We start from the raw sequence: 230,686 nt of genomic DNA, 5'->3' as shown, positions 1-230,686 counted from the left end.
CTGGGCCTTTTGATTGCTCAGCGCCAACTGTTCTTCAAGCTCTTTAATCCGCTGCTCGGGTGTCAGCGGGAGGTTGGGGTCGGTCATCGGCCTGCTCCGCGGCGCTCGGATTGAGGCGCCTTGGCTCCAGTCCTGTCGGCCATGCTTGCGTAGCCAAACCAGTACCGTGGACCGGCCCTGAATGCCAAAGCGCCGTTGAGCCTCTTTATAACTCAACTCGCCTTTTTCGACTTGGTCTACGACCGACAATTTAAAAGCTAGCGTGTAATCGCGTTGGCTGCGCCTTTTTCCCGTATCCATTGAGTCCTCCTGAAGAAAGGTCAGAAGGTGTAAACCTTATTCAGGACGGGACAGCGCACCAACAAAAAGCCCCGGCTCGGATGAGTCGGGGCTTTTTTGTGACTTGGCGATTAACTTGAGGCCTGTGGAGATCCAAGTGTGGGAGGGGGCTTGCTCCCGATAGCGGTGGATCAGTCAATACATGCAGTGACTGTCGCACTGCCATCGGGAGCAAGCCCCCTCCCACATTGGATCTGTATCAGGCCGCAGATCGGGTTAGAACAAGTCGATCGGTGCTGCCTCATCCGCCGGCAGCGGGCTGCCCGGTGCGACGCCGTTACCCAGTTCGTTGACCGACGGCGGCGTGTCTTCGCTCTTGAACAGTTCAAAGTACGCATTCGGCGTGCTCGGGGATGCGGCGCGGCCACTCACCGGGTCGATCCGCAGGCTGAGGATGCCTTCCGGTTCCGGCTGGGTGTGCAAAGGCTTGTCCTTCAGCGCGGCGCCCATGTAGCTCATCCAGATCGGCAGCGCGACGGTGCCGCCGAACTCGCGGCGACCCAGGCTTTCCGGCTGGTCGTAGCCGGTCCACACGGTGGTCACGTAGTCGCCGTTGTAGCCGGAGAACCAGGCGTCCTTGGATTCGTTGGTGGTGCCGGTCTTGCCCGCGATATCCGCGCGGCCCAGGGCCAGCGCGCGGCGGCCGGTGCCTTTCTTGATCACGTCTTCCAGGATGCTGTTGAGGATATAGGTGGTACGGCCATCGACAATGCGCTCGGCCACCGCAGGTGCCTGGGGTTCGGCCGGGTTGCCGGCATTCGTGGCCGGTGCTGCGCCCGGCGTCGGCTCGATGGTGATGCCGCCGTTGCTCGGCGCGGCCAGGCCATCGGTGGCAGCCACGCCATTGACCACGTCACCCGGCACGCGTGGCGGGTTGGCGGTGAACAGCGTATCGCCATTGCGGCTCTCGATCTTGTCGATCAGGTACGGCGCGATCTTGTAACCGCCGTTGGCAAAGGTGCTCCAGCCGGTGGCGATTTCCATCGGCGTGAGGGTCGCGGTGCCCAGGGCCAGGGACAGGTTGGGCGGCAGGTCCGACTTGGCAAAGCCGAAGCGCGTCATGTAATCGATGGTCTTGCCCACGCCCATTGCCTGCAGCAGTCGGATCGACACCAGGTTGCGCGACTTGTACAGCGCCTCGCGGATGCGGATCGGGCCGAGGAAGGTGTTGGTGTCGTTCTTCGGGCGCCAGACTTTGTCCAGGTACTCGTCGACAAACACGATCGGTGCATCGTTGACCAGGCTGGCGGCGGTGTAGCCGTTATCCAGCGCGGCGCTGTAGATGAACGGCTTGAAGCTTGAGCCGGGCTGACGCTTGGCCTGGGTGGCGCGGTTGTAGTTGCTCTGCTCGAAGGCAAAGCCGCCGACCAGCGCGCGAATCGCGCCGTTCTGCGGGTCCAGGGACACCAGGGCGCCCTGTGCGACCGGTACCTGGCTGAATTTGAGGCTGTCGTCCTTCTGGCGTTGCACGCGGATCAAGTCACCCACCTGCGCCACGTCCGACGGCTGCTTGGGCAGCGCGCCCATGCTGTTGGTGTTCAGGAACGGTCGCGCCCACTTCATGCTGTCCCAGGCCACGTGTGCTTCACCGGTGCGGGTCAGCACCTGCACGCCGTCTTTCTTCACCTGGGTGACAATGGCTGGCTCCAGGCCGCTGATCGTGCGCTGCTTGCCAAGCTCGGTGGTCCAGGCACTGAGGGTCTTGCCCGGCAGGCGCGATTCGGGGCCGCGGTAGCCATGGCGCTGGTCGTAGGCGATCAGGCCGGAGTGCACCGCCTCATTGGCGATGTCCTGCAGGTCGCTCGGCACGGTAGTGGTCACGCGGAAGCCTTCGGTGTACGCCTCGCTGCCATACCGGCCGACCATTTCGGCGCGGGCCATTTCGGCGATATACGGCGCGTTCACTTCCGGCGTCGGCACGTGGTAGCTCGCGTTCAGCGGCTCGGCCACCGCGCTTTCGTAGGCGGCCTGGTCGATCTTGCCCAGTTTGTACATGCGCCCCAGGATCCAGTCGCGGCGCTCTTTGCTGCGCGCCGGATTGGCCAGGGGGTTGAAGCGCGAAGGGGCTTTGGGCAGGCCGGCAATCATCGCCATCTGCGCCAGGCTGGCGTCACGAATCGACTTGCCGTAGTACACCTGCGACGCGGCTTCGATGCCGTAGGCGCGGTTGCCCAGGTAGATCTTGTTGACGTACAGCTCGAGGATCTCGTCCTTGGTCAGCTGACGCTCGATCTGCAAGGCCAGCAGGATCTCGGTGGCCTTGCGCGAAAAACTGCGCTCGCTGGTGAGGAAGAAGTTCTTCGCCACCTGCATGGTGATGGTGCTGCCACCGGATTGAATGTGTCCGCTTTTTACCAGCTGTGTGGCGGCGCGCACCAGGCTGCTGGGGTCCACGCCGTAGTGATTGGCGAAATTATCATCTTCTGCGGACAACAGCGCGCTAATGAAATTGGGCGGAATGTCGGCGAAACGGATCGGTGTGCGGCGCATTTCGCCGAACTCCGCGATCAGTTTTTCATCGCTGCTGTAGACCCGCAAAGGAATCTGCAACTGGATACTTCTGAGTGCCTCTACGGAGGGCAAACCCGGACTAAGGTAGAGATAGGCCCCGCTGAGGACGAGCAGGAGCCCGCAAACGATGGCGACAATGGAGTACCCGAAAAACTTCAGCAGACGAATCAAGGCTTTTGGATTTCCAGAGAAAAGAATGAGTTAGGCGCCGGGGCATGCATGACAAACGATGGATCGACCCGGGCAGCAGATAAAAGCGGAAAAAAACGCTGGGCATTAAAGCATTTTTCGACTTGGGGCGTCATTCGTGCCGGTTCAACAAGTCGACCGAATGCACGGTGCCCGGCGCCAATCAGGCGGTAAGACAGGCAAAGGTTTAGGGAGTTTTATGGGAAAGGGATTTTTCAGGCGAAAAGTCGACACCGTGCTCGGCGTCGACATCAATGACAGCGGGATCAAACTGATTGAACTGAGCCGTTCGGCCAGCGGCTATACCGTCGAAGGCTATGCCACGCAATCGCTGCCGAGCCGGGCGGTGGTCGATGGCAGCCTGCTCGACCTTGAACTGATCGGCCGGGCCCTGCACCAGGCTCTGCCGCGCCTGCGCACCTCGGCCCGGCAGGCGGCGGTGGCGGTGGCGAGCTCCTCGGTTATAACGCGGGTAATCGACCTGCAGGCACGGCTCAGCGAGCAGGAAATGGCCCGGCAGATCCAGTTGGAAGCCGACCAGTACATTCCTTACCCGCTGGACGACGTCGCCATCGACTTTCAAGTGCGCGGCCCTTGTGCCGACAACCCCGAGCGGGTGCAGGTATTACTGGCGGCGTGCCTGAAGGAACAGGTCGAAACCCGCGAGGCAGTTTTGGCCCTGGCGGGGCTGGTGCCGAGGGTGGTGGATGTCGAAGGGTTTGCATTGGAGCGCGCATGCAGTCAGGATTTCGCCAGCTTCACGCCGGGCCGTCGTGTCGATGGCGCACAATGGGCTGCGGATGCCCACGGGATGGGAGTGGCTTGCGGATTGGCCCTGAGGAGTTTCGCTGGATGACACGAATCAATCTTTTGCCCTGGCGCCAGGCGCTGGCGCAGCGTCGGCGCAAGTACTTCCTGGTATTTTTGCTGGCGTTCGCCTGTGTGGCGCTGGCGGCAGTGTGGCTGGCGGATCAGGTCATCGACCAGGCCATCGACCGCCAGGTAACGCGCAACAGCCATGTGGGCAAGGAGGTGGCCGCCCAGGATGCACGGATCAAGACCATCGACGACCTGCAGGAGCAGAGCCAGCAACTGGCCGAGCGCATGAAGGTCGTGCAGGACCTGCACCAATCCCGTTCCGCCGGCACGCAGTTGCTGGACCAGTTGGCCCGCGCCGTGCCCGAGGGCGTGCATCTGCACGAGGTGGTTGCCCGGGGCGATAGCGTGAGCATCAGCGGCAGCGCCGAATCCAGCCAGGATATCGCCCAGTTGATGCGCAGCCTGGAGGCTTCCGCGGGTGCCCACGCTACCCGGCTGCAGCATGTGCGGGCGGAAGGCGCGGATGGCCGCAATGAATTTCAACTGATGGTGCGCCAGGGGGCATCCACCGAGGCCCAGCCATGAGCCTGCCCAGGCTCGATCTTTCTGCACTCACTCACCACGCTGCCAAATGGCCCTTGCCCGGCAAGGTTTTGCTTGGCTGCGCGCTGGCCGGGCTGGTGCTGGCGGTGGGCAACAGTGTGGTCCTGGCGCCGTCCCGCGAGCGGCTGCAGGTGCTCCAGACGCAGGAAGTGGCCTTGCAACAGGCGCTCGCGCAAAACACCGATCTTGCCGCAAACCTTGAACGTCGCAGCGATGAGGCCCAGGCGATGCAGGCGCGGGTTGGCGGGCTGTTCCGGCAATTATCCGCTGAGTCCGATATGCCCGGCCTGCTCGAAGACATCGCCCGGCTGGCCGCCGGTAATGGCCTGCTGGTCGAAGGCGTAAAGGTGTTGGACGAACAGCCTCGGCCGTTTTATATCGAAGCGCCGGTGCAGGTTCGCATGCTTGGCACCTACCATGACCTGGCGACCTTTGTGAGCGGCCTGGGCGGGTTGGCGCGGATCGTCACCGTGCATGATCTTGCGCTTGCGTCTGACGGGGCCTTGCTGCGTCTGGAGCTGTTGGCCAAGACCTACCGCAGTCTGTCGCCCCACGGCGAGCCTGGACCGGTCACGCAGTGGGGGCCGCGCTTTGCCTACAGCGCTGCTGCCCTGCGTGACCCGTTCCAGTCCTCGGCTATGCAGGTCGAGCATGCGCCCGGCAAACCTGCGTCCGCGCCGGACCTTTCACGGCCGCGCGGCGTGCTGGAAAGCCTGGCTGTCGACCAGTTCGAAATGGTCGGCACGCTGTCCCGTGGTGTTCAACGTTTCGTCCTGTTGCGCGCGGCCTCCAGCGTGCACCGCCTGGCGGTCGGCGACTACCTGGGGCCGAACCACGGCCGCGTCACGGCCATCCATGACGGCCACGTCGAGCTGGCCGAGTTGTTTCCCGATGAACAGGGCGCCTGGCTGCAGCGCTCACGAACCCTTGTGTTGAACGTCAACTCATAACGGAATCGAACAATGAAAAGGACTTTCTCGTCCTTCGGTGTGGCGCTATGGATAGCGTTCACGGCACCGATGGCTGCTGCTGTGCCCAATCGTCTAGACCTGATCCAGTTGCCGCCACCCGGTGGCGCAGCGTCGGGCGCCTATACCGGCGACACACTGAACCTCAATTTCCAGAACATCGACCTGCGCGCCGCGTTGCAGCAGATCGCCGACGTGGCGGGTCTCAATCTGGTTGCCAGTGACGAGGTGCAAGGCTCGGTCACCCTGCGCCTGAAGAATGTACCCTGGGACCAGGCGCTGGACCTGGTGCTGCAAAGCAAGGGCCTGGACAAGCGGATGAAAGCCGGCGTGTTGCTGGTGGCGCCCGCCGACGAGCTGGCCGCGCGCGAACTGCTGACCCTGGAGGCGCGAAGGCAGATGGCCGACCTGGCGCCGTTGCGCCGCGAGCTGTTGCAGGTCAACTACGCCAAGGCGGCCGACCTGGCCAAGCTGTTCCAGTCGGTGAACGGCCTCGAAGGCACCCCCGACGAACGCGGCTCGGTGGCGGTGGATGATCGCACCAACAACATCATTGCCTACCAGACCGGTGAACGGCTCGAAGAGCTGCGGCGCATCGTGGCGCAGTTGGACATTCCGGTGCGCCAGGTGATGATCGAGGCGCGGATTGTCGAGGCCAATGTCGACTATGACAAAAGCCTGGGCGTGCGTTGGGGCGGGCGGCTCAGTCGCGGCAACTGGGGCGCCGGCGGTATCCCGAAATCCTTGGCCGAAGGCGCGAAGCCGCCGCAAAGCCCATCCGCCTCACCCTTCGTCGACCTTGGCTCGCTCGCCGGCGCGTCCGGGCTGGGCATCGCCTTCATCACCGATAACTTCCTGCTGGACCTGGAACTGAGCGCCATGGAAAAAACCGGCAATGGCGAAATCGTTTCACAGCCCAAGGTGGTCACCTCCGACAAGGAGACTGCGCGCATTCTCAAGGGCACCGAGATTCCCTATCAGGAGTCCAGTTCCAGCGGTGCCACCTCGGTGTCGTTCAAGGAGGCTTCGCTGTCGCTGGAAGTCACCCCGCAGATCACCCCCGACGACCATGTGATCATGGAAGTGAAAGTCACCAAGGATGAGCCCGACTATTTGAACAAACTCAATGACGTACCGCCGATCAAGAAAAACGAGGTCAACGCCAAGGTGCTGGTTCGGGACGGCGAGACCATCGTCATCGGTGGGGTTTTCTCCAATACCCAGAGCAAAGTGGTAGATAAAGTGCCATTTTTGGGCGATGTGCCGTATCTTGGCCGCCTTTTCCGGCGTGATGTGCTGGCGGAGAAAAAATCCGAGCTGCTGGTATTCCTGACTCCGCGTATCATGAATAACCAGGCGATTGCTGTGAGTCGTTGATTCTGTGCGAAATTTGATTCTTGTAGGGCCGATGGGCGCTGGAAAAAGCACCATCGGCCGTTTGCTGGCCAAAGAGCTGCGCCTGCCGTTCAAAGATTCCGACAAGGAAATTGAATTGCGCACGGGCGCCAATATCCCATGGATCTTCGACAGGGAAGGCGAACTGGGCTTTCGCGACCGCGAGCAGGCGATGATTGCCGAGCTGTGCGATTGCGACGGCGTGGTATTGGCAACCGGTGGTGGCGCGGTGATGCGTGATGAGAATCGTCGAGCACTGCATGCCGGTGGTCGGGTTGTGTATCTGCATGCGTCGGTCGAGCAGCAAGTGGGCCGCACCGCCCGCGACCGTAATCGCCCGTTGTTGCGCACGGCCAACCCGGAAAAAACCCTGCGGGATTTGCTTGCCCTGCGTGATCCGCTGTACCGGGAAATAGCCGATCTGGTGGTGCAAACCGATGAACGGCCGCCGCGGATGGTGGTGGTCGAGATTCTTGAACGCCTGCATCGGCTGCCACCCCGTTAAAGCCTGGCCCGAAATGCGCTATTCTCGGCGGCGCGTCATCACCTTGAGGTGTGGCGTGGAGCCATCAGGCAGCGGACGTTGCCGGTCGTCAATCCATCTCTCACGCGGGGACACATGCAGACACTTAAGGTCGATTTAGGCGAGCGCAGCTACCCGATCCATATTGGTGAAGGCCTGCTGGACCAGCCTGACTTGCTCACGCCGCACATTGCCGGGCGGCAGGTGGCGATCATCTCCAATGAAACGGTCGCGCCGCTGTACCTTGAACGTCTGAGCCGCAGCCTTTCGGCGTACTCGGTAATTTCCGTGGTGCTGCCCGACGGCGAAGCCCACAAGAACTGGGAAACCCTGCAGCTCATCTTTGATGGCCTGCTGTCCGCGCGGCATGACCGCCGCACCACCGTGGTCGCCTTGGGCGGCGGCGTGATCGGCGACATGGCCGGCTTCGCGGCCGCCTGCTACCAGCGCGGCGTGGATTTCATTCAGGTGCCGACCACCTTGCTATCCCAGGTCGATTCGTCGGTGGGCGGCAAGACGGGCATCAACCACCCGCTGGGCAAGAACATGGTCGGCGCGTTCTACCAGCCGCAGGCCGTACTGATCGACACCACGACGCTCAACACCTTGCCGCCGCGCGAGCTGTCGGCGGGGCTGGCGGAAGTCATCAAATACGGGCTGATCTGCGACGAACCGTTCCTCACCTGGCTGGAGGAGCATGTGGACGCTCTGCGCGCCCTCGATCAAGTGGCGCTCACCGAAGCCATTTCGCGCTCCTGCGCGGCCAAGGCGCTGGTGGTCAATGCCGATGAACGAGAGTCCGGCGTGCGCGCCACCCTCAATCTGGGCCACACATTCGGCCATGCGATCGAAACGCACATGGGCTATGGTGTGTGGTTGCATGGAGAGGCTGTCGCGGCTGGCACCGTAATGGCACTGGAGATGTCCCAGCGCCTGGGCTGGATCAGCGCCCAGGAGCGTGATCGCGGTATCCGTCTGTTGCAGCGTGCCGGTTTGCCGGTGATTCCACCCGCGCAGATGACCGAGGCGGACTTCCTCGAACATATGGCGGTAGATAAGAAAGTGATCGACGGTCGACTTCGACTGGTGCTGCTGCGCCGCATGGGCGAAGCGGTGGTGACCGACGATTATCCGAAAGAGATTTTACAGGCCACGCTGGGAGCGGATTACCGCGCCCTGGCCCAGCTTAAAGGTTAATAAGATCGCGATGACTAGTTTGCATGCCGACGAGGCGTTCCTCGGCCACTACCAGTTGAGCCACGACCCCTTCGCTCCACGGGTGCCTGGTTTCAAATTCTTCCCGGCCCAGCGCAAGCCGGTGCTGGGTCAGTTGCATCACCTTGCGCGCTACAGCCAGCTACTGCTGGTGGTGACGGGCCCGCTGGGCAGCGGCAAGACCTTGCTGCGCCAGGCGCTGGTTGCCAGCACCAACAAACAGTCGGTGCAGAGTGTGGTGGTGTCGGCCCGTGGTGCCGGCGATGCGGCGGGTGTGTTGCGTCAGGTCGCCCAGGCGCTGGACGTGGCCAACGCCGAGCCCAATGCCATTCTCAAGCAGGTGGTGCAGTTGGGCCTGACCGGTCAGGAAGTCTACCTGCTGGTGGACGACGCCGAGCAGCTCGACGAATCCGCCCTTGAGGCGCTGCTGGCGCTGGCCGCCGGTACGCCGGAAGGCCGCCCGCATGTGTTCCTGTTTGGTGAGTCGTCGTTGATCGCCGATCTGGAGCAGATCAGCGGCGAACAGGAGCTGTTCCACGTTATCGAGTTGCAGCCCTACGAAGAAGAAGAAACCCGCGAATACCTGGCCCAGCGCCTTGAAGGCGCCGGGGCGGGTATCGAACTTTTCACGGCAAATCAGATCTCTGATATTCACGAAAGCTCCGATGGCTGGCCTGGAAACATCAATCAGGTTGCCCGCGATGCGATGATCGAAGCCATGATTGCCAGCCGCTCCGCGGTCAAGCGTCCAAAGATGGGGTTCACTATGCCTAAGAAGCACGTATTGGCCATTTCCGCTGTTGTCGTGGTCGCCGTTGCCGCCGCCTGGTTGATCCCGGGCCGCAGCAAGGCGCCGACCACGGCCGGCGCGCCAACGGAACAGGCGCAGTTGCCACTGGGCAAGCCCACACCGAACGTCGAGTTCGCCAACTCCGGTCAACCAACCAACCTGCCGATGGTCGGCCAGCCGGTGATGCGCGGTCCGCTCGCCGAAGAAGCCGGTGGCATCTCCGAAGGTGACGACGGCGTGCCGGTGGAAGGCTCCAGCGCCACTCCGCCGACCGTCACCACCACCGCACCGCCAGCCGGCGTACCGGCGGGCAAGCCTGCACCGGCACCTGCCGCAACCCCGACTCCGGCACCGACGGTCGCCACCGCCAAGCCCGCGCCGGTGACCAAGCCGGTCACGCCTGCACCTGCCGCCAAGCCCGCGCCGACCACCGCCGCCAAGCCGGCCGAGAAGCCAGCCACTGTCGCCAAGGCCAGCGCCGCCGGCAGCGGCTGGTACGCCAGCCAGCCTACCGGCAATTTCGTGGTGCAGATCCTGGGCACCAGCTCCGAAGCCAATGCCCAGGCGTTCGTGAAGGAGCAGGGCGGCGAGTACCGTTATTTCAAGAAAGTGCTCAACGGCAAGCCTCTCTACGTGATCACTTACGGCAACTTCACCAGCCGTGCCGCGGCTGATTCCGCGATCAAAACCTTGCCAGCGAAGGTTCAGGCTGGTAAACCTTGGCCTCGCACCGTTGCCAGCGTTCAACAAGAACTGGCAACTGCTCGCTGAAGATCCGGCGGCCTTACCCAGGCCGCCCTCCCGGCACCTCAAAAAAACTACAACAGCGTGCAGCCCTGAAGGCCGCGCGCTTTGTGGTGTCTGCGTCACGGTAGCTTTTGAGTCGTGGCAGTCAAAATTAAAAAAGTTTTGACTAGCACAGCATATCGCTTTAAACCTTTCATAAATGCGACATAGATTTGCGACATTTCGTCGCTAAATTTGTGAGCGTTCGTGTCGGTGTGTACAATGACCTCCCTTTTGCCCCCGCTAAGCCGGCGTACGTTCGGCGTGGAAGGTAACCGGTTGAATTGAAAAGAAATTTGCCTCGGTATAAGAGGCAGCCTGGTGAGAAAGTGTCTATGAAAGCAGGTCTGTACCAACCCGATGAATTCAAGGATAACTGCGGTTTCGGCCTGATAGCCCACATGCAGGGCGAGCCCAGTCATACCCTTTTGCAAACGGCCATCGAGGCCCTGACCTGCATGACCCACCGCGGTGGGATCAACGCCGACGGCAAGACCGGTGACGGTTGCGGCTTGCTGATTCAAAAGCCCGACCTGTTCCTGCGCGCTGTGGCCAAACAGCATTTTTCGGTCGACCTGCCCAAGCAATACGCGGTGGGCATGGTGTTTTTCAACCAGGACCCGGTCAAAGCCGAAGCCGCTCGCGAAAACATGAACCGCGAGATCGTCGCCGCCGGCCTGCAACTGATCGGCTGGCGCAAAGTGCCGATCGACACCAGCGTGCTCGGCCGCCTGGCCAACGAGCGCCTGCCGCAGATCGAACAAGTGTTCATCGCAGGCGACGGTCTGAGCGACCAGGACATGGCGATCAAGCTGTTCACCTCGCGTCGTCGTTCGTCGGTGCTCAACGCCGCCGACACCGATCACTACATCTGCAGCTTTTCCCACAAGACCATCATTTACAAAGGCCTGATGATGCCGGCGGACCTCGCCGCCTTCTATCCGGACCTGAGCGATGAGCGCCTGCAAACCGCAATCTGCGTGTTCCACCAGCGCTTCTCCACCAACACCCTGCCAAAATGGCCGCTGGCTCAGCCATTCCGCTTCCTCGCCCACAACGGCGAGATCAACACCATCACCGGCAACCGCAACTGGGCCGTGGCCCGTCGCACCAAGTTCGCCAACGATCTGATGGACCTCGAAGAGCTCGGCCCGCTGGTCAACCGCGTGGGTTCCGACTCTTCCAGCATGGACAACATGCTCGAACTGATGGTCACCGGCGGCATCGACCTGTTCCGTGGCGTGCGCATGATCATTCCGCCTGCGTGGCAGAACGTCGAAACCATGGACCCGGACCTTCGTGCATTCTACGAGTACAACTCGATGCACATGGAACCGTGGGACGGCCCGGCCGGCGTGGTCATGACCGACGGCCGCTACGCGGTGTGCCTGCTCGACCGTAACGGTCTGCGCCCGGCGCGTTGGGTCACCACCACCAACGGCTTTATCACCCTGGCCTCGGAAATCGGCGTGTGGGACTACAAGCCTGAAGACGTCATCGCCAAAGGCCGCGTGGGCCCTGGCCAGATCCTGGCCGTGGACACCGAAACCGGGCAGATCCTCGACACTGACGCCATCGACAACCGCTTGAAGTCGCGTCACCCCTACAAGCAATGGCTGCGCAAGAACGCCCTGCGCATCCAGGCGACCATGGAAGACAACGACCACGGCTCGGCTTTCTACGACGTAGACCAACTCAAGCAATACATGAAGATGTATCAGGTCACGTTCGAGGAGCGCGATCAGGTGCTGCGCCCGCTCGGCGAGCAAGGCTATGAGGCAGTCGGTTCCATGGGCGATGACACGCCAATGGCCGTGCTGTCCCAGCGTGTGCGCACGCCGTACGACTATTTCCGCCAGCAGTTCGCCCAGGTGACCAACCCGCCGATCGACCCGCTGCGCGAAGCCATCGTGATGTCCCTGGAAGTGTGCCTCGGTGCCGAGCGCAACATCTTCCAGGAATCGCCTGAGCACGCCTCCCGCGTGATCCTCAGCTCGCCGGTGATTTCCCCGGCCAAGTGGCGCTCGCTGATGACCCTGGAGCGTCCGGGCTTCGACCGCCAGATCATCGACCTGAACTACGACGAGAGTGTTGGCCTGGAAGCCGCCGTGCGCAACGTCGCCGATCAGGCCGAAGAAGCCGTGCGTGCCGGGCGTACCCAGATCGTGCTGACCGACCGTCATATCGCGCCGGGCAAGCTGCCGATCCACGCCTCGCTCGCCACGGGTGCGGTGCACCACCGCCTGACCGAAAAAGGCCTTCGTTGCGACTCCAACATCCTCGTCGAAACCGCCACCGCCCGTGACCCGCATCACTTTGCGGTGCTGATCGGCTTCGGCGCTTCGGCGGTGTACCCGTTCCTGGCCTACGAAGTGCTGGGCGACCTGATCCGTACCGGTGAAGTGCTGGGCGACCTCTATGAGGTGTTCAAGAACTACCGTAAAGGCATCACCAAAGGCCTGCTGAAGATCCTGTCGAAGATGGGCATCTCCACCGTCACGTCCTATCGCGGCGCGCAGTTGTTCGAAGCCATTGGCCTGTCCGAAGAAGTCTGCGAGTTGAGCTTCCGTGGTGTGCCGAGCCGCATCAAGGGTGCACGCTTCGTCGACATCGAAGCTGAACAGAAAGCCCTGGCAGCCGAAGCCTGGAGCGCGCGCAAGCCGATCCAGCAAGGCGGCCTGCTCAAGTTCGTGCACGGTGGTGAATACCACGCCTACAACCCGGACGTGGTCAGCACCCTGCAAGCCGCCGTGCAGCAGGGCGACTACGCCAAGTTCAAGCAGTACACGAGCCTGGTGGATAACCGCCCGGTGTCGATGATCCGCGACCTGTTCAAGGTGAAGACCCTGGACACGCCGATGGACATCAGTGAAGTCGAACCGCTGGAATCGATCCTCAAGCGTTTCGACTCCGCCGGTATTTCCCTGGGCGCCCTGTCGCCCGAGGCCCACGAAGCCCTGGCCGAAGCCATGAACCGCCTGGGTGCGCGTTCCAACTCCGGCGAAGGCGGCGAAGACCCGGCGCGCTACGGCACGCTGAAAAGCTCGAAGATCAAGCAGGTGGCGACCGGCCGATTCGGCGTTACCCCGGAATACCTGGTCAACGCCGAAGTGCTGCAGATCAAGGTGGCCCAGGGCGCCAAGCCGGGTGAGGGCGGGCAACTGCCGGGCGGCAAGGTCAACGGCCTGATCGCCAAGCTGCGCTACGCAGTGCCCGGCGTGACGCTGATTTCGCCGCCGCCGCACCACGACATCTATTCGATCGAAGACTTGTCGCAGCTGATTTTCGACCTCAAGCAAGTCAACCCGCAGGCGCTGGTCTCGGTGAAACTGGTGGCGGAAGCCGGCGTGGGTACCATTGCCGCCGGCGTGGCCAAGGCCTATGCCGACCTGATCACCATCTCCGGCTACGACGGCGGCACTGGCGCATCGCCGCTGACCTCCATCAAGTACGCCGGTGCACCGTGGGAGCTGGGTCTGGCTGAAACCCACCAGACCCTGCGCGGCAACGACCTGCGCGGCAAGGTGCGGGTACAGACCGACGGCGGCCTGAAAACCGGCCTCGACGTGATCAAGGCCGCGATCCTCGGCGCCGAGAGCTTCGGCTTCGGCACCGCGCCGATGATCGCCCTGGGCTGCAAATACCTGCGCATCTGCCACCTGAACAACTGCGCCACCGGCGTCGCCACGCAGAACGAAAAACTGCGCAAGGACCACTACATCGGCACCGTCGACATGGTGGTGAATTTCTTCACCTACGTCGCCGAAGAGACCCGTGAGTGGCTGGCCAAGCTGGGCGTGCGCTCGCTGGAAGAACTGATCGGGCGCACCGATCTGCTGGAAATCCTTCAGGGTCAGACCGCCAAGCAACAGCACCTGGACCTCACGCCGCTGTTGGGCAGCGATCACATCCCGGCCGACAAACCGCAGTTCTGCGGCGTGGAGCGTAACCCGCCGTTCGACAAGGGCCTGTTGGCCGAGAAGATGGTCGATATGGCCGGCTCCTCGATCAATGACGCCAGCGGTGGCGAATTCGCTCTGGACATCTGCAACTGCGACCGTTCCATCGGCGCCCGCGTCTCCGGCGAAATCGCGCGCAGGCACGGCAATCAGGGCATGGCGAAAGCGCCGATCACCTTCCGCTTCAAGGGCACCGCAGGCCAGAGTTTCGGCGTGTGGAACGCTGGCGGTCTGCACATGTACCTCGAAGGCGACGCCAACGATTACGTGGGCAAGGGCATGACCGGCGGCAAGCTGGTGATCGTTCCGCCTGCGGGCAGCGTGTACAAGAGCCAGGACAGTGCAATCATCGGCAACACCTGCCTGTACGGCGCTACCGGTGGCAAGCTGTTCGCCGCCGGTACTGCGGGTGAGCGTTTCGCCGTGCGTAACTCCGGTGCCCACACCGTGGTGGAAGGCACTGGCGATCACTGCTGCGAGTACATGACCGGTGGCTTTGTCGCGGTACTGGGCAAGACCGGTTACAACTTCGGTTCGGGCATGACCGGCGGTTTCGCCTACGTGCTCGACCAGGACAACACCTTCGTCGACAAGGTCAACCACGAGTTGGTCGAGATCCAGCGGATCAGCGGCGAAGCCATGGAATCCTACCGGAACCACTTGCAGCACGTGCTGGACGAGTACGTCGAGGAGACCGGCAGCGAATGGGGTCGTAACCTCGCCGAAAACCTCGATGATTTCCTGCGTCGTTTCTGGCTGGTCAAGCCCAAGGCTGCCAACCTGAAATCGTTGCTTTCCAGCATCCGTGCCAACCCGCAGTGATATGCGCCTGAAGAGTTTGATGAGGTTTTAACATGGCTGAACGTCTGAATAACGACTTCCAGTTCATCGATGTCGGGCGCAAAGATCCGAAGAAGAAACTGTTGCGTCAACGCAAGAAAGAGTTCGTGGAAATCTACGAACCCTTCAAACCCCAGCACTCGGCCGACCAGGCCCACCGCTGCCTGGGTTGCGGTAACCCGTATTGCGAATGGAAGTGCCCGGTGCACAACTTCATTCCCAACTGGCTCAAGCTGGTGGCCGAGGGCAACATCCTCGCCGCCGCCGAGCTGTCGCACCAGACCAACACCCTGCCGGAAGTCTGCGGCCGGGTGTGCCCGCAGGACCGTCTGTGCGAGGGTGCCTGCACCCTTAACGATGGTTTTGGCGCGGTGACCATCGGTTCGGTGGAGAAGTACATCACCGACACCGCGTTCGCCATGGGCTGGCGCCCGGACATGTCCAAGGTCAAGCCGACCGGTAAGCGCGTTGCGATCATCGGCGCAGGCCCGGCGGGCCTGGGCTGTGCCGACGTATTGGTGCGCGGCGGCGTGACCCCGGTGGTGTTCGACAAGAACCCGGAAATCGGCGGGCTGCTGACGTTCGGCATTCCCGAATTCAAGCTGGAAAAGACCGTACTGAGCCACCGTCGTGAAGTGTTCACCGGTATGGGTATCGAGTTCCGTCTCAATACCGAGATCGGCAAGGACATCACCATGGAGCAGTTGCTCGCCGAATACGACGCTGTGTTCATGGGCATGGGCACCTACACCTACATGAAGGGCGGTTTTGCCGGTGAGGACCTGCCGGGCGTGTATGACGCGCTCGACTTCCTGATCGCCAACGTCAACCGCAACCTGGGCTTTGAAAAGGCGCCGGAAGATTTCGTCGACATGAAGGGCAAGAAGGTCGTGGTACTCGGCGGTGGCGACACCGCGATGGACTGCAACCGCACCTCGATCCGCCAGGGCGCCAAGTCGGTGACCTGCGCCTATCGCCGTGACGAAGCCAACATGCCGGGCTCGCGCAAAGAGGTGAAGAACGCCAAGGAAGAAGGTGTGAAATTCCTCTACAACCGCCAGCCGATTGCCATCGTCGGTGAAGACCGTGTCGAAGGCGTGAAGGTGGTCGAGACCCGTCTCGGCGAACCGGACGCCCGTGGCCGTCGCAGCCCCGAGCCGATCCCGGGTTCCGAAGAGATCATCCCGGCCGACGCGGTGGTCATCGCCTTCGGTTTCCGCCCAAGCCCGGCGCCGTGGTTCGAGCAGTTCACCATCCAGACCGACAGCCAGGGCCGCGTGGTGGCCCCGGAACAAGGTCAATACAAGCACCAGACCAGCAACCCGAAAATCTTTGCCGGTGGCGATATGGTGCGCGGCTCTGACCTGGTGGTGACGGCGATCTTCGAAGGCCGCAACGCCGCCGAAGGGATCCTGGACTACCTGCAGGTCTGACTCCTGATCCCAAATTGAAACGGGATCAAAATGTGGGAGGGGGCTTGCTCCCGATGGCAGTGTGTCAGCCAATGAGTTTGGTGACTGATACACCGCAATCGGGAGCAAGCCCCCTCCCACATTTGTCTTGCGGTGTATTCAAGCTACCGCGACAAATTGACCCGATAGACAAAAGGCACGGTGCATTCCGTGCCTTTTGCGTCGTGCTCTGAGAAAATGCCCGCACTTTTTTTGCGGATGCCGACATGACTGCCCTCAAGAACGACCGTTTCCTTCGTGCCCTGCTCAAGCAGCCCGTAGACGTCACGCCTGTGTGGATGATGCGTCAAGCCGGTCGTTACCTGCCGGAATACCGGGCCAGTCGCGCCCATGCCGGCGACTTCATGAGCCTGTGCATGAACCCGCAATTCGCCTGCGAAGTCACGATGCAGCCGCTGGATCGCTACCCGCAACTGGACGCGGCCATCCTTTTCTCCGACATCCTCACCATCCCCGACGCCATGGGCCAGGGCCTGTATTTCGAGACCGGCGAAGGCCCGCGCTTCAGGAAAGTCGTCAGCACCCTGGCCGACATCGAGGCCCTGCCGATTCCCGATCCGCACAAGGATCTCGGCTATGTGATGGATGCCGTCAGCACCATCCGCCGCGAACTCAATGGTCGCGTCCCGCTGATCGGCTTCTCCGGCAGCCCCTGGACCCTGGCTACCTACATGGTCGAAGGCGGTTCGTCGAAAGACTTCCGCAAGACCAAGGCCATGCTCTACGACAATCCGCAGGCCATGCACCTGCTGCTGGACAAGCTGGCGCAGTCGGTCACGGCGTACCTCAACGGCCAGATCATGGCCGGTGCCCAGGCCGTACAGATTTTCGACACCTGGGGCGGCAACCTGTCGGCGGCGGCGTACCAGGAATTCTCCCTGGCCTACATGCGCAAGATCGTCAGCGGCCTGATTCGCGAACACGAAGGCCGCAAAGTGCCGGTCATCCTGTTCACCAAGGGCGGCGGCCTGTGGCTGGAAAGCATCGCCGACGCGGGTGCCGACGCCCTGGGCCTGGACTGGACCTGCGATATCGGCGAAGCGCGCCAGCGCGTGGGTAACCGCGTGGCGCTGCAAGGCAACATGGACCCGACCGTGCTGTACGCCAACCCCGAAGCGATCCGCAACGAAGTCGGCCGCATCCTGGCCAGCTACGGCAAGGGCACCGGGCATGTGTTCAACCTGGGCCATGGCATTACGCCGGAAGTGAACCCTGAGCACGCCGGCGCGTTCCTGCGCGCGGTGCATGAACTGTCGGCGCAGTATCACGAATAAAACACAGAGCAAAAATGTGGGAGGGGGCTTGCCCCCGATAGCGGTGTATCAGTCACCAGATTTGTTGGCTGACACACTGCTATCGGGTTCAAGCCCCCTCCCACATTAAAAGCCAGAAACCTTCAGACCTCCCCCAACGGCGGCAACTTCGCCAGCTTTAACGCCACCAGCAGCGCACCGATCAACAACGCCACGATAAACCCGCCGATCCCGTTCCAGCCGCCCAGGTGCCAGAAGAACCCACCTGCCGTCCCGGCAATGCTCGATCCCGCGTAATAGCTGAACAGATACAGCGACGAGGCCTGCCCCTTGGCCTTGACGGCGCGCCGGCCGATCCAGCTGCTGGCGACCGAGTGGGCAGCGAAGAAGCCGAAGGTGAAGATCAGCATGCCGGGCACGATCAGCCACAGCGGGCTGAACAGGGTCAGGACGAAGCCGGCCAGCATCAATACGATAGTGGCCCACAGCACGCGGCGGCGGCCGAGGCGGTCGGCCAGGGAGCCGATTTTCGCCGAGCTGTAGATGCCCGAGAGGTACACCAGTGACAGCAGACCGACCACCGCCTGGCTCAAGTCGTAGGGATCGGCCAGCAGGCGGTAGCCGATGTAGTTGAACAGCGTCACGAAGGCGCCCATCAGCAGAAAGGCCTCAAGGAACAGCCACGGCAGGCCGGCGTCCCTGAAGTGCATGACAAAGCCGTTCATCAGGCTGCGCGGCTTGAGGCTGCTGGCGCGAAAGTTGCGCGATTCGGGGAGGATCTTCCAGAACACGGTTGCCGCGATCAGTGCCAGGGCACCGATGATCAGCATCGCGGTGTGCCAACTGACGAAGTCGATCAATACGCCGATGATCAGACGCCCGCTCATGCCGCCAATCGCGTTGCCGGCAATGTACAGGCCCATCGCCAGGCCGATGTGCTGCGGGTGAATCTCTTCACTGAGGTAAGTCATCGCCACGGCGGCCAGGCCGCTGAGGGACAGGCCCACCAGCGCACGCATCAGCAGGATGCCCTCCCAGCTCGGCATCAGGCCGCTGGCGAACGTCGCCAGGGCCGCGCAAAACAACGCCGCCACCATCACCGGCTTGCGCCCCAGCCGGTCGGATATCGGTCCGGTGATCAGCAGGCCGAACGCAAGCATTCCCGTGGATACCGACAGGATCAGGCTGCTCTGCGCGGCATTGATGGCGAATTCATGGGACAACGCCGGCATCATCGGCTGCACGCAATACAACAAGGCAAACGTGGCGAAGCCACCACAGAACAGCGCCAGCACTGTGCGCATGAACATCGGCGTGCCTTTTTCGATGAACGCCTCAGTGAGTTCGGCTGCCACCTCATCCAAAGCGGTGGTCGGGACTTCCTGGGCGAACGGAGCGACAGCAGATTTCACGGGGACCTCGGTGGGCAAGACTGCCATGGCCAGCAATGCAAAAAAGAATATAGCTGGCTAATGATTCTTTCCAATATATTGTTCGACCTGTTTGATAGCTTCTGCGACTTAATGGTGAAGGGATGGAATTACGTCATTTGCGCTACTTCATTGCCGTCGCCGAGGAACTGCACTTCGGTCGCGCCGCGCAGGTACTGGGCATCTCGCAACCGCCGCTGAGCCAGCAGATTCAGGCGCTGGAACAGCAAGTGGGCGCGCGTTTATTTGAGCGTACCAACCGGCGCGTTGAGCTGAGCGAAGCGGGGCGCTTGTTCCTGCACGAGGCGCGCCTGGTGCTGGCGCAGGTTGACAAGGCGGCGGATGTAGCGCGGCGTGCGCACATGGGGGAGCTGGGTGAGCTGAAGATCGGCTTTACCTCCTCGGCGCCGATCAACGCCAGCATTCCCCAGGCGATCTATGGCTTTCGCCAGGCGTTCCCGGCCGTTCACCTGACGCTGCGGGAAATGAGCAGTACCCAGGTGGCCGAGGCTTTGGTGGACGAATCGATCCAGGTCGGCTTGATGCGGCCGTTGCCGTTGCCCGATTCCCTGAGTGCCGTCGAGCTGATGCGTGAGCCGCTCGTGGCCGTGTTGAACACCGGCCATCCGTTGACGGCAGGCAGTGAACACGGCTTGCACCTGGCGCAACTGGCCGAGGAACCGTTCGTGTTTTTCCCGCGCAGCTACGGCAGCGGCCTGTACGCCCAACTGCTCGACCTGGCCCGCGACGCCGGCTTCAGCCCGCGCTTTGCGCAGGAGGCTGGCGAAGCGATGACCATCATCGGCCTGGTGGCGGCGGGGCTGGGGGTGTCGGTATTGCCAGCGTCGTACCAGCGCATCCGCATCGATGGGGTGGTGTATCGCACCTTGCTGGACCCTGCCGCGGTGTCAGCGGTATGGCTGGTGCAACGCAAGGGTGTGCAGTCGCCGATGGCGAAGGCGTTTGTGGCGTTGCTCACCCTCAGGACAACGCAATAACCCATGTGGGAGGGGGCTTGCTCCCGATGGCGGAGTGACAGTCGACAGCTGCATGACTGACATACCGCTATCGGGAGCAAGCCCCCTCCCACATTTGGATCTCATTGACTCTGAAAATCGTGTTTTTTGACGGCTAGCACCAGCGCCGAAAGATCAGCGAGGTGTTCACCCCGCCGAAGGCAAAGTTGTTGTTCATCACGTAGTCGTGGTGCATCTCGCGAAAGCCTCCTTGCAGGTAATCCAGCTCGCCGCATTGCGGGTCGACGGTGTCCAGGTTGAAGGTGTGCACGTACTGGTCGCGGTTCATCATCTCGATGCTGAACCATGATTCCAGCGCGCCGCACGCGCCCAGGGTATGGCCGAGGAAACTCTTCTGTGAGCTGATGGGCATGCGGCTGCCGAACAGGCTGCTGGTGGCCAGGGTTTCGGCGATGTCGCCCTGGTCGGTGGCGGTGCCGTGACCATTCACGTAGCCGATGGCGGACGGCGCGAGCCCTGCGTCTTCCAGGGCCAGTTCCATGGCGCGGCGCATGGTTTTCTGTTCCGGGCGGGTGGTGTGCTGACCGTCGGCATTGCTGCCGAAGCCGACCAGTTCGGCATGGATATGCGCACCGCGCGCCAGGGCGTGTTCCAGCTCCTCCAGCACCAGCATGCCGCCGCCTTCGCCGATCACCAGGCCGTCACGGCCGCTGTCGTAGGGGCGTGGGCTGGTCTGTGGGGCGTCATTCTTCAAGCTGGTGGCGTAGAGGGCGTCGAACACCATGGCCTCGGTGGGGCACAGCTCTTCGGCGCCGCCGGCGAGCATCAACGGCAGGCGGCCGAACTTGATTGCCTCGTAGGCATACCCGATGCCCTGGCTGCCGCTGGTGCAGGCGCTGGAGGTGGGGATCAGCCGCCCGGTGAGGCCAAAGAAGATGCTGATATTCGCCGCCGTGGTGTGCGGCATCATGCGCACGTAGGAGTTGGCGTTGAGCCCCTCGGCCACCGAGTTCAGCAGCATATTGCCGAACGCCTTGATCTCATCGGTGCTGCCGGTGGACGAGCCGCAGGCCACGCCCATGCGCCCGTCCTTGATGGAGGGATCGCCCAGCAGCCCGGCGTCCTGCAGCGCCTGCTCCGCCGCCCACACCGCCAGGCGCGAGACGCGGCCCATGCTGCGCAATTGCTTGCGCGTCCAGTGCGCGGGCACTACGAAATCATCGATCGGCCCGGCCAGGCGCGTGTTCAGCTCTATAAAACGGTCCCACTCATCCATGCGCCGGATGCCGCTGCGGTTGGCGCGAAAGTTGGCCGCGATGGTCTCCCAGTCGCAACCCAGGGAGGTCATGCCAGCCATGCCGGTGACAACGACGCGTTTCATCAGCACAGGCCTCCGTTCACGGCCAATACCTGGCGCGTGATGTAGCCGGCTTCGGCCGACATCAGAAAGTTCACGGCGCCGGCGACTTCCTCCGGGGTGCCCATGCGCTGCGCCGGGATCATCTTCATCAGTTCTTCCACCGGCACGTTTTCATCGAGCATGGCGGTGTCGATCAAACCGGGGGCGACGCAGTTGACGGTGATCTTGCGCTTGCCCAGCTCGATGGCCAGCGCCTTGGCCGCACCGATCAGCCCGGCCTTGGACGCGCTGTAATTAACCTGCCCACGGTTGCCGATCAGTCCTGAAACGGAAGTGATGCAGACGATACGCCCGGGCGCGCGGCGCCGAATCATTGGCATCATCACCGGGTGCAGCACGTTGTAGAAACCGTCGAGGTTGGTGCGCAGCACCACGTCCCAATCGTCTTCCGAGAGGGCCGGGAACGCACCGTCGCGGGTCAGTCCGGCGTTGAGCACCACGCCGTAATAGGCGCCGTGTTGCTCTACGTCGGCTTCGAGTATTTCGCGGCACGCGGCGCGGTCGGCGACGTCGAATTGCAGCACGCGGGCACTGCGTCCCAACGCCTGGATCTCGACCTGCACCGCATCGGCTTCGGCGCGCCCGCTGCGGCAGTGCAGCACGATGTCATGCCCGGCCTGGGCCAGGCGCAGGGCGATGGCGCGGCCGATGCCTCGGCTGGAGCCGGTGACCAGTACGGATTGAGTCATGACGTTGCGTCCTTCGATTCAGCTAAATAATTGGCCGCCTGGGGCGGTCGAAATACGTTCAGGCGCGCGCTGGCCTGGATGCCGTCGCCGGTCAGGTGGCATTCGAACACGCCCATGCCGTTGTCGTCTTCCAGCGAGCGCCGGCCGTGGATGGTCAGCTCGGCGCCGGCCGGGAAGCCATCCACGTTGCACTCGAACTTGCGTGTGCCGAGCAGGAAGCCCAGTTCCACCGCTTCGCCGTTCTTGCGTGCGCGGCAACCGGCATAGGCGGCGACGCTCTGCGCCATCAGTTCGATGCCGACCCACGCCGGCAGGCTGCCGTCCGCGCGGTTGAACAGGCCGCCGGGCTTTACGGTGAGACAGGTATGAATCTGCTCTTCATCGAACGACAGCACCTGGTCGATCAGGATCATGTCGCCCGCGTGGGGCAGCAGTTCGGCGAGTGGCCAATCAATCATGGGGCCTCTCCGATAATCAGGCTGACATTGTTGCCGCCGAAGGCAAACGAGTTGCTCATCAGGCGGGGGTGTTGCAGGGCGTCACCGCCGCGTGCCCACTGCAACGCGGGCAGTGCCGGGTCGGCCTGGCCGTCCCACACGTGCGGCGGCACCACACCGTGAGCCAGGCTCAGCCAGCAGAACGCCGCCTCCAATGCACCGGCTGCACCGAGGGTGTGACCGCTCATGGGCTTGGTCGACGAACACGCCACGCCGTGCGGGAACAGCTGAGCGACGGCCAGGCTTTCCATGGCATCGTTATGCTGGGTGGCGGTACCGTGCAGGTTCAGGTAACCGATCTGTTCGGGGTTCAATGCGGCACTGCTCAAGGCCTTGCGCATGGCTTGCAACGCGCCTTTGCCGGTGGGTTCCGGCGCGGAAATATGGTGCGCGTCGCTGCTCGCGCCGCTGCCCAGCAGGGCAATGGGCCCTCGCTCGCGCGTCATCAGGAACAGCACCGCCGCTTCGCCGATATTGATGCCGTTGCGGTTCACCGAAAACGGATTGCAGCGCTCGCCCGACACCGCTTCCAGCGAGGTAAAGCCATTGAGGGTCAGCTTGCACAGGCTGTCGACGCCACCGCAGATCACCGCATCGCACACGCCCAGGTCGAGCAGGCGCCGGGCGCTCATCAGCGCCCGGGCACTCGAGGTGCACGCGGTGGAAATCACATAGGCGGGGCCGCTCAGGTGCAGCCAGTCGGCGAGAAAGTTGGCCGGCGCGCTGAGTTCCTGTTGCTGGTAGTCGTAATTGCCGGGGAACTGCCGGTCGCGCAGGTACTGGGCAATACCACGGCTGGCTTCGTCGATGCCCGAGGTGCTGGTGCCCAGCACAACCCCCACCCGCGAGGCGCCATAGGTCTGGATCGCCTGGCGCATCTCGTTCTCTATTTGCAGTGCAGCCTCCAGCAGCAGCTGATTGTTACGGCTGCTTTGCTGGCCCAGTTGCAGCGGGATCGGCGCCAGTTCACCGTGCACGGCGCCCACCGGCAGTACACGCTCCGGCACCCAGCCACTCTCGGCGCGCATGCCGGCGCAGTCGCCGGCAAACAGGCTGCGCGCGACCTCGGCCTGCCCACGGCCGAGGGCACAGATCACGCCCAGGGCATTGAGATAGGCGGTCATCGCTCAACCCCAAGCGGCGTGATGCGATAGCTCAGCGGCTGGCCCGTCATGTTCACGCTGAACACCTCGGAGGACTGATAAACGATTTGCCAATGCCCTGGCAGGGTGCGCGTCAGGTCCCTGGCCTGGGCGCCCGGGTACAGGGCGCGCAGGTCGTCCGCCGAGGCCAGCGCAAACAGCAGGGCGGCGAACAGCTCGCGTGCCTGCGGATTGGGCGGCAGCAAGCCGTCGGCCTGCCACGCGCCATCGAGCAACTTTTGCCGCGCCTGGGGAATGCCCAGCGGGTCCATCATCGACCAGCGAATGGCGGCGCCCTCGCGCTGAATCACCAGCAGCCAGTCCTGGCGCTGGTTGCCTTCCATGCGCTGCACATGCAATTGCAGCGGCAAATTCAGGGCCGGGATTTTTTCCGGCAACGGCGCCTGGCTGGCGCACGCGCTCAGCAGCAACAGACAGCCGATCAGCAGCAGGCGCATCATGGTGCACTGCTCGCCAGCGGCTTGCGCGCCACGCAGTTGACCAGGGTTTCTTCACGCTGGCCCACCGGCGGCGCCTTGCGCAGGCCCAGACGCTCCAGCAGGCCGAAATCCGTGGCACGGCTCCACCACAGATAGGGGTAGGAAACGTTCTGCGGGCCAAATTCAAAGCCCTGCTCGCGGATCATCGCCAGGTACGCCTCGGCGCTTTTCTGCACTTGCATGGGGTGGCGGAACAGCCAGCGAATCACCCAGGTGTCGATATAGGCTTCGGTGGACTCGGCAAACAGCAGGTAGCCGCCGGGCTTGAGCACGCGATAGAACTCTGCAAGGGCGCGATGCTGCTCCACCAGATGGTGGAACGTCTGGTGGCAGAACAGAATATCGACACTGTCGTCCGGCACTTGCAGGGTGGCGCAGTCGCTGCCGATCAGCTCGATGGCCAGGCCCTGGCGCGCCGCTTCGGCCTGGCTCTGGTCGAGGCTGTGGGGGTCGGCATCCAGGCCGATCAGCCGTTCCGGGGCGAACACCTGTTGCAGGTACGCAAAGGATTTGCCCTGGCCGCAGCCGGCGTCCAGCAACACCGGGGCGTGCGGCACAGGCTCGGTGAACAGGCTGCGCAGGTCGTCGATGGCCACGCGCAACACATAGTGTTGCCAGGTGCGGCTGCGCAGAAACCAAAGGCCGAAGCGGGTTTCTTCGACGTAATGTTTACTCAGGTACTGGCTGCTCATACCGGATCACTCGCACAGATTTCCGACAACATCCGCAAGCGTCGCTTGGGCTCGCTGACAAACGGGTTGCGCTCGTCCCAGGCATAACCGGCGAGGATCGCGCTGATCATGCGGCGAATCTCCGGCGAACTGCCCGGGTGGAAAATGACATCCTGGAAGGTCCCGGCGTACCAGCCCTCCACGTAGCAGCGAAAGGTGTCGACGCCGCGCTTGAGCGGTTCGGCGAATTCGGTTTGCCAGTCGACGGGTTCGCCCGTGAGCTGACGATGCAGCACGCCGGCGGCCATGCTCGCCGAACGCATGGCGATGGTCACGCCGGACGAAAACACCGGGTCGAGAAATTCCGCCGCATTGCCCAGCAATGCAAAACCGGGGCCGTGCAGGGTTTTGACGTTGGCCGAGTAGCCGCCGATGCTGCGCGCCGGGGTATCCCACACCGCGTTTTGCAGCACGCCGGACAGGCTTGGGGTTTCAGCGATAAAACCGCGCAGGCAGGCATCGAGGTCGCTGTCGCGGCCGTCGAAATGCGTCTGCGCCGCCACCACGCCCACCGAACAGCGGCCGTTGCTGAACGGGATGGTCCAGAACCAGATGTCGCGCTTTACAGGGTGGGTGGTAATGAGGATTTTGCTACGGTCGAAACCTGGGTGTTCGATGCGATCTTCAACATGGGTGAACACCGCCCGGCGCAGCGGGAAATTCGACGGCGCCTCCAGGTCGAGCAGGCGCGACAGCACGCGGCCGTAACCGCTGGCGTCGAGCACGAATCTGGCCTTGAGGTGATACTCGCTGCCGTTTTGCCGGCGCACATGCAGGTAACGGCATTCGCCGCTGAAATCCGCGCCGACGATGGTTTGGCCATAGCGAATGTCTACGCCCTGCAGCGCCGCCTGATCGGCCAGCAGCTTGTCGAACTCGCCGCGCTGCACCTGGTAGGTGGTCGGCTTGCCGTCGCTGAACGTGTCGCCAAAATCGAACGCGCTGTAGCGCTCGCCCCAGGCGAACGCGGCGCCGGTCTTCACCTGGAACCCGGCTGCCTGCACCGCCTCGAGCATGCCCGCTTCTTCGATAAAATCGATGCAGTGCGACAGCAGGCTTTCGCCAATCGAGAAGCGCGGGAAATGCTCGCGCTCGATGATCACGACGTCATGGCCCTTGCGCTTGAGCAACGCGGCGGCGATGGCACCGGACGGACCGGCACCGATCACCACCACCTGGCGACGTTCCATTTCAACTGTGGGCACTGAGGCTCCTTGCCGCATGGGCGATAATCACATTCATAGGGCGGGTCTGCGCGGCCCGGCCCAGGGCGCCAGCATAAAGCTGAATGCCAGGCCGAGGCTGACCGACAGGCCGAAATTACTCACCGCTGGCGTACTCGATACCGCCAGCAGACCGAACGACAGCCAGGTCGTCAACGCCGCCAGCAACGTGCCCAGCAGGCTGACCGCCGGGCCGCCGATCTGCTCGCGCATCAGGATCGCATAGTCGACGCTGATGGCCGTGACCAGCAACAGGCCGAACAGGCTGAACAGGGTCAGCGGCTGGCCCAGCCAGCCCAGGCTGGCCAGGCTGCACAGCGCGGCCAGCAACGGCAGCGCGACGATGCGCAAGGCCCCGCCGAAGCCGAACGGCACCATCAGCAGCAACACGATCAGCACACACGACAGTAACTTGAGTTCGGCGGCGCTGATCTGTGTGGCGGCGAACACGCGGTTCAGGTCGCCCAGGCGATCCACCAGTTGCACACCAGGCAAGTCCACGGCCTGCACCCGCAGCAGCGCCGGATTGTTCAGGCCCTGCAGGCTGACCATTGCTGCCACGCCGCCGTTGACCGGGCCCAGCCATAGCGTGCGCCAGGGTTCGGCCAGCGGACCTTTGAGGGCGGCGTCGATATCTTCGGTGGGCAGCGCCTGCAACTGCGCCACTTCGGCTTGCAGGGCGCTGGCCGGCACACCGAGGTCCACCAGCGGCTGCCAGTGTTGCGCCAGGTTGCCCAGCGCATCGCGCAGTTGCTGTTGCTCGGCCGGCAAGCTGACCAGTTGGTTGAGCGCCAGGTAACCCTGCAGCTTGTCCATATTCACCAGTTGCTCCAGGCGCTGGCCCAGCGCGGCCTGACGCTCCAGCAACTGTTGCTGGTTGTCTGCGCGCACCAGGAAGAACTGGCTGGTGGGCTGAAAGCCGGTAATCCGTGCCACGGCCTGGGCTTCCTGCAGCAAGTGGGGCGGTGCGCCGATCCACTGGCGAATGTCGTTTTTGCTGTTCAGGTGCCATACACCGCCGGCGCAGAACAGCAGCACCAGCGCCAGCAACAGCGGGCTCGGCACGCGCTGCAGCAACGATTCGCGCAGCCGCCACAGGCCCTCGGCAATCCGCAGCGGCCACTGCGCCGGGCGCAATTCAATGCCCTTGAGCAGCGCCGGCAGCAGGCATACGGCGCACAGGTAGGCGCCCACCAGCCCAGCGGCGGAAAACACGGCAATCTGCGTCAGTGCCGGAAACGGTGTCCAGGCCAGCGCCAGATAACCGATGCAACTGGTCGCCAGGCTCAGGCTCAGCCCCGGCAAGGTCAGGCGCAACGCCGGCCAGCTTTGCCACGGCTTCAGGCTCCAGCTTTTGGACAGGTAATGCAGCGGGTAATCCACCGCCACGCCGATCAGGCTGGAGCCCAGCACCAGGGTCATCACATGCACATGGCCGAACAGCGCCACACAAGCCACCGCACCGAACAGCATGCCTGTGACCACCGGCACGAAGGCGAGCAATACGCGCCAGCGGCGGAAGGCCAGAAGCAGCAACAGCAAAATGCCGACGGTCGCGCCGCCGCCGACCCAGGTGATTTCCCGCGTGGCTTGCTGCTGCCCATTGGCCGCGTAGAGCAGGCCGCTGGCCGCGAGCAGTTGCGCGCCGTGCTCGGCGGCCTCTGCGCGGCTGGCCTGGAGCAGGTCCGCCACTTGCAGCGGCAGGTGCATATCGAAGGCATTGCCGGTGGTGCGCGCGCGCAGCAGCACCCAGCTTTTGCCGTCGGCATCGGCGATCAGCGCGCCGCTGCCGATATCCAGTTGCACCGAGCCATGCTGTGGCTGGCTGTTCTGGATGCGCCCGGTGAGGCCCAGCCAGTCATCCTGGCTCGGCACCAGACTGAAGCCGGTAAAGGGGTCGAACAGCGATTGCACGCGCTGCTGGATAAACGCCTCGGGATGCTCGATGAGTTGCTCGCGGTCCTTGGCCGCGAGCATCGCCAGTCGCCCGCGCAGCAGTTGCTCGCGCAGTGCCGGCAGGTCGGCCTGCAGGTTCCACTGCACCGTTTCAAACAGCCCGCTGGCCTGCCAGCGCGCGCCCAGCTGTTGCGCCACGGCCACCGCCTGCTGACGGTCGGCATGGCCCACCAGCACCAGCATCTCGCGGTTGAGCGGCTCCTGCATGCGTTGTTCGGCTTGCTGTTCCAGCGCATCCGGCGCACTGCCCGGCACCAGCTCCATCAGGTTGGCCGACAGCGGCGCACCCTGGCGCCATTGCCAGCCGGCCAAGGCCAGCACGGCCACCAGCAGGATCAGGAACAGGCGCGGCAGCAGGCGCTCACTGGGCAAAGTCATGTTGCTCCGCGTCGGTCAGGGGCAGGCTCGCGGTGCTGTCCTGCATGCGCAGCACGGTGCTGTCGCCCTGGGTCTCCTGCAGTTCGATGGTGTGCACCAGCGCGCCGCCGTCGATATTGATTTGGTTGAACACCTGCTTGAGCAGCAGCGAACGCGGAGTCAGGGTCAGCTTCCACTGCGTGGACTCACCTTGCAGATGCAGCTCGAAATCACGCTGCAAGCCGCTGCTGTCGCCCTGCAGCACGGCGAGAAACAGACGGTTCTGCTCAGCTCCGGCACTCTTGTTCGGCAGCCATTGCCAGCCATTGCCTTCACGCCGGGCGATGCCCTGGGCGCTGATGCGGTAGTCCTGTTGCAACGGGGTTTTCAGCAACCAGAGCAGGCCGTGGTCCTTGGCAAGCACGAAGGTGCCCTTGCTGACCAGGGGCTGGGGCAGGGCGCGCAGGTGTTTTTCCTGGGTGAAGCTGCCGTGGATCACGGAGGGTTTGGCCAGTTGATCGCTGAGTTGTTGCAGGTCGAAAGCATGGGCGCTGAAACTCAGCAACAGCCCGATCAATGTGGGAGCGGGCTTGCCCACGAAAAACCGGAGGACGCTGCGCAGTGCATGGCGGATCGCATTAACGTTGGCGATTTTCGCGGGCAGGCCCGCTCCCACAGGACATCTCATTTCAAGGCCCTCTCGACGGCGTCGGTGAAGATTGTGGGGGAGGCCAGTTGCATCTCGCGGCTGGCGATTTCCACCGCCACCTGCACGGTGCTGGCGCGGGTCAGGCGCTCGCCGCTGGCGAGGTCGGTGATCAGGTAGTTGATCTTCAAGCGGTTCTCCCACTCCACCAGGCTGGCGCGCACGTTGATCGTCTGGCCGAACACCGCGCCGCGCACGTAGCGCAGTTGCATGTCGATCACCGGCCAGGCGTAGCCCGCCTCGCGCATGGCGCTGTAGTTGTGGCCGATCCTGTCGAGCAAGGCGCAGCGTGCGACTTCCAGGTATTTGACGTAATGGCCGTGCCACACCACATGCATAGTGTCGACGTCGAAAAACGGCACGAGGATTTCAGTGTTGCAGTGCAACACGCCGGGGCTACGCATGCAGCCTCCAGTGCTGCGCGGCGATGCGTTGCAGGCACAGGCGCAATTCGCCTTCCAGGGCACGGTCTTCGATCACGGGCGGAAAGTCTTTGCCCAGCTCGACGTGCATGGCGGCCAGGGCCGGTGGCAGCGGGCGCGCAGCCTCGGCCCGGGCGCGCAGCCACACCCCTTGATTGGCGGCCAGCAGGGCGGCGGCGGCCACTTGTTCGGTCAGCTCCAGCACGCGGATCGCATCGCGGGCGGCGATGGTGCCCATGCTCACCTTGTCCTGGTTATGGCACTCGGTGGAACGCGAGAACACGCTGGCCGGCATGGTGTTTTTCAGGGCTTCGGCGGTCCAGGCACTGGTGCCGATCTGCACGGCCTTGAAGCCATGGTTGATCATCGCGCGTTCGGCCGGTGCGCCGGACAGGTTGCTCGGCAGGCCGTGGTTGTAACGCACGTCCACCAGCAACGCGAGCTGCCGGTCGAGCAGGTCGGCGACGTTGGCCACCAGGGTCTTGAGGCTGTCCATGGCGAAGGCGATATGCCCGCCGTAGAAGTGCCCGCCGTGCAGCACGCGTTCCTGCTCGGCGTCGATGATCGGGTTGTCGTTGGCGCTGTTCAGCTCGATCTCGATGAATGAGCGCAGCCAGTTCAGGCTGTCGGCCAATACGCCGAGAACATGGGGCGCGCAGCGCAGCGAGTAACGGTCCTGCAGGCGGTGCAGCGGCGCGGTCGGCGCGTCGATCGCCAAGTCCTTGCGCAGCCACGCGGCGACCTGCATCTGCCCCGGGTGTGGCTTGGCGGCGAACAGGCGTTCGTCGAAGTGTTCCGGGTTGCCTTGCAGGGCCACCACATTGAGTGCGGTGATGCGCGTGGCGAGTTGCAGCAGGTAATCGGCGCGGGCGAAGGCCAGGCAGGCGAGGCCGGTCATCACCGCAGTGCCGTTCATCAAGGCCAGGGCTTCCTTGGGACGCAACACCAGTGGCGCCCAACCCAGCTCGCGGTGCACGTCGGCGGCCGGGCGCCGTTCGCCGTGGAACAGCACGTCGCGCTCACCGGACAAGGTGGCCGCCACGTAGGACAGCGGCGTCAGGTCACCGCTGGCGCCCACCGAGCCTTCCTCGGGGATCAGCGGCAGCACATCGTGTTCGAGGAAGGCATGCAGGCGCTCGAGCAACTCCACGCGTACCCCGGACACGCCGTGACACAACGATTGCAACCTGGCCGCCAGCACCGCGCGCGTGGCCTGGGCGTCGAGCAGCTTGCCCAGGCCGCAACCGTGGAAGGTGTACAGGTGACGCGGCAGCGCTTCGACGTGCTGCAACGGCACCGCCACCACGCAGGAGTCGCCGTAGCCGGTGGTCACGCCGTAGATCACGCCTTCCTTGTCCAGCAGCGAGTCGAGGAACTGCGCGCCCTTGGCAATGCGCTGGCGATAGGCTGCGTCTTCCTGCAACTGCGTGTGCACCTGACGGTTGGCCAGGGCCAGCACGTCTTCGATGCGCAGGGGGCGTTCGCCAAAGGTGACCGGCTCAGGATGCGGGATCATGGGTCTTCCAGAAGGGGTAAAAGTTGAACCATTGTTGGGGCGCCTGCAGGCAGAACTCGCCCAGGCGTGCGGCGTAACGCGCGGTCCACAGGGCGATTACCTGTTCGCGGGTGCTGCGCTTCCATTCGATCAGTTGCGCGAAGGGCTCGATGGTCAGGCGGTAGCGGCCCTGGTGCTTGAGGCACATCAGCAGGTTGACCCGGCATTGGAGCAGGCCGGCCAGCAGCCACGGGCCTTGGGGGAACGCGGCGGCATGCCCGAGAAAGTCCACGCGCACCGTGCGCCCGCCATGCAGCGGTACACGGTCGCCGGCAATCGCCAGCCATTCGCCATCGTCCAGGCGCTGGCTGAGCAGCAGCATGGTGGCGGGGTCCAGCTCGCTGACCTGGATCAGGCGCAGGTGGGTGGCACCGGCCTCGCCCAGCAGGCGGTTGAAGCGCTCGGCGTGCTTGGTGTGCACCAGCACGTTCATGGTCACCTGTTCGCCGATCTCCGCCAGCGCGCGGCACACCTCGAGGTTGCCCAGGTGTGCGCCCACCAGCATCTGCCCGCGCTCGCCGCGCAATTGCCCGCGCAGTTGCGCCGGGTCGTTGATTTCGATCTGTTCCAGACGCAGTTTGCCGTTCCACACGTCGAGCTTGTCGAGCAGGGAGTCGGCGAAGGCCATGAACTGGCCGAATACCTTGCGCCGGGTGGGGCGCAGCTCATCGCGCCCGCTCCACTGCGCCAGGCGCTGCTGGTATTGCCAGGCGCTCTGGCGCGCGGTGCGGCCGAACAGAAAAAAGTAGAACACGATGCTGTACAGCAATGGGCTCAGCAGGCGTCGGCCGAGCACCCGGGCGGCGACGGCGGTGAATTTCATCAGCCAGAAGCTGCCGCGTTCTTCGCGGTCGGCCCAGTGTTTGGTGTTGTCGGTCATGCCTGCCACCGTCGCCACAGGATCATCGGCGCGCGCACCAGCATGCCGAAAAACAGCCGGGTGTGCATGGCGCTGATGCGCAGGTTGTCGTGGAACAGGCGAAAGTGCGACAGGCCGTCGGCGGGGTAATGCACCTGGGTCGGCAGCCAGCGCATCGGCTGGTTGCGCCAGGCCAGGCGTACGAGGATGTCCGAATCGAAATCCATGCGCGTGCCGATGTAGGCCGAGTCCATCAGCGCCAGCACCGGTGCCAGCGGGTACACGCGAAAACCGCACATCGAATCGCGGATCTGCAGCGAGAGGGTGTTGATCCATACCCATACGTGGGTGAGGTAGCGCGCGTAGAGGCGGCCCTTGGGCACGCTGTCGTCGTATTCGGGGTAGCCGCAGATGATTGCGTCGGGGTGCCGGCGCGAGGTGTCGATAAAGGTCTCGACTTCACGCAGATCATGCTGGCCGTCGGCGTCGACTTGCAGCGCATGGCTGTAGCCCAGGCGTGCGGCCTCGCGGAAGCCGGCCATGACGGCGCCGCCCTTGCCGAGGTTGTGGGGCAGGGTGATCAGGGTGACGTGTTCCAGGGTCGCCAATTGCACCAGCACCGCCGCGCAGGCCGGGCTGCTGCCGTCGTCCACCAGCAGGCAGGGGAGGCCGCTGGCGAGCAGGCTGCGCACCACGGCGGGCACGGCGGCTTCATGGTTGTAGACGGGGATCAGGGCGCAGGGGTTATGCATGGGGCTCCCACCGTGCGGGCAAATGCCCTGTGGCGAGCGGGCTTATTGTGGCGAGCGGGCTTGCCCCGCGTTGGGCTGCGTAGCAGCCCCCATAAGGCCGCCGAGGTGTATCAGGCAGAGCTCCGTCGCCTGTTTTGGGTCTGCTGCGCAGCCCAACGCGGGGCAAGCCCGCTCGCCACAACAAGCCCTTTAGCCATAACAGCTGCGACAGGTTAATCATTCGCCATCTCCAACTGGATCCTGCCGCTGGAGCAGGCGGTGTCGGCATTGCGATAGGCGAAATACAGCTTGCTGCGTTGCGCGTCAAAGCGCAGGTGCAGTTCGATGGAATCGCCAGGGCGCACCAGTTGCTGGAACTTGAGCACTTCCATGCCGGCAAACCGGGTCGGCACGTCCATCAGTTGTTGGCTCAGGTTGAATGCCCACTCTACCTGCACCACGCCCGGCAACACCGGTGTGACCGGGAAGTGACCGCTGAAATAGGCGAGGTCCGGCGGGATGCTCAGTTGCAGGGTCCATTCGCCGTCGGCGTCGACCTGCTCCAGTACGTCGGGCGCTTTGGGCCGGGGCGCCAGTAACAGCGCGTCTATCTCGGCCTGGGGCAGCTTGCCCTGGCTGTTGAGCGGCAGCTGACGCAGCAGGCGCCAACGGCGTGGCAAGGCGAGGGCTTCGCAATGCAGGCTTAAATGCTGGCGCAGGGTTTGAGTCACCGCGCGTCGGCCCTGATTGCGCAGGGCATGCAGGCCTTCGGCGCTCAGTACCACCAGGGCGCCCAGGGAAGCACGGTTTTCCTGGACCACGCCCAAGCGGTTTTCGCTGACCCAGGGGTGAGCCATCAGGGCCTGTTCGAGCATCGGCAGGGAGATGCGTTTTTCTTCCAGCTTGACGATGCGGTCCAGTCGCCCCAGCAGTTCGAAACGGCCATCGGCATGGATGCGTGCGGCGTCGGCGGTGTGTTCGATATGCCCGGCAGGCAAATAAGGCGAGGCGATACGCAGCGCGCCGTCGGCATCCTGGCTCAGCTCAACGCCTGCAAAGGGCTGCCAGGGTTGTGCGCCCTGGCGCCAGGCGATACCGCCGGTTTCCGAACTGCCGAGGATTTCCGTCGGCCATTGCCCCAGGCGATCGTACAGGCTGCCGGCGGCCTCGACGGGCAATGCGCCGCCGGAGGAAAACACCCGCGACACTTGGCTCAGCGCCGGCCAGTCGAGGTTGTCGCCCATGCGCTTGAGCAGCGCGGGGCTGGCGACCCAGGCGAACCGGGGATGTTCGCGGCTGGCGCGCTGCAGGTCTTCGGAAAACGCCAGTTGGGTGCGACCAAAGCTGCGCCCGGCGCACAGCGGCCACAGCACGCGGAACAGCAAGCCGTAAATATGTTGAGTGGCAACGCTGCCGATAATGCAGGCGTCCTTGAGGTCGGCGCCCCACAGGGCTTCCAGCGCGTCGACTTCGTTGGCCAACTGGCGCAGGGTCTTGTCGATGCGCTTGGGTTCACCGCTGGAGCCGGACGTGCACAGGCTCAGTTGACAGGCGTCCAGGTCGAGGGCGGCGCCGGGCAGGGGCGCCTGGTACAACGCGTCGAGGTCCGAAGCCTGGGTCAGCCAGGCATCAACGGATGCGTCCCAGCGTTGGCGCGTGTGCGGTTGCAGGTCGGCGGGCAGCAGCACGCTCACGCCGGCGCGCCAGGCGCCCAGCAGGGCAATCGCCAGCACGCCGGCGTCTTCCAGGTGCACCGCCAGGCGGCGGATACCGCGCGCCTGCAGGCCTGCCGCCAGGCTCAAGGCGTGCGCCCGCAGTTGGGCATGGTGCATCGCAGGCTCGGTGGTGACCAGGCGCTGCTCCAGTGGCTCAAGCAGCAGGTGCTCAAGTTTCAAACCTTTCATACGCGGCCTCGAACCCTTTGTCGTATCAGCCATTCCACGGCAAACAACAGTCCCATCAGCCCGTAGGCGATGAGGCCGTTGTACAACGTCCACCAGCTCAGCGGCGCCCACAGGGTGAGCGCAGCGGCGAGCAAGCCATTACACAGAAAAAACACGCTCCACACCACGGTGACCTGGCGCGTGTACGCAACCACTTTGGGCGCCAGCACAGGCTCGGTGATGCGCGCAATGCGCTCGACCATCGGCGGGCCGTATTTGAGGCTCAGGCCGAACAGCGCCAGCATGAACGCGCTGACCAGGCTTGGGTACCAGCGCAGCAGGTACGGATTGTCAAACCACGCCAGCAACAGGCAAAACAGGATCACCGCCACTGCCATCCAGCGGCTGCCGGGGCGTCGCGCACCGGTAATGGCGCGCAACAGCCACAGGCTGCCCAGCAGCAGGCCGAACTGCCACGGGGCAAAGTGCTCGGTGCCGTAGTACACCGCAAACGGGTACAGCAGCCCCGCCAGCAACAGGCCAAGGCCGATCAACCGGCTCATGCGGCGGGCTGGACCAGGCGGTACACCGCCTCAACCACGTCGTTGACGGTGCGCACCGCCTTGAATTCCTCGGCGGCGATCTTCTTGCCGGTCTGGCGCTTGATATGGTCGATCAGGTCCACGGCATCGATGCTGTCGATTTCCAGGTCCTGATACAGGTTGGCGTCGAGGGTGACGCGCTCCGGCGGCAGTTCAAACAGCTCCACCAGGGCATCGCGCAGGGTGTTGAAAATATCGTCACGAGTTTGCATGGTCCGGTCTCAAGCTGCCTGTCTGGCTGTGACGAACGCCGCAAGGCAGGCCACATTGGTGAAGTGGTTACGGGTGTCCTTGGCGTCGGCATCGATCTTGATGCCGTACTTTTTCTGGATCGCCAGGCCCAGTTCCAGGGCGTCGACCGAATCCAGGCCCAGGCCTTCGCCGAACAGGGTCTGTTCGCTGCCAATGTCGTCGACGCTGATGTCTTCCAGGCCCAGGGCCTCGATGATCAGCATCTTTATGTCGCGCTCAAGGCGTTGTTGGTCGCTCATCTTCGGCGAGCTCCTTAATGAAATAGTGGTGCAGGTAATCGTTGAGCTTGCGCGAGGCCTGGGGCGCGGGCCCCAGTGAGGCGAACGCCTGTGGTTCTATATCGGCACCCACGCGCAAACTGAAGTGAAATCGACGTTTGGGAATGCGATACCAGGGTTCGGCCTTGGTCAGGGTGGTGGGGCTGACCTTGATCACCACGGGAGTGATGACCGATGCGCCCCGCAGCGCGATGGCGGCGGCGCCGCGATGAAAGGCCGGCGGCGCGCCCGGCGTGGTGCGGGTGCCTTCGGGAAAGATGATCAGGGTCTGGCCGGCGCGCAGGGCGTCGGCGGCGGCATCGAGCATGTCGGCGCTGCCGTCGTTGCTCAGGTAGCCGGCATCGCGCACCGGGCCGCGGGTGAACGGATTTTGAAACAGGCTGCGTTTGATCACGCAGTTGGTCTGGCGCATCAGGCCAATCAGGAACACCACATCGATCAGCGACGGGTGGTTGGCGACGATCATCTGGCCGGGGCGTCCGAGTTTTTCTGCGCCTTCGACGCTGTAGGTCAGCACCCCGACGCGCTGCATCAGGCGAATGAAGAACCAGAACAGCCGGCTGATGGTGTGGCGGGCGCGGCGCTGATGCTTCGTCGCGCCGCCGGGCAGGCAACTGAGCAGCGGAAACACCAGCAGGCGCAGGCACAGGCCGCCCAGGCCGAACAGAAAAAAGCTCGCGGCGGTGGCGAACAGGCGCCAGTAGTAGGCGTCTCGGGGTTTGTCGGTCACAGCTTGCGTTGCCAATTCCATACTCGGTTCTTCCAGGCATGTTGGCAGGCCCCCTGTTCGGTGAGCAGGGTGCGCAGCAGGTTCAGCGCGTGGGGCCACTGGGCGGCGGTCGAGGGTTGGACAGTGCTGTCGGTGAGTTCCAGCTGCCACTCGTCGCCCGGGGTCAGCAGCAGGCCGAGGGCATAGGGAAACGGTACGTCGTGGATCCAGCCGGCGTAGGCGGCGGGCGGCTGTTCTTCGGTGATCACCAGCAACACCGCCGGCGCGCCTTCGTTGAGCAGTGCGGCGGCTTCGAGCACACCGTGTTCGAGACCGTCGCCGGCGGCGGCGAGGGCGGTCATTTCGCTGGTCTCATTGCGCAGGATCGACCACAGCCCCACCACTGCGTTGTGCACCGACAGGCTGAACTGGGTGGGCGACAGGGGTTCGTCATTGGCCAGGTCGCTGAGGATGTCGAGGGTGCGCGGGGTTTCGCCATGCCGGGAAATGAACACCAGCGGCAGGTCCTGCAGGCCCTCTGCCAGCGGCCAACCCACGCTGAACGCCATGCGCGCCAGGCGGCTGAGGCGCCGGCGCTGCATGGCCGGTAAAAATGACACGTCAGGGCAAGCTTCGCTGGCGGGCAGCAACACCGGGGCCCGGCACCAGGCGTGCCAGTCGTCCGCGCTGTCGAGGCCCGGAGCCCAGGCGCGCCATTGGGCGATGCTGAAGTTGATCACTGAGAAGTTATCCCGCCCCTGCGGGCTTCCATGTGCCACCGATGCCCCGGTTTTCCGGGACAGCGCAGGGCCGAATGGCGCGCATTATCCCGGTGCTGCGGGGTTCTAGCAAACATTGGTAAATAATTGTTCACGGTTGATTGAATTTTGCATGGGAAGGGTTACGGATTGTGCTTGAGCGCAGACGGAATTGGATTGTCGGACCTTTCTTATTTGCTCATAGGGAGCCGGCTTGCACTGCATTGATCAGCGAGGTAGCTAACAGGCGCTTTTGCCCTCTACACTCGGGCATTCATTGATACCCGGAGGTTTCCCCATGCGGCGTGTGGTGTTCAATCAAAAAGGTGGGGTCGGCAAGTCCAGCATCGCCTGCAACCTGGCGGCGGTCAGCGCCAGCGAAGGCTATCGAACCCTGTTGGTGGACCTCGATGCACAAGCCAACTCCACCCAGTACCTCACCGGGCTGACCGGCAACGATATCCCCATGGGAATCGCCGATTTTTTCAAGCAAACCCTGTCTTCCGGACCGTTTTCCAAGAAGAACAAGGTAGATATCTACGAAACGCCGTTCGACAACCTGCATGTGATTACCGCAACGCCGGAGCTGGCCGATCTGCAACCCAAGCTCGAGGCCAAGCACAAGATCAACAAACTGCGAAAGTTGCTGGACGAACTGAGCGAAGATTACGACCGCATTTACCTCGACACGCCGCCGGCCCTGAACTTCTATGCGGTCTCGGCGCTGATCGCTGCCGATCGTGTGTTGATCCCCTTCGACTGCGACAGCTTTTCGCGCCAGGCCCTCTACGGCCTGCTGGCGGAAATCGAAGAATTGAAGGAAGACCACAATGAAAGCCTCGAAGTGGAAGGCATCGTGGTCAACCAGTTCCAGGCCCGGGCGAGCTTGCCGCAGCAGATGCTGGACGAGTTGATTGCCGAAGGGTTGCCGGTGTTGCCCGTGTACCTGGCCAGCTCGGTGCGCATGCGCGAGTCGCACCAGGAGAGCAAGCCGCTGATTCACCTGGACCCACGGCACAAGCTGACGCAGCAGTTTGTGCAGTTGCATAACTTGCTTGAGAGCACTTGAGGCAAAGTTCAGCTCAAAAAAACTGTGGGAGGGAGCAAGCCCCTCTCACATTGATTTTTACAATGTCATGATTACTTTAATAGCACTCGCGCCCTGAACATTCTCAAGAGCATAACTACTGAATTCATAAATTCTTCCGCGAGTGGATAGATGCAATGTGCCATCTACTATTTGTGCAGAAACGTCTGGATTTTTGGTTATCAAAAAAGGGTTGATTTCTTTTAATGCTTTCAACGCTTGTTCATCATCCTCAACTTCCTTCGAAATATAATAGCGATAAGAAAAGGCTACTGTTGCTCCCCCGCGATTGTCGCGGGCCCCGTAGATTGAGTTACCGTTTCCGAGCGATTGTTTATATACAATCTCGTCTAAGTTTGCTTGTGAGGGAGAAATTAGCCAGCTTGCGCTCAGGTAGAGCAGGCAACCAACCAATAAGATGTTACATATGCCCTGGGTCAATGATTTAAACATTCCTGGTCCTGTCGATTGAGTATGCGAATAACTTAACGAGTGTTTACTTTGTGCGGCGCATTTGGAATCTAGCAAAGATTCCTCAAGCATACCTCACGCCGACTGTCACTTCGTGAGTGATCAAGTTAAGCGCGTTCCTGCGTACGGCACGGTGCATACGTGGAGAATTTTTTTAGAGAAGATTCGTGTTTATTCACAGTTTTCCGCCAAATTAAAGGCCCGCAGAGCCCCACGCTCTTTAGGCTCGCCTTTGCGTTCGGGAATTTTTCTCACAAAGGCTGTAGGACGGCTCTGGCAATAGCGGGCAAGTCTTGTCTCGTTACCTACAACTACGCCAGAATCCGCCGGCTTGTGCGTCTGAATGGGCGTCTCTAAGGTTTGCCGGTCGCTGAATGTTCAGCGATCGGGTTTAGTAGCCCGAAGAGCGGCGTAAAGTGCACAAGCTTCATCCAGCAGATTCTGTCTGTGCTTGATGGTGGCTGTGCGTAGGGCACCTTCGGGTGCGCCGGCTTTGCGTCGTTCCCCCGGTCTACTAACCTGCGTACAGCTGCCGCCCCTTGTTTAGTAGCGAGGTGAGGGCAGCCCAATCCGGGAATGACCATGACAGCTAGCAATCTTTACAGCATCACACCCAACCTCCCCACCGAAACGCTAGTCCTCAACAGCTACGAAACCCTCTCCTCCGTTCGCACGCTACTGCTCAACCTGTCCAACGACCTCACGGGCGAACACCGCGACGTGGCCCTGGCTATCCACCAATTAAGCGAGCTGGGCGTATTGCTGGTCGGCCAGATAATGAGCCGTGAAGCCCCGATATCCGCAAGCTGAAAACGCAGTCAAAATGTGGGAGGGGGCTTGCTCCCGATGGCGGTGGATCAGCTACCGGTGTGCTGACTGACCCACCGTCATCGGGAGCAAGCCCCCTCCCACATTGGCCTGCGCCGGTTTCAAGGGCGGGTTACACCCCTTGGCTTCGCAGCCAGCTCATCAACTGCGGCAATGGAAACGCTCCACTCTGGCGCGCCACTTCCCGGCCATTCCTGAACAGGATCAAGCTCGGAATCGATCGAATCCCCAACTGCGCCGACAGTTGCTGGTTCGCTTCACTGTCCAGCTTGGCCAGCCGGCATTTGCCCTCGAGCTGCCCGGCCGCCTGCTCGAACACCGGCGCAAACGACTTGCACGGCCCACACCACTCGGCCCACACATCCACCAGCAACGGCAAGTCGCCCTTGATCTGGCTGGCGTAATCGCCCTGTTTCAGCTCAAAGGGCTTTTTCAGCAACACCGGTTGTTTGCAGCGCCCGCATTTTGGGGCATCGCTCAGGCGTTCACCGGGGATGCGGTTGAGGCCATTGCAATGAGGGCAGGGGATTACAAGCGGTTCGGACATGGTGGGCTCCTTGAGTGTGGCCAATCCTTCTATTTGGCGTCAGGCGTGGACTTTATCAAGCACGGCTGCGGTGAAGCATATGCTCACAGAATCGTCCGTGTTGATCCTCGCTGGCCTATCTAGGCTAGGAGTGCTTGTTCGAAACAGCACAATTGGTCCGTTTGGCGTTATCGCAAATTGCGATAGTCCGCGTTCGGGCTTAATCTCCATAGCAAGATGCGATAGGGATGTTGCATGCGAGTGATCAGCGAGAAAAGGATCTGGGAAGCAAAGGAACAGTGGCCCCGTTCAGCAACAGCTTTGGATCAGTGGTATCGGGTTATGAAGCGAAACCACCCCAAGGACTTTGCAGCAATGAAGACCATGTTTCCCGCCACTGACAAGGTCGGCGATTTTCATGTGTTTGATAGTGGGGCAACAAGCTGAGATTGATTGCTTGTGTGGACTATCGGGTGCAACGCGTTTACATCAAGCACCTGCTTGATCATCGCGATTATGAGAAAGATAAATGGAAGGAAAAAATCAGATGAGTGCGCTTATGCGGGTCGCTGCCGACCACTGGCAATTTGTCTCACCCGTGCTGCGAAAGCCGGAAAACGAGGCGGACTACGACGCTCTGGTGTGCGGATTAGACGAGTTATTGAGTCTGATCGGCGAGGATGGGGACAGTCCGCTGATGAGCCTGGTGGACATCCTCAGCGATTGGATCGAGGCCTACGATCAAGAGCATCGTCCTATGCCTGTGGCCAGTGGCGTCGATGTTCTGCGCTATATGATGCGCGAGCACAACCTCACTCAGAGCGACTTGCCGGGTGTTGGCGCCCAATCAGTGGTCTCTGAAGTACTGAGCGGCAAACGCCAGCTCAACCTGCGGCAGATCCGCTGGCTGGCGGATCGTTTTGGCGTGTCGGTGGAAACTTTTATCTAGACGCGCCTTTGAACACATACACACAGGTGTCGTCCACCACCCCTGCATTGTCGATCCGCGCATTGGACAGCACCGCCTCGCATTCGAACCCGCATCGCTCTGCCACGTTGATGCTGCGGGTATTGCGGCGGGCGGTGGTGAGGTCGATTCGTTTGGCATTGAAGAACTCAGCGGCAAGGTCGCGCACCAGGGCGCAGGCTTCGCTGGCGTAGCCTTTGCCCATGCTGTCGGTGCCGATCCAGTAGCCGATTTCCAGGTGCGGGATGCGCAGGTCGCGGATAAACAGGCTGATGCAGCCGACCAGCGCGTCGGAGCTGTTTTCGATAATCAGGAACTTGTATTCGTGCTGATCGGCGTTGAAGTTATCCACAGCCGTTTGCAGGTTGGCGCGGGCATCTTCCAGGCTATTGCGGCCGTTTGCCCACACCAGAAAGTCGGTGTGGGGTTGGGTGAAGTCCTGGATCAGCCGGTGCATCTGCTCTGCTTTGGCGATTGTCGGCGCGGCAAGCTGTAAATGGGTGCTGCGTAACAGTGCTGCCGGTATGTCGGAAAATCTCACCATCCGTCTCCTTACGACGAACAACTAATCTCCAAATGCTTACCCCAATCCGGCGGGCGCTGTGCGTATTGCTCCATCCCGGCCTGCTCTTCAAAAGGCCGGCTCAACACTTCATGCAGCCTGCGCACCTCGCTGTAATCGCCTGACTCGGCGGCGGCGATGGCGTTCTGGGCCAAATAGTTGCGCAAGATATACAGCGGGTTGACCGCGTGCATCCGCTCACGGCGTTGCGCCTGGCTGTACTCGCCATCGCGCGCAACGCGTGCCTTGTACAGCTCGGCCCAGGCATCAAACCCGGCCAGGTCGACAAAATCATCGCGCAACCGCACCACGGCCAGTGCGGCCGACTCATCGCCCAAGCGGCGGAAGAACAACGTGTAATCCACGCCGCTGTTCTGCATCAGCGCGAGCAGCCGCTCCACCAGTTTCTGATCATCCTCTTCGGCGGTCGTGAGCCCCAGTCGGCGGCGCATCAGGTCCAGATAGTGGGCCTGGTACAGCGGCAGGTACAGGCCCAGCGCCTCTTTCAAGGCATCCACGCTGATAAATGGCGTGAGTGCCTGGGCCAGTGCGCTGAGGTTCCATTGGCCGATGGGCACCTGATTGCTGAAGGAGTAGCGCCCTTCGTGATCGGAGTGGTTGCAGATGAAATGCGCATCAAAGTCGTCAAGAAACGCGAACGGGCCAAAGTCGAAGGTGATGCCGAGGATCGACATGTTGTCGGTGTTCATTACGCCATGGCAGAAGCCGTAGGCCTGCCACTTGGCGATCATCTCGGCGTTGCGTTCGACGATTTCGCGGAACATGGCCAGGTACGGCTCGGGCTGCTCGCGGCATTCGGGGTAGTGCAGGTTGAGCACATGTTCGGCCAGTTCGGCCTGCTGCTCGGGCTTTTTGGTGTAGTAGAAGTATTCGAAATGGCCGAAGCGGATATGGCTCGGGGCCAGGCGCAGGACCATCGCGCCGCGTTCCTGTTTTTCGCGCCACACCGGCGTGCTGGAGCCGATCACGCACAGCGCGCGGCTGCTGGGGATGCCCAGGGCATGCAGGGCTTCGGAGGCAAGGAATTCGCGAATCGAGGAGCGCAGCACGGCGCGACCATCGCCCATGCGCGAGTAAGGCGTCATGCCGGCGCCCTTCAAGTGCAGGTCCCAGTGCTCGCCCGCCGCGTTATACACCTCGCCCAGCAGCAGTCCGCGCCCATCGCCCAGTTGCGGGCTGTAGCCGCCGAACTGATGCCCGGAATAAACCATCGCCCGCGGTTCTGCGGCCTCCCACAATTTATGGCCGCTGAACAGTTCGGCGAATACCGGCGTTTGGGCCACGGCCGGGTCGAGGTCGAGCAACGCCATGGCGGCATCGCTCGCCACCACGAGGCGCGGTTCGTCGAGGGGGTCTGGCAGCACGTGGGTTGAGAACGCATCGCCCAGGCGTGCGAAGCGGTTGTCGAAGGTCAGTTCGTCTAGGGCTTTCACCGGCCATCTCCAGCAGAATGTCCGAGCATTCTGCTGGGGAAGGGCGGTTTAGTCGAGTTTGCTCGGCGGCGGTTCCGGTGCGTCCACCACGTTGGCGGCAGGCGGCTCGGGTACTTCAGGCTCCGGAACCGGGCCGACAAGGGTCTTGCGCTCGTCTTCCACGGGCACCAGTTTGTATTCCTGGCCGTGCATGTTTTTCAGGTACACCTCCATCTGGCGGAACGAGATGTTGATGTGCTGCTTTTTGAATTCGCTGTTGATGTAGCGGTTGACCTCGTCCAGCACCGGGTTGCGGTCGCCCAGGTCGCGCACGTGCATGCGCAGCTCGTGGTCGAGGGTGCTTTCGCCGAAGTTGAGGAAGTACACATGAGGTTCCGGGTCTTTCAACACCCGTGGGTTTTCCCGCGCGGCCTTGAGCAGCAATTCCTTCACCAGGTCCAGATCGGAGCCGTAGTCCACGCCCAGCTTCAAGGTGACGCGGGTGATGGTGTCGGTCAGCGACCAGTTGATCAATTGCCCGGTAATGAAGGTTTTGTTCGGGACGATGATGTCCTTGCGGTCGAAGTCGGTGATGGTGGTGGCGCGGATGCGGATCTTGCTCACCGTGCCCGACAGGTTGCCGATGGTGATGGTGTCGCCAATGCGCACCGGACGCTCGAACAGGATCATGATGCCGGAGATGAAGTTGGCGAAGATTTCCTGCATCCCGAAACCGATACCCAGTGACAGCGCCGCGACCAGCCACTGCAACTTGTCCCAGCTCACGCCGAGGGTGGCGAGGGTGGACACAATGCCGAAGCCGGCAATCACGTAGGACAGCAACGTGGTGATGGCGTAGGCGCTGCCCTGGGCCAGCTCCAGCTTGGACAGCACCAGCACTTCCAGCAGGCCGGGCAGGTTGCGCGCCAGGGCGAAGGTGATGCCGACGATGATCAGCGCGCCGAGCAGGTCGCCGATGCTGATGGGCACCATGCTGATGTTGGCGCCGGTGCCGCTGGTGTATTCGTAGAGCGTGACGTTGTCGAGGTAGGAAAATACCGAGATCAGGTCCGACCACACCCAGTACAGCGCGGCGATAAAGCCACCCAGCAGGGCCAGGCGAATCAGGCGCAAGGACTGTTCGTTGACCTTCTCGATGTCCAGGGTCGGCTCTTCAACCACCGCTTCGCCTTCACCGGCTTCCTTGGCGGCCTGGCGTTTGGCCAGGGCCCGCGCGTAGGCAAGGCGCCGCGCGGCCACGCTGAGCCAGCGCACGAACGTGGCTTCGATCACCAGCCACAGCATCAGCAGGTACAGGGTGTTGATCAGGCGGTCGCTGAGCTTGAGCGCGGTGTAGTAATAGCCGAAGCACACCGCGACAAACAGCGCGACGGGCAGGGCGGTAAACAGAATGCCCGCGACCTTGCGAAACAGAGAGGCTTTTTCGTGGGTCGGGCTGTTGAGCAGCAGGCGGCTGAGCAGCCAGGCCATCAAGGCGTAGCAGGTGAGCACCACGCCGATGCCCAGCACATCGTCGGCCAGCGCCGCCGGTTGGTGTTCGGCAATCGCCACCACCGCCACCAGCGCCAGCACCACCAGCCCGAGCTTGCGTACCCAGCCTTGCAGGAATTGAACCTGGGGTTTCTCCCAGCGAAAGTGCAGTTCGGCCACGCCGCCCGGCGCGAGGATGCGATAGGCGGTGTAGAACACCAGCCACGCCTGGGCGAGCTGCAGCAGGGCCGAGCCGAGGTTGGCGTTTTGCCCACGGGCGTCGATCTGCAGCGCATAGCCGCACAGCGCCAGGCCCAGGGACACCGGCATCGCCAGCAGGATATTGATCAGGATGGCCTGCGGCGTGTGCCACTGGCTGTCGCGCTTGAAGTGGCCGATGTCCAGGTGGACCCGGTTCAAGCGGTGGTACAGCGCCTTGCGCCGCCACAACAGCGCGCCGATCAACAGCAGCAACGGCAGAAACAGCAGCGGGCGTTGGGTCAGGCCGTCGTACAGTTCGCTGACGCTGGAGGCCCATGGCAGCGTGGTGACCTGCTTGCTCAGGTGGGCCGGCACGGTTTCCAGCCACTCGGCGTCCAGCGGCTTGTTGCTGGGGATCCAGAACATCTGCTCATCGAGGGTGGCACGCAGGGTGGTGGCGGTGCTCAGCAGTTGTTTCTGGTTCAGTTGCAGGGTGATGGATTCATTGAGCAGGGCGCTCAGCTCGCGGCTCAGGCGTTCGAGCAGGTCGCTACGGGTCACCGCCAGTTCCAGCAGGGTGCGCCGCAGTTGCGGAGTGACATCATCCGGTGGCTGGTTGGCCAGCAGGTTATCCACATAGGCAGTGGGCGAACTGATCAGCTCGCGCTGCTGGTTGACCTCGAACTGATACAGGCGAATGTTGGCGATGTCGTCGGCCAGGTCGCGGTCCACGGTGAGGTGGGGCAGGGCCTGCTTCTGTTTATAGAGAATCTTGGAGAGCAGCAGGCTGCCCTTGAGCACGTTGATCTGCTCGTCCAGCGCCGAATCGCTTTGGGTGACGGTGTCCAGTTGCTGCTTGGTCTGCAGGTTTTTCTGGGTCAGGTCGTTGAGGCGGTCGGTACTTTTGAGCAGGTAGTCGGAGAGCTTCAGGTTCTCGGCGCTTTCGGTCGCGAGGATGCTGCTGCCACCGGCTTTCTGCGCTTCGATGGACTGTTGGGTCACCGTCTGCTGCGACTGGGCCAGGCGTTTCTGGTTGATCAGGGTTTGCAGGTCCTGGATTTCCTGCTCCAGGCGTGCGGTTTTTTCCTGGATCAGGTCGTGCCGGCTGTTGCCCAGGTCCTGCAGTTGGCTGTTGCCGGCCAGCTCCTGGCGGCGCAGGGGGATCAGCGCATTCAGCGCGGCGAGTTCGGCGTTCAGCTGGTTGCGCTGGTCGGCGTTGATCGCCTTGCCGTTGTCCTTGCCGGTCTTGAGGATCGAATTGATCTGCAGGATGCGCGTCTGGCTGCTGCTGATCTCGGTCTGAGCGCGTTCCGGGCGGGTCTGGGCGGCGATGGTCAGGCTGTTGGCGTCGGCCAGGGCCTTTTGCAGATCGCCTTGCTGCGTGGTGCGTTGCACCAGCAGTTGCTCCAGCTGCGACACGGGCTGGTTGGCGTAGCGTTGGGCCACGGGGATCGGCTTGGTGGCCTTGAGGCGCGCCAGCTCGCGCTGATTGTCGATGGTCTCGCGCGGCGCTTCGGCCAGCTGGCGCTTGAGGTCGGCGAGGCGCTGCTCGTAATCCTGCTGGTTGCCCAGGTAGGTCAGGGTCTGTTGCAGGATGCCCTGCAACGCCTTCATGTCGGCGTCGGGCAGCTTGCGGTCGGGCAGCTTGTCCAGGGTTTGCTGGATGGCGTCGGCGCTGGGCGGTTCGGCAGCGTTGACGGTGCCGACACAAAGGGTCAGGCCGAGCAGGGCAGAGGCAAAAAAAGTGCGCAGGGTTGGCATAGAGACCGGTCGTGCTAGGTGAAAAATCGGGGGGCGTCGTGGCCCCGCAGTTTAGAGGAAGAGTCCGGGACCCGGGCGACTTCCTTCGGGGAATTTGACGCCGACTTTTCCGATTCTGTTCCCGTCCATGGCCGCGACTGTCCACAGGGTGTTGTTCCACTCCACCTGGTCGCCCACCACCGGCGCGCCGCCGACCTTTTGCGTGATGAAGCGGCTGAGCGGCATGTCCGGGTCGATGCCGTCGAGCTTGAGCCCGTACAGCGCCGAGACCGCGCCCAGCTGGGCGTCGCCTTCGAGGACGAAGTCGCCGAAGAAGCGCAGGTCGAGGCCCCGTTGCGGCGCCTGGCTGAACAGCTTGCCGAGGGCCGGCAGGTTGTGCTCATGGCCGATTACGCAGAGCAGATCGCCGACTTCCAGCACCGTACTACCCGACGGATGGAGCAGTTGCTGGCCTCTGAACAGCGCGGCAATCCGCGTGCCCTCGGGCATTTTCAGCTCGCGCAGGGCTGCGCCGATGCACCATTTTTCCGCGCCCAGGCGGTAGACGAACAGCTCCCACTCGCTGGTGACGTGTACTTCCAGGGCGGCACGGGAGATAGGCGCGGGGTCCGGCGGAACGGTGACTTTGAGCAGCTTGGCCACCCACGGCAGGCTGGTGCCCTGCACCAGCAGCGACACCAGCACGATAAAGAACGCCAGGTTGAAATACAGCTGCGCATGGGGCAGGCCGGCCATCAGCGGGAACACCGCAAGGATGATCGGCACCGCGCCACGCAGGCCGACCCAGGCGATAAAGGCTTTTTCGCGACCGTGGAAGGCCTTGAACGGCAGCAGGCCGACCATCACTGACAGCGGCCGCGCAAACAGGATCATCCACAGCGCCAGGCCGAGGGCGGGCAGGGCGATCGGCAGCAGGTCGTGGGGGGTGACCAGCAGGCCCAGCACCAGGAACATGCCGATCTGCGCCAGCCAGGCCATGCCGTCGAGCATATGCAAAATGCCATGACGGCTGCGCACCGGCCGGTTGCCGATCACCAGGCCGCACAGGTACACCGCGAGGAAGCCGCTGCCGTGCAGGGCGTTGGTCAGGGCGAACACGAACAGGCCGCCGGCGATTACCAGGATCGGGTACAGGGCCGCCGCCAGGTTGATGCGGTTGACCATCTGCAGCATCAGCCAGCCGCCGCCCAGGCCGATGATGCCGCCGATGCCGAACTCGCGCACCAGGTGTGTCAGCAGGCTCCAGTGCAAGCCGGTCTGGCCGCTGGCGAGCATGTCGATCAGGGTGACGGTGAGAAACACCGCCATCGGGTCGTTGCTGCCGGATTCGATTTCCAGGCTGGCGGTGACCCGCTCGTTCAGGCCCTTGCCGCCCAGCAGCGAAAACACCGCGGCGGCGTCGGTGGAGCCGACAATCGCGCCGATCAGCAAGCCTTGAATGATATTGAGGTCGAACAGCCAGGCCGCCGCCATGCCGGTAAGGCCGGTGGTGATCAGCACTCCCACGGTGGCCAGCGACAATGCCGGCCACAGCGCCACGCGAAAGCTCGCCACCCGCGTGCGCAGGCCGCCGTCGAGGAGGATCACGGCGAGGGCGAGGTTGCCCACCAGGTAGGCGGTCGGGTAGTTATCGAAGATGATGCCGCCGCCGTCGACGCCGGCGACCATGCCCACGGCCAGGATGATCACCAGGATCGGGATGCCCAGGCGGGACGAAAGAGAACTCACCAGAATGCTCGCACTCACCAGCAACGCGCCGATCAAGAACAGGCTGTTGATGGTTGTCGCATTCAAAGGCAGTTACTCCGTGAGCAAAAAGGACAAGGCGCAAACTGACCATGCAGTCTGCGTGCCAGGGATTCTAACCTGTTGAATTGCTGCGCTGTCAAAAAGCTTTTTCTGATTTGCACAGATCAAATGTGGGAGGGTCTTTCTCTCGATAGCGGTGTGTCGGTATCAAATCTACCGACTAACTATTTCAGGAAACCCATATCCCTGTGGCGAGCAGGCTTGCCCTGCGTTGGGCTGCGAAGCGCCCCCAATCAAGCAAAACGCGGTGTACCTGATACGGCTCAGCGCCTGGCTTTGGGGCTGCTGCGCAGCCCAACGCAGGACAAGCCTGCTCGCCACAGGGAATCTGCGCTTGACTGAACGGCATTAGGGCAAGCCCGCTCGCCACCGTTCGAAGATTTTGAGGGCCCCGCATTTTTGAACCGGTGCCGTCAGTCAGAGGCGGAAGCGGCCGACCATCCCGTTCAAGTCCACCGCCAGGCGCGACAGCTCGCTGCTTGCCGCGCTGGTCTGGCTGGCGCCGGTCGCCGATTGCACCGACAGGTCACGGATATTCACCAGGTTGCGGTCCACTTCCCGCGCCACCTGCGCCTGTTCTTCAGCGGCGCTGGCGATCACCAGGTTGCGTTCGTTGATTTCCACAATCGCCGTGTTGATGGTATCGAGCGACAGCCCCGCGCCCTTGGCGATGCTCAAGGTCGATTCGGCGCGTTCGGTGCTGTTGCGCATCGAATCCACCGCGTGCTCGGTGCCGGCCTGAATGCTGCCGATCATGCGTTCGATTTCGCTGGTCGATTGCTGGGTGCGGTGGGCCAGCGCGCGCACTTCGTCGGCCACCACGGCAAAGCCACGCCCGGCTTCGCCGGCACGCGCCGCTTCAATCGCCGCGTTCAGCGCCAGCAGGTTGGTCTGGTCGGCCAGGCCACGGATCACGTCGAGCACCTTGCCGATATCGCGCGATTCATTGGCCAGCTCGCCGATCAAGGTGGCGGTGGCTTGCACATCACCGCTCATGCGCTCGATGGCGCTGACGGTTTCCTGCACCAGATCACGGCCGTCACCGGCGGAGGCGGTCGCGTTGCGCGACGCTTCGGAGGTGCTGACGGCATTGCGCGCGACTTCCTCCACGGCGCTGGTCATCTCGTTGACGGCGGTGGCGGCCTGTTCGATTTCGTTGTTCTGCCGGGTCAGGCCACGGGCGCTTTCGTCGGTCACGACGTTCAGCTCCTCGGCTGCCGACGCAAGCTGGGTGGCGGAGCCGGAAATGCGTTGCAGCGTGTCGCGCAGTTTTTCCTGCATTTTGGCCATGGCCGCCAGTAGGCGACCGGCTTCGTCGTTGCCGTCGACCTTGATTGGACGCGTGAGGTTGCCTTCGGCGATTTCTTCGGCGGCATCCAGGGCCTGGGAGATCGGCGAGGTGATGCTGCGGGTCAGTAGCCAGGCGAACAACACGGTCATCAGGGTGGTGATCGCCAGCAGGCCCACCACCAGATTGAAGGCCGAGCTATACTGGTCCGCAGCCTCCTGATTGGTGGCCAGGGCCATCTTGTTATTGAGGTCGAGCAAGCGCGCCAATACCGCGTTGACCTGCTCGGAGTTGCTCAGCAGCTCGGTGTTGAGCAGCACGCGCAGCTCATCGGTCTGGTTGGCCCGGGACAGGCTCTTCATGCGTTCTTCGATCTGGCGGTACTGGCCGAGCAAGCGCACGTATTCGTCGTAGGCGGCGCGTTCTTCCTGGCCTTCGATCAGCTTTTCGTAAATGCCCTGGGCCGAGCGGATCTGCTGGTTACGCAGTTCGAAGGCTTCCAGGGTTTTCTGCTGCACGTCCGGCTCGCGGTTGGTCAGCAGGCGGTACGACAGCACCCGCAGGCGCAGGGTCAATTGGGTGAAGTCATCCAGGGCGCGAATGCTGGGCACGCTGGCCAGGGTGATGTCTTCGGTGGCCGCGCGGATCTTGCTCATCTGGTTCAGGGCGAACACGCCGAGAAACAACATGAGTGCACCAATCAGCGCAAAGCCCAAAAAGGCGCGCGGCGCGATATTCATATTACGAAGAGACATGCTGGAGTCCTGGGGTGAAGCGCGATCCATGCGGCCATGAGACGGGGTGTGCATGCGCTATCGGCGCAGTGGCCGAAGTCTGAAGCGGGCGTGCGCTTTTGTCGCAGTTGGTCAGGGCGCTGACCGATTCAGGAACCAGATGGGGTAATTGCAGTCACTAAGGCTCGAAAGCGCGGCCCGGCCCCGGAATATCGGGCTGCGCGCCGGGGGATAACCCTGGCATCCGAGGTGAATTTTCTTTATCGTCACCGCCCTCTTAAAAAGCTCGAGAAATCAAAATGTTAGAAGCATCCCTCAGCCAACTGGAACAACTGGTCAGCGACCTGGTACAGCACAATCAAGAGCTGCTGAGCAACAACGAATCCCTCAAGGCCGAACTGGCCAGCGCCAGGGATGAAAACGACAGCCTGCAACTGAGCCTGATGGAGCAGGAAGAAAAGCACGGCGCTACCGCCGCGCGCATCCAGGCACTCGTTGAGCGTGTAAGCGCAGGGCCTGTCAGCGCATGAACGATGGGATAAAGGTCGTTTCGATTCTCGGTGAGGATTACTCGATCAAGGCGCCGGCCGGGGAAGATCAGACCCTGTTGCACGCCGTGACGATGCTCAAGGCATCCCTGGCCACCACCAAGAAAAAGTACCCGACCCTGATCGGTGACAAGTTATTGGTACTGGCCGCGCTCAATCTGTGCGCCGAGCAGATCGAGATGCAGCAGCGTCACCAGCAGGAACTCGACCGTTACCAAGAGCAAGTCAGCGCCACGGTCGAGGTGATTTCCAAGGCGATCCAGTCCTAGAACCACTCATCCTGCATCCCCAGGCACGTGTCATCGCGCGCCTCCAGAATGTCCAGTTCGTGATGGCAACCCGGTACTTCCCAGGTCAGGAAATACCGGGCGGCCTGAAGCTTGCCTTTATAGAAGGCTGCGTCCGCGGCATTGCCTTTGGCCAGCCCTTCCTCGGCGCGAATCGCCTGTTCCAGCCAGCGCCAGCCGATCACCGTGTGCCCGAACACTTTCAGGTACAGCGCCGAGTTCGCCAGGCTGCTGTTGACCTTGCCCTGGCCGAGGTCGGTGAGCAGTCCAAGCGTTACGCCTTGCAGACGGGTGACCAACTGTTCCAGCGGTTCACGCAGCGCGGTCAGTGACGAATGTTCCTGGGCCCGTGCGCCCGTCTCGGCGATCAATCGAATCAGCTGCTTGAGGCCTGCGCCGCCATTCTGCGCGAGCTTGCGCCCCAGCAAGTCCAGCGACTGAATACCGTGGGTGCCCTCGTGGATCGGGTTCAGGCGGTTGTCGCGGTAGTACTGCTCCACCGGGTATTCGCGGGTATAACCGTGGCCGCCGAGGATCTGGATCGCCAGTTCGTTGGCCTTGAGGCAAAACTCCGACGGCCAGGATTTGACGATGGGGGTGAGCAGGTCCAGCAGCTCATGGGCCTGTTTGCGCTCGGTGTCGGTGGCCAGCGTGGTGGTGTCATCGAACAGCCGCGCAGCGTACAGGCCCAGGTCGAAGGCGCCTTCGACGTAGGCTTTCTGGGTGAGCAGCATGCGCTTGATATCGGCGTGCTGGATGATCGACACCGGCGCGGTGCCCGGGTCTTTGCTATCCGGCAGACGACCTTGCGGGCGCGCGCGCGCGTAGTCCAGGGAATACAGATAACCGGCGTAACCAAGCATCACGGCGCCCATGCCCACGCCAATCCGCGCTTCGTTCATCATCTGAAACATACAGCTCAGGCCCTGGTGCGGTTTGCCCACCAGATAACCGACGCAGTTCCCGTTATCGCCGAAGTTGAGCGCGGTTGATGTAGTGCCGCGCCAGCCCATCTTGTGAAACAGCCCGGCCAGCAGCACATCGTTGCGCTCGCCCAGGCTGCCGTCGTCGTTGACCAGGAATTTGGGCACGATAAACAGCGAAATGCCCTTCACCCCGGCCGGCGCATCCGGCAGCTTGGCCAGCACCATGTGCACGATGTTTTCCGACAGCGGGTGGTCGCCGCCGGAGATGAAGATCTTGTTGCCCTTGAGGCGGTAGCTGCCGTCAGCCGCAGGCTCGGCGCGCGTACGAAGATCCGACAGGGACGAACCGGCGTGGGGTTCGGTGAGGGCCATGGTGCCGAAGAAACGCCCGTCGATCATCGGCTGCAGGAAGCGCTGCTTCTGTTCCTCAGTGCCGAAACTCTCGATCAGGTTGGCGGCGCCCATGGTCAGGAACGGGTAGGAGGTGGACGCAGCGTTGGCCGACTGGAAATGCGCGAAACAGGCTTGCGACAGCAGGGTGGGCAGTTGCATGCCGCCCGCTTCGAAACTGCGCGCTGCGTTGAGAAAGCCGGCTTCGAGGAACGCATCCACCGCCGGTTTCACTTCCGGAATCAGGATGGCCTTGCCGTCTTCGTAGCGCGGTTCGTTTTCGTCGTTTTTGCGGTTGTGCGGCGCGAAGTACTTTTCGGCGATGGAGCGCGCGGTGCTGATGGCCGCTTCGAAGGTTTCGCGGTTGTGCTCGGCAAACCGCTCGCGCTGGGTCAGGCCCTCGGCATCGAGGACTTCATACAGCTCGAAAGCCAGATTGCGGGAACTGAGCAGCGTCTCGGACATGGCGGCTTACCTGTGTGGGAATAGGCCGAGTCTAAGTGCGTAAATAGAGGCTGGATAGCAAGATTGATTTGGGTGATAGAGGGGCAGAACGCCACAGGGTAGTTGAGATCACTCCAGCTCTCGTCAATTATCGAAACAACTTCTGATTTTTAAGGATTAACATTTCACGTTCAGGTCTTGAGCGTCAATGAGCTTTCGAGGCGAGCGAATTTTGTGGCGAGCAGGCTTATACCGTATTGGCTGTGTAACCCGCACTTGAATTGGCTCGCCAACAAACCGGCATTTTCCTGCGGTGATAGTTCCCTGCCCCCTGCAACTGTAGGGTGTCAGCGGTGCATGCAGAACTTTATTCTTTGCTATCGTGCGACGGTAAATACTAACGATCTTTGCACGCTAAATCAGACGATAGTGGCAGATAACTCAAGCCATTGCGTGCGGTCGGTCTCACTCAGGCCGAGCCAGCATGAGGCTTCTAATTTTTATGGGGTAAGCGAATGCGTAAATTGACATCTGATGAAATTGAAAAAGTCACAGGAGCGGTTGGGCCGTGGGGGGCCGCTGCAGGAGCTGTAGCGGGAGGGCTGGCATATGTAGGAAGCCAGGCTGGTGCCGGCCAGTCTGCGAATTTGAGTGGTGCTATTGCGGCAATGACAACGGGTGCAGTCGCAGGTTTTTATACGCCGACCACGACAGCCCAGTCTTTAGGCGTTGCTATGAGCAGCCTTTACGCAGGGCTAGCTGGAGGGTATGTCACTAGATTTACTGGTCCAAACAGCGCCGCCTGATATTGGCAGGTGAGTGACCCTTCGCGGTCATGGCGCGAGCTGAAACTTTTATTAATTACCTGATGTTTCGTATTGGCTTGAGAGGCTTTATGGATGGTTTTTCATTTGAAGAGTTCTTTAATGTTTTTTGTTGGGGCCTAGTTGTAGTGGGAGCCGCACGGTTGCTGATTATAGGCTTTGAGAAAATCAAGCGGCACACAATTCCTCAGGCAATAAGGGCAGTCATTCTAATTCCCGTTGCACTGTCCATAGCATTTTATTGTGCAGCTAATTTTCCTTTGCCAATTTAGATTTAAATATGAAGCGAGACCCAATGTGGGAGGGGGCTTGCTCCCGATGGCGGCGTGTCAGTCTCATAAGGATGACTGACACGCTGTCATCGGGAGCAAGCCCCCTCCCACATTTTTAGCGCCTTTCGTCAGTTAGCCGATGGTCATCAGGCTGGCGTTGCCGCCTGCCGCGGCGGTGTTCACGCTCAACGCGCGCTCGATGACCAGGCGTTCCAGGGCAATCGACGTTTCGCCCTGTGACAAGCCATGCACCCCAACAATCGCCCCGCCACGCTGCGCCACTTGCTGGCACACCGCGCGCAGTTGGTCGGAGTCGCCATGGTGCAGGACCGCGTCGAACACCACCTCGTCTTTGGTCCAGTCGGCCACGCGCTTGATCTTTGCCTGAATCTCCTTCGGCAGGCGTGGGAACAAGGCCTTGGTCAGGTCGGTTTCCGGCCATACCGCCGAGCCGCCTACCGCCAATACCGCCGCCAGTTGGGTCAACAGGTCGCCCTCTATTTGCGCCAGGCACAGCACGTGCTCGCGGGGCAGGATGGCGTAGCTGTTGCGTTCGCCGGTCGGGCCAGCCAGTTGGCGGGTGATACCGCTTTGCGATTGCGCGGCGAACTGGGTGCACAGAGCTCTCAGTTCGCTGAAGGTGTGGCTGTCGGCCCAGCTTTTCAGGGCGTTCAGTGGCTGGCTCATGGCATCGCGCAGACGCACGTCCGGGGCGGCCAGGTTGTCGCCGCGCACGAAGGATTGCTCGATGGCATCCGTAGGACGGGTCGACAGCAGGCGGTACAGGTACAGCGGTCCACCGGCTTTCGGACCAGTGCCCGACAAGCCTTCGCCGCCGAACGGCTGCACGCCGACCACGGCACCCACAATGTTGCGGTTGACGTAGACGTTACCGGCATTGACGTTGTCGATCACCTTGGCGATGGTCTCGTCGATGCGGGTGTGCACGCCCAGGGTCAGGCCATAGCCGGACGCATTGATCTGGCCGATGAGCTGGTCGATCTCCTTGCGTTTGTAGCGCACCACGTGCAGCACCGGGCCGAAGATCTCCCGTTGCAGCTCGTCGAAGCTTTCCAGCTCGATCAGGGTAGGCATCACGAAGGTGCCGCGCTTGATCTCTTCGCCGTCGGCAATCGCCACCTGATACACGTTGCGGCCTTTGTCGCGCATGGCCTGGATGTGTTTCTCGATGCCGGCCTTGGCTTCGGCGTCGATCACCGGGCCGATGTCCACCGACAGGCGTTCCGGGTTGCCCAGGCGGCATTCAGCCATGGCGCCCTTGAGCATTTCGATGACACGGTCTGCCGAATCTTCCTGCAGGCACAGCACACGCAGGGCCGAGCAACGCTGGCCGGCGCTGTCGAAGGCCGAGGACACCACGTCGATCACCACTTGTTCGGTGAGCGCCGAAGAGTCAACGATCATCGCGTTCTGGCCGCCGGTTTCGGCGATCAGCGGGATCGGGCGGCCCTGGGCATCGAGGCGACCGGCGACATTGCGTTGCAGCAAGCGTGCGACCTCGGTGGAACCGGTGAACATCACCCCTTTGACGCGCTCATCGCCCACCAGACGGGCACCCACGCTTTCGCCCTGGCCCGGCAGCAGTTGCAGCACGCCTTCAGGTATGCCGGCTTCGAGCAGGATGCGCACGGCTTGGGCGGCGACCAGCGGCGTCTGCTCGGCTGGCTTGGCCAATACCGGGTTGCCGGCGGCCAGTGCGGCAGCGACTTGACCGCTGAAGATCGCCAGCGGGAAGTTCCACGGGCTGATGCACACCACCGGGCCAAGGGGGCGATGGGCGTCGTTGGTGAAATCGTTGCGCGCCTGCACCGCGTAATAACGCAGGAAGTCCACGGCTTCGCGCACTTCGGCGATGGCATTGGCGAAGGTCTTGCCGGCTTCGCGGGCCAGCAGCCCCATCAGCGGCTGGATTTCGCCTTCCATCAGGTCGGCGGCGCGTTCCAGGATCGCAGCACGTTCGGCGGGCGGGGTGGCCTGCCAGATCGGGCCGGCGCTGATGGCGCACTGGATTGCATTGTCGACGTCTTCGACGGTGGCTTCCTGCACATGGCCGACGATGTCACGCAGGTCGGACGGGTTGAGCACCGGCGCCGCCGCCTGATCGCTGGAGGCGCAACCGAGCATCGGCGCGGCTTTCCAGTCGTTGTGGGCCGTGGCGAGCAGGGCGCAGGACAGCGACGCCAGCCGGTGTTCGTTGGCCAGGTCGATACCGGCCGAGTTGGCGCGATCGCCGCCGTACAGGTCGCGCGGCAACGGGATACGCGGGTGCGGCAGGCCGAAGCCGCCTTCCAGCGTGGCCATTTGCTCGATGCTGGCCACCGGGTCGGCCACCAGTTCCTGAATGGAGATGGACTGGTCGGCAATGCGGTTGACGAACGAGGTGTTGGCGCCGTTTTCCAGCAGGCGGCGCACCAGGTAGGCCAGCAACGTTTCGTGGGTGCCGACCGGGGCGTACACGCGGCACGGACGGTTCAGCTTGCCCTCGGAGACCTTGCCCACCACTTGCTCGTACAAAGGCTCGCCCATGCCGTGCAGGCACTGGAACTCGTACTGGCCGGGGTAATAGTTCTGACCGGCGATATGGTAGATGGCCGACAGAGTGTGGGCGTTGTGCGTGGCGAACTGCGGGTAGATGGCTTCCGGTACCGATAGCAGTTTGCGGGCGCAGGCAATGTAGGACACGTCGGTGTACACCTTGCGGGTATACACCGGGTAGCCTTCGAGGCCTTCGACCTGGGCGCGCTTGATCTCGCTGTCCCAGTACGCACCTTTGACCAGGCGGATCATCAGGCGATGGCGGCTGCGGCGCGCCAGGTCGATGACGTAGTCGATCACGTACGGGCAACGCTTCTGATAGGCCTGGATCACAAAGCCGATGCCGTTCCAGCCGGTCAGCTGCGGCTCGAAGCACAGGCGTTCGAGCAGGTCCAGGGACAGCTCCAGACGGTCGGCTTCTTCGGCGTCGATGTTCAGGCCGATGTCGTACTGCTTGGCCAGCAGCGTCAGCGAGAGCAGGCGCGGGTACAACTCTTCCATCACGCGCTCGTACTGCGCACGGCTGTAGCGCGGGTGCAGGGCGGAGAGCTTGATGGAGATGCCCGGGCCTTCATAAATCCCACGGCCGTGGGACGCTTTGCCGATGGAGTGAATGGCTTGCTCGTACGACGCGAGGTACTTCTGCGCATCGTGTTCGGTGAGTGCGGCTTCACCGAGCATGTCGTAGGAATAGCGGAAGCCCTTGGCTTCGAACTTGCTGGCATTGGCCAGGGCTTCGGCGATGGTTTCGCCGGTGACGAACTGTTCGCCCATCAGGCGCATGGCCATGTCGACGCCCTTGCGGATCATCGGCTCGCCGCTCTTGCCGATGATGCGGCTCAGGGACGAGGTCAAACCCGCTTCGTTATGGGTGGCGACCAGCTTGCCGGTCAGCAGCAGGCCCCAGGTGGCAGCATTGACGAACAGCGACGGGCTGTTGCCCAGGTGCGGGTGCCAGTTGCCGGTGCTGATCTTGTCGCGGATCAGCGCGTCGCGGGTGCCCTTGTCCGGGATCCGCAACAACGCTTCGGCCAGGCACATTAGCGCCACGCCTTCCTGAGACGACAGGGAAAACTCCTGCAGCAGTCCCTGAACAATCCCGGCACGACCGCCGGCGCTTTTCTGATTGCGCAGCTTCTCGGCAATCGAAGCGGCCAGCTTATTGGTGGCCTCGGCCATCGACGCCGGCAGGCGTGCCTGTTCGATCAGCATCGGCACCACTTCCGGCTCCGGGCGGCGGTAAGCGGCGGTGATCGAGGCGCGCAGCACGGACTGTGGCAGGATGCTTTCGGCGAACTCGAGGAAGCACTGGTGCGCGTGGTCGGCCTGGACCTCGCCCGCTTCATCGGCGTCCTTACTGCTCAAACCGTTGAGTTCGGTCAGGGTTGCACCACCCTCCAGTTTCTCCAGGTAATTGAAAATCGCCTGCTTGATCAGCCAGTGCGGGGTCCGATCAATGGAGGTCGCGGCAGCCTTGAGGCGTTCGCGGGTCGGGTCGTCGAGTTTGACCCCAAGGGTGGTCGTAGCCATTTTCTTATCCTCATGGGTGCCACTAACCGAGTGGCATCTGCTGGCGGCAAGATTAGCGTTAGCGCAGGCGAAGGTGCAACCGGGTGCAACCCTTTTTATGCATGAAACATTCGACGGTTCATCTGAAAGGCTCACCGGTGTTTCTTGCTGGTGCATTTTGCTTCTGAGGTACGCATTGCTTGCTCCGAAAAGGAGCAAAAACACCGGCTTTGCAGCTGAAACAACATCGAGGTGCAACTTATTCTCAAGAAACTGGTTGCACCTTATTTACTTTGTTGAATAGCATTCGCGGCCAAGGTGCAACCACCTTCGAGGTTCGGTTCATCGGCTGGCGGCTTTCCTGGGGAAACGCCAGTCATAAATGCGCGGCACGCAGGTTCGTCTATCCGCTACACAGTGGGTAGCGTGCGCAACCGTCGCTACATAAAAACAATGCCAGGGCGTCACTCTTATGAGCGTTAGCAATCCTACCCTGATCACGTTCGTGATCTACATCGCAGCAATGGTGCTGATCGGCCTGATGGCCTATCGCTCCACCAACAACCTTTCCGATTACATCCTTGGCGGCCGCAGCCTCGGTAGCGTGGTAACCGCCTTGTCGGCCGGTGCTTCCGATATGAGCGGCTGGTTGTTGATGGGCCTGCCGGGCGCGATCTACATGTCCGGCCTGTCGGAAAGCTGGATCGCCATCGGCCTGATCGTCGGTGCCTACCTCAACTGGCTGTTCGTGGCCGGTCGCCTGCGGGTTCAGACCGAGCACAACGGCGATGCCCTGACCCTGCCGGACTACTTCTCCAGCCGCTTCGAAGACAACAGCGGTCTGCTGCGCATCATCTCTGCGGTGGTGATCCTGGTGTTCTTCACCATTTACTGCGCCTCCGGCATCGTGGCCGGTGCACGCCTGTTCGAAAGCACCTTCGGCATGTCCTACGAGACGGCGTTGTGGGCCGGTGCGGCGGCGACGATTGCCTACACCTTTATCGGTGGTTTCCTGGCGGTGAGCTGGACCGATACCGTGCAGGCCACCCTGATGATCTTCGCGTTGATCCTCACACCGATCATCGTGCTGCTGGCCACCGGCGGTGTCGACACTACATTCCTGGCGATTGAAGCCCAGGACCCGACCAACTTCGACATGCTCAAAAACACCACCTTCATCGGCATCATCTCGCTGATGGGCTGGGGCCTGGGTTACTTCGGCCAACCGCATATCCTGGCGCGCTTCATGGCGGCGGATTCGGTGAAGTCGATCGCCAACGCACGTCGCATCTCCATGACCTGGATGATCCTGTGCCTGGGCGGCACTGTGGCGGTGGGCTTCTTCGGCATTGCCTATTTCTCGGCGCACCCGGAAGTGGCCGCTCCCGTGACCGAAAACCCTGAGCGTGTGTTCATCGAGCTGGCCAAGCTGCTGTTCAACCCGTGGATCGCCGGTGTCCTGCTGTCGGCCATCCTAGCCGCGGTGATGAGCACCCTGAGCTGCCAGCTGCTGGTGTGTTCCAGCGCCCTGACCGAAGACTTCTACAAGGCGTTCCTGCGCAAGGGCGCTTCCCAGCTTGAGCTGGTGTGGGTCGGCCGGATCATGGTGCTGGTGGTGGCGTTGATCGCCATCGCCATGGCCGCCAACCCGGAAAACCGCGTACTCGGGCTGGTGAGCTACGCCTGGGCCGGTTTCGGTGCTGCGTTCGGCCCGGTGGTGCTGATCTCGGTGATCTGGAAAGGCATGACCCGCAACGGCGCACTGGCCGGTATCCTGGTGGGCGCGATCACCGTGATCGTGTGGAAGCACTTCGAACTGCTGGGTCTGTACGAAATCATCCCAGGCTTTATTTTCGCCAGCCTGGCGATCTACTTCGTGAGCAAGATGGGCGCGCCGACCGCTGCGATGGTCGAGCGTTTTGATGCTGCGGAAAAAGACTACAATCTCAACAAGTAATTCGCCGGGCGTTAAGCGTCCGATGAGTTAGCACAAAGGCCCGCATCCTCTGGATGGCGGGCTTTTTTATGTGCGGTTTACCTGGGGTTGGCGAAAATTCACACGTGCCCACGTAGGCTTTTACTGATTTGCCTGGCACGTGTTCGGTGGGGCAGGGCAGTGGTGCAGAATCGCTCGCCTACTCCCTCGCAGAGAAACACCGGATGTTCGCTCTCGCCAATCAAAGTGCATTTACCCTGACCCTCGACGGAGAGCCCAGTGAACTCAAGGTTCAGGGGTTTTCGGGGGATGAATTTATCAGCCTGCCTTTTCGCTTCGACCTCGAACTGGTCTGCGAACAACCTGATCTGGACATTGAAAGCCTGCTGCACCGGCAGGCCTTCCTGGCGTTTGACCCCCAGGGCCGAGGCGTTCACGGCCAGGTATATCGAGTGGCACAAGGTGATTCGGGCAGGCGTATGACTCGCTATCAGATAGCCCTGGTGCCGCAGTTGGCTTATCTGGAGCACAGCACCCACCAGCGTATGTTCCACAAAAAAACCGTGCCGCAGATCATTGCGCTGGTGCTGGAGGCCCAGGCCATCCAGGCTGATAACTTCGTATTCCAGCTGAGCGGGAAGTATCCCGAGCGTGAGTACTGTGTTCAGTTCGATGAAACCGACCTGCAGTTCATCCAGCGCTTGTGCGTCGAGTCGGGTATCCACTATCACTTTCAGCACAGCCCCGAGCGCCATTTGTTGGTGTTTGGCGATGATCAAAGCGTGTTCGCCCAGCCGGATCAAACCACCCCGTACTCGCCGGGTTCCGGAATGGTGGCCGACACGCCTGCAATCAAGCGCTTCATCCTGCAGATGGAGACGCGCACCACGGGTGTGAACTTGCGGGACTACGATTTCCGGAAGCCGAGCCTGGTACTGGAAAGCGCAGCTTCGGGAGAGCAGCGCCCCGACCTGAACGAGCAGGCCTATCCTGGGCATTTTATGGATCGCGATCACGGCAACTACCTGGCGCGACGCCTGTTGGAGCGTCATCGCAGTGATTATCGCCAGGCCAGGGGGTTGAGCGACCAGCCGGCCTTGGTCTGCGGGCAGTTCCTGAAGATGGCCGGGCATCCGCGTGAGGAATGGAATGATCTGTGGCTGATCACCCAGTTGCACCATGAAGGGCATCAGCCGCAAGTGCTGGAGGAGGCTGCGCCTGATGACTATGGCGACGAATCCTCTCAGGGTTACCGTAACGACTTCGTTGTAACACCGTGGGAGGTGATGTTTCGAACACCGCTGATTATGTCGCGGCCGCACATATCCGGCTTCCAGAATGCAGTGGTCACCGGGCCCGTCGACAGCGAGATTCATTGCGATGAATACGGCCGGGTCAAGGTGCAGATGGCCTGGGATCGCGATGGCCAGCATAACGAGCATTCCAGTTGCTGGCTGAGGGTTGCCAGCGGCTGGGCCCATGATCGTTATGGGGCGGTGCTGATTCCTCGGGTTGGCATGGAAGTGCTGGTGGGCTTCGTCAATGGCGATAGTGATATGCCGGTCGTCATGGGCTGCCTGCCCAATGCCGCCACACCCGTGCCCCTCGACCTGCCGGCCGACAAGACCCGCAGCATTTTCCGCAGCCAGAGCAGCCCCGGGGGCGGTGGTTACAACGAACTGCGCATCGAGGACCGCAAGGGCGCCGAGGAAATCTACCTGCGTGCCCAGCGTGACTGGACCCAGCATGTGCTCAATGACCAGCAGGTGCAGGTCGACAATCATCGGCGGGTGAAGGTGGGCGGCGAGTCGCACCACGAGTTGCAGGGCGAAGAACAACGCATCACCCACGGCAACCGGCTCACCGAACTCAAGCAGGATGATCACCTGGTGGTCGGCGGTTCGCAGCAGATGCAGGCTGGGGGCACCATCCGCATTGGCGCAGGGCAAAGCGTGGTCATCGATGCCGGTGCCACGGTCACGATTCAGGCCGCAGGTCAGTCGATCACGCTGTCGGCCGCCGGGATTTTCAGCAGTGTGCCGATTCAGATCGGTGGTGGACCTGCGCCAGGTGCGGCACCGTTACTGCCTGGCTTAAAGGAAAAACTGCAGGCCGTCATGCTGTTACCGCTAAGCCCCGTGCAAGTGGCGAGCCTGAAGCGCAGCGCGCCGTTTTGTGAAGAGTGCGAGCGCTGCAAAAACGGGCAGTGTGACATCGCCGAACATGCCAACGTCGACAGGAAACTCCCCTGATGCCTATCCCTTTGACGCCCAGTGCCTGGCTGGCGCAGTGGCCTTTGCAGGCTGGTGAAACCCTCTATGCGGTGCTGGGCAATGCCAGCGAGGCCAGGCCGCTTGCCGTCTGGCAAGCCAGGGCTGCCGGGCCTGCGCCTCATGCGGTATGGGCAGGGACGGCCTACGCGCAGTGGGGTGAGGTCATGCCTTACGTGGCTATTGTCGAGCCGGGCAGCGCCTTTCTCGATTGGATCGCCGCCAGCGAATCGACGGATTGGGGATGGCTGGCGGTGTCGTGCAGCCCGCTGGACGCCGTGATCGCCCATTTGCAGGGCCTGACCAAGGTGCTGCTGCCCGAGGGGCAGGCTGTGTTTCTGCGCTACTGGGACGGCGCCCGGTTTCTGCCGCTGCTGCAACACCTGGGCGATGGCGCCGCGAAGGTATTGCCGGTGTTTAAGCGTTACCTGATCAATGGCTGCCCGCTTACGGTGATGACGGGTGCGGTGACCGCCGCCAAAACCAGTCCCTGGTGGCAGCTACCGCCGGCGCTGCTTGAGCATCTGGCCGCGCAGTCACCCCAGACCCTGATCGACAACCTGCTGCAATGGCTGGAAGAACAGCGCCCGGACCTGTACGGCGCATTTACCCCGACGACCCTGCAACACAAGCTGTCGTACTTCGTGCGCGGGCCGCAGTTGGACGTTGCGGCACTGATCGACTACCTCAGTACGCAACTGACGCCCTGAGCACCGCCCGGCACACGGCCCTGCACCTTTGCCCGCGCAGAAGGTAAACTTCGCCCCCTGCGCAGGAGCAACCATGAATTATCGTCACGCCTTTCACGCCGGCAACCACGCCGATGTCTTCAAACACCTGACTCTGACCCGCCTCATCGCCCTGATGTCGCGCAAGGAGCAGCCGTTCGCCTACCTCGACACCCATGCCGGCATCGGCCTGTACGACCTGCAAGGTGATCAGGCCAACCGCACGGGTGAGTACCTCGAAGGCATCGCCCGCTTGTGGGGCGCCAGCGACCTGCCGCCACTGACCGCCGACTACATGCGCGTGCTGCATGAGATGAACCCCGATGGCCAGTTGCGTTACTACCCGGGCTCGCCCGAGCTGGCCCGCCGCCTCACGCGAGCGCAGGACCGCGTACTGCTCAACGAAAAACACCCGGAAGACGGGGTGTTGCTCAAGGACAACATGAAGGGCGATCGCCGGGTCAAAGTGCACCTGGGCGAAGGCTGGCATGTGCCGCGTGCCCTGCTGCCGGTACCGGAAAAACGTGCGTTGATGCTGATCGATCCGCCGTTTGAACAGCTCGATGAAATGCAGCGTTGCGCCGCATCCCTCAAGGAAGCAATCGGTCGCATGCGCCAGACGGTCGCGGCGATCTGGTACCCGGTGAAGGATCAGCGCATGTTGCGCCGCTTCTATCAGGACCTGGCCGGCACCGGCGCGCCGAAGTTGCTGCGCGTGGAATTGCTGGTGCATCCGCTGGACACGCCCAACACCCTGACCGGCTCGGGCCTGGCGATTGCCAACCCGCCGTGGGGTTTGGAAGAGGAGTTGCGTGAGCTGCTGCCGTGGCTGTCCAAAAAGCTCGGCCAGACCCAGGGTGGCTGGCAGATGGATTGGCTCATCGCTGAATAATTGGCGCTCAAGCCAGGCACCAAACCAAATGTGCGGCTCTGCCCAGTCTTCGACTTAGCGCTGTCGCGCAGCAAACTGGAGGCTCTGTGGCAAGCGGGCTTGCCCTAATGCCAGTCAGTTAAGCGCAGCTCCCTTGTGAGAGCGGCGGTGCGACGATTCGACTTGCCCGCGAAAGCGGTGGGTCAGTCAACGTCAATGTTTGCTGGGCCGACGCCATCGGGAGCAAGCCCCCTCCCACATTTTGTACAGCGTTCGGGCACACCGAGCCTTGGCGAGGTGCCGAGTGTTGGGGCAAGAGCGTTTTGCTTACTTTTGCGCTTTTCAAAAGTGAGCCGCCGTAAGGGCGGAACCCTAAGTCGTCGTTACCGCAGAAACGGATAGGTACACCGAAAAATCGCACCGCTCATTGCTTCGAGCATCACGCTGGCTTAACTGAACGGCATTAGAGCTTGCCCCGCGTTGGCGCGCGCAGCGCCCCCGGTCAAGGGAAATGCGGTGTACCTGACACTGCCCGTAGCATGGTTTTGGGGCTGCTGCGCAGCCCAACGCAGGACAAGCCTGCTCGCCACAGGACTGTGGCTTCCTGAAATTTCAGTTTTTAAATCGAAAAGTTATTTTGTGTTTGATAAGCGCGGGCTTGCTCGCGAAAGCAGGGTGTCAGTTAACGGATAGGTCGACTGATACACCGCATTCGCGGTCAAGCCCGCTCCTACATTTGAGTTGCGCACGTCTTAGATCGGGCAAGTCACGCCAGTGCCGCCGATGCCGCAATAGCCCTGCGGATTCTTCGCCAGATACTGCTGGTGATACGTCTCGGCGAAATACACCGTCGGCGCCTCTGCAATTTCCGTGGTGATCTCGCCCAGCCCGGCCTTGGTCAGTTCCTGCTGATACGCCTGCGCACTGGCGTGCGCCGCCGCCAGTTGTTCCGGTGTGGTGGCGTAGATGACCGAGCGATACTGGGTGCCGATGTCGTTGCCCTGGCGCATGCCCTGGGTCGGGTTGTGCAATTCCCAGAACATCTTCAGCAAATCTTCGTAGGTCACTTTGGCCTGGTCATACACCACCAGCACCACTTCGCTGTGGCCGGTGAGGCCCGAGCACACTTCTTCGTAGGTCGGGTTGGGCGTGTAGCCGCCGGCGTAACCCACCACGGTGCTGACCACGCCGTCGCGTTCCCAGAACTTGCGCTCTGCGCCCCAGAAACAACCGAGGCCGAAGATTGCAAAACCAACGTCGTCGACGAACGGGCCCAGCAGCGGGTTGCCGTTGACGAAGTGCGTTTCCGGCAGGGTCATTGGCGTTTCACGGCCAGGCAATGCTTGTTCTTGAGTCGGCAGCACGTTTTTGTTCACCAGAATTTCCGAGCGCAAGACCATGATCAGTCCTCTCAGTCAGATTGAGTTGGGTAAGAATCGGACCGCCAGTGTGCCCGAGTGTTACAGCGCTGTCAGGCGATTGGCCCGCGTGGGTAGCGCTTGAGCTTTTCGAGCAGCTCGGAGCCCGGGATCGGCCGGTCGAACAGGTAGCCCTGCCCCACATCGCAACGATGCCGGCGCAGGAACGCCAACTGCTCGGCGGTCTCGATGCCTTCGGCCACCACCTTGAGTTTCAGGTTGTGGGCCATGGCGATCACGGCCGAGGTGATTTCCATGTCGTCCTGGTTGTCCGGGATTTCATGGATAAAACTGCGGTCGATCTTGATGATGTCGATGGGGAATTTTTTCAGGTAGCTCAGCGACGAATAACCGGTGCCGAAGTCGTCCATGGCCAGGGTCAGGCCGAAGCTTTTCAACTGGTCCAGTTGCTGGCGCGTGTCTTCGGTGGCCTCCAGCAGCAGGCCTTCGGTGAGTTCCAGCTCCAGCAGATTGGCCGGCAGTTCTTCTTCCTTGAGGATGCTGGCGATGGAGGCCACCAGGTCCGGGTCGGAGAACTGCTTGGGCGACAGGTTGATTGCCACCTGCAGGTTGCCCATGCCGGCGGCGCTCAGTCGCTTGCTCATGCGGCAGGCCTGGCGCGCGATCCATTTGCCGATAGGGATGATCAAGCCGGTTTCTTCGGCCACGCTGATGAACTGGTCGGGGCGGATCATGCCCTTTTCCGGGTGGTTCCAGCGCAGCAGCGCTTCCATGCCCAGCAGGCGGCCGCTGCGCAGGCACAGCTTGGGCTGATAGAACACGTCCAGCTCGTTTTGCGTCAGCGCGCGGCGCAGGTTGTTTTCCACGAACAGCTTGTAGCTGGCCTCGGCATTCAACGCCTCGGTGAACACCTGTACCTGATGTTTGCCGTTGGCCTTGGCCTTGTGCAAGGCCAGGCCGGCGTTGCGCATCAGGGTCTGCGGGTCGCGGCCATGCAACGGCGCGCAGGCCAGGCCCACGGAGCCAGTGACGCTGATCAATTGGTTGTCGACGAACATCGGCTTGTCGAGCGTGGCCAGCAGTTGGCTGGCGACCTGCTGGCCGCTCTCGAGGTCGGTGTCGTCGAGCAGCACCGCAAATTCGTTACTGGCAAAGCGCGCCAGGCTGCCGCTGCTGCTCAGGCTGTTGCGCAGGCGCCGGGCGAGGCTGATCAGCAGCTTGTCGCCGGTCTGGTGGCCGAGGCTGTCGTTGATGCGCTTGAAGTTGTCGATGTCCACCAGCAGCAGGCTGATCGGGCTGTCGCTGTCGCGGGCAAAGCGCTCATCGAGGTTGCGGATGAACGCCGGACGGTTGCCCAGGTTGGTCAGGTTGTCGGTGTACGCCAGGCGCTCGATACGCTGCTGGGCCAGCTTGGTCTGGGTGATGTCTTCGTAGATGCCGATGTAATGGGTCAGCTCACGGTTGTCGCCGTACACCTTGGAAATCGACAGCTGGCCCCAGTAGGGTTCCAGGTTCTTGCGCCGGCTCTTGAACTCGCCCTGCCAGCTGTTGCTCTTGGCCAGGGCCGAGGGCGCGTCGAACAGCAGCTCACTGAGGTTTTCCAGGGCCGGCAACTGCGCCAGGCGGTGGCCGTGGACCTCTTCGGTGCTGTACTGGGTGATCGCGGTAAAACTGGGGTTGACGTACTCCACCACGCCGTCGCAATTGACCAGCAGGAAGGCATTCGCGCTTTGCTCCACCGCACGCTGGAACAGGTGCAGCGCGCTGGTGGCGGTGCGCCGGTTGTGGTTGTTGATGACCTGGGCGAACTGGTCCGCCAGCTCGCCGGCAAACGCGATTTCATCGGACTGCCAGGCGCGCGGGCTGCCGCCCTGTTCCAGGCACAGCACGCCGACCACCTGGCCGTCCACGCGAATGCTCGCGTCGAGCATGGCGTAGGTGTCATTGGCGCGCAGGGTCTCGGCCATTTCCCGGGTGCGCGGGTCGCGCATGGCGTTGTTGGCGTCGATGGCGCGACTGGTATGCAGGGCCTCCAGGTAGTCGGGGAAGCCGCTGGCGTCAATCGGATCGGGCAGGTGGTGGCGCCCTTCGGCATGGTTGTACGCCGAGATCGGCACCAGGCGCTGGCCTTCGAGGTTCCAGATACTGGCGAAATCGATCTGGTAGATATCGCAGGCGCTGCGGGTGATCAGCTCGGCGGCTTCCTGCAGCGAATTGGGGGTGGTGTAGCGCTGACGGGCCAGCAGCAGGATCAGCTCCTGCTGGGCGCGCACCCGCTCAAGATGTTGCAGCTGTTCCTGTTGCGCGCGCTGGTTGAGTTCCAGGGCGATCTGCAGGCGGCTGTTCTGGCTTTCCAGGTCGACAGTCGGGGCGGTGGAGGGCAGCTCGTTGAACAGGCCGTCCACGACCATCAGGTAGCCGCGCAGCAGGTGGCGGTTGTGCTGTTTGTAGGCCTCGCCCATTTCCAGCAGATTCAGCGGGCCGTCGTTGGTGTGCAGGGTGTAGCGCACCAGGTAGTGAGGGCTCTGACTCAGCTGTTGCTGGATGGCATCGTGCAGTTGATAGCGCGCCTGTGGCTCCATCAGGCTGGCGTAGGGCGTGCCAAGCAGGGCACACAGTTCCACCGCCGACAGGCCGAATTGGCGTTCGCAATTGGGGTCCAGGTACAGCAGGGCCCAGCTTGCCTCATTCAGCCGCTCGAAACGCAGCATACCCAGGCGCGAAGGCACGGGTAATTGCGTCACTACCTCGGCCGCCATACGGGCGGCATCGGGCTGGCTTTTCATGGGGAAGCTCACTTGAAATAACGCACTTGGCGCCGGGCTCACGCCCTCTTGACTGTTGCTTGTGGCAAGGTTGCATCATGCAGCACAGGCTGACAAGAGAGGATGAAGGCTAAGTGCTATAAGGCTGTTATCGGCCGGCTGGGGGATTTCTGCAGTCGGGTTGATCAAAGGTGTACAAACCTGTTCGCAAAGCCATTGCCTGTGCGGCGTACGCGCAAAAAAAGCCCCGCCATGTGGCGGGGTTGAGGTACGAGCGTGGCGCTCGAAAATCGGTGCAACCCGGCCTCCCCGATGAGGGAGAGGCCGGGTGATGCTTACAGCAGGATGGTGCGGATGTCGTTCAGCAACTGGCTCAGACGCTGGGTGAAGCGCGCAGCCGCGGCACCATTGATCACGCGGTGATCGTAGGACAGCGACAGCGGCAGCATCAGTTTCGGCTGGAACGCTTTACCGTCCCACACTGGCTGGATAGTCGCCTTGGATACACCCAGGATCGCCACTTCCGGCGCGTTGACGATTGGCGTGAAGCCAGTGCCGCCAATGTGACCGAGGCTGGAAATGGTGAAGCAGGCGCCTTGCATGTCGTCGGCGGTGAGCTTCTTGTCACGGGCCTTGGCAGCCAGTGCAGCCGCTTCGGCAGCCAGTTGCAGCAGGCTCTTCTGATCAACGTTCTTGATCACAGGCACCAGCAGGCCGTCCGGGGTATCAACCGCAAAACCGACGTTCACGTACTTCTTGCGAATGATCGCCTTGCCGCTTGGCGCCAGCGAACTGTTGAAGTCCGGCAGCTCCTTGAGCAGGTGCGCGCAGGCCTTGAGCAGCAGTGGCAGCACGGTCAGCTTGACGCCGGCCTTCTCGGCCACGGCTTTCTGCGCAACGCGGAAAGCTTCGAGGTCGGTGATATCGGCCTGGTCGAACTGGGTCACGTGCGGGATGTTCAGCCAGCTGCGGTGCAGGCTCGACGCGCCGATTTGCATCAGGCGAGTCATCGGCACTTCTTCGGTCTCGCCGAAGCGGCTGAAGTCCACGACCGGGATCGGCGGAATGCCCGAACCACCGGTGGCAGCGCCGGCAGCCGGAGCTTCCTTGGCCTTCTGCATCATGGATTTGACGTAAACCTGCACGTCTTCCTTCAGCACGCGACCATGCGGGCCAGTGGCCGACACAGCGTTCAGCTCGACACCGAATTCACGGGCCAGTTGGCGAACCGCAGGGCCGGCGTGAACCTTGGCACCGCTTGGCGCAGGTGCGGCAGCAGTCGGGGCCGGTGCGGCCTCGGCTTTTGCAGCCGGTGCCGGGGCGGCAGCGGCCGGAGCAGCTTCAGCCTTTGCAGCAGCCGGAGCGGCGGCGGGTGCTGGAGCGGCAGCCGGTGCAGCGCCTTGTACTTTCAGCTTGAGGATGAAGTCGCCAGTGCCGACTTCGTCTTCCAGCTTGACCGCGATGCTTTCCACTACGCCGGCAGCCGGCGACGGGATTTCCATGGAGGCCTTGTCGGACTCCAGGGTGATCAGCGACTGGTCGGCTTCGACGGTGTCGCCCACCTTGACCAGCAGCTCGATGATCTTGGCCTTGCCCGACGAACCGATGTCCGGGACGTGAATGTCCTGGACCGTGGCTTCTGCGGGTGCAGCAGCCGGGGCCGCAGGGGCCTCGGCAGCGGCAGGTTTTTCAGCGGCCGGCGCGGGGGCGGCGGCCGATTCAGCCTTGGCGGCAGGGGCTGCATCGGCAGCACCTTCGATTTCCAGCTCCAGCAGTTCGTCGCCTTCTTTCAGGCGATCGCCCAGCTTCACTTTCAGGCTCTTGACCACACCGGCCTTGGGCGCAGGGATTTCCATGCTCGCCTTGTCCGACTCGAGGGTCAGGATGCTCTGGTCGGCTTCGACGGTGTCGCCGACCTTCACAAACAGCTCGATTACTTCACCTTCACCGCTGCCGATGTCAGGTACGCGAATGAGTTCGCTCACAAAAAATCTCCTCAGCAGTCCAGTGGGTTGCGTTTTTCCGGGTTGATCCCGAACTTGACGATGGCGTCAGCCACCACCTTGGGTTCGATCTCACCACGGTCAGCCAAGGCTTCCAGGGCTGCCAACACCACGAAGTGACGGTCAACTTCGAAGAAGTGACGCAGCTTCTTGCGGCTGTCACTGCGGCCGAAACCGTCGGTGCCCAGGACTTTGAATTCCTTGGACGGGACCCACTGGCGAATCTGTTCAGCAAACAGCTTCATGTAGTCGGTGGAAGCAATGACCGGACCTTTACGGCCGTTCAGGCATTCTTCGACATAGCTCAGTTGCGGCTTCTGGCCTGGGTGCAGGCGGTTGTTGCGTTCCACGGCCAGGCCGTCGCGACGCAGTTCGTTGAAGCTGGTAACGCTCCACACGTCGGCGCCGACGTTGAATTCGTCACGCAGGATCTTCGCCGCTTCACGCACTTCGCGCAGGATGGTGCCGGAGCCCATCAGTTGCACGTGGTGCGCTGCTTCCTTGGTGTCTTCTTCGAGCAGGTACATGCCCTTGATGATGCCTTCCTCAACACCGGCCGGCATGGCTGGCTGCTGGTAGGACTCGTTCATCACGGTGATGTAGTAGAAAACGTCCTGCTGCTGCTCGGTCATCTTCTTCATGCCGTCCTGGATGATCACCGCCAGCTCGTAGCCGTAGGTTGGATCAAAGGTGCGGCAGTTCGGGATGGTGGCCGCCAGGATGTGGCTGTGACCGTCTTCGTGTTGCAGGCCTTCGCCGTTCAGCGTGGTCCGGCCGGCGGTGCCGCCGATCAGGAAGCCACGGGTACGGCTGTCGCCCGCTGCCCACGCCAGGTCGCCGATACGCTGGAAGCCGAACATCGAGTAGAAGATGTAGAACGGCAGCATTGGCTGGTTGTGGCTGGAGTACGAGGTGCCGGCAGCGATGAAGGAGCTCATGGCGCCCGCTTCGTTGATGCCTTCTTCGAGGATCTGGCCCTTCTTGTCTTCCTTGTAGAACATCACCTGGTCTTTATCGACTGGCTCGTAGAGCTGGCCGACCGAGGAGTAGATGCCCAACTGACGGAACATGCCTTCCATACCGAAGGTACGCGCTTCGTCCGGGATGATCGGCACGATGCGCGAACCGATTTCCTTGTCCTTGACCAGTTGCGCGAGGATGCGCACGAAGGCCATGGTGGTGGAAATTTCACGGTCGCCCGAACCGTCCAGGATCGCCTTGAGGGTATCGAGTGGTGGCGTAGGAATATCGAACGACTTGGCGCGGCGCTGCGGTACGAAACCGCCCAGTGCGGTGCGACGCTCGCTGAGGTAGCGGGCTTCGGCGCTGTTTGGCTCTGGCTTGAAGAACGGCAGGTTTTCCAGCTCTTCGTCCTTGACCGGAATGTCGAAACGGTCGCGGAACAGCTTCAGGCTGTCGACGTCGACTTTCTTGGTGTTGTGCGCAGTGTTCTTCGCTTCGCCGGCACCGGTGCCATAACCCTTGATGGTCTTGGCCAGGATAACGGTCGGCTGCTCTTTGTGGTTGACCGCCTGGTGGTACGCCGCGTAGACCTTGTACGGGTCGTGGCCGCCACGGTTGAGTTTCCAGATCTCGTCGTCGGACAGGTCTGCAACCATTGCCTTGAGTTCAGGCGTGTTGAAGAAGTGTTCACGCACGAACGCGCCGTCTTTGGCCTTGTAGTTCTGGTACTCGCCGTCGATGACTTCGTCCATGCGACGTTGCAGGATACCGTCGACGTCCTTGGCCAGCAGCGGGTCCCAGAAACGGCCCCAGATGACCTTGGTGACGTTCCAGTGAGCGCCACGGAACACGCCTTCGAGTTCCTGGATGATCTTGGCGTTGCCGCGAACCGGGCCGTCGAGGCGCTGCAGGTTGCAGTTGATGACGAAGATCAGGTTGTCGAGCTTCTCGCGGCCGGCCAGGGAGATGGCGCCCAGGGATTCCGGCTCGTCGCACTCGCCGTCGCCCAGGAAACACCAGACTTTCTGTTTGCCTTCCGGGATGAAACCACGGGCTTCCAGGTACTTCATGAAGCGTGCCTGGTAGATCGCCTGGATCGGGCCCAGACCCATGGAAACGGTTGGGAACTGCCAGAAATCGGGCATCAGCCAAGGGTGCGGGTAGGACGACAGGCCCTGACCGTCGACTTCCTGGCGGAAGTTGTTCATTTGTTCTTCGCTGATGCGGCCTTCCATGAACGCACGGGCGTAAACGCCTGGGGAGGTGTGGCCCTGGAAGTAGATCAGGTCGCCGCCGTGTTCGTCGGTCGGGGCCTGGAAGAAGTAGTTGAAGCCGATGTCATACAGGGTTGCGCTGGAAGCGAAGCTGGAGATGTGACCGCCCAGGTCCGAATCTTTCAAGTTCGTGCGCATTACCATCGCCATGGCGTTCCAGCGTACCAGCGAGCGAATGCGGCGTTCCATGAACAGGTCGCCAGGCATGCGTGCTTCGTGGGTAACGGGGATGGTGTTGCGGTATGGCGTGGTGATGGCGTAAGGCAACTGCGAGCCGCTGCGGGTCGCGAGTTCGCCCATACGGGTCATCAGGTAATGAGCACGGTCTTCGCCTTCTTTGTCGAGAACCGATTCCAGGGCGTCCAGCCATTCCTGGGTTTCGACGGGATCGAGGTCTTGCATGGCTTGCTCCAGGGCGGAAAGGCTACCAGAATCGGTTGCCTGAAGTTTGCGACTGGCCTTGTGGGCAGACGACATAAATTCTTGGATGGCCGAAGGTTGCTTCGGCGTCCTGTAGTTTTACTACAAATCGTCGGCCATTTCAGCCTTTCGAATGTATATACGAGTAGTAAAACTACACAAGACCGAGCGTATGGCTCGGTCTGGCTGGTGAGCATAATCGTTAATGTTGATCTTTTGCGAACAAGAAAAGGTTCAAGTTTGATGTTACCTGCCAAGATTAATTTAATTTCAGCTATTTCTAACTTTTGTTCGACAGTTCTTCACCGAGCGCGGTTCTCGCGTTCACCTCTACAGGCCATTTACACGCCGATCAAGGATAGACCATGAGCCTTCCAACGCTGGCCGAACTGCCTGCCATTCTCTTGCCATTTGCCCAGCGGGCCGAGCAGTCATTTCGTGACGCCGTGGCCGCGCTGGACGACGATAATGGACTGTGTGCGTGGACGCCGCAACGGTGGGCAGAGTTTACCCGTGTCTGCGCCGCCAGTGATTTTGTCATTGAACAAAGCGTTCGTGACCCTTTGATGTTGCTTGAGCTGGTGGCCTGGGGCGAGCTGGATCGCGGCTTTGCACCGGGCGAGCTGTGCAGCCAGATCGCCGGTGCCGTGCAACAGGCGCAAACGGAAGATGAACTGGGTCGTCTCTTGCGGCGCCAGCGCACGCGCCAGCAAGTGCGCATCATCTGGCGCGACCTGACCCGCCAGGCCGACCTGGTGCAAACCTGCCGCGACCTCTCCGACATGGCCGACGCCTGCATCGACCAGGCCTATCAATGGCTGTACCAGCGCCACTGCGTGCAGTTCGGCACGCCCACCGGTCGGCGCAGCGGCGAAGCCCAGCACATGGTCATCCTCGGCATGGGCAAGCTCGGTGCGGTGGAGCTCAACCTTTCGTCGGATATCGACCTGATCTTCGCCTACCCCGAAGGCGGCGAGACGGTGGGGGTGAAGCGCTCCCTGGACAATCAGGAATTTTTCATTCGCCTGGGTCAGAAGTTGATCAAGGCGCTGGACCCGATGACCGTCGATGGTTTTGTCTTTCGCGTCGACATGCGCCTGCGCCCCTATGGTTCTGCCGGCGCGCTGGTGCTCAGCTTCAACGCGCTGGAGCAGTATTACCAGGATCAGGGCCGCGACTGGGAACGCTACGCGATGATCAAGGCGCGGGTGGTGGCGGGCGATCAGGTGGCCGGCACGGTGCTGCTGGATATGCTGCGACCGTTCGTCTACCGCCGTTACCTGGATTTTTCGGCCATCGAAGCGCTGCGCACCATGAAGCAGTTGATCCAGCAGGAAGTGCGGCGCAAGGGCATGGCCGAAAACATCAAACTGGGCTCGGGCGGCATTCGCGAAGTGGAATTTATCGCCCAGGCGTTCCAGCTCATCCACGGTGGCCGCGACCTGAGCCTGCAACAACGGCCGCTGCTCAACGTGCTGGGCACCCTCGAAGGCCAGGGCTACCTGCCGTCGGCGGTAATCGCCGAGTTGCGCAATGGTTACGAATTCCTGCGCTACACCGAACACGCGATCCAGGCGATTGCCGACCGCCAGACGCAGATGCTCCCCGACAGCCCGGAAGACCAGGCGCGCATTGCCTTTATGCTCGGGTTTGCCGACTGGACGGCGTTCCATGAGCGCCTGATGCACTGGCGTGGCCGCGTGGACTGGCACTTCCGCCAGGTGATTGCCGATCCGGATGAGGAGGAGGGTGAAGAAAGCGAGTTGGTCGTGGGCGGTGAGTGGCTGCCATTGTGGGAAGAGTCCCAGGATGACGACGCGGCCTGCCGCCAACTGGCCGAAGGCGGTTTCACCGATGCGCCCAAGGCGCTCAAGGCCCTGGCCGGCCTGCGCAGCAGCCCGCAATTGCGGGCCATGCAGCGTCTGGGGCGTGAGCGCCTGGATGCGTTTATTCCGCGCCTGCTGGCGCAGGCCGTGGAGCACGCCAACCCGGACCTGGTGATGGAGCGGGTATTGCCGCTGGTGGAGGCCGTCGCCCGCCGTTCGGCCTACCTGGTGCTGCTCACCGAAAACCCCGACGCCCTGCGCCGCCTGCTGACCCTGTGCGCCGCCAGCCCGTGGATCGCCGAGCAAATCACGCGCTTCCCGCTGCTGCTGGATGAATTGCTCAACGAAGGCCGCCTGTTCAAACCGCCATTGGCGCCGGAATTGGCCGCCGAGCTGCGCGAGCGCCTCACGCGTATCCCCGAGGACGACCTCGAACAGCAGATGGAAGCCCTGCGCCACTTCAAACTGGCTCACCGCCTGCGTGTGGCTGCCTCGGAAATCGTCGGCAGCCTGCCGTTGATGAAAGTCAGCGACTACCTCACCTGGCTCGCCGAAGCCATTCTCGAACAAGTGCTGGCCCTGGCCTGGCGCCAGACCGTCGCGCGCCACGGCTCGCCGCAGCGGCTGGACGGCAGCCTGTGCAATCCGGGGTTCATCATCGTCGGGTACGGCAAGGTCGGCGGTATCGAACTGGGCCATGGCTCGGACCTGGACCTGGTGTTTATCCACGATGGCGACCCCCATGCCGAAACCGACGGCGCCAAGCCGATCGACGGCGCGCAGTTCTTTACCCGCCTGGGCCAGCGCATCATTCACCTGCTGACCACCCAGACCAACTCCGGTCAGTTGTACGAAGTGGACATGCGCCTGCGACCTTCCGGCGCGTCCGGGCTATTGGTCAGTTCGCTGGGGGCATTCGACCGCTATCAACAAAATGAAGCATGGACCTGGGAGCATCAGGCCCTGATCCGCGCGCGCGTGCTGGTGGGCAGCCAGGATGTGGGGCAGGCATTCGAGCAGGTCCGGGCCAAGGTGCTGGGGCGTGAACGCGACCTGGCGAAGCTGCGCCAGGAGGTCAGTGAGATGCGCGCCAAGATGCGTGACAACCTGGGCACCAGGGCCACGACAGCCGGGACCGCTGCCAATGCCTTCGGGGCCACGGCCGTGTTCGACCTCAAGCAGGACGCCGGAGGTATCGTCGATATTGAATTTATGGTGCAATACGCGGCTTTGGCGTGGTCTGCGCAACATCCTGCGTTGCTGCGCTTTACCGACAATATCCGCATTCTGGAGGGCCTGGAGCAGGTCGGGCTGATGCCCGCCGCCGATGCCCATTTGCTGCGCGAGGTGTACAAGGCCTACCGTTCTGCGGCACATCGCCAGGCCTTGCAGAACGAGGCCGGCACCGTGAGCGGGGAGCAGTTTGCCGACGAGCGGCGGCAGGTGATGCGAATCTGGCGTGAGCTGGGTTTAAGCTGATACTCGATTAATTGAGCGATGCCAATTTAATGTGGAAACCGGCTTTATGTGGGAGCGGGCTTGCTCGCGAAGCAGGCGCTGCGATCTGTCTGGCGGACAGCGGTGATGCTTTCGCGAGCAAGCCCGCTCCCACACAAAGCGGTTCCGTGGCTACCGCAACCTAGGGTAATTGTCGATGCGGGGAGGCATAAGCCTCCCCGCATCGTTTGTGGAAACTACATGAATATTCTGATCGTTGGGCCCAGTTGGGTCGGTGACATGGTGATGGCACAGACACTGTTCCAGTGCCTGCGCCAGCGCCATCCAGACTGCCAGATCGACGTGCTCGCCCCCGAGTGGAGCCGGCCGATCCTTGAGCGTATGCCCGAAGTGCGCCAGGCCTTGAGCTTCCCGCTTGGCCACGGCGCGCTTGAGCTTGCGACGCGCCGGCGCATCGGCAAGTCGCTGGCCGGCCAGTACGACCAGGCGATCCTGCTGCCCAACTCGCTCAAGTCGGCGCTGGTGCCCTATTTTGCCGGCATCCCCAAGCGCACCGGCTGGCGCGGCGAGTTTCGCTACGTGCTGCTCAACGACGTGCGCACCCTCGACAAGGCGCGCTACCCGCTGATGATCGAGCGCTTCATGGCCCTGGCCTATGCGCCGGGTGCCGAGCTGCCCACGCGGTATCCACGGCCGAGCCTGCAAATCGACCCGTTGACCCGCGATGCCGCGCTGAGCAAGTTTGGCCTGCAGTTGGATCGGCCGGTGCTGGCGCTGTGCCCAGGCGCGGAGTTTGGCGAGTCCAAGCGCTGGCCGTCGGAGCATTACGCCAAGGTCGCCGAAACGAAGATTCGCGAAGGCTGGCAGGTGTGGCTGTTCGGTTCGAAAAACGATCATTCGGTAGGCGAAGACATTCGCCAGCGCCTGATTCCCGGCCTGCGTGAAGAAGCGGTGAACCTGAGTGGCGAGACCTCGCTGGCCGAGGCGATCGACCTGCTCTCCTGCGCCGATTCGGTGGTGTCCAACGATTCCGGCCTGATGCACGTGGCCGCCGCGCTGAACCGTCCGCTGGTGGCGGTGTACGGCTCTACCTCGCCGGGCTTTACGCCGCCGTTGGCCGACCAGGTCGAAGTGGTGCGCCTGGGGCTGGAGTGCAGCCCGTGTTTTGAGCGCACCTGCCGGTTCGGCCACTACAATTGCCTGCGCCAATTGCTGCCGCAGCCGGTGACCGATGCGTTGCAGCGGTTGCAGGGCGACACGGTCGAGGTTCACTGAGTTGCGGGTACTGGTGATCAAGACCTCATCCCTGGGCGACGTGATCCATGCGTTGCCGGCACTCACCGATGCGGCGCGGGCCATCCCCGGCATCCGGTTCGATTGGGTGGTGGAAGAAGGCTTTGCCGAAATCCCCACCTGGCACCCGGCGGTCGACAAGGTGATTGCGGTGGCTATTCGCCGCTGGCGCAAGAATATTTGGCAAACCATCAAGAGTGGCGAGTGGCGGCGTTTCAAGCAGAGCATCCAGTCGACCAAATACGATCTGGTGATCGACGCCCAGGGCCTGCTCAAAAGCGCCTGGCTGACCCGCTACGTGCGTGCGCCCGTAGCCGGGTTCGACAAAAGCTCGGCCCGCGAACCCATGGCGGCGCGTTTCTATTCGCGGCGCCTGGCCGTGGCCCGTGGGCAGCATGCGGTGGAGCGGCTGCGCCAGCTGTTCGCCGTGGCCCTGGGCTATGACCTGCCCAAAGGCCTGGGCGATTACGGCCTGAGTGTGGAAAAACTGCTTGGCCTGCCGCCGGAAAAGCCCTTTGTGCTGCTGCTGCACGGCACCACCTGGGACACCAAGCACTGGCCCGAAGCCTATTGGCGCGAGCTGGCCGAGCGCATGGGGCGCCTCGGCGTCGACGTTAAGCTGCCGTGGGGCAATGCCGACGAAAAGGCCCGCGCCGAACGCCTGGCCCTAGGCTTGAGCAATGCCCAGGTGCTGCCCAAACTCAACCTGGCCGGCGTCGCCCGCGTATTGGCCGGCGCCCGCGCGTGCGTGGCGGTCGACACCGGCCTCGGTCACCTCGCCGCCGCGCTGGATGTGCCGACCATTTCCCTGTTCGGGCCCACCAACCCGGGCCTGACCGGTGCCTACGGCAAGGGCCAGATTCACCTGGCCAGCGACTGGCCGTGCGCGCCCTGCCTGCAAAAACACTGTACCTATCAACCGACGGCCGACGACCTGCGTCGGTTCGACCTCCAGCGCGAGTCGCCCCTGTGCTTCACGCGCCTGAACCCTGAGCGTGTGGCAAGCCGACTGAGCACGTTGTTACTGGCTGAGGAGCTGCACTGATGCAACTGGCATTTGTTCTGTACAAATATTTCCCTTTCGGTGGCCTGCAGCGCGACTTCATGCGCATCGCCCTGGAGTGCCAGCAGCGCGGCCATCGGATTCGGGTCTACACGCTGATCTGGGAGGGCGATATCCCGCCGGGCTTCGAAGTGCTGGTGGCGCCGGTCAAGGCGTTCCTCAACCATCGGCGCAATGAAAAGCTCAGCGCCTGGATGGAAGCCGACCTGGCCAAACGTCCGGTGGACCGCTTGATCGGCTTCAACAAGATGCCCGGCCTGGACGTGTACTACGCCGCCGACGGCTGCTTTGAAGACAAGGCGCAAAACCTGCGTCATTCGCTGTACCGCTATTTCGGGCGCTACAAGCACTTTGCCGACTATGAGCGCGCCGTGTTCGCCAGGGACGCCAGGACCGAAGTGCTGATGATCTCCGAAGTTCAGCAGCCACTGTTCATCAAGCACTACGACACCCCGCTTGAGCGTTTCCACCTGCTGCCGCCGGGCATTGCCCAGGACCGCCGGGCACCGCCGAACGCGGCCGAGATTCGCGAGGGGTTTCGCCGGGAATTCAACCTCGGCGATGACGACCTGCTGCTGGTGCAGATTGGTTCGGGCTTCAAGACCAAGGGTGTCGACCGCAGCCTCAAGGCTGTGGCCGCATTGCCCGCCGAACTGAAAAAACGCACGCGCCTGTTTGTAATCGGCCAGGACGACCCCAAAGTATTCCAATTGCAGAGCGCCACCCTGGGCCTGGGCGACAATGTGCAGTTTCTCAAGGGGCGCAGCGATATCCCGCGTTTCCTGCTGGGCGCCGACCTGTTGATCCACCCGGCGTACAACGAAAACACCGGTACCGTATTGCTCGAGGCACTGGTGGCCGGTCTGCCGGTGCTGGTGTCGGCGGTGTGTGGCTACGCCCATTACATTGCCGAGGCCGACAGCGGCCTGGTGCTCGATGAGCCGTTTGAACAAACCCAGCTCAACGCGTACCTGGCTCGCATGTTGACCGACTCTGCACAGCGCGCGGCCTGGGGCCGCAATGGGCTGGCCTACGCCGAGACGGCCGACCTCTACAGCATGCCGCAGCACGCGGCGGATGTGATTCTGGCGGAGCCAAAACCATGAAGTTGATGCTTGCCGAACCGTTCAAGACCCTCTGGGCCGGGCGCGATGCGTTCGCCGAAGTGGAGCGTCTGGAGGGCGAGGTGTACCGCGAACTCGAAGCTCGTCGCACGCTGCGCACCGAGGTCGCGGGGCGTGGTTATTTCGTGAAGATTCACCGGGGCATCGGCTGGGGCGAGATCGTCAAGAACCTTGTCACCGTCAAGCTGCCGGTGCTCGGCGCGGGCCAGGAGTGGCTGGCGATCCAGCGCCTGCAGGAAGTCGGCGTGCCAACCATGACCGCCGTCGCCTATGGCGAGCGCGGCAGCAACCCGGCCGACCAGCACTCGTTCATCATCACCGAGGAACTGGCGCCGACCATCAGCCTTGAAGATTTCAGCATCGACTGGGTCAGGCAGCCGCCCGAGCCGCGTCTGAAGCGCGCACTGATCGCGGAAGTGGCGCGCATGACCGGCACGATGCATCGCGGCGGCGTCAACCATCGCGATTGCTACATCTGCCACTTCCTGCTGCACACCGACACGCCGGTGACCGCCGAGCATTTCAAGCTGTCGGTGATCGACCTGCACCGCGCGCAGACCCGCGCCAGAATCAGCCATCGCTGGCGCAACAAGGACCTGGCCGCGCTGTACTTCTCGGCGCTGGACATCGGCCTTACCCGCCGCGACAAATTGCGCTTCCTCAAGGGCTACTTCCAGCAGCCGCTGCGCCGCATCCTGGCCGAAGAAAGCGCCCTGCTGCAGTGGCTGCAGGGCAAGGCCGACAAGTTGTATGCCCGCAAGCAGCGCTACGGGGATGCGCTCTGATGGCGGGTTGGAACCTGGAACCTGCGTACGCCAACCTCGCGGAGGACTTCGGCAGCCTGGAGGCGGTGTTCGACTTGCAGGGCGAACGGCTGACCCGCGACCCGCTGTCGGAAGTGATCCGTGTGGAGCGCGGTGGGGTCAATTACTACGTCAAGCGCTACGTGGGTGCTGGTAAGGGCTTGCGTCGCTACCTGGGCAAGCCCCGGGTGAAGTCCGAGTGGCAGAACCTCAAGCGTTTCGCCAAGTGGGGCATTCCCACCGCCGACGTGGTTGCCTGGGGCCTGGAACGTAACGGCCTGGCCTACGACCGTGGAGCGATGATCACCCGTGAGCTGCCCAGGACCGAAGACCTGTCGGCGCTGGCCGAGCACAAGGACGCGCGCCTCAAGGACCCCCGCTGGGTCAATGCGGTCAGCCGCCAGCTCGCCGAATACACGCGGACCATGCACGAGCACCGGTTTACCCATAACGATTTGAAGTGGCGCAACCTGCTGGTGGACGATCAGGCCACGCTGTACCTGATCGACTGCCCCAATGGTGATTTCTGGCGCGGCTTCTGGCTCAAGTACCGCATCACCAAGGACCTGGCATGCCTGGACAAAGTGGCCAAGTATCACCTGTCGGCCACCCAACGCCTGCGCTTTTACATGCAATATCGCCAACGCACGCACCTGACGGTGTCGGACAAACTGCGGATTCGCCACGTGGTGAAGTTTTTCGAGGGACGCGAATGAGTGACTTCCTGGCGGCCGAGGACCGCGCTCTGCTTGAGCGTAATGGCCTGGCCACTTTCGACGCCCTGTGGGCCAAGCAATTGGACGCGGTGGATGAGCCGAACACCAGCCGTGGCGGCTGGAGCAGCGTGTTTCGCCTGGAGCTCGACGGCCACGGTTACTACCTCAAGCGCCAGAGCAATTACCTGACGCGCACTCTGCACAGCCCGCTGGGCGAGCCGAGCTTTGCCCGCGAGTTTCGCAATATCAGCCGCTATCGAACGCTGGGCATTCCGGCACTGCAAGCGGCGTTTTTTGGTGAGCGCAAGGTCGCGGGCGAACGCCGTGCGATGCTGCTGACCCGCGCGCTGGACGGCTGGAACGACCTGGATTCGTTGCTGGAGCAATGGTCGTCACTGAGCGACGCCCAGCACCACGCGATCCTGCTGGCCTGCGGCCGGCTGGCGCGTCAGCTGCACAGCGTGGGCCAGGTACACGGCTGCTTTTACCCCAAGCATATTTTTTTGCAGGCGACCGGCGACGGCTACGCTGCGCAGTTGATCGACCTGGAGAAAACCCGGCCGTTGCTGTTCGGCTGGCGTGACCGGGTCAAGGATCTGGAGCCGCTGTTGCGCCGCGCACCGCAGTGGTCGCAGGCCCAGGTGCGGCAACTGCTGGCGGCGTATCTCGAGCAGCCGCAGGACAGCGCGCTGGTCGACACCTGGTACCAGCGCCTCACTGCGCGGCGCAGCCATAAGGAGAACCGCTGATGCGTTTGTCCGAACTCAAACAGGCCGGGCGCCGCCCGAGCCTGCCGCTGACCATCGAGCTGGCGGATGCGGCCGGCACCGGCCAGTTGCAACTGCTGAGCCTGTTACGCGTGTTGCCGGGCGAGCGCTATGTGGGCGCGGCGGTCTGGCGCGGGCGCCCGGTGCTGGCCAAGTTGCTGGTGGGCAGTAAGGCTGCGCGGCACTTTCAGCGTGAGTTGAGCGGTGTGCGCCTGCTGGCCGAACAAGGGCTGACCACGCCGCTGCTGCTCGCCGATGGCTTGCAGGAAGGCGAGGGCGGCTGGCTGTTGTTCGAATTTATCGAGGGCGCCCAAAGCCTGGCCGACGCCTGGCGCGCGGTCGAAGGCTTGCCGCCGTTGGCCGACGAGCAGACGGCGGTGCTGGCCCAAGCCCTGGGCGCGATTGCGCAGATGCACGCCAAAGGCGTGTGGCAGCAAGACCTGCACCTGGACAATCTGCTGCGCCAGGGTGACACGCTGTACCTGATCGACGGTGCCGGTGTGCGGGTTGAAGAAGCGGGCAAGCCGTTGTCGCGCAACCGCGTGCTGGAGAACCTCGGGGTGTTTTTTGCCCAACTGCCGAAGAACCTCGAGCCGTTTACCGAAGAATTGCTGGTGTATTACCTGCTGAGCAATGGCGAGCACGCATTGCCGCTGCAGGCGCTGGAAAAACAGGTGCGCAAGGTCAGCGCCTGGCGCCTGAAGGACTTCCTCGGCAAAGTGGGCCGCGAGTGCACGCTGTTCAGCGTGCAACGCGGCGCCTTTGGCTTGCGCGCGATTCGTCGCGAAGAAGAAGCGGCAATGTTGCCCGTGTTGGAGCAGGCCGATGCACTGCTGGACGGGGGCCACCTGTACAAGACCGGCGGCGCGGCCAGCGTGGCCAGGGTCGAAGTGGCCGGCCGGCCGCTGGTGATCAAACGCTACAACATCAAAGGCTTCGCCCATTGGCTCAAGCGCTTCTGGCGCCCGAGCCGCGCCTGGCATTCCTGGCGCGAGGGCAACCGCCTGGCATTCCTCGGCATCGCCACGCCCAAGCCGCTGGCGGTATTGGAAAAACGCTTTTTCTGGCTGCGCAGCCGAGCGTATCTTGTGACGGAGTACCTGCCAGGCCCGGACATCATCGAGCGCTTTGCGCCTTACGTGGAAAAGGGCGACGCCCCCGAAGCCGAGTTGCAGGCGCTGGACCAACTGTTTGCCGAACTGATCCGCGAGCGCATCAGCCATGGGGATTTCAAAGGCCACAACCTGTTCTGGGCCGGGGATCGGTGGTCGCTGATCGACTTGGATGCGATGTGCCAACACACCTCCGATGCCAGCTTTGCGCCGGCGTTTGCCAAGGACCGCGCGCGGTTCATGCGCAACTGGCCGGCGGAAAGTGCCTTGCATCAGCTGATTGATCAGCGCTTACCCACTCGCACGGGCGCATGAGATCCAGGGTGAGAGGTGGCTTGCTCCCGATGAGGATGTGTCAGTCGGTACCTGAGTTGACTGCCCGCCGCTATCGGGAGCGAGGCCCCTTTTTATTAAGCACAAAGACAACGTGTAATTTAAAGCCTGAAGTTCCAGGCAAGCACATTGCTGTGGCGAACGGGCTTGCCCTAATGCCGTTCAGTTAAGCGCAGATTCCCTGTGGCGAGCAGGCTTGTCCTGCGTTGGGCTGCGCAGCGGCCCTGAAACCATGCTCTGCGCAGGGTCAGGGACACCGCGTTTTGCTCGATTGGGGGCGCTTCGCACCCCAACGCGGGGCAAGCCCGCTCGCCACAGAGGCTGCGGTTTGCTGCGCGGCAGCACCAAGTCGAAGATTTGTCGCAGGCTCCTTGACTGGAATGATTCATGTCAGATGGATCCATGTATATGTTGCCTGGGCAACAGCAATGGGGCAGTTGGTGTTGCGCAAGAACAGTCCGCGTTTGCTTTTTTCCTTTATCTCATTGATTTAAATAGATAAAAATCCTGGCACACACTCTGCAATGCCAATCGGTGAACCCATTCACCGGTCGCCTCAGCGGAGCCCTGTATGCCCACCAGCCTTTCCTCGCTTTCCCGTTTGATCTGCCTTGGCGCTGCGCTATTGCTGGGCCAGGTGTGCACGGCTCACGCCGATGATGAGGTGCCGTCGCTTGCCGGCAAGCGCATCGCCGTGAGCATGACCGGCACCAGTCATTATTTCGATATCAAGGCATTCCAGGCACAGGTCGATGAGATCAAGCGCCTGGGCGGTACGCCGATCACCCTGGACGCCGGGCGCAATGACAGGAACCTGGTGACCCAGCTGCAAACCGTGGTCACCCAGAAGCCCGATGCGGTGATCCAGACCCTGGGCACCCTCAGCGTGATCGACCCCTGGCTCAAGCGCATCAGCAAGGCTGGCATCCCGCTGTTCACCATTGATGCGCCGTCGCAGTACAGCCTCAACAACACCACCTCCGATAACGTCGCCACCGGCAAGGCCCTGGCCGATCAGTTGATCAAGGACGCCGGCGGCAAGGGCAAAATTCTGGTGTTCAACGGCTTCTACGGCGTGCCGGTGTGCGCGATTCGTTATGACCAGTTGAAGCTGGCACTCAAGGATTATCCACAGCTGGAAATCATCCAGCCCGAGTTGCGCGATGTGATTCCCAACACCGTGCAGGACGCCTATTCCCAAGTGTCTGCGCTGCTCAACAAATACCCCAAGGGCAGCCTCTCGGCGATCTGGTCGGCGTGGGATATTCCGCAGTTGGGCGCCAGCAAGGCATTGATCGACGCCGGGCGCACCGAGATCAAGACCTACGGCGTCGACGGGACGCCGGAAGTGCTGGCGCTGCTCGGCCAGGACCATTCGCCAGTGGGCGCGGTGGTGGCGCAGCAGCCGGCGCTGATCGGCAAGACCGCCGTGCAGAACGTGGCGCGCTACCTCGCCGGGCAGCGTGACTTGCCCAGGGAAACCCATGTGGCGACGCTGCTGACCACCGCCGCAAACCTGCCGCAGGTCCAACAGTTGCGAGGTGACTGATGCCGGCCCTACACCTGCAGCATATGCACAAACGCTTTGGCGCCACCCTGGCGCTGGATGGCGCGAGCCTCAAGGTCGAGCGCGGTACGGTCCACGGGCTGGTAGGCGAGAACGGCGCGGGCAAGTCGACCCTGATCAAGATCCTGGCCGGTATCCACACCGCCGATGCGGGCCAGGTGAATATCGACGGGCAGTCGTACGACAGGCTGTCGCCGCGTCAGGTGGACGCGCTGGGCGTGCAGTTCATCCATCAGGAGCGGCTCTTGCCGGCCAGTTTCACTGTGGGCGAGGCGCTGTTTTTCGGGCATGAGCTGCGCCGTGGGCCGTTTGTGGATCGGCGCCGCCAGCAACGAGAGGCGCAGCGTTTGCTGGCGGACTATTTCGACCTGCAATTGCCGGCTGACGCCTTGGTGAGCGAGCTGAACAGCGCCGAGCGTCAGGTGTTGCAGATCACCCGTGCGCTGATTCGCCAGCCGAAGATTCTGGTGTTCGACGAGCCCAGCGTGGCGCTGGTCAAGCGCGAGGTCGACCAGCTGTTGCACATCGTCAGGCGTTTACGCGATCAGGGGCTGTCGATTCTGTACATCTCCCATTACCTGCAGGAAATCGACAGCCTGTGCGATGAGGTCACGGTGCTGCGCAATGGGCGCGATGTAGCGGTGGTCGAGCCTCGGCATACCTCGAGTGCCGAGATCGCGCGGCTGATGGTCAATCGGGAGGTGCAGGAGATGTACCCCAAAGTCCGTGTGGCAGTGGGCGAGCCGTTGCTGCAGGTGAAGTCGCTGAGCCTGGCGCGGCGTTATCGTCACATCGACTTGCAGGTGCGGCGCGGAGAAATCGTCGGCCTCACCGGGTTGGTAGGGTCCGGGGCCAAGGAATTGTTCAAGACGCTGTTTGGCATCGAGCAGGCCGACAGCGGCAGTATTCATCTGCAAGGTCGCCTGCTGCGCCTGCGTTCACCGGGCCAGGCGATTGCTGCCGGGATCGCGCTGGTGCCGGAAGAGCGGCGCAGCCAGGGCATTGCGCCGGTATTGTCGGTGCTGGAAAACCTGACGCTGGCCGGGCTGGGTAGGTTCAGTCGCTGGGGCCTGTTGAGCCGCGCCAGGGAGCAGGCGGAAACGGCGCGGCTGATCGATGAGCTGGCGATCAAGGCGCCGGGGCCTCACGCGGCGGTCAGCCAGCTCAGTGGTGGCAACCAGCAGAAGGTTGCACTGGGCAAATGGCTGAGCCGCCGCTCGGCCGTGTACCTGCTCGACGAGCCGTGCGTGGGGGTGGACGTGGGCGCCAAGGTCGAGATCTATCGCTTGATCGGGCGCTTGGTGCAGGAGGGCGCGGCGGTGCTGGTGCTGTCATCGGATTTACCCGAACTGCTGGGGATCAGCGACCGCATTCTGGTACTGCATCGCGGTGAAATCGCCGGTGAGTTTCGTGCCGGCGAGGCCGACAGCGATCGGTTGCTGGCGTGTGCCACCGGAGCGGTGCCCGCCGCAGCGTTGCGGACGCGGGAGGTCGAGCATGCTTGAGGCGCTGCTGCGACGCGGTTCGGTCGGCGTGTTCCTGGCGATCCTGCTGGGGTTTGCCGTGGCCGCGCCGAATTTTCTCTCGGTGGGCAATCTGGCCAATGTGTTCAGTCAGTCGGCGATCCTCGGCGTGCTGGCGTTCGGGTTGACCTGCGTGATCATCGGCGGCGGCTCGAATGTGCTCGCCGGTGGGCTGGACCTGTCATTGGCGGCCAACCTGGGGCTGTGTGCGGCGGTGTTCAGCCGCCTCAACAACGCCGGGCTGGAGCTTTGGCTGACGGTGTCGCTGACCCTGGCGTGCGGCGTTGTGGTCGGCCTGGTCAATGGCCTGGCGGTGGTGCGATTGCGCCTGCCGCCGCTGCTGGCGACCCTGGCGAGCATGAATGTGCTGGCCGGACTCGAGCTGGTGCTGACCGAAAATACCGTGGTGTCCACCGACTCGCCGCTGCTGGACCTGCTCAGCGGCGGCGCCTGGCTGGGGGTGCCGGCGCTGGCCTGGGTATTGCTGGTGACAGCGGGGCTGCTGACCTTGCTGATCCAGCATTCGCCCTACGGGCTGCGTTTGCATGCAGTGGGCGAATACCCGCAGGCCGCCGAGGCAGCGGGGCTGCGCAATGTGCGCTATGTGTTGTCGAGTTATCTGCTGGCTGGGCTGTGCGCCGCTGTTGCTGCGTTGTGTTCGGCGGCGTTTTTCAGCGGCAGCACCACCGGGTCCGGCGACATGCTGCTGTCGGTGGTGGCGATTGCGTTTCTGGGCGTGGTGTTTTCGCGGCGGCTGGTGGCAAGTATCCCCGGCACGCTGTTCGCGGCGTTGTTGATCGGCTTTCTGATCAATGGTTTTCAACTGCTCAACGTATCGAGTTTCTGGGTCAACGGCGTGCAGGGAGTGTTGATCCTGCTGGTGGTGGCCGCGTCCAGCGCGTTGAGTCGAGGTGTCCACTCATGAAGTTGCGTGCCTTGTTGCCATTGACCTTGCCGCTGGTGTTCGTGGTGATTGTGCTGGTGTTTGCCGTGCAGGCGCCGGGGTTCCTCAGCGCCGGCAACCTCAAAAGCCTGGTGCTGAACAATTTTGTGCTGCTGGCGATTGTGTCCATCGGCATGACCTACGCAGTGGCGGCGGGCGGCATCGACCTGTCGGTGGGGACGGCGCTGGACTTCGCCAGTTTCAGCTGTGTGGTGCTGCTCAACGGCGGGCATGGCTGGGCCGTGGCGACTGCGGGCGCATTAGTCGCGGCATTACTGGTGGGGCTGGTGAATGCTGTGCTGATTGGCGGGCTGCGCATCAGCCCGTTCCTGGCCACCCTCGGCACCTTGTTTATCGGCACCAGTGCGCAGCAACTGCTCTCGGACGGAGGGCAGCCGATCTACATAGCCCAGGGATTGAAACCGGGGGTGGCGGGACTCACGCCGTTGCTGATCGTGCTGGGATTGGCGTTGTTTTACGGTCTTTTACTGGCGCGAGGGCGTCTGGGACGGGAATTGCTGGCGCAGGGCTCGCAGCCGTTGCTGGCGTATTACTCGGGGTTGTCGGTGCGACGGATCGTGACCGTGGTGGCGCTGGCCACGGCCTTGGCGTGCGGGGTAGCCGGGGTGTTACTCGCGGCGACGGTGAGCGCGTATGCGCCGTTGTCGGGGAATGCGTTTTTGCTGAATGCGATTGGGGCGGTGTTTATGGGCACGACGTTGAGTCGACAGGGCCGGGCGAATGTGTGTGGGACGTTGCTGGGGGTGCTGTTTATCAACGTGATTGCCAATGGGTTGTTGTTGATTGGCTGGAATTTTTATTGGCAGCAGGTGGCGACGGGGGTGTTGATTTTTGTGGTGTTGACGTTCAGTTTTGCCAGCCGGCGGCTGGTCGAGCGAGTCTGATGCCCACATTTGGGTCCCCATTTGTTTGATGGGTATCACACTGCTTTTGCTTTGCTTTTGCTTTGCTTTTGATCTGCTTTGTTTTTGATCTTGATCTCAGGCGCCCCGTTAACCACGCTGGCCGCACGCAGGCTTGAATCCGTGGGTAACCCGGCAGGACGCCGGGTTAGCCGCACTGGGCCAGGGATGGCCCATTGCGGCGGCCCACGGATTCAAGCCGGAGTGCGGGCACACCGAGCCTAGGCGAGGTGCCGAGTGGTGGGGCAAGAGCGTTTTGCTTACTTTTGCGCTTTTCAAAAGTGAGCCGCTGTAAGAGCGGAACCCCAAGCAGCCGTTACCGAAACAATGGATATGTACACAACCAAACACGCCCAGCACCGCATCGGCATCGGAAAATTCCCACGCTTGCATGCCCTTATTCCGTCTATATCGCACAGGGCCGTAATGCTAGCGTGCGTGACCTACCGGAGGTCACCGAATGAACACTGCACTCAAAATTCTGTTGGCGGCATCAGCACTGAGCCTGTTCGGCTGCGGCACCGTCAACACAGTCATGCGCGAAGACCATGTCGCCGTGCAGGCGCTCAAAAAGCAGAAAACCTATTGCCAGTCCATCACCCGCGTCTACAGCGGGGTCGCCTATGACCTGTGTCAACTGCACGCTCCCCCCTCGACCACCACCGGTGTGTGGGTGAATTTCGTGCCGCTGATTTTCATCGATGTAGTGGCCTCCGGCGTGTTGGATACCCTCGTCCTGCCCTACACGGTCTACCGGCAAAGCACCGACGGCAGCATCGAACTCAGGTAGGCCCCAGTGATGGGCTCTACACCGCCCGCTTTTGCCTTGCCGCTTGCCGCTAACAGCTCCCCACTGCTTTTAAGCTATAATCCCGCCCTTTAGCTGTTTCCTGCCCAGGCAGGAGGCACACTTTTTTCAGGCGCAACCCGCCTGCATGCAGACTAAAAGAGGCTAGACCCCTGTGGCATTGACGATTCTTGGCCTGTCCGGCGCCCTTAGCCATGATCCTTCCGCAGCCCTGTATATCGACGGCAAGCTGATCGCGGCCGCCGAAGAAGAGCGCTTCGTACGCGACAAACATGCAAAGAACCGCATGCCCTACGAGTCGGCGAAGTTCTGCCTGGAACAGGCCGGCATCAAGCCTTGCGACGTTGATGTGGTGGCGATTCCGTTCGCTCCGATCAGCCTGTTCGGCGAGGCGCGCTGGCACTACGCCAAGCGTTACTGGTACGCCCCGGACCGCGCACTCGACGCGATCCTGATGGGCAACCGTCGCTACAAGCGTTATCGCAACAAGATCGTCTGGTGCCTGGAGCAACTGGGCTTCGATCCGAAGAAAATCAGGATCGAGCCGGTTGAACACCACCTGGCCCACGCCTCCAGCGCCTACCACTGCTCGGGCTTCCAGGAAAAAACCGCAATCCTCGGCATCGACGGCAAGGGCGAGTACGCCACCACGTTTTTTGGCTACGGCGAGAACGGCAAGATCCACAAGATCAAGGAATTCTACGACCCTGACTCCCTCGGCGGCCTGTATGGCGCGATCACCGAGTTCCTCGGTTTCGAAATGCTCGACGGCGAGTTCAAGGTCATGGGCATGGCGCCATACGGCGATGCCAGCAAGTACGATTTCTCGCGCCTGGCCTCCTTTGAAAACGGCGAGCTGGTGATCAACACCGACTACGCCAACGTCATCGGCCTGCGCCGCTACAAGGAGAAGGGCAAAGGCTTCTACTTCTCGCCAAAACTGATCGAGTGGCTGGGGCCAAAGCGCGAAGGCGATATTGCCGACGAGCCTTACATCCACTACGCGGCCAGCATGCAGGCGTTGTTCGAGAAGCTGGCCTTGCAGATGATCGACCATTACCTGGGCGACATCCTCAAGGACACTGGCAAGCTGGCCTTCGCGGGCGGTTGCGCGCTGAACGTCAAGCTGAACCAGAAGATCATCGCCCGTGACGACGTGAAAGAGCTGTTCGTACAGCCGGCCTCCGGTGATGCCGGCACTGCCGTTGGCGCTGCTGCTTACGTGTCCCACGCCCGTGGCGTGCCGGTGGAGAAGATGGAACACGTCTACCTCGGCCCGTCCTACAGCAACGAAGACGTGATCGCTGCCTGCGCCAAACACGAGAGCAAGCCGGTGTGGCGCAAGATCGAAAACATGCCCAAGCGCATCGCCAAGATCATGGTCGACGGCAACCCGGTGGCCTGGTTCCAGGGCCGTATGGAGTTTGGCCCGCGTGCGTTGGGCGGTCGTTCGATCATCGGTTGCCCAAGTGCAACCGGCGTGGCCGACCGCATCAACCACCAGATCAAGTTCCGCGAGCGCTGGAGGCCTTTCTGCCCGTCGATGCTCGACACCGTGGCCCCGCAGATGATCAAGGTCGACCACCCGGCGCCGTTCATGACCTTCACCTTTGAAGTGTCGGAAGAATGGAAAACCCGCGTACCGGAAGTGGTGCACGAAGACGGCACCTCCCGCGCCCAGGTGCTCAAGCGCGAGTACAACCCGCGCTACTACGACATGATGAAAGAGCTCGAAGTGCTGACGGGCAATGGCGTGTCCCTGAACACCTCGCTCAACCGCCGTGGCGAAGCGATGATCTGCTCGCCCAAGGACGCGCTGGACATGTTCTTCGGCTCCGACCTGCAGTACCTGATCATGGAAGACATCCTCGTGGTCAAGGACGGTGTGGACCCTTATGACGCCGTGGTCTAAATGCTGAACCGCTTCCAGGGTTGGCGTGAGCGAGGCTGGGTGCCTGTCGAGGCCGAGGCTTACGCTCAAGCCTGGCAGCGATTTGGTGGCAGCGTGGCGACCCATCCTCGGGTCGTCGAGCGTTTGGCCGGCCTGGCGCAGATTCCGGTGCGTTACCTGGGCTGGGAGCAGGACGGCGAACTCAAGGGTGCAATTGCCACCTGGGGGCGCGACCTGGCGCTGTCCAAGGACGTGCTCAAGCGCCACGGCAAGAAGGGCCTGTTTGACCTCGGTAATGCCGAGATCATCCTGCCGATTGCCGCCGATGCGCAGTTGCCGGTGCGCCATCGCGGGCGCTACCTGTCGGCCTTGAACGAAGGGCGCGTGAATACCCTCAAGCCCCAGGCCGAGCAACTGGCCATGGCGCGCACCCCGGAAGACCTGTCAAAGAAGTTTCGCTACAACCAGCGCCGCGAACTGCGCCTGCTGGAAGAGGCGGGCGGCGTGGTGCGGGCGGTGAGTGAGTTTTCCAGTGCGGAGCTGGCGGCGATTTATCGCGACCTGTTCCAGCGTCGCTGGGGCTTTGCCGCCACCGGCGCCGAACGCCTGGCCGAAGTGCTGGCATTGCTCCAGGAGTTTCTGGTGGGTTCGGTGCTGTTTCTCAACGATGCGCCAATTGCCGTGCAGTTGGTGTATCGCGTCGAGGCGCCCGAATGGGTCAGCATCGAATACGTCAACGGCGGCGTCGACCCCGAAACCCGTGCGTTCAGCCCCGGCAGCGTGTTGAGCTTTCTCAACACCCAAAGTGCCTGGGAGCAGGCTCGCACGCTCAACAAGCCACTGCGTTTCTCTTTTGGGCGCGCCGACCGCGAATATAAAGAGCGCTGGTGCAACCCGGTGCCGGTGTTCAGCCTATGAGCCGCAAACAGCAACTGCTCAAGCGCCATCGGCGCAACAAACGCATCGCCTTGCTGGTGGGCTTGTTGCTGTTGATCGCGGTGGGTGTGCTGGTGGCCTGGTGGCTGCCGTTGATCCTCGCAGTGCTGCTGTGGGTGGCCCACGAAGCCTGGTTTGCCGACCATCTGTTCTACTCGCCCAAGGATGACTACCAGTACCGCTTTGCCCCGCACAGCCGTCACGGCGACCTGCGCCTGGAGGCTGGGCGTTTGCTCTCGGACACACCGCTGGAGCTTGCGGGTGATGAAACCCTGATCGTCCAGGTGCAGCTTGAAAGCAGCTGGCTCGGACGTTTCCTGGACCCTGCGGTTGACCTGGTGGGTGATCGCCAGGCCTTCGAGCGCGGTGTTGCTGGCACGCGTTACCTCAACCTCACCGGTGCAGCGGCGGCCCTGGCTGCGGGTGAGGTTCGCGTGCGTGGGCGATTCTGTCGCATTGTCGGTCAGCCGACGCTTTGGGTGTTCCGCCAGCCGGACCCGGCGCGCCAGCGCGTGATGGTGATCGCGCCCCATGCCGACGATGCCGAGCTGGCTGCGTTCGGCCTGTATGCCCAGGCGGATGAAAGCTGGATCGTGACCCTCACCGCCGGTGAGATCGAAGCCGAACATTATCAACAGATGGGCCTGCCGCAAGCCGATGCCGCGCGTCTGAAAGGGCGCCTGCGCGCCTGGGACAGCATTGCCGTGCCGCGCTGGGCCGGGGTGCCCGAGGCGCAGTGCGTGCAACTGGGCTACTTCTGCCTGCAACTGCCGGCCATGCAGGCCGCGCCGGATCAGCCCCAGGCTTCGCGCGAGGCGCAATGCGCCGATACGCGTCTGTTTCGCCAGTTCAACAGGCTTGCGTTGCCCAGCGATGCGGACGGTTTGCCGACCTGGCACAACCTGCTCGCCGACCTGCGCGCGCTGTTGCTCAAGGCACGTCCCGAGGTGATCGTGTTGCCGACGCCGCTGCTCGATCCACACCCGGATCACATCTGCGCCTACAACGCCGTCATCGAGGCCTTGCAGGGCCTTGAGTGGCAGCCGAGCACATTGCTGGGCTACGCCAACCATTTGCACGATAACGACCGCTGGCCCATGGGCGATTCGGGCGCCGGTGTGGCGTTGCCGCCGCAGTTCGATGCCGACCGGGTGCTGCAGCCGTATTGCCGCGTGCTCAGCCACAGCCAGCAAGTGGACAAGGCCATGGCGCTGGGCATGATGCATGACCTGCAACCGAGCGCGCCGTTCAAGCGCCGCGTCCGACGCCTGTTGCAACAACTGCTGGCGGATCGTGGTCCATCGCCCTACGGCGAGAACGAGTTTTTCCGCAAGGCCGTGCGCCGTCACGAACTGCTTTGGGTGCTGAAGCAGGACTGAAATTGACTTTATCGTCGGGCGGCTTGCAGCGGCCCGATTGCCCCATGGAGTGTTATGAAGCCTCGTTTCAAGGTTTTGCAATTACAGCCGGACTACAACGTCAAGCTCAACGATTTTGCCGACCTCGGTGAGCAAATCGTCAAGTCGTTGCCGCCTGAGCGTTTCGAGGTTACCTCGGCATTCCTCAGCGGGCACCCGCAACCGGGCCAGCCGTTGAGCGTCGCCGATCACTCCAAGTATTTTCAATTTCCCGAGAAAGCCCTGAAGGGCATTCGTCTGGGCGCGATGTGGCAAATCTACAAGTATTGCCGTGAGCAGCAGTTCGACGTGGTCATCTGCAACCGCTTCAAGTCGGTGAACATGATGCTGTCGCTCAATCGCTGGCTGAAGATCCCGTTGTGCATCGGCATTTCCCATGGCTTTGGCGAATATGAGCGTGCTTATCGCCGGCGCCAGACGCGCCGTCTGGTCAGCCCGGCGTGGCGGTTTGTCGGGGTTTCGGCGGCAGTGCGTGATTATCTGGTGGGCCTGGGCTGCGGCTTTACCCGCGAGAACACCACCTTCGTCACCAATGCCATCGACATTCCCCAGGCCGAAGCCTTGCAGTTGCCGCGCGAGCAGGCGCGCCAGGCGCTCGGGCTGGCGCCCGACGCGCGGATCATTGGCGCGTTGGGGCGACTGGTGCCGATCAAGGGTCATACGCACCTGTTGCAGGCGTTCGCACGGCTCAAGGACAAATACCCCGACGCGCAACTGGGCATCATTGGCTCCGGCCGCGCGGAAACTGACCTGCGCGCCGACATCGAACGCCTTGGGCTCACCGGCCGCGCGCACCTGCTGGGCTTTCGCGAGGACGGTCTCCAGTACGTGCGCGCCTTCGATATCTGGACCATGCCGTCGCTGCAGGAAGGCCTCGGCCTGGCGTTGCTCGAAGGCATGAGCGGGCACCTGCCGGTGATCGCCTCCAACGTCCCGGCCATGCTGCCGCTGGTGGAAGGGGCGGGTGGCCTGTTCCACGAGCCGGGCAATGTCGAGCAACTCAGCGCGGCCCTGGACACTTACCTGGCCATGAGTGACGAACAGCTGCGCGCCAAGGGCGAGCAGGTGTTTCGCTATCTCGAAGAGCATCACGCCCTGGCAGAATTCCAGCAGAAGTACCTGGACCTTATCGACACCGGTTTGAAACAAGTAGGTAGAGCATGACAACGCAACAACCCCTGGTCTCGGTGATTATCGCGTCCTACAACCACGGCCGGTACATCGAGCAGAGCATCCTCAGCGTGCTCGGTCAGACGTACCCGAATATCGAACTGCTGGTGGTGGATGACGGCTCCAGGGATGACAGCGTCGAGCGCATCCGGCGTCTGCAGGCCGAGCATGGCTTTGACTTCCAGGTGCAGCGGAACCAGGGCCTCACCGCGACCCTCAACGGTGCGATTGCGCGGGCCAAGGGCAGCCTGATCGCACCGTTCGGTTCCGACGACATCATGCTGGCGGACCGTATTGCCACCCAGGTGGCGTATATGGAAGACAAACCGAAGGTGGGCATCTGCGCCGGCAATATCGAGCTGATCGATGGCGACGGCAACCTGCACCCGGAGAAAAAACAGCGCCGCGACGTACCGTTTCGCAGCCTGGATTTCGATGACATGTTCATGGATCGCAAGCCGTTCCCGCCGGCGCCGACCATGCTGATTCGCCGGCATGTGCTGGAGGAGGTCGGTGGCTTCGACCCGCTGATCCCCCTGGAAGACTTGCTCATTCAGTTGAAAGTCACGGCAGCGGGCTACACCATCGACGCCCTTGGCGTGGTGATGGCGCAGTACCGCCAGCATGCGAGCAACACCTACAAGAACCATCGCTACATGATCGAGAACATCCTCAAGACCTATGCCCACTTCAGCCATCACCCGGCCTATGACGCGGTGCGCTACAACTTCCTGAACTCGATGTTCCTCAAGACCGCCGATCGTGACCGACCGCTGGCACGGGAGATTCTCAAGCAGATCCCGCTCAAATTCTGGGGGCGCAAGACCTTGCGTGGCCTGGTGCGGCTCTACCTGACGCCGCTGCGCTCCTAAGCGCTGGGCGCGGCCAGTACGTGCGCGCGGATCTTCGCCGTGGCGCCTGCGCTGGCAACGGTCGCGTAACCCTTGGTCAACTGTTCGAAGTGGGTATCGAACAGCCAGTTGCGATCCTGCGGATAGCGTTGCATATGGCGCAGGTTGCGTTGGCGCAAGGCGTTGCGCAGGGGCGACGGGAAGATGCGCAGGTCGGCAATGTCGATCAGGCCGAACTCGCCGTCGTCCATCAGCAGGACGTTACCCATGTGCAGCGAGCGGAAGTACACGCCGCGCTCATGCAACTGCGCCATGAACTGGCCAAAGCGTTCGATCAATGACTCGCGCAGGCTGCTGTCCAGGCTTTGCAGGGCCTGGCGCAGGGTCAGGCCGGGCAGTGGCGAATAGGTGACGGCGCTGCTGCCCTCTGCGAGGGCGTAGATCGCAAGTATCTGCGGCGTGGGAATGCCCAGGCTGCGCAGTTGTTCGGCGTTGCTGGCGAACCGCTCCGAGTAGGGGTTGAAGCTGCCCGAGGTGTACCAGCGGCGGGCGCGGAACACCTTGAGAAAGCGGCCGTCGACCAGGCGCAGGACTTTCGGGCCCAGGCCATCGGCTTCGATCACCTGGGCATCGCTGCACAGCGCTTCAAAAGCGGCAGGCTTGAGGCTTTGCACGGGCAGGCGCAGCAGGCTGTGGCGGCGTTTGGCAATGCTCAAACCGGCGATCAGCGCCAGCGGAATCCACAACAGGAACCAGTGCTCCTTGGGCCGCGACAGGATGCCGCCGCCTTCGGTCAGGCCCGCGCCGATGCCGTAGGCGAGCAGGGAGGAGGCGAGGATGAACAGCGGTTGCGCGCGCTCCTTGAAGCTTTTGTACAGGCCCCAGCCAAGCATGAATATCCACGGGATGAACCCGATGATGCCGACGTAATACAGCACGCCGAGGGCGAAGCTGTGCGGCTCGCGCAGCACGTAGCCGTCCGCCAGGGTCAGGTACAGCTCCGAATCGTAGCTGTGGCCGATCCACGGATGGGCTGCAATTCGCTCCAGCGACATGCTCCACAGTTCGAACCGAAATGAGCTGCCGCGTTGGGTGATGAGTTCCGGGTACACCAGCAGCAGCCCAATGGCACTCACCACCAGCGCCGCGATCAGCACGGCAGAGCGACGGTTGCGGCTGACAAAACTCATCCACAGGATGGCCAGGGTCATGGCGACCAGGGGTGTACGCGAACCGGTCGCCAGTACCGCCGCCGTCATCACTGTCAGGGCCGGCACGCTGAACCACAGCACATGGGCGCGCCGTGTGGTCATGCACACGTACAGCCAGTACACGCAGAAAAAACCGAATATGTGGGAGCTGAGCAGTGGGTTATCCAGGGCGCCACGGCCGCCGATCATGCGCATGCCGGGTTGGAAACCCTTAGCGAAAGCCACCAGGTTGAACACGCACACCACCATCGCGATCACCGCAGCGGCGAAGAAGATCGGCTTGAACAGGTCGTTGCGATAATGCAGCAGCAGCCCGCAGCCGCCGAACAGCATGAAGGTGTTCAGCGGGCGTTTGAACAGGTCGGTATCGATGCTCGGTTCGGGGCTCCACAGCAGGCTGGTCAGGGCCCAGGCGGCAAACACCAGAAAGGCGATCGCCAGCGGTTCGCGCAGCAGTTCCCGGAACTCCCTGGGGCGCTGGAACAGCATGAACAAGGTCGGCACAGTAAACAGGAGGTAGACGATTCGATGCAGCACATTACGATTGGAGACAAGGAACAGCGCACTCAGCAGCAGCAATAAGCCAATGGGTAAAATCCACATGACCAGAAAGTCGAAAACGCGATTTGAACCATAGTTGAGACGCTTGGAGTGCATACGCAAAAGCCATTCCAGAGAAAGAAAGCCGACCATCGTAAAGCAGGCGTTATTGGTTGTCGTCGGCAGCAAGCGCGGGCGCGCGGGTCATGCCGGGTGCAAGTACAACAGAGAAGCTGTGCTAAAGTCAGCCTCCTTTTTCAAAACGCCGCGTGTTATGACCGATTCCAGTCCGAGCGCAAGCCCTTCGAGCTTGAAAATATACTTCCGTCTACTCAGCTACGTCAGGCCCTACGCGGGGCTGTTTGCACTGAGTATCCTCGGATTTCTGATTTTCGCGTCGACCCAGCCGATGCTGGGGTACATCCTCAAGTACTTCGTCGACGGCCTGTCCAACCCCGAAGCGGTGCTGTTCCCCAGCGTGCCGTTCCTGCGCGACCTGCAGCTGCTGCAGGCCGTGCCGCTGCTGATCATCCTGATCGCGGCATGGCAGGGCCTGGGTTCGTTCCTGGGTAACTACCTGCTGGCCAAGGTGTCCCTGGGCCTGGTCCACGACCTGCGGGTGCAGCTGTTCAACAACCTGCTGACCCTGCCCAACCGTTATTTCGACAACCACAACTCGGGGCACCTGATTTCCCGCATCACCTTCAACGTGACCATGGTCACGGGGGCGGCCACCGATGCGATCAAGGTGGTGATCCGCGAAGGCATGACGGTGATCTTCCTGTTCGCCTCGCTGCTGTACATGAACTGGCGCCTGACGCTGGTGATGATCGCCATCCTGCCGCTGATCGCGGTGATGGTCAGCACGGCCAGCAAGAAATTTCGCAAGCAGAGCAAGAAAATCCAGGTGGCCATGGGCGACGTCACCCATGTGGCCTCGGAAACCATTCAGGGCTACCGCGTGGTGCGCAGCTTCGGCGGCGAGGTCTACGAGGAGAAGCGTTTCCTCAAGGCCAGCCAGAGCAATACCGACAAGCAGTTGCGCATGACCCGCACGGGCGCCATCTACACCCCGGCCCTGCAACTGGTGATCTACACCGCCATGGCCGTGCTGATGTTTCTGGTGCTGTACCTGCGTGGCGATGCATCGGCGGGTGACATGGTGGCCTACATCACCCTGGCCGGCCTGTTGCCCAAGCCGATTCGCCAACTGTCGGAAGTCAGCTCCACCATCCAGAAGGGTGTGGCGGGTGCCGAGAGCATTTTCGAGCAACTGGACGAAGACGTCGAAATCGACCACGGCACCATCGAGCGTGACAAGGTCAGCGGTCGTCTGGAAGTGCGCAACCTGAACTTCACCTACCCCGGCACCGAACGCCATGTGCTCAAGGACATCAGCTTTACCGCCGAGCCTGGGCAGATGATCGCCCTGGTGGGCCGTTCGGGCAGCGGCAAGTCGACCCTGGCCAGCCTGATCCCGCGTTTCTATCACCACGAAAGCGGCGAGATCCTGCTCGACGGCGTGGAGATCGAAGACTACAAGCTGCTCAACCTGCGCAAGCACATCGCGCAGGTCACCCAGCATGTGACCCTGTTCAGCGACACCGTGACCAACAACATTGCCTATGGCGACCTGGCCGGCGCGCCGAGGGCCGATGTCGAAGCGGCGGCGACCGATGCCAATGCCAAGGACTTCATCGACCAGTTGCCCAAGGGCTTCGACACCCAGGTCGGTGAAAACGGCGTGCTGCTGTCCGGCGGCCAACGCCAGCGCCTGGCGATTGCCCGGGCGCTGCTGAAGAATTCGCCGCTGCTGATTCTCGACGAGGCCACCTCGGCCCTCGACACCGAGTCCGAGCGCCACATTCAGGCGGCGCTGGACAAGGTCATGCAAGGCCGCACCACCCTGGTGATCGCGCACCGCCTGTCCACCATCGAGAAGGCCGACCTGATCCTGGTGATGGACGATGGCCGTATTGTCGAGCGTGGTACCCACGGCGAGCTGCTGGCGCAGAACGGTTACTACGCCCGCCTGCATGCCATGGGCCTGGATGCCCCGGTGTCGGCCGACATCACCTGATTCGATGGGGGCACACAGGGCGTCTGTGTGAGGCTTGTTGTGGGAGGGGGCCTGCTCCCACATTTGCTTGCGGTGCTCCACAAGCCTTCTATAACCCTGTGCTAATATCGCGCCCCTGTTCATTTTGTAGTGGGTTGCTCCATGAAGTTGTCCATGCCGCGATTCGATCAAGCCCCAGTCTTGGTAGTCGGCGATGTCATGCTCGACCGTTACTGGCATGGCGGAACCTCACGGATTTCCCCTGAGGCGCCAGTGCCGGTCGTCAAGGTCGAGCAAATCGAAGACCGTCCGGGCGGCGCTGCCAACGTTGCCCTCAATATTGCCGCCCTCGGCGCCCCGGCCTCCCTGGTAGGCGTGACCGGCGACGATGAAGCCGCCGACAGCCTGGCCAACAGCCTGCGCGGTGCCGGAGTGCGTGCGCTGTTCCAGCGGATTGCCCATCAGCCGACCACCGTCAAGCTGCGCGTGATGAGCCGTCACCAGCAATTGCTGCGTATCGATTTCGAAGAACCCTTCGCCACCGACGCCCTGGCCCTGAGCGGTCAGGTCGAGGCGCTGCTCGAAGGCATCAAGGTGCTGGTGCTTTCCGACTACGGCAAAGGCGCGTTGCAGAACCATCAGATGCTGATCCAGGCCGCCAAGGCCAGGGGTATCCCGGTGTTGGCCGATCCCAAGGGCAAGGACTTCTCGATCTATCGAGGCGCCAGCCTGATCACGCCGAACCTCAGCGAGTTCGAAGCCATCGTTGGCGGATGCGTCGACGAACACGACCTGGTGACCAAAGGCGCAGCGCTGATGGCCGACCTCGACCTGGGTGCCTTGCTGGTGACCCGTGGCGAGCACGGCATGACCCTGCTGCGCCCCCACCATCCGGCCATGCACTTGCCGGCGCGGGCCCGTGAGGTCTTCGACGTCACCGGCGCGGGCGACACCGTGATTTCCACCCTGGCGGCCTCCATTGCCGCCGGCGAAGAACTGCCCCACGCGGTGGCCCTGGCCAATCTGGCGGCCGGCATCGTCGTCGGCAAACTGGGTACCGCAGCGATCAGCGCACCTGAGCTGCGCCGTGCGATCCAGCGCTCCGAAGGCTCCGAGCGTGGCGTGCTGACCATCGAACAATTGCTGCTGGCCATCGACGATGCGCGCGCGCACAACGAAAGCATTGTGTTCACCAACGGCTGTTTCGACATTTTGCATGCCGGTCACGTGACCTACCTCGAGCAGGCGCGCGCCCAGGGCGATCGTCTGATCGTCGCGGTGAACGACGATGCCTCGGTCAGCCGTCTCAAAGGGCCGGGCCGACCGATCAATAGCGTCGACCGACGCATGGCCGTACTGGCCGGGCTGGGCGCGGTGGACTGGGTGATCAGCTTCTCCGAAGGCACACCGGAAAACCTGCTGGCGCAGGTCAAGCCGGACGTGCTGGTCAAGGGCGGCGACTATTCGGTCGATCAGGTCGTGGGCGCCGATATCGTCAGTGCCTATGGTGGCAAGGTCAAAGTGCTGGGCCTGGTCGAGAACAGCTCGACCACCGCCATTGTCGAGAAGATCCGCAGCCATGAGTGACGCGTGCGTACTGATTACCGGGGGCGCGGGTTTTATTGGCTCGCACCTGGTCGATGCGTTGCTCGCCAAGGGTTACTCGGTGCGGGTGCTGGATGACCTGTCCACCGGTAAGCGCAGTAATCTGCCGCTGGACAACCCACGGGTGCAACTGCTGGAAGGCGATGTGGCCGATGCCAAACAGGTGGCCCAGGCCGCCGTTGGCGTGAGCGCCGTGGTGCACCTGGCCGCGGTGGCCTCGGTGCAGGCTTCGGTGGACGACCCGGTGGGCACGCACCAGAGCAATTTCGTCGGCACGCTGAATCTCTGCGAAGCCATGCGCAAGGCCGGGGTGAAGCGCGTGGTGTTTGCCTCCAGCGCGGCGGTGTACGGCAACAATGGCGAGGGTGCTTCGATTGACGAAGAGACCACCAAGGCGCCGCTGACGCCCTATGCCTCGGACAAGCTGGCCGGTGAACATTACTTTGACTTTTACCGCCGCCAGCATGGCCTGGAGCCGGTGATCTTCCGCTTCTTCAATGTCTTCGGGCCGCGCCAGGATCCGTCATCGCCGTACTCCGGGGTGATCAGCATCTTCAGCGAACGCGTGCAAACGGGCGCACCGATTGCCGTGTTTGGCGATGGCGAGCAAACCCGCGACTTCATGTACGTGGAAGACCTGGTGGATGTGCTGGTGCAGGCCATCGAAGCGCCGCAAGCGCCGTTGGGTGCGATCAATGTGGGGTGGAACCGCACCACCACGCTCAAGCAGGTATTGCAGGCGCTTGAGCAAGTGGTGGGCACGTTGCCAACAGTCACCTACGGCCCGGCGCGCTCCGGGGACATTCGCCATTCGCGAGCCAATAACCAACGGTTGCTGGCCAGCTTCAAGCTGCCCGAACCGACCCCGCTCAAGGTGGGCCTGGAGCGCTTGCTCAACGTCTGACCGCAATCCCTGTGGCCAGCGGGCTTGTTGTGGCGAGCGGGCTTGCCCCGCGTTGGGGTGCGAAGCGCCCCCAATCCAGCAAAACGCGGAGTACCTGATACGGCTCAGCGCCTGGTTTTGGGGCTGCTGCGCAGCCCAACGCAGGACAAGCCTGCTCGCCACAGAGGCTTCAGTTTGCTGGGCGAGAGTGCCAAGTCGAAGAACTGGCGGGGGCTTCCACCTTATTTTTTCTTCGGCACCATCTTGCGCAGCACGCGCTTGGCCAGGCGTTTGAGTTTGGATTCCTTTTCCGGCTCTGCCAGGCCTTGCTGGCGCAGCCAGTCCTTCCAGCGAATCCGCTCGTCGCGTACCAGCCAGCCGTCCTGCTGGGCGAAGCTTTCCGCCAGGTACAGGCCCCGCGTGCTGGCCGGGTACAACTGGTCTTTCTTCAACGTATAGAGCTCGGCCAATGGCTGGCCGTCCTTGAGCGGCATCAGGTACAGATCCGGGCGCTGGCGGTCCAGGCGCGCGACCAGTTGATCGCCTTCCAGCCGCTCATCCACATGGAACAGGCTCAGGGACTTGGCCTCCCTGGGCACTTCCAGGCGCAGGTCGTAGATCAATTGCAGCGAGGCCGTGGGCAAGTGCACATAGGCCCGGGGGCGCTCGATCAACTGCATGGTCGCGCAGCGCACCGGACGGGCCGCGCCGGACAGCGGGCTCAAGCGAAACGGCAGCGCTTCGCGGTAGTGCAGGGCGGCGGAGTAGGGCGCCGGCAGCCAGGTGTCGTTGAAGCGTCCGCCAAGCCAGCCTTCCGGGGTTTCCAGCAGGCATTCCTCGGCGATTTCATGGATGGCGGTGTGCAGCGGCAGGTTCAGTTCGTGGGCGGGCACGTAGCCGGAGATCAGCTTGAGCACCACATCGCCACGGTCCTGGCGACGCTGGCGCACGAGCACCCAGTAGTCCTTGTTTTGCCAGTGCAACGTCAGGCGTACCGACACGCCCAGATTGGCCAGCTCCAGGGCGAAACGCTCGGGGTCGGCCACCTCCACCGGCTTGCGCCGTTGCAGGGTCTGCGCAAAGTTGAGCGGCATGCCGACGCTCTGGTAGCTCAGGCCTTCGGGGCTGGCTTCGACGTGCAGGGGCAGGGTCTTGAAGTTACTCGGGTTTTTTCTTATGAGCGTTCGCGGCATGTCGGCTCCTTCTTGCGACGGGGTCGGCCGCGTCGGCGGCATCAGAGTTGACGAATGACCTGGGCAGCGGTCGCCACGTTATGGGCCAGGTGCAGCGGATTAATGGTCCCGACAATAGCACTGGCGACGCCCGTTTGCGCAAACAACAACATGAAACTGGCACGAATTGGATCCATTCCAGGGTCAAGGCACACATGGCCGCTGGCCAGGGCTTTTTTCACCAGAATGCCCTTGCCGTGGGCCGCCGCATAATCAATGACGGCTTTCTCCGATTGTTCGTTCAGATTGTAAGTGACCATCGCGCAGTCCCCCTGTTCAAGGGCCCTGATGCCACCTTCGACGGTTTTGCCGGAGAAGCCGAAACCGCGAATCTTGCCCTCTTTTTTCAGCGCGGCCAGGGCCTCATACACTTCGCAGTCGTTGAGAATGTGCAAGTCATTGCCGTCGGAATGCACCAACACCAGGTCGATAAAATCCGTTTCAAGGCGTTTCAAACTGCGCTCGATGGACAGCCGTGTGTGGGCGGCGCTGAAGTCGTGGCGGGAGACGCCGTTCTCGAACTCTTCGCCAACCTTGCTCACGATCACCCAGTCCTTGCGCTGATCACGCAGCAGCGGCCCCAGGCGCTCCTCGCTCAAGCCATAGGCCGGCGCGGTGTCGATCAGGTTAATGCCCAACTGGCGCGCCTGGCGCAACAACATCCGCGCCTCCTCGTCATTGGGAATCTGGAAGCCGTTGGGGTACTTCACGCCCTGGTCGCGGCCGAGTTTGACGGTGCCTAGGCCCAGCGGTGAGACCAGCAGGCCGGTGCTGCCGAGGGGGCGGTGCAGGTCGTGCAGGGTTGGCAGGCTCATGGCAACAGTTGCTCCCAGGCGGGTACGCCGATGGCGGGTTTTGGCAGGGCGGGCAGCGGCTCGCCGCCGGCAGGGCGGATGCCGTCACGTTCGAGGCTGTTGATTACGCGATCGGCAAAGTCCGGTGCCAGCGCCAGTTTGGTCGGCCAGCCCACCAGCAGCCGACCCTCTTCGGCGAGGAAGGCATTGTCGGGGCGCACCAGGCCGGACTGCAGCGGTTCGGCGCGGTCGACGCGCAGGGTGGCCCACCGGGTCTGGCTCATGTCGATCCACGGCAGCAGTTGCGCCAGCTCTTTTTGCGCGGTGGCGATCTGTTCCTGTGGGGTGCGCGTCACGCCGTCGGCCTCGGCGATGTCGCCGCCCATGTACCACACCCAATTGCCATCGGCGGCCGGGTGGGTGGTGATGGTGATGCGCGGCTTGGTGCCGCCGCCCAGGCAGTGGGCGTACAGCGGCTTGAGGCCGGGGCCCTTGGCGATGATCATGTGCAGCGGGCGTTTTTGCATGGCCGGTGTGCTCAGGCCCAGGGCCTTCAGCAGCTCAGCGGTACCGCCGCCGGCGCTCAATACGATGCGCTGGGCGCGGATCTCACGGCCATCCACCGTCAGACCCACCAGCGTATTGCCCTCGCGCAGAGGCTCGATCCGTTGCCCGGCGAGCAGCCCGTCACCGGCCAGTTGCGCCAGGCGTTCGATCAGGCTGGGCACGTCGACGACCAGTTCCGCCAGGCGATAGACCCTGCCCTTGAAGCGGCGGTCCTGCAGGGCTGGCGGCAGCTCGTTGCCCTTGACCTGATCGACCCGGCCGCGCACGGCCTTGCTGGCGAAAAAGCTCGTGAGGTTGCCGGCCAGGGTGCCGGGAGACCACAGGTAGTGGGCCTCGGACAGCAGGCGCACGCCGGACAAATCCAGCTCGCCGCTGCCGGCCAGGGCTTCGCGCCAGCGGCGTGGCATATCGGCAATCGCCTCGGAGGCGCCGGTCAGCGCGCCGTGCAGCGCATATTTCGCACCACCGTGAATGATCCCCTGGGATTTCACACTCTGCCCGCCGCCCAGGGTGGCGCTTTCCACCACCACCGTGGAAAAGCCCTGGCGGCGCAGGCGCGCATTCAGCCAGAGGCCGGCAACCCCGGCGCCGACAATCAGGACGTCGGTGGAAATATCGGATGGCATGGGCGACCTCAGTGTTCAAGACAAGGGGCGCAGTATACAGGCTGTAGCGTGGCGGTCAGTGCCCGGCGGTTTTCGAGAACAGCTGGATCACTACCACGCCCAGCACAATCAAGCCCATCCCCAGCATCGCCGGTACATCGAGTTTCTGCCCGTAGATGAACAACGCCGCGATACTCACCATCACAATGCCCATCCCGGCCCACACGGCATACGCCACGCCCACCGGCACCGTGCGTACCACCAGGGTCAGCATCCAGAACGCCACGCCATACCCCACGATCACCAGCAGCAGGGGGATCGGCGTACTCCAGCCCTTGATGGCTTTCATGGACACGGTGGCGATCACTTCCGAGCAGATGGCGATGGCCAGGTAGTAGTAGGCGGCATTCATGGGGAGTCCTCGGCTTGCGGCGGTATCAGGATGGGCATTCTATAGGCTCACTATTGAAAAAGCCGATAAACTCCGCCGCCATGAATAGAACTCTCTACAGCTGTCTGTTTTACCTGGCGCTGCCGTTGGTGGCTTTACGTCTGTGGCTGCGTGCACGCAAGGCTCCGGCCTATGCAAAGCGCGTGGGCGAGCGGTTTTCCCTTGGCTTGCCGGCGATGCAGCCCGGCGGGATCTGGGTGCATGCGGTGTCGGTGGGTGAAAGCATTGCCGCCGCGCCGATGGTGCGTGGGCTGCTGGAGCGTTATCCGCAGTTGCCGATCACGGTCACCTGCATGACACCGACCGGTTCCGAGCGTATCCAGGCGCTGTTCGCCAACGAGCCGCGCATCCAGCATTGCTACCTGCCCTATGACGTGCCGTGCGCGGCAAAGCGCTTTCTTGATCGCGTGCAGCCCAGGCTTGCGGTCATTATGGAAACCGAATTGTGGCCCAACCATATCCACGCCTGCGCTCGGCGCGGCATTCCGGTGGCGTTGGCCAATGCGCGATTGTCGGCGCGCTCGGCCAAGGGCTACGCGCGGTTTGCCAAGCTCACCGCGCCGATGCTGTCAGAGATGAGCCTGTTGGCCGTGCAGACGCAAACCGAAGCCGAGCGCTTCCGAAGCCTCGGCGCGCGAGCGGACACGGTGGAGGTGACCGGCTCGATCAAGTTCGACCTGACCATCGACCCGCAATTACCGGTACGCGCCGCGGCCCTGCGTGAGCAATGGGGCGCCACCCAGCGCCCGGTATGGATCGCCGCCAGCACCCACGAAGGCGAGGATGCGGTGGTGCTCGCGGCTCATCGTCAACTGCTCGACAGCTATCCCAATGCGCTGTTGATTCTGGTGCCGCGCCATCAGGAACGCTTCGGTCCGATGTTCGAGCTGTGCGAGCAACAGGGCTTTGCCACGGTGCGCCGTTCCAGCGGCGAACCCGTCACGGCGCAAACCGCCGTGTTGCTTGGCGATACCATGGGCGAGTTGCTGTTTCTGTATGCATTGGCCGACAGCGCCTTTGTCGGCGGCAGCCTGGTAGCGACCGGTGGGCATAACCCGCTCGAGCCGGCGGCGTTGGGGTTGCCGGTGATCATGGGGCCGCACCTGTTCAACTTTCTGGAGATCACCGCAATGATGCGCGAGGCCGGGGCGTTGCGTGAGGTGGATGATGCTGACGGATTGGCTGAGGCGGTACGCCAGCTGTTCGAACTGCCGCAGGATGCCCGCCGCATGGCGCAGGCGGGGCTTGAAGTGATGCAGGCCAATCAGGGCGCGTTGCAGCGGTTGCTGGACGGCCTTGGCCGACTGATCAACTGACACAGCACCGATAAAACTGTGGCAGGGGGCTCGCTCGCGAATGCGATTTTTCGGTGTACATATCCGTTTCTGCGGTAACGGCGACTTAGGGTTCCGCCCTTACGGCGGCTCACTTTTGGAAAGACCCAAAAGTAAGCAAAAGGTCTTTGCCCTGCGTTCGGCCAGCGTGTTTGACGGGGCGCCTCAGATCAAAAGCAAAAGCGCGGCGGCCTTATAGCCGATCGGTGTAGGGAGTGCGAACGCGGTTAAATGTGGGAGCTGGCTTTGGGGCTGCTGCGCAGCCCAACGCAGGACAAGCCTGCTCGCCACAGGGAATCTGCGCTTAGCTGAACGGCATTGGGGCAAGCCCCCTCTCACATGTTCAGTTACCGGGCCGGGCCTTGAGCTGTTCGGCGGCGGCTTTAGCGAGGTCCGGTGGCAGGAAATCGCGGTCCGGGTTGTAGTCGGCCTTGAGGTAGCGCGTCAGCTCCTGCAGGTCACCCGGGTTCAAGGTGCCCGCTGCCTGCTTCAGGCGCAGGTTGTCGAGAATGTAGTCATAGCGGCTGTTGTTGTAGTTGCGCACCGACGCATAGAGCTGGCGCTGCGAGTCCAGCACGTCGACGATGTTGCGCGTCCCCACCTGGTAACCGATTTCCGTGGCCTCCACCGCGCTCTGGTTGGAGATGATCGACTGGCGGCGCGCCTGCACCTGTTCCACATCGGTGTTCACCGCGCGGTGCAGGTTGCGTGTGTTTTCCACCACCTGGCGGCGCAGGCCCTCGCGCTGTTGCTCGGACTGGTCCAGGCGCGAATAGGATTCGCGCACCTGCGAGCTGGTAAGGCCGCCGCTGTAGAGCGGAATGTTCAGGCGCAGGCCGACGGTGCGTTGGGACACATCGCCGCCGTAAGGAATCGGCAATTGGTTCGGATTGCCGAAGCCCAACGCGTCGTTGTCTCCCTTTTCGTACTGCGCCACCGCGTCGAGCGTGGGCAAGTGGCCGGCCTTACGCTGGCGCAGGGTTTCTTCGGCGGCAGTGACGGCGTAGTTGCTGGCCAGCAGGTTGAGGTTCTGACGGCCGGCAGTTTCGACCCAGGCCTTGGCGTCGTTCGGCATCGGCGGCAGCACCGGCAGGCTGTGGACGATGCCCTGGATTGCGTTGTACTGGCGGTTGGTCAGGGTGATCAGCGCTTCGAAGGCGTCGTCGACCTGGCGCTGGGCGAGGATGCGGTTGGCGCGGGCCGTGTCGTAGCTGGCCTGGGATTGCAGCACGTCGGTCTTGTCCGACAGGCCCACGTCGAAGCGTTCGTTGGACTGGTCCAGCTGACGCCTGAAGGCGTTTTCTTCGGCCTTGGTCGAGGCCAGGTTGTCCTGGGCGCGCAGCACCGCAAAGTAGCTTTCGGCACTTTGCAGGATCAGGTTCTGCTCGGTCGCCGAGAGTTGCAGCGAGGCCTGCTCGTTGACCGCATGGGCGGCCTGCAGCTGGAACCAGCGGTCGGCGCGAAACAGTGGCTGGCTCAGGGTCGCGCGCCAGGAGTGGGCGTCGCGGTTGACGGTGGCCGCCGGCTGGTCGAGCTGGGTGCGCACATTATTGCTGTCGGCACCGGCCGAGAGGTTGGGCAGCAAGCCGGCGCGGGCTTGGGGCACCACTTCCTTTTGCGCGCCATATTGGGCGCGGGCGGCGGCCAGGTCGGCGTTGTTGTTCACCGCCTCCTGGTAGACGCTGACCAGATCGGTATTGACGGACAAGGGCGCTTCAGCTGCCCAGACCCATCCATTGGTCGCACAAGACACGGCAAGGGCCAGTGAGAGTTTGCGCAGCATGAGGCGATCCCTGAATAAATATTACGCTGATAATTAATCGCCCAAGGCTACGGTGGCGCTTGTAGAGCGTCAAGCCTTGAGGCCGCTCTGGAGTGTAGTGGCGCGATCTCGGCACAACAATCCTGCAATCACGCCATTCATCACGCTTGATCCACCGTTATTGGCAATTTGCCCACGCCATGGTCTAGACTGGCCGCGTTCTTGTCGGGGTGCCTTGTTGGAAGGCTGAGATCGGTAAATACCGGATCCCGTTGAACCTGATCAGGTTAACGCCTGCGTAGGGAACAAGATTTCTCGTCACCCGGCGAGTCCTCTTGTGCTTCGTCCGGGATGCTGTTCGACCATCGAACGCCCTCGTGCACAAAGCACAGCACTGCTATCAGTGCGTCCATCCGTCCCAGGTTCGCTCCGACAACAATCCACCGCCTGGATAAGTTGGAGAGCCTGTGATGAGCACTGAACTAAAAAGCCAAAAATCAAAAAATACTGTGCACCTGAGTGAATCGGCCAAGGTCGACTCCGGCTCCGTGCAGCCGTTTACCCGCTCGCAGAAGATCTACGTGCAGGGCTCGCGCCCCGATATCCGCGTGCCCATGCGCCAGATCAGCCTGGACGTGACGCCCACCGAATTCGGCGGCGAAATCAACGCGCCGGTGGTGGTCTACGACACGTCCGGCCCTTACACCGACCCCACTGTCATTATCGACGTGCGCAAAGGCCTGGCCGATGTGCGCTCGCCGTGGATCGAAGAACGCGGCGACACCGAGCGCCTGAGTTGCCTGAGCTCCCGCTACGGCCAGGAGCGCCTGGATAACCCGGAGCTCGCCTACCTGCGCTTCGCCCACCTGCAGAACCCGCGCCGCGCCAAGGCCGGCGCCAACGTCAGCCAGATGCACTACGCGCGCAAGGGCATCATCACGCCGGAGATGGAATACGTCGCCATCCGCGAAAACATGAAGCTCGAAGAAGCCCGCGCCGCCGGCCTGCTCAAGCAGCAGCACGCCGGGCACAGCTTTGGCGCGAGCATTCCGAAGATCATTACCCCTGAGTTCGTGCGCGAGGAAATCGCCCGCGGCCGCGCGATCATCCCGGCCAACATCAACCACACCGAGCTGGAGCCGATGATTATCGGTCGTAACTTCCTGGTGAAGATCAACGGCAATATCGGCAACAGCGCCCTCGGCTCGTCCATCGAGGAAGAAGTGGCGAAGATGACCTGGGGCATTCGCTGGGGCTCGGACAACATCATGGATTTGTCCACCGGCAAGCATATTCACGAAACCCGCGAGTGGATCATCCGCAACTCGCCGGTGCCGATTGGCACTGTGCCGATCTATCAGGCCCTGGAAAAAGTCGACGGCATGGCCGAGGAGCTCACCTGGGAGCTGTTCCGCGACACCCTGATCGAACAGGCCGAGCAAGGCGTCGACTACTTCACCATCCACGCCGGTGTGCTGCTGCGCTACGTGCCGCTGACCGCCAACCGGGTTACCGGCATCGTCAGCCGGGGCGGGGCGATCATGGCCAAGTGGTGCCTGGCGCACCACAAGGAAAACTTCGCCTACACGCACTTCGAAGAAATCTGCGAAATCATGAAGGCCTACGACGTCAGTTTCTCCCTGGGTGACGGCCTGCGCCCGGGCTCGGTGGCCGATGCCAACGACGCCGCGCAATTCGGCGAGCTGGAAACTCTCGGCGAGCTGACCAAGATCGCCTGGAAGCACGACGTGCAAACCATGATCGAAGGCCCCGGTCACGTGCCGATGCAGTTGATCAAGGAGAACATGGACAAACAGCTCGAGTGCTGCGACGAGGCGCCGTTCTACACCCTCGGCCCGCTGACGACCGACATTGCGCCGGGCTACGACCACATCACCTCCGGCATCGGCGCGGCGATGATCGGCTGGTTCGGCTGCGCGATGCTCTGCTACGTCACGCCCAAGGAACACCTGGGCTTGCCGAACAAGGATGACGTGAAAACCGGGATCATTACCTACAAGATCGCGGCGCATGCGGCGGATTTGGCCAAGGGCCATCCGGGCGCGCAGATTCGCGACAACGCCTTGAGCAAGGCGCGCTTCGAGTTCCGCTGGGAAGACCAGTTCAACCTCGGCCTGGACCCGGACACCGCGCGGGCCTTCCATGACGAGACCTTGCCCAAGGAGTCGGCCAAGGTCGCGCATTTCTGCTCGATGTGCGGGCCGAAGTTCTGCTCGATGAAGGTGACCCACGAAGTGCGCGAGTACGCGGCCAACCAGCGCATTGAAGCGGTGGATGTGGACGTGGCCAGAGGCTTGGCGGAGCAGGCGGAGCGGTTCAAGCAGGAAGGCAGTCAGCTGTATAAAAAGGTCTGATTCGGGATTTTAGTGATCTGTACCGGCCTCATCGGGAGCAAGCCCCCTCCCACAGTTGAAATGCATGCCAACTGTGGGAGGGGGCTTGCTCCCGATAACCCTCTTGAACACAACAAGTGCCTCTCAGAGACAATCTCCCTTGAACATTCAACCCAGCACCTATTCCCCCGACATCGCCGTGCCCGCCGACAAACGCGTCTTCGGCGCCCGCGACCTGTTCTCCCTGTGGTTCTCCCTCGGCATCGGCTTGATGGTCCTGCAGACCGGCGCGTTATTGGCGCCTGGCCTCGGTCTGGCGGGATCACTGCTGGCGATCTTCCTCGGCACCCTGGTCGGCGTGTTGCTGCTGGCTGCCGTCGGCGTGATCGGCAGCGACACCGGCCTGTCCGCCATGGCCGCGCTCAAACTCAGCCTCGGCAGCCGAGGCGCGAGCCTGCCGGCGCTGCTCAACCTGTTGCAGTTGATTGGCTGGGGCTCGTTCGAAATCATCGTGATGCGCGACGCCGCCAGCCTGCTGGGCACGCGGGCGTTCAGCGACGGCAGTGTGTTCGCCAGCCCGCTGCTGTGGACCCTGTTCTTCGGCGGCCTGGCGACGCTGCTGGCGGTGAGCGGCCCGCTGACCTTCGTGCGGCAGGTGCTGCGCAAGTGGGGCATCTGGCTGTTGCTCGCCGCCTGCCTGTGGCTGACCTGGAACCTGTTCGCCAGGGCCGACCTTGCCGCGCTCTGGACTCGGCCCGGTGATGGTTCGCTGCCGTTTGCGGTGGGCTTTGATATCGCCATTGCCATGCCGTTGTCGTGGCTGCCGTTGATTGCCGATTACTCACGCTTCGGCAAACGCGCGAAAAGCGTGTTCGGTGGTACGGCGGTGGGGTTCTTTATCGGGAATGTCTGGCTGATGAGCCTGGGCGTGGCCTACACCCTGGCGTTTGCGCCGAGCGGTGAGGTCAATGCATTGCTGTTGGCGTTGGCCGGAGCGGGTCTTGGCATTCCGCTGCTGCTGATCCTGTTGGACGAGTCGGAAAACGCGTTCGCCGATATTCACTCGGCGGCGGTGTCCAGCGCGATGCTGGTGCGTTTGAAGGTCGAGCACCTGGCGCCGGCTATTGGGGTGGTCTGCACCTTGATTGCCTGCGTTGCGCCGTTGGCCCAGTACCAGAACTTCCTGCTGCTGATCGGTTCGGTGTTTGCGCCGCTGTTTGGCGTGGTGCTGGTGGATCACTTCATCCTGCGCCGTCGCGGCCAGGGAGCGGTCGTTGGGCTGCGTTGGCCGGCATTAGTGGCCTGGCTGGGGGGCATTGCCACTTACCACTTGCTGGCCAACCTGTATCCGGACATCGGCGCAACCCTGCCGGCGCTGGTGCTGGCAGGGATGTTGCAATTTGTCCTGGTTCGAGCCTTCAGCGGCGTGCGGGCACCAGCTCAGGCTTGAGGATGCCTTCCAGGCGCGAGTAGGGGATCTGCAACTCGACGTGGCCCAGGGCGTACGGCGCGATGGTGCTGGTGGGGTACTTGAGGATCACACCGCCATAGGTCAGCGCCACGTTCGGGGTTTTCTGGAAAGGGTATTTCTTCACGAACTCCGGCTCCAGGCTCAGGCGCGTGCTGATCAGCCAGCTGTTGTGCGCCACCTGGGCGGCTTTCCAGAAGGCCTCTTCCTTGCCGGGCAACAGCATATCGGTGAGCGAGAGGGCCTTTTGCTGCTGGCGCGAATAGTTGATGAAGGCACGGCCGGGTTCGCCGTGGGTGGCGCCCTGGTCCAGGTAGCTGGACAGTTCGATGATCACCAAGCCGTCATGCTGCTCGCGTACCTTGGCCTGCAAGTACATGCTGTTGCGTGGGGCGGCGGTCTTCAGGAATTGTTCGCGGTAGGTGTCCAGGCTGGTCGGCAGCGGGTCGCTGGCGTTGGTTTGAGTCATTTCCAGCAGGCGCTGTTCGATCAGCGCGTCCAGCTTGGGCTCTTTGGCAAAATGCACGGTGTCGATATTCACCAGCGGGCAATCGGCGCTGGTGCAACCCGGCTTGCTTTGCTCGCTGGTGTCGCGGGTGGCTTCCAGAGGTGTGTGCCACGCGGGCTGAAACAGGCTCTGGCAGGCGCCGAGGGTCAATGCGATACACGCCACGGAGGCGATTTTCAAGAGCGACATGTAAGGTCTTCTTCCGTCGATAAGAGCGAAATTCGTGGAGCTTCGACTACCGGCAAGGCAGTCAGTTCGCCACTAAGCTGATTAGAGTGAGTTTGACGCCAGCCGTCTATCCCGGCAACTGGAAAGGGGCTGCATCCGAGGGCAGGAGCGCGTTAGGATGGCGCCCATTGCGCAGGCTTATCGAGGATGGGACATGACGGACATTGCGAAATCGACGCCGAGCACAATCGAAATCGTTCAGCGCGACAATGCCTATAAAGGCTTCTACAAGCTCGACCGCGTGCAACTGCGCCACGAAAAATTCGATGGCGGCATGAGCCGAGTGATCAACCGCGAAGTGTTCGTGCGTCACGATGCTGTCTGCGTGCTGCCCTACGACCCGCAACGCGATGAAGTGGTGCTGATCGAGCAGTTTCGCGTCGGCGCCATGGGGCGTACCGATAACCCGTGGCTGGTGGAAATGGTTGCCGGGCTGATCGACAAGGACGAAGAACCGGAGGAGGTTGCACACCGCGAAGCCGAGGAGGAAGCTGGGCTGACGTTCTCCGCGCTGTGGCCGATCACCAAGTATTTCCCGTCGCCCGGTGGCAGTACCGAATTTGTGCACCTGTTCCTGGGTCGTTGCGACAGCGCGGGAGCCGGTGGCGTCCATGGACTGGAAGAAGAGGCAGAAGATATCCGCGTCACGGTGTGGGCATTCGAAGACGCCCTGCAAGCCGTGCGCGACGGCAGAATTTCCAACGCAGCCAGCATTATCGCCCTGCAGTGGCTCGCGCTGAACCGCGCGGAAGTGAGGGGGTTATGGCAGTAAAGGCACGGGAACGCTATCGCGTTGATCTGATCGGGTTGCAGGCGGCCTGCGAGGCCAACTATGCGCGGCTGATGCGCCTGCTTCCCGATATGCGCCACGCCCCCGAGGCGCGGCGCATCGGGGTGACCCATGGCGACCAGATGCTCGGCGTGCTGGCCCTGGAAGTCATCGTCAACTGCCCCTACACCACCACCTTGCGTGTGCGCCAGGAGCACAGCCTGCCGTGGCTGCCGGTGCCGCAGCTGGAGGTGCAGGTGTACCACGATGCGCGCATGGCCGAGGTGATCAGCGCCGAACATGCGCGGCGTTTTCGCAGCATCTATCCCTACCCGAATGTGTTCATGCACCAGCCCGATGAGAAAGCACAGCTCAATGTGTTCCTCGGCGAGTGGTTGAGCCATTGCCTGGCCCTGGGCCATGAGTTCGAAGTGGTGCGCTAGACCCCCGCTTCAGCATAATCGCCACACCTATCCATGACTGTGATCGCCAGGGAGAGCGCCTTGCCCCGCGTACCCACTGTGAACCCTGACGCTGCCTTGCTGGTGCAGCTGTCCGACAGCCATCTGTTTGCCGAGAGCGATGGCACGCTGCTGGGCTTGAATACCCGTGACAGCCTGCATCGGGTGATCGCGCTCGTGCGCGAGCGGCAGCCCTGTGTCGATCTGGTGTTGGCCACGGGAGATTTGTCCCAGGACGGCACGCTGGCGTCGTATCAGCAATTTCGCGCTATGACCGCGCCGCTTGGCGCACCGACGCGCTGGATTCCAGGAAACCACGACGAACCACAGTTCATGACCCAGGCCGCCGTGAACAGTGACCTGCTGGAACCGGTGGTCGATGTCGGCAACTGGCGCATTACCCTGCTCGATTCCGCCGTGCCCGGCTCGGTGCCGGGCTACCTGGAGAACCAGCAACTGCAACTGCTGGCCCAGGCCTTGAGCGAAGCGCCTGATCAACATCACCTGGTGTGTTTTCACCATCATCCGGTGCCCATTGGCTGCGCGTGGATGGAGCCCATTGGTTTGCGCAATCCGGAAGCGCTGTTTGCCGTGCTCGACCGCTTCCCCCAGGTGAGGGCGGTGCTGTGGGGGCATGTGCATCAGGAGATCGATCAAGTGCGCAACGGCGTGCGGCTCCTGGCATCGCCGTCCACCTGCATCCAGTTCACGCCGGGCAGCGAGGATTTTGCGGTCAGCGAACAGGCACCGGGTTATCGCTGGCTGTGCCTGCATGCCGACGGGCGGTTGGAGACCGGGGTGGAGCGTGTCACAGACTTTGCGTTTACTGTCGATTACGGCAGCAACGGTTATTAAAAGCTGCAAACACCAAACACATTGGGGGGAGGGGGCTTGCTCCCGATAGCGCTGTATCAGTCGGCACCTGTACGCCCTGATGCAACGCCATCGGGAGCAAGCCCCCTCCCACATTCGATCCTCGTTTGCCCATATTCCCTGTAAACTGCGCCTCTTTGGCTGAGTCACGGAGAGCCCCGGCATGTCCGCTTCGATCTTGTATATCCACGGTTTCAACAGCGCGCCGGTGTCCAACAAGGCCAGCCAGCTGAAAACCGTGATGGACAGCCTCGGCCTGACCGATCAGTTGCGGGTGCCGGCCCTGCATCACCACCCGCGCAAGGCGATTCCTCAATTGGAGGAGGCCATTGCCCAACTGGGGCGGCCACTGCTGGTCGGCAGCTCACTCGGCGGCTACTATGCAACCCATCTTGCCGAACGCCATGGCCTCAAGGCGCTGCTGGTCAACCCGGCGGTCAGCCCCCATCGGATGTTCGACGGTTACCTGGGCACCCAGAAGAACCTCTATACCGATGAAACCTGGGAGCTGACCCACGACCACGTCACGGCGCTGGCCGAACTGGAAGTGCCGGCGCCCCAGGAGGCTGCGCGTTATCAGGTGTGGTTGCAGACCGGGGATGAAACCCTGGATTATCGCCTCGCCCAGCAGTACTACCGGGCCTGCGCCCTGCGCATCCAGGCCGGCGGCGACCATGGTTACCAGGGCTTCGCCCGACAATTGCCGGCCTTGCTCAGCTTTGCCGGCATCGGTGCAGATCAGTATCAATCCTTAGATTTCAGCGCATTGTGAAATCCCAGGGTACTTTTTAATCGCAAGACTCTAGACGAGACCCCATGGCCACTCCCAGCGCTAGCTCTTATAACGCAGACGCCATCGAAGTCCTCTCGGGCCTCGACCCGGTGCGCAAACGCCCCGGCATGTACACCGACACCAGTCGGCCGAACCACCTCGCCCAGGAAGTCATCGACAACAGCGTCGACGAAGCCTTGGCCGGGCACGCCAAGTCGGTGCACGTGATTCTCCACGCCGACCACTCCCTGGAAGTGTCCGACGACGGTCGTGGCATGCCGGTGGACATTCACCCCGAAGAGGGCGTGTCGGGCGTCGAGCTGATCCTCACCAAGCTGCACGCCGGTGGCAAGTTCTCCAACAAGAACTACCAGTTCTCCGGTGGCCTGCACGGCGTGGGTATTTCGGTGGTCAACGCCCTGTCCACGCAGGTCAGGGTCAAGGTCAAGCGCGACGGCAACGAGTACGAAATGACCTTTGCCGATGGCTACAAAGCCACCGAGTTGCAAGTGGTCGGCACCGTCGGCAAGCGCAACACCGGCACCAGCGTGTACTTCGCGCCGGACCCGAAATACTTCGATTCGCCGAAATTCTCCATCAGCCGCCTCAAACACGTGCTCAAGGCCAAGGCCGTGCTGTGCCCGGGCCTGCTGGTCATTTTTGAAGACAAAGGCACCGGCGAGAAGGTCGAATGGCATTACGAAGACGGCCTGCGTTCCTACCTGGAAGATTCCGTCAGCGACTTCGAGCGCCTGCCCAACGAGCCGTTCTGCGGCAGCCTGGCGGGTAATAAGGAAGCGGTCGACTGGGCGCTGCTGTGGCTGCCCGAAGGCGGCGACAGCGTGCAGGAAAGCTACGTCAACCTGATCCCCACGGCCCAGGGCGGCACCCACGTCAACGGGTTGCGCCAGGGTCTGCTCGATGCCATGCGCGAATTCTGCGAGTACCGCAGCCTGCTGCCGCGCGGTGTGAAGCTGGCGCCGGAAGACGTGTGGGAGCGCATCGCGTTCGTGCTGTCGATGAAAATGCAGGAACCGCAGTTTTCCGGGCAGACCAAAGAGCGCCTGTCGTCCCGTGAAGCGGCGGCGTTTGTTTCCGGTGTGGTCAAGGACGCCTTCAGCCTGTGGCTCAACGCACACCCGGAGCTGGGCCTGGCCCTCGCGGAACTGGCGATCAACAACGCCGGCCGTCGCCTCAAGGCCAGCAAGAAAGTCGAGCGCAAGCGCATTACCCAGGGCCCGGCACTGCCCGGCAAGCTGGCCGACTGCGCCGGGCAGGACCCGATGCGCTCCGAGCTGTTTCTGGTGGAGGGTGACTCCGCCGGCGGTTCGGCCAAGCAGGCGCGGGACAAGGAATTCCAGGCGATCCTGCCGTTGCGCGGCAAGATCCTCAACACCTGGGAAGTCGATGGCAGCGAAGTGCTCGCCAGCCAGGAAGTGCACAACATCGCTGTGGCCATCGGCGTCGATCCGGGCGCGGCGGACATGAGCCAGCTGCGCTACGGCAAGATCTGCATCCTCGCCGACGCCGACTCCGATGGCCTGCACATCGCCACCCTGCTATGCGCGCTGTTCGTGCAGCACTTCCGCCCGCTGGTGGATGCCGGTCACGTGTACGTCGCCATGCCGCCGTTGTACCGCATCGACCTGGGCAAGGAAATTTTCTACGCACTGGACGAAGCCGAGCGCGACGGCATCCTCGACCGCCTGGTGGCCGAGAAGAAGCGCGGCAAGCCACAGGTCACGCGATTCAAGGGCCTGGGCGAAATGAACCCGCCGCAACTGCGCGAAACCACCATGGACCCCAACACCCGGCGTCTGGTGCAGTTGACCCTGGAAGACTTCGCCGGCACGTCGGAAATGATGGACATGTTGCTGGCAAAAAAACGCGCTCCGGATCGCAAAGCCTGGCTGGAATCCAAGGGCAACCTGGCCGAGGTGCTGGGCTGATGCGCACAGGCATCGCCCTGGCGATCCTGATGGTGAGCGGGCTAGCCGCCAGCGAAGCACTGGCCGCCCCCGTGGCTGAGCTCAAACTGGTGTCCGAGCACGCCGTGGACGGCATGCGCGGCGGTAACCTGTCGGGCCTGGCGCTGTGCGGCAAGGATTTATGGACGGTGTCCGACCGCGACGACGAGCAGATCTATCGCCTGGATATCAGCGCGCCCGTGTGGCAGGCCGAAACGGTAAAGATCGAGGTGCCGCCGGTGCCCGAGTCCGGTTTGCCCTGGGGCTTGCGCTCGCGCACCACGGCGGCGTCGTTCATTCGCGGCGGCGACCTGGATTTTGAAGGCATCAGCTGTGATGCCGCAGGTAACCGCTACATCGTCAGCGAAGCCCATGCGGCGGTGCTGCAGGTGCCGGTGGAAGGTGCGCCGCAATGGCTGCAGATCGCCCCGCGCATGGTGCGCGAAGCGCGGGCCAGCGGCATGTTGCTGCACTTCAATGCGCTGTTTGAAGGCCTGGCGGTGAACCCCGAGGGCAACCAGATCTGGCTCGCCGCCGAGCGTGAGCGGCGCGGGCTGATGTCCATCAAGCGCCCGCATAGCCTGTGGGACTGTGACGGCGCCTGCGTGTTGCTCAGCGAAGCCGGCCAGGAAGTGCAGCCGGCCCAGTTCACCAACGCGAAGGCGGTGTCCAGGGATTTTGCCGACCTGGCGCTGTTCAAGGGCAAGCTGTTCACCCTTGAGCGCAATGCGTTCCAGATCTGCCGGCGTGACGCGGTTACGGCCAAGGTCGAGCTGTGCTGGTCGTTTGCCGACGAAACCCTCAAGCCCGAGCGGCGCTACGCCCAGCCCTATGGCCTGGCCGAAGCCCTGGTAATTGACGAAGACGGTGCCTGGTTGGGCATCGACAACAACTTCGGCCCGCGCGCCGATGGTGAAAAACGCCCGGTGGTCTACCGTTTTGCCGCCCCGGCCGGTGGCTGGAGTGCCCAGCCATGAACCACCAAACACTTGAATTGACCCGGCGCAGTGGCCTTGCCACCGCGCCTTACCAGACCATGATGAGGCCCGCATGAGTGACATCCTCGCAGACAGCTTAGATGGCGTAGAACGCCGATCGCTGGCTGACTTCACCGAAAATGCCTACCTCAACTACTCCATGTACGTGATCATGGACCGGGCCCTGCCGCATATAGGCGACGGCCTCAAGCCCGTGCAGCGTCGCATCATCTACGCCATGAGTGAGTTGGGCCTGGACGCCGATTCCAAGCACAAGAAGTCGGCGCGTACCGTCGGTGACGTGCTCGGCAAGTTCCACCCCCACGGCGACTCGGCGTGCTATGAAGCGATGGTGCTGATGGCCCAGCCGTTCAGCTACCGCTACACGTTGGTGGACGGCCAGGGCAACTGGGGGGCGCCGGATGATCCCAAGTCCTTCGCGGCCATGCGTTACACCGAAGCGCGCCTGTCGCGCTATTCCGAAGTGCTGCTCAGCGAGTTGGGCCAGGGCACGGCGACCTGGGGTCCGAACTTCGACGGCACCCTCGACGAACCGCTGGTGTTGCCGGCACGTTTGCCGAATATCCTGCTTAATGGCACCACTGGCATCGCGGTCGGCATGGCCACTGACGTGCCACCGCACAACCTGCGCGAAGTCGCCACCGCCTGCGTGCGTCTGCTCGATGAGCCCAAGGCCACGGTCGAACAGCTGTGCGAGCATATTCAGGGCCCGGACTACCCGACCGAAGCGGAAATCATCACGCCGCGCGCCGACCTGCTGAAGATGTACGAGACCGGCAAGGGCTCGGTGCGCATGCGCGCCGTATACCACGTCGAAGACGGCGACATTATTGTCACCGCGCTGCCGCATCAGGTCTCCGGGGCCAAGGTGCTGGAGCAGATTGCCGCGCTGATGCAGGCCAAACCGTCGAAACTGCCGCAGGTTGCCGATCTGCGTGACGAGTCCGACCACGAAAACCCGTGCCGCATCGTGATCATCCCGACCAACAGCCGGGTCGATCATGAAGTGCTGATGCAGCATTTGTTCGCCAGCACCGACCTGGAGTCCAGCTACCGGGTCAACGTCAATATCATCGGCCTGGACGGCAAGCCGCAGCTGAAAAACCTGCGCAACCTGCTGGTGGAATGGTTGGAGTTCCGCGTGCAGACCGTGCGTCGCCGTCTGCAATTCCGCCTCGACAAGGTCGAGCGCCGCCTGCACCTGTTGGACGGTTTGCTGATCGCCTACCTCAACCTGGATGAAGTGATCCATATCATCCGTACCGCCGAGCACCCGAAAGCCGAGCTGATCGCGCGTTTCGAACTGAGCGAGATCCAGGCCGACTACATCCTCGACACCCGCTTGCGCCAGCTGGCGCGACTGGAAGAAATGAAGCTGCGCGACGAGCAGGATGCGCTGCTCAAGGAACAGGCCAAGCTGCAAGCGCTGCTGGGCAGCGAAGCCAAGCTCAAGAAGCTGGTACGCAGCGAGCTGATCAAGGACGCTGAAACCTACGGCGACGACCGCCGCTCGCCGATTGTCGAGCGCGCCGAGGCCAAAGCCCTGACAGAAACCGAGCTGTTGCCGAACGAGAAAATTACCGTCGTTTTGTCGGAAAAGGGCTGGGTTCGTTCCGCCAAGGGGCATGATATCGACGCTACAGGCCTGTCCTACAAGGCCGGCGATGGCTTCAAGACCGCTGCGGCCGGGCGTTCCAACCAGTTTGCGGTGTTTATCGACTCAACCGGGCGCAGCTATTCGGTGCCGGCCCACACCTTGCCGTCTGCACGCGGGCAGGGCGAGCCGCTGACCGGGCGCCTGACGCCGCCGCCGGGGGCGAATTTCGAGTGTGTGCTGCTGCCCGATGACGACTCGCTGTATGTGATCGCGTCCGACGCCGGCTACGGTTTCGTGGTCAAGGGGGAAGACCTGCAGGCCAAGAACAAGGCGGGCAAGGCGCTGCTGAGCCTGCCGAACAACGCCAAGGTGATTCTGCCGCGTCCGGTGGACAATCGCGAAAGCAACTGGCTGGCGTCGGTGACCACCGAAGGGCGTCTGCTGGTGTTCAAGATCAGCGATCTGCCGCAGTTGGGCAAAGGCAAGGGCAACAAGATCATTGGTATTCCAGGGGAGCGGGTGGCCAGTCGCGAAGAATACGTGACCGACATCGCGGTGATCCCTGAAGGTTCCACCCTGGTGCTCCAGGCTGGCAAGCGCACGTTGTCGCTGCGCCCTGACGACCTGGAACATTACAAGGGGGAGCGCGGTCGCCGTGGTAACAAATTGCCACGTGGCTTCCAGCGTGTGGATGCTTTGCTCGTGGAAACGCCCGTTTAACGCGGTTTAGAGCCCTTGATCTACGATTTAACCGGTAGATCGGTGCTTTGGCGCTGGAGTCATGGCGCATATTCACGGATGATATGGCCTTTCCAGCGCCGGCGTGGCCGAGCGTGTTTAGGTTATTTTTAGTATTACATTGTGGTTCGCCTTGTGGCAGCCACCTGGATGGGATGATGACTGCTCCACGCCTTCCTCTATTTTTGATGCTCGCTGGCCTATTGGGGCTGGCGGGTTGCAGCACGCACCAGCCGGTGTCGCTGTACCAGCTGGACAGCGGAAGTCCGGCTCAGCCGGCACAAACTGCTGGCATGGCTGTATTACTGGGTCCGGTGGTGGTTGCCGACTACCTGCAACGCGAAACCCTGCTGCAACGTCAGAGCGACGGCAGCCTGCAAGGTTCCCTGGATGGTCGTTGGGCCGGCAGCCTGTCGTCCGACATCAACCAGTTGATGCTGCGCCAGGTGGCCGGTCAGCTCGACAGCCAGCGTGTGGTACTGGCGCCTGCGCCCACCGGCTTCACCCCGGATGTGCAGGTGCTGTTGACCATTACCCGGCTTGACTCCGGCAAGTCGCAGCCGGCGATCCTCGATGCGCAGTGGCGTTTGATCGACCGCCGTGGTCAGGTGCGCGATAACCGCATCGTGCACCTGCAGGAAGAGCATGCCGGCACCACCGCGTCCCAGGTCCAGGCTCAGGGCGTGTTGTTGCAGCAGTTGGCGCAGCAGTTGTCGGTGGCTCTCAAGCCATTGGCCAACCAGCCGCCGATTGCCGAAGCCACGCGCAGGCAAGCACCCGCGCAGGCCAAGCCGGCCGCGCCGGAAAAGCCGAAGATGCCGATGGCCACGCCGATTCGTACGGATATGGAAGTGTTCAGGTTCTGAGCCAAAACCGCTTCAACAAAAAGGCCCGCTGAGTAAGCGGGCCTTTTGTTTGGCCAGGATTCAAGTCCTGGCACCCAGGCAAATGTGAGAGGGGGCTTGCTCCCGATAGCAGTCGGTCAGTCAACTCATCGGTGACTGATACACCGTTATCGGGAGCAAGCCCCCTCCCACATTCTGGTTTTACCGTGTTGTTCAGGGCTTGCTACGGGTCTCATGCATCCGCGCCAGCTGCCGCTCCAGCATCGATGGGTACGGCTCCATCAACCGCTCCACGCAGCTCGCTCCCTCAGGGCTGGCAATCGGGCGAATGCGCGCGCGCTGGCGGATCAGCCCGTCCTCACTGATCTTGCGTTCCACCAGCAGCAGGTTGCGGCTGTGCTGGGACAGCGCCAGCGCATCCTGGGCGATTTCGGTCAGCAGCAAGTCGATCTGGCTCATGCCGAACAGATCGTCGCCGACCGTCAGGCCCAGCTGCAATTGCAGGGTTATGCCGCTGTCGGCCACTTCGATTTGCAGTTCATGCCCCAGGGCGCGCAGCAGCTCACCGCAGCAAATGGCATTGGTCAGGTAGTCCTCACCGCTGTCTTCGCTGTGGAACAGCATCAGCGTGCTGCCGTCGTTCAGGGTGTGCAGCTCGCTCTGGTACAACGAGGCAGCCTGATCGAGGCAATCGCGGTAGCGTTCCAGCAGTTCGGTCAGGCGTGCGCGGGGCAGGCGGCGCAGTTGCTCCTGAGAGCCCAGTTGCACGGCGAGTACGGCGCTGTGCTGCGGTTCGGTGTTTTTCACCACCGCCGCTTTTGGCGCCACGGCAGGACTGGCAGCCGACGTGTCGCGCAGGTCGGCGAACGGGTCTTCGTCGTCCAGTTCGTCTTCCTGGGCTCTGATCACCTGGCGCGGTGCTGGTTTGGCGCTGGCGACCGGGGCGCTTTCGTCAAAGCCTGGGTCGCGCAGGTCGCGTACTTCAAACTCGGGTTCGTCGTCGTAATCGGTGTCGTCGTATTCGGGCTCGGGTTCAACCTCGGGCACCACCGGTTCCGGCGCAAAGCTTGCGTGGAGCTGGCGCGCGAGGTCGCCGATTTCATCCTGGCGGTCGGTGGCCGGGGTGTGCTCGTCGATATCGCGCAGCCAGATGCGCAGTTGCATCAACGGCGTGGAGATATGCCGCCCCAGGCGCAGGCTCAAGGCCAGCGCCAGCGCCAGCAGAATCGCGCTGAGGATGCCCATGCTTTGCAGGCTGATGGTCATCGGCTGCTGGAATTGCTGCATGTCCAGGCTGATGCGCAACTGGCCGGCCTTCACATCCTGAAACGTGATATTGCTCTGGTACAGACCTTCGGCTTCGCCCAGCAGGCCGTTCTTCGGGCGTTGCCCGGCTTCGGCCATGATCCGGTTGTCCACGCTGTAGATGGCGGCGTGGGCCACCAGCGGGTTCTTGGTCAGGTTGTTGAGCAGCACGTTGAGGCTGAGGATGTCGTTGGACACCAGCAGCTCGGTCGCCGAGGTGGCGGTCTGGGTCGTCAGGCTCTCGCCCAGGGCGTCAGCCTGCTCGTGCATGGCCTGCTTGAACTGCAAGCCCATCACGCAGGCGTAGATCACCAGGGCCAGAGCGACCAGGATCACGTTATGGCTGGCGATGCGTAATGCTATCGGCACACGGCGATGGCGCAGTGCCCGGAAGATCAGCAGGAAGAAGTTATCGGTTTTTACTGGCGTGGGCCGGTTCACTTGCGCTCGGCTCTTGGTCCGTGAAGTTGACGCGCAGTATAGCGACAGGCCCTGTACCGGCAAAGCGCTCGCTGTGCCCGATGGTCACTGAAAGTGGGTAGAATGCGGTTTTTTTCCAGCCTGGGGGTGCGCCTTGCGCGAAATTGTCCTGATAAACATCACCGGCGTTGACCGCCCGGGTCTTACCGCGGCCATTACCGGCGTTCTGGCCCAGGGTGGTGTGAACATTCTCGACATCGGCCAAGCCGTGATTCACGACACCCTGTCGTTCGGCATCCTGGTGGAAATCCCGAGCGAAGAACAGGCTGCGTCCCTGCGTACGCAAATCCTGTCTACCGCGCAAACACTGGATCAACAGGTGCGTTTTACCCCGCTGTCCGAAGCGGACTACCAGCACTGGGTGGAAGGCCAGCGTGATAAGCGCCACATCGTTACGTTGCTGAGCCGCAAGGTCACGGCCGAGCAGTTGCAGCGCGTCAGCGCGATCACCGCCCATCACGCTTTGAATATCGACCATATCGACCGCCTGTCGCGGCGCATGCCCCTGGACACGTCGACCGACCTGGGCAAGGGCTGCATCGAGTTCTCCGTGCGCGGCGAACCGGCCGACCCGCAGGCCCTGCGTGCTGAGTTCCTCAGTGCGGCGCAGGAATTGAATATCGATATCGCCTTCCAGGAAGACTCGCTGTACCGGCGCAACCGCCGTCTGGCGGTGTTCGACATGGACTCCACGCTGATCGAGGCCGAAGTCATCGACGAACTGGCCAAGGCCGCCGGCGTGGGCGAACAGGTCTCGGCCATCACCGAGCGTGCCATGGCCGGCGAGCTGGATTTTCGCGCCAGCTTCAAGGAACGCCTGGCGTTGCTCAAAGGGCTGGATGTCAGCGTACTGGACGCCATCGGCGCTTCGCTGCGCCTGACCGAAGGCGCCGAAATCCTGTTCGCCGAACTCAAGCGACTGGGCTACAAGACCGCGATCCTGTCCGGCGGCTTCACCTACTTTGCCAGGCAATTGCAGGTCAAGCTGGGCATCGACTATGTGTTCGCCAACGAGCTGGAAGTGGAGGACGGCAAAGTGACCGGCGTGGCGGTCGAGCCGATTGTCGACGCGCAGCGCAAGGCTGATTTGCTCAGGGAGTTGGCGCACAAGGAAGGTTTGCGACTGGAACAGACCATCGCGGTGGGCGACGGCGCGAATGACTTGCCGATGCTGGCAATTGCTGGCCTGGGTGTGGCGTTCCGCGCCAAGCCGTTGGTGAAGCAGTCGGCCAAACAGGCGATTTCGACGCTGGGGCTGGATGGGGTGTTGTATCTGCTGGGCTTTCGCGAACGCGATGGGCAGGGTTAAGCGGTTTCCAACTGCAGGCATGCAGTAAAGATGTGGGAGGGGGCTTGCGCCCTCCCACATTCAGAGCGGTGTCAGGCTTTGGGTGAGCCGATACCCTGGCCCATCTGCACCGGCGAGCCGGCCACCAATTCCTGCGCCCACTTCACCTGGTCGGGCCCAAACAGCACAATCGCCGTCGAACCCAGCTTGAAGCGGCCCAATTCAGCGCCTTTCTCCAAATGAATCGGCGCCCGCGCGGCTTCGTCATAACGGAAGGTTTTCAGCTCACGCTTGGGCGGCGTAACCAGGCCTGCCCACACGGTCTCAATCGACGCCACAATCATCGCGCCGACCAGCACTACCGCCATCGGGCCGCGCTCTGTGTCGAAAATGCAGGCAACACGTTCGTTACGCGCAAACAGCTCGGGCACGTTTTCGGCGGTGGTCTGGTTCACCGAGAAGATGCGCCCCGGAATGTAGACCATCTCGCGCAGGGTGCCGGCCAGTGGCATGTGCACCCGGTGGTAGTCCTTGGGCGACAGGTACACGGTGGCGAAGTCACCGCCCATGAACGGCGCAGCCACGGCCGCGTCACCGCCCAGCAGCTCCAGCACGCTGAAGCTGTGGCCCTTGGCCTGGAAGACCCGGCCGTGTTCGATCGGGCCAAGCTGGCTGACCGCGCCGTCGGCCGGGCTCAACACCGCGCCCGGCGTCTGGTCCAGTGGGCGCGCGCCGTCTTTCAAGGCACGCGTGAAGAAGGCGTTGAAGTGCTCGTAAGCCGTCACGTCTTCCACCAGGGCCTGGGACATGTCCACCTGATAGCGCTTGGCGAACCAGGTGGTGAAGGCATTCTTGAACCAGCGCACACGGCACTCGGCAATGCAGCCGGCCAGGCGCGACAGCAAGTGGTGCGGCAGCAAGTACTGGCTGAGGATAAACAACTGCTTTTTCATTAACTGTCCTTAAACCTTAAATCTCAACGGGGGTGTCGGGGTGGTTGCCCCATTCGCCCCAGGAACCGGCATAACCTTTGACTCGCGGATAACCGAGCGCCTTGGCCACCAGGTAGGTGAAGCCAGAGCGGTGGTGAGTCTGGCAGTGGGTGATGATTTCCTTGTCGCGGGTAAGCCCCAGGTCTTCGAGGAGCTGCGGCATGTCGCGGCGAATGCGCAGGTTGCGCGCCTTGTCCATGCCGGCGGTCCATTCGAAGTTGACGGCGCCGGGGATGTGCCCGCCCTTGGCTGCCAGCACCTTTTCGCCGGAATACTCCAGCGGGCCGCGTGCGTCCCAGATGCCCAGATCGGCAGCGCCGAGGCGGCTTTGCAGGTATTCGCGGGTGGCGGTGGGGCCGTCGTGCAGTGTGAGGCTGACCGGGCCGCCAGCCGGGGCGGGTGCCTCGGTGGACAGCGGGTAGTGTGCTTCCAGCCAGGCCAGCAGGCCGCCATCGAGGTAGTGGTACTTCTGGTGGCCGATCACGTCGAGCAGCCAGATGAAGCGCCCGGCCCAACCGCCGCCTTCGTCGTCGTAGACCACGTAGGTGGCGTCCGGGGTGTGGCCCAGTTCGCCGAACAGCTTCTCCAGTTCGGCCTTGTCCGGCAGCAGGCCCGGTGCCGGTGGCTGGCCCAGTTGGGTGCGTTTGGGGTCAACGAAATGCGCGCCGGGAATATGCCCTTCGGCGTAGCGGGCGGCACTGGTGAGGTCCACCACAATCAGGTGCTCGGCATCCAGTTGACCAAGCAGGTCGCTGGACTCGATCACCAGCGGCAAGCCAGAGAAGTCAGGCATGTGAGGTCTCCTGGGCACAAAAGTGGGTGATAAAGGAGGGCGATTGTAGCGCAAGCATCAGGCGCTGCGGTTGGTAAAGCAGTGCAGGGCTTTCTCGACGCATTGGGCGGTTTTGCCGAAGGCCTGCACGGTGGTTTCCGAAAACGGCCCGCCGCCCTGGTCGGCGATCATCAGCATCACCACCTTGCCATTGCAGCTCAGCGAGCGCAGCAGCAGGTGTTCGCCAGCGAACAGGCGGCGCAGGATCGGCGGCAGCAGGGCCGAGAATTGCGCATGGTTGTCGGGCGTAAGGCGCACCTGGGCGGACTTCTCCAGCAAGCGCTGCAGCAGCGTGCTGTTGACCACGTCCAGGCTCAGGTTGGCCGCGTCCCGGGGCAGGCCGTCAACCTGATGCACGCGCAAGGTGCTCTGGGCGCGATCCGTCATCATCAGCATCACCCGCTGCATGCCGCTGGCCACCAGCGCGTCCCGGGCGCAGGTGGTCAGGTGCATGGCGTTGGCGAAGCGGCTCGGCTCCAGCAACAACTCGGTGCAGTGCCTGCGCCACACAGCGAGGGCTTCGGCGGTGGGCGGTGGCGCCGGCAGCAGGCCGCGATGGACCTTCTGCACATGCCACGGCCAGATCAGCGACAGCGCCGGATGCCAGAGGTCGGGCATCAAGGTGGTACGGGCGCTGGTGACGGCCTGCTGGTGAGCCTGTTGCTGCACATCGGCCAGCGGCTGTTGCAGGTACAGCGCGGTGAGGTATTGCCAGCGCTCGGCGTGTGGGCAGGTCCAGGACTCCTGGGCCGACATCGCCAGGCCGTTGGCCAGCAGCACGGTATTGGCCGGCTGGTTGAGCCAGCGACGCAGGTTGGGTTCGGCGTCGAGCAATTGCTGGTGGCGCAGTGCGTCATCCTCGCGGGCGATGCGCAAGGCCTTGACCAGCAGGCGTTTCTCGTTGCGCAGCAAGGTATAACCCTGGGACACCCAGACCGGCAGGTGCCAGGCTTCGGTCAGGCCCAGGCACAGGTCCAGAAGGCGCACGCCGAACACCTGTTGCTCCACCGCGCGGGCGCTCTCGCCTTTATGGATAACCCGCAGCTCCCATTCTTCCAGCAGCTTGGGATAGGCCACGGCCATCGGCCACAGCGGTGACAGAAACAGCAGGCTGCCCCAATGAATGTCCTGCCACAGGCGCGCCAGGCGGCTGGCGAACAAGCCGCTGGCCTGCTGGGACGCGTGCTGGCTCACCAGCAGCAATTGGCGCAAGGCCAGCGGGATGTCCTGGGCGGGCACCGAGGGCAGCCGCGCGAGCAGTTCTTCGGCGCGCTTGAGGCCCAGGCGGTTGAGCGCCACTTCGAGGTTTTCTGCCGGTTCCGTCATGCTGCCCTGGGTGTGGCCGTTGGCTTCGCGCATCACGCTGAGCACCAGCGCCGGGCTGTTCTGCATCAGCTCGGCAATATCTCGCAACGAACTGCGGCTGTCGCGAATGGCCTTGCACACGCGCTCATGGGCGGCCTGCGGCACGGGCAGCAGCACATCGTCCAGGCGCTTGATCCAGGCGGCGAGGGTGGCGGGTTTGGCACTTGGGACGCTGGTTTCATTAGCCATCATTGGGGCGTGATCATCACTTGCGTTCAATACGCCCGGAACGGGCTGAGTTGGCTTTTCGCCTTAACGGGCTATAGTCTGGCGCAGTTTTGCCGATAAGTAGAACAAGAGTTTTCAGCTGCACCCACTATGTCCATGAACCCGACGGCGCAAGTACAGATCCCCTATGGCTAAAATTATCGGCATCATTGTCGTCATCGCAAGTGTGCTCGGTGGGTACGTCTTGTCCCACGGTAAAATTGCCGCGTTGATCCAGCCTTTCGAAGTGCTGATTATCGGCGGTGCTGCGTTTGGCGCATTCCTGCAGGCCAACCCCGGCTACATGACCATGCACGTGATCAAGAAATCGGTGGGCATGTTCGGCTCGCGCTTTTCTCACACCTTCTATCTGGATGTGCTGGGTCTGGTCTACGAGATCCTCAACAAGAGTCGTCGCGAAGGCATGATGGCCATTGAAGGCGATATCGAAGATGCCGCGGCCAGTCCGATTTTCGCCAAGTACCCGACGGTGCTCAAGGACGAGCGCCTGACCGCCTATATCTGTGATTACCTGCGCATCATGTCCTCCGGCAACATGGCTCCCCACGAACTCGAAGGCCTGTTCGACATGGAGCTGTTCAGCCTCAAGGAAGAGCTGGAGCATCCATCCCATGCCGTGACCGGCGTCGCCGACGGCATGCCCGGTTTCGGTATCGTTGCGGCAGTGCTCGGCATCGTGGTGACCATGGCTTCTCTCGGCGAAGGTGACCAGGCGGCCATTGGCATGCACGTCGGCGCGGCGCTGGTGGGCACCTTCTTCGGTATCCTGGCGGCCTACGGCTTCTTCGGCCCGCTCGCCACCTGCCTGGCCCACGACGCCAAGGAAGAAGTGAATCTGTACGAAGCGATCAAGGCCAGCCTGGTGGCGTCGGCGTCCGGCATGCCGCCGTCGCTGGCCGTGGAGTTCGGGCGCAAGGTGCTCTACCCCAAACATCGCCCGAGTTTCTCCGAGCTGGAGCAAGCGGTTCGCGGTCGCTAAGCCATGGAAAACAACCAGCCGATAATCATCAAGCGCGTCAAGCGCTTCGCTGCGGGGCACCATGGTGGCGCCTGGAAGATCGCCTTCGCCGACTTTGCCACGGCGATGATGGCGTTCTTCCTGGTGCTATGGCTGATGTCCACCGCCACGCCGGAACAGAAGATCGCCATTGCCGGTTACTTCAAGGACCCGATCGGCTTCTCGGAAAGCGGCACGCCCTTTGTGATCGACCTGGGTGGATCACCGCAGTTGGCGCCGGAGCGCACCATCAACCCGGAGGTGCAGACCGAGTCGCCGCAGGACAAGATTCCCGTGGAGCGCGATACCGTCGAGAGCATGGCCGAACAGGTCGAGCAGGAACGCCTCGAACTGTTGCTGCAGGAGTTGCAGAACAAGGTTGAAGAAAACCCGCAGTTGCTCAAGTTCAAGGATCAGATTTCGTTCGAAATCACCCCGGAAGGCCTGCGCATCCAGATCACCGACGCCGCCAATCGGCCGATGTTCGACTCCGGCAGCGCACGCCTCAAACCGTACTTTGAAGACATCCTGCTGGCCATGGCCGACACCATCAAGGCGGTGCCGAACAAGATCAGCATCAGCGGCCATACCGACGCCAAGCCCTACGCGGGCCAGGGCGACTTCGGCAACTGGGAGCTGTCGGCCAACCGCGCCAACGCCGCCCGGCGTGCGCTGGTCGCCGGCAGTTATCCGGACCCGCAAGTGGCGCGCGTGGTGGGGTTTGCCTCCTCGCAGCTGTTTGATCACAAGGACCCCTTCAATCCGGTCAACCGCCGCATCGATATCGTCGTACTGACCAAAAAGGCCCAGCGCGCGATTGAAGGCGACCAGCCGCCACCGGCACCCGCCCAGGGTGAAGGCGCACCGGGTGAAGTGCCCACCGACCCGAATGCGATTGCGCCGGGGCAGGAGCCGTTACCGGCCCATGAACTGCGCCAGAAGCTGAATTTGTTCGATGACGGTGGGGTGAAGGATCCGACGGTGCCTGGGACGGGTTCATAGCTAAATAGGCTGTGGCTTATTGTGGCGAGCAGGCTTGTCCTGCGTTTGGCTGCGCAGCAGCCCCAAAGCCTGATGAATCATTTCTGGAATAAATAAGCCGTTTGGATGAGGGCTGCTGCGCAGCCCGGCGCGGGGCAAGCCCGCTCGCCAATACGTTCAGTAACTGCTCTCAGGCAAGCTCGCAATAATCGACCGATAGCTGTTCATCCGCTGCTGCTGCACACGTCCGTCTTCCAGTGCCTTGAGCAACGCACACCCAGGTTCGCGGTCGTGTTTGCAGTCGCGGAAGCGGCAGGTACCGATCAGGTCGTTGAACTCGATAAAACCCGCTTCCACATCGCTGCGGCTAACGTGGCCCAGGCCGAATTCACGAATGCCGGGGGAGTCGATCAACTCGCCGCCGCCCGGGAAGTGGAACAAGCGTGCGGTGGTGGTGGTGTGCGTGCCCTGGCCGGACAGCTCCGACAGCGGGCCGACGCGGGTGTCGACTTCCGGCAGCAGGCTGTTGACCAGCGACGACTTGCCCACGCCCGATTGGCCGACGAACACGCTGATACGCCCGTCCAGCTGCTGTTGCAGTTGTTCCATGCCGTCGCCGTGATGGGCCGACACTTCCAGCACCGGGTAACCCAGGGTGCGGTACACCGCCAGCAGCGCGTTGAGCGCGGGGGCGTTCTGATCGTCGATCAAGTCGAATTTGTTCAGCAGCAGCAGCGGGCGAATGCCGGCATGCTCGGCCGCGACCAGGTAGCGGTCGATCAGGTTGGCATGGGGCTCGGGCAGCGGGGCGAACACGATCACGATCATGTCGACGTTGGCTGCCACAGGCTTGAGCTGACCACGGCTGTCGGGACGGCGCAGCTCGGTGGTGCGCGGCAGTTGCGCGACGATGACGCCGATGCCCTGGTTGCCGGCACGCCACACGACTTTGTCGCCAGTGACCAGCGCCGGCAGGTTGGCGCGCAAGTGGCAACGTGACACTGAGCCGGCGAGTTCGCCTTCCAGCGCCTCCACTTCGACCTGCACACCAAAGTGCGCGATCACCAGGCCCGTCTGTTCCGGGCCGAGGTCGCCACCCTCGAGTGCTTCCACGGCGGAGGATTCACGTTTGGCGGCGCGCGCGGCGCGTTCGCCTTGAATCTTTTCGATGCGCCAGTTTTGGCGACGATTGAGCTGGCGTTTGGCCATTGGTGTTCCGTGTCGATAATGCAAAGATAGGGTGAAACGGTCGCGAGTCTAGCACGCCGCCGCCTGCTAAACTGCTCGGCTACGCCAAGGTGCCAAGAGAATCAAGCCATGCTGAACCCACAGAACCTGATTTGGATCGATCTGGAAATGACCGGTCTGAACCCAGACACCGACGTCATCATCGAGATGGCGACGATTGTCACCGACAGCAACCTCAACACCTTGGCCGAAGGTCCGGTGATCGCCATCCACCACAGCGACGCGGTGCTGGCCACCATGGACGAGTGGAACACCCGCACCCACGGCAACTCCGGGCTGACCCAGCGCGTGCGCGACAGCCGCATCAGCATGGCCGACGCCGAAGCCGAAACCATCGCGTTTCTGGAAAAGTGGGTGCCCAAGGGCAAGTCGCCGATCTGCGGCAACAGCATTTGCCAGGACCGGCGCTTCCTCTATACCCACATGAAGGGGCTGGAGAGTTACTTCCACTATCGCAACCTGGATGTGTCCACCTTGAAGGAGCTGGCCGCGCGCTGGGCGCCCGAGGTTAAAGACAGCTTTCATAAAGGCAGCACGCATCTGGCGCTGGATGACATTCGCGAGTCGATTGCCGAGTTGCAGCATTACCGCAAGCATTTCATCAAGGCTTGAAGAGGTATTGACTGGCCTGGCGCTATCGGGAGCAAGCCCCTCCCACATTGATCTGCGAACGCAGTCAACTGTGGGAGGGGGCTTGCTCCCGATGGACGCGACTCGGTCACCTTTGATGCCCATGCAAGGATCGCCCGCATGCTGCTGATGCTCTACCTCATCGCCATCACCGCCGAAGCCATGACCGGCGCCCTGTCCGCCGGTCGGCGCGGCATGGACTGGTTTGGCGTGGTGCTGATTGCCTGTGTGACGGCACTGGGAGGCGGTTCGGTGCGCGATGTGTTGCTCGGCCACTACCCGCTGACCTGGGTCAAACACCCGGAATACCTGATACTGACTTCGATCGCCGCGCTGGTGACGATCTTCGCCGCACCGCTGATGCGCCGCCTGCGCTCGCTGTTTCTCGCGCTGGATGCCGTGGGGCTGGTGGCTTTTACCCTGATTGGCTGCATGACCGCCCTGGAAATGGGCCATGGCATGTTGGTGGCTTCGGTCAGCGGCGTGATCACCGGGGTGTTCGGCGGCATCCTGCGGGACATTTTCTGCAACGACATCCCGCTGGTGTTCCGCCGTGAGCTTTACGCCAGCGTGTCATTTCTCGCCGCGTGGTTCTACCTGCTGTGCCTTTACCTCGAGTTGCCCAGCGAACAGGCCATTCTGCTGACGCTGTTCAGCGGTTTTCTGTTGCGCCTGCTGGCGATCCGCTTTCATTGGGAAATGCCCAAGTTCGTCTATAACGACGACGTTCACTGACGTCCGGCGTGCTGCTTCAGCGCCCATTCCACGTGCTCGCGCACCAGCTCTGAAGGGTAATCGCGGCGCGCCTGCAACGCCTCCAGCACCGGAATGCTCGATGGCGCATTGCCCAGGCCCACTGCCAGGTTGCGCAGCCAGCGCTCATAACCGGCGCGCCGCAGCGGTGAGCCTTCGGTGCTGCTGAGGAATCTGTCCTCGTCCCACAGAAACAGTTCGGCCAGTTCTGCGTTATCCAGATTGTGCCGTGGCTTGAAATCGCTTTCGGCGGTGGGCCGGGCGAAACGATTCCATGGGCAAACGATCTGACAGTCATCGCAGCCAAACACGCGGTTGCCGATCAGCGGGCGCAGGTCCTCGGGAATGGCGCTCTTGAGTTCGATGGTGAGGTAGGAAATGCAGCGCCGGGCGTCAAGTACGTAGGGGCCGACGAAGGCATTGGTCGGGCAGATATCCAGGCACGCCGTGCAGCGGCCGCAATGTTCGGTGCTGTGGGGCGCATCCACCGGCAGCGGCAGGTCCACGAACAGCTCGCTGAGGAAAAAGTAACTGCCGGCCTTGCGGTTGAGCACCAGGGTGTTTTTACCGATCCAGCCGAGGCCGGCCTGTTCGGCAATGGCTTTTTCCAGCACCGGCGCGCTGTCGACGAAGGCACGAAAGCCGAACGGGCCGATCTGCGCCTGGATGCGGTCGGCCAGTTGCTGCACACGCTTGCGGATCAGCTTGTGGTAATCGCGGCCCAGGGCGTAACGCGAGATGTAGGCTTTTTCCGGCTGTGCCAGCAAGTGAGCCATCTGGGTGTCGCCGGGCAGATAATCCATGCGCAGCGACACCACGCGCAGGGTGCCCGGCACCAGTTGCTCGGGATGGGAGCGTTTGCTGCCATGGGCGCCCATGTAGTCCATCTCGCCGTGATAGCCCGCGTCGAGCCAGCGTTGCAGGTGCTGCTCATGCTCGGCCAGGTCCAGGCCGCTGATGCCCACTTGTTGGAAGCCCAGCTCGCGGCCCCAGTCTTTGATCGATTGGGCAAGCGCGGGCAGATCGGAGGTAATGGCAGGCATGAGACACAAGAAACCACAGGTTAGATGGGTATAATTCTGCCAGACATCGGAGCTTGAAGACGCATGCCTCAGACAAAACACGAAATAACCGACGTTCAGCCACTGTTGCCCGGCAATTTGCCGCAACTGCCTGCACGTTCCCCGGATGCCCATAAAGGCCAGTTTGGCCATCTGCTGGTCATTGGCGGCGACCATGGCTTTGGCGGCGCCGCGCTGCTGAGCACCGAAAGCGCCCTGCGCAGTGGCGCCGGCATGGTTTCCCTGGCGACCCGGCCTGAGCATGTGCCGGCGGCGCTTGCGCGACTGCCGGAGGTCATGGCGCTGGGCGTTAGCTCGGCCAACCAGTTGATGGGCCTGCTGGAAAAAACCTCGGTCATCGTCATGGGTCCTGGCCTGGGCGAATCAGCCTGGGGCAGAAGCCTGTTGTCGGTGGCGGCCAACGCCAAACTGCCGCAGGTGTGGGACGCGGACGCATTGAACCTGCTCGCTGCAGGCCATGTCGACTTGCCGGCCAATTGCGTGATCACCCCCCATCCGGGCGAGGCCGCGCGTTTGCTGGGCATTACCACCGCCGAGGTTCAAGCTGATCGCCTCAATGCGGCACTCGCGCTGAGCCTCACATTAAATGCCGTGGTTATTCTCAAAGGAGCTGGCAGTCTGATTGCAAGCCCCGATGGGGACGTTGCCCGCTGTGATCAGGGCCATCCCGCCATGGCTGCGCCCGGTCTGGGTGATGTATTGGCCGGGTTGGTGGGTGCATTGCTGGCCCAGGGCATGCCGGCTTATGACGCCAGCTGCCTGGCGGTGTGGCTGCACGCTACGGCAGGTGATCGCCAGGGCACCTTCGGTCGGGGGCTGGCGGCCAGCGACCTGATCCCCGCCATTCGTCAATTGCTGGAGGAGCAGTCGCCGTGTCTGACGTAACCCTGTTCCTGGCCGATGAAGATGCCATGGTGGCGCTTGGGAATCGTATCGCCGCCGTCACGGCAGGCGCCGGGCTGATCTTCCTCGAAGGCGACCTCGGCGCGGGCAAGACCACGCTGTCGCGGGGGATTATTCGTGGGCTGGGGCACGCTGGCGCGGTGAAAAGTCCCACGTTTACGCTGGTCGAACCCTACGAGATCGGCGACGTGCGCGCCTTTCACTTCGATCTGTACCGCCTGGTCGACCCCGAAGAGTTGGAATACATGGGCATTCGTGATTACTTCGACGAAGATGCGCTGTGCCTGATCGAGTGGCCAGATAAAGGTGCAGGCTTTTTGCCAAAGCCGGACATGACCATTACCATTACGCCGCATGAAACAGGACGTCAGTTGAAGTTGTTGCCCCAGAGCGCGCGTGGCCAGTCGTGGTGCGCCGCTTTGGCATTGGAATTCAAATAATTGGTGGGGTTAGGTATGCGCTTTCGCGCGTTGGTTGCTGTCGTGGGAGTGTTGCTTGCGGCAATGACTGTCAATGCTCTGGCTGCTTCACAGGTGAAAAGTGTTCGCCTGTGGCGAGCGCCGGATAACACGCGACTGGTGTTTGACCTGTCTGGCCCTGTCCAGCACAGCGTCTTTACCCTGGCGGCGCCTGATCGCCTGGTGATCGATATCAATGGTGCGACCCTGGCCGCACCGCTCAAGGTGTCCACCGCCAACACGCCGATCACCGCCATGCGCTCGGCCCAGCGTACGCCCACCGACTTGCGCGTGGTCATCGACCTGAAAAAGGCCGTGACCCCGAAAAGCTTTTCCCTGGCGCCCAACGCCCAGTACGGCAACCGCCTGGTGGTCGACCTGTTCGACAATGCCGCCGACGCCAACCCGACGCCTGCGCCGACGCCGAGCGTGGCGACCGTGCCCGCGATACCCGTCAACCCATCGCAACCGCAGGTGAAATTGCCGCCGCCGCCGCCCGCGCCGCCGGGCAAGCGCGACATTATTGTGGTGATCGACGCCGGCCACGGCGGTGAAGACCCGGGGGCCTCCGGCTCGCGCGGCCAGCATGAAAAAGACGTGGTGTTGGCCATCGCCCGCGAGCTGCAGCGCCAGGTCAACGGCATGAAAGGCTATCGCGCCGAGCTGACCCGCACCGGTGACTACTTCATTCCGCTGCGCGGCCGTACAGAAATCGCGCGCAAGAAGGGCGCCGACCTGTTCGTTTCGATCCATGCCGACGCTGCGCCGTCCAGCGCCGCCTTCGGTGCCTCGGTGTTTGCCCTGTCCGATCGCGGCGCCACGTCCGAAACGGCGCGCTGGCTGGCCGACAGTGAAAACCGTTCCGACCTGATCGGCGGGGCCGGCAACGTGTCCCTCGACGACAAGGACAAGATGCTCGCCGGCGTACTGCTCGACCTGTCGATGACCGCCTCGCTGACCTCCAGCCTCAACGTCGGCCAGAAAGTCCTGAGCAACATCGGCCGGGTCACCTCGCTGCACAAACAGCGCGTGGAGCAGGCCGGGTTCATGGTGTTGAAATCGCCGGATATCCCGTCGATCCTGGTGGAAACCGGCTTTATCTCCAACGCCAACGAAGCCTCCAAGCTGGCCAGTGCCAGCCATCAGCAGGCCCTGGCGCGTTCCATCAGCGCCGGCGTACGGCAGTTCTTCCAGCAGAATCCGCCGCCGGGTACCTACATTGCCTGGCTGCGTGATTCCGGCAAAATCGCCCAGGGCCCGCGCGACCATCGCGTGCAGCCCGGCGACACCCTGGCCATGCTGGCGGTGCGCTTCCAGGTGTCGCCTGCCACGTTGCGCAGTGCCAACAACCTGAAGAGCGACGAACTGAAAGTCGGCCAGGTGCTGACCATCCCCGGCACTGAATTGGCGGCGCAGTAATGAGCGAGTCCTTGTTGAACAGTGGCTCGCGCATTGAATTGCTCAGCCCGCGCCTGGCCAACCAGATTGCCGCCGGTGAGGTGGTTGAACGCCCGGCGTCGGTGATCAAGGAGCTGCTGGAAAACAGCATCGACTCCGGCGCCAAACGCATCGATGTCGACGTGGAGCAGGGCGGCGTCAAGCTGCTGCGCGTACGCGACGATGGCAGTGGTATCTCCTCGGATGACCTGCCGCTGGCCCTGGCCCGTCACGCCACCAGCAAAATCCGCGACCTCGAAGACCTGGAGCGGGTGATGAGCCTGGGTTTTCGCGGTGAGGCCCTGGCGTCGATCAGCTCCGTGGCGCGCCTGACCCTGACCTCGCGCACCCGCGACGCCGAGCAGGCCTGGCAAGTGGAAACCGAAGGCCGCGACATGGCCCCGCGCGTTCAGCCGGCGGCGCATCCGGTGGGTACGTCGGTGGAAGTGCGCGACCTGTTCTTCAACACCCCGGCCCGGCGCAAATTCCTCAAGGCCGAGAAAACCGAATTCGATCACCTGCAGGAAGTCATCAAGCGCCTGGCCCTGGCACGTTTCGACGTGGCGTTTCACCTGCGTCACAACGGCAAGACCATCCTCAGCCTGCACGAAGCCCATGACGATGCTGCGCGTGCCCGACGGGTGTCGGCGATCTGCGGCGCGGGTTTCCTGGAGCAGGCGCTGCCGATCGAGATCGAGCGCAATGGCCTGCGTCTGTGGGGTTGGGTGGGCCTGCCGACGTTCTCGCGCAGCCAGGCGGACTTGCAGTATTTCTTCGTGAATGGCCGTGCGGTGCGCGACAAACTGGTGGCGCATGCGGTGCGTCAAGCGTATCGCGACGTGTTGTTCAACGGTCGGCATCCGACCTTTGTGTTGTTCTTTGAGGTCGACCCTTCGGTGGTTGACGTCAACGTGCACCCGACCAAGCATGAAGTGCGCTTCCGTGATGGGCGCATGGTGCATGACTTCCTGTATGGCACCTTGCACCGCGCCCTGGGCGATGTGCGTCCGGACGATCAACTGTCGGCGCCGATCGTGACGGCAGTGGTGCGGCCGACCGGCCCCGAGGCCGGTGAGTTCGGGCCGCAGGGCGAAATGAGCCTGGCGGCCAACCTGCTGCAATCGCCGCAGCCACAGCCTTCGTACACCGCGCCGGGCTCGGGTGCTGGCGCGGGCTATCAGTATCAATACACGCCGCGCCCGCAATCGACTGTGCCGGTGGCCGAGGCCCAGGCGGCCTATCGCGAATTTTTCGCGCCGCTGCCGGGTGCCGAGCCGGGCGCCGCCGTTGCGTTGCCCGAAGGTGGCGGTGATATCCCGCCGCTGGGTTATGCGCTGGCCCAGCTCAAGGGGATCTACATCCTCGCGGAAAACGCCCACGGTCTGGTGCTGGTGGACATGCACGCCGCCCACGAGCGAATCATGTACGAGCGCCTCAAGATCGCCATGGCCAGCGAAGGCCTGAGCGGCCAGCCGCTGCTGGTGCCCGAATCCCTGGCCGTCAGTCAGCGGGAAGCCGACTGCGCCGAAGAACACCATGGTGTGTTCCAGAAACTCGGTTTTGAACTGCAACGCCTGGGCCCGGAAACCCTTGCGATCCGTCAGATTCCGGCGCTGCTCAAACAGGCCGAGGCCAACCGCCTGGTGGCCGACGTGCTGGCCGACCTCATGGAGTACGGCACCAGTGACCGTATCCAGGCGCACATCAATGAGCTGCTCGGCACCATGGCCTGCCACGGCGCGATCCGCGCCAATCGCCGTCTGGCCCTGCCGGAAATGAACGGCCTGCTGCGCGACATGGAAAACACCGAGCGCAGTGGCCAGTGTAACCACGGTCGGCCGACCTGGACCCAGATGGGCCTGGACGATCTGGACAAACTGTTCCTGCGCGGCCGCTGATGAGTGCCTTGCCCCCCGCGATCTTTCTGATGGGCCCCACGGCCGCCGGCAAGACTGACCTGGCCATCGAGCTGAGCAAGGTGCTGCCCTGCGAGCTGATCAGCGTCGACTCTGCCCTGGTTTACCGGGACATGGATATCGGCACCGCCAAGCCTTCCAAAGCGCTGCTGGCCGAACATCCCCACCGCCTGATCGACATCCTCGACCCGTCGATGAGCTATTCGGCTGCGGATTTTCGCACTGACGCCCTGGCAGCCATGGCCGACATCACCGCGCGGGGCAATATCCCGCTGCTGGTGGGCGGCACAATGCTCTACTACAAGGCTTTGCAGGAAGGGCTCGCCGACATGCCGCCCGCCGACGCCCAGGTGCGCGCCGAACTTGAGGACGACGCTGCCCGCCTTGGCTGGCAAGCCCTGCACGACCAACTGGCGGCGGTAGACCCGGTGTCTGCCGCGCGTATTCACCCCAACGATCCGCAGCGCCTCACGCGCGCGCTGGAAGTCTGGCGTGTGAGCGGCCAGACCATGACTGAACACAGGCTGAAACAAACTGCGCAAAGTGCTGATGCAGACGCGTCGGGTCAATCACAATTGCCCTATACTGTCGCGAATCTGGCCATTGCCCCGGCAAATCGCCAAGTGCTGCATGAACGAATTGCGCAAAGATTCACGATTATGTTGGAACAGGGGTTTGTGGACGAGGTCGTAGCTTTGCGTTCCCGAGGTGACCTGCATGCCGGGCTGCCTTCGATACGCGCTGTAGGCTACCGTCAAGTCTGGGATTACCTGGATGGCAAGCTGACGTCAGCCGACATGCAGGAGCGCGGCATCATCGCCACGCGCCAATTGGCGAAGCGCCAGTTCACCTGGCTGCGCAGCTGGAGCGATTTGCACTGGCTGGACAGCCTGGACAGCGACAATCTGTCACGCGCCTTGAAATACCTGGGGTCGGTCTCCATATTGAGCTGAGTCCTTGCAATTGCCGTCTATCCTTGGGGGTGTGACGGCCATAAGCTACCCATTTTCCGATTTTTTAATTATTGATCCTTAAAGGAGTGCGACACATGTCAAAAGGGCATTCGCTACAAGACCCTTACTTGAACACTTTACGTAAAGAGAAAGTGGGGGTTTCCATCTACCTGGTCAACGGTATCAAGCTGCAAGGCACGATCGAGTCGTTCGACCAGTTCGTGATCCTGCTGAAAAACACCGTCAGCCAGATGGTCTACAAGCACGCTATCTCGACAGTCGTTCCAGTCCGTCCAATCCGTCTGCCTAGCGCAGCCGGTGATGATGCAGCTGACGCTGAGCCAGGTAACGCCTGATAGGAGTCTCCTTTGTTCTTTGAGCGCCACGGTGGTGGTGAGCGAGTAATCCTCGTTCACTTGGATGGACAGGACCCTGAGGCGCGCGAAGATCCGCAGGAGTTTCAGGAGTTGGCAAATTCGGCCGGCGCCGAGACCGTTGCGTTTTTTAACGTGCCGCGTCATCGGCCAACCGCCAAATACCTGATCGGCAGCGGCAAGGTCGAGGAACTGCGCGACCTGGTCCACGCCGAAGAAGCCGATCTGGTGATCTTCAATCACACCCTCACGCCCAGTCAGGAACGCAACCTCGAACGTGTTTTCGAGTGTCGCGTGATCGACCGTACCGGTCTGATTCTCGATATTTTTGCCCAGCGCGCCCGCACCCATGAAGGCAAGCTCCAGGTCGAACTGGCCCAGCTTGACCACATGAGTACGCGTCTGGTGCGCGGCTGGACTCACCTTGAGCGTCAGGGTGGCGGTATCGGCATGCGGGGTCCGGGTGAAACCCAACTCGAAACCGACCGACGCCTGCTGCGGGTGCGCCTGCGCCAGATCAAGGGGCGCCTGGAGAAGGTACGCAGCCAGCGCGAGCAATCGCGTCGAGGCCGTTCGCGTGCGGATATTCCTACCGTGTCGCTGGTGGGCTATACCAACGCCGGCAAATCCACACTCTTCAATAATGTGACGAAGTCGGACGTGTATGCGGCCGACCAACTGTTCGCCACTCTCGACCCGACCTTGCGCCGCCTTGATATAGGCGACCTGGGGCCGATTGTCCTGGCCGACACGGTAGGTTTCATTCGTCACTTGCCCCACAAGCTGGTCGAGGCCTTTCGGTCTACGCTCGAAGAGTCGAGCAACTCCGACCTGCTGCTGCATGTGATCGATGCGGCCGAACCGGACCGCATGCTGCAGATTGAACAGGTGATGGTGGTACTGGGCGAGATTGGTGCCCAGGACTTGCCGATCCTCGAGGTCTATAACAAACTCGATTTGCTTGAAGGCGTTGAGCCACAAATTCAGCGCGACGAGAACGGCGTACCCCAGCGGGTGTGGCTGTCGGCGCGTGATGGCAGTGGTCTGGAGCTGCTTGAACAAGCGATTGCCGAACTGCTCGGCAGTGATTTGTTCGTCGGCACCTTGCGCTTGCCGCAGCGTTTTGCTCGACTGCGTGCACAGTTTTTCGAACTGGGCGCGGTACAGAAAGAAGAACACGACGAAGAAGGTGTCAGCTTGCTGGCCGTTCGGTTGCCGCGCTCGGAGCTCAATCGGCTGGTCAGCCGCGAGGGTGAGGTGCCAGCGGAGTTCATCGAACAACACACTTTGCAATAAAAGCCTCCCAAAGCGGTTGTGCCGCAATGGCAGGCATTCTGTAGCATTGGTCGGCGCGCCGTGGGCGCGTCTTTGCTTTATCAGATGGAGAGCGCTATGGCTTGGAATGAGCCGGGTGGCAACTCGAATAATCAGGATCCTTGGGGTGGTAAGCGCCGCAATAATGGCGACCGCAAGGGGCCACCAGATCTCGACGAGGCCTTCCGAAAGCTGCAGGAAAGCCTGAATGGGTTGTTCGGTGGTGGGAAAAAACGGGGTGGTGACGACGGCGGTCGCACAAGCAAGGGCGGTGGCTATGGCCTGCTGGGCCTGGGTCTTGTCGTGCTGGCGGCCGTATGGCTGTACAGCGCCGTTTACGTGGTGGACGAGCAGGAGCAAGCCGTGGTGCTGCGCTTCGGCAAGTACTACGAGACGGTCGGGCCGGGCCTGAACATCTACTTCCCGCCGATCGACAAGAAGTACATGGAGAACGTCACACGTGAGCGTTCCTATACCAAGCAGGGCCAGATGCTGACCGAAGACGAAAACATCGTCGAAGTGCCGCTGACCGTGCAGTACAAGATCACCAACCTGCAGGACTTCGTGCTGAACGTCGACCAGCCGGAAATCAGCCTGCAACACGCGACCGAAAGCGCCTTGCGCCATGTGGTGGGTTCCACCGCCATGGATCAGGTGCTGACCGAAGGCCGTGAGTTGATGGCCAGCGAAATCAAGGAGCGTCTGCAACGGTTCCTCGATACCTATCGCACCGGTATCACCGTCACCCAGGTGAACGTGCAGAGCGCAGCGGCACCGCGTGAAGTGCAGGAAGCCTTCGACGACGTGATCCGCGCCCGTGAAGACGAGCAGCGTTCGCGCAACCAGGCTGAAACCTACGCCAACGGCGTCGTGCCGGAAGCCCGTGGTCAGGCCCAGCGCATCCTTGAAGATGCCAACGGCTACCGTGACGAAGTGGTCTCGCGCGCCAAGGGTGAGGCGGATCGCTTTACCAAGCTGGTCGCCGAGTATCGCAAGGCACCCGAGGTCACCCGTGAGCGTCTGTACCTGGACACCATGCAGGAAGTCTTCAGCAACACCAGCAAGGTTCTCGTGACCGGCAGCAAGGGCGGGCAGAACAACCTGCTGTACCTGCCGCTGGACAAGATGATCGAAGGTGGTCGTAGTGGCGCCAGCGCGCCGTCGACCGGTTCGAACGCCGCTGCCAACGAAGCCAGCGCCCGTGCGGCCGCTGACCTGCTGCAACAGCAAACACGTACCAGGGAGAGTCGTTGATGAGCAATAAATCGCTGACCGCCCTGATTGTGGGCGTCGTCGTGGTCATCGCTGCCTGGAACTGCTTCTACATCGTCGCTCAGACCGAGCGCGCGGTGCTGCTGCAATTCGGTCGCGTGGTCCAGGCGGATGTCCAGCCCGGCCTGCATGTGAAGGTTCCTTACGTCAATCAGGTGCGCAAGTTCGACGGTCGCCTGATGACCTTGGATGCACCGACGCAGCGCTTCCTGACCCTGGAAAAGAAAGCCGTGATGGTTGACGCCTACGCCAAGTGGCGCGTCAAGGATGCCGAGCGGTACTACACCGCGACCTCCGGCCAGAAGCAGCTTGCCGATGATCGTTTGTCGCGTCGTCTCGAGTCGGGTCTGCGCGACCAGTTCGGTAAGCGCACCCTGCACGAAGTGGTATCCGGCGAGCGTGATGCGCTGATGGCGGATATCACCCGCTCGCTGAACACCATGGCGGAAAAGGAACTGGGTATCGAAGTGGTCGATGTGCGCGTCAAGGCCATTGATCTGCCCAAGGAAGTGAACCGCAGCGTGTTCGAGCGTATGAGCACCGAGCGTGAGCGTGAGGCACGTGAGCACCGCGCCAAGGGCAACGAACTGGCTGAGGGGATCCGTGCGGATGCCGACCGTCAGCGTCGTGTCCTGCTGGCGGAAGCCTATCGCGAGTCTGAAGAGGCCCGTGGTGATGGCGATGCGCAAGCGGCGGCGATCTACTCCAAGGCCTATGGCCAGGACCAGGAGTTCTACGCGTTCTATCGTAGCCTGCGTGCCTACCGCGAAAGCTTCGCGAACAAAACCGACGTCATGGTGCTGGACCCAAGCAGCGATTTCTTCCGCTACCTGGAAAAAGCCAAGTAATCAGCTCGTCACTCTGCAGGAACCACTCCGTCGGGCGGCTAAAATGCCGGGCGGGGTGATCCTTTCAGAAAACGGGTGTATGATGCGGCAGCCGGGAAATTCCCGGCTTTTTTGCGTCTGCATGTTTGATTGTTGATGGTCGAGCAGGCGCCACCGGTTTTTCGAGGAAAGTGCCCGACGAGGCCATTGACAGGCCGTTCGTCACGTCGCTCTTGCGCGTGGTTTATGCAAGGGGCGGGTGTTTTCTGCTTCACTCAAGGCTCGGCCGAGGGCTGGCCGCCCGGATCAAAGGGGAATGGCGTAATGGCAACGGTAGACCGCTGGCTGCTGCCAGATGGCATCGAAGAAGTACTGCCACCAGAGGCTGCGCGCATTGAAGTAGCGCGTCGCCAGGTGTTGGATCTGTTCCAGAGCTGGGGTTACGAGTTTGTCGTGACTCCCCATATCGAGTACCTGGAATCCCTGCTGACCGGCGCGGGCCAGGACCTGGATCTGCGCACCTTCAAGGTTATCGACCCGCAATCGGGCCGGCAGATGGGCTTTCGTGCCGACATCACGCCACAGGTTGCGCGCATCGACGCGCACACTCTGCGCCGCGAAGGCCCGAGCCGCCTGTGCTACGCCGGCAGTGTGCTGCATGCGCAGCCGCGTGCCCTGTCGTCTTCGCGCAGCCCGATCCAGCTGGGGGCCGAGCTGTATGGCGACGCCAGCCCGAGCAGCGACGTTGAAGTGATCAGCCTGATGCTGGCCATGTTGCAACTGGCTGATGTGCCGGATGTGCACATGGACCTGGGTCACGTGGGTATCTACCGTGGTCTGGCCCGTGCCGCCGGGTTGTCCGGCGAAGTGGAGCAGCAGTTGTTCGATGCCCTGCAACGCAAGGCCATCGATGAAGTCATTGCCCTCACCGAAGGCGTGCCTGCGGACCTGGCCGGCATGCTGCGTGCGCTGGTCAACCTGTGCGGTGGTCGTGAAGTGCTGGTGGCCGCGCGTGAGCGCCTGGCCAATGCGCCGGCGTCGGTATTGGCCGCGCTGGACGACGTGCAGGCCATCGCCGAGCAGTTGTCGGCACGTTTCCCGCAGTTGCCGCTGTACTTTGATCTGGGTGAGTTGCGCGGCTACCACTACCACACGGGTGTGGTGTTCGCCGTATTCGTACCGGGTGTTGGCCAGGCCATCGCCCAGGGCGGTCGTTATGACGATATCGGCGCTGACTTTGGTCGCGCGCGTCCGGCTACCGGCTTTTCCACCGATTTGAAAACCCTGGTGACCCTGGGGCGTGCTGAGGTCGAGCTGCCGTCTGGTGGCATCTGGATGCCCGACAGTACGGACGCAGCACTCTGGCAGCAGGTTTGCCAGTTGCGCAGTGAGGGTCAGCGTGTGGTCCAGGCTTTGCCTGGGCAGCCATTGGCCGCCGCCCGTGAAGCGGACTGCGACCGGCAATTGATTCAGCAGAACGGGCTTTGGCAAGTATCGCCACTGGCTTCTTGAGTTTTCCTGCCGGCCATCGCCGGCACCAAGTTTGCGCGAATGAGGACAAGTGTTATGGGTAAGAATGTCGTAGTCCTGGGCACCCAATGGGGTGATGAGGGCAAAGGCAAGATCGTTGATCTGCTGACCGAACATGCTGCCGCCGTAGTGCGCTACCAGGGCGGCCACAACGCTGGCCACACCCTGGTCATCGATGGCGAAAAAACCGTCTTGCACCTGATCCCGTCGGGCGTGCTGCGCGAAGGTGTGCAGTGCCTGATCGGCAACGGCGTGGTGGTAGCTCCCGACGCCCTGCTGCGCGAGATCACCAAGCTGGAAGAAAAAGGCGTGCCGGTGCGCGAGCGCCTGCGCATCAGCCCGTCCTGCCCGCTGATCCTGTCCTTCCACGTTGCCCTGGATCAGGCCCGTGAAAAGGCGCGTGGCGAGCTGAAGATCGGCACCACCGGTCGCGGCATCGGCCCGGCGTACGAAGACAAGGTTGCCCGTCGTGGCCTGCGTGTGGGCGACCTGCTCAACATGCCGCGCTTTGAAGACAAGCTGCGTGAACTGGTGGATTACCACAACTTCATGCTGGTCGGTTACTACAAAGAGCCGGCCATCGAGTTCGACAAGACCCTGGCCGAGTGCAAGGAATACGCCGAGCTGCTCAAGCCGCTGATGCTGGACGTGACCGCCGAGCTGCACGACCTGCGTCGCGCCGGCAAGGACATCATGTTCGAAGGCGCGCAGGGCTCGCTGCTGGACATCGACCACGGTACCTACCCGTACGTGACCAGCTCCAACACCACTGCCGGCGGCGTTGCCACCGGTTCCGGCGTTGGCCCGATGTTCCTCGACTACATCCTGGGCATCACCAAGGCCTACACCACCCGCGTGGGCTCGGGTCCTTTCCCGACTGAGCTGTTCGACGCGGTGGGCGCGCACCTGGCCAAGCAGGGTCACGAATTCGGCGCCACCACTGGCCGCGCCCGTCGTTGTGGCTGGTTCGACGCCGTTATCCTGCGTCGCGCCATTGATGTGAACAGCATCTCCGGCATCTGCCTGACCAAGCTGGACGTACTCGACGGTCTGGAAGCCATCAACATCTGCATCGGCTACAAGGATGCGCAAGGCAATGACGTCGCACCGACCGACGCTGACAGCTACGTAGGCCTGCAGCCGGTGTACGAAGAAGTGCCGGGCTGGACCGAATCGACCGTGGGCGCCAAGACCCTGGAAGAACTGCCGGCTAACGCCCGTGCCTACATCAAGCGTGTTGAAGCGTTGATCGGTGCGCCGATCGACATTATTTCGACGGGGCCTGACCGCAACGAAACCATCGTTCTGCGCCACCCGTTCGCTTGATAAGCGATTGATGTGAAAAGCAAAGGGCTCCTTCGGGAGCCCTTTTTCATGGGCGTCTGCCAGACGGCACGACACTTGCTGTTATTCTCTCTTTCGCGGTGCTATCAAATTAATGGCACCCGTGGTCGAGGGATTACCGATGTCTGCCGTTCTCTCAGTGTTACAAAGTCGTCTGTTGCGTCCGGTGTTCGTTACTCTGGGTATCGCCCTTTTGGTGCAAGTGCTGGTCGCCGTCGCGCTGACGCGGAGCACGGTCACGGCGTTGGAGGCAGATTTGGCCGCGCGTCTGGGCATCGACAGCCAGAAGCTCTCAGGCGAACTGGCCCAGGCCGGCAAGGAAGTCACGTCGAGTCTGGAGAGCTTGTCCACCAGCACGCGTCAGCGTCTGACTGCAGGGCTTTCAACACGCCTGCAGGAAGAGCAGAAGCAACTGCGTGCGACCCTGGAAAAAGACCTGCAAGACTCCGCCAACGACATGGCGCAATTGCTGGCCTCGGTGGCGCCGCGCGCCATGTGGGACAGCGATGTGCCGACGTTGTCCGAATTCGCCCGGCGCGCCCAGCGCAATCCCAACGTGTTGTTCGTGGTCTACGACGACGCCACCGGTGAGCATCTGACCCGCTACCTCAATCGTGAAAACCCGATCAACCAGGCGCTGCTGGCCAAGGGCGCCGGTGAGCGCGCCCTCGACAAAGTGCTGGATGCGGCCAGGTCCGATCCTGCCGTGTACTACGTCGAAGCGTCCATCAGCCCCAATGGGGTCGAGATCGGCAAGGTGCGCATGGGCGTTTCGACCGCCTCGGTGGAGGCGAATCTGCAAGCCCTCGACAAACGCTTCGCCGCGTTGATCGCCAGCGGCGATCAACTGGTGGGCGACAGCCTCAAGGGCGCAGCCGCTGACAGCGCGTCCGCCATGGGCGCGCGTCTGCAATCGGCCCAGGCCACCGCCAACCAGATGACCGCCAACACCACCGATGCTGTGCAGGATGCGGCGGGCACGCTGCGCTGGCGCATCGGTATGGGGCTCGCCATCGTGGGTTTGGCGGTGTTGCTGCTGATCGCCATCGTGCTGGGGCGGCGCGTGGTCAATCGCCTGAAACTGTTGATTGCCGCCATGGATGACTTGGCGGCGGGCGACGGCGACCTGACCCGGCGCGTGCAAATCAACAGCAAGGACGAAATCGGCGCCATGGCTTCGGCGGTCAATCGCTTTGTGGATAAGTTGCAGCCTATCGTGCGCGAAGCGGGCGATGTGGCCCAGCGCACCGGGGTGGAAATCGGCGCCATGACCCTGCGCAATGCCGGCGCCGATGCCGCGGCCGGCTTGCAGCGCGATGAGGTGGCCGAGAGCCTGCGCGAGCTTTCGCAGATGGCTGATGAAGCCCAGGCCGAAAGCCAGGCGATGCAAGCGGCGTTGCAGCAGGTGGTGGATATTCGTCAGGCCACCGATGAAAACGCGCGCACTTCGGCCGAAGTCGGCAGTTTGATCGAGGCGCTGGCGGGGCAGGTGCAGGCCGGTTCCCAGGTCATCGAGCGGCTGGCGCAGCAAAGCGAGCAGATCGAAGTGGTGCTGACCGTGATTCATGGCATCGCCGAACAGACCAACCTGCTGGCGCTCAACGCGGCCATCGAGGCGGCGCGTGCCGGTGAGACCGGACGCGGCTTTGCGGTAGTGGCGGACGAGGTGCGTGCGCTGGCCAGCAAGACCCAAAGCTCAACCGGTGACATCCAGGCGCATATCGTCGCGTTGCAGCAGGGCGCGCGCGAGGCGGTGGAAACCATCGGCAAGGCCGGGCGCCAGGCCAGCGAAGGTTTGCTGGTGTTGCGTGACAGTGTGCGCTTGCAGCAGACGGTGCAGGCCTCGGTGGAGCAGGTGCACGCGGCCATCGGCCTGGCGACGCGCGCGGCCGAGCATCAGGCCCAGGGGGCGCATGCGGTGCGTGGGCGGGTGGAGGTGATCCATGCCCAGGCCGAGCGCGCGGCGCAGGCGGTGGTGGAGACCACGGCCAGTGGCAAGGTGCTGGATGGGTTGGCGGCGCAGCTTAAGGCCAGCCTGGGACAGTTTCGGGCCTAGTGCTGGCCCTATCGGGAGCAAGCCCCTCCCACATTTTGATGTGTGAAGACCTTCAAATGTGAGAGGGGGCTTGCTCCCGATAGCGATTTCAGCGGCTCAGATACATCCGAGTCGTCAGCCAATACACCGGCAACCCCGACACCAGAATCAACAACGCCGCATAAGGCGCCGCCGCCGCAAATTCTATATTCGAGGTATGCGCCCACACCGCAGTCGCCAGGGTATTCAGCCCGGTCGGACTGAGCAGCAACGTCGCCGTCAACTCCTTCATCGCATCCAGAAACACCAGCGCAAATGCTGCGCCCAGCGCTGGGAAAATAATCGGCAGGGTCACCCGGCAGAACGCACTGAACGACGACGCGCCCAGCGTGCGCGCCGCCTCTTCCAGCTGCGGTGCAGCCTTGTTCAGGGCCGTACGAATCGGCGCCTGGGCCAGCGGTAAAAACAGCAGCGCATAAGCGATCAGCAACAGCGCCGAGGTTTGATACAGCACTGGCACATAATGCAGTGCGAAATACACCAGCGTCAGGGCGATGACCAACCCAGGCAGAGCGTGCAGCAGATAGGGCAGACGCTCGGCCCAGATCGCCAGGCGGCCCTTGTAGCGCACCACCAGCAGCCCAACCGGCACCGCCAGCACCAGGCACAGCGCCGCGCCGCCCAGCGAGAGTGCCAGGGACGACAGCAGCGCCTCGCCAATCTCGGCCAGCGGGAACGCCGCCGACGAACCCACCGCCAGCCAATACCCGAGCATGCCCAGCGGAATGCCGCTGCCGATCACCGCCAGCGCCAGGCAATACAGCTGGCCCAACGGCGCCCACTGGCCCAGCTTCACCTGCCCGGCATGCCGCGCCGCGCCCTGGCCGATGCGCGCGTGTCGGCCCTTGCCGCGCACACGCAGCTCCAGCCACAGCAGGGTCAGGCACATCACCAGCAACACTGCCGACAGCATCGCGGCATTGGCATTGCTGAACTCCAGTTCGAATTGCTGGTAGATCGCCGTGGTGAAGGTCTGCAGGCCGATGATCGAGAGGGCGCCGAACTCCACCAGCATATGCAGCGCGATCAGCAATGCGCCGGCCAGCAGGGACGGCCACAGCAAGGGCAGGGTGACGCGCACGAACACGCCCCAGCGATTGTGTCCCAGCGTGCGCGCCGACTCTTCAAGAGACGGATCCAGGTTGCGCAGGGTTGCCGCCACTGGCAGAAACACCAGCGGGTATTTTGACAGCGTCATCACCAGGATCGCCCCGCCTAGCCCTTCGAAATTGGCGCTCAGCGACACCCAGGTAAAGCTGCTGACAAACGCCGGCACTGCAAACGGCAGGCACAGGATCACGCCCCAGATGCGCCGTCCCGGCAGGTTGCTGCGTTCGAGCAGCCAGGCCAGGGACAGGCCGATCACGCCGCACGCCAGGGTAACGCCGACCATCAGCGCCAAAGTATTGCGCAGCAGGCCGAACACGTAAGGCCGCCACAGCAGGTGCAGGGCCTGCGCCCAGCCCGCCTGCCAGGCTTTGAGCCCAACGTAGACCAACGGCAGCAGGCTCAGGCCAACCAGCAATAACACGGGCAGCAGCAGCCAGATCGACGGACGTTTGCGCCGGGGCATGAACCCCGGCGCCGATAGCGATGGGCTCATCAGTTCAAGCCAACCTCGCGTTCCAGCTCCAGGGCTTCCTCGGCATTGCCAAGGTCGGCAGGCGTGACTTTCGGCGGTTGCAGCTCAGAGAATGGCTTGAGGCCACGGCTCGATTGCATCCCCTTGCGCAGCGGGTATTCGGCTGAGGTGTTGGTGATCACACGCTGGCCGTCTTCGCTGGCCATGAATGCCAGCAACTGCTGGGCTTCTTTCGGGTGTTTGCTGGATTTGAGTGCGGCTGCCGAAGACACGGTGATCAGGCCGCCGGCATCGCCGTCGGTGAAGTAATGCAGTTGCGAATCCAGGTTGGTTTTTTCTTTCTTCAAGGCAAACCAGTAGTAGTTGTTCACCAGCACGGTGGCGACTTCGCCATTTTCCACCGCTTTGAGCGCAACCATATTGTTGCTGTACACCTTGCTAAAGGCGCGCAGGCCGGTCAGCCATTCTTCAGCCGCCTCGCGCCCGTGCAGCTTGAGGATTGCCACGGCCTGTTCCTGGAATGCGCCGCTGGTAGGCACGAAGCCGACTTTGCCTTGCCACTCGGGGCCGGCGAAATCCAGCACCGATTTGGGCAGGTCTTTTTCCGCAATCAGTTTCGGGTTGAAGGCCACCACGCGGGTGCGGGCGGTCACGCCCATCCAGTTGCCGTTGCTGCCCACGTAGTCCTTGGGCAGTACGTCGAGGGTGCTGGCGTCGATGTTGGCCAGCAGGCCTTGCTCGCCCAGTTTATTGAGCGGGGGGGATTCTTCGGTATAGATCACGTCGGCCGGGGAGCGCTCACCTTCTTCGACGACCTGGCTGGCCAGCTGGTTGCTGCTGCCTTTGCGCACGTTGACGTGAATGCCGGTTTTGGCTTCGAAGGCCTTGGCGAGTTCATCGCCGACTTCTTTGTGTTGGCCGTTGTAGAGGGTCAGTGAGACCTTGTCGGCGCTGTGAGCCGAAGGGGAGAGCAGGGTCAGACTGAGTAGGGTGAGCGTCAGGCCACGCAGAAGGGATGTCTTGAGATGGGTAGAGCGGATAGTCATCCGACGGTTTCCTCGCTTGAATGCAACAAATCTTTGCAAGGATAAACGATAAAACTTCTCAAGTACGGGCGAGGGCTGAATCGCCGGGAAGTTTTCAAACCCCGGAAACGAAAAAACCCGCTTTCGCGGGTTTGATCTGAATTTGGTGCCCAGGAGAAGACTCGAACTTCCACGACCTTGCGATCACCAGCACCTGAAGCTGGCGTGTCTACCAATTTCACCACCTGGGCATTATCAAGCAACGTTGCCGCTGTTGATGGGGCGAACTATACGGCGGGCTTTTTAATCTGTAAACCCCTGACTCGAAAAATATAAATCAATTTTTTCGTTAAAAATCAAAGGCCTGAAACGAAAAAACCCGCTTTCGCGGGTTTGATCTGAATTTTGGTGCCCAGGAGAAGACTCGAACTTCCACGACCTTGCGATCACCAGCACCTGAAGCTGGCGTGTCTACCAATTTCACCACCTGGGCAGCATCAACCACGTTGCCGTCGTCGATGGCGCGCACTATACGGAGCCGAATTTACGCTGTAAACCCCCGCTATCAAAAAACTCTGGAAAACTTCGCCAATGGTCGTGCAAGGTGTGCAACCGATGGCACAAAAGGCCTTTTAAGGGCTTGTTGACGCCTGAAATTTCCCGTTTCAATACGCGTATGCCAAACTAACCCCTATATAGACAAGGTGAAAACTCTCTAATGGCCGATTGGCAGTCCCTCGATCCCGAGGCCGCTCGTGAAGCGGAAAAATATGAAAACCCTATTCCTAGCCGCGAACTGATCCTGGCGCACCTCGCCGATCGGGGTTCGCCTGCTAGCCGCGAGCAACTGGTTGAAGAGTTCGGTCTGACCACCGAAGACCAGCTCGAAGCCCTGCGCCGCCGTCTGCGTGCCATGGAACGCGACGCTCAGTTGATCTACACCCGCCGTGGCACCTACGCGCCCGTGGACAAACTCGACCTGATCCTGGGCCGCATTGCCGGTCACCGTGACGGCTTCGGCTTCCTGATCCCGGATGACGGCAGCGATGACCTGTTCATGAGCCCGGCGCAAATGCGCCTGGTGTTCGATGGCGACCGTGCCCTGGCACGTGTTTCCGGGCTGGACCGTCGCGGTCGCCGCGAAGGTGTGATTGTCGAAGTGGTGTCCCGCGCCCACGAGTCCATCGTCGGCCGTTACTTCGAAGAAGGCGGCATCGGCTTTGTTGTCCCGGATAACCCCAAGGTCCAGCAGGAAGTGCTGATCACCCCGGGCCGCAATGGCGCCGCCAAGGTCGGCCAGTTTGTCGAGGTGAAAATCACCCACTGGCCAACGGCGCGCTTCCAGCCTCAGGGCGATATCGTTGAAGTGGTCGGCAACTACATGGCGCCGGGCATGGAGATCGACGTTGCGCTGCGCACCTACGATATTCCTCACGTATGGCCCGAAGCGGTCATCAAGGAAGCGCGCAAGCTCAAGCCGGAAGTGGAAGACAAGGACAAAGAGAAGCGCATCGACCTGCGCCATCTGCCGTTCGTCACCATCGATGGCGAAGACGCCCGCGACTTCGACGATGCGGTCTACTGCGAAGCCAAGCCTGGCAAATTGCGCTTGTTCTCCGGCGGCTGGAAGCTGTATGTCGCGATTGCCGACGTGTCCAGCTACGTGAAAATCGGTTCTGCGCTGGATAACGAAGCCCAGGTGCGCGGCAACTCCGTGTATTTCCCTGAGCGCGTGATCCCGATGCTGCCTGAGCAGCTGTCCAACGGCCTGTGCTCGCTGAATCCGAAAGTCGACCGTTTGGCCATGGTGTGCGAGATGACCATCTCGAAAACCGGTGAAATGACCGACTACCAGTTCTATGAGGCGGTGATTCACTCCCAGGCGCGCCTGACCTACAACAAGGTCAGCACCATCCTGGAAACACCGAAAACCAGCGAAGCCAAGGCCCTGCGTACCGAATACGCCGGCGTGGTACCGCACCTCAAGCAGCTCTACTCGCTCTACAAGGTATTGCTGGGTGCTCGTCATGTGCGTGGCGCGATCGATTTTGAAACCCAGGAAACCCGAATTGTCTTCGGTTCCGAGCGCAAGATCGCCGCAATCACCCCGACCACCCGCAACGATGCGCACAAGCTCATCGAGGAATGCATGCTGGCGGCCAACGTGGCCACCGCTGAATTCCTGAAAAAACACGAGATCCCTGCGCTGTACCGAGTGCATGATGGCCCGCCGCCGGAACGTCTGGAAAAACTGCGCGCGTTCCTCGGTGAGCTTGGTCTGTCTCTGCACAAAGGCAAGGACGGCCCGACGCCGAAGGACTACCAGGCACTGTTGGCCAGCATCAAGGACCGTCCGGATTACCACGTGATCCAGACCGTGATGTTGCGTTCCCTGAGCCAGGCGGTGTACAGCGCCGATAACCAGGGCCACTTCGGCCTCAATTACGAAGCGTACACCCACTTCACGTCGCCGATCCGCCGTTACCCGGACCTGCTCACGCACCGGGCGATCCGCAGCGTGATCCATTCCAGACAGGACACCCCGCACGTCAAGCGCGCCGGTGCCATGAGCATTCCGAAAGCGCGGATTTATCCGTACGACGAAGCCGCCCTGGAACAGCTCGGCGAGCAGTGCTCCATGAGCGAGCGCCGCGCCGATGAGGCCACACGCGATGTGGTGAACTGGCTCAAGTGCGAGTTCATGAAGGACCGCGTGGGCGAATCGTTCCCGGGTGTGATCACCGCCGTGACCGGCTTTGGCCTGTTTGTCGAGCTGACCGACATCTACGTCGAGGGCCTGGTGCACGTCACCGCCTTGCCGGGCGACTATTACCACTTCGATCCTGTGCATCACCGCCTGGCGGGCGAGCGCACCGGTCGCAGCTTCCGTTTGGGCGACACGGTGGAAGTGCAGGTCATGCGCGTCGACCTCGATGAGCGCAAGATCGACTTCGGCATGCCTGACAAGCCGACCGAGCCGACCGGCCGTAAAAAACGCGGCAGCGACACCACAGCGCCCACCTCGAAAGGCAAAGCGGCTGCCACAACCGCGGCGACAGAGTCTGCGCCTGCCAAGTCGGGGCGTCGTTCCTCTGCCAAGGATAAGGCCCCGGAAGCCTATCGCCCGAGCGATGCCGCGGCGAAAAACGCCGAGCTGCGCAAGAGCCGCGAGTTGAAGCAGCAGTTGCTTAACGAAGCCAAAAGCGGTGGTAAAGCGGCGTCTGGGGGAAAGTCCCAAGCGGCGGAAAAAACCTCGAGCAAGACCAGTAAACACCGTAAAGGCCCGTCCAAGACGGGTTCGACCCCTGCCAAAAGCAGCGGGTCGCGCAAACCTAAGGCCAAGTCATGAGTCTGGAAAAAATCTACGGCGTCCACGCCGTAGAAGCGCTGCTGCGTCACCATCCCAAGCGCGTCAAGCAGGTATGGCTGGCCGAAGGGCGCAGCGAGCCACGCGTGCAGGCGCTGGTCGAGCTGGCGACCCAGAATAAAGTCGCCATCGGCCAGGCCGAGCGCCGTGAAATGGATGTGTGGGTCGAAGGTGTGCATCAGGGCGTGGTTGCTGACGTCAGCCCGAGCCAGGTGTGGGGCGAGGCCATGCTCGACGAGCTGCTCGACCGTACCGAAGGTGCGCCGCTGCTGCTGGTGCTGGACGGCGTGACCGACCCGCACAACCTCGGCGCCTGTCTGCGCTCGGCAGATGCCGCCGGCGCCCTGGCGGTGATTGTGCCCAAGGACAAGTCGGCCACCCTGACGCCTGTGGTGCGCAAGGTTGCCTGCGGCGCGGCGGAAGTGATTCCGCTGGTGGCCGTGACCAACCTGGCGCGCACCCTGGAAAAACTCCAGCAGCGCGGCCTGTGGGTCGTGGGCACGGCGGGGGAGGCCGAGGTCAGTATCTATGACCAGGACCTCACCGGCCCGACCATCCTGATCATGGGCGCTGAAGGCAAAGGCATGCGTCGCTTGACGCGTGAGCATTGCGATTACCTGGTGCACCTGCCAATGGCCGGTAGTGTCAGCAGTCTCAATGTGTCGGTCGCGACCGGTGTATGCCTGTTCGAAGCCCGGCGTCAGCGTGGCGCAAAGGCCAAGGCCAAGAAGTAATTTTGGCCTGGCATAGATGCAAATGTGGGAGGCGGTTTGCCCCGATAGCAGTAGGTCGTCGGTAACAGATAATGTTGCTGATCCACCGCAATCGGGAGCAAGCCACCTCCCACAGTTGTTTTGCGGCGATTGGGAGATTGTTCAAATAATCACCAATCACCTTGCGCCTGTTCCTCCCCTTCTCTACAATTGCGCCCCTTGCCCACCCGGCAGGCACGCATGTGCCTCCCCTGCGGCAAGATCCATAAGTGTCATTCACTCCTTGTCTGACCGTTTTTGAGCGGCAGGCTACAACCCGTAAGGAGCATTCATGCGTCATTACGAAATCATCTTTTTGGTCCACCCGGATCAAAGCGAGCAAGTCGGCGGCATGGTTGAGCGTTACACCAAGCTGATCGAAGAAGACGGCGGCAAAATCCACCGTCTGGAAGATTGGGGCCGTCGTCAACTGGCCTATGCAATCAACAATGTTCACAAGGCTCACTACGTGATGCTGAACGTTGAATGCACCGGCAAGGCCCTGGCCGAGCTGGAAGACAACTTCCGCTACAACGATGCAGTGATCCGTAACCTGGTCATCCGTCGCGAAGAAGCCGTTACCGGCCAATCCGAGATGCTCAAGGCTGAAGAAAACCGCAGTGAGCGCCGTGAGCGTCGCGACCGTCCTGAGCACGAAGGCGCTGATAGCGCTGACAGTGATGACAGCGACAACAGCGATAACGCTGACGAGTAATCCACGGACCTTTTAAGGAGCCTATCAAATGGCACGTTTCTTCCGTCGTCGTAAATTCTGCCGCTTCACCGCTGAAGACGTGAAAGAGATCGATTACAAAGATCTCAACACTCTGAAAGCCTACGTATCCGAGACCGGCAAAATCGTTCCAAGCCGTATCACCGGTACCAAAGCACGTTATCAGCGTCAGCTGGCCACCGCTATCAAGCGCGCCCGCTTCCTGGCCCTGCTGGCCTACACCGACAGCCACGGCCGCTGAGACCGGGCAGTCGACAAGTAGTAAGGGATTAAATGCATGCGCGCCTTAGCTGAGTTCATCATGCGCGGTCGTATGCAGGCCACTCTGGTAGTGGCCGGCTGTGCGGCATTGCCGTTGTTGTATTGGTTGGGTGCTGCCGCCGGATGCCTTGTGCTCCTGCGGCGCGGTTTACAGGATGCCATTGGCGTCCTGGCCCTGGGATTGTTGGCCGGCCTTGTCTGGTGGCTGCAATTGGGCGAACCCAAGGTGCTTATGGTGCTGTTGGGTTCGTCGAGCCTTGCGTTGGTTTTGCGCGCAAGTGAGTCCTGGGTCCGCACGCTGCTGGTCAGCGTGGCAGTGGGGTTGGTGTATTCAGTGTTGCTCGGCGCGGCTTTCCACCCGCAAATCGAGGCGCTGGCGCAAGAGATCGTCAAGGTCCTGCCGTCGGCTCTCGGGGAGCTCTACCAGCAATTGTCGGTAGACGAGCGAGCGCGTCTCGCAGCATTGATAGCACCGGCCCTGATCGGCCTGATGGCGGTGGTGTTGCAGGTCGTCAGCCTGCTGAGCCTGATGCTTGGGCGTTATTGGCAGGCGTTGTTGTACAACCCGGGTGGTTTTGGTCGCGAGTTTCGCAGCATCAGAATCCCTGCGGGCCCGGCGATGTTGCTGCTGGCATGCATGGTGGTCGGACCGAACTTCGGTCCACAGGCCGCCCTGTTGTTGCTGTTTTGCAGCGTACCGCTGGTGTTTTCCGGGCTGGCTCTGATTCATGGGCTGGTGGCGCAGAAGCGCCTGGCCAGGTTCTGGCTGGTGGGGTTGTACGTGACGCTGGTGCTGTTCATGCAGCTGATTTATCCGTTACTCGTGGTTTTGGCCATTGTCGACGGCCTGATTGATTTTCGCGGTCGTCTGGCGCCGAAAGACGCCGACAACGCGAACGGTGAAGGTTAAAAGTTAGAGGATTTTCACATGCAACTGATCCTTCTGGAAAAAGTCGCCAACCTGGGCAACCTGGGCGACAAAGTAAATGTTAAGGCCGGTTACGGTCGTAACTACCTGCTGCCATACGGCAAAGCCACCGCTGCAACCGCTGCCAACCTGGCTGCGTTTGAAGAGCGTCGTGCTGAGCTGGAAAAAGCCGCAGCAGACAAAAAAGCCTCGGCCGAAACTCGCGCTGCCCAACTGGCTGAGCTGGAAGTGACTATCACTGCCACTGCCGGTGACGAAGGCAAGCTGTTCGGTTCGATCGGCACCCACGACATCGCTGATGCACTGACCGCCTCCGGCGTTGAAGTGCAGAAGAGCGAAGTTCGTCTGCCGAACGGCACCATCCGCAACGTAGGCGAATTCGACGTAGCCGTGCACCTGCACGCCGAAGTTGAAGCCACCGTACGCGTTGTCGTGGTAGCAGCTTAAGCAGCACCTAACTGGGTGGCACCTCGCGTGCCAGCCGGTTAACATCGGGCACGATCCTGTTTACAGGTCGTGCCTTTTGTTTTTCTACACTCCCCAAATTCCAAGTGGCCATGAACGATATTTCAGCTCCCGAGCAATACGATCTGCAAACCGCTGCCCTGAAGGTGCCGCCGCATTCCATCGAGGCCGAACAGGCCGTGCTCGGTGGCCTGATGCTGGACAACAACGCCTGGGAACGCGTGCTGGATCAAGTCTCGGACGGCGATTTCTATCGGCATGACCACCGCCTGATCTTCCGTGCCATCGCCAAGCTGGCCGACCTGAACTCACCGATCGACGTGGTGACCCTGGCCGAGCAACTCGACAAGGAGGGCCAGACCTCCCAGGTCGGCGGCCTGGGCTACCTCGGTGAGCTGGCGAAAAACACGCCGTCCGTCGCCAACATCAAGGCCTATGCGCAGATCGTTCGCGCCCGGGCCACCTTGCGCCAGTTGATCGGCATCGCCACCGAGATCGCCGACAGCGCCTTCAACCCCGAAGGCCGCACCGCCGAAGAAATCCTCGACGAGGCCGAACGGCAGATCTTCCAGATCGCCGAAGCGCGCCCCAAGACCGGCGGCCCGGTGGGCGTCAACGAGTTGCTGACCAAGGCCATCGACCGTATCGACACCCTGTTCAACACCGACAACGCCATCACCGGCCTCTCCACTGGCTACACCGACCTTGACGGCATGACCAGCGGCCTGCAGCCGGCGGACTTGATCATCGTGGCCGGCCGTCCGTCCATGGGTAAGACCACCTTCGCCATGAACCTGGTGGAAAACGCCGTGCTGCGCAGTGACAAGAGCGTGCTGGTGTACTCCCTGGAGATGCCAGGCGAATCGCTGATCATGCGGATGCTCTCGTCCCTCGGTCGTATCGACCAGACCAAGGTGCGTGCCGGCCGCCTGGAAGACGACGACTGGCCGCGCCTGACGTCGGCGGTCAACCTGCTCAATGACCGCAAACTGTTCATCGATGACACCGCCGGCATCAGCCCCTCGGAAATGCGTGCGCGCACCCGACGCCTGGTGCGTGAGCACGGCGACGTGGCGCTGATCATGATCGACTACCTGCAGCTCATGCAGATCCCGGGCTCCGGCGGCGACAACCGTACCAACGAGATCTCCGAGATTTCCCGCTCCCTGAAAGCCCTGGCCAAGGAATTCAATTGCCCGGTGGTGGCGCTGTCCCAGCTCAACCGCTCCCTGGAACAACGTCCGAACAAACGCCCGATCAACTCCGACCTGCGTGAATCCGGAGCGATCGAGCAGGATGCCGACGTGATCATGTTCGTCTACCGCGATGAGGTGTATCACCCGGAAACCGAACACAAGGGCATCGCCGAAATCATCATCGGCAAGCAGCGTAACGGCCCTATCGGTACGACGCGGCTGGCCTTTATCGGTAAATACACGCGCTTCGAAAACCTTGCGCCTGGCAGTTACAACTTCGACGACGAGTAGTCACCCCGGCGGCAATGGGAACAGTTGCCTGACGGTGGCTTCACTGTATTGATAGTTCCAGCGTAGTTCGGCGCCTGCGGGGACATCCTCGCTGGCAAACATGCCGGTCAGAATCATTTGTTCCTGTGGCGCATCGCCGACCTGGGTATTCACCCGAAAGTGCGCGGCTTCAACGTTGTAGCCCGTACTGGCCTGCCGCACCGGATGGCCTGCCTCGTATTCGAAAATCGTGTTTATCCTCGACAACGCGTTGTCGCCCGACAGGATCGGTTGAGTGTTGACGGCGTAAGGGGAGGCGGGCCGGACTTCTTTAATGGCCATCAGATACGGGTCATGCCGAGCGTGTGCAACGTACAAAGGCAGCACTTCCCCGCCATACACGCCCAAGGCTTCGCCTTTCCTGAGCGGTTTGCGGGTAATGACGGTGGCCTGCCCGATCAGCGCAGATTCCTGCGCAAACTTCTGATGCGCCGCTGTGAAAGGCGTTACTTCGAGCTTGTCCTCGTAAAGGCGCGCGACGTTTTCATAACCTTCCCACTGGATGTAAGGCCGGATCGACGCGCTTGCGTATACCACGTCGGACGTTAACGACTTCCCCTGGATTTGCAGATGCCGGATCCGCATGGGCTGACCTGTCTGGTCACGTAACGGATATCGACCGTTGTTGGCTCGGTCGTAGATGCACCGGTAGTTCCAGCTGTGCTGATAGCCCCGTTCGCTGCGCATGCTGGTCAGTTCCTGTGCGGTGTAAGCCGGCTGCACGCTGTCCCCTTCGGCTGATCCGTAATCGCTGGAAGACTGCGTCGACTCAAACTCGTCGCTGGACTCCATGCCTTGAAGTGACGGTGCAGGTGATGTTCCGCCGCCGAGCAGTAACCCAGTGGCTTGATCAGTTTCCCAGCCTCCTCCGGTTTTTTGACGAACGTAGGGCTGATAGGCGCGGAAACGATTGCGGGCATCGATCAGTCGCCATCCCTGCGGGTCAGCTTTGACTTCGTAATACTTTTGCTGGTCCTGAAGGTAGTAGCGATAACTGCCGTCTGAAGCGGGACGGCTTTGATGAAGGCCGTCCGCGCGCAACGTCAGCCCGGTCGGGGGGCTTGTTTGTGCAAATGATGGATCAAGTGGCAACCCTGGCTCTGTTGGCGCGTGCCTCAAGAGCATGTGGCCCCGATAGGCCGCGGCAGGCTCGGCGATCAGCGACGCGCCGGTCTTGTGCAGCGCGGCTTCGAAGGAAGTGGCGTTTGCCCGGGTCAAGAGCGCAGTGCGTTCGGAGTCGGTGAGCGTGCCCTCGATAGCGCCAAGCAGGTCGGTCGGTGCAGCAGGTTGTTCTGCGTACAGCTCACCTTCACGAACCAGTACGTGGCTGGTGATGCTATCTGGATCGCCGATGCTGCCCAGCAACGGGCCGTCGGGACTGGCGTCGTGTACGCTGATTTTTCGTGCCTTCGGCCAGCCGGGCATTTGCTCCAGGGCATAGAGAACCAATGGCACGCTCTCGGGGCTGCGCCTGGCCTCGAGAAAAATACCGGCCTGCAAACGGGCAGCCTGCGCAGCGTCACTGGTGGCCTTTACCTCCATTTGCAGGGGCGGCGGCAAGCGTTTTTCCATCGTCGTGACCGCTGTTTCACCGGACTCGTCGAGCAAGGAAAGCAGTCGCTGCTTTTTACGCGGAACGTCATCCGCCAGCCGTACTGCCAGATTTTCGATTTTGGTTAAATAATCGACATAGAACGTGGGTAGCAGCTTGTTGAATTCGAGCTGTGGCATCTGCTCTTCCAGCGCATACAGCAGCTCGCCCTTTCTGAAGCGCGCTTCGCTGATTTTTATTTCGACTGTTCCGGTGCCGTGGCTCATCACGACCTGTTGTTGTTCGCCGACAATTTTCAGCACATGGTTGGCTGGCCATTCAGGCAGCGATGTAAGCAGGTGGAATTGAATTTGTGGTGAACAGGGCGTCACCGCTGTGCCTTCGGCGCGCTCCAGGTTGAAGTCGGTCAGTTCCTGGTCCAGGTTGAAGTCCCTGACCGTATCGAGCAGCAGGGGCGGCGGGCGCTGCATATCCTGGTGGACTTCACGCAGCTGGGTCTTGTCCAGGCCGCTGAGCAGGAGGATGGGCTCAACCTTGGGCAGGGTGATAGTGGCGGCGTCAGGCCCCAGGCGCTTGATCAGTTTAAGCTCGTCCCAGTCGTGTGGCGTTTCATGGGCGTGGCGCCAACCGCCGGCTCCATTGCTCAGGAGAGCGGGTTGGTAGGCATCCGGATCGGTGGGGTGTGAAAGCTCCCATTGCTGACCATCGGCGGCGCGTTGTATGGCATGGGCGTGATCGTCCAGTTTCAGGTAGTGCTGCTGCCCATCCTTGTAAATTCCCTGTTTATCGGCCACCACATGGCTGGGCAATGCATCGTGATGGCGGTAGGGTTTGAGGTCGGTGTTCCACAAACGCCAGCCTTTGTTGCGCACCTTGACCTTGACCAGCCGGGTGCTGAAGCCGACGGTGCGCACCGCGCCCGCCGTGGCCACCGCCAGAGCGGCGCTGTCCACCAGGTCGAGCAAGTCATTCAAGGCTTCATCGCTGTCGCCGCGGCTCCAGGCCGCGAACCCTTCATACACGGTGCCGATCACCTGTGCAGCGGTGACGACCAACAACACTTCGCCCACCACGGGAATGAAAGACGCTGCAAAAAACAGCGCGGACTTGCCCAGGTCGAGCCAGCCCTGCAGACGTTTTTGCCGGCTGATCAGGTCGACGTCGGCGGTGGGCACAGCCACGATGCGTGCATCGCTTTTGATCTGGTCGATTCGCTGCCGGGCAATGGCTTTGAAAAGGTCGCCTTCAACTGCCGTGAGGCTAATGGCCGCCTTGAGTGTGGCTGGCAGCTTTTTCTGCAGGGCTGGCGCCTCGGGATGGCGAAGGCGGGCCGCAGTCACTTCCAGCAGATTGCCTTGATGCTGCAACGGCACCAAGTGTTTGAAGAAGGCCTGGTAATCCGGTTTAAGCAGGCGCGTCGCCAGCTCTGCCACAAGCTCAGCCAGGGAGGCGTGTTGACGCAGCGCTGCGTGCGGGTCCTCGGGGGTGTAGAGCAGGAACGGGATACCGATGCTCTCGGCCTTGATCACCAAAACACTGGGCAGTACCACCTCATTGAGGGTCAGGTGGTTGCAGGTTATCTCCAGGTGTTTTCCCGCTTCCTGGAGGACCTGCAATTGCAAATGCTGGCGAGCCATTATCTTCTGGCGCATGTTGCTGCTGTGCAGTGCAACACCGAAGGCATGCCGCGCCTGGGCCCTGAATAGCCCCCGGACCTTGTCGGCAGACGCAGGCTCAAGGACATCGCTGATGTGTTTTAGATACTGGCCGCCGATATCCAGCTTGCGACAAAAGCGTGCGAACGCGGTCGCGCAAACCGCACTCGGCACCTCTCCCGAGTCAGTCGGATTGAAAATCGCCGTGCCGATTTCCATGCCTCCCGCCTCTGCCTCCGAGGCTTCGAAGTTCTGCAGTGCAGCCTCCAGGAGTGTCTGCCGGGTGGTTTTTGCGTGGTTCTTGATCAGACCCAGCAGGTGATGATTCTTCCACTCGCGGGACAGGACGGCGTCTTCGTTCGTAACGAGGCCAAAGAACCAGGATCGGATTTTCTCGCGCAACAACTTGCGTGCAAACGCTTCCGGGCTTTGTATTGCATCGAGCAGGGCGTCAAGGTCGTGCCTGGCCTGGTTGCTGCTGATCAGGCTGCTGCGAAAACTCCGGCGCAACTGCTCCGGCGCTTCGCTCAGCCAGGAGGGCAACTGATTCTTGATGAAGTCCAGGTGGGGCGTCAGGGGCGAGGCGGGTGTGTGCATTGCCGAAACGTGTTGGGGCATGGATCGAGCCCTCATGGGCTGTGGTTGGTCGCTTTCAGGCTATCCATGATTTTTTTGACGGGGCCCTAGCCCGTTAGCCCCAGTTGGGTGTTCATGGAAAAGCCGACCACTGCCGTCGGAATTGGTCAAAATTTGTGCTATATTCCGCGCCCGCGATTTTTCATCTCAACACCGGTTATCGTCATGCAAACAGCCAAGCCGTTATTTGACTATCCCAAGTACTGGGCCGAATGTTTCGGTCCAGCGCCATTCCTGCCGATGAGCAGGGAGGAGATGGATCAGCTTGGCTGGGATTCGTGCGACATCATCATCGTCACGGGTGATGCGTACGTGGACCACCCGTCCTTCGGCATGGCGATCATTGGCCGGCTGCTGGAGTCCCAGGGCTTTCGCGTGGGGATCATTGCCCAGCCGAACTGGCAGTCCAAAGACGACTTCATGAAGCTCGGCGAGCCGAACCTGTTCTTCGGCGTCGCGGCCGGCAACATGGACTCCATGATCAACCGCTACACCGCCGACAAGAAAATCCGTTCCGACGACGCCTACACCCCCGGCGGGATGGCCGGCAAACGCCCGGACCGTGCGAGTCTGGTGTACAGCCAGCGCTGCAAGGAAGCCTACAGGCACGTACCGATCGTGCTCGGCGGCATCGAAGCCTCCCTGCGCCGCATCGCCCACTACGACTACTGGCAGGACCGCGTGCGCAACTCGATCCTGATCGACGCCGCCGCCGATATCCTGCTGTATGGCAACGCCGAGCGGGCCATCGTCGAAGTGGCTCAGCGCCTGTCGTGGGGCCACAAGATCGAAGACATCACCGATGTGCGCGGCACCGCGTTCATTCGCCGCGATACCCCGGCGGGCTGGTACGAAGTGGACTCCACGCGTATCGATCGCCCGGGCAAGGTCGACAAGATCATCAACCCGTACGTCAACACCCAGGACACCCAGGCCTGCGCTATCGAGCAGGAAAAGGGGCCGGTTGAAGACCCGGAAGAGGCCAAGGTCGTACAGATCCTGGCCAGCCCGCGCATGACCCGCGACAAGACCGTGATCCGCCTGCCCTCGGTGGAAAAAGTCCGTGGCGACGCGGTGCTCTACGCTCACGCCAACCGCGTGCTGCACCTGGAAACCAACCCAGGCAACGCCCGCGCCCTGGTGCAAAAGCACGGTGAAGTGGACGTGTGGTTCAACCCGCCGCCCATCCCGATGACCACCGAAGAAATGGACTACGTGTTCGGCATGCCTTACGCGCGTGTGCCGCACCCGGCGTACGGCAAGGAAAAGATCCCGGCCTACGACATGATCCGCTTCTCGGTGAACATCATGCGCGGCTGCTTCGGTGGCTGTACCTTCTGCTCGATCACTGAGCACGAAGGCCGCATCATCCAGAACCGCTCCGAAGAGTCGATCATTCGCGAGATCGAAGAGATCCGCGACAAAGTGCCGGGCTTTACCGGCGTGATCTCCGACCTCGGTGGCCCCACCGCGAACATGTACCGCATCGCCTGCAAGAGCCCGGAGATCGAATCCGCATGCCGCAAGCCGTCCTGCGTGTTTCCCGGTATCTGCCCGAACCTGAACACCGACCACTCCTCCTTGATCCAGCTGTACCGCAGCGCCCGTGCGTTGCCGGGTGTGAAAAAGATCCTGATCGCTTCCGGCCTGCGCTACGACCTGGCCGTCGAGTCGCCGGAATACGTGAAAGAGCTGGTCACCCATCACGTCGGTGGCTACCTCAAGATCGCCCCGGAACACACCGAGGAAGGTCCGCTCAACCAGATGATGAAACCGGGCATCGGCAGCTATGACAAGTTCAAGCGCATGTTCGAGAAGTACACCAAGGAAGCGGGCAAGGAGCAGTACCTGATCCCGTACTTCATCGCCGCCCACCCCGGCACCACCGATGAAGACATGATGAACCTCGCCCTGTGGCTCAAGGGCAACGGCTTCCGTGCCGACCAGGTGCAGGCGTTCTACCCCTCGCCGATGGCCACCGCCACCGCGATGTACCACTCGGGCAAGAACCCGCTGCGCAAGGTCACCTACAAGAGCGACGCGGTGACCATCGTCAAGAGCGAAGAGCAACGCCGTCTGCACAAGGCCTTCCTGCGCTACCACGACCCGAAGGGCTGGCCGATGCTGCGTGAAGCCTTGACCCGCATGGGCCGCGCCGACTTGATCGGGCCGGGCAAGGAACAATTGATTCCGTTGCACCAGCCGAGCACCGACAGCTACCAGAGCGCCCGGCGCAAGAACTCGACGCCGGCCGGCAGCCACAAGGTTGCCAAGGAAACCACTACCAAAATCCTCACCCAGCACACCGGCCTGCCGCCGCGTGGCAGCGACGGCAGCAACCCCTGGGACAAGCGCGAACAGGCCAAGGCTGCCGCGCAAGCGCGCAACAAACAGGCGGCCAAGGAACGCACGGATGCGGCGAAGGGCAAAGGCGGCAAGCCAACGCGCAAGCCGGTAGTGCCGCGTTGATCGCAGCCTGAAATACAAAACGCCAGCCTTAAGGGCTGGCGTTTTGCTTTCTAGGCGATGTGTAGACCGTTTGATAAGGTGGCGGGCATTGGATCGCTATCGGGGGCGAGCCCCTCCCACCGTTTGAATGTATTCACCGTTCAGACTGTGGGAGGGGGCTTGCTCCCGATAGCGTCAGTTCAGTCACCCCCCTTCAAGGAAGAGCACCCCCATGGGCAACCCCCTGGCCGGCATCGGCATGGACTTCAACCGCTCCCAGTTCCTGGCCCGCCAGCGCATCGAAAGCCAACTCAATCTGCCCCGGCTGTTTGCGGCCATCGATGGCGACCCCGGCATCGTCGGCGCGGGTGTCGTGTACATCGACGCTGATTTTAATGTCGTGACGCTGCGCGAATTCAAGCCCATCTGCAGCATCAAGCCCAAGCGCATCATTTTGCGTGAGGCGCAGAAGTACATAGCCCCCGCGCAGTTTGCCGATCAGGTAACCAACAATCCGCGTGAGTCTCGACTCGTGGGGGAGGCCGTCAATACGACATTGTCATGTGCCGGCGCGATTCTGGGTTGGATTGTGGTGTTCAGCGGCACTGTCGCCGTACCGTTCACGGGTGGCGCGAGCTTGGTGGTGGCGGGCCTGGGCGCCACCGCTGCGGCGGCCAGTACCGCGCAGTGCGTGGTGGGAGGCATGAGAACGTTCAACGAACTCAACGACCCGACCGCCAACGACGATATGGACAACGAGGAATGGTATCGCTATGCGATGCCGGTATTGGACGCGGCCTCGCTGTTGGGCGCCGGCGCCTCTACCCTGACGACTGTTCGACTGTTGCAGGCTCGAAAAGCAACGACCGGTAGAAGCTGGTATGAGCTGTCCAAGGGTTTGACCCGCCAGCAACGTAAGGCGCTCACCAAAGAGTTGCTAAGCCTGAAAGACCCAAGCCTGAGCAATAAGCTGCTGAAGTTGCGCCAGCGCTCCGGTGAGTTGGTGAAGCGCTATTCGGCGACCGAGATCAATCACGCGACTATTACGCAGATCAGGGACTCCCTCGGTGCCGCTATTGGTTTCACCGGCAGTACAGTGTCCGGCAACATTCGAACCATCGCAGTAGGGTTGTACGAGGAGCTTGAGTGATGGTGCGCCAAGTCTCGTTAAAAGCTTTTTTGGCTGACTACTTCCCTGCGTTTATTTGTGCATTTTTCCTTGCCTGTTTTTCCCTGTCCGCTGCCATTTCATTGGCATCCAGTACCTTTTTCCGGGGTGAACCAGAGCGAGCGCGTTACTCCTTTGTGGCGGCGGTAGTCTTGGGGCTGCTCTTGGCGGTCAGTCACTTCTTCATGATTCGGGGGAGAGCCTGGGGCGTTTGGGCCATCGTCGCCTTCTACGCGGTGTGTTTTTTGATCGTATTACCAACCTATGGCTATCGGCCCCATATGGCTGCCTATGTCATTGGGTTGCTGTTTCCAATGCTGGGACTGTTGTTGCTCAACAGTAAGCGTCATCGGGCAATGCGCCGTCAGCTACGGGAAATCCGTCACCTGCGTGAAGCCAAGAGCGCCAAGCACAAAGCTGGCTGAATGGGTAGATTCACCCCCCCCAGCCTCGCACGCGCGCCATAAGTATGTGCCGCGCGTGCAACGAATCGCCCATTTGAAGGAAGATCACCCCATGGGCAACCCCCTTGTTCGCGGTCCCGCTGGTGGTCGACAGCTATTTCCCGCGCCTGCCGCTGGAGGATAATCTCCAGTATTCCTTTTTCGGCGGCCTGGTGCTGACGTGGGGTGTGGTGCAGTGCAACTTCATGATCGCGCGCGGTCGGCCGCAGTGGCTACGGCCTCTGGCGACGCTGCTGGTACTCTGCATGTTGGCGGTGCTGCCCACGATCGCTTGCGGTCCACATTGGCTTTCGTTTGGCTTGAGCCTGCTGTTTCCCCTGCTGGGATTGCTGCTGCTCAACAGCAAGCGTCACCGTGAAATGCGCTGCAAACTGGTCGAAGTGCGGCGGCTGCGGCAAGCCATCATCGCCACCCGCAAAGCTCGCTAGTTGGGTAGATTCGCCACTGATCGCCACACGGGCGCCACAAATACGTGCAACGCTCGCACCACTACCCACCCGTTGGCGCCGTTTTGGTGCTGTACTGCACCGGGTCCATTGAGAAAGCGCAATGACCGCCGCGCTGGCATAAGTCTTGCGCGCGTTGTTCCCATGCTCTGGCTCGCAGGAGGCCGCCGTGTCGATTCATGTCGCGTTGCACCACGTTACGCATTACCGCTACGACCGCGCTGTCGAACTCGGCCCGCAGATCGTGCGTTTGCGCCCCACGCCCCACAGCCGCACGCGGATTCTGTCTTACGCGCTCAACGTGCAGCCCGAGCAGCACTTCATCAATTGGCAGCAGGACCCCCAGGGCAATTACCTGGCGCGCCTGGTGTTTCCGGAAAAGACCGCCGAGCTGCGCATCGAGGTCGACCTGGTCGCCGAGATCGCGGTGTTCAACCCGTTCGATTTTTTCCTTGAGCCCTACGCCGAGAACATCCCCTTCAGCTACGCCGCCGATGAGCAGCGCGAGCTGGCGCCGTACCTGGAAACCCTGCCGCTGACGCCAACGTTTGCCGCCTACCTGGCCGGTATCGACCGCACGCCCTTGCCAGCGGTGGATTTTCTGGTGGGCCTCAACCAGCGTCTGGCCGCCGATATCGGTTACCTGATCCGCATGGAACCGGGGGTGCAGACCCCGGAATTCACCCTGCAGAACGCCTCCGGCTCCTGCCGCGATTCGGCCTGGCTGCTGGTGCAGTTGCTGCGCAACCTCGGGCTGGCCGCGCGCTTCGTGTCCGGCTACCTGATCCAGCTCACCGCGGACGTCAAGGCCCTCGACGGCCCGTCCGGCACCGAGGTGGACTTCACCGACCTGCACGCCTGGTGCGAGGTGTATCTGCCCGGCGCGGGCTGGATCGGTCTGGATGCGACGTCCGGCCTGTTCGCCGGTGAAGGCCACATCCCCTTGGCCTGCAGTCCCGATCCATCGTCCGCCGCGCCGATCAGTGGCCTGGTGGAACCGTGCGGCTGCGAATTCACCCACGAGATGTCGGTAGAGCGGATCTGGGAAGCCCCACGGGTGACCAAACCCTACACCGAAGCACAGTGGCAGGAGATCCAGGCCCTGGGCCAACAGATCGATAGCGACCTGCTCAAGCACGACGTGCGCCTGACCATGGGCGGTGAGCCGACCTTCGTGTCCATCGACGACCCTGACGGCGCCGAGTGGAACACCGCCGCCCTGGGCCCGGACAAACGGCGCCTGTCCGCCGAACTGTTCCAGCGCATGCGCCAGCACTATGCGCCGCAGGGCCTGGTGCACTTCGGTCAGGGCAAGTGGTACCCCGGCGAGCAATTGCCGCGCTGGTCGCTCAATGCCTACTGGCGCCGCGATGGCGTGCCGATCTGGCACAACAGCGCGCTGATCGCCGATGAGCAGCAGGACTATGGCGCCGACGGCGAGCTGGCCGGGCGCTTTCTGGCCAGTGTGGCCGAACGTCTGAAATTGCCGGCGCGCTTCGTGTTCCCGGCCTTCGAAGACAACTTCTACTACCTGTGGCGTGAAGGGGCGTTGCCGCAGAACGTCACCGCCCAGGACCCGCGCTTGAGCGATAAGCTGGAACGCGAACGCCTGCGCAAAGTGTTCGCCCAGGGCCTGGATAAAGTCATCGGCCAGGTGCTGCCGCTGGCGCGCACCGCCGCCAATGATCGCTGGCAGAGCGGGCGCTGGTACCTGCGCGACAACCACTGCCGCCTGGTGCCGGGTGATTCGCCATTGGGTTACCGCCTGCCGCTGGCCTCGCAACCCTGGGTGACGGCAGCCGAGTACCCGTTCGTGCACCCCACAGACCCCAATCAGGATCTGCCGGCGTTACCCACCACCACCCAACTGCACCATCACGACGAACCCGCGCCAAGCGATGAGCGCGTGCCCGAGGTGGACGAGTCCGCCGACTGGCTGACCCGCACCGCGCTGTGCGCCGAAGCCCGGGAAGGGCGGCTGTACCTGTTCATGCCGCCGCTGGAGCGGCTCGAGGATTACCTGGAGCTGGTGGCCGCCATCGAAGCCACCGCCGAGGAGTTGCAGTGCCCGGTGCTGCTCGAAGGTTACGAGCCGCCGGCCGATACGCGCCTGAGCAACTTCCGCGTCACACCCGATCCAGGGGTGATCGAGGTCAACGTACAGCCGTCCGCCACCTGGAACGAGTTGGTGGAGCGCACCGAATTCCTCTACGAAGAGGCACGGCAAACCCGCCTGACCACGGAAAAGTTCATGATCGACGGGCGCCACACCGGCACCGGTGGCGGCAACCACTTCGTGCTCGGCGGCGCGACACCCAAGGACTCGCCATTCCTGCGCCGGCCCGACCTGCTGCGCAGCCTGATCAGCTATTGGCACAATCACCCGTCGTTGTCGTACCTGTTTTCCGGGCTGTTCATCGGCCCGACCTCCCAGGCGCCACGGGTGGACGAAGCGCGCAACGACGCGTTGTATGAGCTGGAAATCGCCTTTGCGCAAATGCCCGAACCGGGCGAAGAATGCCCGCCGTGGCTGGTCGACCGTCTGCTGCGCAACCTGCTGATCGACGTGACGGGCAACACCCACCGCGCCGAATTCTGCATCGACAAACTTTACTCACCGGACGGCGCCACCGGACGCTTGGGCCTGCTGGAGCTGCGCGCGTTCGAGATGCCGCCCCATGCGCGCATGAGCCTGACCCAGCAATTGCTGCTGCGCGCCCTGGTCGCGCGTTTCTGGCGTGAGCCTTACGCGCCGGCGAAACTGGCGCGCTGGGGCACCGAGCTGCATGACCGCTTCCTGTTGCCGCATTTTATCGCGCAGGATTTTGCCGACGTGATCGACGAGCTCAACACGGCCGGTTACCCGCTGCGCGCCGAGTGGTTTGCCGCGCACCTGGAGTTCCGTTTCCCCAAAGTCGGCGACTACGCCGTCAGCGGCATCGAGCTGGAGTTGCGCCAGGCCCTGGAGCCCTGGCATGTGCTGGGCGAAGAGGGCGCGGTGGGCGGCACGGTGCGTTATGTGGACTCGTCGCTGGAACGCCTGCAAGTGAAGCTGACCGGCCTGGCGCCGCAGCGCTACCTGCTGACCTGCAACGGCATTCCCGTGCCGCTGCAGCCCACCGGCCGCGTTGGCGAGTTCGTCGCCGGCGTGCGGTATCGCGCGTGGCAACCGGCCAACTGCCTGCAACCGACTATCGCGGTGCATGCGCCGCTGGTGTTCGACCTGCTCGACACCTGGATGCAACGCTCGCTGGGCGGTTGCCAGTACCACGTCGCCCATCCAGGCGGGCGCAACTACGACAGCCTGCCGGTGAATGCCAATGAGGCCGAGAGCCGGCGCATGGCGCGGTTTTTCCGTCTGGGGCACAGCCCTGGGAAGCTCACCGTGCCTACGGTGGTGCTCAACGATGAACTGCCGATGACGCTCGATCTGCGCCGCTTCCCCAATAAAAATGACTGAATGCAATTCAACCTGTGGGAGGGGGCTTGCTCCCGATCGCGGTATATCAGCCGATACATAAGTGACTGATCCGCCGCCGTCGGGAGCAAGCCCCCTCCTACATTGGATTGCGGCAAGTTTGAATTACACTGACCCCCCTTTGCCCTGCCGAGCGTTCCATGTCCGATTTGCTCGACCGTTACCCGCTGACCGCGGGCACCTACCACGAACTGCTGGATGGCAGCGGTGCCGTGCGTGCCCATTGGCGGCGCCTGCTCGACCACCTGCAACGCAGCACGCCCAACCAGTTGGCCCAGCGCCAGGCGCTGCTGACCCGGCAGATCCAGGAAAACGGCGTGACCTACAACGTCTACGCCGACCCCAAGGGCGCCGACCGCCCGTGGGAGCTGGACCTGCTGCCCCATGTGCTGGCTGCCGATGAATGGCAGCACCTGGCGGCCGGTATCGCCCAGCGTGCGCGCCTGCTCAACGCCGTGCTCGCCGACCTGTACGGTCCGCAACGCCTGATTGCCGAAGGCCTGCTGCCGGCCGAGCTGGTGTTCGGGCATAACAACTTCCTGTGGCCGTGCCAGGGCATCCAGCCGCCGGACGGCGCGTTTCTGCACCTGTACGCCGTGGACCTGGCGCGTACGCCGGATGGTCGCTGGTGGGTGACGGCCGACCGCACCCAGGCCCCCTCGGGCGCCGGCTACGCCCTGGAAAACCGCACCATTGTGTCCCGCGCCTTCCCGGACCTGTACCGCGACCTGCAAGTGCAGCACCTCACCGGTTTTTTTCGCACACTCCAGGAAACCCTGGCGCGCCAGGCACCGGGCGACAACCAGCCGCCGCTGATTGTGCTGCTCACCCCGGGGCGCTTCAACGAAAGTTATTTCGAACACCTGTACCTGGCCCGCCAGCTCGGCTACCCGCTGGTGGAAGGCGGCGACCTGACCGTGCGCGACAGCACCGTGTTTCTCAAAACCCTCAGCGGCCTGCGCCGGGTGCACGCGATCATGCGCCGCCTGGACGATGACTTCTGCGACCCGCTGGAGCTGCGCACCGACTCGGCACTCGGCGTGCCCGGCCTGCTCGACGCCGTGCGCCAGGGCAATGTGCTGGTGGCCAATGCCCTGGGCAGCGGTGTGCTGGAGTCCCCTGGGCTGCTGGGCTTTTTGCCGAAGATCAACGAGTTCCTGTTCGGCGAAACACTGATCCTGCCGTCGATTGCCACCTGGTGGTGCGGCGAGGCGCCGGTGCTGGCCAAAGCCCTGGAGAAACTGCCCGAGTTGCTGATCAAACCGGCGTTTCCCTCGCAGAGTTTCGCCCCGGTATTCGGCCGCGACCTCAACCCCGAACAACGCCAGGCCCTCGCCGAGCGCATGCGCGCGCGGCCCTACGCCTACGTCGCCCAAGAGCTGGCGCAATTGTCCCAGGCGCCGGTGTGGCACACCGTCGACGACCACCTGCAACACCGCGCCATCGGCATGCGCGTGTACGCCGTGGCCAGTGAGGACGGTTATCGCGTGCTGCCCGGCGGCCTGACCCGCGTGGCGGCCGATGCCGACGCTGAAGTGGTGTCGATGCAGCGCGGCGGCGCGAGCAAGGACACCTGGGTGCTCGGCGAGCGCGCCGCCGCTGGTGAGCTGTGGCGTGCACAACGCACAATTGGCGCCCATGACCTGGTGCGCCGAGACCCTTATCTGCCCTCGCGCGTGGTGGAAAACCTGTTCTGGTTCGGCCGCTATTGCGAGCGCTGCGATAACAGCGCGCGCTGGTTGCGTATCGTGCTCGCGCGCTATGTCGACGGCGACGACCCGCTGGCCTTGCAGGCGGCGGTGGAGCTGGGAGAAAACCTGCGCCTGCTGCCGGAGGAGGGCGAGTTGCCGGAGCGCCTGCTCGCGGCCTTGCTGGGAGATGACTGGCCGTCGAGCCTGCGCGCCAACCTGCAACGCTTGCAGTGGGCGGCGTCCCAGGTGCGCGGCAAGTTGTCCCGCGAAAACTGGCAGGCGCTGGTGGAGCTGCAGCGCGAAGCCATGGAGTTGGAGCGCGACGCTGCGGATGTGGGCGAGCTGCTGGACTTCCTCAACCGCCTGGTGATGTCCCTGGCGGCGCTGTCCGGCTTTGCCCTGGACGACATGACCCGCGACGAAGGCTGGCGCTTTCTGATGATGGGGCGGCGCATTGAGCGCCTGCAGTTCCTGAGCAGCAGCCTGGCAGCGTTCCTGCGCGGTGTGGCGGTGTTCGATCAGGCCGGGCTTGAGTGGTTGCTGGAGCTGGGCAACAGCAGCATCACCTACCGCTCACGCTACCTGGCAGTGCCGCAGTTGATCCCGGTGCTCGACCTGTTGCTGCTTGATGAGCAGAACCCCCATGCGGTGCTGTTCCAGCTCAAACTGGTGAGCCGTACCTTGCGCCGCTTGAACGACGACTTCGGCGTGCCGCGCGAAACCGGCCTGGCGCCGTTGGTGGAGCGTCTGGCGCGTTTCGACCTGGCGTGCCTGGAGAACCCGCTGTTTGGCGAGCCCGGTGTGCGCGCCGCACTGAACGGTCTGGCCGACCTGTTGCAGGCGGTCGCCGATGAGAGCGGGCAAGTCTCGGATCGCCTGGCCCTGCGCCATTTTGCCCATGTGGATGATGTCAGCCAGCAGACGGTGTCGGTGTAATGAGCGCGCGCTATCAGATTTTTCACGATACCCACTACCACTACGACAGCCCGGTGTCCCTGGCCCAGCAGTTGGCCCACCTGTGGCCCCGGCCTTGCGCCTGGCAACGTTGCAGCTCGCAGCAACTGGACATCAGCCCCGAGCCGTCCTCGCGGCGCGATGAACTGGATGTGTTCGGCAACCCGATCACCCGCCTGGCTTTCGAGCGGCCTCACGATGAATTGCTGGTCAATGCCAGCCTGAGCGTGGAAGTGCTGGCGCGGCCGGCGCTGGATTTTCGGCAGTCGCCGGCCTGGGACCGCACCCGTGACAGCCTGGCCTACAGCAGCCAGCCGCTGTCGCCAGAGCGGATCGAAGCCTGTCGCTACCGGTTCGAATCGCCTTACGTGCACCTCAAACAAACCTTCGTCGAGTTCTCCGCCAGCTGTTTCCCGCCCGGCGCGCCGTTGCTGGTAGGCACGCAGGCATTGATGGAAAAGATCTTCAGCGAGTTCACCTTCGATGCCGAGGCCACTCAGGTCGCCACGCCGCTGGTGGAAGTGCTGGAACGTCGACGCGGCGTGTGCCAGGACTTCGCCCACCTGATGCTCGCCTGCCTGCGCTCGCGTGGCCTGCCGGCGCGCTACATCAGCGGCTACCTGCTCACCCAGCCGCCGCCCGGCCAGCCACGGCTGATCGGCGCCGACGCGTCCCACGCGTGGGTTTCGGTGTTTTGCCCGGTGTCGGGCTGGGTCGATTTTGATCCGACGAATAACGTGCAGCCGGCACTGGAGCACATCACCCTCGCCTGGGGCCGGGATTTCTCCGATGTGTCGCCGTTGCGGGGGGTGATTCTGGGAGGGGGGAGCCATGACCCGGAGGTGCGGGTGACGGTGATGCCGCTGGAATAACTGTGGCAAGCGCGCTTGCCACAGTGTGGGGAATACTTATTCAGCCGGATCTTTTGGTGTTTCGCTCTCGTCGCTCGTTACTTCAGCATCTGCATCCGGGGTCTCGCCACCGGCTTCTTCGTCTGCAGCGGCTTTTTTGCGTTGCAGTTTTTCCTCTTTCTTCTGTTCCTTGGCCAAGTCTCTCTGACGTTTGGCGAAGGAGTAATTAGGTTTGGCCATGGGCGATCCTCTAGGGTCGAAGGGGAGGGGGGCGGCGCGCAGCTGCCTTTGGGTCGCTATGGTAGCAGCTTAGCGGCGCGGTTGGCGGCTGGCAGATTGTGCTGAGCAGTCTGATAGCCTAAAGTTGTATACAATCTGCCGGTGCAGATCATAAGAATTCAAGCCCGTCTGAGGCGCCCTTTGCGGTATTACGCGTTTTTAAAACCTTGCCATGGAGATTTCACATGTTTGCCAAAATCGTTGCTGTTTCCCTGCTGACTCTGGCCAGCGGCCAGTTGCTTGCAGCAGAGTGCGCGGTCACTGTTGATTCCACCGATCAGATGTCCTTCAACACCCAGGAAATCACCATCGACAAGAGCTGCAAGACCTTCACCGTCGAGCTGACTCACTCCGGCAACCTGCCGAAAAACGTTATGGGTCACAACTGGGTGCTGACCAGCGCGGCCGATATGCAACCGGTCGCCAGCGAAGGCATGGCTGCTGGCATCGACAAGAGCTACCTGAAAGAGGGTGATGCGCGCATCATCGCGCACACCAAGATCATCGGTGCCGGTGAGAAGGATTCGGTGACTTTTGATGTGTCGAAGCTGGCTGCGGGTACTGACTACGCGTTTTTCTGCTCGTTCCCGGGGCACATCTCGATGATGAAAGGTACGGTGGTGGTCAAGTAACACCGCGTTATCGTTTATCGGGAGCAAGCCCCCTCCCACACTTGACCGGGTTCCAACATGGGAATGCGGGCAAATGTGGGAGGGGGCTTGCTCCCGATAGCTGTTCAGCAATCAACACAACATTTTCTGACCTGCCTCACGGCGCAAACGGCATCACTCGCTTGTGCTCGGTCTTGCGATACGTCTCGCAGATAATCCGGAACGCCTCTTCGCGCACCGGCTCACCGTGCAGGAACGCATCGATTTCGGCATAGGTCACGCCATGTGACGCTTCATCCGGCTTGCCCGGCGACAAATCTTCCAGGTCCGCCGTCGGCACTTTCTCCACCAGCGACTCCGGCGCGCCGAAGTAACGCGCAATCGCGCGCACCTGGTTTTTCACCAGCCCGCTCAAGGGGGCCAGGTCACAGGCGCCATCGCCGAACTTGGTGAAGAAACCCATCACCGCTTCCGCCGCATGGTCAGTACCGATCACCAGGCCACCGGCCGCGCCGGCGATGGTGTACTGCGCCACCATGCGCATGCGCGCCTTGGTGTTGCCCAGCACAAAGTCGCGGGACGCGGCGGGCTTGTCTTCAAACGCCGACACTTCAGTGGCCAGGGCTTTCACCGCCGGGCCGATGTTCACGGTGTGGCGCTCGTGCGGGTTGATGAAGTCGACCGAAGCCTGGGCATCGAGTTCGTCGAACTGGGTTTCGTAGGGCAGGCGCACCGCGATAAAGCGATAGGCCTCGTCGCCGCTGCTGGCGCGCAGTTCCTGCATCGCGCGCTGGGCCAAAAGGCCTGCGGTGAGGGAGTCGACGCCGCCGCTGATGCCCAGCACCAGGGCCTTGAGTCCGGAATTGCGCAGGCAGTCCTGGATAAACGTTATGCGCCTGACCACTTCGGCCTCAAGGGCCGCCTGGTCGTTGAACGGCGCCTGGACCTTGAGCTGCTGCGCAATTTCACGCTGTACGGCTTGCATGGTTCACTCCTTGCTGGATAGGGCAGGTACTTTGAAAACGTGACGCAAATAGGCGACGAAATTGGGGTCGGTGCAGTGGGTCTTGCCCGCTTCATCGGAAATCTTCGCGACCGGCTGGCCATTGCAGGCGGTCATTTTAAGCACGATGCTCATCGGCTCCACCCCTGGAATGTCGCAGGTCAGGTTGGTGCCGATACCAAAGCTCACATTGATGCGACCGCGCAGCGCACGGAATATCTCCAGCGCCTTGGGCAACGTCAGGCTGTCGGAGAACACCAGGGTCTTGCTCATCGGCTCGATGCCCAGTTTGTGATAGTGGGCGATGGCTTTTTCGGCCCATTGCACCGGGTCGCCGGAGTCGTGGCGCAGGCCGTCGAACAGCTTGGCGAAGTACAGATCGAAGTCGCCGAGGAACGCGTCGGTGGTGATGCAGTCGGTCAGGGCGATGCCGAGCAGGCCACGGTATTCGCGCACCCAGCAGTCGAGCGCGGCGATCTGGCTGTCGATCAGGCGCGGGCCGAGTTGCTGGTGGGCCATGATCCACTCGTGGGCCATGGTGCCCAGCGGCTTCATGTCGAATTCGCGGGCCAGGTGCACGTTGCTGGTGCCCACGAAGCGCCCGGGGAAATCGTGCTTGAGCACGCTCACCACTTCTTCCTGCACGCGGTAGGAAAAGCGTCGGCGCGTGCCGAAATCCGCCACTTGCAGCTCCGCCAGCTCCTCGCTGCTCGCATGGGCGGTCAGCCAGTCGAACTTGCGATACAGCTGCTCGCGCGCCTGTTCGAGGATCACGCTCTGGTAGCGGTAGCGGTTACGCACTTCGCTGACAATCGCCAGCATCGGCACTTCAAACAGGATCACATGCAGCCACGGCCCGCGCAGGCGGATAAACAGCTCGCCGTTTTCGATACCGGTCTGCACGTAGCGCAGGTTGAAGCGGAACAGCCCGAGGAAGCGCAAAAAGTCCGGCTTCATGAAACTGATGCGTTCCAGAAAGCCCAGTTGGTCGGGGCTCAGGCTCAGCTCGGCGAGGCGCTCGATCTGGTAGCGGATTTCCGCCAGGTACGGACGCAGGTCCTCGCTGTTGCGGCAACGAAACTCCCATTCAACGTCCACGTTCGGGTAGTTGTGCAGCACCGCCTGCATCATGGTCAGCTTGTAGAAGTCGGTGTCGAGCAGGTTCTGCACGATGCGATCGGCAAACACACTCTCGCTCATAACGGGAATCTCCAGACGGGTCGGCGATGGGCCGGCCTTTACGCACTATTAAGGGATGGTGCTAGTGGCGCATAGACCTGTGGGGTTTTGCCAGCGATTTTTTTTGCTGAGGCCACTGGCGCTATCGGGAGCAAGCCCCCTCCCACAGTTGACCGCGTACTCATGTGCCAACCCGGTCAAGTGTGGGAGGGGGCTTGCTCCCGATAGCGGTATTCCACGCACTAAATGACTTGCTCCATCATCCACTTCACAAATTCGCGCACCTTGGGCACCTCTGCCGAATGCTCCGGATACGCCAGGTAATACGCATCCTGGCTGGGCATCGCATGCTGCCAGGGAATTACCAGCTTGCCCTCGGCCAGTTCCTCTTCCACCAGAAACCTCGGCAACAAGGCCACGCCACAACCGACCTGCGCGGCACGAATGCACATGTAGAAGGTGTCAAAACGTGGCCCGTGATAGCCGTGTTCGGTATGAAGGCCCTGATCGGCGAACCAGTCATGCCAGCCCTGCGGGCGTGAGGCGTTTTGCAGCAGCACCAGGTCGCTCAATTGTGTGGGGTCGGTGAACGGCGTCGCGGGCAGGCTTTCCGGGGCGCACACCGGCACCAGTTCCTCGCTGAACAGCTTCAGGCTCTCGGTGCCGGGCCGCGAGCCCTGGCCGAAGTAGAAAGCCATATCGGCCTTGCCTTGCAGCAGTTCGTCCGGTTCCTGCTCGTTGCACAGGTCCAGATGAATCTGCGGGTGACGCAAACGCCAGCCCTTGAGGCGCGGCACCAGCCAGCGCGCGCCGAAGGTGTAGGGCGTGGACACGCGCAGCACTTCGGTCTCGCCGCCGTAGGAGCGTAGGTAGTGGGTGGACATCTCCACCTGCGTGAGGATCTTGCGCACTTCCACCAGGTAAAGATCCCCCGCCGGGGTCATCTGCAAGCGGCGGCGCACCCGGCGAAACAACAGGTGTTGCAGCAACTCTTCCAACTGCGCCACCTGCTTGCTCACCGCGCTTTGCGTGAGGTTGAGTTCCTCGGCGGCGCGGGTGAAGCTCAGGTGGCGGGTGGCCGCTTCGAAGCACTGCAGGGCGGTGATCGAGGGCAAATAGCGTTTGTTCAGCACGGCACGCCTCTTTTTATTCTTTGCATGAATAAACGGAATGATATCTCGCCTAATCGTCGTTTGTTGGCAAGTCTTGGGCCAGCTACAAATAGGCCCTGAATTGCCGTGCGTGTGGCGGCGCGATTTTTTGTGTGCAGATTGAAGGAGTGACCCATGGTTGCCGCATTGCTTGATCGTCTCGGGGTGAGCCCGGCGCTGTACCAGGCGGGTAAACAGCCCGTGCATTCGCCGATTGATGGCAGCCTGATCGGCAGTGTGCACTGGGAGGGTGCCGCCGAGGTGGAGCAACAGGTCAGTCGCGCCGAGCATGCATTCGACGCCTGGCGCAACGTGCCGGCACCGCGTCGCGGCGAACTGGTGCGCCAGTTTGGTGATGTGCTGCGCCAATACAAGGCCGACCTGGGCGAACTCGTGTCCTGGGAAGCCGGCAAGATCACCCAGGAAGGCCTGGGCGAAGTGCAGGAGATGATCGACATCTGCGACTTCGCCGTCGGCCTTTCGCGTCAGCTCTACGGGCTGACCATCGCCTCCGAGCGTCCCGGCCACCACATGCGTGAAACCTGGCACCCGCTGGGCGTGGTCGGCGTGATCAGTGCGTTCAACTTTCCGGTGGCCGTGTGGGCGTGGAACACCGCCCTGGCGCTGGTGTGCGGCAATGCGGTGATCTGGAAACCGTCGGAAAAGACCCCGCTCACCGCCCTGGCCTGCCAGGCATTGTTCGAGCGCGTGCTGAAGACCTTCGACGGCGCTCCGGAGTACCTCTGCCAGGTGATCATCGGTGGTCGCGATGCGGGCGCCGCGCTGGTGGATGACCCACGCGTGGCGCTGATCAGCGCCACCGGCAGCACCCGCATGGGCCGCGAAGTGGCGCCGAAGGTCGCCGCACGCTTTGCCCGCAGCATCCTCGAGCTGGGCGGCAACAACGCGATGATCCTCGGCCCCAGCGCCGACCTGGACATGGCGGTGCGCGCCATCCTGTTCAGCGCCGTCGGCACCGCCGGCCAGCGTTGCACCACCCTGCGCCGCCTGATCGCCCATGAGTCGGTCAAGGAGGAAATCGTCACCCGCCTCAAGGCCGCCTATGCCAAGGTGCGCATCGGCCACCCGCTGGAAGGCAACCTGATCGGCCCGCTGATCGACAAACATGGTTTCGATGCCATGCAGGACGCCCTGGAACAGGCGTTGAGCGAAGGCGGCAAGGTGTTCGGCGGCCAGCGCCAGTTGCAGGACAAATTCCCCAATGCGTACTACGTGTCCCCGGCCATTGTGGAAATGCCTGAGCAGAGCGACGTGGTGTGCACCGAAACCTTCGCGCCGATCCTTTATGTGGTCGGCTACAGTGACTTTGCCGAAGCCCTGCGCCTGAACAACGCGGTGCCCCAGGGCCTGTCGTCGTGCATCTTCACCCTTGATGTGCGCGAAGCCGAGCAATTCATGTCGGCGGTGGGCAGCGACTGTGGCATCGCCAACGTCAACATCGGCCCGAGCGGCGCGGAGATCGGCGGCGCGTTCGGCGGCGAGAAAGAAACGGGCGGCGGGCGTGAATCGGGTTCGGATGCCTGGCGCGGGTACATGCGTCGCCAGACCAACACCGTGAACTACTCGCTGGAGCTGCCGCTGGCGCAGGGCATTACCTTCGACTGATTCCCCAAGGCGGAGCGCGGTCAATGTGGGAGGGGGCTTGCTCCCACAGTTGATCGCATTTGCACATCAAGAATGGTTGTTTGTTGGGTCTCATCGGAGTCTGGCAATGGCACTGCGCGAAGCATGTTTGTGGGAACACCTCACCCCCGGCCGGCCCGACCGCGCCGCGCTCAAGGGCGAGGTCAAGGTGGATGTGTGCGTGATCGGCGCCGGCATCACCGGGTTGTCGGCAGCCATTCACCTGCTGGAGCAGGGTAAAAGCGTCGCCGTGCTCGAAGCCCATCGCACCGGCCACGGCGGCTCGGGGCGTAACGTCGGGCTGGTGAATGCGGGCCTGTGGATCCCGCCGGACGAGATCGAAGCCGGTTTTGGCGAAGCGGTGGGCAGCCAGCTCAACCGTATGCTGGGTGCGGCGCCGTCGCTGGTGTTCAGCCTGGTCGACACATACAACATCGATTGCCAATTGCGCCGCGAGGGCACCTTGCACATGGCGCACAACGCCCGGGGCGAGGCGGATTTGCGCAGTCGTGAAGAACAGTGGAAGCGCCGTGGCGCGCCGGTCGAGCTGCTGACCGGTCAGGCCTGTGAACAGGCCACCGGCACCCGCAAAATTTACGCCGCCCTGCTCGACAAGCGCGCCGGCACGTTGAACCCGATGGCGTACACCACGGGGCTGGCGAATGCCGCGGCCGGCCTGGGCGGGCAGATGTTCGACCATTCCCCGGTGACGCAATTGGAACGCCAGGGCGCGAACTGGTCGGTGCAGACGGCCCAGGGTTCGGTACAGGCGGCCCAGGTGGTGATCGCCTCCAATGCCTACACCGAAGGCGAATGGACCGAGTTGCGGCGCAATTTTTTCCCCGGTTATTACTATCAGGTCGCCTCCGCGCCGCTCACCGATGACGCCGCCCGGCAAATCCTCCCCGGCGGCCAGGGGTCATGGGACACCCGTCAGGTGCTCAGCAGCATTCGCCGCGATGCCGATGGCCGCCTGTTGCTCGGTAGCCTGGGCAACGGCAATCAGAAGCCGGGCTGGTTCCTCAAGGCGTGGGCTGATCGGGTGCAACAGCATTACTTCCCGTACCTCAAATCGGTGCAGTGGGAATACACCTGGACCGGCTGCATCGCGTTTACCCCGGATCACCTGATGCGCCTGTTCGAACCGGCGCCGGGCCTGGTCGCCGTCACCGGCTATAACGGGCGCGGCGTCACCACCGGCAGTGTGGTCGGCAAGGCGTTTGCCGATTACCTGTGTCACCAGAATCCCCAGGCCTTGCCGATTCCGTTTGCGCCGATGCAGCCCCTGACCGGCGTGGGCGTGCGCAGCTGTCTGTATGAAGCGGGATTCTCGCTGTATCACGCCGGGCAATGCTTGCGAATCGTGATCTGAACAGCGACCTGGCGTTTAAGAGCCTACCTCTTCCTGGCAGGCTTCCCATCTGTATTGGTGCAAGTCGTAGCAATCGCGCACTGTAAATGTGCAGTTCCGTTACGCCTGTTGTTACAGGTGCAGGCGCTGTCGTTTGCGGGTCCGGTTGCAGGTGCCACCGGGTAGGGTTGTACTTTTTTTGCCTGCTGGTTGCACCTATGCCAGCAAGAGGGTTGCACGTACTGGCAAGCGGCGCCGAAACGCCTGCAATAACAATGACACGGTGTCTTTTTGAAGAATAAAAAAGTAATGGCACGCGGCTTGCTCTGAGCTTTCGGTGAAAGGATGGAATGCAAGTCGTCGTGCCTAAAATCAAAAATACGGAGCACCACTCATGTCCCAGACGTTTTACAAGAAAGGTTTTCTGGCCCTCGCCGTTGCAGCGGCGCTGGGTGTTTCTACGTTTGTTCAAGCTGATGTGAAAATCGGCGTGGCGGGCCCGATGACGGGCGCCAACGCCGCTTTCGGTGAGCAGTACATGAAAGGTGCCCAGGCGGCGGCCGATGTGATCAACAAGGCCGGCGGCATCAACGGCGAAAAAATCGTGCTGGTGGCTGGCGATGACGCATGCGAGCCCAAACAGGCCGTGGCCGTGGCCAACCGCCTGGCCGACCAGGACAAAGTGATCGGCGTGGTCGGGCACTTCTGCTCCTCCAACACCATCCCGGCGTCCGAGGTGTATGACGAGGCCGGCATCATTGCGATCACGCCGGGCTCCACCAACCCGCAAGTCACCGAACGTGGCCTGGGCGCGATGTTCCGCATGTGCGGGCGTGACGACCAGCAGGGCGTCGTCGCCGGCGACTACATCGTCGATGTGCTCAAGGGCAAGAAAGTCGCGGTCATCAACGACAAGGACACCTACGGCAAAGGCCTGGCCGACGCCACCGCTGCCCAGTTGACCAAGCGCGGCGTCAAGCCGGTGCTGGAAGAAGGCCTCACCCGTGGCGAGAAGGACTTCAGCGCCCTGGTCACCAAAATTCGCTCCACCGGCGCCGACGTCGTGTACTTCGGCGGCCTGCACCCCGAAGCCGGCCCTCTGGTGCGCCAGATCCGTGAAGCGGGCCTCAAGGACGTCAAGTTCATGTCCGATGACGGCATCGTCACCGACGAACTGGTCGCCACCGCCGGCGGCAAGCAGTACGTGGACGGCGTGTACATGACCTTCGGTGCCGACCCGCGCAAACTGCCGGACAGCAAGACCGTCGTGGAAGAGTTCCAGAAGAGCGGCTACGAGCCGGAAGGCTACACCCTGTACGCCTACGCGTCGGTCCAGGCGCTGGCGGCCGGCTTCAATGGCGCCAAGTCCAACAAGGGCGAAGACGCTGCCAAGTGGCTCAAGGCTCACCCGGTAAAAACCGTCATGGGCGAAAAAGCCTGGGACTCCAAGGGCGACCTGAAAATCTCCGACTACGTGGTTTACCAGTGGGATAAAGACGGCAAATATCACCAGCTGGAAAAACAGAAGTAAGCCTGAGCACCACAGCTCCACTGTGGGGGGGGCTTGCTCCCGATAGCGGTATGTCAGGCAACACCTGCATGACTGACCCAGCGTCATCGGGAGCAAGCCCCCTCCCACAGGAGATGGGGCTGTTATCGAGATCTGTTTTTTCCTCCAGAAGCGCCGCACACCCACCCGGTGTGCAGGTGCTCACCGCGTGAGATTTGCGTTATGGATGGTATTTTCCTGCAGCAACTGGTCAACGGCCTGACCCTCGGGTCGGTCTACGGCCTGATCGCCATCGGCTACACAATGGTCTACGGCATCATTGGCATGATCAACTTCGCCCACGGCGAGGTTTATATGATCTCCGCGTACCTCGCGGCGATCAGTCTGGCACTGCTGGCTTACTTCGGCATCGAATCCTTCCCGCTGCTCATTCTCGGCACCCTGATCTTCACCGTGGTCGTCACCGGCGTGTACGGCTGGGTGATCGAACGGGTTGCCTACAAACCGCTGCGCAACTCCACCCGACTGGCCCCGCTGATCAGCGCCATCGGGATTTCGCTGATCCTGCAGAACTACGCACAGATCGCCCAGGGCGCCAAGCAACAAGGCATCCCGACCCTGCTGGCCGGCGCCTGGCGCGTCGATATCGGCAGCGGGTTCGTGCAACTCACCTACACCAAAGTGTTCATTCTCGTGGCGGCGTTTGCCGGCATGGCCCTGCTCACCTACATCATCAAGTACACCAAGCTGGGCCGCATGTGCCGCGCGACGCAGCAAGACCGCAAGATGGCCTCGATCCTCGGTATCAACACCGACCGCGTGATCTCCTATGTCTTCGTCATCGGTGCCGCCATGGCTGCGTTGGCCGGCGTGCTGATCACCCTCAACTACGGCACCTTCGACTTCTATGCCGGCTTCATCATCGGCATCAAGGCATTTACCGCAGCGGTGCTCGGCGGCATCGGCTCCCTGCCTGGGGCGATGCTCGGCGGGATCATCCTGGGGATTTCCGAGTCGCTGTTCTCCGGGTTGATCAACTCCGACTACAAAGACGTGTTCAGTTTCTCCCTGCTGGTGGTGATTCTGATTTTCCGTCCCCAGGGCCTGCTGGGTCGCCCACTCGTGGCTAAGGTGTAAACATGTCTGCTGCCAAACCTATCGATATCAAGAAAAGTGTGATCGATACGATCCTTGCCGGGCTGATTTCGTTGATCGTGTTCGGTCCGATCGTCGGCGTGGTCCTCGACGGCTACAGCTTCAATCTGGAACCGGCCCGCGTGGGCCTGCTGGTGGCCATCGTGATGGTCGGCCGCTTTGCCATGAGCCTGTTCCTGCAAACCCCCAGAGGCCTGAAGATCCTGCAGGGCTTCGAAAGCAGCGGCTCCGGCGTGCACGTGCGGGCGCCGGACTATAAATCGCGGCTGCGCTGGATCATCCCGGCGCTGATCGTGATCGCCATCGTGTTCCCGATCTTCGCCAACAAGTACCTGCTCACCGTGGTGATCCTCGGACTGATCTACGTGCTGCTCGGCCTGGGCCTGAACATTGTGGTCGGCCTGGCCGGTCTGCTCGACCTCGGTTACGTGGCGTTCTACGCCATCGGTGCCTACGGCCTGGCATTGGGTTATCAATACCTCGGCCTGGGCTTCTGGACGGTGCTGCCGTTGGCGGCCATCGCGGCGGCGTTAGCGGGGTGCATACTCGGCTTCCCGGTGCTGCGAATGCACGGTGACTACCTGGCCATCGTGACGCTTGGCTTCGGTGAAATCATCCGCCTGGTGCTCAACAACTGGCTGTCGTTTACCGGCGGGCCGAACGGCATGCCCGTGCCGTCGCCGACCTTCCTGGGCCTGGAGTTCGGCCGGCGCGCGAAGGACGGCGGGATACCCTTCCACGAATTTTTCGGCATTGACTACAACCCCAATATCAAATTCCTGTTCATCTACATCGTGCTGTTCCTGGTGGTGCTGGCCGTGCTCTACATCAAGCACCGCCTGACCCGCATGCCGGTCGGCCGCGCCTGGGAAGCCCTGCGTGAAGATGAGATCGCCTGCCGCTCCATGGGCCTGAACCATGTGCTGGTCAAGCTTTCAGCGTTCACCATCGGTGCATCGACTGCCGGCCTGGCCGGGGTGTTCTTTGCCAGCTATCAGGGCTTTGTGAACCCGTCGTCGTTCACCTTCTTCGAGTCGGCGCTGATCCTCGCCATCGTGGTACTGGGCGGCATGGGTTCGACGGTGGGCGTGGTGATCGCGGCGTTCGTATTGACCGTGGCGCCTGAGTTGCTGCGCAGCTTCTCGGAATACCGCGTGCTGCTGTTTGGCGTGTTGATGGTGGTGATGATGATCTGGCGACCACGCGGGTTGATCCGCATCAGCCGAACCGGTGTGACCCCACGCAAAGGAGTGGCGCCATGAGCAAGGAAGTCGTTCTGTCCGTGGAACACCTGATGATGCACTTCGGTGGCATCAAGGCCTTGAGCGATGTGAGCCTCAAGGTCGAACGCAACTCGATCTTCGCCCTGATCGGCCCCAATGGCGCCGGCAAGACCACCGTGTTCAACTGCCTCACCGGCTTCTACAAGGCCAGTGGCGGCAAGATCCAGCTCAACATCCGCGGCAAGCAGACCAACGTGATCCAACTGCTCGGCGAACGCTTCAAGGCCGTCGACTTCGTGTCGCCCAAAAGCTTCTTCAGCCGTGTGTATTACAAGATGTTCGGCGGCACCCACCTGGTCAACCGCGCAGGCCTGGCCCGTACGTTCCAGAACATTCGCCTGTTCAAGGAAATGTCGGTGCTGGAAAACCTGCTGGTGGCCCAGCACATGTGGGTCAACCGCAACATGCTCGCGGGCATCCTCAACACCAGGGGCTACCGCAAGGCCGAGAGCGATGCGCTCGACCACGCCTTCTACTGGCTGGAAGTGGTCGACCTGGTGGACTGCGCCAATCGCCTCGCCGGCGAACTCTCCTATGGCCAGCAGCGCCGCCTGGAGATCGCCCGCGCCATGTGCACGCGGCCGCAGATCATCTGCCTGGACGAACCGGCCGCCGGCCTCAACCCGCAGGAAACCGAAGCCCTCAGCGCGATGATTCGCCTGCTGCGCGACGAACACGACCTCACCGTGGTGCTGATCGAACACGACATGGGCATGGTGATGAGTATTTCCGACCACATCGTGGTGCTCGACCACGGCAACGTGATCGCTGAAGGCGGGCCGGAAGCGATCCGCAACGACCCGAAAGTGATTGCCGCCTACCTGGGCGCCGACGAAGAGGAGCTGGTATGAGCGGGCCTATCCTCGAAATGAAGGACCTGGATGTGTTCTACGGCCCGATCCAGGCCCTGAAAAAAGTCTCGCTGCACATCAACGAAGGCGAAACCGTGAGCCTGATCGGCTCCAACGGCGCGGGTAAGTCCACGCTGCTGATGTCGATCTTCGGCCAGCCACGGGCAGAATCCGGGCAGATTCTGTACAACGGCGTCGACATTACCCACAAGTCGTCCCACTACATCGCCTCCAATGGCATCGCACAGTCGCCGGAAGGGCGGCGGGTGTTCCCCGACATGACGGTCGAGGAAAACCTGTTGATGGGCACCATCCCGATCGGCGACAAGTTCGCGCAGGAAGACATGCAGCGCATGTTCGAGCTGTTCCCACGGCTCAAGGAGCGGCGCAACCAGCGCGCCATGACCATGTCCGGCGGCGAGCAGCAAATGCTCGCCATCGCCCGTGCGCTGATGAGCCGGCCCAAGCTGCTGCTGCTGGACGAACCGAGCCTGGGCCTGGCACCGATTGTGGTGAAGCAGATCTTCTCCACGCTGCGCGAGCTGGCGGCCACCGGCATGACCATCTTTCTGGTGGAACAGAACGCCAACCACGCGCTGCGCCTGTCCGACCGCGCGTATGTGATGGTTAACGGCGAGATTCGCCTGACGGGCACCGGCAAGGAGTTGCTGGTGAACGAGGACGTGCGCAGCGCCTACCTCGGCGGGCACTGATCGCTGTGGGAGGGGCTTGCTCCCTCCCACACGGGTTTTGTGTGGTCCGCAAGACCCCTTTCGAAATTGTGGAAAACAAATCCAGCCGCCCTCCAAACCGCGACATATAGCCGCCGCAAATCCCTGTTTTGTCACAGTTTTGACTTGTCCCCATTCGCTGTGGAACCGGCTGTGGGTAACGTGGGTGTAGCTGGCTGAAAGCCTTTAACGCCGTGGCTTTCAGCGCGGTGGTCGTTTATTGATCAGCGGTTTTTTCGTGGCCTGTCGAGGGGTTTGTCAACCTGTTTAAAGACACAGGTATATGACCGATTGATGTCGGATCAGCCTGTGGATAAGTCTGTGACTAAACTCTGGAAAGACCTCCGTAGGGGCCGGATTAACTGGCCTGGAGCCATCGTTCGGTTTTTGCCTTTTCACCCAGGCCTACATACGGCCCGGTCCAGGTCAAGCAAAAAACTTTCTAAAATCGCCTGCGGGCCTTGTGTACAGCGGCCTGGAGCCTTTTCGACTTGCCCCCAAAGACTGTGGGCGCAGTTGTGGATAACCTGCGCGCATATGGCTGCAAGCCACGGTTCATAAGGCGTTGAATAAATCGATCAAAAAATGATCAGTTGGTCTGCCTGGCGGTTGCCGCAAGCGCCGCGTACGGGCATTCTGCTGGCAACTTTTTCCCGATGTTCGCAAGGAGACCACCATGTCCGACACGTTGTTTATTACTGGCGCCACCTCAGGTTTCGGCGAAGCCTGTGCCCATCGTTTTGCCGAGGCCGGCTGGAAACTGGTGCTCACCGGTCGCCGTGCCGAACGCTTGAATGCGCTGGTCGAAGAGCTTTCCAAGCAGACCGAAGTACACGGCCTGGTGGTGGACGTGCGTGACCGCAAGGGCATGGAAGAGGCCATCGGCAACCTGCCGCCGTCGTTCGCGACCCTGCGCGGGCTGATCAACAACGCCGGCCTGGCCGTGGGCACCGACCCTGCGCCCAAGTGCAGCCTCGACGATTGGGAGACCATGGTCGACACCAACATCAAGGGCCTGCTGACCACCACCAACCTGCTGCTGCCGCGCCTGATTGCCCATGGGCGAGGCGCGGGCATCATCAACCTGGGCTCCATCGCCGGCAACTACCCTTACCCCGGCAGCCACGTGTATGGCGCGTCCAAGGCGTTCGTGAAGCAGTTCTCGCTGAACCTGCGTTGCGACCTGCAGGGCACCGGCGTGCGCGTGACCAACATCGAGCCGGGCTTGTGTGAGAGCGAGTTTTCGCTGGTGCGCTTCGGTGGTGACCAGGCGCGCTATGACGCCACCTACGCCGGCGCCGAGCCGATCCAGCCGCAGGACATCGCCGACACGATCTTCTGGGTGATGAACACCCCGGCGCACGTCAACATCAACCGCCTGGAGCTGATGCCGGTGAGCCAGACCTGGGCTGGGTTTGCGATTGAACGGGGCGGTAAGTAAGGCTTTAAACCGGGTCGTTGCCATCGGGAGCAAGCCCCCTCCCACACTTGACGGTGTTCACACGTCTGAATGTGAGAACTCAGTCCCCTGTGGGAGCGGGCTTGCCCCCGATGGCGTCAAATCGGCCAAAACAGGCCATAAGGTACACTCCCACCCTGAAAACCCCACCGCACCCGGCGGTTCAAAGGTTTTGACGGGAGGAAATGTGAGTAACCGAGGTGAGCAGGCACTGCTCAAACAATCGACGATTCTGATGTTCGCGGTCGCGATCGCCGGGATTGTCACGGGTGTGATATCCGGCGCCCAGTCCATTCTGTTCGACGGCTTCTTCTCGCTGATCGCCACCGCCATCAAGGTGTTGATGCTGATCACGGCCAAGCTGATCGCCAGGAAAAGCAACGAGCGTTTCCAGTTCGGCTATTGGCATCTGGAGCCGATGGTGTTGTTGATCGAAGGCAGTTTCCTGCTGCTGATCGCCCTCTATGCATTCCTCAACGGGGTCTTCGGCATTATCAACGGCGGGCGCGAGATCGAGTTGGGGCTGGTGATCATCTATGCAGCGGTGTTTACCGTCGTCGAGTTCGCTTACTTCTTCTATGTGCGCTACCGCAATCGCACGCTCAAATCATCGCTGATCCAGTTCGACAACATCAGCTGGCTGGTGGACGCGATGCTGTCGATAGGCTTGCTGTTCAGTTTCCTCGCCGCGCTGTTGCTCAAGTCCCGGGGCTATGGCGAGTGGGCCGTGTATGTCGACCCGGCCATCCTGATCCTGCTGGCCCTGAGCATGCTGGCGCCGGCCTTCAAGATCCTGCGTCCGGCGTTGCGCGAGGTGCTGGGGATCGCTCCGGATCACTTGGACGACAAGGTGCGTGAAGTGATGGACGCGGCCAAGGCCCGGCATGGTTTCGACGACTACGTGTCCTACGTGCAAAAGCACGGGCGCGCGCGGTTTATCGAAATTCATGTGGTGTTGCCGGCGGATTACCCGGTGGAGAACGTGGCCACCTTCGACAGGCTGCGCGAAGAGATATCCACAGGGCTCGGCACGCCGGATGCGGCGCGCTGGCTGACGATCAGCTTTACCGGGGATCGCAAGTGGATTGCATGAGGCCGGTTAGACCGCGGTGAGGCAATCGCAGGCAAGCCAGCTCCCACATTCAGCACAGTCAAGTGTGAGAGGGGGCTTGCCCTAATGCCGTTCAGTTAAGCCAGCGTGTTTGACGGGGCGCCTAAGATCAAGATCAAGATCAAGAGCGCGGCGGCCTGAGAGCCGACCGGAATGGTTTGCGAACTCTGTACAAAATGTGGGAGGGGGCTTGCTCCCGATGGCGTCGGCCCAGCAAACATTGATGTTGACTGACCCACCGCTTTCGCGGGCAAGTCGAATCGTCGCACCGCCGCTCCCATAGGGGAGCTGCGCTTAACTGACTGGCATTAGGGCTTGCCCCCGATGAGGCCCGAAAGGTCAGCGCAGATGCTTGATCAGCCCCTGATAGCAAGTCGCCAAATGATAAGGGGTGGTCGACGGCATATCCCGTCGGCTCACGACACCCTTGGCATCCAGGCATTCATGCCAGCCTTTTGCATGCAGGAAATGGTCTTGCAACGCCAGCAATTGGCGCTGCAACACTGCTTCGCTGCCCGGCCGCAACGTCAGCGCGCGCAGGTATTCGGCCTGGGCCCAGATACGCTGAGTGCCGTCACGCACATTGCCGTCTAGGTCGAGCATGCCGCTCACGGCGCCGCTCAGCTTATCCACACCCTTTTGCTCGGCGTAGACAAACGCCCGGCTGAGCGATGCATGCAGCGGCGTGCCGCGCAGCACCTCGGATGAGTCGAGCAGGAAGAACCATTCGAACTGATGGCCCGGCTCGAACCAGTTGTCCACAGCGCCCAGCGGCTTTTCCAGCATCACGCCGTGCCCCGTGTCGATGAAGCGCTGCTGCATGGCCGTCGCCAGGTTCAGCAGGGCGGTTTGCACGTGTGCGTCTTCACGCACCGCCAGGGTGGCGAGGAACGCTTCGGCCAGGTGCATCAACGGGTTTTGCAGCGGGCCGGACGAGAGTGACGACCAGTCGCGCTCCAGCACCGCGTCGTACAGGCCGTCACCGCTGGCGAACCGCTGGGCGACCACTTCGAGCGCGGCATCGAGGACCGACGCCACCAGCGGCTCGCGCACCTTGGCCGAGTAATGGGCGCAGGCGAAGATGATGAAGGCGTGGGTGTAGAGGTCTTTGCGCGTATCCAGCGGTTGGCCCGCCGGGTCGATGCTGTAGAACCAGCCGCCATGTTCGGCGTCATGGAAGTGCTGTTGCAGGGAGCGGAACAGCGCAGCTGCGCGCGCGTGCGCAAAACCGGCCTCGGGCTCGCCGATCAGGCTGGCAAACAGGTACAACTGACGGGCGCAGGCCATGGCGCGGTAGCGCTGGGGCGGCAAGGGCTGGTGATCGGCGTCCAGTGCCTCGTAAGGCAGCGCCAGCTCGGCATTCCAGCCCGGGCCTTGCCAGAGTGGCACGATCAGATCATGGAAATGGCTGAGCACGGTATTCAAAAGCGGTTGGGAAGCGCTGGGCATCGGCTGGCGTCGTCACGGCAGGGGTGTAGGCGCGCATGGTAGCAGGCTTGGGTGCGGTGGTGTCTGCGCCACCGTTATCGCGGGCAAGCCCGCTGCCACATTTTTGAATGGCGAATCCGCTCAAATGTGGGCGCTGGCTTGTCTGCGATGGGGCCGGCACAGGTGCCGAAATCAGCCCGCGAGCAACCACACGCCAGTCGCCGCCGAAGCCGCCCCAGCCACCCGCACCAACGGCGCCGCCGCGGCCGGCAGCACGCGCACCACGGCATAACCGGCGGCATGCAACAGGGCCGTCGCACCGACAAACCCCGCCGCATACGCCCAGGGGCTGGACATCTCCGGCAGTTCCAGACCATGCGCCACGCCGTGGAACAGCGCAAACAGCGCCGTCGCGCCCACTGCCACAAACAGCGGCGGACGCACCGCCAGCGCCACCGCCAGGCCCAGTGCAAGCACCGAGGCAGCGATGCCGCTTTCCAGCGCCGGCAATGCCAGGCCTTCAAACCCCAGCACGCCGCCGATCAGCATGGTGCCGACGAAGGTGCACGGCAGCGCCCAGCGTGCCGCGCCTTTTTGCTGGGCGGCCCACAGGCCCACCGCGAGCATGGCCAGCAAGTGGTCGATGCCGCCCAGAGGATGGCTGATGCCGGCCACCAGGCCGTTGTCGCCATGGCCCGGATGGGCGAAGGCCAGGGCAGGGGCCAGCAGCAGTGCGGCGGCGGCGAACAGTTTGTTGAGGCTCATAAACAGGCTCCGTAATGGGTTGATCAGGCGGCGGTCAGCAGGCCCTGGCGTTCGATGAAGGCGACGATCTCGTCCAGGCCGACGCCGGTTTTCTGGTTGCTGAACACAAAAGGTTTACCGTTGCGCATGCGCTGGGTGTCGCTGTTCATCAGCTCCAGCGAGGCGCCCACCAGCGGCGCCAGGTCGATCTTGTTGATCACCAGCAGGTCGGATTTGCAAATACCGGGCCCGCCCTTGCGCGGCAGCTTGTCGCCGGCCGACACATCGATCACGTAGATAGTCAGGTCTGACAGTTCCGGGCTGAAGGTGGCCGACAGGTTGTCGCCGCCGGACTCCACCAGGATCAGGTCCAGGCCGGGAAAGCGCCGGTTGAGCTGGTCGACCGCTTCGAGGTTGATCGAGGCGTCTTCGCGGATCGCCGTGTGCGGGCAGCCGCCGGTTTCCACACCGATGATGCGCTCCGGCGCCAGGGCCTGGTTGCGCACCAAAAAGTCGGCGTCTTCGCGGGTATAAATATCGTTGGTGACCACGGCCAGGTTGTAGCGATCGCGCAGCGCCAGGCACAGGGCCAGGGTGAGGGCGGTCTTGCCGGAGCCCACCGGGCCGCCGATGCCGACACGCAGGGGTTGTGAGTTCATGTGCTTCTCCACATCAAGGGAATTTAGGAACGGAACAGGCGGCTGTATTGGCGCTCGTGGGCCATGCACGCCAGAGACAGGCCGAACGCGGCGCTGCCTGTTGAGTTGGGGTCGATGCGTGCGGCGTCCTGCTGGGCCTGCTGCAGCAGCGGCAGCAGTTCACTGGTCAGGCGCTGCGCGGCTTGCTGGCCGAGGGGCAGGGTTTTCATCAGCACCGCCAGCTGGTTTTCCAGCCAGCTCCACAGCCAGGCGGCGAGGGCGTCGTCGGGGCTGATGTGCCAGGCGCGCGCGGCCAGGGCCCAGCCCAGTGCCAGGTGAGGTTCGGCGCGCAGAGCGAGAAAGTCTCGGGCCGCGTCATCCAGTTCGGGCAAGCCATTGAGCAGTTGCTGCAGCGAGTAGCCCATCTGCCGGCTCTCCTGGTACAGCTCGCGGGTCTCACGGCTGGCGCGGTGCTCTTCGCACAGGTGCGCCAGCTGCGACCAGTCATCAACAGCGGCGGCACGGCAGTGGGCGAGCAGCAGCGGCGCTTCGAAGCGCGCCAGGTTAAGCAGCAACTGGTCGCTGATCCAGCGGCGTGCGCTGGCGGCGTCCGGCACGCGGCCGTTGTCCACGGCCATTTCCAGGCCCTGGGAATAGCTGTAGCCGCCAATCGGCAATTGCGGACTGGCCAGGCGCAGCAATGCCCAGGCTGGATTCATGTACGCACGCCGAATTGATGCAGTTTGGGCGGGTAGTTGAAGTCTTCATCGCCATGGCGCGAGTGATGATGGCCGCCGCCGTAGGCACCGTGTTCCGGCTGGAACGGCGCCTCGATGGTTTCGGCCTGCGCGCCCAACTGTTCAAGCATGGCCTTGAGCACGTAGTCATCAAGCAGGCGCAACCAGCCATCGCCGACTTGCAGGGCCACGTGGCGGTTGCCCAGGTGGTAGGCGGCGCGTGTCAGTTCAAACGCGCTGCTGCAGGTGACGTGCAGCAGCTGTTCTGGCCGTGCGCACACGCGTACCACCCGGCCGTCTTCAGCCTGCAGGTATTCGCCGTCATGCAGCGGTGGCTGACCACGCTCCAGAAACAGGCCGACGTCTTCGCCGTCGGCACTGAAACAGCGCAGACGGCTTTTGCTGCGGGCTTCGAAGTTGAGCAGCAGCTCGGCGGCCCATTGGGCCTGGGGGGCGATTCGGCGGTGGATCACCAGCATCAGAGGGCTTCCAGCTATGAGCGATAACGGAGCTAGAGCAAGGGGCTTGCCAACCCAGGGCGGGTTGTAGGAATTGCCTGTCGGCGCGCGCCGTTGTGCCTCCGAATAGGGCGGCGGCTTGTTCAGGGCGTGACTCAATGTGGTGCATTGCGTGTGCTAGGGCACTGGATGAGGGCGTTTTTGCCCGGCGGCCTATTCGGTGCTGCCCAGGCCTTGCCAGTGCTTGAGACCAATAAAGATAAAGCGCAACTGCTGGGTGATTTTCGCCTGGGGCGTGAGGTGTTCAGGCAGGGCGTGGGCGGGCGGGTCGATGATATCGGGCAGGGTGGCGAACACGCTCTTGACGATCAGGTCGGCCATCACGTGCAAACCGTCGGCCTGCAGGTGCGCCAGCTTGGGCATGCGGGTGAGGTCGGCGGCGAGGTCGCGGGTGATGTCTTCGCGCAGGGCCGCGATGGCCTGACGCACGGCGAGGCAGCCGCCGTATTGCTCGCGGGCCAGGAACAGGAATTGCGAACGGTTGGCCGATACCACGTCGAGAAAGATCCGCACCGAGGCATCGATGATGCCGCCCATCACGAATTCGTTGTGGCGTACCAGGCGAATGGTGGCGCGAAAGGTCTGGCCGACCTCGCTGACCAGCACGAGCCCGAGCTGATCCATATCGGCAAAGTGCCGATAGAAACCGGTAGGCACGATCCCGGCGGTTTTGGCCACTTCGCGCAGGCTCAGGCTGCCGAACCCACGGCCGCACTCCATCAGATGGCGGGCTGCGTCCATCAGGGCGAGGCGGGTCTGTTGCTTCTGTTCGGCACGGGGCAGCATGGCGGGTGAGCTTTGTCGGCAAGTACAGCGACGCACTCTAGCAAAAGCGCTTTGCCGGCGTCGAACTTGGCGGTATGAAGCGAGGGCGTTGCGTGAAGTCAGGGGGGGCAGGCGTTAGTGACGTTGGCGAGCAAGCTCGCTCCTACGGATGTCGGAGCGAGCTGTCTGGGCCACCACAGGCTCAGCTCTGTGCTTGATGCAGGTCTTGCAGGCGATCAGCACCACCTTCGGCAACGCCTTCAGTGTAGGCACGCTCGTTGGCTTGCTCGGCGCCGCCTTCAGCCAGGCGTTTTTCTTCCAGGCGGTGACGGCCGTTTTCGCTCAGGCCTTCGGTATAAGCGCGTTTGTTGGCTTGCTCCGAACCGTTTTCGGCAACGCCTTTGGCGTAGTCGCGGTTCTCATCTTCTTGCGAGCCGCTGCGGGCCAGAGTCTGGCTGGACTGAACGGCCTGAGCCTGGTGTTGCGGGATAGTCTGCTCGGCGGCTGGCAGGGCGAAGGCACTGGAAGCCAGGACAGACAACAGGACGGTAGCGAGTACTTGGCGTTTCATGATGGTTGCTCCTTGGGAGGGCGATAAAGTGGGTACAGGACTCATGCTACTCTCGATATATCGATATAAAAGTTCATAAACGCAATGGTAATAATCAACACAATTGATGGTTCAAGCGGAGGGCTCTAGATCGGGCCTCTCAAGCACGCGGTTTTGCACCCAAGTGGGTATTTTCGACACAATGGCGGGTAGCAATGGTGCAGGCGAGCAGGCGAAATCTGTCGGTCCGGTCAGAAAAAAAGCGTTCTGCGGTTAAATCCATCAATGGGTTAAACCCTGCTGAGGTTTGCCAGTCGTACCCTTATGAGCTGTATTCCAGCTATCCGTGTTCAGGAGTTCTGTGCAATGACGCGCACTCGTAAAATCGTCGCCTGGTGCTGCGCCGGCTTCGCCGTATTGATCGCCGTGGTCGTGGTGTTCCTGGTGTTTTTCGACTGGAACCGCATCAAACCGCCGCTCAATGCCAAAGTCTCCGAAGAGCTGCATCGTCCGTTCGCCATTAATGGCAACCTCGCGGTGGTGTGGCAGCGCGAACCCGAGGAAGGCGGTTGGCGCGCCTGGGTGCCGTGGCCCCATGTGATCGCCGAGGACCTGACCCTGGGTAACCCGGACTGGTCGAAGCAGCCGCAGATGGTCACCTTGAAAAAAGTCGAGCTGCGCATTTCGCCGCTGGCCTTGCTGGCGCAGCGCGTAGCGATTCCGCGTATCGACCTCACCGAACCGAGTGCCCAGTTGCAGCGCCTGGCCGATGGCCGCGCCAACTGGACCTTTACGTTCGACCCCAAGGACCCGGACGCCGAGCCGTCCAACTGGGTGGTCGACATCGGCGCCATCAAGTTCGACAAGGGCCACGTGACCCTCGACGACCAGACCCTCAACACCCAGCTCGATGTGATCATTGACCCGCTGGGCCAGCCGATTCCCTTTGCCGAAATCGTCGGCGACGCCGATGCCAAAAAGGCCCTGGAAAAAGGCGCTGCGCCGCAGGATTACGCGTTCGGCCTCAAGGTAAAAGGCCAATACCATGGGCAGAAACTCGATGGCAGCGGCAAGATCGGCGGCCTGCTGGCCCTGCAGGACGCGGCCAAACCGTTTCCCCTGCAAGCCCAGGTCAAGATCGGCGACACCAGCATTGCCGTGGCCGGTACCCTGACCGACCCGCTCAACCTCGGTGCGCTTGACCTGCGCCTCAAACTCGCTGGCGCGAGCCTGGGCAACCTCTACCCGCTCACCGGCGTGACCCTGCCGGATTCGCCGGCCTATTCCACCGACGGTCACCTGATCGCCAAGCTGCATGAAGCCAGCGGTGCGTCGTTCCGCTATGAAAACTTCAACGGCAAGATCGGCAACAGCGATATCCACGGCGACCTGGCCTACGTCGCCAGCCAGCCACGGCCCAAGCTCAGCGGCACCCTGTTGTCCAACCAGTTGCTGATGACCGACCTTGCGCCGCTGATCGGCGCCGACTCCAACGCCAAGCAAAAGGCCCGTGGCGGTGCGAGCAAGCAGCCGGCCACCCGGGTGCTGCCAGTGGAAGAGTTCCGTACCCAGCGCTGGCGTGAAATGGATGCCGATGTGGAATTCACCGGCAAGCGCATCGTGCACAGCGCCGACCTGCCCTTCACCGACCTTTACACCCATGTGGTGCTCAACGATGGCGAACTGAGCCTGGAGCCGCTGCGTTTCGGCGTGGCCGGCGGCAAGCTCGATGCGCAGATTCGCCTCAACGGCCGCATCACGCCGATGGAAGGCCGCGCGAAACTCAGCGCGCGCAACTTCAAGCTCAAGCAGCTGTTCCCGACCTTTGAGCCGATGAAAACCAGCTTTGGCGAACTCAACGGCGATGCCGACATCGCGGGGCGCGGCAACTCGGTCGCAGCCTTGCTGGGCAGTTCCAACGGTGACCTGAAGATGCTGATCAACGACGGCGCCATCAGCCGTGGGCTGATGGAGATCGCCGGGCTCAACGTGGGTAACTACGTGGTTGGCCGCCTGTTCGGCGACAAGGAAGTGAAGATCAACTGTGCGGCGGCGGACTTCGGCATCAAGACGGGCCTGGCGACCACCCGGCTGTTCGTGTTCGATACCGAGAACGCCATCATCTACATCGATGGCACCGCGAACATGGCCACCGAGCAGCTTGATCTCACGATCACCCCGGAATCCAAGGGCTTCCGTCTGTTCTCGCTGCGCTCGCCGCTGTACGTGAACGGGCCGTTTATCAAGCCTAACGCTGGCGTCAAAGCCATCCCGCTGGCCCTGCGTGGCGCGGGGATGGTGGCATTGGGCGTCATCGCAGGTCCGGCCGCCGGCCTGCTCGCGCTGGTGGCGCCGAGCGGCGGCGAGCCCAACGAGTGTGCGCCGTTGCTGCAGCAGATGAAGGAAGGCAAGGCGCCCAAGACCGTTAAATAACTGACGGCGCATGGTCCGATGGGGGAGGGAGCAAGCCCCCTCCCACCGTTTATTTTCGGTGTGGCAAAAAAAGAGGGGAGAGCCGTTTAACCGGCTCTCCCCCCTCTTTTTCGTGCGACTTTTTCGTGCGACGACTTACAGGCTTTCGAGAATGTCCGCCATATCGTCGGCATGCTCTTCTTCCTGAGCCAGAATCTCTTCAAACAGACGGCGGGTGGTTGGATCCTTGTCGCCGATGTACTGGATGATTTCGCGGTAGCTGTCCACGGCAATTCGCTCGGCCACCAGGTCTTCGTAGACCATTTCCTTCAGCGAATTACCCGCCACGTACTGCGCGTGGGAGTTTTTCGACAGCAGGTCAGGGTTGAACTCCGGCTCGCCGCCCAGTTGCACGATGCGCTCGGCAAGTTTGTCGGCGTGTTCGGCTTCCTGGGTCGCGTGCTCGAGGAATTCATCGGCGGCAACGGAGGCCTTGATGCCGCTGGCCATGAAGTAGTGACGCTTGTAGCGCAGCACGCACACCAGCTCAGTGGCCAGCGATGTGTTGAGCAGGCGAATGATCTCTTCGCGGTCGGCGTTGTAGCCTTCGGTCACGGCACCGTTTTCGACGTTCTGGCGGGCGCGGCTGCGCAGGGTCGCAACGTCAGTCAAGTTTGCTTCGGTCATCTCAATCTCCTGGTGCTAATCCGGTTGTACGCCACGCTCTGTCGGCGTGATCGCTACAGGTTGTGAGTCGCGGCCAGGGCAAAAAGTTTTATCGGATTTTACCGGATGTGTCACGAGGGCCTGGCTGACGGTTCTGGCTCACCGGTGTCGTCCAGCGCTCCGACAGGATCACCCCGCCCAGGGTCAGCAAGCCGCCCAGCAGGTGATACAGCGCCAGTTCTTCTTTCAACACCACCGCTGCAATCAGCGCGGTGATCAACGGCAGCAGGTTGAAAAACAGCGTTGTGCGGCTCGGGCCCAGGGTCTTCACCGAATGCATCCACGCCAGCGGCGCCAGCATCGAGGCCAGCAAACAGGCGTACAGCACCAGTGGAATGTTCGCCCAGCCCAACCCTGTTTTGGGCGAGAACAGGAACAGCGGAAACAGCACCACCACCGCCACCAGCACCTGCAAGTACAACAACACCAAAGGCGGCAGGCGCAGTTGCCATTTTTTCAGCAGGGTGCTGTAGACCGCGTAGGCCAGGGTGGCCACCAGCATCATGCCGTCGCCCAGGTTGACCCCGTGTTGCAGCAGCGCGCCCAGGCTGCCGGACGACACCACCACGACCACGCCGCCAAACGACAGCACCGCCCCGGCAAGCGCGCCGTACGTGAGGCGCTGGCCCAGGCTGATAATCGTGGCAGTCAGCGCCATCAACGGCATCAGCGACAGGATGATGCCCATGTTGGTCGCCGAGGTCAGCGTCGCTGCGTAATAGGCCAGGCTCTGATACACCGCCATGCCCAGCACGCCCAGCACGAAGACCTTGCCCAGGTTAGGGCGGATTAACGGCCAGTGGGCAATCACCGGTTTAAGCATGAACGGGGTGAACAGCAGCGCCGCCAGCAACCAGCGGTAAAAGCCGATTTCGGCCGGGAAGATCGAGCCCACCGCCAATTTGTTGATCACGGTGTTGCCGGCCCAGATAAAAATGGCCAGCAGGGGATACGCGTATTGCATGAACATCGCCGTATAGATGGATGGGCGAGGATTATCCACCGTCCGCGCAGGAAGGTGTAACAGGGTTTGACTACACTCTGCCAAGGCCGTGCCCGTCGGCGCGGTAACCGGGAGAAAACTCCATGAAGATGCTGCGTATTCCTTTGCTGATGATGGGACTTTTGCTGTGTTCCCAAGGCTTTGCCGCCACTGCCCAGCAAAACAAGATGACCACCTGCAACGCCGAAGCCACTACCAAGACCCTCAAGGGCGACGAGCGCAAGGCCTTTATGAAGACCTGCCTGTCGGCCCCGGCCGCCAATGACGCCAAGGCTGTCACGCCGCAGCAGCAAAAGATGAAGGACTGCAACGCGTCAGCAAAAACCAAGGCGCTGGCCGGCGATGCGCGCAAGGCCTACATGAGCACCTGCCTCAAGGGCTGACGACGCTTTTGTAGCCACTGGCAATCGAGTGTGGGAGGGGGCTTGCCCCCGATAGCGGGATGTCAGGTAAAAGATGTGCTGGCTGACTGACCGCCATCGGGAGCAAGCCCCCTCCCACACTTGATCGCATCCCCCTCGCTTGATTCCCTCAAGGCTGGCAGACTGCCCATCCTTTTATCGCCGTTCGTTCTGAGGCTGTATGCCAACGTTTTCTCAGCGTCACGTGATATTGCTGGCCAGCTACATCATTATTCTCGGCGGGTTGTTGCTGGTGCTGCCGCTGAAATTGCTGCCCAGCCTGCTGGCAGGCCTGTTGGTCTATGAACTGGTCAACATGCTCACCCCCCAACTGCAGCGGCTGATAGAGGGTCGCCGCGCGCGCTGGCTGGCGGTGGCGTTGCTCGGCACGCTGATCGTCAGCGTGCTGGCGCTGATCTTCGCCGGCGCCATCAGTTTTCTGCTGCACGAAGCGGAAAATCCCGGCGCCTCTCTCGACAAATTCATGGGCGTGGTTGACCGTGCACGCGGCCAGTTGCCGCCGTTCCTCGACGCCTACCTGCCCGCCAGCGCCGCCGAATTTCGCGTGGCCATCGGCGACTGGCTCAGCAAGCACCTGAGCGAACTGCAACTGGTGGGCAAAGACGCTGCGCACATGTTTGTCACCCTGCTGATCGGCATGGTACTCGGCGCCATCATTGCCCTGCAGCGCGTGCCCGACCTGACCAAACGCAAACCCCTGGCCGCCGCGCTGTTCGACCGCCTGCACCTGCTGGTGCAGGCCTTTCGCAACATCGTTTTCGCGCAGATCAAGATCGCTGCGCTCAACACCGCTTTCACTGCGATCTTCCTGGCCGTGGTGCTGCCGCTGTGCGGCATCCACCTGCCCCTGACCAAAACCCTGATCGTGCTGACCTTCCTGCTCGGCCTGCTGCCGGTGATCGGCAACCTCATGTCCAACACCCTGATCACCATCGTCGCGCTGTCGCTGTCGATCTGGGTGGCATTGGCCGCGCTGGGCTACCTGATCGTGATCCACAAGGTCGAATATTTTCTCAATGCCCGCATCGTCGGCGGGCAGATCAGTGCCAAATCGTGGGAATTGCTGCTGGCGATGCTGGTGTTTGAAGCCGCGTTCGGCTTGCCAGGCGTGGTGGCGGGGCCGATTTACTATGCGTACCTCAAGAGTGAGCTGAAGCTGGGTGGGATGGTTTAGAGGGGCGCCGCGGGTCAACTGGCACGCGGCATTATCCAATCCTGAAAAACTAAGTTACTTATGCCAACGGCGTGAAGTTTCAGGTTCGACGGCCTATATAAGGCAACTCTATAATTGTGCATCGCTGTAGTACCTTTCTTACACTTATTTCATGGCGAACTATAGGAACGTTCTAATTAACTGTTTTGCGGCGTTTACCTATGGCGGCAGTTTCTTCGGCTCAGTAAGTTGCTCGACCGAATAACGTTAAGCCGCACATCTGCCAATCCTTATCGTGAGTTAGTTGGTTTCTTCCAACTTAATAAATATCAGGCAGGGCGGACGCTGGAGACAGTGAATGCTTGCATTGTCAGTGCCTTCCTGGTTCGACATAGAATCACGCTTGACCCATGCAATGGGCTATCAATCAGGCGCCAGCTTTCGTAACGCGTACAACGAGTCTCTTCCCTCTCTCGCGTTTAACCTGCGTCGGCTTAAATGCATCAGGACGGCTTTCATCCATGCCGAGTGGGAAGCCGCCGATCTTTTGAGACGACGCTTCGCTGACCTGGACATATCCAGCGTCCTTAACGATTTGATCGACGCCGTCGCTCAAATGGCGATGATTGTGGCCGGGAGCGTTTTAACCGGTGCTGTGATCGGTGCCGGCGTGGGCGTGCTGGGCGCTGGTGCCGGCGCCATTCCGCTGGGCGCCACCGGTGCTGCCCTGGGCTTGCAAGTCGCCGGCGGGATCCTGAGTGTGCTTGGGTTGGCCGCACTGACGGAGTTCTTTGCCGAGGGATTGCCTGCAATTGCCGAGTATTACCTCAGGGGCATTCGCACCGCCTGGGGCGCACCGCGTGGTGAAGAGGGGCTGACGGCCTATAGCCATGACGATTCTTTCGCCATTTATTGCGCCTCCCAGGAAATTGCGAAGGGCCATGTAGAAGCCGTCATCCTGCTGCTGGGCGCCATTGTCAGTTACCTCACGCGCGGTCGCGGCGACGCGCACGCCCTCGCCCAACAAATGCAAGCCAGCGCCAAAGGCAAGCGACTGGGCGCCTGGGTACTGAAACATGAAGAAGCCCTGAAAAATCGTCCGGAACTGCAAACGGCAAAATCGCACACTGGGTCGTATGTGCCTCAGCAGCCTGCTCCGGTAGCCACTCCTGCAAAATCCAGACAGCCGACCGTGGTCAAGCCCGGCAGGATGGCGCTGCATAATGTTGAGTGCTTCAAGGCGGACAAGCTGCCGGTTTACAAGGTGGGAGAATTCAAGCGGCAGTTGAAGGGGCAGGAAGGTGGGCTGAATCGGCTGACGATTGAGGAGTATTTGGAGAATATTGCGAGTCCGGTGAAGCGCAGTGCTAAAGCTGCCAGGCAGGCCCGACGAGACTTGGAGGAAAGGTTGAGCGCGAGATTTCAACTCGACTTCGCAGAATTGAGTCCCACTGATGCGGAGGAAGCTGCAATCAAAAAAGCCAAGGAAACGATGACAAGCCTTGCCGCACTCCATAATCCTGATCTGAGGGCTGGAGGGAAGGATGTCATCGCCGACTTTGGTGATCGGCAAGTCAATTCCAGCATAGGGCCGCAGTGGAAGCCAAAAATTCAAAACCTGAAAGAAGCTGCTGAGAAAATCCCAGAATCACAGCGCAAATCAACTTTTATCAACGTAAAACTGCATAAGTGCTGAACAGGAGGCATCCGTGGACGAAGTGTTTGCAAGGTTTATAGAGAAGCTGGGTGACCCTATCGACCGACAGGAAGTGCCAGCATCAAGCATCGAGCGCTACAGAGGCAAACTGCCTGGCAAGCTGCTGGAGTACTGGGCTGAACACGGCTGGTGCGGATACGGAAACGGAATTTTCTGGCTGGTAAATCCGCAGGAATATGAGGGGGTAGTAGCTTCATGGATTGAGGGGACGAAGCTTGAACAGCACGATACTTACCATTTGATTGCACGCGGTGCATTTGGCGGCCTGTACCTGTGGGGCGAAAGGACCGGATATTCCCTGAAGATAAGCAGCATTGTTTCCCGGTGCGTTATCCACGACTTCGAACCCACACCGGAAATAATGGATCGCAGACTTCAGGACTTTTTACTGTCCATAAGCGTGAAATCCAACGACTTTGGCGATCTCTTCAAACCCGCCAGGAAAAAGCTCGGCACTTTACGCCACGACGAGATGTATGGTTACGTTCCAGCATTGATGCTCGGTGGCCCGGACACGCTTGATCATCTTGAAAAGGTGAAGGCCGTTGAGCACCTTATCTTTCTCTCTCAGCTCGCCGGGCTTGAGCCCTATAGTTTTTCCGATATTCAGTTCTGATCAAATTTGGCGCTACAGGAGCAAATGCCCCATCAGCGCCTGGAGCACTGTGCTGAACAAGGCGGCGCAGCCGCCTCGCACTCAGGACATCAGCTGCCGTAGCGCTTGCTTGCCTCAATCGCCAAACCACTGCCGATACTGCCGAAGATGTTCCCTTCCACATGCCGCGCATTCGGCAGCATCGCGCAGATGCTGTGGCGCAGCGCCGGGATGCCGCTGGAGCCGCCGGTGAAGAACACCGTGTCCACCTGCTCGACGCTCACCGAGGCGTCATTGAGCAACTGCGTGACACTGCCGCGCACACGTTCCAGCAAATTGTCGATGGACGACTCGAACAGAGCCCGGCTCAAGTCCACGCTCAGGCCTTTTTCGATGCGGTCCAGCGCCACATGGCGGCTGTCTTCATGGGTCAGCTGGATCTTGGTTTCTTCCACTTCCATCGCCAGCCAGTGCCCGGCGCGCTGTTCGATCAACTTGAACAGGCGGTCGATGCCGCCGGTGTCTTCAATGTCGTAACGCATGCTGCCCAATGCCAGCTGGGATTTTTGCGAGTACACCGAGTTGATGGTGTGCCAGGTGGCCAGGTTCATGTGGTGACTGGTGGGCATATAGGCGCCGCTTTTCATGCGGCTGCCGTAGCCGAACAGCGGCATCATCCCTTGCAGGCTGAGCTGTTTGTCGAAGTCGGTGCCGCCGATGTGCACGCCGCCGGTGGCGAGGATGTCGCTCTGGCGGTTGTCGTTGTGGCGGCGGTCCGGCGACAGGCGTACCAGCGAGAAGTCCGACGTACCGCCGCCGATGTCGACGATCAGCACCAGTTCTTCCTTCTGGATGGTCGACTCGTAGTCAAACGCCGCCGCAATCGGCTCGTACTGGAACGAAATATCCTTGAACCCGATGGCGCGCGCCACGTCCACCAGGGTGTTTTCCGCTTCCTGGTCGGCCATCGGGTCGTCGTCGACGAAGAACACCGGGCGGCCCAGCACCACTTCCTCGAACTCGCGGCCAGCGGTGGCTTCGGCGCGGCTCTTGAGCTGGCCGATAAACAGCGCCAACAGATCGGTGAACGGCATCGCGGTGCCGAGCACGCTGGTGTCGTGCTTGATCAGCTTGGAACCCAGCAGGCTCTTGAGCGAGCGCATCAGCCGGCCTTCGTAGTTTTCCAGGTATTCGTGCAGGGCCAGGCGGCCGTATACCGGGCGACGCTCCTCGAAGTTGAAGAACACCACCGACGGCAAGGTGATCTTGTCGTCCTCCAGCGCAATGAGCGTCTCCTCGCCGGGGCGGATCCAGCCGACGGTGGAGTTGGACGTGCCGAAGTCGATACCGCAGGCACGGGCTGGGGCTGGGTTTTTCATGTCTATCGGGTTCCGGTTGCAAAACGGCCGCGCAGTGTATGCCAGTCGGGGGCGGATGCGTAGGCCGACCATCCGTTAAATAGTGCTTGAAACGGCGCGATTCGCCCCCACATCTGCTGCATACGGCACGCGCCGATAACACTTTGACGCACCCCCGGCCACACCACTCGACATGTGCAAACCATCGCACGGTGTAGAGCCGGCGGTGCGATCTCGATTTAAGGAAGGTGAACCGCCGATGGATTTCAAAGACTACTACAAGATATTGGGTGTCGAGCCGAGCGCCGATGACAAGGAAATCAAGGCCGCCTATCGCAAGCTCGCACGCAAATATCACCCGGATGTGAGCAAGGAAAAAGACGCCGAAGCCAAATTCAAGGACGCGTCCGAAGCCTATGAAGCGCTCAAGAGCGCCGACAAACGCGCCGAATACGACGAGCTGCGCAAATATGGCCAGCACGGCCAGCCGTTCCAGGGCCCGCCGGGCTGGCAGAGCCGTGGCGGCTTTGGCGGTGGCGGCGCGGGCACGGAGGATTTCTCCGACTTCTTCAGCTCGATCTTCGGCAATCGCGGCGACGGCTTTGGCGGCGGTCAGCGTCGTCCTGCCGGGCGCAAGGGCCAGGACGTGGAGATGCAGCTGACGGTCTCGCTGGAAGAGACACTGGCCACCGAGTCCAAGCAGATCAGCTTCCAGGTGCCGCAATACGACGCCTCCGGTCGCCACGTCAGCAACACCACCAAGAGCCTCAACGTGAAGATCCCCGCCGGCGTGGCCGACGGCGAGCGCATTCGCCTCAAGGCCCAGGGCGCGCCCGGCATCGGTGGCGGTGCCAATGGCGACCTGTACCTGATCATCCGGTTTGCGCCGCATCCAAAATTTGAAGTGGATGGCAACGACCTGATCATCAACCTGCCGCTGGCGCCGTGGGAATTGGCACTGGGCACGGAAGTGGCGGTGCCGACCCTCACCGGCAAAATCAACCTCAAGGTGCCGGCCGGCAGCCAGAACGGCCAGCGCATGCGCGCCAGGGGGCATGGCTTGCTGAACAAGGCCGGCGAGCGTGGCTATCTGTTTGTGCAGCTCAAGGCCGTGATGCCAAAGAGCAGCGACGAAGAGGTCAAGGCGTTGTGGCAGGAGCTGGCCAAAAAAGCGGCGTTCAACCCGCGAGAGCATTTCTGAGCGCCGATAAATAGGTAGGCTTTCCCGCCAGGGCCATTCGATAGGCTGTTTTTTCACAGCCTTCAAGGATGGCCCTTTATGTCACCTCAGCTTGTCACACTCCCCACCCATGGCGTCTTCAATGTCGACCTGCGCGGCGCGCACTACGACTTTCTCAAGGCGCGAGTACCCGATTGGTTCAACCAAGCCAGCACCCGGCGCCAGCAAGAACTCGCCAGCCACGAACTGCACCAGTTGCCCAGTTGGTATCGGGCGGCACTGCCCCAGGCCCGGCGCGTACTGGAGGCCAACCACACCCGCTACCGCGAGGCGCTCAATGCGCTTGAGCAGACGCTGGGCGACATCACCGATATCCAGGCCTTCGCCGAAGAGGCCCTGACAGCGGCGATCAAGCGCACCTTCAACCTCGATCTGGATGTCAAGAACGTCTACTTCGCCAGGAAGTACGCCTATGCAACCGGGCGTACCGACCTGTTTGGTGCATTCACCCTTGAGCGCCAGGACGACCCCGCGCTTGGCTACCGCTACCGTGGTGTTTCATTGCTGGAAGCGGCGCTGGCCAACTTCGAACCCGACGAAGAAATCCCTGCAGCCTGCGACGATTGCCACATTATTACCCGCTACAGCGGGTTTGATGGCGAGGCCAGTCCACCGTTCGAGGCACTCCAGCGCCAGGCCGTGCCCATCACCCCGCATGCCTTCGCCAAACTGTGCCGCACGCTTGACCTGGGCGAGCGTTATCTGGAACACCTCAACAGCGTGCTGCGCCCATCGGTCACGTACGAGCGCGATAAAGTGCAGCAGCGCCTGCAGGATTACTACCGCCAACAACTGGCCGTGAGCGTTGAGATGGCGCACCTGCAAGTGGCCAGCGTACCAGGCAACGGCGAAATCGATTCAGGCGTGAGTGACGAAGCCTACCAAATGCTCAAGCGCGTGCTGTCCGAGACGCCCGGCGCCAACCTGGACGGCCGCCCGGTGACGTTCGCCGCCTTGAAAGTCTTCGATATCCGACTGGTCGGACCCATTCTGATCGGCCCGGATCGCCTGCACAGCGACCGTGGTGAACGGGTGCTGGTGTTTATCCCCAACGACCCGCAGCAGCCCCTCAAGGAATATGCGTCCAGCGCCGATTTCATGGCCGACCTGCGTACGCGCCTGCACAGTGCTTCCTATCGGCGCTTTTTCAGCAGCTTTATACCCAAGCGCGACCAAGGGGCATTTTTTAAACAATTCAACAAACTGTACCAACCTGCCGATAACAGCGCCGCGTCCCTCGACTTCCCGCACCAGCCCGATTCGGAACGCTTGAGCCTGGGCGAGGCGGTCGTTACCGGAACACTGTGGGCGCACCAGGCCAACGCGTTTGTCGACAAGACGCTCAGCGATGCCCGGGCGGTTGCCGTGCCGACAGGCGACGAAGACATCAAGGCGCGCAACGAACGCCTGGAGAGCTATCTGGATGCGGTGGTCAGCTTCTTGAACCTGGCGGCTTTCGTTGTGCCAGGGCTGGGCCCGGTGATGCTGGCCGTGGGTGCTGCGCAAATGTGCGGTGAGGTCTTCGAAGGCATCGAAGCGGCGGAGCAGGGCGAAGTTCGCGAGATGTGGGCACACTTTTCCTCGGTGGCTCTGAATGCGGCGTTCTTTGCTGGCGGCGCCAAAGTACTGCCCCATGTCCAGTACGTGAATGTGCTGGACCGCTACAAACCGGTCACGATGCCCAAGGGCAAGCGGATGTTGTGGAAGGCCGACCTTGAACCCTATGAGTCGCCGATCAAACCGGCACCCGACGTCAAACCCGATGCGCTTGGCCTGCACGTGCACGAGGGCAAGACGTTGCTGTCCATTGAGGGCAAGTCCTATCAGGTAAGCCCGGACGCGCAGACCGGCGAGTACCGCATCCAGCACCCGAAGCGGCCCAAGGCCTACACGCCAAAAGTCGCACGTCACCCTCAGGGCGGCTGGAGCCATGAAGTTGAAGAACCCTTGACCTGGGATGAGCACACGCTGTACCGGCGCCTTGGACTGGAGCATTACGTGGATCAGGTGCGCATCAGCGGCGTCGAAGCGCCCACCCTGCGCGAAACCTTTATGAGCCAAGAGCCGTTGCCGATGGTGCTGGACGAGACGATCCAGCGTTTCCAAATCCATCAGCAACTCAGCACCTTTGTAGAGCAGATGAGCAGCAGCGATCCCCTGGTCTACGCACAGGCAGACCCGGCGCTGCAGCTCGACATCATGCAGCGGCGCGGCATGCTGCCGCAAAGCTCATCCCTGCGGGTGCTCGACCCAAGCGGCAAAGTGCTCTGGGAAAGCGTCGCTCCAGCGTCCGCCGAACGTCGCATTGCGCCGATCAGCCAGGCCGAGCTCGACAGCGGCCAACTGCTCGACGGGGTGCTCTACACCTTGCAAGGTGTTGACCCGTCACTGCTGGAAATACCCGGTACCCCTCAAGATCCGTTGTCGGTGCGCGCGCGCCTGTTGCGCAGGTTCATTGCCCGCACGGTCGGCGAGCTCAAAGGTAACCTGATGGACGAGCGCTACGCAGCTTCCACCCGCTCAAGCGATCCCAACGTTCAACGCGTGCAGGCCGATTACCCGGGGCTTTCCGCCCCAATGGCTGCGCACATGCTCGAAGGCCTGGACGCCGCTGCCCTGGAACACTTTCACGCCACCGGCCGGCTGTCCGGCACCCTCGCCGAGCAGATGCGCTGGTGCGCACAGGAAACCCGTGTGTCCCGCGCCTACGAAGGGCTGCATCTGGACACGCTGAACGTGATCGACAGCCATCGCCTGGCATTGCATACGCTCCAAACCGTGCCAGGATGGACGAGCGGCACGCGTGTGGAACTGCGCCATTATCGGACTGATGGGCCGCTGCTGGATGCCATCGGCGCCGCAGACGCGCCGCTGGGCAAGGCGTTGGTATTGCAGGACGACGGACTGTTTTCAGCGCCGCTGGGCGTGGATTTCTACAGCGCGGCATGGGAGGTATTGCCGCCTGCCCAGTGGCAACAGATGGGGTTGAGCGATGCCTCGCAACTCAAGCTAGCGATCCAGCAATCGCCGTTGCCGCGTGAGCCCCTGCGCCAGGTCCTGTTGAAACATCCGGTGCGCAAACCGGCCTACCATCGTGGTTTGCACTTGCTCGGCGGTGGCCCGGGTTTCCGGCAACTGCTCACAAGGACGGCGCAGGTGCTGCGTTCTCCCGAGGCGAGGGTGCGCCGGCTGTTTCCAACGTTCAGTGAGGCGATGGTCACCGAATTCATTCAGTCGCTGGGTAGCGATGTATCGAGTAGCCTGGCTCGGCGCGAGCTTGAACTGGACACGCTTGAGCGCACGTTGAAGCGTTGGGTCAAGGAAAATACACCGCAACCCACAGGCAGCGGTTTTGCCTCTGTGGTTTCATTAATCGCTGGCGAGGCCTCGGATATTTTGTATTGCTGGCGCCGGGGATGGAGGACAGAGCATCTAAGCCTCAACACACGAGCAGCAAAGTTGCCGGCCATCAGCGGCGACTTCAGCCATGTCCAGACGCTCGATCTCTATAACGTGGGCGCAGGTGGCGGTGTCGACACGTTTTTAAAAAACTTCAATCATCTCAAGCATTTGAAGGTGAGCGGTGCTCTGGCTGATGTCCCTTTGGCCGTCGCCGACATGAAGGCCCTGACCTCGCTGGAACTGGAGGGCAATGACATTCGCCTTACCCCGCAAAGCGCGACGGCGCTGAACTCGCTCACCAGCCTGGAAACGCTCAACCTGGGCCATAATCCGCTGGGCGTACCTCTCGATTTCAGTACGATGCCCGCGCTCAAGCGCGTCACGCTCAATGCTACGCAGATGGAGCGGTGGCCAACCGGCTTGTCGCCCTCGCTGGAACTTCTGGACCTGCGCAACAATAACCTGCGCCAGGTTCCCGAGGCACACGTGAACCCGCCGCCTGAACAGGTCGAAACCATGGCAAGGATCAACCGTGTCACGTTGCTGGACGGCAACCCATTTCCCGTGGACTACTGGCGAGTCTTCGATGCTTACTGGAAGCGTCTGGGTGAGTCCCGTCCCGACTTGGCCGCCGGTGCACTGCACGACGCTTTCGATAGCGGCATGGGCACGGGCAAGTCGATCATGCGCAGGCTCTACCCGAACTACAGCGCCCAGCAGATCAGGGACTTTATCTGGAAGCTGGGGACCGGCGCAGGCACCGAGTTGATCGCGCTGGAGCGCGAGTTCAATCTGCTCGAATCTCAACTGGACGCCTGGACGTTCTCGGGTGTGGGCGCGCAGCAGCGTTATGTCAGGCCGCAGCAATGGCAAATGACTATGGCGGTGCACAGTGGACGCTACGAAGCCCGGCAACGCATTTTGCGCTGCTGGCGCAAGGAAACCCCGCAGATGCTGGCCGCCGATGGCACGCCGATTGGCCTGGAGCTGGACCTCAGCGGCCTGAACCTGCCAAGCCTGCCTGACCTGGAAGCGGACCTTGGCCATGTGGGCTCGCTCAAGTTGAACAACATGAACCTGACCACCTCCCCGGAGGGCTTTCTCTCGCGCTATCGCGGGGTGCGCTGGCTGGATTTGTCGGGCAACCACCTGCGAGAACTACCGCCAGCCCTGGGCCAAATGCACGGCTTGACGCGCTTGTTCCTGCAATTCAACAGTATTCGCCTGAGTCCCGAGGCGGCCGGCATTCTGTCTGAGCGCGTCACCTTGCGCGCCCTGGACCTGAGCTACAACGACCTGGGCTTGACCCCCGACTTCACTCAAATCACCGATATGCGCTCCCTCAACCTGGCGCACACCGGTCTGGAGACCTGGCCGGCGGGTTTGCTTGAGCAACCCTTGCTCGACGGGATAAACCTTTCAGGCAACCGGCTGACGACCATTCCCGCCTCGATCATCGCGCCCTCCGACGAACAACTGGCAACCACCGCGCGGGTCAACAACGTGACGGATGCGAGCGACAACCCCTGGACCGACGCGACCTTGCAGGCCACGCGCGCTTACGGCGAGCGGCTTGAACGCGCGGGCCTGGCTTCGCCGGAGCGCCCGAACCGGCTGGTCGCTACAGCGCCGCGCAGCACGGGGCGAGTGGCGCGGGGTGGGGGCAACGATGCGGTCTTTCGGCGTTGGGCCGTCGGCCTGTCCGAAACCGAGGCGGCCGCCCGCCAGATCCAGTGGCAAGGCCTGCGTGGGCAGACCGGCTCGCAAGGGTTTTTCGACATGCTCCGGGACCTGCAAACCACTGTCGACGGGCAGGAAGACCTGCAGCGCCGCGTCTGGGCGGTGATCGATTCCATCACGGCCAACTCCACCCAGTCGGAAAGCCTGCGCGCGCAAATGTTCGAGTGGGCGGGCAGGGCGGCATGCTGCGACCGGGCGGCGTTGTCGTTCAGTAACCTGGAAGTCATGTCGCTGGTCGACAAGGCCCGGCTCCAGGCGTTGGACGCGACCCAGGGCGTGGCGCTGTCGAGCTTGTCCAGGGGATTGCTGCGCCTGGACGAGGTTGAGCGGATTGCCCTGCGCGATATTGATCAACGTCGCGCCACGATCAATGCCGACCCGGCGTTGACGGCGGCCGAAAAATACACGCGCCTGGCGCTATTGGAGGAGGTTGAAATCAGGTTGGCCTATCGCTACGGCCTCAAGGACCGCCTGCAACTGCCTGGGCAACCCCTGGACGTCAAGTTCACCCAGTTGGGCAACGTAACCCCGGCCATGCTGGACGCTGCCTACACCCGCGTTGTGGCACTGGATAATTCGGCGCAGATGTTCCAGGCCTTGCTGGCCCGGGAATTCTGGCAGGACTACGTGACGCAGAAATATCGGCCCCGGTTCGAGGCACAGAGCAAACCGTATCAGGACCGGATGGCGGCTTTGCACGACAGGTTTTCTGACGGCACCCTGGCCGAAGCGGCCTACGACACGCAGGCCAGGGCGCTGCAAGCCCAACTGGCGATTGATGATGCCGCGCTGATCGACACCCTGACCCGCCAGGAGATCGCCGCGCACCTGCTCCCCAGGGAGCCGCTTCAAACCTTGAACGAACCGGTGTTCAGTCAGCTCACCTTGCAGTTTTCGAACGCCCAGGCCATCGAATTCGAGGGCAAACAGTATTTCATCGCAAGCCTGCCGGACGCCGGGGATGGGCAGCATTATCTGTTGCGCGTGCAACGCTCGGACAATCCTTATGAACTGGCCAACAGCGGCATCATTGCCAAGCCGGATGCGGCGGGGGTGTGGAAGCGCAGGGGCCTCAAAGGCGGGGGCGTTTCCGAGGACGAGTACGAGTCTGCGTCGGAGTCCATGCCGGTCACGCCCTACAGCGCTGACGAACTCGCCTTCATGCGTCAGGCCGTGCACTTTTCGGCTCAGAAGAACGTGCTGGGGCGCTACAACCGGGCCAACAACGGCAAGTATCCTCTCAGGGACCTGCAAGGTCGGCCGATTCGTATCCGCAGCCTGGAGCGAGAGGCCCGGATGGACGCCGGGACGACCTATGCCTCGACCCAGATCAAACCCTACATCCGCTTTGAAGGGTATGAGCGCGTGGCGGCCTTGTATGAAGAGAAACTGCAATGGCGCACGTTCACCGCCGATGACGTGAAAGTGCCCGGAGAAAAAGCCTTGATCGGGCAGTCCATGGTGGTGGCCAACCGGCGGATCGCCAAGGGCGAAATCATCGGCCTGTACGGCGGGGTGGTGATCCCCTACGACATGTCGGTGCGCTCGGAGAGCACGTTCGGCATGGTCGTTGCCTATAAAATGCTCCCGGACGCCGGCGCGTTTCGCGCCGATCCGATCTTTATCATCGGCGACACCATCACCTCCAGGATCAACACGAACTTCGAATACGATGCTCAAGGCACGCCGGTACGCCAGGCCACCGGCGGGTACAACGTCGAGTGCGTGCCGTTCCAGGTGGAAGCCGAGCACGCCACCAGCGCGCCAGGCAAGAGAACGACCTATCGGTTGAATACGATGTTTGCCACGCAAGATATCCCGGCAGGTGTGGAACTGCGGATGGATTACGGTTACACCGAAAACATGATCAAGAACAAATTTGCGTGAGGCATCGGCCCTGAACACCGCCTGGTATTCAGGGTCGCCAAGGCCGAGTCAGAACAGGAAATACCGCTGCGCCATCGGCAGCACCTCGGCCGGCTCGCACCACAGCAGTACGCCGTCCGCCTTGACCTGGTAGGTCTGCGGGTCCACTTCGATGTCCGGCAGGTAATCGTTGTGGATCAGGTCGGTTTTCTGCACGTCACGGCAGCCCTTGACCACCGCAATCTGCTTTTTCAAGCCCAGGGCCTCGGGCAATCCGGCGTCCTGCGCCGCCTGGCTGATAAAGGTCAGGCTGGTGGCGTGCAGCGAACTGCCAAAGCTTGCGAACATCGGGCGATAGTGCACCGGCTGCGGCGTGGGAATCGACGCGTTGGCGTCGCCCATCAGGCTTGAGGCAATCGCGCCGCCCTTGAGAATCAGCGTCGGCTTGATACCGAAAAACGCCGGACGCCACAGCACCAGATCGGCCCACTTGCCCACTTCAATCGAACCGACGATATGGCTCACGCCGTGGGTGATCGCCGGGTTGATGGTGTACTTGGCGATGTAGCGCTTGGCGCGGAAGTTGTCGTTGCCGGGGCCGTCGCCGGGCAGCGGGCCGCGCTGTTTTTTCATCTTGTCGGCGGTCTGCCAGGTGCGTGTGATCACCTCGCCGACCCGGCCCATGGCCTGGCTGTCGGAGCTGATCATCGAGAACGCGCCGAGGTCGTGCAGGATGTCTTCGGCGGCGATGGTCTCGCGGCGGATGCGGCTTTCGGCGAAGGCCACGTCTTCGGCAATGCTCGGGTCGAGGTGATGGCAGACCATCAGCATGTCCAGGTGTTCGTCGATGGTGTTGCGCGTGAACGGTCGCGTCGGGTTGGTGGAGCTGGGCAGCACGTTGGGGAAACCGCAGGCCTTGATGATGTCCGGCGCGTGGCCGCCACCGGCCCCTTCGGTGTGGTAGGTGTGAATGGTGCGGCCCTTGAGCGCGGCCAGGGTGGTTTCGACGAAGCCGGACTCGTTGAGGGTGTCGCTGTGGATCGCCACCTGCACGTCGTATTGGTCGGCGACGCTCAGGCAGTTGTCGATGCTGGCCGGTGTGGTGCCCCAGTCTTCATGCAGCTTCAAACCGATGGCGCCGGCCTTGACCTGTTCGATCAACGGTTCGGGCAGGCTGGCGTTGCCTTTGCCGGTGAAGCCGATGTTCATCGGGAACGAATCGCTGGCCTGGAGCATGCGCGCCAGGTGCCAGGGGCCGGAGGTGCAAGTGGTGGCGTTGGTGCCGGTAGCCGGCCCGGTGCCGCCGCCGATCATGGTGGTGACGCCGCTGGTCAGCGCCTCTTCGATCTGCTGCGGGCAGATGAAATGCACGTGGCTGTCGATGCCGCCGGCGGTGAGGATCATGCCTTCGCCGGCGATCACTTCGGTGCTGGCGCCGATGGCCATGGTCACGCCGGGTTGAATGTCCGGGTTGCCGGCTTTGCCGATAGCGTGGATGCGGCCATTCTTGAGGCCCACATCGGCCTTGACGATGCCCCAGTGGTCGATGATCAGCGCGTTGGTGATCAACGTGTCGACCACTTCGTGGGCGAGCAACTGGCTCTGGCCCTGGCCATCGCGGATCACCTTGCCGCCGCCGAATTTGACCTCTTCGCCGTAGACGGTGAAGTCCTGTTCCACTTCGACGAACAGCTCGGTGTCGGCCAGGCGGACCTTGTCACCGACGGTGGGGCCGTACATGTCGGCGTAGGCTTGGCGGCTGATTTTCATGTGTGTGAACCCTGAAAAAATGTGTTGAATGTGAAACCGCTATCGGGAGCCAGCCCCCTCCCACAGGGAACGTACTTCAACTGTGGGAGGGGGCTGGCTCCCGATGAGGCCCTAAAGATCACCCATGATTCGGCCGGCAAACCCGAACACCCGCCGCCCACCGCTCAAGTCCACCAACTCGATGTCGCGACTCTGCCCCGGCTCAAAGCGCACCGCCGTGCCCGCCGGAATATTCAGGCGCATGCCCCGGCTTGCCGCGCGGTCGAAGGTCAGCGCGTCGTTGGTCTCGAAAAAGTGATAGTGCGAGCCCACCTGAATCGGCCGGTCGCCGCTGTTGGCCACGCTCAGGGTGACGGTGCGGCGGCCGACATTCAGTTCGATCTCGCCAGGCTGGATCTGATATTCACCAGGAATCATGCAGGTTGCCCCAGGGTCTTGAAGTAGATGGCGGTCGGGCTGTAGCGCCCGTCCGGGCTTTGGCAGTAGTCGGGCAGTTCACCGACTTTGGTGTAGTGCAGCGATTGGTAGAAAGCTTCCGCGCCGGAGCCGGCCTCGGTGTCCAGATACAAGAGGCCGCGCCGGTGCTGGCGCGCGGCGAGTTCCAGCGTGTTCATCAACTGCTGGCCCAGGCCATGGCGTCGCGCGCTGCTGTGTACCAGCAGCTTTTGTACTTCGGCGCGGTTGCGCCCGTTGGCTTTCTGGCACAGCGCCAATTGCACGCTGGCGATCACCTGCTCGTCGCGCACCACTACCCACAGCAGCAGGCTCTGGTCTTCGATGCTGGCCTGTACGCCGGTCAGGTAGGCGCGGGCCTGGGCCTCGTCGAAGTCGGCCATGAAGCCGACCGAGGCGCCATGCTGTACCGCGTCCAGCAACAGCTCGATCAACCCCAGGCGGTAGTGGGCAAAACTTTCAGCATTGACTCGACGCAGTTGCGCAGTACTCATCGATGTCACTCCTTGGGCGGTTCGGCGCCCGGGTTCAAGGCCAGTTGCATGAAGGTCAGGTCCAGCCAGCGGCCGAACTTGATGCCCACTTGCGGCATCTGCCCGGTGGTGACGAACCCCAGGCGTTCGTGCAGGCGGATCGAGGCCAGGTTGCCGCTTTCGATGGCCGCGACCATCACGTACTTGCCGCAGGTGCGCGCGCGTTCGATCAGGGTTTCCATCAGCCGTGGGCCCAGGCCTTTGCCGCGCTGGTCGTTGCGCACGTACACCGAGTGTTCGACGCTGTAGCGAAAGCCTTCGAAGGGCCGCCAGTCGCCAAACGAGGCGTAGCCGGTGACCTCGTCGTTTTCGATCGACACCAGAATCGGATAGCCCAGGGCCTGTCGCGCCTGGAACCAGGCCTGGCGGTTGGCCAGATCCACCGGTTGCTCGTTCCAGATCGCCGTGGTGTTGAGCACCGCATCGTTGTAGATGGCGCAGATCGCCGACAGGTCGCTTTCAATGGCATCACGAATCATGGCCGGCCTCTCACGCGATGGGCTGGTGGACGGTGACCAGCTTGGTGCCGTCCGGGAAGGTGGCTTCCACCTGGATATCCGGAATCATCTCCGGGATGCCTTCCATCACCTGTTCGCGGCTGAGCAGGGTGGTGCCGTAGTGCATCAGGTCGGCGACGGTGCGGCCATCGCGCGCGCCTTCCATCAGCGCAGCGGAAATGTAGGCGATGGTTTCCGGGTAGTTGAGCTTCACCCCGCGTGCCAGGCGGCGCTCGGCAACCAGGCCGGCGGTGAAGATCAGCAGTTTGTCTTTTTCCCGTGGGGTCAGATCCATGGTTCAAGGTCCTTCAGACTACATTCATAAAAACACTGGAGATCCCTGTGGGAGGGGGCTTGCTCCCACAGTGTTGATCTTCATGTGCTCCAGATTCTCGGTGCTACCGCTTCCCGTCCCAGCACCGCCGGGCGCAGCAAACGCCATAAATCAATCAACCAGGCCCGCGCCTGCAGCGCTTCACTGGCCAGGCAGCGGGCCACCAGCAGCCCGGGCAGTTGGGTCAGGTCGCCGCGCACCGCATGGGGCAGGGCGCGGCAGGCTTCAAGTAAGTCAGGATCGATGTCGCCGGTGAGCAGCAGGGTGGCGAACACCGGTTGCCCGTCCAGGCCGATGGGTGAGTCGAGCAGGCCATCGGCGCCCACAATGCGCTGGCGCTCATGCCAGAGCAACTGGCCGTCGCGGCGGATATCCAGGTGCGACTGGAAGTGGCCCAGGTCAAAGCGCTCGTCGCTGGCCGGGCGACCGAGGGCGACCACGTCCCAGTAGAACAACCGTGCATCGCCCTGCAGCTCAATGCGTGTGGTCAACTCGGCCTGGGCGGCGCTGAACACGATGGTTTCCTGGGGCAGCCACTCCAGCGTGGCGCCGTCCTGCACCGTCAGTTCGAGCTGTTGATACGCCGGACCATTGGCGCGGTACCACTTGGCGGCGCCGGGGCTGGTCAATTGTGCCCACGCCCCGTCGCCAACGTGGGCGCGGATATCCAGCCGATCACCGCCAGCAATGCCGCCGGGCGGGTGCACGATGATGTGCTGACACACCTCGGGGCCTTCGGCGTAGAGGTGCTTTTGCACGCGCAGCGGGCCGCTGTGCCGGCGCATCACCGGGCGCGTGGTATCGCCGAAACGCGCGTAGCCGAGGTCCAGCGCGGCGTGCCAGCTGGGGGTGAACAGGGCAGGGGAAACGGGCAGGTTCATGGTTTCTGGCTTAGTGTCGGGACGCCACAGGTTAGATGGTTACGAGGCCGCGTACACCCTCGCTTTGCATATTTTCGCCACGGCCCTGCTGCACGATTTCACCCCGCGACATCACCAGGTACTGGTCGGCCAATTCGGCGGCAAAGTCGTAGAACTGCTCCACCAGCAGGATCGCCATGTCGCCGCGAGCCGCGAGTTTTCTGATCACCGCGCCGATCTCCTTGATCACTGACGGCTGGATGCCTTCGGTCGGTTCATCGAGAATCAGCAGGCGCGGACGGCTGGCCAGGGCGCGGCCGATTGCCAATTGCTGTTGCTGCCCGCCGGACAGGTCGCCGCCGCGTCGATGTTTCATCTGCAGCAGCACCGGGAACAGCTCGTAGATGAACGCCGGCACTTCCTTGGCCTCGGCGCCAGGAAAACGCGACAACCCCATCAACAGGTTCTCCTCCACCGTCAATCGAGCGAAAATTTCCCGGCCCTGGGGCACGTAGGCAATGCCGGCGTGCACGCGCTGGTGCGGCTTGTAGCCGGTGATGGCTTTGCCTTCCCAGTTCACTGCGCCTTCCTTGGCCGGCAGCAGGCCCATCAGGCACTTGAGCAGGGTGGTCTTGCCCACGCCGTTGCGTCCGAGCAGGCAGGTGACTTCGCCGATCTTCACGTCAAACGAAAGCCCGCGCAGGATGTGGCTACCGCCGTAGTACTGGTGCAGCTTGTCGACTTGCAGCATGTTCAAATACTCCTCAAATCGTGCGGGTGCCTGGCTTCTGTGGCAAGCAGGTGTGCATACCACGCACTTTTCAGCGACCGAGGTAAACCTCGATCACCCGCTCGTTTTCCTGCACCTGTTCCAGCGACCCTTCGGCCAGCACGCTGCCCTGGTGCAACACGGTCACGTGATCGGCAATCGAACCGACAAAGCCCATGTCGTGCTCCACCACCATCAGCGAATGCTTGCCCGCCAGGCGCTTGAACAGCTCGGCGGTGAACTCGGTTTCGGCGTCGGTCATGCCTGCCACCGGTTCATCCAGCAGCAGCAGTTGCGGGTCCTGCATCAGCAGCATGCCGATTTCCAGAAACTGTTTTTGCCCGTGGGACAGCAACCCGGCCGGGCGCTGCGCCGAGGCGGTCAGGCGAATGGTCTCGAGCACTTCCTCAATGCGGTCCTTCTGCTCGCCACTCAGGCGCGCACGCAGGCTGGCCCATACCGACTTGTCGGTCTTCTGCGCCAGCTCCAGGTTTTCGAACACGCTGAGCGCTTCGAACACCGTGGGCTTCTGGAACTTGCGACCGATGCCGGCCTGGGCGATCTGCACTTCGCTCATGCTGGTCAGGTCCAGGGTTTCGCCGAACCAGGCCTTGCCGTGGCTGGGGCGGGTCTTGCCGGTGATCACGTCCATCAGCGTGGTTTTGCCTGCGCCGTTGGGGCCGATAATGCAGCGCAGTTCGCCGACACCGATGTACAGGTTCAGATCGTTGAGCGCCTTGAAACCATCGAAACTGACGCTGATGTCTTCCAGGGTCAGGATCGTGCCGTGGCGCGTATTGAGGCCCTTGCCTGCGGCCTGGCCGAGGCCGATGGCATCGCGGCCGCTGCCCGCATCGAAGATAGGTTCCAGCATGACGTTCCTCATTTTTTCAGCAGCCCGATCACGCCCTTGGGCAGGTACAGGGTGACGATGATGAACAGCGCCCCAAGAAAGAACAGCCAGTATTCCGGGAAGGCCACGGTGAACCAGCTCTTCATGCCATTGACCACGCCGGCGCCGAGCAGCGGCCCGATCAGCGTGCCGCGTCCGCCCAGCGCCACCCACACGGCGGCTTCGATCGAGTTGGTCGGCGACATTTCGCTGGGGTTGATAATACCCACCTGCGGCACATACAAGGCCCCGGCCAGGCCGCACAACACCGCGCTCAGCACCCACACGAACAGCTTGAAACCGCGCGGGTCGTAGCCGCAGAACATCAGGCGGTTCTCGGCATCGCGCAGGGCGGTGAGTACCCGGCCGAACTTGCTTTGCGCCAGGCGCCAGCCGATGTACAGGCTGGCGATCAGCAGCAGCACGGTGGCAATGAACAGCGCCGCGCGGGTGCCGGGCTCGGTGATGCCGAACCCGAGGATGCTGCGGAAATTGGTGAAGCCGTTATTGCCGCCAAAGCCGGTCTCGTTGCGAAAGAACAGCAGCATTCCAGCGAAGGTCAGCGCCTGGGTCATGATCGAGAAATACACGCCCTTGATCCGCGAGCGAAACGCGAAGAAGCCGAACACCAGAGCGAGCAATCCGGGAGCGAGCACCACCAGGCACAGGGCCCAGAGGAAATGGTCGGTGCCGGCCCAGTACCAGGGCAATTCCGTCCACGACAAAAAGGTCATGAACGCCGGCAGCTCATCGCCGGACGCCTGGCGCATCAGGTACATGCCCATGGCATAACCGCCGAGGGCGAAGAACAGGCCGTGGCCGAGGGACAGCATCCCTGCATAGCCCCACACCAGGTCCAGGGCGAGGGCGACAATCGCATAGCAAAGGATCTTGCCCACCAGCGTCAGGGTGTAGGCGGAAACATGAAAGGCGTTTTCCGGCGGCAACAATGACAGCAGCGGCAGGGCCAGCAGCACCGCGAGGATCACCACGCCCACCGCAATCGTCACCTTGGGGCCGGCCTTTTGCGTGGCCGTGAGCATCAATGGCTGGTTCATCAGTCGATCACCCGTCCTTTCAGTGCGAAGAGTCCCTGCGGACGTTTCTGGATAAACAGAATGATCAGCGCGAGGATCAGGATCTTGCCGAGCACCGCGCCGATCTGCGGCTCCAGAATCTTGTTGGCGATGCCCAGCCCGAACGCGGCCATGACGCTACCGGCCAACTGGCCGACGCCGCCCAACACCACCACCAGGAACGAGTCGATGATGTAGCTCTGGCCTAGGTCCGGGCCGACGTTGCCGATCTGGCTCAGCGCCACGCCGCCCAGGCCTGCGATGCCGGAGCCGAGGCCAAAGGCGAGCATGTCCACGCGCCCGGTGGGTACGCCGCAGCAGGCGGCCATGTTGCGGTTCTGGGTGACGGCGCGCACGTTGAGGCCCAGGCGCGTCTTGTTCAGCAGCAGCCAGGTCAGCACCACCACGAACAGCGCGAAGGCGATGATCACCATGCGGTTGTACGGCAGCACCAGGTTGGGCAGCACTTGAATGCCACCGGACAGCCACGCGGGGTTGGCCACTTCGACGTTCTGCGCGCCGAACACCAGGCGCACCAGTTGGATCAGCATCAGGCTGATGCCCCAGGTGGCGAGCAGGGTTTCCAGTGGGCGGCCATAGAGGTGACGAATCACCGTGCGTTCCAGCGCCATGCCGATGCAGGCAGTCACGAAGAACGCCACCGGCAGTGCGATCAGCGGGTAAAACTCGATGGCGGCGGGCACGTAGCGCTGCATCAGCAGTTGCACCACATAGGTGGAGTAGGCGCCGAGCATCAGCATCTCGCCGTGGGCCATGTTGATCACGCCAAGCAGGCCGAAGGTGATCGCCAGGCCCAGCGCGGCCAGTAGCAGGATCGAGCCCAGGGACATGCCGCTGAACGCCTGGCCGAGGATCTCGCCAAACATCAGCTTGCGTTTGACCTGGGCCAGGCTGGTCTCGGCGGCGGTGCGCACGGCGGCATCGGTTTCCACGCCGGGCGCCAGCAGCGCCTCAAGGCGAGTGCGGGCCAGCGGATCGCCGGTGCCGCCGAGCAGGCGCACGGCGGCCAGGCGCACCAGCGGGTCGCTGTCGACCAGTTGCAGGTTGGCCAGGGCCAGGCTGAGGGCAGTGTGCACGCCCTCGTCGGTCTCGGCGGCGACCTGCTGGTCGAGCAATTTGAGTTGCGCAGGCACGGCGCTTTTTTGCAGGGTGCGGGCGGCCGCCAGGCGCACTTTGGGATCGGCGGCAAGCAGTTGCTGGCTGGCCTGTACGTTATCGATCAGGCTGCGCAGGCGATTGTTCAGGCGTACGGTTTTGGTTTCGCCGTTGAGTGTGAGCTGGCCTTGTTGCAGGGCGTCCACCAGCTCGATGCGCGCCGGGTCAGGCTGGGCGGCCCAGTCCTGCAGCAATTTGGCTTGCTGCGCCGGGTTGGCGGCAAGGAAGTCTTCGGCGTCGCCGGCGTGTGCGGCGAAGGGCAGCAATAGCAGCAGCGTCAGGAGATAGCGTGTGAGGGCAGTGGGCATAAACAAATGTCCTGATCATGCGTGGACAGTGTGGGAGGGGGCTTGCCCCCGATAGCGGAGTGTCAGGTGAAACTTCTGTCACTGATGCACCGCCATCGGGGGCAAGCCCCCTCCCACATTTTTAACCTGTGGTGCGGCTTTAGTTGCTCTTCACCGCATAGTCCGGCTTCTTGTCATTGCCCGGAATGTAAGGGCTCCACGGCTGGGCACGGATCGGCTCTTCGGTCTGCCACACCACCTGAAACTGCCCGTCGGCCTGGATCTCGCCGATCATCACTGGCTTGTGCAGGTGGTGGTTGGTCTTGTCCATGGTCAGGGTGAAGCCGGACGGCGCGGCGAAGGTCTGGCCGGCCAGGGCTTCACGCACTTTGTCGACGTCGGTGGACTTGGCTTTTTCCGCTGCCTGCGCCCACATGTGGATGCCCACGTAGGTGGCTTCCATCGGGTCGTTGGTCACCGCTTTGTCGGCGCCCGGCAGGTTGTGTTTCTTGGCGTAGGCTTTCCAGTCGGCGACGAATTTCTTGTTCACCGGGTTCTCCACCGACTGGAAGTAGTTCCAGGCGGCGAGGTTGCCCACCAGCGGCTTGGTGTCGATGCCGCGCAGTTCCTCTTCGCCCACCGAGAACGCCACCACGGGCACGTCGGTGGCTTTCAGGCCCTGGTTGGCCAGCTCTTTGTAGAACGGCACGTTGGAATCGCCGTTGACGGTGGAGATGACGGCGGTTTTGCCGCCGGCGGAGAACTTCTTGATGTTGGCGACGATGGTCTGGTAATCGGCGTGGCCGAAGGGGGTGTAGACCTCTTCGATGTCCTTGTCCGCCACGCCTTTGGAGTGCAGGAACGAACGCAGAATCTTGTTGGTGGTGCGCGGGTAGACGTAGTCGGTTCCCAGCAGGAAGAAGCGCTTGGCGCTGCCGCCTTCTTCGCTCATCAGGTATTCCACTGCCGGGATCGCCTGCTGGTTGGGCGCCGCACCGGTGTAGAACACGTTTGGCGACATCTCTTCACCTTCGTATTGCACCGGGTAGAACAGCAGGCCGTTGAGCTCTTCGAACACCGGCAATACCGATTTGCGTGACACCGAGGTCCAGCAACCGAACACCACGGCGACCTTGTCCTGGGTCAGCAACTGACGGCCCTTCTCGGCGAACAGCGGCCAGTTCGACGCCGGGTCCACGACCACCGGCTCAAGCATCTTGCCGTTCACACCACCCTTGGCGTTGATCTCGTCGATGGTCATCAGCGCCATGTCTTTAAGGGACGTTTCGGAGATCGCCATCGTGCCGGACAACGAATGCAGGATGCCGACCTTGATGGTCTCTGCGGCCTGTGCGGTCCAGGTCAGGCCCATGGCGACGATGGAGGCGGAAAGAGTGAAAGCCTTGATCAAGCTGCGACGCTTCATGGTGCGATCTCCGAGAACCTGTTGGTGTTGTAAGGGCAGATGCAGGAGGCATTGCAAGGGGTGTGCCTAGTCGGAAAAGAGCACCTGTCGGTCGTTTCGCCAGGGGGCCTGGCGCGATGGCGCACCACAAGCGGGCAGGCGCAATTGATGGTGCGCTGCCAAGCGCCAAAATGACGCGCGTTAGCTATGTTCAAGCCAGGTTTGCAGCAGGACACCGTGGGGTACGAACCGCACAGTGTCAGCGAGAGCAACTATGTAGCGCCCGCGGCGTTGGCGACGGGAGAGGATGAAACGCTTATCCATATTGCGTTTCGAGGTTTATGTCATGGATGCACCCCTCTCCCGGGAAAAGCGCGCCACTCTCGGCACCCTGACCCCCGCTTTTCTCAGCGCCGATGATGCTGCACGCTACGTGCACGAGCGCATCCCGCGCACCGCCGAGCACGAGTACGGCAGCGTGATCCTGCAGCGGCTGTCCGATGATCTGTTTGTCGCCTCGCAACCTGTTGTTGGCCGCGCCAGCACGTTTGACTGGACCCAACTGCTGGATCGCTCCGGACCCACCGCAGACTTCATTGACCCGACCGGCTACCGGATCGTGGCCAGCCTGCATTCCCACCCGGACATCGTTCAGTCCACCAGTCAATTGAACCCGTCGTGGTCGATGCCGCAGGTCAAGGCGTTTCTCAGCTTCTATTCCGAGCCGGATATTATTTTCAACTTCACGGAGCGCGCGCGATTCAGGCTGGCCTATTTGTCTGGCCCGGACGGCGCCTTGCTCAAGTATCAGGTGCACGACGTCAAGGCTGCCGAAGGCCATGTGAATTGGTTGAAGACGCAGGGTCCCTGGACCTCACCTGACGCGCCCGATGGGACCCTGGAAGGCGCGTTCAAAAAGCTCGCCAGTGTGGGCAAATTGACGTTCCTGGTATCCAGCCCGTCATGGGGCGGCTCCGTCGGCGAGGTGCCGCAGGATTGGCAACCGCTCAGACCGTTCGCCAGCGAACCGCTGACCTTGCCCTGCGGGCCGGTGTTTCCCTCGCAGGACCTGGCGCTGAACTACGCTCAACAGCGCATTCAGCGCCAGCCCGCGTTGCAACAACAGGTGGTGATCCTGCAGCAGACGCTCTCGGAGCGTTACATCGCCAGCGAACCCGTCGCGGTCGAGCCGCTGTTCGATCCACTGCCGCCGCTCCCTGCCGGCTGCTACGTACGCGGCTTCTACGTGCAGGCGCGACCGTTGCCGGCCAATTACCCTGAACTGGAAGACTGGCTGTACAAAAACTTCATCAGCCCGATGCAGCTGGCCCGGCACATCGCCCACTACCGACATTTTGCCCTCAGCGTGCAATCAAACCTCGGTGCTTCGCTGTTCATCCGGCTACGTGATGAGGCGATCCTGTACTACCGCTTCTCTGGTTCGGCCGCCGAGTCGAAGCTGTTCGACACGTACAGCGACGGCACAGTCAATGACAACGGGCACCAGGCCAAACTCAAGGCCGGCACCTTGTTGACTCGAGCGTTCGTGCGCCAGGTGGCGCAGGCAGGTGAATTGTCGGTGCAGAAGACCAGTGCGCTGTGGGACCGCCTCGGTGTGGTCGAGGAGACGTGGGAACCCTACGCCGATTTTCCGTTGCCGGGGCTCAGTCGCCGTTTTCTGACGGCCGACGATGCGGTTCGCTACGCTCACGCCAGTATCGGCGGGCGTCGGGACAAGATGTCCGGCGGGCTCGTTTTGCAACGCAGTGACGGTCGCTTTGTGGTCACAGAACCTGTTGAGACGCCTGTGCGGGGATTGCTGCATGACGGCTGGTACCCAAAGGGCCGGTTGGGGAAAATGATTATTCTGCATGCAGGCCATCGCTTGAAAGGGCGCTATGGCGCCTGTCCAGGACTGTCGACGATGGAGACGGCCAATAGCGCCCGGCTCAAGTGGACGCACCAGGAAGCCGAACTGTATGGGCAAATGTTCACCGATCAGGAGGTCGAGGCGATTGTTCAGTCCGGGTTGCCGGGGTATTTGTCAGGGACACAGGACAGCTTGATCAGCTTCCAGCCAGGTCCCGCCCCGGGCAATTGGCGGCAGCAGTGGCAAGCCGATGCAGCCGGCGGGATGAGCCCCATCGCCAGGCAACTCGAAGACGGCAAGATCAAGCCAGCCGACGTGGTCCGCTCCCTTGTCGAGGGGGGCACCTTGCGGGTCATGACCGGCACGGCGCTGTGGGGGCCGGCCGAGAAAGTGGCAGTGGACTGGGGGCCTTTTGTTCGCGTGCTGGAGTTTCAGCGCCCGGTCGAGCTGAGTTACGGTGGGCTATTCGAAACGGCGGATGCGGCCGCGCTGGATGTCTACCATCGTCGGCCTGAGCGGGAGCAGCAGCGCTATGCCGATCAGTACTTCGCCTTTATTTTCAAGCACGAAGAAAAACAGGAGTACCTCGCCAGCGAGCTCGTGGCGACCACGCGCAAGACACCGCTGCTGTCCCTGGCGGACGTATCCGCAAACCCGGTGCCTGAAGGTTTTGGTTGCTGTGGTGTGTACTACTCCCAGCAATGGTCGAATGAAGGCAAGACGAAATGGCTGGAACGTTTTTTTATCGCGCCGCAGGATTTGAGTATTGCGATTACCCAGTTACGTAACGCCCAGTCGCCGTCGACCCGGCAGCCTTCGTTGTATATCGCACCGCCCGAAGGTGTATTGCTACGCTATCGCTCACCCTCTACCAGCGCCTTGTTTGAAGCGCAAAGCGAAGGCGATACGTTTGAGACGGTCCAGGCCAAGCTGGATAGCGGTACCCTCTCTGCACCGGAGTTTGTCCACAAGGTGGCCAATTCGGGTGACCTGCAGGTCATCCGCTACAGTCATTGCTGGGACCGCCTGGGCAAGGTAACGGGGCAGTGGCAGCCCTACGCGCATATTCAGCGTCGCCGCTTGAGCCCCGCTTTCCTGTCGATGGACGATGCTGCGCGGTATGTGCGTCGGCGTGTGCCGGTGACAGCGCGCGTTTGCTACGGCGGTGCGATCCTGCGACGCGACGATGGCTGGTTCCTGGCCACCGAGCCGGTTGTGGTGCTCAATGAAGTGTTCGATATCAAGCAGATTTTTCCTGACAGGTTGGCCGACCTGGGGCTTCATCCTGTTCTCACCTCGGTGGTTGCGCTGTATCACTCAAAGCCTGCGAGGCACATGCCGTTCCTGCTGACAGCCGAGCAGGCAGTGATCTACAGCGCCATGTTTTCCACGCGGGTCCTGGCCCAGGCCATGGCCGCCGTAGCCGATCACAGGCATCACTATTCATTGGGGGCGGACGGATCATTGATCAGCCTGCTGATAACACCTCGCTCCAGGCTGATCAGCCGTCAAAATGTGGTATTGCACCCGCAGGGCCGCCACGATTGGCTGCATGGAGAGCTTGAGCGCAAGCTTCGCTCCGGCGAGTTGACGCCTTTGGAGTATGTGAAACTAGTCGCCGGGACCTACCCATTGCAGGTGGTGGTGGGCAGCCGGATGTGGGGTGAGCCGGGCCAGGTATCGAACTGGTGGCTCCCGTTCGCTTCGGCTGTCAGTACCGATCGGGGCTACCCCATGGCTCAAACTGATCCGTCCTGTAGCGCGATCTGCGCCCAACCGGACGACGCCGCACTGTGTGTACACCAACAAGTGACGACGCGTGCCGAACTGAGTTTCGGTTACCTGCTCAAGTCCATGAAAAACGGCAACTTCACCGCGACGTTGCCAGTGGCCGACAGGGGCGCCAGGTTTGCTCATCGCCGGGTGTTCAGCGACGTCGGTTACCCCTACCGCTATGAAATGGCCGGGCTGTATTTTTGCGTGCCGCAGCACGCTGACTTTCATCCGGCGGGGTCGTCGGTGGCGGGGGCCAGCCGGTACCTGGGGCTGTTCTCGCCTGCTGATTTGAAAAGTGCGCTTGCGCTTCTGCATGCCACCGCGTCGCGCGCGGCCCTGCCGCTCTATATCTCCTGTGCGGACGGTGCGTTGCTCAAGTTCGTGATACAGGACAGGCAGTTTATCAAGCCCAATGACCTGCTCTTTTTAAGGCTGGGGTTGTTGAGTCCGCGTGATTATATTCGCCGCATGGCGTCGGCCGGGGAGCTGCGGGTGCTCCGCTCCAGCGCAAATTGGCCAGGGCTTGGCGTGGTCGGCGACGACTGGCAACTGGGCCATACACGAGCCGTTGCAGACCCGCGCGACAGCCGTTTGGTGCTGGGACCGATTCATTCCCATGCCGAAGATGCCGCGCACTATATCCATGGACGGGCGGGGACATTCAGCGGCGAACAGTATCTGGGTGCTCAACTGGCGAGCCAGGACGGTCTTTGCTACCTGCCAGTGCTTGCGCAGCCCGACGACGGTTTTCCCTCGGCAGTGGCCGAGCGATTGTTTCCTCAGGCACGCTTTGCGGGCGGACCGAGCCCCTCCCTTGCGTTCTCGCTGCCGCAGTTGCCTCAGGGTTACCAGTTGAATGCTGCTCACCTGGTGTTTCATGCGGGGCTCGACCAGCCTGAAGCGGTCGGTGAAAGTGAGTACAGACAGTACTTCGTCTCCTGGCGTGAGCTGGGGTTCTACCTTCATGAGTTGAAACGCAAGGGGCTGCCTGTAAACCGAGTCTATCTATCGGTGCGCGATGGTGCGTTGTTGAGCTATATGCCGCGGTTCAGCAATGAAGAGGCCACGCTATTCGACACTGCCGCCAAGTGGTCGAAAGACGAGGGCTACTCAGCCGATGCACCAGCCCCTTCCAGGGTTGTCATCGAGCTGGCAGGCATTGGCGAGTTGCAAGTGATTCACCCGGGACGCTTCTGGAGGCTGCAGGGCAAGGTGGAGGCGGATTTCAAGGATGTGAATGGCAGTTTCGTCCCGGACAAGGACGAACTGTGAGCCGTTAGCGCTTGCGCATCAACCCGATGAAAAACAACCCGCCAATCGCCGCCGTGGCCACGCCAATAGGCAGGTCTTCGGGGGCGATCAGGGTGCGAGCGGCCACGTCGACCCACACCAGGAACAAGCTGCCCAGCAGCGCGCACACCGGCAGCAGACGACGATGCTCGGCGCCGACCAGACGCCGCGCGATATGCGGCACCATCAGCCCGACGAAGCCGATGGAGCCGCTGATGGCCACCAGCACGCCAGTCATCAGCGAGGCCACCAGAAACACCTTCAGGCGCACTGCGCGCGCGTTGAGGCCCAGGGTCACGGCGGTCTGTTCGCCGGCCATCAATGCGTTGAGCGGTCGGGCCATACCCAGCAGAATCAGCAAGCCCAGCAGTACCGTGACGGCGGGGATCGCCAGTAATTCCCAGCGCGCCAAACCGAGGCCGCCGAGCATCCAGAACATCACCGCCGACGCCGCGCGATGGTCGCCCATGAACAGCAGCAGGTTGGCGGCGGCCATCATCACGAACGACACCGCCACGCCGCACAGCAACAGGCGATCGCTCTCCAGCCGGCCATTGCGACTGGCCACCGCCAGCACCACCAGCATGCTCGCCAGCGCGCCGATGAATGCGGCGATGGGCAGGGTCAGCAAACCGATGATTTCACCCACATGCAGCACCACGATCACCGCGCCGAGGGTGGCGCCGGATGTGACGCCGAGTAGGTGCGGGTCGGCCAGCGGGTTGCGCGTGACCGCCTGCAACACCGCGCCGATCAGCGCCAGGCCGGCACCGACCAGCGCCCCCAGCAGCATGCGCGGCACGCGGATCAGCCAGACAATATGCGCCTGCCCGGCCGGCCAGTTCACCTCGCCGAATCCAAAGGCCTTGTGCAGCAGGATGCGCCACACCACGTCCACCGGCACCCGCGCCGGGCCAAAACCCAGGGAGATCACGCAGGACACCAGCAACAGCGCACCGAGGGCGGCGAGCAACAGGGCGTAGCGACGACTGATCATTCGCCGTGGAACCCCTTGGCCAGGGTTTCCACCGCCTGCACGTTGTCGATGCCCGGCGTGGCCTGCACATAAGGGATCACGATAAAGCGCTGGTTTTTGATCGCGTCCACCCCTTGCAGCGCGGGGTTGTTGAGCAGGAATTGCTCCTTTTGGTCGGCAGTGATTTCGCTGTAGTCGACGATCACGATCACCTGCGGGTTGCGCTCCACCACGGTTTCCCAGTTGACGCGGGTCCAGCTGGCGTCAATGTCGTCGAGGATATTGCGCCCGCCAGCGGCAGCGATCAGCGCCTGCGGCATGCCCAGGCGCCCGGAGGTCATGGCGCGGTCTTCGCCACTGTCGTAGAGGAACACGCGGGGCTTGTCGGCCGGCAGGTCTTTTTGCACCTCGGCGACTTGCGCCTGCATCTGCGCGATCAGCACATTGGCGCGGTCCTGCACGTCGAAGATCTTGCCCAGGTTGCGCAGGTCGTTGTAAGTGTCGTCCAGGCTCGCGGCCTTGCGCTTCATCACGAACGCGCAGGACTCGGTCAGCTCATACACGTTGATGCCCAGGGGTTGCAGGGTGGCGGGCGTGAGGTCGCCGCCCACGCGCATGCCGTAGTCCCAGCCGGCGAAGAAGAAATCCACGTTGGCGTTGAGCAGGGTTTCCACCGACGGGTACTTGCTCGCCAGTTCCGGCAGGCCGTCGAGGATCGCGGCCATTTCAGGGGTGACCGACTTCCAGCCAGTGACGCCGCTGTAGCCGGCCATGCGCGACTTGAGGCCCAGGGCGAGCATCATCTGGGTCATGTTGATGTCATGGCTGACCGCGTGTTGCGGCGCTTCCTGGAAGGTCACGTTGCGGTTGCAGCTCTTGATGGTCACCGGGTAATGGGTGGCCTCGGCGAACGCCTGGGCGGTGCCGAACAGCAGGGCGAGAGACAGCAGTGAGCGCAGCATCATGGTTGAGTTATCCAGGTGATTCGGGGGTAGCCGGACAAGGGGTGAGTGTCGATCAGTGCCTGCACGCCAAACACGTCGTGCAGCAGTTCGGCAGTGAGGACTTCATGGGGCGTGCCGCTGGCGATGATGCGGCCGTGGTCGATCACATACAGGCGATCACAGAACGCGGCGGCCAGGTTGAGGTCGTGGATGCTGGCCAGTGTGCCGATGTGCAGGCGCTTGACCAGGCGCAGCAGCTCCAGTTGGTAACGCGGGTCGAGGTGGTTGGTCGGCTCGTCTAGGATCAGCAGGTGCGGCTCCTGGGCCAGGGCGCGGGCGAGGATCACACGCTGCTTTTCGCCGCCTGAGAGGGTGGCGAAAGCGTGGTCTTCGAAGCCTTGCATGCCAACTGATTCGAGCATGTTGCACACCAACTGCCGGTCGTGCACGGTGTCGCCATCGAACAGGCCCTTGTGGGGCGTACGGCCCATGGCGACCACTTCATCCACGCGCAGGCCGAAGGCATCGGGGAACTCCTGCAGCACCACGGCGATGCGTTGCGCGCACCATTTGGCGCTTTGCTTCCACACGTTCTGATGTTGCAGCAGTACGTCGCCCTGGTCCGGTTTGCTGAAACGATAAGCGCAGCGCAGCAGGCTGGTCTTGCCGCTGCCATTGGGGCCTATCAGCCCCACGAATTCACCGGCGGCGACGTGCAGGCTGGCGTCACACAGGTGGAACTGGTGATGACAGCTGCCGTGGTCCCGTGGGGTCCAGGTGAGGTGGGTGAGGCTCAGTGCGGTCATCAATTTTCTCAGGTGCAGTGCAGGGTCTAAAGGTGGGAGGGGGCTG

General features: G+C 62.3%; 179 protein-coding genes, 2 tRNA genes, 4 pseudogenes and 1 riboswitch (1 of these 186 only partly in view). Of the genes and pseudogenes, 103 read left to right on the top strand and 82 right to left on the bottom strand.

The window, feature by feature from the left end; translation table 11 throughout:
• Together ACXX81_RS20645 and ACXX81_RS20640 are read right to left on the bottom strand one after the other, a co-directional pair.
• The gene (locus tag ACXX81_RS20645; RefSeq protein ID WP_322212102.1) for an IS3 family transposase occupies nucleotides 1–300 on the bottom strand (it extends 923 nt beyond the left edge of the window). Within the gene, nucleotides 1–300 belong to an annotated coding region that runs on past the window's edge; the region does not span the whole gene.
• Nucleotides 301–555: 255 nt separating this feature from the next.
• Complete coding sequence (locus ACXX81_RS20640) at nucleotides 556–3,018, bottom strand: penicillin-binding protein 1A (protein ID WP_373460637.1); 2,463 nt, start codon at nucleotides 3,016–3,018, stop codon at nucleotides 556–558.
• Between the two features lie 220 nt (nucleotides 3,019–3,238).
• Between ACXX81_RS20640 and pilM the strand changes: the two genes are divergently transcribed.
• The 10 genes and pseudogenes from pilM to hemE all read left to right on the top strand — a co-directional run bounded on the left by pilM (nucleotide 3,239) and on the right by hemE (nucleotide 17,683).
• On the top strand, nucleotides 3,239–3,895 hold the full coding sequence (gene pilM / locus ACXX81_RS20635) for a type IV pilus biogenesis protein PilM (RefSeq protein ID WP_209987597.1): 657 nt from the start codon (nucleotides 3,239–3,241) through the stop codon (nucleotides 3,893–3,895).
• Nucleotides 3,892–4,443, top strand: a complete 552-nt coding sequence (locus ACXX81_RS20630; protein WP_458572300.1) for a PilN domain-containing protein — start codon at nucleotides 3,892–3,894, stop codon at nucleotides 4,441–4,443. Before pilM ends, ACXX81_RS20630 begins: the two co-directional genes overlap by 4 nt.
• Nucleotides 4,440–5,411: a pilus assembly protein PilP gene (locus ACXX81_RS20625; RefSeq protein WP_458572299.1), complete on the top strand. Its 972-nt coding sequence runs from the start codon at nucleotides 4,440–4,442 to the stop codon at nucleotides 5,409–5,411. Before ACXX81_RS20630 ends, ACXX81_RS20625 begins: the two co-directional genes overlap by 4 nt.
• Nucleotides 5,412–5,549: 138 nt before the next feature.
• Nucleotides 5,550–6,806 (top strand): annotated as a pseudogene (locus ACXX81_RS20620) (type IV pilus secretin PilQ); the annotation flags it as partial.
• Nucleotides 6,807–6,810: 4 nt separating this feature from the next.
• The gene (gene aroK / locus ACXX81_RS20615; protein ID WP_322212436.1) at nucleotides 6,811–7,329 is read left to right on the top strand and encodes a shikimate kinase AroK; all 519 of its coding nucleotides are present in this window, start codon (nucleotides 6,811–6,813) and stop codon (nucleotides 7,327–7,329) included.
• Nucleotides 7,330–7,443: 114 nt separating this feature from the next.
• Complete coding sequence (gene aroB, locus ACXX81_RS20610; protein WP_003237313.1) at nucleotides 7,444–8,544, top strand: 3-dehydroquinate synthase; 1,101 nt, start codon at nucleotides 7,444–7,446, stop codon at nucleotides 8,542–8,544.
• Between the two features lie 10 nt (nucleotides 8,545–8,554).
• The gene (locus ACXX81_RS20605) at nucleotides 8,555–10,123 is read left to right on the top strand and encodes an SPOR domain-containing protein (RefSeq protein WP_322212437.1); all 1,569 of its coding nucleotides are present in this window, start codon (nucleotides 8,555–8,557) and stop codon (nucleotides 10,121–10,123) included.
• Between the two features lie 350 nt (nucleotides 10,124–10,473).
• Entirely contained in the window at nucleotides 10,474–14,919 is a 4,446-nt protein-coding gene (gene gltB / locus ACXX81_RS20600) for a glutamate synthase large subunit (protein WP_322212438.1), read from the top strand.
• A 32-nt stretch (nucleotides 14,920–14,951) separates the two neighbouring features.
• Complete coding sequence (locus ACXX81_RS20595; RefSeq protein ID WP_209987626.1) at nucleotides 14,952–16,370, top strand: glutamate synthase small subunit GltD family protein; 1,419 nt, start codon at nucleotides 14,952–14,954, stop codon at nucleotides 16,368–16,370.
• Nucleotides 16,371–16,615: 245 nt separating this feature from the next.
• The gene (gene hemE, locus ACXX81_RS20590) at nucleotides 16,616–17,683 is read left to right on the top strand and encodes a uroporphyrinogen decarboxylase (RefSeq protein ID WP_209987629.1); all 1,068 of its coding nucleotides are present in this window, start codon (nucleotides 16,616–16,618) and stop codon (nucleotides 17,681–17,683) included.
• A 122-nt stretch (nucleotides 17,684–17,805) separates the two neighbouring features.
• On the opposite strand, the gene ACXX81_RS20585 is transcribed toward hemE, so the two are convergent.
• The gene (locus tag ACXX81_RS20585; protein WP_209987632.1) at nucleotides 17,806–19,074 is read right to left on the bottom strand and encodes an MFS transporter; all 1,269 of its coding nucleotides are present in this window, start codon (nucleotides 19,072–19,074) and stop codon (nucleotides 17,806–17,808) included.
• A 122-nt stretch (nucleotides 19,075–19,196) separates the two neighbouring features.
• On the opposite strand from ACXX81_RS20585, the gene ACXX81_RS20580 reads away from it, so the two are divergent.
• Nucleotides 19,197–20,090, top strand: a complete 894-nt coding sequence (locus ACXX81_RS20580; protein ID WP_209987635.1) for a LysR family transcriptional regulator — start codon at nucleotides 19,197–19,199, stop codon at nucleotides 20,088–20,090.
• A gap of 133 nt (nucleotides 20,091–20,223) precedes the next feature.
• Here ACXX81_RS20580 and ACXX81_RS20575 read toward each other — a convergent pair whose 3' ends face one another.
• From ACXX81_RS20575 to ACXX81_RS20485, 19 genes are all read right to left on the bottom strand, one after another.
• Complete coding sequence (locus ACXX81_RS20575; RefSeq protein ID WP_231422336.1) at nucleotides 20,224–21,450, bottom strand: beta-ketoacyl-ACP synthase; 1,227 nt, start codon at nucleotides 21,448–21,450, stop codon at nucleotides 20,224–20,226.
• Nucleotides 21,450–22,178, bottom strand: coding sequence for a 3-ketoacyl-ACP reductase FabG2 (locus ACXX81_RS20570; protein WP_209987641.1), 729 nt, complete (start codon nucleotides 22,176–22,178; stop codon nucleotides 21,450–21,452). The genes ACXX81_RS20575 and ACXX81_RS20570 overlap by 1 nt, the downstream gene beginning before the upstream one ends.
• On the bottom strand, nucleotides 22,175–22,636 hold the full coding sequence (locus ACXX81_RS20565) for a hotdog family protein (protein ID WP_209987644.1): 462 nt from the start codon (nucleotides 22,634–22,636) through the stop codon (nucleotides 22,175–22,177). Before ACXX81_RS20565 ends, ACXX81_RS20570 begins: the two co-directional genes overlap by 4 nt.
• On the bottom strand, nucleotides 22,633–23,799 hold the full coding sequence (locus ACXX81_RS20560; protein WP_209987647.1) for a beta-ketoacyl-[acyl-carrier-protein] synthase family protein: 1,167 nt from the start codon (nucleotides 23,797–23,799) through the stop codon (nucleotides 22,633–22,635). The genes ACXX81_RS20565 and ACXX81_RS20560 overlap by 4 nt, the downstream gene beginning before the upstream one ends.
• Nucleotides 23,796–24,278 carry a hypothetical protein gene (locus ACXX81_RS20555; RefSeq protein WP_322212448.1) on the bottom strand — a complete coding sequence of 161 codons (483 nt, stop codon included), beginning with the start codon at nucleotides 24,276–24,278 and terminating at the stop codon, nucleotides 23,796–23,798. The genes ACXX81_RS20560 and ACXX81_RS20555 overlap by 4 nt, the downstream gene beginning before the upstream one ends.
• Nucleotides 24,275–25,009, bottom strand: a complete 735-nt coding sequence (locus tag ACXX81_RS20550) for a class I SAM-dependent methyltransferase (protein WP_231422339.1) — start codon at nucleotides 25,007–25,009, stop codon at nucleotides 24,275–24,277. The genes ACXX81_RS20555 and ACXX81_RS20550 overlap by 4 nt, the downstream gene beginning before the upstream one ends.
• Nucleotides 25,006–26,253, bottom strand: coding sequence for an NAD(P)/FAD-dependent oxidoreductase (locus ACXX81_RS20545; RefSeq protein WP_458572298.1), 1,248 nt, complete (start codon nucleotides 26,251–26,253; stop codon nucleotides 25,006–25,008). Before ACXX81_RS20545 ends, ACXX81_RS20550 begins: the two co-directional genes overlap by 4 nt.
• Nucleotides 26,254–26,286: 33 nt before the next feature.
• Nucleotides 26,287–28,605 (bottom strand): MMPL family transporter, encoded by a 2,319-nt coding sequence (locus ACXX81_RS20540; RefSeq protein ID WP_245229074.1) that lies wholly within the window; start codon nucleotides 28,603–28,605, stop codon nucleotides 26,287–26,289.
• Nucleotides 28,589–29,272: an outer membrane lipoprotein carrier protein LolA gene (locus ACXX81_RS20535; RefSeq protein ID WP_231422341.1), complete on the bottom strand. Its 684-nt coding sequence runs from the start codon at nucleotides 29,270–29,272 to the stop codon at nucleotides 28,589–28,591. Before ACXX81_RS20535 ends, ACXX81_RS20540 begins: the two co-directional genes overlap by 17 nt.
• A complete protein-coding gene (locus ACXX81_RS20530; RefSeq protein ID WP_209987661.1) occupies nucleotides 29,269–29,694 on the bottom strand; it encodes an acyl-CoA thioesterase in 426 nt (141 codons plus the stop codon). The genes ACXX81_RS20535 and ACXX81_RS20530 overlap by 4 nt, the downstream gene beginning before the upstream one ends.
• Nucleotides 29,687–31,228 (bottom strand): HAL/PAL/TAL family ammonia-lyase, encoded by a 1,542-nt coding sequence (locus tag ACXX81_RS20525; RefSeq protein WP_458572297.1) that lies wholly within the window; start codon nucleotides 31,226–31,228, stop codon nucleotides 29,687–29,689. The genes ACXX81_RS20530 and ACXX81_RS20525 overlap by 8 nt, the downstream gene beginning before the upstream one ends.
• Entirely contained in the window at nucleotides 31,212–32,147 is a 936-nt protein-coding gene (locus tag ACXX81_RS20520) for a lysophospholipid acyltransferase family protein (RefSeq protein WP_209987666.1), read from the bottom strand. Before ACXX81_RS20520 ends, ACXX81_RS20525 begins: the two co-directional genes overlap by 17 nt.
• Nucleotides 32,144–32,878, bottom strand: a complete 735-nt coding sequence (locus ACXX81_RS20515; protein WP_231422342.1) for a glycosyltransferase family 2 protein — start codon at nucleotides 32,876–32,878, stop codon at nucleotides 32,144–32,146. The genes ACXX81_RS20520 and ACXX81_RS20515 overlap by 4 nt, the downstream gene beginning before the upstream one ends.
• A 212-nt stretch (nucleotides 32,879–33,090) precedes the next feature.
• Complete coding sequence (locus tag ACXX81_RS20510) at nucleotides 33,091–34,761, bottom strand: ApeI family dehydratase (RefSeq protein WP_458572296.1); 1,671 nt, start codon at nucleotides 34,759–34,761, stop codon at nucleotides 33,091–33,093.
• Complete coding sequence (locus ACXX81_RS20505) at nucleotides 34,758–35,303, bottom strand: COG4648 family protein (RefSeq protein WP_458572295.1); 546 nt, start codon at nucleotides 35,301–35,303, stop codon at nucleotides 34,758–34,760. Before ACXX81_RS20505 ends, ACXX81_RS20510 begins: the two co-directional genes overlap by 4 nt.
• On the bottom strand, nucleotides 35,300–35,554 hold the full coding sequence (locus ACXX81_RS20500; RefSeq protein WP_003187949.1) for an acyl carrier protein: 255 nt from the start codon (nucleotides 35,552–35,554) through the stop codon (nucleotides 35,300–35,302). The genes ACXX81_RS20505 and ACXX81_RS20500 overlap by 4 nt, the downstream gene beginning before the upstream one ends.
• A gap of 9 nt (nucleotides 35,555–35,563) precedes the next feature.
• Nucleotides 35,564–35,833, bottom strand: a complete 270-nt coding sequence (locus tag ACXX81_RS20495; RefSeq protein ID WP_057008480.1) for a phosphopantetheine-binding protein — start codon at nucleotides 35,831–35,833, stop codon at nucleotides 35,564–35,566.
• Nucleotides 35,811–36,623 carry a lysophospholipid acyltransferase family protein gene (locus ACXX81_RS20490; protein WP_231422345.1) on the bottom strand — a complete coding sequence of 271 codons (813 nt, stop codon included), beginning with the start codon at nucleotides 36,621–36,623 and terminating at the stop codon, nucleotides 35,811–35,813. The genes ACXX81_RS20495 and ACXX81_RS20490 overlap by 23 nt, the downstream gene beginning before the upstream one ends.
• Nucleotides 36,599–37,321 (bottom strand): beta-ketoacyl synthase chain length factor, encoded by a 723-nt coding sequence (locus ACXX81_RS20485; protein WP_209987682.1) that lies wholly within the window; start codon nucleotides 37,319–37,321, stop codon nucleotides 36,599–36,601. Before ACXX81_RS20485 ends, ACXX81_RS20490 begins: the two co-directional genes overlap by 25 nt.
• Nucleotides 37,322–37,637: 316 nt before the next feature.
• Here ACXX81_RS20485 and ACXX81_RS20480 point away from each other — a divergent pair, with 316 nt between their 5' ends.
• Nucleotides 37,638–38,408 carry a ParA family protein gene (locus ACXX81_RS20480; RefSeq protein WP_003237260.1) on the top strand — a complete coding sequence of 257 codons (771 nt, stop codon included), beginning with the start codon at nucleotides 37,638–37,640 and terminating at the stop codon, nucleotides 38,406–38,408.
• Nucleotides 38,409–38,465: 57 nt separating this feature from the next.
• On the opposite strand, the gene ACXX81_RS20475 is transcribed toward ACXX81_RS20480, so the two are convergent.
• Nucleotides 38,466–38,879, bottom strand: a complete 414-nt coding sequence (locus ACXX81_RS20475) for a hypothetical protein (RefSeq protein ID WP_209990629.1) — start codon at nucleotides 38,877–38,879, stop codon at nucleotides 38,466–38,468.
• Between the two features lie 600 nt (nucleotides 38,880–39,479).
• Between ACXX81_RS20475 and ACXX81_RS20470 the strand changes: the two genes are divergently transcribed.
• Nucleotides 39,480–39,707, top strand: coding sequence for a DUF6124 family protein (locus ACXX81_RS20470; RefSeq protein WP_209987686.1), 228 nt, complete (start codon nucleotides 39,480–39,482; stop codon nucleotides 39,705–39,707).
• A gap of 130 nt (nucleotides 39,708–39,837) precedes the next feature.
• Here ACXX81_RS20470 and trxC read toward each other — a convergent pair whose 3' ends face one another.
• Nucleotides 39,838–40,272, bottom strand: a complete 435-nt coding sequence (gene trxC / locus ACXX81_RS20465; RefSeq protein ID WP_015373594.1) for a thioredoxin TrxC — start codon at nucleotides 40,270–40,272, stop codon at nucleotides 39,838–39,840.
• 234 nt (nucleotides 40,273–40,506) lie between these two features.
• Between trxC and ACXX81_RS20460 the strand changes: the two are divergent.
• Nucleotides 40,507–40,802: pseudogene (locus tag ACXX81_RS20460) on the top strand (type II toxin-antitoxin system HigB family toxin).
• A complete protein-coding gene (locus tag ACXX81_RS20455; protein ID WP_209987689.1) occupies nucleotides 40,799–41,200 on the top strand; it encodes a helix-turn-helix domain-containing protein in 402 nt (133 codons plus the stop codon). Before ACXX81_RS20460 ends, ACXX81_RS20455 begins: the two are co-directional and overlap by 4 nt.
• On the opposite strand, the gene ACXX81_RS20450 is transcribed toward ACXX81_RS20455, so the two are convergent.
• From ACXX81_RS20450 to ACXX81_RS20425, 6 genes and pseudogenes are all read right to left on the bottom strand, one after another.
• Entirely contained in the window at nucleotides 41,193–41,762 is a 570-nt protein-coding gene (locus tag ACXX81_RS20450) for a GNAT family N-acetyltransferase (RefSeq protein ID WP_458572294.1), read from the bottom strand. The two genes, ACXX81_RS20455 and ACXX81_RS20450, sit on opposite strands and share 8 nt — an antisense overlap.
• Nucleotides 41,763–41,770: 8 nt before the next feature.
• Complete coding sequence (selO, locus tag ACXX81_RS20445; protein WP_458572293.1) at nucleotides 41,771–43,234, bottom strand: protein adenylyltransferase SelO; 1,464 nt, start codon at nucleotides 43,232–43,234, stop codon at nucleotides 41,771–41,773.
• 48 nt (nucleotides 43,235–43,282) lie between these two features.
• Nucleotides 43,283–46,666, bottom strand: coding sequence for a mechanosensitive channel MscK (mscK, locus tag ACXX81_RS20440; RefSeq protein WP_209987698.1), 3,384 nt, complete (start codon nucleotides 46,664–46,666; stop codon nucleotides 43,283–43,285).
• A gap of 51 nt (nucleotides 46,667–46,717) precedes the next feature.
• The gene (locus tag ACXX81_RS20435) at nucleotides 46,718–48,460 is read right to left on the bottom strand and encodes a potassium/proton antiporter (protein ID WP_209987700.1); all 1,743 of its coding nucleotides are present in this window, start codon (nucleotides 48,458–48,460) and stop codon (nucleotides 46,718–46,720) included.
• 432 nt (nucleotides 48,461–48,892) lie between these two features.
• Nucleotides 48,893–49,756 (bottom strand): methyl-accepting chemotaxis protein, encoded by an 864-nt coding sequence (locus tag ACXX81_RS20430; RefSeq protein WP_416350666.1) that lies wholly within the window; start codon nucleotides 49,754–49,756, stop codon nucleotides 48,893–48,895.
• A pseudogene (locus tag ACXX81_RS20425) lies at nucleotides 49,748–50,503 on the bottom strand (MCP four helix bundle domain-containing protein); the annotation flags it as partial. The gene ACXX81_RS20430 and the pseudogene ACXX81_RS20425, both read right to left, overlap by 9 nt.
• 293 nt (nucleotides 50,504–50,796) lie before the next feature.
• Between ACXX81_RS20425 and ACXX81_RS20420 the strand changes: the two are divergent.
• Both ACXX81_RS20420 and ACXX81_RS20415 read left to right on the top strand, forming a co-directional pair.
• Complete coding sequence (locus ACXX81_RS20420) at nucleotides 50,797–51,027, top strand: hypothetical protein (protein ID WP_209987708.1); 231 nt, start codon at nucleotides 50,797–50,799, stop codon at nucleotides 51,025–51,027.
• Nucleotides 51,024–51,314, top strand: coding sequence for a cell division protein ZapA (locus tag ACXX81_RS20415; RefSeq protein WP_057008469.1), 291 nt, complete (start codon nucleotides 51,024–51,026; stop codon nucleotides 51,312–51,314). The genes ACXX81_RS20420 and ACXX81_RS20415 overlap by 4 nt, the downstream gene beginning before the upstream one ends.
• On the opposite strand, the gene ACXX81_RS20410 is transcribed toward ACXX81_RS20415, so the two are convergent.
• Nucleotides 51,311–53,113 (bottom strand): acyl-CoA dehydrogenase, encoded by a 1,803-nt coding sequence (locus ACXX81_RS20410; protein ID WP_458572292.1) that lies wholly within the window; start codon nucleotides 53,111–53,113, stop codon nucleotides 51,311–51,313. The two genes, ACXX81_RS20415 and ACXX81_RS20410, sit on opposite strands and share 4 nt — an antisense overlap.
• 1,207 nt (nucleotides 53,114–54,320) lie before the next feature.
• Nucleotides 54,321–58,274: a trifunctional transcriptional regulator/proline dehydrogenase/L-glutamate gamma-semialdehyde dehydrogenase gene (gene putA, locus ACXX81_RS20405; RefSeq protein WP_458572291.1), complete on the bottom strand. Its 3,954-nt coding sequence runs from the start codon at nucleotides 58,272–58,274 to the stop codon at nucleotides 54,321–54,323.
• 451 nt (nucleotides 58,275–58,725) lie between these two features.
• Between putA and putP the strand changes: the two genes are divergently transcribed.
• From putP to ACXX81_RS20385, 4 genes are all read left to right on the top strand, one after another.
• Nucleotides 58,726–60,210 (top strand): sodium/proline symporter PutP, encoded by a 1,485-nt coding sequence (putP, locus tag ACXX81_RS20400; RefSeq protein ID WP_209987724.1) that lies wholly within the window; start codon nucleotides 58,726–58,728, stop codon nucleotides 60,208–60,210.
• A 203-nt stretch (nucleotides 60,211–60,413) separates the two neighbouring features.
• Nucleotides 60,414–62,441, top strand: a complete 2,028-nt coding sequence (locus ACXX81_RS20395; protein WP_458572290.1) for a type VI secretion system Vgr family protein — start codon at nucleotides 60,414–60,416, stop codon at nucleotides 62,439–62,441.
• Nucleotides 62,441–63,169, top strand: a complete 729-nt coding sequence (locus tag ACXX81_RS20390; RefSeq protein WP_458572289.1) for a DUF4123 domain-containing protein — start codon at nucleotides 62,441–62,443, stop codon at nucleotides 63,167–63,169. Before ACXX81_RS20395 ends, ACXX81_RS20390 begins: the two co-directional genes overlap by 1 nt.
• 73 nt (nucleotides 63,170–63,242) lie before the next feature.
• Nucleotides 63,243–64,079, top strand: coding sequence for a 23S rRNA (adenine(2030)-N(6))-methyltransferase RlmJ (locus ACXX81_RS20385; protein WP_209987732.1), 837 nt, complete (start codon nucleotides 63,243–63,245; stop codon nucleotides 64,077–64,079).
• A gap of 731 nt (nucleotides 64,080–64,810) precedes the next feature.
• On the opposite strand, the gene msrA is transcribed toward ACXX81_RS20385, so the two are convergent.
• From msrA to aceE, 4 genes are all read right to left on the bottom strand, one after another.
• Nucleotides 64,811–65,458, bottom strand: coding sequence for a peptide-methionine (S)-S-oxide reductase MsrA (msrA, locus tag ACXX81_RS20380; RefSeq protein WP_209987737.1), 648 nt, complete (start codon nucleotides 65,456–65,458; stop codon nucleotides 64,811–64,813).
• A gap of 71 nt (nucleotides 65,459–65,529) precedes the next feature.
• The gene (locus ACXX81_RS20375; RefSeq protein WP_231422356.1) at nucleotides 65,530–68,223 is read right to left on the bottom strand and encodes a putative bifunctional diguanylate cyclase/phosphodiesterase; all 2,694 of its coding nucleotides are present in this window, start codon (nucleotides 68,221–68,223) and stop codon (nucleotides 65,530–65,532) included.
• Nucleotides 68,224–68,537: 314 nt separating this feature from the next.
• The gene (aceF, locus tag ACXX81_RS20370) at nucleotides 68,538–70,187 is read right to left on the bottom strand and encodes a dihydrolipoyllysine-residue acetyltransferase (RefSeq protein WP_458572288.1); all 1,650 of its coding nucleotides are present in this window, start codon (nucleotides 70,185–70,187) and stop codon (nucleotides 68,538–68,540) included.
• 11 nt (nucleotides 70,188–70,198) lie between these two features.
• Complete coding sequence (gene aceE, locus ACXX81_RS20365) at nucleotides 70,199–72,844, bottom strand: pyruvate dehydrogenase (acetyl-transferring), homodimeric type (protein WP_209987747.1); 2,646 nt, start codon at nucleotides 72,842–72,844, stop codon at nucleotides 70,199–70,201.
• 383 nt (nucleotides 72,845–73,227) lie between these two features.
• Here aceE and glnE point away from each other — a divergent pair, with 383 nt between their 5' ends.
• From glnE to ACXX81_RS20275, 18 genes are all read left to right on the top strand, one after another.
• The gene (gene glnE / locus ACXX81_RS20360; RefSeq protein ID WP_458572287.1) at nucleotides 73,228–76,167 is read left to right on the top strand and encodes a bifunctional [glutamate--ammonia ligase]-adenylyl-L-tyrosine phosphorylase/[glutamate--ammonia-ligase] adenylyltransferase; all 2,940 of its coding nucleotides are present in this window, start codon (nucleotides 73,228–73,230) and stop codon (nucleotides 76,165–76,167) included.
• A gap of 219 nt (nucleotides 76,168–76,386) precedes the next feature.
• Nucleotides 76,387–77,421, top strand: a complete 1,035-nt coding sequence (gene waaF / locus ACXX81_RS20355; RefSeq protein ID WP_209987752.1) for a lipopolysaccharide heptosyltransferase II — start codon at nucleotides 76,387–76,389, stop codon at nucleotides 77,419–77,421.
• Between the two features lies 1 nt (nucleotide 77,422).
• Nucleotides 77,423–78,484, top strand: coding sequence for a lipopolysaccharide heptosyltransferase I (gene waaC, locus ACXX81_RS20350; protein WP_322212472.1), 1,062 nt, complete (start codon nucleotides 77,423–77,425; stop codon nucleotides 78,482–78,484).
• Nucleotides 78,484–79,608: a glycosyltransferase family 4 protein gene (locus ACXX81_RS20345; RefSeq protein ID WP_231422360.1), complete on the top strand. Its 1,125-nt coding sequence runs from the start codon at nucleotides 78,484–78,486 to the stop codon at nucleotides 79,606–79,608. Before waaC ends, ACXX81_RS20345 begins: the two co-directional genes overlap by 1 nt.
• Entirely contained in the window at nucleotides 79,605–80,411 is an 807-nt protein-coding gene (rfaP, locus tag ACXX81_RS20340) for a lipopolysaccharide core heptose(I) kinase RfaP (protein WP_458572286.1), read from the top strand. Before ACXX81_RS20345 ends, rfaP begins: the two co-directional genes overlap by 4 nt.
• On the top strand, nucleotides 80,411–81,145 hold the full coding sequence (locus ACXX81_RS20335; RefSeq protein ID WP_209987765.1) for a lipopolysaccharide kinase InaA family protein: 735 nt from the start codon (nucleotides 80,411–80,413) through the stop codon (nucleotides 81,143–81,145). Before rfaP ends, ACXX81_RS20335 begins: the two co-directional genes overlap by 1 nt.
• On the top strand, nucleotides 81,142–81,894 hold the full coding sequence (locus ACXX81_RS20330) for a lipopolysaccharide kinase InaA family protein (protein ID WP_231422361.1): 753 nt from the start codon (nucleotides 81,142–81,144) through the stop codon (nucleotides 81,892–81,894). Before ACXX81_RS20335 ends, ACXX81_RS20330 begins: the two co-directional genes overlap by 4 nt.
• Nucleotides 81,894–83,339, top strand: a complete 1,446-nt coding sequence (locus tag ACXX81_RS20325) for a lipopolysaccharide kinase InaA family protein (protein WP_458572285.1) — start codon at nucleotides 81,894–81,896, stop codon at nucleotides 83,337–83,339. Before ACXX81_RS20330 ends, ACXX81_RS20325 begins: the two co-directional genes overlap by 1 nt.
• Before the next feature lie 589 nt (nucleotides 83,340–83,928).
• The gene (locus tag ACXX81_RS20320) at nucleotides 83,929–84,906 is read left to right on the top strand and encodes a sugar ABC transporter substrate-binding protein (protein WP_209987775.1); all 978 of its coding nucleotides are present in this window, start codon (nucleotides 83,929–83,931) and stop codon (nucleotides 84,904–84,906) included.
• Nucleotides 84,906–86,429, top strand: coding sequence for a sugar ABC transporter ATP-binding protein (locus ACXX81_RS20315; protein WP_458572284.1), 1,524 nt, complete (start codon nucleotides 84,906–84,908; stop codon nucleotides 86,427–86,429). The genes ACXX81_RS20320 and ACXX81_RS20315 overlap by 1 nt, the downstream gene beginning before the upstream one ends.
• Nucleotides 86,422–87,372 carry an ABC transporter permease gene (locus tag ACXX81_RS20310; protein WP_458572283.1) on the top strand — a complete coding sequence of 317 codons (951 nt, stop codon included), beginning with the start codon at nucleotides 86,422–86,424 and terminating at the stop codon, nucleotides 87,370–87,372. Before ACXX81_RS20315 ends, ACXX81_RS20310 begins: the two co-directional genes overlap by 8 nt.
• Nucleotides 87,369–88,295: an ABC transporter permease gene (locus ACXX81_RS20305; protein ID WP_458572282.1), complete on the top strand. Its 927-nt coding sequence runs from the start codon at nucleotides 87,369–87,371 to the stop codon at nucleotides 88,293–88,295. Before ACXX81_RS20310 ends, ACXX81_RS20305 begins: the two co-directional genes overlap by 4 nt.
• Before the next feature lie 478 nt (nucleotides 88,296–88,773).
• Nucleotides 88,774–89,103 carry a YceK/YidQ family lipoprotein gene (locus ACXX81_RS20300; protein WP_322212478.1) on the top strand — a complete coding sequence of 110 codons (330 nt, stop codon included), beginning with the start codon at nucleotides 88,774–88,776 and terminating at the stop codon, nucleotides 89,101–89,103.
• Between the two features lie 172 nt (nucleotides 89,104–89,275).
• Nucleotides 89,276–91,033 (top strand): carbamoyltransferase family protein, encoded by a 1,758-nt coding sequence (locus ACXX81_RS20295; protein WP_209987796.1) that lies wholly within the window; start codon nucleotides 89,276–89,278, stop codon nucleotides 91,031–91,033.
• On the top strand, nucleotides 91,034–91,930 hold the full coding sequence (locus tag ACXX81_RS20290; protein WP_458572281.1) for an antimicrobial resistance protein Mig-14: 897 nt from the start codon (nucleotides 91,034–91,036) through the stop codon (nucleotides 91,928–91,930).
• The gene (locus tag ACXX81_RS20285) at nucleotides 91,927–93,327 is read left to right on the top strand and encodes a PIG-L deacetylase family protein (protein WP_458572280.1); all 1,401 of its coding nucleotides are present in this window, start codon (nucleotides 91,927–91,929) and stop codon (nucleotides 93,325–93,327) included. Before ACXX81_RS20290 ends, ACXX81_RS20285 begins: the two co-directional genes overlap by 4 nt.
• A 54-nt stretch (nucleotides 93,328–93,381) precedes the next feature.
• Entirely contained in the window at nucleotides 93,382–94,530 is a 1,149-nt protein-coding gene (locus tag ACXX81_RS20280; RefSeq protein WP_458572279.1) for a glycosyltransferase, read from the top strand.
• Complete coding sequence (locus ACXX81_RS20275; RefSeq protein WP_458572278.1) at nucleotides 94,527–95,408, top strand: glycosyltransferase; 882 nt, start codon at nucleotides 94,527–94,529, stop codon at nucleotides 95,406–95,408. The genes ACXX81_RS20280 and ACXX81_RS20275 overlap by 4 nt, the downstream gene beginning before the upstream one ends.
• Here ACXX81_RS20275 and ACXX81_RS20270 read toward each other — a convergent pair.
• Complete coding sequence (locus ACXX81_RS20270; RefSeq protein WP_458572603.1) at nucleotides 95,405–97,255, bottom strand: O-antigen ligase family protein; 1,851 nt, start codon at nucleotides 97,253–97,255, stop codon at nucleotides 95,405–95,407. The two genes, ACXX81_RS20275 and ACXX81_RS20270, sit on opposite strands and share 4 nt — an antisense overlap.
• Before the next feature lie 157 nt (nucleotides 97,256–97,412).
• On the opposite strand from ACXX81_RS20270, the gene msbA reads away from it, so the two are divergent.
• From msbA to ACXX81_RS20255, 3 genes are all read left to right on the top strand, one after another.
• Complete coding sequence (gene msbA, locus ACXX81_RS20265) at nucleotides 97,413–99,218, top strand: lipid A export permease/ATP-binding protein MsbA (RefSeq protein WP_209987811.1); 1,806 nt, start codon at nucleotides 97,413–97,415, stop codon at nucleotides 99,216–99,218.
• A 141-nt stretch (nucleotides 99,219–99,359) separates the two neighbouring features.
• Nucleotides 99,360–100,784 (top strand): bifunctional D-glycero-beta-D-manno-heptose-7-phosphate kinase/D-glycero-beta-D-manno-heptose 1-phosphate adenylyltransferase HldE, encoded by a 1,425-nt coding sequence (hldE, locus tag ACXX81_RS20260; RefSeq protein WP_060548475.1) that lies wholly within the window; start codon nucleotides 99,360–99,362, stop codon nucleotides 100,782–100,784.
• A complete protein-coding gene (locus tag ACXX81_RS20255) occupies nucleotides 100,777–101,706 on the top strand; it encodes an NAD-dependent epimerase/dehydratase family protein (RefSeq protein ID WP_458572277.1) in 930 nt (309 codons plus the stop codon). Before hldE ends, ACXX81_RS20255 begins: the two co-directional genes overlap by 8 nt.
• A gap of 221 nt (nucleotides 101,707–101,927) precedes the next feature.
• Here the strand turns inward: ACXX81_RS20255 and ACXX81_RS20250 are convergent, their stop codons facing one another.
• Genes ACXX81_RS20250 through ACXX81_RS20235 form a run of 4 tightly spaced genes read right to left on the bottom strand, consistent with a single transcriptional unit; the run spans nucleotide 101,928 to nucleotide 105,295 of the window.
• Nucleotides 101,928–102,878: a metal ABC transporter ATPase gene (locus tag ACXX81_RS20250; protein ID WP_458572276.1), complete on the bottom strand. Its 951-nt coding sequence runs from the start codon at nucleotides 102,876–102,878 to the stop codon at nucleotides 101,928–101,930.
• 41 nt (nucleotides 102,879–102,919) lie between these two features.
• Nucleotides 102,920–103,732, bottom strand: a complete 813-nt coding sequence (locus ACXX81_RS20245; RefSeq protein ID WP_209987821.1) for an aldo/keto reductase — start codon at nucleotides 103,730–103,732, stop codon at nucleotides 102,920–102,922.
• On the bottom strand, nucleotides 103,729–104,904 hold the full coding sequence (locus ACXX81_RS20240; RefSeq protein ID WP_458572275.1) for an NAD(P)/FAD-dependent oxidoreductase: 1,176 nt from the start codon (nucleotides 104,902–104,904) through the stop codon (nucleotides 103,729–103,731). Before ACXX81_RS20240 ends, ACXX81_RS20245 begins: the two co-directional genes overlap by 4 nt.
• Before the next feature lie 55 nt (nucleotides 104,905–104,959).
• Nucleotides 104,960–105,295 (bottom strand): DMT family transporter, encoded by a 336-nt coding sequence (locus ACXX81_RS20235; RefSeq protein WP_003188013.1) that lies wholly within the window; start codon nucleotides 105,293–105,295, stop codon nucleotides 104,960–104,962.
• Between the two features lie 80 nt (nucleotides 105,296–105,375).
• Between ACXX81_RS20235 and waaA the strand changes: the two genes are divergently transcribed.
• The gene (waaA, locus tag ACXX81_RS20230) at nucleotides 105,376–106,650 is read left to right on the top strand and encodes a lipid IV(A) 3-deoxy-D-manno-octulosonic acid transferase (protein ID WP_209987828.1); all 1,275 of its coding nucleotides are present in this window, start codon (nucleotides 105,376–105,378) and stop codon (nucleotides 106,648–106,650) included.
• A 361-nt stretch (nucleotides 106,651–107,011) separates the two neighbouring features.
• Here the strand turns inward: waaA and ACXX81_RS20225 are convergent, their stop codons facing one another.
• The gene (locus tag ACXX81_RS20225) at nucleotides 107,012–108,451 is read right to left on the bottom strand and encodes a TolC family outer membrane protein (protein ID WP_209987831.1); all 1,440 of its coding nucleotides are present in this window, start codon (nucleotides 108,449–108,451) and stop codon (nucleotides 107,012–107,014) included.
• Nucleotides 108,452–108,646: 195 nt separating this feature from the next.
• A riboswitch (TPP riboswitch) is annotated at nucleotides 108,647–108,752 on the top strand.
• Nucleotides 108,753–108,900: 148 nt separating this feature from the next.
• Here ACXX81_RS20225 and thiC point away from each other — a divergent pair.
• Nucleotides 108,901–110,805 (top strand): phosphomethylpyrimidine synthase ThiC, encoded by a 1,905-nt coding sequence (thiC, locus tag ACXX81_RS20220; protein ID WP_458572274.1) that lies wholly within the window; start codon nucleotides 108,901–108,903, stop codon nucleotides 110,803–110,805.
• A gap of 139 nt (nucleotides 110,806–110,944) precedes the next feature.
• Nucleotides 110,945–112,234, top strand: a complete 1,290-nt coding sequence (gene cytX / locus ACXX81_RS20215) for a putative hydroxymethylpyrimidine transporter CytX (protein WP_458572273.1) — start codon at nucleotides 110,945–110,947, stop codon at nucleotides 112,232–112,234.
• Here cytX and ACXX81_RS20210 read toward each other — a convergent pair.
• On the bottom strand, nucleotides 112,203–112,949 hold the full coding sequence (locus tag ACXX81_RS20210) for an RsiV family protein (protein ID WP_209987839.1): 747 nt from the start codon (nucleotides 112,947–112,949) through the stop codon (nucleotides 112,203–112,205). The genes cytX and ACXX81_RS20210 overlap by 32 nt on opposite strands.
• Nucleotides 112,950–113,142: 193 nt before the next feature.
• Here ACXX81_RS20210 and ACXX81_RS20205 point away from each other — a divergent pair, with 193 nt between their 5' ends.
• The 8 genes from ACXX81_RS20205 (at nucleotide 113,143) to ACXX81_RS20170 (ending at nucleotide 122,029) form a co-directional block, all read left to right on the top strand.
• Entirely contained in the window at nucleotides 113,143–113,760 is a 618-nt protein-coding gene (locus ACXX81_RS20205) for an NUDIX domain-containing protein (protein ID WP_003236285.1), read from the top strand.
• The gene (locus ACXX81_RS20200) at nucleotides 113,751–114,200 is read left to right on the top strand and encodes a DUF1249 domain-containing protein (protein WP_003171323.1); all 450 of its coding nucleotides are present in this window, start codon (nucleotides 113,751–113,753) and stop codon (nucleotides 114,198–114,200) included. The genes ACXX81_RS20205 and ACXX81_RS20200 overlap by 10 nt, the downstream gene beginning before the upstream one ends.
• Before the next feature lie 60 nt (nucleotides 114,201–114,260).
• The gene (gene cpdA, locus ACXX81_RS20195; protein WP_231422377.1) at nucleotides 114,261–115,073 is read left to right on the top strand and encodes a 3',5'-cyclic-AMP phosphodiesterase; all 813 of its coding nucleotides are present in this window, start codon (nucleotides 114,261–114,263) and stop codon (nucleotides 115,071–115,073) included.
• 181 nt (nucleotides 115,074–115,254) lie between these two features.
• On the top strand, nucleotides 115,255–115,863 hold the full coding sequence (locus tag ACXX81_RS20190; RefSeq protein WP_458572272.1) for a YqiA/YcfP family alpha/beta fold hydrolase: 609 nt from the start codon (nucleotides 115,255–115,257) through the stop codon (nucleotides 115,861–115,863).
• A gap of 44 nt (nucleotides 115,864–115,907) precedes the next feature.
• Nucleotides 115,908–117,812: a DNA topoisomerase IV subunit B gene (gene parE, locus ACXX81_RS20185; RefSeq protein WP_057010231.1), complete on the top strand. Its 1,905-nt coding sequence runs from the start codon at nucleotides 115,908–115,910 to the stop codon at nucleotides 117,810–117,812.
• Nucleotides 117,812–118,807, top strand: coding sequence for an esterase-like activity of phytase family protein (locus ACXX81_RS20180; RefSeq protein WP_209987850.1), 996 nt, complete (start codon nucleotides 117,812–117,814; stop codon nucleotides 118,805–118,807). The genes parE and ACXX81_RS20180 overlap by 1 nt, the downstream gene beginning before the upstream one ends.
• Nucleotides 118,808–118,880: 73 nt before the next feature.
• Nucleotides 118,881–121,145 (top strand): DNA topoisomerase IV subunit A, encoded by a 2,265-nt coding sequence (gene parC, locus ACXX81_RS20175; protein WP_209987852.1) that lies wholly within the window; start codon nucleotides 118,881–118,883, stop codon nucleotides 121,143–121,145.
• A gap of 173 nt (nucleotides 121,146–121,318) precedes the next feature.
• Nucleotides 121,319–122,029 carry a PqiC family protein gene (locus ACXX81_RS20170; protein ID WP_209987855.1) on the top strand — a complete coding sequence of 237 codons (711 nt, stop codon included), beginning with the start codon at nucleotides 121,319–121,321 and terminating at the stop codon, nucleotides 122,027–122,029.
• Between the two features lie 192 nt (nucleotides 122,030–122,221).
• Here the strand turns inward: ACXX81_RS20170 and ACXX81_RS20165 are convergent, their stop codons facing one another.
• Entirely contained in the window at nucleotides 122,222–123,754 is a 1,533-nt protein-coding gene (locus tag ACXX81_RS20165; RefSeq protein ID WP_209987857.1) for an AhpA/YtjB family protein, read from the bottom strand.
• Between the two features lie 133 nt (nucleotides 123,755–123,887).
• On the opposite strand from ACXX81_RS20165, the gene serB reads away from it, so the two are divergent.
• Nucleotides 123,888–125,102: a phosphoserine phosphatase SerB gene (gene serB, locus ACXX81_RS20160; RefSeq protein WP_458572271.1), complete on the top strand. Its 1,215-nt coding sequence runs from the start codon at nucleotides 123,888–123,890 to the stop codon at nucleotides 125,100–125,102.
• A 71-nt stretch (nucleotides 125,103–125,173) separates the two neighbouring features.
• Here serB and asd read toward each other — a convergent pair whose 3' ends face one another.
• The 3 genes from asd to ACXX81_RS20145 are packed head-to-tail and all read right to left on the bottom strand — an operon-like array spanning nucleotide 125,174 to nucleotide 128,459.
• On the bottom strand, nucleotides 125,174–126,034 hold the full coding sequence (asd, locus tag ACXX81_RS20155; protein WP_209987864.1) for an archaetidylserine decarboxylase: 861 nt from the start codon (nucleotides 126,032–126,034) through the stop codon (nucleotides 125,174–125,176).
• A gap of 16 nt (nucleotides 126,035–126,050) precedes the next feature.
• Complete coding sequence (locus ACXX81_RS20150) at nucleotides 126,051–126,866, bottom strand: rhodanese-like domain-containing protein (protein WP_458572270.1); 816 nt, start codon at nucleotides 126,864–126,866, stop codon at nucleotides 126,051–126,053.
• A 57-nt stretch (nucleotides 126,867–126,923) separates the two neighbouring features.
• On the bottom strand, nucleotides 126,924–128,459 hold the full coding sequence (locus ACXX81_RS20145; protein ID WP_231422452.1) for an HDOD domain-containing protein: 1,536 nt from the start codon (nucleotides 128,457–128,459) through the stop codon (nucleotides 126,924–126,926).
• Nucleotides 128,460–128,625: 166 nt separating this feature from the next.
• On the opposite strand from ACXX81_RS20145, the gene motA reads away from it, so the two are divergent.
• Together motA and motB are read left to right on the top strand one after the other, a co-directional pair.
• Nucleotides 128,626–129,477 (top strand): flagellar motor stator protein MotA, encoded by an 852-nt coding sequence (gene motA / locus ACXX81_RS20140; protein ID WP_003236261.1) that lies wholly within the window; start codon nucleotides 128,626–128,628, stop codon nucleotides 129,475–129,477.
• 3 nt (nucleotides 129,478–129,480) lie between these two features.
• The gene (gene motB, locus ACXX81_RS20135) at nucleotides 129,481–130,497 is read left to right on the top strand and encodes a flagellar motor protein MotB (RefSeq protein ID WP_209987870.1); all 1,017 of its coding nucleotides are present in this window, start codon (nucleotides 129,481–129,483) and stop codon (nucleotides 130,495–130,497) included.
• A gap of 156 nt (nucleotides 130,498–130,653) precedes the next feature.
• On the opposite strand, the gene rsgA is transcribed toward motB, so the two are convergent.
• Entirely contained in the window at nucleotides 130,654–131,685 is a 1,032-nt protein-coding gene (gene rsgA / locus ACXX81_RS20130; RefSeq protein WP_003236258.1) for a small ribosomal subunit biogenesis GTPase RsgA, read from the bottom strand.
• Nucleotides 131,686–131,793: 108 nt separating this feature from the next.
• Between rsgA and orn the strand changes: the two genes are divergently transcribed.
• Together orn and ACXX81_RS20120 are read left to right on the top strand one after the other, a co-directional pair.
• The gene (orn, locus tag ACXX81_RS20125) at nucleotides 131,794–132,336 is read left to right on the top strand and encodes an oligoribonuclease (protein WP_209987873.1); all 543 of its coding nucleotides are present in this window, start codon (nucleotides 131,794–131,796) and stop codon (nucleotides 132,334–132,336) included.
• A 138-nt stretch (nucleotides 132,337–132,474) separates the two neighbouring features.
• On the top strand, nucleotides 132,475–133,089 hold the full coding sequence (locus ACXX81_RS20120; RefSeq protein ID WP_057010242.1) for a trimeric intracellular cation channel family protein: 615 nt from the start codon (nucleotides 132,475–132,477) through the stop codon (nucleotides 133,087–133,089).
• Here the strand turns inward: ACXX81_RS20120 and queG are convergent.
• Nucleotides 133,083–134,150, bottom strand: coding sequence for a tRNA epoxyqueuosine(34) reductase QueG (gene queG, locus ACXX81_RS20115; RefSeq protein WP_231422384.1), 1,068 nt, complete (start codon nucleotides 134,148–134,150; stop codon nucleotides 133,083–133,085). The two genes, ACXX81_RS20120 and queG, sit on opposite strands and share 7 nt — an antisense overlap.
• Nucleotides 134,151–134,213: 63 nt before the next feature.
• Between queG and ACXX81_RS20110 the strand changes: the two genes are divergently transcribed.
• The 13 genes and pseudogenes from ACXX81_RS20110 to ACXX81_RS20050 all read left to right on the top strand — a co-directional run bounded on the left by ACXX81_RS20110 (nucleotide 134,214) and on the right by ACXX81_RS20050 (nucleotide 148,573).
• Nucleotides 134,214–135,074: an NAD(P)H-hydrate dehydratase gene (locus ACXX81_RS20110; protein ID WP_458572269.1), complete on the top strand. Its 861-nt coding sequence runs from the start codon at nucleotides 134,214–134,216 to the stop codon at nucleotides 135,072–135,074.
• Nucleotides 135,062–135,532: a tRNA (adenosine(37)-N6)-threonylcarbamoyltransferase complex ATPase subunit type 1 TsaE gene (gene tsaE / locus ACXX81_RS20105; RefSeq protein ID WP_057010245.1), complete on the top strand. Its 471-nt coding sequence runs from the start codon at nucleotides 135,062–135,064 to the stop codon at nucleotides 135,530–135,532. Before ACXX81_RS20110 ends, tsaE begins: the two co-directional genes overlap by 13 nt.
• Before the next feature lie 15 nt (nucleotides 135,533–135,547).
• Nucleotides 135,548–136,969 (top strand): N-acetylmuramoyl-L-alanine amidase, encoded by a 1,422-nt coding sequence (locus tag ACXX81_RS20100; protein ID WP_209987883.1) that lies wholly within the window; start codon nucleotides 135,548–135,550, stop codon nucleotides 136,967–136,969.
• Nucleotides 136,969–138,885: a DNA mismatch repair endonuclease MutL gene (mutL, locus tag ACXX81_RS20095; RefSeq protein WP_416195150.1), complete on the top strand. Its 1,917-nt coding sequence runs from the start codon at nucleotides 136,969–136,971 to the stop codon at nucleotides 138,883–138,885. The genes ACXX81_RS20100 and mutL overlap by 1 nt, the downstream gene beginning before the upstream one ends.
• Complete coding sequence (gene miaA, locus ACXX81_RS20090; RefSeq protein ID WP_209987887.1) at nucleotides 138,885–139,856, top strand: tRNA (adenosine(37)-N6)-dimethylallyltransferase MiaA; 972 nt, start codon at nucleotides 138,885–138,887, stop codon at nucleotides 139,854–139,856. The genes mutL and miaA overlap by 1 nt, the downstream gene beginning before the upstream one ends.
• Nucleotides 139,857–139,951: 95 nt before the next feature.
• A complete protein-coding gene (hfq, locus tag ACXX81_RS20085; RefSeq protein WP_003171355.1) occupies nucleotides 139,952–140,212 on the top strand; it encodes an RNA chaperone Hfq in 261 nt (86 codons plus the stop codon).
• Nucleotides 140,213–140,224: 12 nt separating this feature from the next.
• A complete protein-coding gene (gene hflX, locus ACXX81_RS20080) occupies nucleotides 140,225–141,526 on the top strand; it encodes a ribosome rescue GTPase HflX (protein WP_209987890.1) in 1,302 nt (433 codons plus the stop codon).
• Nucleotides 141,527–141,622: 96 nt separating this feature from the next.
• Nucleotides 141,623–142,798, top strand: coding sequence for an FtsH protease activity modulator HflK (gene hflK / locus ACXX81_RS20075; protein WP_003236241.1), 1,176 nt, complete (start codon nucleotides 141,623–141,625; stop codon nucleotides 142,796–142,798).
• Nucleotides 142,798–143,664 carry a protease modulator HflC gene (gene hflC / locus ACXX81_RS20070; RefSeq protein ID WP_209987893.1) on the top strand — a complete coding sequence of 289 codons (867 nt, stop codon included), beginning with the start codon at nucleotides 142,798–142,800 and terminating at the stop codon, nucleotides 143,662–143,664. Before hflK ends, hflC begins: the two co-directional genes overlap by 1 nt.
• Nucleotides 143,665–143,967: 303 nt before the next feature.
• Entirely contained in the window at nucleotides 143,968–145,155 is a 1,188-nt protein-coding gene (locus tag ACXX81_RS20065) for an ATP phosphoribosyltransferase regulatory subunit (RefSeq protein ID WP_458572268.1), read from the top strand.
• Between the two features lie 54 nt (nucleotides 145,156–145,209).
• Nucleotides 145,210–146,499 carry an adenylosuccinate synthase gene (locus tag ACXX81_RS20060; RefSeq protein WP_209987899.1) on the top strand — a complete coding sequence of 430 codons (1,290 nt, stop codon included), beginning with the start codon at nucleotides 145,210–145,212 and terminating at the stop codon, nucleotides 146,497–146,499.
• A 112-nt stretch (nucleotides 146,500–146,611) separates the two neighbouring features.
• Nucleotides 146,612–147,667, top strand: a pseudogene (locus ACXX81_RS20055) (methyl-accepting chemotaxis protein); the annotation flags it as partial.
• A gap of 21 nt (nucleotides 147,668–147,688) precedes the next feature.
• Entirely contained in the window at nucleotides 147,689–148,573 is an 885-nt protein-coding gene (locus tag ACXX81_RS20050; protein WP_428839042.1) for a methyl-accepting chemotaxis protein, read from the top strand.
• 88 nt (nucleotides 148,574–148,661) lie between these two features.
• On the opposite strand, the gene ACXX81_RS20045 is transcribed toward ACXX81_RS20050, so the two are convergent.
• The 4 genes from ACXX81_RS20045 to ACXX81_RS20030 all read right to left on the bottom strand — a co-directional run bounded on the left by ACXX81_RS20045 (nucleotide 148,662) and on the right by ACXX81_RS20030 (nucleotide 151,712).
• Entirely contained in the window at nucleotides 148,662–150,215 is a 1,554-nt protein-coding gene (locus ACXX81_RS20045) for an ABC transporter permease (RefSeq protein WP_458572267.1), read from the bottom strand.
• On the bottom strand, nucleotides 150,215–151,240 hold the full coding sequence (locus ACXX81_RS20040; RefSeq protein ID WP_458572266.1) for an extracellular solute-binding protein: 1,026 nt from the start codon (nucleotides 151,238–151,240) through the stop codon (nucleotides 150,215–150,217). Before ACXX81_RS20040 ends, ACXX81_RS20045 begins: the two co-directional genes overlap by 1 nt.
• A gap of 143 nt (nucleotides 151,241–151,383) precedes the next feature.
• Nucleotides 151,384–151,470 (bottom strand) — tRNA-Leu (locus ACXX81_RS20035).
• A gap of 155 nt (nucleotides 151,471–151,625) precedes the next feature.
• Nucleotides 151,626–151,712 (bottom strand) — tRNA-Leu (locus ACXX81_RS20030).
• Between the two features lie 225 nt (nucleotides 151,713–151,937).
• Between ACXX81_RS20030 and rnr the strand changes: the two genes are divergently transcribed.
• From rnr to dnaB, 7 genes are all read left to right on the top strand, one after another.
• A complete protein-coding gene (gene rnr, locus ACXX81_RS20025; protein ID WP_231422391.1) occupies nucleotides 151,938–154,568 on the top strand; it encodes a ribonuclease R in 2,631 nt (876 codons plus the stop codon).
• Nucleotides 154,565–155,320, top strand: coding sequence for a 23S rRNA (guanosine(2251)-2'-O)-methyltransferase RlmB (rlmB, locus tag ACXX81_RS20020; RefSeq protein ID WP_322212500.1), 756 nt, complete (start codon nucleotides 154,565–154,567; stop codon nucleotides 155,318–155,320). The genes rnr and rlmB overlap by 4 nt, the downstream gene beginning before the upstream one ends.
• Nucleotides 155,321–155,630: 310 nt before the next feature.
• Nucleotides 155,631–156,053, top strand: a complete 423-nt coding sequence (gene rpsF, locus ACXX81_RS20015) for a 30S ribosomal protein S6 (protein ID WP_003236224.1) — start codon at nucleotides 155,631–155,633, stop codon at nucleotides 156,051–156,053.
• A 28-nt stretch (nucleotides 156,054–156,081) separates the two neighbouring features.
• The gene (gene rpsR, locus ACXX81_RS20010; RefSeq protein WP_002551829.1) at nucleotides 156,082–156,312 is read left to right on the top strand and encodes a 30S ribosomal protein S18; all 231 of its coding nucleotides are present in this window, start codon (nucleotides 156,082–156,084) and stop codon (nucleotides 156,310–156,312) included.
• Between the two features lie 36 nt (nucleotides 156,313–156,348).
• Nucleotides 156,349–157,242, top strand: coding sequence for a YybS family protein (locus ACXX81_RS20005; RefSeq protein WP_231422392.1), 894 nt, complete (start codon nucleotides 156,349–156,351; stop codon nucleotides 157,240–157,242).
• A gap of 18 nt (nucleotides 157,243–157,260) precedes the next feature.
• Nucleotides 157,261–157,707, top strand: coding sequence for a 50S ribosomal protein L9 (rplI, locus tag ACXX81_RS20000; RefSeq protein WP_003171376.1), 447 nt, complete (start codon nucleotides 157,261–157,263; stop codon nucleotides 157,705–157,707).
• Between the two features lie 110 nt (nucleotides 157,708–157,817).
• Complete coding sequence (gene dnaB, locus ACXX81_RS19995; RefSeq protein WP_003236220.1) at nucleotides 157,818–159,212, top strand: replicative DNA helicase; 1,395 nt, start codon at nucleotides 157,818–157,820, stop codon at nucleotides 159,210–159,212.
• On the opposite strand, the gene ACXX81_RS19990 is transcribed toward dnaB, so the two are convergent.
• Nucleotides 159,213–163,076, bottom strand: coding sequence for a dermonecrotic toxin domain-containing protein (locus ACXX81_RS19990; protein ID WP_458572265.1), 3,864 nt, complete (start codon nucleotides 163,074–163,076; stop codon nucleotides 159,213–159,215). It lies immediately after the preceding gene.
• A gap of 183 nt (nucleotides 163,077–163,259) precedes the next feature.
• Between ACXX81_RS19990 and ACXX81_RS19985 the strand changes: the two genes are divergently transcribed.
• The 7 genes from ACXX81_RS19985 to ACXX81_RS19955 all read left to right on the top strand — a co-directional run bounded on the left by ACXX81_RS19985 (nucleotide 163,260) and on the right by ACXX81_RS19955 (nucleotide 174,615).
• The gene (locus ACXX81_RS19985) at nucleotides 163,260–165,563 is read left to right on the top strand and encodes a YgiQ family radical SAM protein (RefSeq protein WP_458572264.1); all 2,304 of its coding nucleotides are present in this window, start codon (nucleotides 163,260–163,262) and stop codon (nucleotides 165,561–165,563) included.
• A gap of 211 nt (nucleotides 165,564–165,774) precedes the next feature.
• The gene (ssp4, locus tag ACXX81_RS19980; protein WP_458572263.1) at nucleotides 165,775–166,692 is read left to right on the top strand and encodes an Ssp4 family T6SS effector; all 918 of its coding nucleotides are present in this window, start codon (nucleotides 165,775–165,777) and stop codon (nucleotides 166,690–166,692) included.
• The gene (locus ACXX81_RS19975; protein ID WP_458572262.1) at nucleotides 166,692–167,135 is read left to right on the top strand and encodes a hypothetical protein; all 444 of its coding nucleotides are present in this window, start codon (nucleotides 166,692–166,694) and stop codon (nucleotides 167,133–167,135) included. Before ssp4 ends, ACXX81_RS19975 begins: the two co-directional genes overlap by 1 nt.
• A gap of 104 nt (nucleotides 167,136–167,239) precedes the next feature.
• Entirely contained in the window at nucleotides 167,240–167,602 is a 363-nt protein-coding gene (locus tag ACXX81_RS19970) for a hypothetical protein (RefSeq protein WP_458572261.1), read from the top strand.
• Between the two features lie 187 nt (nucleotides 167,603–167,789).
• Nucleotides 167,790–171,080: a transglutaminase family protein gene (locus tag ACXX81_RS19965; protein ID WP_458572260.1), complete on the top strand. Its 3,291-nt coding sequence runs from the start codon at nucleotides 167,790–167,792 to the stop codon at nucleotides 171,078–171,080.
• A gap of 158 nt (nucleotides 171,081–171,238) precedes the next feature.
• Nucleotides 171,239–173,725: a circularly permuted type 2 ATP-grasp protein gene (locus tag ACXX81_RS19960; protein ID WP_209987936.1), complete on the top strand. Its 2,487-nt coding sequence runs from the start codon at nucleotides 171,239–171,241 to the stop codon at nucleotides 173,723–173,725.
• Nucleotides 173,725–174,615 carry a transglutaminase family protein gene (locus ACXX81_RS19955; protein ID WP_209987939.1) on the top strand — a complete coding sequence of 297 codons (891 nt, stop codon included), beginning with the start codon at nucleotides 173,725–173,727 and terminating at the stop codon, nucleotides 174,613–174,615. Before ACXX81_RS19960 ends, ACXX81_RS19955 begins: the two co-directional genes overlap by 1 nt.
• Nucleotides 174,616–174,651: 36 nt before the next feature.
• Here ACXX81_RS19955 and ACXX81_RS19950 read toward each other — a convergent pair whose 3' ends face one another.
• Nucleotides 174,652–174,834 (bottom strand): hypothetical protein, encoded by a 183-nt coding sequence (locus ACXX81_RS19950; RefSeq protein ID WP_209987942.1) that lies wholly within the window; start codon nucleotides 174,832–174,834, stop codon nucleotides 174,652–174,654.
• A gap of 224 nt (nucleotides 174,835–175,058) precedes the next feature.
• On the opposite strand from ACXX81_RS19950, the gene azu reads away from it, so the two are divergent.
• Complete coding sequence (gene azu / locus ACXX81_RS19945) at nucleotides 175,059–175,505, top strand: azurin (protein WP_231422398.1); 447 nt, start codon at nucleotides 175,059–175,061, stop codon at nucleotides 175,503–175,505.
• Nucleotides 175,506–175,641: 136 nt separating this feature from the next.
• On the opposite strand, the gene nadE is transcribed toward azu, so the two are convergent.
• The 3 genes from nadE to ACXX81_RS19930 form a co-directional block, all read right to left on the bottom strand.
• A complete protein-coding gene (gene nadE / locus ACXX81_RS19940) occupies nucleotides 175,642–176,469 on the bottom strand; it encodes an NAD(+) synthase (RefSeq protein WP_057009741.1) in 828 nt (275 codons plus the stop codon).
• A gap of 3 nt (nucleotides 176,470–176,472) precedes the next feature.
• Nucleotides 176,473–177,687 carry a nicotinate phosphoribosyltransferase gene (gene pncB / locus ACXX81_RS19935; RefSeq protein ID WP_209987948.1) on the bottom strand — a complete coding sequence of 405 codons (1,215 nt, stop codon included), beginning with the start codon at nucleotides 177,685–177,687 and terminating at the stop codon, nucleotides 176,473–176,475.
• A 221-nt stretch (nucleotides 177,688–177,908) separates the two neighbouring features.
• Nucleotides 177,909–178,799, bottom strand: coding sequence for a LysR family transcriptional regulator (locus tag ACXX81_RS19930; RefSeq protein WP_322212508.1), 891 nt, complete (start codon nucleotides 178,797–178,799; stop codon nucleotides 177,909–177,911).
• A 153-nt stretch (nucleotides 178,800–178,952) separates the two neighbouring features.
• Here ACXX81_RS19930 and amaB point away from each other — a divergent pair, with 153 nt between their 5' ends.
• From amaB to ACXX81_RS19885, 9 genes are all read left to right on the top strand, one after another.
• On the top strand, nucleotides 178,953–180,443 hold the full coding sequence (gene amaB / locus ACXX81_RS19925) for an L-piperidine-6-carboxylate dehydrogenase (protein ID WP_322212509.1): 1,491 nt from the start codon (nucleotides 178,953–178,955) through the stop codon (nucleotides 180,441–180,443).
• 106 nt (nucleotides 180,444–180,549) lie between these two features.
• A complete protein-coding gene (gene amaA, locus ACXX81_RS19920; protein ID WP_458572259.1) occupies nucleotides 180,550–181,833 on the top strand; it encodes an L-pipecolate oxidase in 1,284 nt (427 codons plus the stop codon).
• 373 nt (nucleotides 181,834–182,206) lie between these two features.
• Nucleotides 182,207–183,343 carry a branched-chain amino acid ABC transporter substrate-binding protein gene (locus ACXX81_RS19915; protein WP_057009736.1) on the top strand — a complete coding sequence of 379 codons (1,137 nt, stop codon included), beginning with the start codon at nucleotides 182,207–182,209 and terminating at the stop codon, nucleotides 183,341–183,343.
• Nucleotides 183,344–183,544: 201 nt separating this feature from the next.
• The gene (locus ACXX81_RS19910) at nucleotides 183,545–184,459 is read left to right on the top strand and encodes an ABC transporter permease subunit (RefSeq protein ID WP_003236186.1); all 915 of its coding nucleotides are present in this window, start codon (nucleotides 183,545–183,547) and stop codon (nucleotides 184,457–184,459) included.
• Between the two features lie 2 nt (nucleotides 184,460–184,461).
• Nucleotides 184,462–185,739 (top strand): high-affinity branched-chain amino acid ABC transporter permease LivM, encoded by a 1,278-nt coding sequence (gene livM / locus ACXX81_RS19905; protein ID WP_458572258.1) that lies wholly within the window; start codon nucleotides 184,462–184,464, stop codon nucleotides 185,737–185,739.
• Nucleotides 185,736–186,611, top strand: a complete 876-nt coding sequence (locus ACXX81_RS19900; RefSeq protein ID WP_209987963.1) for an ABC transporter ATP-binding protein — start codon at nucleotides 185,736–185,738, stop codon at nucleotides 186,609–186,611. The genes livM and ACXX81_RS19900 overlap by 4 nt, the downstream gene beginning before the upstream one ends.
• A complete protein-coding gene (locus ACXX81_RS19895) occupies nucleotides 186,608–187,324 on the top strand; it encodes an ABC transporter ATP-binding protein (RefSeq protein WP_209987966.1) in 717 nt (238 codons plus the stop codon). The genes ACXX81_RS19900 and ACXX81_RS19895 overlap by 4 nt, the downstream gene beginning before the upstream one ends.
• 694 nt (nucleotides 187,325–188,018) lie before the next feature.
• Complete coding sequence (locus ACXX81_RS19890) at nucleotides 188,019–188,783, top strand: SDR family oxidoreductase (RefSeq protein ID WP_458572257.1); 765 nt, start codon at nucleotides 188,019–188,021, stop codon at nucleotides 188,781–188,783.
• Nucleotides 188,784–188,988: 205 nt separating this feature from the next.
• On the top strand, nucleotides 188,989–189,894 hold the full coding sequence (locus tag ACXX81_RS19885; protein WP_458572256.1) for a cation diffusion facilitator family transporter: 906 nt from the start codon (nucleotides 188,989–188,991) through the stop codon (nucleotides 189,892–189,894).
• Between the two features lie 357 nt (nucleotides 189,895–190,251).
• On the opposite strand, the gene ACXX81_RS19880 is transcribed toward ACXX81_RS19885, so the two are convergent.
• The 7 genes from ACXX81_RS19880 to ACXX81_RS19850 form a co-directional block, all read right to left on the bottom strand.
• The gene (locus tag ACXX81_RS19880; protein WP_458572255.1) at nucleotides 190,252–191,361 is read right to left on the bottom strand and encodes an AGE family epimerase/isomerase; all 1,110 of its coding nucleotides are present in this window, start codon (nucleotides 191,359–191,361) and stop codon (nucleotides 190,252–190,254) included.
• Between the two features lie 171 nt (nucleotides 191,362–191,532).
• Nucleotides 191,533–192,105, bottom strand: coding sequence for a HupE/UreJ family protein (locus ACXX81_RS19875; protein ID WP_322212514.1), 573 nt, complete (start codon nucleotides 192,103–192,105; stop codon nucleotides 191,533–191,535).
• 23 nt (nucleotides 192,106–192,128) lie between these two features.
• On the bottom strand, nucleotides 192,129–192,743 hold the full coding sequence (gene ureG / locus ACXX81_RS19870; protein ID WP_003236172.1) for an urease accessory protein UreG: 615 nt from the start codon (nucleotides 192,741–192,743) through the stop codon (nucleotides 192,129–192,131).
• A gap of 23 nt (nucleotides 192,744–192,766) precedes the next feature.
• Complete coding sequence (locus tag ACXX81_RS19865) at nucleotides 192,767–193,441, bottom strand: urease accessory protein UreF (RefSeq protein ID WP_231422405.1); 675 nt, start codon at nucleotides 193,439–193,441, stop codon at nucleotides 192,767–192,769.
• Nucleotides 193,438–193,938, bottom strand: a complete 501-nt coding sequence (gene ureE / locus ACXX81_RS19860; RefSeq protein ID WP_209987985.1) for an urease accessory protein UreE — start codon at nucleotides 193,936–193,938, stop codon at nucleotides 193,438–193,440. Before ureE ends, ACXX81_RS19865 begins: the two co-directional genes overlap by 4 nt.
• Nucleotides 193,939–194,130: 192 nt before the next feature.
• The gene (locus ACXX81_RS19855; RefSeq protein ID WP_209987987.1) at nucleotides 194,131–194,763 is read right to left on the bottom strand and encodes a TetR family transcriptional regulator; all 633 of its coding nucleotides are present in this window, start codon (nucleotides 194,761–194,763) and stop codon (nucleotides 194,131–194,133) included.
• 181 nt (nucleotides 194,764–194,944) lie between these two features.
• Nucleotides 194,945–195,313 carry a hypothetical protein gene (locus tag ACXX81_RS19850; protein WP_209987990.1) on the bottom strand — a complete coding sequence of 123 codons (369 nt, stop codon included), beginning with the start codon at nucleotides 195,311–195,313 and terminating at the stop codon, nucleotides 194,945–194,947.
• Between the two features lie 345 nt (nucleotides 195,314–195,658).
• Here ACXX81_RS19850 and ACXX81_RS19845 point away from each other — a divergent pair, with 345 nt between their 5' ends.
• A complete protein-coding gene (locus ACXX81_RS19845) occupies nucleotides 195,659–197,725 on the top strand; it encodes an AsmA family protein (protein ID WP_322212516.1) in 2,067 nt (688 codons plus the stop codon).
• 135 nt (nucleotides 197,726–197,860) lie between these two features.
• Here ACXX81_RS19845 and ACXX81_RS19840 read toward each other — a convergent pair whose 3' ends face one another.
• Both ACXX81_RS19840 and ACXX81_RS19835 read right to left on the bottom strand, forming a co-directional pair.
• The gene (locus ACXX81_RS19840; RefSeq protein WP_209987997.1) at nucleotides 197,861–198,391 is read right to left on the bottom strand and encodes a ferritin-like domain-containing protein; all 531 of its coding nucleotides are present in this window, start codon (nucleotides 198,389–198,391) and stop codon (nucleotides 197,861–197,863) included.
• Between the two features lie 88 nt (nucleotides 198,392–198,479).
• The gene (locus tag ACXX81_RS19835; protein ID WP_458572254.1) at nucleotides 198,480–199,394 is read right to left on the bottom strand and encodes a DMT family transporter; all 915 of its coding nucleotides are present in this window, start codon (nucleotides 199,392–199,394) and stop codon (nucleotides 198,480–198,482) included.
• Between the two features lie 122 nt (nucleotides 199,395–199,516).
• Here ACXX81_RS19835 and ACXX81_RS19830 point away from each other — a divergent pair, with 122 nt between their 5' ends.
• The 4 genes from ACXX81_RS19830 to ACXX81_RS19815 all read left to right on the top strand — a co-directional run bounded on the left by ACXX81_RS19830 (nucleotide 199,517) and on the right by ACXX81_RS19815 (nucleotide 203,341).
• On the top strand, nucleotides 199,517–199,816 hold the full coding sequence (locus tag ACXX81_RS19830; protein WP_209988003.1) for a PsiF family protein: 300 nt from the start codon (nucleotides 199,517–199,519) through the stop codon (nucleotides 199,814–199,816).
• 199 nt (nucleotides 199,817–200,015) lie between these two features.
• Nucleotides 200,016–201,029, top strand: a complete 1,014-nt coding sequence (locus tag ACXX81_RS19825) for an AI-2E family transporter (protein WP_209988006.1) — start codon at nucleotides 200,016–200,018, stop codon at nucleotides 201,027–201,029.
• Nucleotides 201,030–201,366: 337 nt separating this feature from the next.
• Nucleotides 201,367–202,704, top strand: a complete 1,338-nt coding sequence (locus ACXX81_RS19820) for a DUF6861 domain-containing protein (RefSeq protein WP_458572253.1) — start codon at nucleotides 201,367–201,369, stop codon at nucleotides 202,702–202,704.
• A gap of 13 nt (nucleotides 202,705–202,717) precedes the next feature.
• Nucleotides 202,718–203,341 carry a GAD-like domain-containing protein gene (locus ACXX81_RS19815; protein WP_458572252.1) on the top strand — a complete coding sequence of 208 codons (624 nt, stop codon included), beginning with the start codon at nucleotides 202,718–202,720 and terminating at the stop codon, nucleotides 203,339–203,341.
• Between the two features lie 89 nt (nucleotides 203,342–203,430).
• On the opposite strand, the gene ACXX81_RS19810 is transcribed toward ACXX81_RS19815, so the two are convergent.
• Nucleotides 203,431–204,699, bottom strand: a complete 1,269-nt coding sequence (locus ACXX81_RS19810; RefSeq protein ID WP_458572251.1) for an Hsp70 family protein — start codon at nucleotides 204,697–204,699, stop codon at nucleotides 203,431–203,433.
• Between the two features lie 238 nt (nucleotides 204,700–204,937).
• On the opposite strand from ACXX81_RS19810, the gene ACXX81_RS19805 reads away from it, so the two are divergent.
• On the top strand, nucleotides 204,938–205,879 hold the full coding sequence (locus ACXX81_RS19805; protein ID WP_209988018.1) for a DnaJ C-terminal domain-containing protein: 942 nt from the start codon (nucleotides 204,938–204,940) through the stop codon (nucleotides 205,877–205,879).
• Between the two features lie 78 nt (nucleotides 205,880–205,957).
• A complete protein-coding gene (locus tag ACXX81_RS19800; protein ID WP_458572250.1) occupies nucleotides 205,958–212,947 on the top strand; it encodes an NEL-type E3 ubiquitin ligase domain-containing protein in 6,990 nt (2,329 codons plus the stop codon).
• Nucleotides 212,948–212,995: 48 nt separating this feature from the next.
• Here ACXX81_RS19800 and ureC read toward each other — a convergent pair whose 3' ends face one another.
• The 11 genes from ureC to urtA form a co-directional block, all read right to left on the bottom strand.
• Nucleotides 212,996–214,696: an urease subunit alpha gene (gene ureC, locus ACXX81_RS19795; RefSeq protein ID WP_209988027.1), complete on the bottom strand. Its 1,701-nt coding sequence runs from the start codon at nucleotides 214,694–214,696 to the stop codon at nucleotides 212,996–212,998.
• Between the two features lie 111 nt (nucleotides 214,697–214,807).
• Nucleotides 214,808–215,113, bottom strand: coding sequence for an urease subunit beta (locus ACXX81_RS19790; protein WP_003236142.1), 306 nt, complete (start codon nucleotides 215,111–215,113; stop codon nucleotides 214,808–214,810).
• On the bottom strand, nucleotides 215,110–215,643 hold the full coding sequence (locus ACXX81_RS19785; protein ID WP_231422411.1) for a GNAT family N-acetyltransferase: 534 nt from the start codon (nucleotides 215,641–215,643) through the stop codon (nucleotides 215,110–215,112). Before ACXX81_RS19785 ends, ACXX81_RS19790 begins: the two co-directional genes overlap by 4 nt.
• Before the next feature lie 5 nt (nucleotides 215,644–215,648).
• Nucleotides 215,649–216,161 (bottom strand): GNAT family N-acetyltransferase, encoded by a 513-nt coding sequence (locus tag ACXX81_RS19780; RefSeq protein ID WP_209988033.1) that lies wholly within the window; start codon nucleotides 216,159–216,161, stop codon nucleotides 215,649–215,651.
• Between the two features lie 10 nt (nucleotides 216,162–216,171).
• The gene (ureA, locus tag ACXX81_RS19775; protein ID WP_003171437.1) at nucleotides 216,172–216,474 is read right to left on the bottom strand and encodes an urease subunit gamma; all 303 of its coding nucleotides are present in this window, start codon (nucleotides 216,472–216,474) and stop codon (nucleotides 216,172–216,174) included.
• An 80-nt stretch (nucleotides 216,475–216,554) separates the two neighbouring features.
• Complete coding sequence (locus ACXX81_RS19770; protein ID WP_458572249.1) at nucleotides 216,555–217,394, bottom strand: urease accessory protein UreD; 840 nt, start codon at nucleotides 217,392–217,394, stop codon at nucleotides 216,555–216,557.
• Between the two features lie 31 nt (nucleotides 217,395–217,425).
• Entirely contained in the window at nucleotides 217,426–218,124 is a 699-nt protein-coding gene (urtE, locus tag ACXX81_RS19765; protein ID WP_057009713.1) for an urea ABC transporter ATP-binding subunit UrtE, read from the bottom strand.
• Nucleotides 218,125–218,194: 70 nt separating this feature from the next.
• On the bottom strand, nucleotides 218,195–219,028 hold the full coding sequence (urtD, locus tag ACXX81_RS19760) for an urea ABC transporter ATP-binding protein UrtD (protein WP_209988037.1): 834 nt from the start codon (nucleotides 219,026–219,028) through the stop codon (nucleotides 218,195–218,197).
• Entirely contained in the window at nucleotides 219,025–220,092 is a 1,068-nt protein-coding gene (urtC, locus tag ACXX81_RS19755; protein WP_322212522.1) for an urea ABC transporter permease subunit UrtC, read from the bottom strand. Before urtC ends, urtD begins: the two co-directional genes overlap by 4 nt.
• Nucleotides 220,092–221,594 (bottom strand): urea ABC transporter permease subunit UrtB, encoded by a 1,503-nt coding sequence (urtB, locus tag ACXX81_RS19750; protein WP_458572248.1) that lies wholly within the window; start codon nucleotides 221,592–221,594, stop codon nucleotides 220,092–220,094. The genes urtC and urtB overlap by 1 nt, the downstream gene beginning before the upstream one ends.
• 139 nt (nucleotides 221,595–221,733) lie before the next feature.
• The gene (urtA, locus tag ACXX81_RS19745; protein WP_209988044.1) at nucleotides 221,734–222,999 is read right to left on the bottom strand and encodes an urea ABC transporter substrate-binding protein; all 1,266 of its coding nucleotides are present in this window, start codon (nucleotides 222,997–222,999) and stop codon (nucleotides 221,734–221,736) included.
• 325 nt (nucleotides 223,000–223,324) lie between these two features.
• Between urtA and ACXX81_RS19740 the strand changes: the two genes are divergently transcribed.
• Nucleotides 223,325–227,896 (top strand): hypothetical protein, encoded by a 4,572-nt coding sequence (locus tag ACXX81_RS19740; protein WP_458572247.1) that lies wholly within the window; start codon nucleotides 223,325–223,327, stop codon nucleotides 227,894–227,896.
• 4 nt (nucleotides 227,897–227,900) lie between these two features.
• Here ACXX81_RS19740 and ACXX81_RS19735 read toward each other — a convergent pair whose 3' ends face one another.
• The 3 genes from ACXX81_RS19735 to ACXX81_RS19725 are packed head-to-tail and all read right to left on the bottom strand — an operon-like array spanning nucleotide 227,901 to nucleotide 230,640.
• Entirely contained in the window at nucleotides 227,901–228,911 is a 1,011-nt protein-coding gene (locus tag ACXX81_RS19735) for a FecCD family ABC transporter permease (RefSeq protein WP_458572246.1), read from the bottom strand.
• Nucleotides 228,908–229,855 carry an ABC transporter substrate-binding protein gene (locus ACXX81_RS19730; protein ID WP_322212525.1) on the bottom strand — a complete coding sequence of 316 codons (948 nt, stop codon included), beginning with the start codon at nucleotides 229,853–229,855 and terminating at the stop codon, nucleotides 228,908–228,910. The genes ACXX81_RS19735 and ACXX81_RS19730 overlap by 4 nt, the downstream gene beginning before the upstream one ends.
• Nucleotides 229,852–230,640 (bottom strand): ABC transporter ATP-binding protein, encoded by a 789-nt coding sequence (locus ACXX81_RS19725; RefSeq protein WP_458572245.1) that lies wholly within the window; start codon nucleotides 230,638–230,640, stop codon nucleotides 229,852–229,854. The genes ACXX81_RS19730 and ACXX81_RS19725 overlap by 4 nt, the downstream gene beginning before the upstream one ends.
• Nucleotides 230,641–230,686 lie beyond the last annotated feature (46 nt).

It is taken from the genome of Pseudomonas sp. GNP013 (assembly GCF_054343995.1).
This window is presented reverse-complemented; position numbering and strand designations above follow the sequence as displayed.

Excerpts from the sequence above, each read along its gene's own strand:
- ACXX81_RS19740 (WP_458572247.1), top strand. The coding sequence starts at position 223,325 with ATGGATGCACCCCTCTCCCGGGAAAAGCGCGCCACTCTCGGCACCCTG.
- aroB (WP_003237313.1), top strand. The coding sequence starts at position 7,444 with ATGCAGACACTTAAGGTCGATTTAGGCGAGCGCAGCTACCCGATCCAT.
- ACXX81_RS20575 (WP_231422336.1), bottom strand. The coding sequence starts at position 21,450 with ATGAAACGCGTCGTTGTCACCGGCATGGCTGGCATGACCTCCCTGGGT.
- urtA (WP_209988044.1), bottom strand. The coding sequence starts at position 222,999 with ATGAAGCGTCGCAGCTTGATCAAGGCTTTCACTCTTTCCGCCTCCATC.
- ACXX81_RS20205 (WP_003236285.1), top strand. The coding sequence starts at position 113,143 with ATGACGGACATTGCGAAATCGACGCCGAGCACAATCGAAATCGTTCAG.
- ACXX81_RS20330 (WP_231422361.1), top strand. The coding sequence starts at position 81,142 with ATGAGTGACTTCCTGGCGGCCGAGGACCGCGCTCTGCTTGAGCGTAAT.
- ACXX81_RS20560 (WP_209987647.1), bottom strand. The coding sequence starts at position 23,799 with ATGACCGCCTATCTCAATGCCCTGGGCGTGATCTGTGCCCTCGGCCGT.
- ACXX81_RS20530 (WP_209987661.1), bottom strand. The coding sequence starts at position 29,694 with ATGCGTAGCCCCGGCGTGTTGCACTGCAACACTGAAATCCTCGTGCCG.
- mutL (WP_416195150.1), top strand. The coding sequence starts at position 136,969 with ATGAGCGAGTCCTTGTTGAACAGTGGCTCGCGCATTGAATTGCTCAGC.
- parE (WP_057010231.1), top strand. The coding sequence starts at position 115,908 with ATGGCCACTCCCAGCGCTAGCTCTTATAACGCAGACGCCATCGAAGTC.
- pncB (WP_209987948.1), bottom strand. The coding sequence starts at position 177,687 with ATGAGCGAGAGTGTGTTTGCCGATCGCATCGTGCAGAACCTGCTCGAC.
- rlmB (WP_322212500.1), top strand. The coding sequence starts at position 154,565 with ATGAGTCTGGAAAAAATCTACGGCGTCCACGCCGTAGAAGCGCTGCTG.
- ureC (WP_209988027.1), bottom strand. The coding sequence starts at position 214,696 with ATGAAAATCAGCCGCCAAGCCTACGCCGACATGTACGGCCCCACCGTC.
- ACXX81_RS20415 (WP_057008469.1), top strand. The coding sequence starts at position 51,024 with ATGAACGATGGGATAAAGGTCGTTTCGATTCTCGGTGAGGATTACTCG.
- putA (WP_458572291.1), bottom strand. The coding sequence starts at position 58,274 with ATGGCTACGACCACCCTTGGGGTCAAACTCGACGACCCGACCCGCGAA.
- aceE (WP_209987747.1), bottom strand. The coding sequence starts at position 72,844 with ATGCAAGACCTCGATCCCGTCGAAACCCAGGAATGGCTGGACGCCCTG.
- urtC (WP_322212522.1), bottom strand. The coding sequence starts at position 220,092 with ATGAACCAGCCATTGATGCTCACGGCCACGCAAAAGGCCGGCCCCAAG.
- ACXX81_RS20515 (WP_231422342.1), bottom strand. The coding sequence starts at position 32,878 with ATGCATAACCCCTGCGCCCTGATCCCCGTCTACAACCATGAAGCCGCC.
- ACXX81_RS20310 (WP_458572283.1), top strand. The coding sequence starts at position 86,422 with ATGCTTGAGGCGCTGCTGCGACGCGGTTCGGTCGGCGTGTTCCTGGCG.
- ACXX81_RS20255 (WP_458572277.1), top strand. The coding sequence starts at position 100,777 with ATGAGTGACGCGTGCGTACTGATTACCGGGGGCGCGGGTTTTATTGGC.
- ACXX81_RS19955 (WP_209987939.1), top strand. The coding sequence starts at position 173,725 with ATGAGCGCGCGCTATCAGATTTTTCACGATACCCACTACCACTACGAC.
- ACXX81_RS20290 (WP_458572281.1), top strand. The coding sequence starts at position 91,034 with ATGCTGAACCGCTTCCAGGGTTGGCGTGAGCGAGGCTGGGTGCCTGTC.
- ACXX81_RS19800 (WP_458572250.1), top strand. The coding sequence starts at position 205,958 with ATGTCACCTCAGCTTGTCACACTCCCCACCCATGGCGTCTTCAATGTC.
- ACXX81_RS19805 (WP_209988018.1), top strand. The coding sequence starts at position 204,938 with ATGGATTTCAAAGACTACTACAAGATATTGGGTGTCGAGCCGAGCGCC.
- rpsR (WP_002551829.1), top strand. The coding sequence starts at position 156,082 with ATGGCACGTTTCTTCCGTCGTCGTAAATTCTGCCGCTTCACCGCTGAA.
- ACXX81_RS19730 (WP_322212525.1), bottom strand. The coding sequence starts at position 229,855 with ATGATGCTGCGCTCACTGCTGTCTCTCGCCCTGCTGTTCGGCACCGCC.
- ACXX81_RS19830 (WP_209988003.1), top strand. The coding sequence starts at position 199,517 with ATGAAGATGCTGCGTATTCCTTTGCTGATGATGGGACTTTTGCTGTGT.
- ACXX81_RS20390 (WP_458572289.1), top strand. The coding sequence starts at position 62,441 with ATGCCTATCCCTTTGACGCCCAGTGCCTGGCTGGCGCAGTGGCCTTTG.
- ACXX81_RS20375 (WP_231422356.1), bottom strand. The coding sequence starts at position 68,223 with ATGAAAAGCCAGCCCGATGCCGCCCGTATGGCGGCCGAGGTAGTGACG.
- ACXX81_RS20180 (WP_209987850.1), top strand. The coding sequence starts at position 117,812 with ATGCGCACAGGCATCGCCCTGGCGATCCTGATGGTGAGCGGGCTAGCC.
- ACXX81_RS20235 (WP_003188013.1), bottom strand. The coding sequence starts at position 105,295 with ATGAATGCCGCCTACTACTACCTGGCCATCGCCATCTGCTCGGAAGTG.
- gltB (WP_322212438.1), top strand. The coding sequence starts at position 10,474 with ATGAAAGCAGGTCTGTACCAACCCGATGAATTCAAGGATAACTGCGGT.
- glnE (WP_458572287.1), top strand. The coding sequence starts at position 73,228 with ATGAGCCTTCCAACGCTGGCCGAACTGCCTGCCATTCTCTTGCCATTT.
- ACXX81_RS20005 (WP_231422392.1), top strand. The coding sequence starts at position 156,349 with ATGCGCGCCTTAGCTGAGTTCATCATGCGCGGTCGTATGCAGGCCACT.
- ACXX81_RS20450 (WP_458572294.1), bottom strand. The coding sequence starts at position 41,762 with ATGGTGAGATTTTCCGACATACCGGCAGCACTGTTACGCAGCACCCAT.
- ureA (WP_003171437.1), bottom strand. The coding sequence starts at position 216,474 with ATGGATCTGACCCCACGGGAAAAAGACAAACTGCTGATCTTCACCGCC.
- ACXX81_RS20200 (WP_003171323.1), top strand. The coding sequence starts at position 113,751 with ATGGCAGTAAAGGCACGGGAACGCTATCGCGTTGATCTGATCGGGTTG.
- ACXX81_RS19960 (WP_209987936.1), top strand. The coding sequence starts at position 171,239 with ATGTCCGATTTGCTCGACCGTTACCCGCTGACCGCGGGCACCTACCAC.
- ACXX81_RS19810 (WP_458572251.1), bottom strand. The coding sequence starts at position 204,699 with ATGAAAAACCCAGCCCCAGCCCGTGCCTGCGGTATCGACTTCGGCACG.
- hfq (WP_003171355.1), top strand. The coding sequence starts at position 139,952 with ATGTCAAAAGGGCATTCGCTACAAGACCCTTACTTGAACACTTTACGT.
- nadE (WP_057009741.1), bottom strand. The coding sequence starts at position 176,469 with ATGCAAGCCGTACAGCGTGAAATTGCGCAGCAGCTCAAGGTCCAGGCG.
- ssp4 (WP_458572263.1), top strand. The coding sequence starts at position 165,775 with ATGGGCAACCCCCTGGCCGGCATCGGCATGGACTTCAACCGCTCCCAG.
- motB (WP_209987870.1), top strand. The coding sequence starts at position 129,481 with ATGGAAAACAACCAGCCGATAATCATCAAGCGCGTCAAGCGCTTCGCT.
- ACXX81_RS20525 (WP_458572297.1), bottom strand. The coding sequence starts at position 31,228 with ATGATCCCGCATCCTGAGCCGGTCACCTTTGGCGAACGCCCCCTGCGC.
- queG (WP_231422384.1), bottom strand. The coding sequence starts at position 134,150 with ATGCCTGCCATTACCTCCGATCTGCCCGCGCTTGCCCAATCGATCAAA.
- ACXX81_RS19985 (WP_458572264.1), top strand. The coding sequence starts at position 163,260 with ATGCAAACAGCCAAGCCGTTATTTGACTATCCCAAGTACTGGGCCGAA.
- ACXX81_RS20210 (WP_209987839.1), bottom strand. The coding sequence starts at position 112,949 with ATGTCGCTCTTGAAAATCGCCTCCGTGGCGTGTATCGCATTGACCCTC.
- hflC (WP_209987893.1), top strand. The coding sequence starts at position 142,798 with ATGAGCAATAAATCGCTGACCGCCCTGATTGTGGGCGTCGTCGTGGTC.
- ACXX81_RS20395 (WP_458572290.1), top strand. The coding sequence starts at position 60,414 with ATGTTCGCTCTCGCCAATCAAAGTGCATTTACCCTGACCCTCGACGGA.
- ACXX81_RS19850 (WP_209987990.1), bottom strand. The coding sequence starts at position 195,313 with ATGAAACGCCAAGTACTCGCTACCGTCCTGTTGTCTGTCCTGGCTTCC.
- msbA (WP_209987811.1), top strand. The coding sequence starts at position 97,413 with ATGACCGATTCCAGTCCGAGCGCAAGCCCTTCGAGCTTGAAAATATAC.
- ACXX81_RS20470 (WP_209987686.1), top strand. The coding sequence starts at position 39,480 with ATGACAGCTAGCAATCTTTACAGCATCACACCCAACCTCCCCACCGAA.
- ACXX81_RS20535 (WP_231422341.1), bottom strand. The coding sequence starts at position 29,272 with ATGAGATGTCCTGTGGGAGCGGGCCTGCCCGCGAAAATCGCCAACGTT.
- motA (WP_003236261.1), top strand. The coding sequence starts at position 128,626 with ATGGCTAAAATTATCGGCATCATTGTCGTCATCGCAAGTGTGCTCGGT.
- ACXX81_RS20550 (WP_231422339.1), bottom strand. The coding sequence starts at position 25,009 with ATGAGCAGCCAGTACCTGAGTAAACATTACGTCGAAGAAACCCGCTTC.
- ACXX81_RS19725 (WP_458572245.1), bottom strand. The coding sequence starts at position 230,640 with ATGACCGCACTGAGCCTCACCCACCTCACCTGGACCCCACGGGACCAC.
- ACXX81_RS20240 (WP_458572275.1), bottom strand. The coding sequence starts at position 104,904 with ATGCCATCCGATATTTCCACCGACGTCCTGATTGTCGGCGCCGGGGTT.
- ACXX81_RS20410 (WP_458572292.1), bottom strand. The coding sequence starts at position 53,113 with ATGTCCGAGACGCTGCTCAGTTCCCGCAATCTGGCTTTCGAGCTGTAT.
- amaA (WP_458572259.1), top strand. The coding sequence starts at position 180,550 with ATGGCACTGCGCGAAGCATGTTTGTGGGAACACCTCACCCCCGGCCGG.
- ACXX81_RS20540 (WP_245229074.1), bottom strand. The coding sequence starts at position 28,605 with ATGACTTTGCCCAGTGAGCGCCTGCTGCCGCGCCTGTTCCTGATCCTG.
- ACXX81_RS20170 (WP_209987855.1), top strand. The coding sequence starts at position 121,319 with ATGATGACTGCTCCACGCCTTCCTCTATTTTTGATGCTCGCTGGCCTA.
- ACXX81_RS20110 (WP_458572269.1), top strand. The coding sequence starts at position 134,214 with ATGCCTCAGACAAAACACGAAATAACCGACGTTCAGCCACTGTTGCCC.
- ACXX81_RS19855 (WP_209987987.1), bottom strand. The coding sequence starts at position 194,763 with ATGCTGCCCCGTGCCGAACAGAAGCAACAGACCCGCCTCGCCCTGATG.
- amaB (WP_322212509.1), top strand. The coding sequence starts at position 178,953 with ATGGTTGCCGCATTGCTTGATCGTCTCGGGGTGAGCCCGGCGCTGTAC.
- urtB (WP_458572248.1), bottom strand. The coding sequence starts at position 221,594 with ATGCCCACTGCCCTCACACGCTATCTCCTGACGCTGCTGCTATTGCTG.
- miaA (WP_209987887.1), top strand. The coding sequence starts at position 138,885 with ATGAGTGCCTTGCCCCCCGCGATCTTTCTGATGGGCCCCACGGCCGCC.
- ACXX81_RS20325 (WP_458572285.1), top strand. The coding sequence starts at position 81,894 with ATGCGTTTGTCCGAACTCAAACAGGCCGGGCGCCGCCCGAGCCTGCCG.
- ACXX81_RS20305 (WP_458572282.1), top strand. The coding sequence starts at position 87,369 with ATGAAGTTGCGTGCCTTGTTGCCATTGACCTTGCCGCTGGTGTTCGTG.
- ACXX81_RS20505 (WP_458572295.1), bottom strand. The coding sequence starts at position 35,303 with ATGAGCCGGTTGATCGGCCTTGGCCTGTTGCTGGCGGGGCTGCTGTAC.
- ACXX81_RS20250 (WP_458572276.1), bottom strand. The coding sequence starts at position 102,878 with ATGCCGCGAACGCTCATAAGAAAAAACCCGAGTAACTTCAAGACCCTG.
- ACXX81_RS19785 (WP_231422411.1), bottom strand. The coding sequence starts at position 215,643 with ATGAGTACTGCGCAACTGCGTCGAGTCAATGCTGAAAGTTTTGCCCAC.
- ACXX81_RS20475 (WP_209990629.1), bottom strand. The coding sequence starts at position 38,879 with ATGTTTAAATCATTGACCCAGGGCATATGTAACATCTTATTGGTTGGT.
- ACXX81_RS20335 (WP_209987765.1), top strand. The coding sequence starts at position 80,411 with ATGGCGGGTTGGAACCTGGAACCTGCGTACGCCAACCTCGCGGAGGAC.
- urtE (WP_057009713.1), bottom strand. The coding sequence starts at position 218,124 with ATGCTGCAAGTCGACAAGCTGCACCAGTACTACGGCGGTAGCCACATC.
- ACXX81_RS20280 (WP_458572279.1), top strand. The coding sequence starts at position 93,382 with ATGAAGCCTCGTTTCAAGGTTTTGCAATTACAGCCGGACTACAACGTC.
- ACXX81_RS20605 (WP_322212437.1), top strand. The coding sequence starts at position 8,555 with ATGACTAGTTTGCATGCCGACGAGGCGTTCCTCGGCCACTACCAGTTG.
- rsgA (WP_003236258.1), bottom strand. The coding sequence starts at position 131,685 with ATGGCCAAACGCCAGCTCAATCGTCGCCAAAACTGGCGCATCGAAAAG.
- pilM (WP_209987597.1), top strand. The coding sequence starts at position 3,239 with ATGGGAAAGGGATTTTTCAGGCGAAAAGTCGACACCGTGCTCGGCGTC.
- ACXX81_RS20050 (WP_428839042.1), top strand. The coding sequence starts at position 147,689 with ATGGCTTCGGCGGTCAATCGCTTTGTGGATAAGTTGCAGCCTATCGTG.
- ACXX81_RS19895 (WP_209987966.1), top strand. The coding sequence starts at position 186,608 with ATGAGCGGGCCTATCCTCGAAATGAAGGACCTGGATGTGTTCTACGGC.
- ACXX81_RS20555 (WP_322212448.1), bottom strand. The coding sequence starts at position 24,278 with ATGATGCGCCTGCTGCTGATCGGCTGTCTGTTGCTGCTGAGCGCGTGC.
- asd (WP_209987864.1), bottom strand. The coding sequence starts at position 126,034 with ATGAAAAAGCAGTTGTTTATCCTCAGCCAGTACTTGCTGCCGCACCAC.
- ACXX81_RS20625 (WP_458572299.1), top strand. The coding sequence starts at position 4,440 with ATGAGCCTGCCCAGGCTCGATCTTTCTGCACTCACTCACCACGCTGCC.
- ACXX81_RS20040 (WP_458572266.1), bottom strand. The coding sequence starts at position 151,240 with ATGACTATCCGCTCTACCCATCTCAAGACATCCCTTCTGCGTGGCCTG.
- ureG (WP_003236172.1), bottom strand. The coding sequence starts at position 192,743 with ATGAACTCACAACCCCTGCGTGTCGGCATCGGCGGCCCGGTGGGCTCC.
- putP (WP_209987724.1), top strand. The coding sequence starts at position 58,726 with ATGAGCGTTAGCAATCCTACCCTGATCACGTTCGTGATCTACATCGCA.
- ACXX81_RS19835 (WP_458572254.1), bottom strand. The coding sequence starts at position 199,394 with ATGCAATACGCGTATCCCCTGCTGGCCATTTTTATCTGGGCCGGCAAC.
- hemE (WP_209987629.1), top strand. The coding sequence starts at position 16,616 with ATGACTGCCCTCAAGAACGACCGTTTCCTTCGTGCCCTGCTCAAGCAG.
- ACXX81_RS19735 (WP_458572246.1), bottom strand. The coding sequence starts at position 228,911 with ATGATCAGTCGTCGCTACGCCCTGTTGCTCGCCGCCCTCGGTGCGCTG.
- ACXX81_RS19910 (WP_003236186.1), top strand. The coding sequence starts at position 183,545 with ATGGATGGTATTTTCCTGCAGCAACTGGTCAACGGCCTGACCCTCGGG.
- ACXX81_RS20045 (WP_458572267.1), bottom strand. The coding sequence starts at position 150,215 with ATGAGCCCATCGCTATCGGCGCCGGGGTTCATGCCCCGGCGCAAACGT.
- waaF (WP_209987752.1), top strand. The coding sequence starts at position 76,387 with ATGAATATTCTGATCGTTGGGCCCAGTTGGGTCGGTGACATGGTGATG.
- ACXX81_RS20100 (WP_209987883.1), top strand. The coding sequence starts at position 135,548 with ATGCGCTTTCGCGCGTTGGTTGCTGTCGTGGGAGTGTTGCTTGCGGCA.
- ACXX81_RS20150 (WP_458572270.1), bottom strand. The coding sequence starts at position 126,866 with ATGCCTGACTTCTCTGGCTTGCCGCTGGTGATCGAGTCCAGCGACCTG.
- ACXX81_RS20480 (WP_003237260.1), top strand. The coding sequence starts at position 37,638 with ATGCGGCGTGTGGTGTTCAATCAAAAAGGTGGGGTCGGCAAGTCCAGC.
- ACXX81_RS20565 (WP_209987644.1), bottom strand. The coding sequence starts at position 22,636 with ATGATTGATTGGCCACTCGCCGAACTGCTGCCCCACGCGGGCGACATG.
- rpsF (WP_003236224.1), top strand. The coding sequence starts at position 155,631 with ATGCGTCATTACGAAATCATCTTTTTGGTCCACCCGGATCAAAGCGAG.
- ACXX81_RS20225 (WP_209987831.1), bottom strand. The coding sequence starts at position 108,451 with ATGCTGCGCAAACTCTCACTGGCCCTTGCCGTGTCTTGTGCGACCAAT.
- ACXX81_RS19825 (WP_209988006.1), top strand. The coding sequence starts at position 200,016 with ATGCCAACGTTTTCTCAGCGTCACGTGATATTGCTGGCCAGCTACATC.
- rfaP (WP_458572286.1), top strand. The coding sequence starts at position 79,605 with ATGAAGTTGATGCTTGCCGAACCGTTCAAGACCCTCTGGGCCGGGCGC.
- ACXX81_RS20420 (WP_209987708.1), top strand. The coding sequence starts at position 50,797 with ATGTTAGAAGCATCCCTCAGCCAACTGGAACAACTGGTCAGCGACCTG.
- ACXX81_RS19890 (WP_458572257.1), top strand. The coding sequence starts at position 188,019 with ATGTCCGACACGTTGTTTATTACTGGCGCCACCTCAGGTTTCGGCGAA.
- orn (WP_209987873.1), top strand. The coding sequence starts at position 131,794 with ATGCTGAACCCACAGAACCTGATTTGGATCGATCTGGAAATGACCGGT.
- ACXX81_RS20285 (WP_458572280.1), top strand. The coding sequence starts at position 91,927 with ATGAGCCGCAAACAGCAACTGCTCAAGCGCCATCGGCGCAACAAACGC.
- ACXX81_RS20430 (WP_416350666.1), bottom strand. The coding sequence starts at position 49,756 with ATGCAGGAAAAACTGCGCGACACGCTGCAACGCATTTCCGGCTCCGCC.
- ACXX81_RS19790 (WP_003236142.1), bottom strand. The coding sequence starts at position 215,113 with ATGATTCCTGGTGAATATCAGATCCAGCCTGGCGAGATCGAACTGAAT.
- ACXX81_RS19820 (WP_458572253.1), top strand. The coding sequence starts at position 201,367 with ATGCTTGCATTGTCAGTGCCTTCCTGGTTCGACATAGAATCACGCTTG.
- parC (WP_209987852.1), top strand. The coding sequence starts at position 118,881 with ATGAGTGACATCCTCGCAGACAGCTTAGATGGCGTAGAACGCCGATCG.
- hldE (WP_060548475.1), top strand. The coding sequence starts at position 99,360 with ATGAAGTTGTCCATGCCGCGATTCGATCAAGCCCCAGTCTTGGTAGTC.
- ACXX81_RS20630 (WP_458572300.1), top strand. The coding sequence starts at position 3,892 with ATGACACGAATCAATCTTTTGCCCTGGCGCCAGGCGCTGGCGCAGCGT.
- ACXX81_RS19950 (WP_209987942.1), bottom strand. The coding sequence starts at position 174,834 with ATGGCCAAACCTAATTACTCCTTCGCCAAACGTCAGAGAGACTTGGCC.
- thiC (WP_458572274.1), top strand. The coding sequence starts at position 108,901 with ATGAGCACTGAACTAAAAAGCCAAAAATCAAAAAATACTGTGCACCTG.
- ACXX81_RS20520 (WP_209987666.1), bottom strand. The coding sequence starts at position 32,147 with ATGACCGACAACACCAAACACTGGGCCGACCGCGAAGAACGCGGCAGC.
- ACXX81_RS19845 (WP_322212516.1), top strand. The coding sequence starts at position 195,659 with ATGACGCGCACTCGTAAAATCGTCGCCTGGTGCTGCGCCGGCTTCGCC.
- ACXX81_RS20570 (WP_209987641.1), bottom strand. The coding sequence starts at position 22,178 with ATGACTCAATCCGTACTGGTCACCGGCTCCAGCCGAGGCATCGGCCGC.
- ACXX81_RS19875 (WP_322212514.1), bottom strand. The coding sequence starts at position 192,105 with ATGAGCCTCAACAAACTGTTCGCCGCCGCCGCACTGCTGCTGGCCCCT.
- ACXX81_RS19770 (WP_458572249.1), bottom strand. The coding sequence starts at position 217,394 with ATGAACCTGCCCGTTTCCCCTGCCCTGTTCACCCCCAGCTGGCACGCC.
- ACXX81_RS20245 (WP_209987821.1), bottom strand. The coding sequence starts at position 103,732 with ATGAGCCTGCCAACCCTGCACGACCTGCACCGCCCCCTCGGCAGCACC.
- dnaB (WP_003236220.1), top strand. The coding sequence starts at position 157,818 with ATGAACGATATTTCAGCTCCCGAGCAATACGATCTGCAAACCGCTGCC.
- ACXX81_RS20300 (WP_322212478.1), top strand. The coding sequence starts at position 88,774 with ATGAACACTGCACTCAAAATTCTGTTGGCGGCATCAGCACTGAGCCTG.
- livM (WP_458572258.1), top strand. The coding sequence starts at position 184,462 with ATGTCTGCTGCCAAACCTATCGATATCAAGAAAAGTGTGATCGATACG.
- ACXX81_RS19840 (WP_209987997.1), bottom strand. The coding sequence starts at position 198,391 with ATGACCGAAGCAAACTTGACTGACGTTGCGACCCTGCGCAGCCGCGCC.
- ACXX81_RS20120 (WP_057010242.1), top strand. The coding sequence starts at position 132,475 with ATGCTGCTGATGCTCTACCTCATCGCCATCACCGCCGAAGCCATGACC.
- ACXX81_RS20190 (WP_458572272.1), top strand. The coding sequence starts at position 115,255 with ATGTCCGCTTCGATCTTGTATATCCACGGTTTCAACAGCGCGCCGGTG.
- ACXX81_RS20495 (WP_057008480.1), bottom strand. The coding sequence starts at position 35,833 with ATGAGCGACCAACAACGCCTTGAGCGCGACATAAAGATGCTGATCATC.
- ACXX81_RS20580 (WP_209987635.1), top strand. The coding sequence starts at position 19,197 with ATGGAATTACGTCATTTGCGCTACTTCATTGCCGTCGCCGAGGAACTG.
- ACXX81_RS20385 (WP_209987732.1), top strand. The coding sequence starts at position 63,243 with ATGAATTATCGTCACGCCTTTCACGCCGGCAACCACGCCGATGTCTTC.
- msrA (WP_209987737.1), bottom strand. The coding sequence starts at position 65,458 with ATGGTCTTGCGCTCGGAAATTCTGGTGAACAAAAACGTGCTGCCGACT.
- ACXX81_RS20065 (WP_458572268.1), top strand. The coding sequence starts at position 143,968 with ATGGCAACGGTAGACCGCTGGCTGCTGCCAGATGGCATCGAAGAAGTA.
- ACXX81_RS20320 (WP_209987775.1), top strand. The coding sequence starts at position 83,929 with ATGCCCACCAGCCTTTCCTCGCTTTCCCGTTTGATCTGCCTTGGCGCT.
- ACXX81_RS20060 (WP_209987899.1), top strand. The coding sequence starts at position 145,210 with ATGGGTAAGAATGTCGTAGTCCTGGGCACCCAATGGGGTGATGAGGGC.
- ACXX81_RS20500 (WP_003187949.1), bottom strand. The coding sequence starts at position 35,554 with ATGCAAACTCGTGACGATATTTTCAACACCCTGCGCGATGCCCTGGTG.
- ACXX81_RS20490 (WP_231422345.1), bottom strand. The coding sequence starts at position 36,623 with ATGGAATTGGCAACGCAAGCTGTGACCGACAAACCCCGAGACGCCTAC.
- waaA (WP_209987828.1), top strand. The coding sequence starts at position 105,376 with ATGAATAGAACTCTCTACAGCTGTCTGTTTTACCTGGCGCTGCCGTTG.
- ACXX81_RS20315 (WP_458572284.1), top strand. The coding sequence starts at position 84,906 with ATGCCGGCCCTACACCTGCAGCATATGCACAAACGCTTTGGCGCCACC.
- ACXX81_RS19915 (WP_057009736.1), top strand. The coding sequence starts at position 182,207 with ATGTCCCAGACGTTTTACAAGAAAGGTTTTCTGGCCCTCGCCGTTGCA.
- ACXX81_RS20145 (WP_231422452.1), bottom strand. The coding sequence starts at position 128,459 with ATGGCTAATGAAACCAGCGTCCCAAGTGCCAAACCCGCCACCCTCGCC.
- ACXX81_RS20510 (WP_458572296.1), bottom strand. The coding sequence starts at position 34,761 with ATGAAAGGTTTGAAACTTGAGCACCTGCTGCTTGAGCCACTGGAGCAG.
- ACXX81_RS19865 (WP_231422405.1), bottom strand. The coding sequence starts at position 193,441 with ATGAATCCAGCCTGGGCATTGCTGCGCCTGGCCAGTCCGCAATTGCCG.
- rnr (WP_231422391.1), top strand. The coding sequence starts at position 151,938 with ATGGCCGATTGGCAGTCCCTCGATCCCGAGGCCGCTCGTGAAGCGGAA.
- ACXX81_RS19975 (WP_458572262.1), top strand. The coding sequence starts at position 166,692 with ATGGTGCGCCAAGTCTCGTTAAAAGCTTTTTTGGCTGACTACTTCCCT.
- urtD (WP_209988037.1), bottom strand. The coding sequence starts at position 219,028 with ATGAGGAACGTCATGCTGGAACCTATCTTCGATGCGGGCAGCGGCCGC.
- rplI (WP_003171376.1), top strand. The coding sequence starts at position 157,261 with ATGCAACTGATCCTTCTGGAAAAAGTCGCCAACCTGGGCAACCTGGGC.
- trxC (WP_015373594.1), bottom strand. The coding sequence starts at position 40,272 with ATGTCCGAACCGCTTGTAATCCCCTGCCCTCATTGCAATGGCCTCAAC.
- ACXX81_RS20270 (WP_458572603.1), bottom strand. The coding sequence starts at position 97,255 with ATGCACTCCAAGCGTCTCAACTATGGTTCAAATCGCGTTTTCGACTTT.
- azu (WP_231422398.1), top strand. The coding sequence starts at position 175,059 with ATGTTTGCCAAAATCGTTGCTGTTTCCCTGCTGACTCTGGCCAGCGGC.
- ACXX81_RS20455 (WP_209987689.1), top strand. The coding sequence starts at position 40,799 with ATGAGTGCGCTTATGCGGGTCGCTGCCGACCACTGGCAATTTGTCTCA.
- mscK (WP_209987698.1), bottom strand. The coding sequence starts at position 46,666 with ATGCCAACCCTGCGCACTTTTTTTGCCTCTGCCCTGCTCGGCCTGACC.
- ACXX81_RS19780 (WP_209988033.1), bottom strand. The coding sequence starts at position 216,161 with ATGATTCGTGATGCCATTGAAAGCGACCTGTCGGCGATCTGCGCCATC.
- ACXX81_RS19880 (WP_458572255.1), bottom strand. The coding sequence starts at position 191,361 with ATGCCCAGCGCTTCCCAACCGCTTTTGAATACCGTGCTCAGCCATTTC.
- ACXX81_RS20595 (WP_209987626.1), top strand. The coding sequence starts at position 14,952 with ATGGCTGAACGTCTGAATAACGACTTCCAGTTCATCGATGTCGGGCGC.
- ACXX81_RS20275 (WP_458572278.1), top strand. The coding sequence starts at position 94,527 with ATGACAACGCAACAACCCCTGGTCTCGGTGATTATCGCGTCCTACAAC.
- ACXX81_RS19990 (WP_458572265.1), bottom strand. The coding sequence starts at position 163,076 with ATGCCCCAACACGTTTCGGCAATGCACACACCCGCCTCGCCCCTGACG.
- ureE (WP_209987985.1), bottom strand. The coding sequence starts at position 193,938 with ATGCTGGTGATCCACCGCCGAATCGCCCCCCAGGCCCAATGGGCCGCC.
- ACXX81_RS20345 (WP_231422360.1), top strand. The coding sequence starts at position 78,484 with ATGCAACTGGCATTTGTTCTGTACAAATATTTCCCTTTCGGTGGCCTG.
- hflK (WP_003236241.1), top strand. The coding sequence starts at position 141,623 with ATGGCTTGGAATGAGCCGGGTGGCAACTCGAATAATCAGGATCCTTGG.
- ACXX81_RS19900 (WP_209987963.1), top strand. The coding sequence starts at position 185,736 with ATGAGCAAGGAAGTCGTTCTGTCCGTGGAACACCTGATGATGCACTTC.